This is a genomic window from Pseudomonas sp. GW821-FHT09C09 (assembly GCF_059418105.1).
The window spans coordinates 1-225,974 of record NZ_JBWKPF010000003.1 but is presented as its reverse complement, the minus strand read 5'-3'; the positions used below and the strand labels follow the sequence as shown (position 1 = coordinate 225,974).

At 60.9% G+C, this 225,974-nt stretch carries 210 protein-coding genes (1 of these 210 running past the window's edge); 92 read left to right on the top strand and 118 right to left on the bottom strand.

Translation table 11 applies throughout. The features are described from left to right. A protein-coding gene (locus AC07NR_RS10720; RefSeq protein ID WP_495078543.1) for a dermonecrotic toxin domain-containing protein crosses the window boundary here: on the top strand, positions 1-1,373 show its final stretch. 3,166 nt of this gene lie to the left of the window's left edge; 1,373 of the gene's 4,539 nt are visible here — the last part of the coding sequence; its start codon lies beyond the left edge, outside the window; it ends in the stop codon at positions 1,371-1,373. 36 nt (positions 1,374-1,409) lie between these two features. Here the strand turns inward: AC07NR_RS10720 and pdxR are convergent, their stop codons facing one another. After that, positions 1,410-2,963 carry a MocR-like pyridoxine biosynthesis transcription factor PdxR gene (gene pdxR, locus AC07NR_RS10715; RefSeq protein ID WP_495078542.1) on the bottom strand — a complete coding sequence of 518 codons (1,554 nt, stop codon included), beginning with the start codon at positions 2,961-2,963 and terminating at the stop codon, positions 1,410-1,412. A 92-nt stretch (positions 2,964-3,055) separates the two neighbouring features. Between pdxR and AC07NR_RS10710 the strand changes: the two genes are divergently transcribed. The 5 genes from AC07NR_RS10710 (at position 3,056) to AC07NR_RS10690 (ending at position 10,400) form a co-directional block, all read left to right on the top strand. After that, positions 3,056-3,679 carry an FMN-binding negative transcriptional regulator gene (locus tag AC07NR_RS10710; RefSeq protein WP_423204570.1) on the top strand — a complete coding sequence of 208 codons (624 nt, stop codon included), beginning with the start codon at positions 3,056-3,058 and terminating at the stop codon, positions 3,677-3,679. A 10-nt stretch (positions 3,680-3,689) separates the two neighbouring features. Beyond that, positions 3,690-4,136: a GNAT family N-acetyltransferase gene (locus tag AC07NR_RS10705; protein WP_114886430.1), complete on the top strand. Its 447-nt coding sequence runs from the start codon at positions 3,690-3,692 to the stop codon at positions 4,134-4,136. Positions 4,137-4,148: 12 nt separating this feature from the next. Continuing rightward, on the top strand, positions 4,149-4,820 hold the full coding sequence (locus AC07NR_RS10700) for a GNAT family N-acetyltransferase (RefSeq protein ID WP_495078541.1): 672 nt from the start codon (positions 4,149-4,151) through the stop codon (positions 4,818-4,820). A 212-nt stretch (positions 4,821-5,032) separates the two neighbouring features. Next, a complete protein-coding gene (locus tag AC07NR_RS10695) occupies positions 5,033-7,990 on the top strand; it encodes an autotransporter outer membrane beta-barrel domain-containing protein (protein ID WP_495078540.1) in 2,958 nt (985 codons plus the stop codon). A 199-nt stretch (positions 7,991-8,189) separates the two neighbouring features. Continuing rightward, positions 8,190-10,400 (top strand): autotransporter domain-containing protein, encoded by a 2,211-nt coding sequence (locus AC07NR_RS10690; protein WP_495078755.1) that lies wholly within the window; start codon positions 8,190-8,192, stop codon positions 10,398-10,400. 110 nt (positions 10,401-10,510) lie between these two features. Here AC07NR_RS10690 and oadA read toward each other — a convergent pair whose 3' ends face one another. Both oadA and AC07NR_RS10680 read right to left on the bottom strand, forming a co-directional pair. Further along, positions 10,511-12,319 carry a sodium-extruding oxaloacetate decarboxylase subunit alpha gene (oadA, locus tag AC07NR_RS10685; protein ID WP_085708795.1) on the bottom strand — a complete coding sequence of 603 codons (1,809 nt, stop codon included), beginning with the start codon at positions 12,317-12,319 and terminating at the stop codon, positions 10,511-10,513. 11 nt (positions 12,320-12,330) lie between these two features. Next, positions 12,331-13,746: an acetyl-CoA carboxylase biotin carboxylase subunit gene (locus tag AC07NR_RS10680; protein ID WP_085708794.1), complete on the bottom strand. Its 1,416-nt coding sequence runs from the start codon at positions 13,744-13,746 to the stop codon at positions 12,331-12,333. A 191-nt stretch (positions 13,747-13,937) separates the two neighbouring features. Here AC07NR_RS10680 and AC07NR_RS10675 point away from each other — a divergent pair, with 191 nt between their 5' ends. Continuing rightward, complete coding sequence (locus AC07NR_RS10675) at positions 13,938-14,900, top strand: LysR family transcriptional regulator (protein WP_085708793.1); 963 nt, start codon at positions 13,938-13,940, stop codon at positions 14,898-14,900. Here AC07NR_RS10675 and AC07NR_RS10670 read toward each other — a convergent pair. The 3 genes from AC07NR_RS10670 to AC07NR_RS10660 all read right to left on the bottom strand — a co-directional run bounded on the left by AC07NR_RS10670 (position 14,842) and on the right by AC07NR_RS10660 (position 19,054). After that, positions 14,842-15,054, bottom strand: coding sequence for a PA3496 family putative envelope integrity protein (locus AC07NR_RS10670; protein WP_248740361.1), 213 nt, complete (start codon positions 15,052-15,054; stop codon positions 14,842-14,844). The genes AC07NR_RS10675 and AC07NR_RS10670 overlap by 59 nt on opposite strands. A 109-nt stretch (positions 15,055-15,163) precedes the next feature. After that, positions 15,164-16,030, bottom strand: coding sequence for a transcriptional regulator HexR (gene hexR / locus AC07NR_RS10665; protein ID WP_007954250.1), 867 nt, complete (start codon positions 16,028-16,030; stop codon positions 15,164-15,166). A gap of 150 nt (positions 16,031-16,180) precedes the next feature. Next, positions 16,181-19,054: a putative bifunctional diguanylate cyclase/phosphodiesterase gene (locus tag AC07NR_RS10660; protein ID WP_495078539.1), complete on the bottom strand. Its 2,874-nt coding sequence runs from the start codon at positions 19,052-19,054 to the stop codon at positions 16,181-16,183. A gap of 259 nt (positions 19,055-19,313) precedes the next feature. Between AC07NR_RS10660 and uvrD the strand changes: the two genes are divergently transcribed. From uvrD to AC07NR_RS10640, 4 genes are all read left to right on the top strand, one after another. Continuing rightward, positions 19,314-21,497 (top strand): DNA helicase II, encoded by a 2,184-nt coding sequence (gene uvrD, locus AC07NR_RS10655; protein WP_495078538.1) that lies wholly within the window; start codon positions 19,314-19,316, stop codon positions 21,495-21,497. 141 nt (positions 21,498-21,638) lie between these two features. After that, on the top strand, positions 21,639-22,079 hold the full coding sequence (locus AC07NR_RS10650; RefSeq protein ID WP_016984014.1) for an EamA family transporter: 441 nt from the start codon (positions 21,639-21,641) through the stop codon (positions 22,077-22,079). A 175-nt stretch (positions 22,080-22,254) separates the two neighbouring features. After that, entirely contained in the window at positions 22,255-23,133 is an 879-nt protein-coding gene (locus AC07NR_RS10645) for a Tim44 domain-containing protein (protein WP_305834496.1), read from the top strand. Positions 23,134-23,271: 138 nt separating this feature from the next. Beyond that, the gene (locus tag AC07NR_RS10640; RefSeq protein ID WP_007995855.1) at positions 23,272-23,679 is read left to right on the top strand and encodes an SMI1/KNR4 family protein; all 408 of its coding nucleotides are present in this window, start codon (positions 23,272-23,274) and stop codon (positions 23,677-23,679) included. Between the two features lie 21 nt (positions 23,680-23,700). Here AC07NR_RS10640 and AC07NR_RS10635 read toward each other — a convergent pair whose 3' ends face one another. Then, on the bottom strand, positions 23,701-25,464 hold the full coding sequence (locus tag AC07NR_RS10635) for a cation:proton antiporter (RefSeq protein ID WP_495078537.1): 1,764 nt from the start codon (positions 25,462-25,464) through the stop codon (positions 23,701-23,703). A 283-nt stretch (positions 25,465-25,747) separates the two neighbouring features. On the opposite strand from AC07NR_RS10635, the gene AC07NR_RS10630 reads away from it, so the two are divergent. Further along, positions 25,748-26,230, top strand: a complete 483-nt coding sequence (locus AC07NR_RS10630) for an acyl-CoA thioesterase (protein ID WP_003229693.1) — start codon at positions 25,748-25,750, stop codon at positions 26,228-26,230. A gap of 102 nt (positions 26,231-26,332) precedes the next feature. Here AC07NR_RS10630 and pdxY read toward each other — a convergent pair whose 3' ends face one another. Beyond that, the gene (pdxY, locus tag AC07NR_RS10625) at positions 26,333-27,205 is read right to left on the bottom strand and encodes a pyridoxal kinase PdxY (protein ID WP_495078536.1); all 873 of its coding nucleotides are present in this window, start codon (positions 27,203-27,205) and stop codon (positions 26,333-26,335) included. A gap of 117 nt (positions 27,206-27,322) precedes the next feature. Between pdxY and AC07NR_RS10620 the strand changes: the two genes are divergently transcribed. Further along, entirely contained in the window at positions 27,323-27,736 is a 414-nt protein-coding gene (locus tag AC07NR_RS10620; RefSeq protein WP_248740356.1) for a DUF3301 domain-containing protein, read from the top strand. A 1-nt stretch (position 27,737) separates the two neighbouring features. Here the strand turns inward: AC07NR_RS10620 and AC07NR_RS10615 are convergent, their stop codons facing one another. Continuing rightward, positions 27,738-28,709 carry a CobW family GTP-binding protein gene (locus AC07NR_RS10615; protein WP_423204574.1) on the bottom strand — a complete coding sequence of 324 codons (972 nt, stop codon included), beginning with the start codon at positions 28,707-28,709 and terminating at the stop codon, positions 27,738-27,740. A 25-nt stretch (positions 28,710-28,734) separates the two neighbouring features. Between AC07NR_RS10615 and AC07NR_RS10610 the strand changes: the two genes are divergently transcribed. Continuing rightward, on the top strand, positions 28,735-29,091 hold the full coding sequence (locus tag AC07NR_RS10610; protein ID WP_085708784.1) for an NADH:ubiquinone oxidoreductase: 357 nt from the start codon (positions 28,735-28,737) through the stop codon (positions 29,089-29,091). Between the two features lie 4 nt (positions 29,092-29,095). On the opposite strand, the gene AC07NR_RS10605 is transcribed toward AC07NR_RS10610, so the two are convergent. Further along, positions 29,096-29,746 carry a DUF1826 domain-containing protein gene (locus tag AC07NR_RS10605; protein WP_495078535.1) on the bottom strand — a complete coding sequence of 217 codons (651 nt, stop codon included), beginning with the start codon at positions 29,744-29,746 and terminating at the stop codon, positions 29,096-29,098. Beyond that, positions 29,746-30,951, bottom strand: a complete 1,206-nt coding sequence (gene zigA / locus AC07NR_RS10600) for a zinc metallochaperone GTPase ZigA (protein ID WP_495078534.1) — start codon at positions 30,949-30,951, stop codon at positions 29,746-29,748. The genes AC07NR_RS10605 and zigA overlap by 1 nt, the downstream gene beginning before the upstream one ends. 224 nt (positions 30,952-31,175) lie before the next feature. Between zigA and AC07NR_RS10595 the strand changes: the two genes are divergently transcribed. Continuing rightward, positions 31,176-31,550 (top strand): glutamine synthetase, encoded by a 375-nt coding sequence (locus tag AC07NR_RS10595; protein WP_248740353.1) that lies wholly within the window; start codon positions 31,176-31,178, stop codon positions 31,548-31,550. 11 nt (positions 31,551-31,561) lie between these two features. Here AC07NR_RS10595 and AC07NR_RS10590 read toward each other — a convergent pair whose 3' ends face one another. After that, positions 31,562-32,746, bottom strand: coding sequence for an N-acetylmuramoyl-L-alanine amidase (locus tag AC07NR_RS10590; RefSeq protein ID WP_495078533.1), 1,185 nt, complete (start codon positions 32,744-32,746; stop codon positions 31,562-31,564). 84 nt (positions 32,747-32,830) lie between these two features. Between AC07NR_RS10590 and folE2 the strand changes: the two genes are divergently transcribed. The 6 genes from folE2 to AC07NR_RS10560 are packed head-to-tail and all read left to right on the top strand — an operon-like array spanning position 32,831 to position 38,044. Further along, a complete protein-coding gene (gene folE2, locus AC07NR_RS10585) occupies positions 32,831-33,727 on the top strand; it encodes a GTP cyclohydrolase FolE2 (protein ID WP_495078532.1) in 897 nt (298 codons plus the stop codon). Next, positions 33,724-34,392 (top strand): metal ABC transporter ATP-binding protein, encoded by a 669-nt coding sequence (locus AC07NR_RS10580; protein ID WP_495078531.1) that lies wholly within the window; start codon positions 33,724-33,726, stop codon positions 34,390-34,392. Before folE2 ends, AC07NR_RS10580 begins: the two co-directional genes overlap by 4 nt. After that, complete coding sequence (locus AC07NR_RS10575) at positions 34,392-35,258, top strand: metal ABC transporter permease (RefSeq protein ID WP_495078530.1); 867 nt, start codon at positions 34,392-34,394, stop codon at positions 35,256-35,258. Before AC07NR_RS10580 ends, AC07NR_RS10575 begins: the two co-directional genes overlap by 1 nt. 11 nt (positions 35,259-35,269) lie before the next feature. Next, positions 35,270-36,145 carry a metal ABC transporter substrate-binding protein gene (locus tag AC07NR_RS10570; RefSeq protein ID WP_102620634.1) on the top strand — a complete coding sequence of 292 codons (876 nt, stop codon included), beginning with the start codon at positions 35,270-35,272 and terminating at the stop codon, positions 36,143-36,145. Beyond that, positions 36,142-36,702, top strand: coding sequence for a gamma carbonic anhydrase family protein (locus AC07NR_RS10565; protein ID WP_096817088.1), 561 nt, complete (start codon positions 36,142-36,144; stop codon positions 36,700-36,702). Before AC07NR_RS10570 ends, AC07NR_RS10565 begins: the two co-directional genes overlap by 4 nt. 4 nt (positions 36,703-36,706) lie before the next feature. Continuing rightward, entirely contained in the window at positions 36,707-38,044 is a 1,338-nt protein-coding gene (locus tag AC07NR_RS10560) for a dihydroorotase (RefSeq protein WP_248740347.1), read from the top strand. A gap of 40 nt (positions 38,045-38,084) precedes the next feature. On the opposite strand, the gene AC07NR_RS10555 is transcribed toward AC07NR_RS10560, so the two are convergent. After that, entirely contained in the window at positions 38,085-38,603 is a 519-nt protein-coding gene (locus tag AC07NR_RS10555; RefSeq protein ID WP_085708773.1) for a DUF3617 domain-containing protein, read from the bottom strand. A gap of 146 nt (positions 38,604-38,749) precedes the next feature. On the opposite strand from AC07NR_RS10555, the gene cls reads away from it, so the two are divergent. After that, positions 38,750-40,189 (top strand): cardiolipin synthase, encoded by a 1,440-nt coding sequence (gene cls / locus AC07NR_RS10550; RefSeq protein WP_248740346.1) that lies wholly within the window; start codon positions 38,750-38,752, stop codon positions 40,187-40,189. A 1-nt stretch (position 40,190) separates the two neighbouring features. Here cls and cfaB read toward each other — a convergent pair whose 3' ends face one another. The 5 genes from cfaB to hflK (AC07NR_RS10525) form a co-directional block, all read right to left on the bottom strand. Beyond that, entirely contained in the window at positions 40,191-41,378 is a 1,188-nt protein-coding gene (gene cfaB, locus AC07NR_RS10545; protein ID WP_085708771.1) for a C17 cyclopropane fatty acid synthase CfaB, read from the bottom strand. Between the two features lie 177 nt (positions 41,379-41,555). After that, the gene (locus AC07NR_RS10540) at positions 41,556-43,463 is read right to left on the bottom strand and encodes a heavy metal translocating P-type ATPase (protein WP_248740345.1); all 1,908 of its coding nucleotides are present in this window, start codon (positions 43,461-43,463) and stop codon (positions 41,556-41,558) included. Next, positions 43,460-44,518 carry a protease modulator HflK gene (gene hflK, locus AC07NR_RS10535; protein WP_248740344.1) on the bottom strand — a complete coding sequence of 353 codons (1,059 nt, stop codon included), beginning with the start codon at positions 44,516-44,518 and terminating at the stop codon, positions 43,460-43,462. Before hflK (AC07NR_RS10535) ends, AC07NR_RS10540 begins: the two co-directional genes overlap by 4 nt. Further along, positions 44,515-45,558, bottom strand: a complete 1,044-nt coding sequence (gene hflC / locus AC07NR_RS10530; RefSeq protein WP_248740343.1) for a protease modulator HflC — start codon at positions 45,556-45,558, stop codon at positions 44,515-44,517. Before hflC ends, hflK (AC07NR_RS10535) begins: the two co-directional genes overlap by 4 nt. Continuing rightward, positions 45,555-47,513, bottom strand: coding sequence for a protease modulator HflK (gene hflK / locus AC07NR_RS10525; RefSeq protein WP_248740342.1), 1,959 nt, complete (start codon positions 47,511-47,513; stop codon positions 45,555-45,557). The genes hflC and hflK (AC07NR_RS10525) overlap by 4 nt, the downstream gene beginning before the upstream one ends. A 194-nt stretch (positions 47,514-47,707) precedes the next feature. Here hflK (AC07NR_RS10525) and lpdA point away from each other — a divergent pair, with 194 nt between their 5' ends. Further along, entirely contained in the window at positions 47,708-49,108 is a 1,401-nt protein-coding gene (lpdA, locus tag AC07NR_RS10520; RefSeq protein WP_495078529.1) for a dihydrolipoyl dehydrogenase, read from the top strand. A 37-nt stretch (positions 49,109-49,145) separates the two neighbouring features. Here the strand turns inward: lpdA and AC07NR_RS10515 are convergent, their stop codons facing one another. Further along, positions 49,146-49,619, bottom strand: a complete 474-nt coding sequence (locus AC07NR_RS10515) for an Lrp/AsnC family transcriptional regulator (protein WP_495078528.1) — start codon at positions 49,617-49,619, stop codon at positions 49,146-49,148. Positions 49,620-49,763: 144 nt separating this feature from the next. Between AC07NR_RS10515 and AC07NR_RS10510 the strand changes: the two genes are divergently transcribed. Next, positions 49,764-50,393: a LysE family translocator gene (locus AC07NR_RS10510; protein ID WP_495078527.1), complete on the top strand. Its 630-nt coding sequence runs from the start codon at positions 49,764-49,766 to the stop codon at positions 50,391-50,393. Here AC07NR_RS10510 and AC07NR_RS10505 read toward each other — a convergent pair. The 6 genes from AC07NR_RS10505 to AC07NR_RS10480 form a co-directional block, all read right to left on the bottom strand. Beyond that, the gene (locus tag AC07NR_RS10505) at positions 50,390-52,525 is read right to left on the bottom strand and encodes a hypothetical protein (protein WP_423204586.1); all 2,136 of its coding nucleotides are present in this window, start codon (positions 52,523-52,525) and stop codon (positions 50,390-50,392) included. The two genes, AC07NR_RS10510 and AC07NR_RS10505, sit on opposite strands and share 4 nt — an antisense overlap. Continuing rightward, positions 52,512-53,708: a DUF3142 domain-containing protein gene (locus tag AC07NR_RS10500; RefSeq protein WP_423204587.1), complete on the bottom strand. Its 1,197-nt coding sequence runs from the start codon at positions 53,706-53,708 to the stop codon at positions 52,512-52,514. The genes AC07NR_RS10505 and AC07NR_RS10500 overlap by 14 nt, the downstream gene beginning before the upstream one ends. Before the next feature lie 81 nt (positions 53,709-53,789). Continuing rightward, positions 53,790-54,605, bottom strand: coding sequence for a class I SAM-dependent methyltransferase (locus AC07NR_RS10495; protein ID WP_248740337.1), 816 nt, complete (start codon positions 54,603-54,605; stop codon positions 53,790-53,792). Then, positions 54,599-55,513 (bottom strand): class I SAM-dependent methyltransferase, encoded by a 915-nt coding sequence (locus AC07NR_RS10490; protein WP_248740336.1) that lies wholly within the window; start codon positions 55,511-55,513, stop codon positions 54,599-54,601. The genes AC07NR_RS10495 and AC07NR_RS10490 overlap by 7 nt, the downstream gene beginning before the upstream one ends. After that, complete coding sequence (locus AC07NR_RS10485) at positions 55,510-56,814, bottom strand: glycosyltransferase (RefSeq protein WP_495078526.1); 1,305 nt, start codon at positions 56,812-56,814, stop codon at positions 55,510-55,512. The genes AC07NR_RS10490 and AC07NR_RS10485 overlap by 4 nt, the downstream gene beginning before the upstream one ends. Continuing rightward, the gene (locus AC07NR_RS10480) at positions 56,808-58,367 is read right to left on the bottom strand and encodes a glycosyltransferase (protein ID WP_495078525.1); all 1,560 of its coding nucleotides are present in this window, start codon (positions 58,365-58,367) and stop codon (positions 56,808-56,810) included. Before AC07NR_RS10480 ends, AC07NR_RS10485 begins: the two co-directional genes overlap by 7 nt. A 428-nt stretch (positions 58,368-58,795) precedes the next feature. On the opposite strand from AC07NR_RS10480, the gene AC07NR_RS10475 reads away from it, so the two are divergent. From AC07NR_RS10475 to AC07NR_RS10440, 8 genes are read left to right on the top strand one after another with little or no spacing between them, the layout of a single operon-like run. Then, positions 58,796-59,710 carry a GDP-mannose 4,6-dehydratase gene (locus tag AC07NR_RS10475; protein WP_248740333.1) on the top strand — a complete coding sequence of 305 codons (915 nt, stop codon included), beginning with the start codon at positions 58,796-58,798 and terminating at the stop codon, positions 59,708-59,710. Then, positions 59,707-60,678, top strand: coding sequence for a GDP-mannose 4,6-dehydratase (gene gmd / locus AC07NR_RS10470; RefSeq protein ID WP_085708757.1), 972 nt, complete (start codon positions 59,707-59,709; stop codon positions 60,676-60,678). The genes AC07NR_RS10475 and gmd overlap by 4 nt, the downstream gene beginning before the upstream one ends. 3 nt (positions 60,679-60,681) lie before the next feature. Continuing rightward, positions 60,682-62,124: a mannose-1-phosphate guanylyltransferase/mannose-6-phosphate isomerase gene (locus AC07NR_RS10465; protein WP_134828579.1), complete on the top strand. Its 1,443-nt coding sequence runs from the start codon at positions 60,682-60,684 to the stop codon at positions 62,122-62,124. Then, positions 62,125-62,922: an ABC transporter permease gene (locus tag AC07NR_RS10460; RefSeq protein WP_248740332.1), complete on the top strand. Its 798-nt coding sequence runs from the start codon at positions 62,125-62,127 to the stop codon at positions 62,920-62,922. Continuing rightward, entirely contained in the window at positions 62,922-64,172 is a 1,251-nt protein-coding gene (locus AC07NR_RS10455) for an ABC transporter ATP-binding protein (protein WP_248740331.1), read from the top strand. The genes AC07NR_RS10460 and AC07NR_RS10455 overlap by 1 nt, the downstream gene beginning before the upstream one ends. Next, entirely contained in the window at positions 64,169-65,536 is a 1,368-nt protein-coding gene (locus AC07NR_RS10450) for a glycosyltransferase family 4 protein (RefSeq protein WP_495078524.1), read from the top strand. The genes AC07NR_RS10455 and AC07NR_RS10450 overlap by 4 nt, the downstream gene beginning before the upstream one ends. Continuing rightward, positions 65,520-66,650 (top strand): glycosyltransferase family 4 protein, encoded by a 1,131-nt coding sequence (locus tag AC07NR_RS10445; protein ID WP_495078523.1) that lies wholly within the window; start codon positions 65,520-65,522, stop codon positions 66,648-66,650. Before AC07NR_RS10450 ends, AC07NR_RS10445 begins: the two co-directional genes overlap by 17 nt. Continuing rightward, complete coding sequence (locus AC07NR_RS10440) at positions 66,651-67,781, top strand: glycosyltransferase family 4 protein (RefSeq protein ID WP_495078522.1); 1,131 nt, start codon at positions 66,651-66,653, stop codon at positions 67,779-67,781. It abuts the gene before it with no gap. Positions 67,782-67,785: 4 nt separating this feature from the next. On the opposite strand, the gene AC07NR_RS10435 is transcribed toward AC07NR_RS10440, so the two are convergent. The 3 genes from AC07NR_RS10435 to AC07NR_RS10425 all read right to left on the bottom strand — a co-directional run bounded on the left by AC07NR_RS10435 (position 67,786) and on the right by AC07NR_RS10425 (position 71,513). After that, positions 67,786-69,810: a 2Fe-2S iron-sulfur cluster-binding protein gene (locus tag AC07NR_RS10435; protein ID WP_495078521.1), complete on the bottom strand. Its 2,025-nt coding sequence runs from the start codon at positions 69,808-69,810 to the stop codon at positions 67,786-67,788. Positions 69,811-69,855: 45 nt separating this feature from the next. After that, entirely contained in the window at positions 69,856-70,482 is a 627-nt protein-coding gene (locus tag AC07NR_RS10430) for a glutathione S-transferase family protein (protein WP_119426897.1), read from the bottom strand. 104 nt (positions 70,483-70,586) lie between these two features. Continuing rightward, positions 70,587-71,513 (bottom strand): LysR family transcriptional regulator, encoded by a 927-nt coding sequence (locus AC07NR_RS10425; RefSeq protein WP_495078520.1) that lies wholly within the window; start codon positions 71,511-71,513, stop codon positions 70,587-70,589. A 227-nt stretch (positions 71,514-71,740) separates the two neighbouring features. On the opposite strand from AC07NR_RS10425, the gene AC07NR_RS10420 reads away from it, so the two are divergent. The 6 genes from AC07NR_RS10420 to AC07NR_RS10395 all read left to right on the top strand — a co-directional run bounded on the left by AC07NR_RS10420 (position 71,741) and on the right by AC07NR_RS10395 (position 76,927). After that, on the top strand, positions 71,741-72,517 hold the full coding sequence (locus tag AC07NR_RS10420) for an ABC transporter substrate-binding protein (RefSeq protein WP_134828588.1): 777 nt from the start codon (positions 71,741-71,743) through the stop codon (positions 72,515-72,517). 89 nt (positions 72,518-72,606) lie between these two features. Beyond that, positions 72,607-73,296: an ABC transporter permease gene (locus tag AC07NR_RS10415; protein ID WP_102359135.1), complete on the top strand. Its 690-nt coding sequence runs from the start codon at positions 72,607-72,609 to the stop codon at positions 73,294-73,296. A 13-nt stretch (positions 73,297-73,309) separates the two neighbouring features. After that, a complete protein-coding gene (locus AC07NR_RS10410; protein WP_495078519.1) occupies positions 73,310-74,008 on the top strand; it encodes an ABC transporter permease in 699 nt (232 codons plus the stop codon). A 9-nt stretch (positions 74,009-74,017) separates the two neighbouring features. After that, positions 74,018-75,130: a succinylglutamate desuccinylase/aspartoacylase family protein gene (locus AC07NR_RS10405; protein ID WP_495078518.1), complete on the top strand. Its 1,113-nt coding sequence runs from the start codon at positions 74,018-74,020 to the stop codon at positions 75,128-75,130. 18 nt (positions 75,131-75,148) lie between these two features. Continuing rightward, positions 75,149-75,913, top strand: coding sequence for an ABC transporter ATP-binding protein (locus tag AC07NR_RS10400; protein WP_248740322.1), 765 nt, complete (start codon positions 75,149-75,151; stop codon positions 75,911-75,913). A gap of 105 nt (positions 75,914-76,018) precedes the next feature. Beyond that, complete coding sequence (locus tag AC07NR_RS10395) at positions 76,019-76,927, top strand: MurR/RpiR family transcriptional regulator (RefSeq protein WP_495078517.1); 909 nt, start codon at positions 76,019-76,021, stop codon at positions 76,925-76,927. Positions 76,928-76,973: 46 nt separating this feature from the next. On the opposite strand, the gene AC07NR_RS10390 is transcribed toward AC07NR_RS10395, so the two are convergent. From AC07NR_RS10390 to rpmH, 24 genes are all read right to left on the bottom strand, one after another. Further along, a complete protein-coding gene (locus AC07NR_RS10390) occupies positions 76,974-78,380 on the bottom strand; it encodes an amino acid permease (RefSeq protein WP_134828593.1) in 1,407 nt (468 codons plus the stop codon). Between the two features lie 97 nt (positions 78,381-78,477). Beyond that, the gene (hutH, locus tag AC07NR_RS10385; RefSeq protein WP_495078516.1) at positions 78,478-80,010 is read right to left on the bottom strand and encodes a histidine ammonia-lyase; all 1,533 of its coding nucleotides are present in this window, start codon (positions 80,008-80,010) and stop codon (positions 78,478-78,480) included. A 2-nt stretch (positions 80,011-80,012) separates the two neighbouring features. Next, positions 80,013-81,704, bottom strand: a complete 1,692-nt coding sequence (hutU, locus tag AC07NR_RS10380) for a urocanate hydratase (protein ID WP_114886513.1) — start codon at positions 81,702-81,704, stop codon at positions 80,013-80,015. A gap of 404 nt (positions 81,705-82,108) precedes the next feature. Continuing rightward, positions 82,109-83,941 (bottom strand): glutamine--fructose-6-phosphate transaminase (isomerizing), encoded by a 1,833-nt coding sequence (gene glmS, locus AC07NR_RS10375; protein ID WP_495078515.1) that lies wholly within the window; start codon positions 83,939-83,941, stop codon positions 82,109-82,111. A gap of 2 nt (positions 83,942-83,943) precedes the next feature. Beyond that, a complete protein-coding gene (locus AC07NR_RS10370; protein ID WP_085713102.1) occupies positions 83,944-84,720 on the bottom strand; it encodes a DeoR/GlpR family DNA-binding transcription regulator in 777 nt (258 codons plus the stop codon). Between the two features lie 132 nt (positions 84,721-84,852). Continuing rightward, entirely contained in the window at positions 84,853-86,220 is a 1,368-nt protein-coding gene (gene glmU, locus AC07NR_RS10365) for a bifunctional UDP-N-acetylglucosamine diphosphorylase/glucosamine-1-phosphate N-acetyltransferase GlmU (RefSeq protein ID WP_248740318.1), read from the bottom strand. Positions 86,221-86,338: 118 nt separating this feature from the next. Next, complete coding sequence (locus tag AC07NR_RS10360; RefSeq protein ID WP_007954164.1) at positions 86,339-86,764, bottom strand: F0F1 ATP synthase subunit epsilon; 426 nt, start codon at positions 86,762-86,764, stop codon at positions 86,339-86,341. Between the two features lie 45 nt (positions 86,765-86,809). Next, positions 86,810-88,186 carry a F0F1 ATP synthase subunit beta gene (gene atpD / locus AC07NR_RS10355; RefSeq protein WP_007954162.1) on the bottom strand — a complete coding sequence of 459 codons (1,377 nt, stop codon included), beginning with the start codon at positions 88,184-88,186 and terminating at the stop codon, positions 86,810-86,812. Positions 88,187-88,213: 27 nt separating this feature from the next. Then, positions 88,214-89,074 carry a F0F1 ATP synthase subunit gamma gene (gene atpG / locus AC07NR_RS10350; protein ID WP_008084419.1) on the bottom strand — a complete coding sequence of 287 codons (861 nt, stop codon included), beginning with the start codon at positions 89,072-89,074 and terminating at the stop codon, positions 88,214-88,216. A gap of 50 nt (positions 89,075-89,124) precedes the next feature. Continuing rightward, positions 89,125-90,669 (bottom strand): F0F1 ATP synthase subunit alpha, encoded by a 1,545-nt coding sequence (gene atpA, locus AC07NR_RS10345; protein WP_085606310.1) that lies wholly within the window; start codon positions 90,667-90,669, stop codon positions 89,125-89,127. Positions 90,670-90,690: 21 nt separating this feature from the next. Continuing rightward, positions 90,691-91,227 (bottom strand): F0F1 ATP synthase subunit delta, encoded by a 537-nt coding sequence (locus tag AC07NR_RS10340; protein ID WP_007911956.1) that lies wholly within the window; start codon positions 91,225-91,227, stop codon positions 90,691-90,693. Between the two features lie 12 nt (positions 91,228-91,239). After that, entirely contained in the window at positions 91,240-91,710 is a 471-nt protein-coding gene (locus AC07NR_RS10335) for a F0F1 ATP synthase subunit B (protein WP_007954149.1), read from the bottom strand. A gap of 58 nt (positions 91,711-91,768) precedes the next feature. Then, positions 91,769-92,026, bottom strand: a complete 258-nt coding sequence (atpE, locus tag AC07NR_RS10330; protein WP_003097235.1) for a F0F1 ATP synthase subunit C — start codon at positions 92,024-92,026, stop codon at positions 91,769-91,771. Positions 92,027-92,160: 134 nt separating this feature from the next. Then, positions 92,161-93,030 carry a F0F1 ATP synthase subunit A gene (gene atpB, locus AC07NR_RS10325; RefSeq protein ID WP_085686128.1) on the bottom strand — a complete coding sequence of 290 codons (870 nt, stop codon included), beginning with the start codon at positions 93,028-93,030 and terminating at the stop codon, positions 92,161-92,163. A 16-nt stretch (positions 93,031-93,046) separates the two neighbouring features. Then, on the bottom strand, positions 93,047-93,454 hold the full coding sequence (locus AC07NR_RS10320; protein WP_003229783.1) for a F0F1 ATP synthase subunit I: 408 nt from the start codon (positions 93,452-93,454) through the stop codon (positions 93,047-93,049). A gap of 148 nt (positions 93,455-93,602) precedes the next feature. Then, positions 93,603-94,475, bottom strand: a complete 873-nt coding sequence (locus AC07NR_RS10315) for a ParB/RepB/Spo0J family partition protein (RefSeq protein ID WP_085713100.1) — start codon at positions 94,473-94,475, stop codon at positions 93,603-93,605. A 9-nt stretch (positions 94,476-94,484) separates the two neighbouring features. Further along, on the bottom strand, positions 94,485-95,282 hold the full coding sequence (locus AC07NR_RS10310; protein ID WP_085713099.1) for a ParA family protein: 798 nt from the start codon (positions 95,280-95,282) through the stop codon (positions 94,485-94,487). A gap of 18 nt (positions 95,283-95,300) precedes the next feature. Further along, positions 95,301-95,945 carry a 16S rRNA (guanine(527)-N(7))-methyltransferase RsmG gene (gene rsmG, locus AC07NR_RS10305; protein ID WP_007911906.1) on the bottom strand — a complete coding sequence of 215 codons (645 nt, stop codon included), beginning with the start codon at positions 95,943-95,945 and terminating at the stop codon, positions 95,301-95,303. Beyond that, entirely contained in the window at positions 95,942-97,840 is a 1,899-nt protein-coding gene (gene mnmG, locus AC07NR_RS10300; RefSeq protein WP_085702244.1) for a tRNA uridine-5-carboxymethylaminomethyl(34) synthesis enzyme MnmG, read from the bottom strand. Before mnmG ends, rsmG begins: the two co-directional genes overlap by 4 nt. Before the next feature lie 553 nt (positions 97,841-98,393). Next, positions 98,394-99,764, bottom strand: a complete 1,371-nt coding sequence (gene mnmE / locus AC07NR_RS10295; RefSeq protein ID WP_114886525.1) for a tRNA uridine-5-carboxymethylaminomethyl(34) synthesis GTPase MnmE — start codon at positions 99,762-99,764, stop codon at positions 98,394-98,396. 81 nt (positions 99,765-99,845) lie between these two features. Further along, positions 99,846-101,528, bottom strand: a complete 1,683-nt coding sequence (gene yidC, locus AC07NR_RS10290) for a membrane protein insertase YidC (RefSeq protein ID WP_495078514.1) — start codon at positions 101,526-101,528, stop codon at positions 99,846-99,848. A gap of 2 nt (positions 101,529-101,530) precedes the next feature. Next, positions 101,531-101,776, bottom strand: coding sequence for a membrane protein insertion efficiency factor YidD (gene yidD / locus AC07NR_RS10285; protein ID WP_010465488.1), 246 nt, complete (start codon positions 101,774-101,776; stop codon positions 101,531-101,533). Then, complete coding sequence (gene rnpA, locus AC07NR_RS10280) at positions 101,769-102,170, bottom strand: ribonuclease P protein component (protein WP_011336726.1); 402 nt, start codon at positions 102,168-102,170, stop codon at positions 101,769-101,771. The genes yidD and rnpA overlap by 8 nt, the downstream gene beginning before the upstream one ends. A 16-nt stretch (positions 102,171-102,186) precedes the next feature. After that, entirely contained in the window at positions 102,187-102,321 is a 135-nt protein-coding gene (rpmH, locus tag AC07NR_RS10275) for a 50S ribosomal protein L34 (RefSeq protein ID WP_003213577.1), read from the bottom strand. 566 nt (positions 102,322-102,887) lie between these two features. On the opposite strand from rpmH, the gene dnaA reads away from it, so the two are divergent. Genes dnaA through gyrB form a run of 4 tightly spaced genes read left to right on the top strand, consistent with a single transcriptional unit; the run spans position 102,888 to position 109,095 of the window. Further along, entirely contained in the window at positions 102,888-104,411 is a 1,524-nt protein-coding gene (dnaA, locus tag AC07NR_RS10270; protein ID WP_085713096.1) for a chromosomal replication initiator protein DnaA, read from the top strand. A gap of 39 nt (positions 104,412-104,450) precedes the next feature. Further along, on the top strand, positions 104,451-105,554 hold the full coding sequence (gene dnaN, locus AC07NR_RS10265) for a DNA polymerase III subunit beta (RefSeq protein WP_085733897.1): 1,104 nt from the start codon (positions 104,451-104,453) through the stop codon (positions 105,552-105,554). A gap of 14 nt (positions 105,555-105,568) precedes the next feature. Continuing rightward, positions 105,569-106,672 carry a DNA replication/repair protein RecF gene (recF, locus tag AC07NR_RS10260; protein ID WP_248740316.1) on the top strand — a complete coding sequence of 368 codons (1,104 nt, stop codon included), beginning with the start codon at positions 105,569-105,571 and terminating at the stop codon, positions 106,670-106,672. Between the two features lie 5 nt (positions 106,673-106,677). Beyond that, the gene (gene gyrB / locus AC07NR_RS10255) at positions 106,678-109,095 is read left to right on the top strand and encodes a DNA topoisomerase (ATP-hydrolyzing) subunit B (RefSeq protein WP_085686140.1); all 2,418 of its coding nucleotides are present in this window, start codon (positions 106,678-106,680) and stop codon (positions 109,093-109,095) included. 62 nt (positions 109,096-109,157) lie between these two features. Here gyrB and AC07NR_RS10250 read toward each other — a convergent pair whose 3' ends face one another. Continuing rightward, a complete protein-coding gene (locus AC07NR_RS10250) occupies positions 109,158-109,874 on the bottom strand; it encodes a response regulator transcription factor (RefSeq protein ID WP_192559383.1) in 717 nt (238 codons plus the stop codon). A 166-nt stretch (positions 109,875-110,040) separates the two neighbouring features. On the opposite strand from AC07NR_RS10250, the gene AC07NR_RS10245 reads away from it, so the two are divergent. After that, entirely contained in the window at positions 110,041-111,582 is a 1,542-nt protein-coding gene (locus AC07NR_RS10245; RefSeq protein WP_495078513.1) for a sensor histidine kinase, read from the top strand. Positions 111,583-111,739: 157 nt separating this feature from the next. On the opposite strand, the gene AC07NR_RS10240 is transcribed toward AC07NR_RS10245, so the two are convergent. The 4 genes from AC07NR_RS10240 to glyQ form a co-directional block, all read right to left on the bottom strand. After that, entirely contained in the window at positions 111,740-112,519 is a 780-nt protein-coding gene (locus AC07NR_RS10240) for a lysophospholipid acyltransferase family protein (protein WP_085713092.1), read from the bottom strand. Between the two features lie 82 nt (positions 112,520-112,601). Continuing rightward, positions 112,602-113,141, bottom strand: coding sequence for a D-glycero-beta-D-manno-heptose 1,7-bisphosphate 7-phosphatase (gene gmhB, locus AC07NR_RS10235; protein ID WP_495078512.1), 540 nt, complete (start codon positions 113,139-113,141; stop codon positions 112,602-112,604). A gap of 4 nt (positions 113,142-113,145) precedes the next feature. Then, on the bottom strand, positions 113,146-115,200 hold the full coding sequence (gene glyS / locus AC07NR_RS10230) for a glycine--tRNA ligase subunit beta (protein WP_495078511.1): 2,055 nt from the start codon (positions 115,198-115,200) through the stop codon (positions 113,146-113,148). Then, on the bottom strand, positions 115,197-116,150 hold the full coding sequence (glyQ, locus tag AC07NR_RS10225) for a glycine--tRNA ligase subunit alpha (protein ID WP_003187265.1): 954 nt from the start codon (positions 116,148-116,150) through the stop codon (positions 115,197-115,199). The genes glyS and glyQ overlap by 4 nt, the downstream gene beginning before the upstream one ends. 81 nt (positions 116,151-116,231) lie before the next feature. Here glyQ and tag point away from each other — a divergent pair, with 81 nt between their 5' ends. Together tag and AC07NR_RS10215 are read left to right on the top strand one after the other, a co-directional pair. Further along, entirely contained in the window at positions 116,232-116,789 is a 558-nt protein-coding gene (gene tag, locus AC07NR_RS10220) for a DNA-3-methyladenine glycosylase I (RefSeq protein WP_085713089.1), read from the top strand. A gap of 40 nt (positions 116,790-116,829) precedes the next feature. Then, positions 116,830-117,717, top strand: a complete 888-nt coding sequence (locus AC07NR_RS10215; RefSeq protein WP_085713088.1) for a lysophospholipid acyltransferase — start codon at positions 116,830-116,832, stop codon at positions 117,715-117,717. A 51-nt stretch (positions 117,718-117,768) separates the two neighbouring features. Here the strand turns inward: AC07NR_RS10215 and AC07NR_RS10210 are convergent, their stop codons facing one another. Genes AC07NR_RS10210 through def form a run of 5 tightly spaced genes read right to left on the bottom strand, consistent with a single transcriptional unit; the run spans position 117,769 to position 122,333 of the window. Further along, entirely contained in the window at positions 117,769-118,083 is a 315-nt protein-coding gene (locus AC07NR_RS10210; protein WP_248740314.1) for a tetratricopeptide repeat protein, read from the bottom strand. A 20-nt stretch (positions 118,084-118,103) separates the two neighbouring features. Then, positions 118,104-119,480 (bottom strand): Trk system potassium transporter TrkA, encoded by a 1,377-nt coding sequence (gene trkA / locus AC07NR_RS10205; RefSeq protein WP_085713086.1) that lies wholly within the window; start codon positions 119,478-119,480, stop codon positions 118,104-118,106. Between the two features lie 22 nt (positions 119,481-119,502). Next, positions 119,503-120,813, bottom strand: a complete 1,311-nt coding sequence (gene rsmB, locus AC07NR_RS10200; RefSeq protein WP_495078510.1) for a 16S rRNA (cytosine(967)-C(5))-methyltransferase RsmB — start codon at positions 120,811-120,813, stop codon at positions 119,503-119,505. After that, complete coding sequence (gene fmt, locus AC07NR_RS10195; RefSeq protein ID WP_495078509.1) at positions 120,810-121,769, bottom strand: methionyl-tRNA formyltransferase; 960 nt, start codon at positions 121,767-121,769, stop codon at positions 120,810-120,812. Before fmt ends, rsmB begins: the two co-directional genes overlap by 4 nt. A 57-nt stretch (positions 121,770-121,826) precedes the next feature. After that, positions 121,827-122,333 carry a peptide deformylase gene (gene def, locus AC07NR_RS10190; RefSeq protein ID WP_085713083.1) on the bottom strand — a complete coding sequence of 169 codons (507 nt, stop codon included), beginning with the start codon at positions 122,331-122,333 and terminating at the stop codon, positions 121,827-121,829. A 169-nt stretch (positions 122,334-122,502) separates the two neighbouring features. Here def and AC07NR_RS10185 point away from each other — a divergent pair, with 169 nt between their 5' ends. From AC07NR_RS10185 to AC07NR_RS10150, 8 genes are all read left to right on the top strand, one after another. Further along, positions 122,503-123,528 (top strand): LysM peptidoglycan-binding domain-containing protein, encoded by a 1,026-nt coding sequence (locus AC07NR_RS10185; RefSeq protein ID WP_495078508.1) that lies wholly within the window; start codon positions 122,503-122,505, stop codon positions 123,526-123,528. 79 nt (positions 123,529-123,607) lie between these two features. After that, positions 123,608-124,708 carry a DNA-processing protein DprA gene (gene dprA, locus AC07NR_RS10180; protein WP_495078507.1) on the top strand — a complete coding sequence of 367 codons (1,101 nt, stop codon included), beginning with the start codon at positions 123,608-123,610 and terminating at the stop codon, positions 124,706-124,708. Between the two features lie 54 nt (positions 124,709-124,762). Then, positions 124,763-125,320: an L-threonylcarbamoyladenylate synthase type 1 TsaC gene (tsaC, locus tag AC07NR_RS10175; protein ID WP_085713080.1), complete on the top strand. Its 558-nt coding sequence runs from the start codon at positions 124,763-124,765 to the stop codon at positions 125,318-125,320. A 272-nt stretch (positions 125,321-125,592) separates the two neighbouring features. Then, a complete protein-coding gene (locus tag AC07NR_RS10170) occupies positions 125,593-126,264 on the top strand; it encodes a GNAT family N-acetyltransferase (RefSeq protein WP_248740309.1) in 672 nt (223 codons plus the stop codon). Then, on the top strand, positions 126,242-126,976 hold the full coding sequence (locus tag AC07NR_RS10165; RefSeq protein WP_495078506.1) for an iron-containing redox enzyme family protein: 735 nt from the start codon (positions 126,242-126,244) through the stop codon (positions 126,974-126,976). Before AC07NR_RS10170 ends, AC07NR_RS10165 begins: the two co-directional genes overlap by 23 nt. Positions 126,977-127,018: 42 nt before the next feature. Next, entirely contained in the window at positions 127,019-128,113 is a 1,095-nt protein-coding gene (locus tag AC07NR_RS10160) for a DUF3419 family protein (protein WP_248740307.1), read from the top strand. Next, positions 128,110-129,378, top strand: coding sequence for an aminotransferase class I/II-fold pyridoxal phosphate-dependent enzyme (locus tag AC07NR_RS10155; protein WP_495078505.1), 1,269 nt, complete (start codon positions 128,110-128,112; stop codon positions 129,376-129,378). Before AC07NR_RS10160 ends, AC07NR_RS10155 begins: the two co-directional genes overlap by 4 nt. Further along, positions 129,368-130,666, top strand: a complete 1,299-nt coding sequence (locus AC07NR_RS10150; RefSeq protein ID WP_248740305.1) for a phenylacetate--CoA ligase family protein — start codon at positions 129,368-129,370, stop codon at positions 130,664-130,666. Before AC07NR_RS10155 ends, AC07NR_RS10150 begins: the two co-directional genes overlap by 11 nt. A 23-nt stretch (positions 130,667-130,689) precedes the next feature. Here AC07NR_RS10150 and AC07NR_RS10145 read toward each other — a convergent pair whose 3' ends face one another. Beyond that, a complete protein-coding gene (locus tag AC07NR_RS10145; RefSeq protein ID WP_248740304.1) occupies positions 130,690-131,667 on the bottom strand; it encodes an NADPH:quinone reductase in 978 nt (325 codons plus the stop codon). A 152-nt stretch (positions 131,668-131,819) separates the two neighbouring features. Between AC07NR_RS10145 and hemF the strand changes: the two genes are divergently transcribed. Continuing rightward, positions 131,820-132,734, top strand: coding sequence for an oxygen-dependent coproporphyrinogen oxidase (gene hemF, locus AC07NR_RS10140; protein WP_114880864.1), 915 nt, complete (start codon positions 131,820-131,822; stop codon positions 132,732-132,734). Positions 132,735-132,743: 9 nt separating this feature from the next. Beyond that, positions 132,744-133,565: a shikimate dehydrogenase gene (gene aroE, locus AC07NR_RS10135; protein WP_248740303.1), complete on the top strand. Its 822-nt coding sequence runs from the start codon at positions 132,744-132,746 to the stop codon at positions 133,563-133,565. A gap of 7 nt (positions 133,566-133,572) precedes the next feature. On the opposite strand, the gene AC07NR_RS10130 is transcribed toward aroE, so the two are convergent. From AC07NR_RS10130 to betC, 3 genes are all read right to left on the bottom strand, one after another. Further along, positions 133,573-135,141, bottom strand: a complete 1,569-nt coding sequence (locus AC07NR_RS10130) for a SulP family inorganic anion transporter (protein WP_248740302.1) — start codon at positions 135,139-135,141, stop codon at positions 133,573-133,575. A 102-nt stretch (positions 135,142-135,243) separates the two neighbouring features. Then, complete coding sequence (gene choX / locus AC07NR_RS10125) at positions 135,244-136,161, bottom strand: choline ABC transporter substrate-binding protein (protein ID WP_423204610.1); 918 nt, start codon at positions 136,159-136,161, stop codon at positions 135,244-135,246. A gap of 16 nt (positions 136,162-136,177) precedes the next feature. Beyond that, positions 136,178-137,692, bottom strand: coding sequence for a choline-sulfatase (gene betC, locus AC07NR_RS10120; protein ID WP_495078504.1), 1,515 nt, complete (start codon positions 137,690-137,692; stop codon positions 136,178-136,180). A 114-nt stretch (positions 137,693-137,806) separates the two neighbouring features. On the opposite strand from betC, the gene AC07NR_RS10115 reads away from it, so the two are divergent. Then, positions 137,807-138,757: a choline sulfate utilization transcriptional regulator gene (locus AC07NR_RS10115; RefSeq protein ID WP_248740299.1), complete on the top strand. Its 951-nt coding sequence runs from the start codon at positions 137,807-137,809 to the stop codon at positions 138,755-138,757. Here the strand turns inward: AC07NR_RS10115 and AC07NR_RS10110 are convergent, their stop codons facing one another. Continuing rightward, entirely contained in the window at positions 138,758-139,423 is a 666-nt protein-coding gene (locus tag AC07NR_RS10110; RefSeq protein WP_495078503.1) for an NAD(P)-dependent oxidoreductase, read from the bottom strand. It lies immediately after the preceding gene. Between the two features lie 84 nt (positions 139,424-139,507). On the opposite strand from AC07NR_RS10110, the gene AC07NR_RS10105 reads away from it, so the two are divergent. Next, a complete protein-coding gene (locus AC07NR_RS10105) occupies positions 139,508-139,834 on the top strand; it encodes a DOPA 4,5-dioxygenase family protein (RefSeq protein ID WP_495078502.1) in 327 nt (108 codons plus the stop codon). 1 nt (position 139,835) lies between these two features. Here the strand turns inward: AC07NR_RS10105 and AC07NR_RS10100 are convergent, their stop codons facing one another. Beyond that, positions 139,836-140,237, bottom strand: a complete 402-nt coding sequence (locus AC07NR_RS10100; RefSeq protein ID WP_495078501.1) for a GFA family protein — start codon at positions 140,235-140,237, stop codon at positions 139,836-139,838. 324 nt (positions 140,238-140,561) lie between these two features. Here AC07NR_RS10100 and AC07NR_RS10095 point away from each other — a divergent pair, with 324 nt between their 5' ends. The 9 genes from AC07NR_RS10095 (at position 140,562) to AC07NR_RS10055 (ending at position 150,810) form a co-directional block, all read left to right on the top strand. Next, positions 140,562-141,869: a CitMHS family transporter gene (locus AC07NR_RS10095; protein ID WP_119429908.1), complete on the top strand. Its 1,308-nt coding sequence runs from the start codon at positions 140,562-140,564 to the stop codon at positions 141,867-141,869. A gap of 70 nt (positions 141,870-141,939) precedes the next feature. Further along, positions 141,940-142,707 carry a TerC family protein gene (locus AC07NR_RS10090; RefSeq protein ID WP_114880872.1) on the top strand — a complete coding sequence of 256 codons (768 nt, stop codon included), beginning with the start codon at positions 141,940-141,942 and terminating at the stop codon, positions 142,705-142,707. A 213-nt stretch (positions 142,708-142,920) separates the two neighbouring features. Further along, complete coding sequence (locus tag AC07NR_RS10085) at positions 142,921-144,579, top strand: Na/Pi cotransporter family protein (protein ID WP_134828627.1); 1,659 nt, start codon at positions 142,921-142,923, stop codon at positions 144,577-144,579. Between the two features lie 167 nt (positions 144,580-144,746). Then, complete coding sequence (locus AC07NR_RS10080; protein ID WP_495078500.1) at positions 144,747-146,138, top strand: M16 family metallopeptidase; 1,392 nt, start codon at positions 144,747-144,749, stop codon at positions 146,136-146,138. Between the two features lie 76 nt (positions 146,139-146,214). Beyond that, a complete protein-coding gene (locus tag AC07NR_RS10075) occupies positions 146,215-147,243 on the top strand; it encodes a DUF5924 family protein (RefSeq protein ID WP_119429912.1) in 1,029 nt (342 codons plus the stop codon). 55 nt (positions 147,244-147,298) lie between these two features. Further along, positions 147,299-148,447, top strand: coding sequence for an ABC transporter permease (locus AC07NR_RS10070; protein ID WP_495078499.1), 1,149 nt, complete (start codon positions 147,299-147,301; stop codon positions 148,445-148,447). A gap of 14 nt (positions 148,448-148,461) precedes the next feature. Then, positions 148,462-149,247, top strand: coding sequence for an ABC transporter ATP-binding protein (locus tag AC07NR_RS10065; RefSeq protein WP_495078754.1), 786 nt, complete (start codon positions 148,462-148,464; stop codon positions 149,245-149,247). A gap of 1 nt (position 149,248) precedes the next feature. Next, positions 149,249-150,187 (top strand): MlaD family protein, encoded by a 939-nt coding sequence (locus AC07NR_RS10060; protein ID WP_085713056.1) that lies wholly within the window; start codon positions 149,249-149,251, stop codon positions 150,185-150,187. Further along, the gene (locus tag AC07NR_RS10055; protein ID WP_248740294.1) at positions 150,184-150,810 is read left to right on the top strand and encodes an ABC-type transport auxiliary lipoprotein family protein; all 627 of its coding nucleotides are present in this window, start codon (positions 150,184-150,186) and stop codon (positions 150,808-150,810) included. Before AC07NR_RS10060 ends, AC07NR_RS10055 begins: the two co-directional genes overlap by 4 nt. Before the next feature lie 3 nt (positions 150,811-150,813). Here the strand turns inward: AC07NR_RS10055 and AC07NR_RS10050 are convergent, their stop codons facing one another. The 5 genes from AC07NR_RS10050 to AC07NR_RS10030 all read right to left on the bottom strand — a co-directional run bounded on the left by AC07NR_RS10050 (position 150,814) and on the right by AC07NR_RS10030 (position 155,158). Further along, the gene (locus AC07NR_RS10050; protein WP_085713054.1) at positions 150,814-152,043 is read right to left on the bottom strand and encodes a nucleoside recognition domain-containing protein; all 1,230 of its coding nucleotides are present in this window, start codon (positions 152,041-152,043) and stop codon (positions 150,814-150,816) included. A gap of 102 nt (positions 152,044-152,145) precedes the next feature. After that, positions 152,146-153,477: a glutamate/aspartate:proton symporter GltP gene (gltP, locus tag AC07NR_RS10045; RefSeq protein WP_085612511.1), complete on the bottom strand. Its 1,332-nt coding sequence runs from the start codon at positions 153,475-153,477 to the stop codon at positions 152,146-152,148. 697 nt (positions 153,478-154,174) lie between these two features. After that, entirely contained in the window at positions 154,175-154,639 is a 465-nt protein-coding gene (locus AC07NR_RS10040; RefSeq protein WP_085713053.1) for an inhibitor of vertebrate lysozyme family protein, read from the bottom strand. Between the two features lie 2 nt (positions 154,640-154,641). Next, positions 154,642-154,806 (bottom strand): DUF1328 domain-containing protein, encoded by a 165-nt coding sequence (locus tag AC07NR_RS10035; protein WP_003177151.1) that lies wholly within the window; start codon positions 154,804-154,806, stop codon positions 154,642-154,644. A 67-nt stretch (positions 154,807-154,873) separates the two neighbouring features. Then, on the bottom strand, positions 154,874-155,158 hold the full coding sequence (locus tag AC07NR_RS10030) for a hypothetical protein (protein WP_039764878.1): 285 nt from the start codon (positions 155,156-155,158) through the stop codon (positions 154,874-154,876). Between the two features lie 427 nt (positions 155,159-155,585). Between AC07NR_RS10030 and algB the strand changes: the two genes are divergently transcribed. Continuing rightward, positions 155,586-156,932 (top strand): sigma-54-dependent response regulator transcription factor AlgB, encoded by a 1,347-nt coding sequence (gene algB / locus AC07NR_RS10025; protein WP_025112294.1) that lies wholly within the window; start codon positions 155,586-155,588, stop codon positions 156,930-156,932. A 10-nt stretch (positions 156,933-156,942) separates the two neighbouring features. Continuing rightward, positions 156,943-158,733 carry a KinB sensor domain-containing domain gene (locus AC07NR_RS10020; protein ID WP_408987670.1) on the top strand — a complete coding sequence of 597 codons (1,791 nt, stop codon included), beginning with the start codon at positions 156,943-156,945 and terminating at the stop codon, positions 158,731-158,733. Here AC07NR_RS10020 and AC07NR_RS10015 read toward each other — a convergent pair. The 7 genes from AC07NR_RS10015 to AC07NR_RS09985 all read right to left on the bottom strand — a co-directional run bounded on the left by AC07NR_RS10015 (position 158,730) and on the right by AC07NR_RS09985 (position 166,081). Further along, the gene (locus AC07NR_RS10015; RefSeq protein ID WP_495078498.1) at positions 158,730-160,343 is read right to left on the bottom strand and encodes an EAL domain-containing protein; all 1,614 of its coding nucleotides are present in this window, start codon (positions 160,341-160,343) and stop codon (positions 158,730-158,732) included. The genes AC07NR_RS10020 and AC07NR_RS10015 overlap by 4 nt on opposite strands. Before the next feature lie 74 nt (positions 160,344-160,417). Further along, on the bottom strand, positions 160,418-161,197 hold the full coding sequence (locus tag AC07NR_RS10010; RefSeq protein WP_114880883.1) for an N-acetylmuramoyl-L-alanine amidase: 780 nt from the start codon (positions 161,195-161,197) through the stop codon (positions 160,418-160,420). A 95-nt stretch (positions 161,198-161,292) separates the two neighbouring features. Next, positions 161,293-163,389 carry a GGDEF domain-containing protein gene (locus AC07NR_RS10005; protein ID WP_495078497.1) on the bottom strand — a complete coding sequence of 699 codons (2,097 nt, stop codon included), beginning with the start codon at positions 163,387-163,389 and terminating at the stop codon, positions 161,293-161,295. Further along, the gene (locus AC07NR_RS10000; protein WP_085713047.1) at positions 163,386-164,264 is read right to left on the bottom strand and encodes an endonuclease/exonuclease/phosphatase family protein; all 879 of its coding nucleotides are present in this window, start codon (positions 164,262-164,264) and stop codon (positions 163,386-163,388) included. The genes AC07NR_RS10005 and AC07NR_RS10000 overlap by 4 nt, the downstream gene beginning before the upstream one ends. 14 nt (positions 164,265-164,278) lie before the next feature. Next, positions 164,279-164,920, bottom strand: a complete 642-nt coding sequence (locus AC07NR_RS09995; protein WP_085713046.1) for a thiol:disulfide interchange protein DsbA/DsbL — start codon at positions 164,918-164,920, stop codon at positions 164,279-164,281. Positions 164,921-165,131: 211 nt separating this feature from the next. Beyond that, positions 165,132-165,743, bottom strand: a complete 612-nt coding sequence (locus tag AC07NR_RS09990; protein ID WP_065260178.1) for a c-type cytochrome — start codon at positions 165,741-165,743, stop codon at positions 165,132-165,134. Between the two features lie 32 nt (positions 165,744-165,775). Then, the gene (locus tag AC07NR_RS09985) at positions 165,776-166,081 is read right to left on the bottom strand and encodes a c-type cytochrome (RefSeq protein ID WP_085713044.1); all 306 of its coding nucleotides are present in this window, start codon (positions 166,079-166,081) and stop codon (positions 165,776-165,778) included. Between the two features lie 191 nt (positions 166,082-166,272). On the opposite strand from AC07NR_RS09985, the gene yihA reads away from it, so the two are divergent. Further along, complete coding sequence (yihA, locus tag AC07NR_RS09980; RefSeq protein ID WP_305834569.1) at positions 166,273-166,917, top strand: ribosome biogenesis GTP-binding protein YihA/YsxC; 645 nt, start codon at positions 166,273-166,275, stop codon at positions 166,915-166,917. A gap of 285 nt (positions 166,918-167,202) precedes the next feature. On the opposite strand, the gene polA is transcribed toward yihA, so the two are convergent. Continuing rightward, positions 167,203-170,007 carry a DNA polymerase I gene (gene polA / locus AC07NR_RS09975; RefSeq protein ID WP_134828636.1) on the bottom strand — a complete coding sequence of 935 codons (2,805 nt, stop codon included), beginning with the start codon at positions 170,005-170,007 and terminating at the stop codon, positions 167,203-167,205. 74 nt (positions 170,008-170,081) lie between these two features. On the opposite strand from polA, the gene AC07NR_RS09970 reads away from it, so the two are divergent. Both AC07NR_RS09970 and AC07NR_RS09965 read left to right on the top strand, forming a co-directional pair. Beyond that, positions 170,082-170,372 carry a DUF2782 domain-containing protein gene (locus AC07NR_RS09970; protein WP_114880887.1) on the top strand — a complete coding sequence of 97 codons (291 nt, stop codon included), beginning with the start codon at positions 170,082-170,084 and terminating at the stop codon, positions 170,370-170,372. A 60-nt stretch (positions 170,373-170,432) separates the two neighbouring features. Further along, positions 170,433-171,386: a homoserine kinase gene (locus AC07NR_RS09965; protein ID WP_495078496.1), complete on the top strand. Its 954-nt coding sequence runs from the start codon at positions 170,433-170,435 to the stop codon at positions 171,384-171,386. Positions 171,387-171,428: 42 nt separating this feature from the next. Here the strand turns inward: AC07NR_RS09965 and AC07NR_RS09960 are convergent, their stop codons facing one another. Then, positions 171,429-172,358 (bottom strand): zinc ABC transporter substrate-binding protein ZnuA, encoded by a 930-nt coding sequence (locus tag AC07NR_RS09960; RefSeq protein ID WP_085713039.1) that lies wholly within the window; start codon positions 172,356-172,358, stop codon positions 171,429-171,431. Between the two features lie 57 nt (positions 172,359-172,415). On the opposite strand from AC07NR_RS09960, the gene zur reads away from it, so the two are divergent. Genes zur through AC07NR_RS09940 form a run of 4 tightly spaced genes read left to right on the top strand, consistent with a single transcriptional unit; the run spans position 172,416 to position 175,215 of the window. Further along, positions 172,416-172,898 (top strand): zinc uptake transcriptional repressor Zur, encoded by a 483-nt coding sequence (zur, locus tag AC07NR_RS09955; protein WP_011331783.1) that lies wholly within the window; start codon positions 172,416-172,418, stop codon positions 172,896-172,898. Then, positions 172,898-173,683, top strand: coding sequence for a zinc ABC transporter ATP-binding protein ZnuC (gene znuC / locus AC07NR_RS09950; RefSeq protein WP_065260667.1), 786 nt, complete (start codon positions 172,898-172,900; stop codon positions 173,681-173,683). The genes zur and znuC overlap by 1 nt, the downstream gene beginning before the upstream one ends. Beyond that, the gene (gene znuB, locus AC07NR_RS09945) at positions 173,676-174,464 is read left to right on the top strand and encodes a zinc ABC transporter permease subunit ZnuB (RefSeq protein WP_065260666.1); all 789 of its coding nucleotides are present in this window, start codon (positions 173,676-173,678) and stop codon (positions 174,462-174,464) included. Before znuC ends, znuB begins: the two co-directional genes overlap by 8 nt. Before the next feature lie 37 nt (positions 174,465-174,501). Continuing rightward, positions 174,502-175,215 carry a PA5502 family lipoprotein gene (locus tag AC07NR_RS09940; protein WP_114880890.1) on the top strand — a complete coding sequence of 238 codons (714 nt, stop codon included), beginning with the start codon at positions 174,502-174,504 and terminating at the stop codon, positions 175,213-175,215. A 38-nt stretch (positions 175,216-175,253) separates the two neighbouring features. Here AC07NR_RS09940 and katE read toward each other — a convergent pair whose 3' ends face one another. Beyond that, the gene (gene katE, locus AC07NR_RS09935) at positions 175,254-177,461 is read right to left on the bottom strand and encodes a catalase HPII (RefSeq protein WP_495078495.1); all 2,208 of its coding nucleotides are present in this window, start codon (positions 177,459-177,461) and stop codon (positions 175,254-175,256) included. 194 nt (positions 177,462-177,655) lie between these two features. Between katE and AC07NR_RS09930 the strand changes: the two genes are divergently transcribed. The 3 genes from AC07NR_RS09930 (at position 177,656) to AC07NR_RS09920 (ending at position 180,185) form a co-directional block, all read left to right on the top strand. Beyond that, positions 177,656-178,663, top strand: a complete 1,008-nt coding sequence (locus AC07NR_RS09930; RefSeq protein WP_085713036.1) for a methionine ABC transporter ATP-binding protein — start codon at positions 177,656-177,658, stop codon at positions 178,661-178,663. Beyond that, on the top strand, positions 178,663-179,337 hold the full coding sequence (locus tag AC07NR_RS09925; protein ID WP_495078494.1) for a methionine ABC transporter permease: 675 nt from the start codon (positions 178,663-178,665) through the stop codon (positions 179,335-179,337). Before AC07NR_RS09930 ends, AC07NR_RS09925 begins: the two co-directional genes overlap by 1 nt. Positions 179,338-179,414: 77 nt before the next feature. Beyond that, entirely contained in the window at positions 179,415-180,185 is a 771-nt protein-coding gene (locus AC07NR_RS09920) for a MetQ/NlpA family ABC transporter substrate-binding protein (RefSeq protein ID WP_495078493.1), read from the top strand. 61 nt (positions 180,186-180,246) lie between these two features. On the opposite strand, the gene AC07NR_RS09915 is transcribed toward AC07NR_RS09920, so the two are convergent. From AC07NR_RS09915 to AC07NR_RS09895, 5 genes are read right to left on the bottom strand one after another with little or no spacing between them, the layout of a single operon-like run. Continuing rightward, positions 180,247-180,882 (bottom strand): SCO family protein, encoded by a 636-nt coding sequence (locus tag AC07NR_RS09915; protein ID WP_085733848.1) that lies wholly within the window; start codon positions 180,880-180,882, stop codon positions 180,247-180,249. Further along, the gene (cyoE, locus tag AC07NR_RS09910) at positions 180,879-181,778 is read right to left on the bottom strand and encodes a heme o synthase (protein WP_085713033.1); all 900 of its coding nucleotides are present in this window, start codon (positions 181,776-181,778) and stop codon (positions 180,879-180,881) included. The genes AC07NR_RS09915 and cyoE overlap by 4 nt, the downstream gene beginning before the upstream one ends. After that, positions 181,766-182,845, bottom strand: coding sequence for a COX15/CtaA family protein (locus AC07NR_RS09905; protein ID WP_423204620.1), 1,080 nt, complete (start codon positions 182,843-182,845; stop codon positions 181,766-181,768). The genes cyoE and AC07NR_RS09905 overlap by 13 nt, the downstream gene beginning before the upstream one ends. Before the next feature lie 10 nt (positions 182,846-182,855). Further along, positions 182,856-183,449: a PA_0111/PP_0108 family redox-active disulfide protein gene (locus AC07NR_RS09900; protein WP_305834578.1), complete on the bottom strand. Its 594-nt coding sequence runs from the start codon at positions 183,447-183,449 to the stop codon at positions 182,856-182,858. After that, a complete protein-coding gene (locus AC07NR_RS09895; RefSeq protein WP_495078492.1) occupies positions 183,415-184,155 on the bottom strand; it encodes an SURF1 family protein in 741 nt (246 codons plus the stop codon). The genes AC07NR_RS09900 and AC07NR_RS09895 overlap by 35 nt, the downstream gene beginning before the upstream one ends. A gap of 71 nt (positions 184,156-184,226) precedes the next feature. On the opposite strand from AC07NR_RS09895, the gene AC07NR_RS09890 reads away from it, so the two are divergent. After that, positions 184,227-184,430, top strand: a complete 204-nt coding sequence (locus tag AC07NR_RS09890; RefSeq protein ID WP_065260656.1) for a twin transmembrane helix small protein — start codon at positions 184,227-184,229, stop codon at positions 184,428-184,430. A 9-nt stretch (positions 184,431-184,439) separates the two neighbouring features. Here the strand turns inward: AC07NR_RS09890 and AC07NR_RS09885 are convergent, their stop codons facing one another. The 4 genes from AC07NR_RS09885 to coxB form a co-directional block, all read right to left on the bottom strand. Beyond that, on the bottom strand, positions 184,440-185,327 hold the full coding sequence (locus AC07NR_RS09885) for a cytochrome c oxidase subunit 3 (RefSeq protein ID WP_495078491.1): 888 nt from the start codon (positions 185,325-185,327) through the stop codon (positions 184,440-184,442). A gap of 25 nt (positions 185,328-185,352) precedes the next feature. Continuing rightward, positions 185,353-185,904: a cytochrome c oxidase assembly protein gene (locus AC07NR_RS09880; protein ID WP_085713029.1), complete on the bottom strand. Its 552-nt coding sequence runs from the start codon at positions 185,902-185,904 to the stop codon at positions 185,353-185,355. A gap of 27 nt (positions 185,905-185,931) precedes the next feature. Next, a complete protein-coding gene (gene ctaD, locus AC07NR_RS09875) occupies positions 185,932-187,518 on the bottom strand; it encodes a cytochrome c oxidase subunit I (protein ID WP_085713028.1) in 1,587 nt (528 codons plus the stop codon). 82 nt (positions 187,519-187,600) lie between these two features. Then, entirely contained in the window at positions 187,601-188,728 is a 1,128-nt protein-coding gene (gene coxB, locus AC07NR_RS09870) for a cytochrome c oxidase subunit II (protein WP_085713027.1), read from the bottom strand. Positions 188,729-189,097: 369 nt separating this feature from the next. Between coxB and AC07NR_RS09865 the strand changes: the two genes are divergently transcribed. Next, complete coding sequence (locus tag AC07NR_RS09865; protein WP_065260651.1) at positions 189,098-189,730, top strand: hypothetical protein; 633 nt, start codon at positions 189,098-189,100, stop codon at positions 189,728-189,730. A 51-nt stretch (positions 189,731-189,781) separates the two neighbouring features. On the opposite strand, the gene AC07NR_RS09860 is transcribed toward AC07NR_RS09865, so the two are convergent. The 6 genes from AC07NR_RS09860 to AC07NR_RS09835 all read right to left on the bottom strand — a co-directional run bounded on the left by AC07NR_RS09860 (position 189,782) and on the right by AC07NR_RS09835 (position 197,326). Continuing rightward, positions 189,782-191,308, bottom strand: coding sequence for a SulP family inorganic anion transporter (locus tag AC07NR_RS09860; protein WP_495078490.1), 1,527 nt, complete (start codon positions 191,306-191,308; stop codon positions 189,782-189,784). Positions 191,309-191,398: 90 nt separating this feature from the next. Beyond that, the gene (locus AC07NR_RS09855) at positions 191,399-192,130 is read right to left on the bottom strand and encodes a carbonic anhydrase (RefSeq protein WP_085713025.1); all 732 of its coding nucleotides are present in this window, start codon (positions 192,128-192,130) and stop codon (positions 191,399-191,401) included. A 215-nt stretch (positions 192,131-192,345) separates the two neighbouring features. Beyond that, the gene (locus AC07NR_RS09850) at positions 192,346-193,404 is read right to left on the bottom strand and encodes a PA0069 family radical SAM protein (protein ID WP_495078489.1); all 1,059 of its coding nucleotides are present in this window, start codon (positions 193,402-193,404) and stop codon (positions 192,346-192,348) included. 74 nt (positions 193,405-193,478) lie between these two features. Continuing rightward, positions 193,479-194,780, bottom strand: a complete 1,302-nt coding sequence (locus AC07NR_RS09845; RefSeq protein ID WP_495078488.1) for a c-type cytochrome — start codon at positions 194,778-194,780, stop codon at positions 193,479-193,481. A gap of 12 nt (positions 194,781-194,792) precedes the next feature. Further along, positions 194,793-196,577 carry a GMC family oxidoreductase gene (locus tag AC07NR_RS09840; protein WP_248740278.1) on the bottom strand — a complete coding sequence of 595 codons (1,785 nt, stop codon included), beginning with the start codon at positions 196,575-196,577 and terminating at the stop codon, positions 194,793-194,795. A gap of 2 nt (positions 196,578-196,579) precedes the next feature. Then, a complete protein-coding gene (locus AC07NR_RS09835; protein ID WP_495078487.1) occupies positions 196,580-197,326 on the bottom strand; it encodes a gluconate 2-dehydrogenase subunit 3 family protein in 747 nt (248 codons plus the stop codon). Positions 197,327-197,625: 299 nt separating this feature from the next. Here AC07NR_RS09835 and AC07NR_RS09830 point away from each other — a divergent pair, with 299 nt between their 5' ends. Beyond that, entirely contained in the window at positions 197,626-198,270 is a 645-nt protein-coding gene (locus tag AC07NR_RS09830) for a dual specificity protein phosphatase family protein (protein ID WP_134828649.1), read from the top strand. Here AC07NR_RS09830 and AC07NR_RS09825 read toward each other — a convergent pair. From AC07NR_RS09825 to prlC, 3 genes are all read right to left on the bottom strand, one after another. After that, positions 198,257-200,308 carry a M3 family metallopeptidase gene (locus AC07NR_RS09825; RefSeq protein WP_495078486.1) on the bottom strand — a complete coding sequence of 684 codons (2,052 nt, stop codon included), beginning with the start codon at positions 200,306-200,308 and terminating at the stop codon, positions 198,257-198,259. The two genes, AC07NR_RS09830 and AC07NR_RS09825, sit on opposite strands and share 14 nt — an antisense overlap. Before the next feature lie 112 nt (positions 200,309-200,420). Next, positions 200,421-200,711 carry a YheV family putative zinc ribbon protein gene (locus tag AC07NR_RS09820; RefSeq protein WP_007953955.1) on the bottom strand — a complete coding sequence of 97 codons (291 nt, stop codon included), beginning with the start codon at positions 200,709-200,711 and terminating at the stop codon, positions 200,421-200,423. Further along, the gene (gene prlC, locus AC07NR_RS09815) at positions 200,708-202,759 is read right to left on the bottom strand and encodes an oligopeptidase A (protein WP_495078485.1); all 2,052 of its coding nucleotides are present in this window, start codon (positions 202,757-202,759) and stop codon (positions 200,708-200,710) included. The genes AC07NR_RS09820 and prlC overlap by 4 nt, the downstream gene beginning before the upstream one ends. A gap of 88 nt (positions 202,760-202,847) precedes the next feature. Here prlC and AC07NR_RS09810 point away from each other — a divergent pair, with 88 nt between their 5' ends. Together AC07NR_RS09810 and AC07NR_RS09805 are read left to right on the top strand one after the other, a co-directional pair. Further along, entirely contained in the window at positions 202,848-203,393 is a 546-nt protein-coding gene (locus AC07NR_RS09810) for a gamma carbonic anhydrase family protein (RefSeq protein WP_495078484.1), read from the top strand. 28 nt (positions 203,394-203,421) lie between these two features. Continuing rightward, positions 203,422-204,072: an HAD family hydrolase gene (locus AC07NR_RS09805; RefSeq protein ID WP_495078483.1), complete on the top strand. Its 651-nt coding sequence runs from the start codon at positions 203,422-203,424 to the stop codon at positions 204,070-204,072. A 3-nt stretch (positions 204,073-204,075) separates the two neighbouring features. Here AC07NR_RS09805 and AC07NR_RS09800 read toward each other — a convergent pair whose 3' ends face one another. Further along, complete coding sequence (locus AC07NR_RS09800; protein WP_495078482.1) at positions 204,076-205,161, bottom strand: aminopeptidase; 1,086 nt, start codon at positions 205,159-205,161, stop codon at positions 204,076-204,078. A gap of 59 nt (positions 205,162-205,220) precedes the next feature. Between AC07NR_RS09800 and AC07NR_RS09795 the strand changes: the two genes are divergently transcribed. Beyond that, complete coding sequence (locus AC07NR_RS09795) at positions 205,221-205,643, top strand: PA0061/PA0062 family lipoprotein (protein WP_305834585.1); 423 nt, start codon at positions 205,221-205,223, stop codon at positions 205,641-205,643. Positions 205,644-205,683: 40 nt separating this feature from the next. Beyond that, a complete protein-coding gene (locus AC07NR_RS09790) occupies positions 205,684-206,103 on the top strand; it encodes a PA0061/PA0062 family lipoprotein (protein WP_085713013.1) in 420 nt (139 codons plus the stop codon). Positions 206,104-206,109: 6 nt separating this feature from the next. Here the strand turns inward: AC07NR_RS09790 and AC07NR_RS09785 are convergent, their stop codons facing one another. After that, positions 206,110-206,349 carry a DUF1161 domain-containing protein gene (locus AC07NR_RS09785; RefSeq protein WP_085713012.1) on the bottom strand — a complete coding sequence of 80 codons (240 nt, stop codon included), beginning with the start codon at positions 206,347-206,349 and terminating at the stop codon, positions 206,110-206,112. A gap of 102 nt (positions 206,350-206,451) precedes the next feature. Next, entirely contained in the window at positions 206,452-206,883 is a 432-nt protein-coding gene (locus tag AC07NR_RS09780; RefSeq protein WP_011331817.1) for an OsmC family protein, read from the bottom strand. A 243-nt stretch (positions 206,884-207,126) separates the two neighbouring features. On the opposite strand from AC07NR_RS09780, the gene AC07NR_RS09775 reads away from it, so the two are divergent. Beyond that, positions 207,127-208,128: an LLM class flavin-dependent oxidoreductase gene (locus tag AC07NR_RS09775; RefSeq protein ID WP_065260633.1), complete on the top strand. Its 1,002-nt coding sequence runs from the start codon at positions 207,127-207,129 to the stop codon at positions 208,126-208,128. Positions 208,129-208,183: 55 nt separating this feature from the next. On the opposite strand, the gene AC07NR_RS09770 is transcribed toward AC07NR_RS09775, so the two are convergent. Together AC07NR_RS09770 and AC07NR_RS09765 are read right to left on the bottom strand one after the other, a co-directional pair. Then, positions 208,184-208,408, bottom strand: coding sequence for a DUF1161 domain-containing protein (locus AC07NR_RS09770; protein WP_085713011.1), 225 nt, complete (start codon positions 208,406-208,408; stop codon positions 208,184-208,186). Between the two features lie 125 nt (positions 208,409-208,533). Continuing rightward, on the bottom strand, positions 208,534-208,749 hold the full coding sequence (locus tag AC07NR_RS09765; RefSeq protein WP_003220389.1) for a dodecin: 216 nt from the start codon (positions 208,747-208,749) through the stop codon (positions 208,534-208,536). Positions 208,750-208,905: 156 nt separating this feature from the next. Between AC07NR_RS09765 and AC07NR_RS09760 the strand changes: the two genes are divergently transcribed. Beyond that, entirely contained in the window at positions 208,906-209,232 is a 327-nt protein-coding gene (locus tag AC07NR_RS09760; protein ID WP_007953918.1) for an ElaB/YgaM/YqjD family protein, read from the top strand. Here the strand turns inward: AC07NR_RS09760 and AC07NR_RS09755 are convergent. Further along, entirely contained in the window at positions 209,205-210,122 is a 918-nt protein-coding gene (locus AC07NR_RS09755; protein WP_248740270.1) for a LysR family transcriptional regulator, read from the bottom strand. The genes AC07NR_RS09760 and AC07NR_RS09755 overlap by 28 nt on opposite strands. Positions 210,123-210,234: 112 nt before the next feature. Between AC07NR_RS09755 and trpB the strand changes: the two genes are divergently transcribed. The 3 genes from trpB (at position 210,235) to AC07NR_RS09740 (ending at position 212,843) form a co-directional block, all read left to right on the top strand. Continuing rightward, the gene (trpB, locus tag AC07NR_RS09750; protein WP_495078481.1) at positions 210,235-211,467 is read left to right on the top strand and encodes a tryptophan synthase subunit beta; all 1,233 of its coding nucleotides are present in this window, start codon (positions 210,235-210,237) and stop codon (positions 211,465-211,467) included. Next, a complete protein-coding gene (gene trpA / locus AC07NR_RS09745; protein WP_495078480.1) occupies positions 211,467-212,279 on the top strand; it encodes a tryptophan synthase subunit alpha in 813 nt (270 codons plus the stop codon). Before trpB ends, trpA begins: the two co-directional genes overlap by 1 nt. A gap of 120 nt (positions 212,280-212,399) precedes the next feature. Beyond that, positions 212,400-212,843, top strand: coding sequence for an anti-virulence regulator CigR family protein (locus AC07NR_RS09740; RefSeq protein WP_085713007.1), 444 nt, complete (start codon positions 212,400-212,402; stop codon positions 212,841-212,843). A gap of 69 nt (positions 212,844-212,912) precedes the next feature. On the opposite strand, the gene AC07NR_RS09735 is transcribed toward AC07NR_RS09740, so the two are convergent. From AC07NR_RS09735 to AC07NR_RS09685, 11 genes are all read right to left on the bottom strand, one after another. Further along, on the bottom strand, positions 212,913-214,874 hold the full coding sequence (locus AC07NR_RS09735; protein WP_134828659.1) for a DUF7844 domain-containing protein: 1,962 nt from the start codon (positions 214,872-214,874) through the stop codon (positions 212,913-212,915). Beyond that, positions 214,871-215,191 (bottom strand): DUF2388 domain-containing protein, encoded by a 321-nt coding sequence (locus AC07NR_RS09730; protein WP_248740268.1) that lies wholly within the window; start codon positions 215,189-215,191, stop codon positions 214,871-214,873. Before AC07NR_RS09730 ends, AC07NR_RS09735 begins: the two co-directional genes overlap by 4 nt. 28 nt (positions 215,192-215,219) lie before the next feature. Next, positions 215,220-215,528: a DUF2388 domain-containing protein gene (locus tag AC07NR_RS09725; protein ID WP_134828660.1), complete on the bottom strand. Its 309-nt coding sequence runs from the start codon at positions 215,526-215,528 to the stop codon at positions 215,220-215,222. 107 nt (positions 215,529-215,635) lie between these two features. Then, on the bottom strand, positions 215,636-215,953 hold the full coding sequence (locus AC07NR_RS09720) for a DUF2388 domain-containing protein (RefSeq protein ID WP_085713004.1): 318 nt from the start codon (positions 215,951-215,953) through the stop codon (positions 215,636-215,638). Between the two features lie 135 nt (positions 215,954-216,088). Further along, positions 216,089-216,298, bottom strand: coding sequence for a DUF1127 domain-containing protein (locus AC07NR_RS09715; RefSeq protein WP_248740267.1), 210 nt, complete (start codon positions 216,296-216,298; stop codon positions 216,089-216,091). Between the two features lie 257 nt (positions 216,299-216,555). After that, positions 216,556-216,771, bottom strand: a complete 216-nt coding sequence (locus AC07NR_RS09710) for a DUF1127 domain-containing protein (RefSeq protein ID WP_003220409.1) — start codon at positions 216,769-216,771, stop codon at positions 216,556-216,558. 321 nt (positions 216,772-217,092) lie between these two features. Beyond that, the gene (gene scpC / locus AC07NR_RS09705) at positions 217,093-218,586 is read right to left on the bottom strand and encodes a succinyl-CoA:acetate CoA-transferase ScpC (protein WP_495078479.1); all 1,494 of its coding nucleotides are present in this window, start codon (positions 218,584-218,586) and stop codon (positions 217,093-217,095) included. A gap of 215 nt (positions 218,587-218,801) precedes the next feature. Continuing rightward, on the bottom strand, positions 218,802-220,235 hold the full coding sequence (locus tag AC07NR_RS09700; protein ID WP_134828664.1) for an NAD(P)(+) transhydrogenase (Re/Si-specific) subunit beta: 1,434 nt from the start codon (positions 220,233-220,235) through the stop codon (positions 218,802-218,804). Next, positions 220,235-220,555 carry an NAD(P) transhydrogenase subunit alpha part 2 gene (locus AC07NR_RS09695; protein WP_003220416.1) on the bottom strand — a complete coding sequence of 107 codons (321 nt, stop codon included), beginning with the start codon at positions 220,553-220,555 and terminating at the stop codon, positions 220,235-220,237. Before AC07NR_RS09695 ends, AC07NR_RS09700 begins: the two co-directional genes overlap by 1 nt. A gap of 15 nt (positions 220,556-220,570) precedes the next feature. Further along, entirely contained in the window at positions 220,571-221,692 is a 1,122-nt protein-coding gene (locus AC07NR_RS09690; protein ID WP_114880919.1) for a Re/Si-specific NAD(P)(+) transhydrogenase subunit alpha, read from the bottom strand. Positions 221,693-222,126: 434 nt separating this feature from the next. Continuing rightward, a complete protein-coding gene (locus tag AC07NR_RS09685; RefSeq protein ID WP_495078478.1) occupies positions 222,127-223,026 on the bottom strand; it encodes a LysR family transcriptional regulator in 900 nt (299 codons plus the stop codon). 158 nt (positions 223,027-223,184) lie between these two features. Between AC07NR_RS09685 and AC07NR_RS09680 the strand changes: the two genes are divergently transcribed. Continuing rightward, entirely contained in the window at positions 223,185-224,366 is a 1,182-nt protein-coding gene (locus AC07NR_RS09680) for an acyl-CoA dehydrogenase (RefSeq protein ID WP_064379316.1), read from the top strand. 13 nt (positions 224,367-224,379) lie between these two features. Then, positions 224,380-225,600: a CaiB/BaiF CoA transferase family protein gene (locus tag AC07NR_RS09675; protein WP_495078477.1), complete on the top strand. Its 1,221-nt coding sequence runs from the start codon at positions 224,380-224,382 to the stop codon at positions 225,598-225,600. Positions 225,601-225,974 lie beyond the last annotated feature (374 nt).

Here is a 225,974-nt window from a genome sequence, read left to right as displayed (position 1 = left end):
TGACCGACATGACTCAGGGCATGATCGAAAAAATCGAGCTCGCCAATTCGCGCTTCCAGGAGCTCAGCCTGCTGGGCAGGGAAGCCTGCGAGGTCACGCGTGTCTACAAGGCCAAACTGCCGCCCTTCACGCTCAGTGATCTCAAACTGTTGCAGATCACCCTGGCGGAACACCTGTGCCTGAAAGAAGAGCCCGTCCCGAGCCTGGACGCACAGATGGCAATCGATCGTCTGATCGACGACGCCAGCCTCAACATTCGCAGCGCTCTGGATCTTGGCGGCGATGAAAGCCTGCTCAACCTCGGAGAACGGATTGAGGCCATGGACACACTGGCCCAACAGTTTTCCGCCATCGACCAGCGCTTTACCGACCTGGTTGCCGAGTTTCCCGAATACATCATTGCCGATCGCCTGGAGCATGTACGTACGCGCGTGGCCGAATTCGGCCAGGACACGCTGACCCACCTGACCCGCCTTCTGCAGGAACGGCGTCTCGTCGAGCCGACACCCGGCCCATCCCGGCCCGCTACGACGCCCACGAAAAAGGTCATCAAGACCCGCTTCAAAGGCACACTGGTCGGTGAGCCGCGCAAAGGCGCAGACGGCAGGGACACGGGGCTGGTTGACGTCAAGGCCCCCTTGACCGGCAAGATCATTGCCACTTTCCATGAAAAAACGCCGGGTGTCTGGCTGCGCAGAGTCACCGCTCGCCCCGCGCCCGAAAGGCCTGCGCCCAAACTGGCAGACAGTCTCGCCAGCGGCCAGGCGTTACTCGACGGGCTCGCGGAATTCGACCGACGCACACAGGCTCAGATCAGACGTGCACCCAGAATTCCGGCCGAGATTCAGGACCTCTACCAGCAGCATGCCGGACGTTTGCGGGAGGTCATCAAACACATCGATCAGTCGCTGCTCGCCAGCAACCGCACCGAGGAACGAAACAATGCGGCCGTCACCCTGCGCAATGCTCTCGAGAGCGCAGTCGGCACGCTTCACGAGACAGGCCGCAATACCCGCATCCGGATGATCAAGGAACAACCACCCACGGCCGCACGAGTAGAGTGGCTCAAAAGCGAGGGCGAAGTGGACATCGCCAAAGTCACCACCCGGCGCCGACTCAAAGGGCCCGGGAAAGACTATCTGGACGAGTACGAGGTGCTCGATCACAGAACCCGCGAGGTACTGTGGTACGCCCATTTCCACTACGCCAATACGACGGATCCCGTCGGATCGTTCACCGCCGCGCATCTGAAAACCGTTGCACAGAGGCGACTGGGGGGCGCCATCGAACAGGACAATGCAGGTCAGGAACTGATCGCCATTTATCGCAGCGAGATCAGTCATGCGCTGGCTTCTTCGATGTTCTTCAGCTGATGTCCACAGGTCGCGACGGACTGTGACCTGTCGCGACTAACCGAGCCAGACCTGACGCAAGCGGGCCAGAGCCGACTCGATCGCCGGTTCCGGTACTGCGGCAAACCCCAGCACCAGGCCGGCGCGCTGATCGATCGGCGTCGTCGAGTCCCGCAGCCAGTACTTGCTCAAGCCGTGGACTTCCACCTCCACACTCGCCGCCTGCTCGATCAATTGTTGTTCGCGAGCCACGCTGTCGACCGCCACCGTCAGATGCAGTCCGGCGGACACGGCCGGCAGTTCACCAACACCCGCCAAACCCTGGGGCCAACCGTTGATAAGGGCATTACGCCGGCTCAGGGCGGCGCGGCGCATCCGCCGGATATGCCGCTGGAAGTGTCCGGCCGCCATGAACTCGGCCATCACCGCCTGAGTGCTCACTTCGGAATGCCGCACGTCCACCGCGCGCCGTTGCGCAAAGGCGTCCACCAGTCCGGGCGGGAGCACCAGATACCCCAGCCGCAACGCCGGAAACGCGACTTTGCCGAAAGTGCCGACGTACAGCACGCGACCCTGGCGGTCGAGCGCAGCCAGCGGGGCCAATGGCGCCCCGGTGTAGCGATACTCGCCGTCATAATCGTCTTCGACGATCCAGCCGCCGGTGCGCTCGGCCCAGGCCAGTAATTCCAGGCGGCGCGCCAGGCTCATCACTACCCCGGTCGGGTACTGATGAGACGGCGTGACATACGCCACCCGGCAATCTTCGGCGGCCGCCAGTGCAGCGCAGTCGATACCCTCTTCGTCCACCGCAATGCCGTGCAATCGACCGCCGGCCAGCGCGAACGCGTGACCCGCTGCGCGATAGCCAGGATTCTCGATGCCCACCCCGGCGCCAGGCTCCACCAGCAACTGTGCACAAAGGCTGATTCCCTGTTGCGCGCCACTGGTGATCACAATTTGCTCAGCCGAGCACTGCATGCCGCGCGAACTGCGCAAATAAGCGGCGATCAGACTGCGAAGCCGCGCATCGCCCGCCGGGTCGCCGTAACACAGTTGCTGCAAGTCGGGTTTGCGCCAGAACGCTGCATTCAGCTTGGCCCAGACGTCGAAAGGGAACAGGTCGAATGCCGGAACTCCCACCCTGAAAGCCCGCGGCGGACCACTTGGCGGCGTCGGCAAATGGTTCTGTTCAAGCCGCTGCATCGCACCGCTGTGGATAACTTTGCTGGATAAATCCCCAGTGAAATCTGGTGATTTTGTGGATAAGGCTGTGGGTAAGCCTGTTGAAAAGCCTGTGGATACTTTTGTGGATAGTTTTTTCGCCGGTCTCGTCGATTGTGGCAACTGCGCCACATAAGTGCCGTCCCCGACCCGCCCTTCGATGAAGCCTTCGGCATACAGCTGATCGTAGGCGCGCACTACGCTGTTGCGGGATATCGCCAGTGCTGCCGCCAGATCTCGGCTGGCCGGCAGCCGCGTGCCGCTGGCCAGGCGCCCGTCGAGCACCCGCAGGCGCAAGGCCTGATAGAGCTGGCGACTCAGGCCTTTGCGGCGGTCGAGTTCAATGCCGGCAGGGTTGAACGGCAGCGACAGCGTAGTCGAATCGGGCATGGCAATGGACCTATGAAATTGGTCATCAATGGCTCTTACAACAGACCAATAGCCTGCCTAGGATGCAGGCATTCGCCAAGGAAAATCTCTCCATGTACACGCCACGCGCCTTTGCCATCGACGATTTGTCCCAACTGCACGAACTGATCCTCGCCACCCGCCTCGCCATTCTGGTGACTCACGGTGAACACGGCTTGCAGGCCAGCCACGTGCCGGTGCTCCTGCATCGCGAACAAGGTGCGAACGGCACGCTGTACGGGCATCTGGCCAAGGCCAATCCGCAATGGAAGGACCTGCGTGATGGTGCCGAGGCCATGCTGATTTTCCCGGGGCCCGACGCCTACGTCAGCCCGGGCTTTTACCCGAGCAAAGCCGAGCACGGCAAAGTCGTGCCGACCTGGAACTACGTCGCCGTGCACGCCTACGGTCACGCCGAAACCTTCAGCGATGGCGGTCGGCTGCTGGACATCGTCAGCACCCTTACCAATCGCCATGAAGCGGGCCGCGCCCAGCCCTGGTCGGTCGACGATGCTCCGGCCGACTACATCGACGGCATGCTCAAGGCCATTGTCGGGTTCGCCATTCCGATCGACCGCCTCGAAGGCAAGCGCAAGCTCAGCCAGAACCGCAGCGCCGAAGATATCGCCGGCGTACGCGAAGGGCTGGCCGCCAGCGCCGACATCAACGATCAAACCCTCGCTCACTTGATGCGTTAAGGAAATCACCATGAGTCAGATCGACATCCGTCCGGTCAGCGCCGCCGATCACGCGGCCTGGCTGCCGCTGTGGCAGGCCTACCTGCGTTTCTACAACACCGAATTGCCGGAGGCCGTCAGCCAAAGCACCTGGCAGCGTTTTCTCGACCCGAACGAACCGACTCACGCCGCCCTCGCCTGGGCCGATGGCAAAGCGGTGGGCATGGTGCACTTCATCTACCATCGTTCGAACTGGAGCATCGAGAACTCCTGCTACCTGCAAGACCTGCTGGTGGAGCCGCAAACCCGCGGCACCGGCGTCGGCCGCCTGCTGATCGAACACGTCTACGCCACGGCCAAGGCCGACGGTTGCTGCAAGGTGCACTGGCTGACCCACGAAACCAATGCCACGGCGATCCAGCTCTACGAGCGCATCGCCGAGCGTCCGGGTTTCATCCAGTTTCGCAAAGCCATTTAAGGAGCCACGTGCATGACGATTTCTCTCGCCGACTGGAAAGGCGTGCCGCCGCCCTCCACCACCCTGATCGAAGGCCGCTTCATTCGCGTGGAAAAGCTCGACCCGGCACGCCACGGCGACGACCTGTTCAATGCCCTGCAAGGCCCAGGCGCCGACCCGAAACTCTGGGATTACTTGCCCTACGGCCCGTTTCCGGAGCGCAGCGCCTTCAATGACTGGCTGAACAACCATGCCGCCCACAGCGATCCGTATTTTTTCAGCGTCATCGACCGCGCCAGCGGCCAGGTGCAAGGCATCCTCAGCCTGATGTCGATCGTCCCGGCCCAGGGCCGCATCGAAATCGGCCACGTCACCTTCGGCGCGCCAATGCAGCGCTCGCCGAAAAGCACCGAAGCGATCTACCTGCTGGCCAAGGAATCCTTCGCCCTCGGCTACCGTCGTCTGGAATGGAAATGCAACAACGGCAACGCCCGCTCCAAATACGCGGCCGAACGGTTGGGCTTCAGCTTCGAAGGCGTGTTCCGCCAGCACATGGTGGTCAAGGGCCAGAACCGCGATACCGCGTGGTACTCGATCCTGGACTCGGAATGGCCGGCGATTGCAGCCGGGTTCGAGCGCTGGTTGAGCGATGAGAACCAGACGGCGGATGGGCAGGTGAAGGGGTTGGTTGAGTGCCGCGGCTGAGTATGTAAACGCAAAGAAGGAAGCCCCCGACGGCGAGTGCGGCAGTTGAAGGGGCTTCCTGTCTGATATTGCTTCATCTGCAACGAATTGCAGATGAAGCACCCAACTCGCAGACATATCTGCAAAAGAATGCACATAGCCCAGACATCATTCTGTAAACCCCCTCCGCTATACAGAACGCCCTCACTTATAACTAAAAGGACGTTCTCCCCATGCCGCTCCCGCCTCAGCGCCTGTCGCTCGCTACTGCCCTGTTGATCGCCACCAGTGCCGCCCACGGCAAGAATGTCGTGATCGACACCGCCACCACCGCGTCGCAGACATTGGGCGGCAGCGACACCCTGACGATTTCGGCGCCGGGCAGTATCACCAACAGCGGCAAGGCTGTGAGCCTGAAGGACAGCACCAGCGGTGCCGGCGTGATCATCGACAACGCCGGCAAGATCATCTCCACCGGCGGCCGGGCCATCGACAGCAGCGGCGATCTGACCCAGGCACGCAATTACGCGATCTACAACCGCAGCGGCGGGCAGATTCTCGGTTCCAACGACGCGATTCGCATCGACAGCAACTTCGTCAGCGGCAGCCTGTTGATCGACAACAGCGGAACCATTCGCTCGACCACAGGCCAAGGGCTGGATCTGGATGCGTTGCGCAGCGACGGGGTCAAAACCACCATCATCAACCGCGCCGGCGGACTGATTCGCGGCGACGCCAGCGACGGCATGAAGACCGGCGCCAACGCGACCATCAGCAACTACGGCGAGATCTCCACCGGTGACTCGCACAACGCTGATCAGAAGTTCGACGGCATCGATATCGACACCGCGAGCGGCGTCAGCGTAACCAACTACGGCGTGATTTCCGGCGGACGCCACGGCATCACCACCGACCTCGGTGCGACGCTGGTGAACTACGGGCAGATCACCGGGCGCAACGGCTCCGGTTTCGGTTCCGACGGCGACGGCACGGTGATCAACCACGGCACCATCACCGGCGCGTATTCGGGATTGCAGCCCAACGGCGACGGTGACGGCGTGGACATCGACAAGATCGCCCACATCGAAAACTACGGCACCATCCAGGGTGTCGGCGCCGGCGGTGTGGACAAGGGTGGTTTTGCCAACGGCAGTGAAGGCATCGCCCTGGGTGGCGGTTACATCCTCAACGCCAAAGGCGCGCTGATCAGCGGCGCCAACAGCGCGATTCTGGTGGACGATGGCAGTGGCGGTTCAGGGCTGGCGGCCACCACGCTGGAGAACTACGGCACCATTCAAGGGCTCGACGGTTTCGGCGTGAAGTTCGTCGGCGAGTTCGCCGACAACGTGATCAACGGCGGCACTATCAGCGGCAGCAACGGCCTGGCGCTGGATCTGGGCGGCGGCAACGACAGCCTGACCCTGCGCAGCGGCAGCCGGTTTATCGGCGTGGTCGATGGCGGCAGCGGTTATGACCGGGTAGTGATGGACGACGCGGCGGGCGGCAGCTTCGGTGCGAGCCGCAATTTCGAATGGCTGGAAGTCAGGCAAGGCGCCTGGACGCTCACCGGCAGCGGCGATTTCAGCGACGGCGGTGCGGTACGCAATGGCGCGACCCTGATCAACCAGGGCGGTATCGCCGGCAATCTGACCGTAGACGTCGGCGGCGTGTATGCCGGCGGTGGTTCGGTGGGCAACCTCAACGTGAATGGTACGTTGCGCACTGACACCCGACTCGGCACCGCGACCGTCGCGCACGACTTGAACATGGGCAGCGCATCCACCCTCTCCTACGGGGTCAATGCCGATGGCAGCAGCGCACCCATGCAGGTCGGCGGCACGGCCAACCTCAACGGTGCGACGCTCGCGGTCAATCCCGGCAGCGGCACGTATCCGTGGCAGAGCCAATACACGGTGTTGCAGGCTGCACGAGTCAACGGCACCTTCGGCGCGGTCACCAGCGATTACGCCTTTCTTACCCCGACCCTCACTTACACACCGACTCAGGTCGACCTGACCTACACCCGCAATGACGTGGCGTTCAATGAGTTCGCCGTCACCGGCAACGGCAGCAACGCCGCCAACAGCCTGGCCTCGATGGGCAGGAACAACGCGCTGTACAACGCCCTGCTCAACACCACTCAATCCAGCGCGGGCGCAGCCATCGAACAACTGGCCGGCGCCAGCAACGCCAACCTGACCAGCGCCACCCTTGGCGCCAGCAGCCAGGTGGGCAGCAGCATGCTCTCGGCGATGCAGCAGATGGGCGGCAGCCCCGGCTTGATGGTCGGTCTCGATCAGCGTGACACACCGATCCTCGCCGCCAACGGCGTACCGTCCGAAGCGCGAAACCTGAATGATCCGAACGCTCAAGGCCGACTCTGGCTGCAAGCCATCGGCGGCTACGGCAAGCTCGATGGCGAACACGGCAACAGCAGTCTGGAGCAGCGCACCAAGGGCAGCGTGATGGGTGCCGATTGGGCGCTGAATCCACAATGGCGACTGGGCGTGCTTGGCGGTTATTCGAGGACCGATCTGGACGCCACCGGTGTCGATGGCAATGTCGAGAGCTGGCATGCCGGGGTCTACGCCCAGCACCAAAACGGCCCGATCGCCCTGCGCCTGGGCGCGGCTTACAGCGGTCATCAAGGCGAGAGCAAACGCACGGTCGCGTTCAACGGTTTCAGTGACCGCCCCAAAGGCGATTACGACGCCAACAGCCAGCAGGCCTTCGCCGAACTCGGCTACGCCATGGGCAGCGGCCGCCTCAGCGCCGAACCTTACGCCAGCCTCGGCTACCAGCGTTATCACCGCGACCGCTATCAGGAAAAGGGCGGCGCGGCGGCCTTGCAGGTCGACAGCCAGACCCAGGACAACTTCAGCAGCACCGTCGGTCTGCGCCTGGCGCACCTGAACGCGCTGGAAAACGGCATGAGCCTGACCCCGCGCATGGCGGCAGGCTGGAAGCACACCTACGGCGATGTCAGCAGCTCGACCCGTCAGGCATTCGTCGTCGGCGGTACAGCGTTCAGTGTCGATGGCAGCTCGCTGGATCGTGACAGTCTGGTGATTGAGGCCGGCCTGGATCTGGGTGTTTCCGCGCGGCATACGCTGGGGCTGGGTTACAGCGGCGAGATTGGCAGCAACAGTCGCAATCATGGGCTGATCGGGCAATGGCAGATGAGCTTTTGATCGTTGAACAGCCAGCAAGATCCTGATTGGTTGTAGGAAAAGGAGCCGGTGCAGTCGAGTAAATACACCGGTTCGTCATCCCTTGGTGATTTTCAACAAAACGATCCGACACCCCCTGCATAGGTCCCGGAAGTAGCCGACATCCATGTTGTCTGAGCGTCAATAAAGTTTGGTCTCCTGTCAAAAGAGGCCCGACTTGATGCCCGTTCAACATCGATATAAACCACAACACCTGGCGTTGGCCATTGCAATGGCGTTTGGTGGCGCAGCGCTTGCGAACGCTCAACAATCGCCTGAAGTCGCGGCGTCTTCACCAGGCATGAACGTTCCCGAACTGTCCGAAGCCAGCCCCTATGAAGACGCTCTTGAAAGGCTTCAGGGCTTTTTCAACGATCCAGCGACTGTTCCCATCGCATTCAATTCACCGGAAAGCGCTTTCCAGGGAACTACCGCCAACGATCTGATCGTTCTCAAAGACGGAGCCAGCTTCACGGGTCGACTGGACGGCGGCGAAGGCGTGAACGTTCTGGTAGTGGACGCTTCTGCCGAAAACACGCTGAAAGACACCCGCAATTTCAACGGGCTGCATCTCCTCCGGGGCGACCTGACGCTGAACAGCAAGGGAGACTTCAAGGAAGGTGTGCTGGTAGACCGTAACGGATCGCTGACCAACCTGGGCATCATCGACGGCGGCGCAGTAACCGTCGGCAAGCTTTTCAACAAGGGGAGCATCAAAGGCGATGTGCATGTCGAGAAGGGGGGTAGTTATGCAGGCAAGGGCACAACGGGAAATTTGCACGTTGACGGCCTGCTCACGGTCAATGCACTGCACGGCAGTCCACGAGTGAAGGGCAATTTTAATCTGTCCCCAAATGCCGAACTGGCTTATGAAGTCGCCCCGGGAACCGGTGGTCAAACCATCAAGGTCGATGGCATAGCCAATCTCGACGGCGCTACCCTGAAAATAGTAGCGGCGCCGGGAGAGTATCCGGAGACCAGTCAGTACAAAGTTATCGAAGCCAACAAGATTGAAGGAAAATTCGGGACGATCCTGAATGATTTGGCCTTCATGACCGCCACGCCTCAATACAACAGGAAGTCCGTCAATCTGACTTACGCCCGCAATGAGACACCGCTGGCAAGCGTGGCCACGACAGACAATGGTCGTTCGGTTGCCGACAGTATTGAGGAGCCCCCGCCTTCATCCCGCCTCCCATACGCAACGCCAGCCCCTTTGACGGCCTCGCCCCCCGTTTCAGCATCAACCCCTGCGTCAATGACGCCCCCGTCGCCGGCGTCCGATACCTCACCCGCCTCAGATGAAACAGCAGTTGCACGCGGCGCAGGCCCTTTGCCAGTCACTCAGCCTCAAACACCCGCAAACGCAGCTGTCGCTGCATTGCTGGCAAGCAATAAAACCATCGCGCCAGTCGCCATCGAACAACTCGCCGCCGGCAGTAACGCAAACCTCGCCAAAGCTACGTTGAGCAGTATTGCGCCCGTGAGCGCAAGTATGCTGTCGGCCATGAACCAACTGGACAACCGCACCGTTTCCGGTAAGTCACCTCGTCAGACATCTGGCACTACGGATTCCGGTCGTGTCTGGGTCAAGGCCCTCGGTCATGGCGGCGAGGTCGATCGGGAGTACGACAGCGCGCTCAAGCACGCTACTCAAGGTTTGGTCATGGGTGCTGACTGGCGGCTGGATGATATGTGGCATATCGGCCTGCTGGGGGGCAAATCCCAGACGAAACTCGATGCCCGTCAGTACGACGGAGATCTCGACAGCTGGCATCTGGGCGCCTATGCAGTACGTCAGGACGGACCGTTGGCCCTGCGCCTAGGTGCTACCTATGCCAGCCATGACGGCAGCAGCAAACGACGAGTATCTTTCAATGGATACCGCGACCGTCTCCAAGGCAACTACAACGCCAATACTCAGCAGGCATTTGCCGAACTGGGCTTCAATTTCGGCCGATACAATGTGACGTTCGAACCGTTTGCCAGCCTCGGCTATCAGCGGTATCAACGTGACAGCTATGCCGAAAAAGGTGGGGACGCGGCGCTGAAAATCTTTGGGCAAACCCGCGATAACCTGAGCAGCACCTTCGGTCTGCGCACGGCAAAAATCGCTCGGCTGGACAACGGCATGAGTTTGACGCCGCGATTCAGCGCCGGCTGGAAACACACCTTCGGCGAACTCGACAGCGACACGCACCAGCAACTGGTCAAGGGTGGCAAGCGTTTCGAAGTAACCGGTGCCACGCTGGATCGCAACAGCCTGGGCGTCGATGCCGGCCTTGACCTCGGACTGTCGACCAACCACACGTTGGGAGTGAACATCACTACAGAATTCGGCACTGAAAGCCGCAATCAAGGTGTAACGGGCCAGTGGCGAATGGCGTTCTGATGCCCTGAACGCCGCTCCTGCGGGGCGGCGTTCATCTGAAAACTGCGAGCAAAAAAAAAGGGGAGCACATGCCCCCCCGAGGTTTAAAGCGTTGTATCGAGGCCGTTATCTCAGCCTTCGATCTCGATCAGGATTTCGCCCGGGTTCACCCGGTCGCCCTTGGCAACGTGGATGGCGGTAACCTTGCCGGCAACGGCGGCCTGGACTTCGGTTTCCATCTTCATCGCTTCGGTGATCAGCACAGCCTGGCCGGCCTTGACGGTGTCGCCTTCCTTGACCAGCACATCGACGATGTTGCCCGGCATGGTGGTGCTGACATGGCCCGGAGCCGAAGCCTGCTTGCGCTTGCTGCTGCCGCCGCCGACGAATTCGTTGAGCGGCTCGAACACCACTTCTTCCGGCATGCCGTCGATGGACAGGTAGAAGTGACGCTTGCCTTCAGCCTTGACGCCGACACCGGTGATGTCCACGCGGTAGGTTTCGCCGTGGACGTCGATGACGAACTCGGTCGGTACACCTTCGCCGCCGGCCGAAGCCACCTTGCCCGCTTCCGGGATCGGCAGAAGCACTTCCGGAGTGAGGGTGCCGGCGGCACGCTCTTCGAGGAACTTGCGACCGATGTCCGGGAACATGGCGAAAGTCAGCACGTCTTCTTCGGACTTGGCCAGTGCGCCGATGTCGGCACGCAGCTTGGTCATTTCCGGCTTGAGCAGGTCGGCCGGGCGGACGTCGATGACTTCTTCGCTACCGATGGCCTGGCGACGCAGTTTCTCGTTCACGGTGCCCGGCGCCTTGCCGTAGCCGCCTTGCAGGTAGAGCTTCACCTCGTTGGTGATGGTCTTGTAACGCTCGCCGGCCAGCACGTTGAAGAACGCCTGGGTGCCGACGATCTGCGAAGTCGGGGTCACCAGCGGCGGGAAGCCGAGGTCTTCACGTACGCGCGGGATCTCCGCCAGCACTTCGTTCATGCGGTTGAGCGCGCCCTGCTCTTTCAACTGGTTGGCCAGGTTGGAAATCATCCCGCCCGGTACCTGGTTGACTTGAACGCGGGTGTCGACAGCGGTGAACTCGCTTTCGAACTGGTGGTATTTCTTGCGCACGGCGTAGAAGTACAGACCGATTTCCTGCAACAGCTCCAGGTTCAGACCGGTGTCGAACTCGCTGCCCTTGAGGGCGGCGACCATCGACTCGGTGCCCGGGTGGCTGGTGCCCCAGGCGAAGCTGGAGATGGCGGTGTCGATGTGGTCGGCACCGTTTTCGATGGCTTTCAACTGGCACATTGCGGCCAGACCGGCGGTGTCGTGGGAGTGGATGAACACCGGCAGCGATTGCTCGGCTTTCAATGCTTTGACCAGCTCGCCCGTCGCATACGGGGTCAGCAGGCCGGCCATGTCCTTGATCGCCACCGAGTCGCAACCCATGGCTTCCATCTGCTTGGCCTGGGCGACGAAAGCGTCAATGGTATGCACCGGGCTGGTGGTGTAGGCGATGGTGCCCTGGGCGTGTTTGCCGGCAGCCTTCACCGCTTCGATGGCCACACGCAGGTTACGCACGTCGTTCATCGCGTCGAAGATGCGGAATACGTCGATGCCGTTGACCGCAGCCTTGGCGACGAACGCCTTGACCACGTCATCGCTGTAATGGCGATAACCCAGCAGGTTCTGCCCGCGCAGGAGCATTTGCAGACGGGTGTTGGGCAGCGCAGCGCGCAGTTGGCGCAGGCGCTCCCACGGGTCTTCTTTCAGGAAACGTACGCAGGCGTCGAACGTCGCGCCGCCCCAGACTTCCAGCGACCAGTAGCCGACCTTGTCCAGCTTGTCGCAGATCGGCAGCATGTCTTCGGTGCGCATGCGGGTGGCGAGCAGCGATTGGTGGGCGTCGCGCAGGATGGTGTCGGTTACGAAAATCTTTTTAGTCATTGTTCTATTCCTCACAGGCCTGCGTGGGCGGCAATGGCGGCGGCGATAGCCAGGGCCAGCTCTTCGGGTTTGCGCTTGATCGAGTAGTTGGTCAGTTCAGGATGGCTTTCAACGAAGCTGGTGTTGAACTGGCCGCTACGGAATTCCGGGTTGCGCAAGATTTCCTGGTAATACGCGGCGGTGGTCTTCACGCCTTGCAGACGCATGTCGTCGAGGGCGCGCAGGCCACGGTCCATCGCTTCTTCCCAGGTCAGTGCCCACACAACCAGTTTCAGGCACATCGAGTCGTAGAACGGCGGAATGGTGTAGCCGGTGTAGATCGCCGTGTCGGTCCGTACACCCGGGCCGCCGGGGGCGTAGTAACGGGTGATCTTGCCGAAGCTCGGCAGGAAGTTGTTTTTCGGGTCTTCGGCGTTGATCCGGAATTGCAGGGCAAAACCGCGATGCTGAATGTCTTCCTGCTTCACCGACAGCGGCAGGCCGGAGGCGATGCGAATCTGTTCGCGGACGATGTCGATCCCGGTGATTTCTTCGGTGATGGTGTGTTCCACCTGCACCCGGGTGTTCATCTCCATGAAGTACACCTCGCCCTCGGCGAGCAGGAACTCCACAGTGCCGGCGTTCTCGTAGCCCACAGCCTTGGCCGCGCGCACCGACAGGTCGCCGATGTAGGCGCGCTGTTCCGGGGTCAGCTGCGGGCTCGGGGCGATTTCGATCAGTTTCTGGTTGCGGCGCTGGATCGAGCAGTCACGCTCGAACAGATGCACCACATTGCCGAAGCTGTCTCCGAGGATCTGCGCTTCGATGTGCTTCGGATTGACGATGCATTTTTCCAGGAACACTTCCGCCGAACCGAAAGCCTTGGTGGCTTCGGAAATGACCCGAGGGAAATTCTGTTCGAGTTCTTCTCGGCTGTTGCAGCGACGGATACCGCGACCGCCACCACCGGAAGTGGCCTTGAGCATCACCGGGTAACCGATGCGATCGCCCTCGCTCAACGCTTCTTCAATGCCCGAGACGTTGCCTTCAGTGCCCGGCGTGACCGGCACACCGGCCTTGATCATGCTGCGGCGCGCTTCGGTCTTGTCGCCCATGCGGCGGATGACTTCCGCCGAAGGGCCGATAAATTTGATCCCGCGTTCGGCGCAGATCTCTGCCAGCTCGGCGTTTTCCGAAAGGAAACCGTAGCCGGGGTGCAGTGCATCGCAACCGGTTTCCACGGCCAGGTTCACCAGCTTGCGCGGGTTGAGGTAACCGGCCAGCGGCTCGGCACCAATGCTGTGGGCCTCGTCCGCACGCTTCACATGCAAGGCATGGCGGTCGGCGTCGGAAAAAATCGCAACCGAGCGAATGCCCATCTCGGCGCAGGCACGCACGATTCGTACGGCAATCTCACCACGGTTGGCGATCAGGATCTTTGTTATCACTTGGAGGTTCCCTTGAGCCGGTGGTACCCACGACCTGCTAGACCCAGGTCGACGCGTGACCAAATGTTTCAATCTGGTCGCGGCTTCACACTAGCGCTCACAAGGGATTAACAAAAATGAATAAAAATTGGGTCAGGCATAAGTAAAGACTTATAGTCATTGCACCAGCCAGCGGCCAGAGTCGGTAGAAAATGCGTAAGTCCTTGATGCGTATGACATTGCGTCAATTGCAGATCTTCAATGAAGTGTGTGATTTACGTTCCTACAGCCGCGCAGCCGAGGAAATGTCTCTCACACAACCGGCCGTCAGCCTACAGATTCGTCAGCTCGAAGAGCTGATCGGGCAGCCGTTGTTCGATTACGTCGGCAAAAAACTCTACATGACCGAGGCTGCCGAAGCACTTCAGCGCGCCAGCCGAGACATCTTCGGCCGCCTGGAAAATCTCGACATGCAGCTGTCGGACATGCAGGGATCCTTGCAGGGCCAATTGAAACTGGCGGTGGAGTCCAGCGCCAAATACTTCGTGCCGCACCTGTTCGCAGCCTTCAAGCGCCAGCATCCGGAGGTGAACCTGCAATTGACGGTGGTCAACCGCGGCCAGGTCATCCGCCGCCTTTCCGACAACCGCGACGACCTGGTGATCATGTCGATGGTGCCGCAGGACATGGGCCTGGAGTTCCTCCCCTTCCTCAACAACCCGATCGTCGCAACCGCCCGACCGGACCATCCGCTGGCACACATGGGACCGCTGCGCCTGCAGGACCTTGAGCCGTACACATTGCTGATTCGCGAGCCCGGCTCGGGAACGCGTCTGGCCTGTGAAGAGTATTTCAAAGAGAAGCGCGTGCACTTCACTCAGACCCAGGAAGTGGCGTCGGCTGAAGCTCAGCGAGAGTGCGTTTTGGCGGGTCTGGGCGTAGCACTGTTGACGCGCCACGCCCTGAACCTGGAGCTGGCGACCGGCGGCCTGGTGGAGCTGCCGGTCGAAGAATTGCCGCTGTTTCGCAGCTGGTGCCTGGTGCAGGCCAAGGCCAAGCGCCTGTCACCGGTGGCGCACGCCTTCCTGGCGTTTATCCGCAGCGAACGGGTGCAGATCAGCGCGCTGGTTGAGCGCTTCGACGGGAAGCTACGGGAGCTGCCTGCCAGTAGTTGAGTTCGATGTCCTCGGGAAAATCGCTGATTTCGGTCTGAAGCTGACGAAGTTCGAAGCGATCTTCGATGGCGCGGCGGAATTCCATGCGGCGCTGGTCTTCCTGCTGACGACGGGTTTTCGCGGCGCTGTTGCGTTCTTCGTAAGGCTGAGCCATTTCGAGTCTCCCAAGGCGATTACGGGAGTTTCACGATAGGCGCGAGGGATGACGGTTTGGCTGCGTCGGGGTTACAGGCAGATGAAGATTGCCTTCACCCCATGACTACTCAGTCATCCAGCGCTTTCACCGATTTTGGCGACAGCCGCAAGCTGCGCAGGCTGCGCTTGACGCTCTTGAGGTGGTTGACCAGGCTCGGCCCGCGCGCCATGGCCACGCCCATGGCCAGCACGTCGATCACCACCAGGTGGGCGATACGCGAGGTCAGCGGCGTGTAGATTTCGGTGTCTTCGTGCACGTCGATCGCCAGGTTGACGGTCGACAGCTCGGCCAAAGGCGTCTGGCTCGGGCACAGGGTGATCAGCGACGCACCGCTCTCGCGCACCAGGTTGGCGGTGATCAGCAGGTCCTTGGAGCGACCGGACTGGGAAATACAGATCGCCACGTCGGTCGGCTTCAGGGTCACCGCCGACATCGCCTGCATGTGCGGGTCGGAATAGGCCGCCGCCGTCAGCAGCAAGCGAAAGAACTTGTGCTGTGCATCCGCCGCCACCGCGCCCGACGCACCAAAACCGTAGAACTCGACACGTTGGGCCTGGGACATCAGCGTCACCGCTCGCTGCAACTCCAGCGGATCAAGCTTCTCGCGAACCTCCATCAGCGTGTGCAGGGTGGTGTCGAAAATCTTCAGGCTGTAATCGGCGACGGAATCGTCTTCATGGATCGCGAACTGACCGAAACTGGCGCCGGCCGCGAGGCTTTGCGCGAGCTTGAGTTTCAGATCCTGAAAACCGGAACAGCCGATGGCACGGCAGAAGCGCACGATGGTCGGCTCGCTGATGCCGACGCTGTGGGCCAGATCGGCCATGGAACTGTGCATCACTGCCGCAGGGTCAAGCAGCACGTGGTCGGCGACCTTGAGCTCCGACTTGCGTAACAGGTGACGTGACTGGGCGATGTGTTGCAGCAGATTCAAGGGGCTGGACTCTTGTTATGGAAAGATGTGCTTTGGCCAGATGCCGGGGATGTAGCAAGCTTGTAGTTATACTACATGAATCGGCTTTTTGCCTGCTCAATGCGTAACTGGATCGCCCCGGATCAGGCGACATGCACTGCATGTAGCCCTTTACCGGGGAATTTCCTGCTGGCGCAACAACCCGGCCAGACCGGCAGCCTCCACCGGACGGCTGATCAGATACCCCTGCACTTCGTCGCAACCCTCAGCCTTCAAGAACTCAAGCTGCTCCGGCCGCTCGACGCCCTCGGCCACCACTTTCAAGGACAAGCCATGGGCCATGGCGATGATCGCGCGAGTGATCGCTGCATCTTCGCTGCCCTCCCCCAACCCGCGAATAAACGCCTGATCAATCTTCACGTAATCCACCGGAATCCGCTTCAGATAGCTCAGTGACGAATAACCGGTGCCAAAATCGTCGATCGCCAGTTTCACGCCCAAGTCCCGCAGTTGCTGGAAGGTGGCGATGATGTGTTCGACGCTGTCGAGCAACTGGCTTTCGGTCAGTTCCAGCTCGAGGTAGTGCGGCGCCAGCCCGGTTTCCTCCAGCACCTGGCGCACCAGACTGACCAGTTTGCCCTGACGCAATTGATGCACCGACAGGTTCACTGAAACCCGGATCGGCTCCAACCCCTGCCGCTGCCATTCGCAGGCCTGCCAACAGGCCTGGCGCAGGACGAATTCGCCGATGGGCCCGATCAGTCCCGTCTCCTCTGCCAGACCGATAAAGTCCCCCGGCGGCACCCGCCCCATGGTCGGGTGATCCCAGCGCACCAGCGCTTCGGCGGCGTTGAGACGACCGGTCGCCAGGCACAGTTTCGGTTGATAGAAGACGTTGAGCTGCTTGTCCTCGATGGCTTTGCGCAGCTGGTTTTCCAGCTGCAGACGCTCCAGCGTGCTGGCTTGCAGGCTGTCGGTGTAGAACTGGAAATTGTTGCCGCCCAGGTGTTTGGCATGTTGCATCGCCATGTTCGACTGACTGACCAGCGCAGCAACCTCCCGGGCGTTGTCCGGCAACATGCTGATGCCCATCGAGGCGCTGACCACCAGCTCATGCCCTTCCACCGTCAGCGGCAGGCGCAATTTGGCCGACAACCGCGTGGCGACCCGCGCCAGACTCGACAGATTGCCGTAGGCATCGAACAGCACCGCGAACTCGTCGCCGGACAACCGGGCGATGGTGTCGGCTTCCGGCAAGGCACTGACCAGACGCCGCGACATTTTCTGCAGCAACTGGTCGGCTATCTCATGACCCAGACTGTCGTTGAGCAACTTGAAGCGATCGAGATTGATGTGCAGCAGCGCCAGACTCCGCCGCCCGCCCTGCCGCACGCGCTGATGCGCTTCGTGCAGACGTTCGCGGAACAGCGAACGGTTGGCCAGACCGGTGAGTTCGTCGTAGTGCGTCAAATAACGCATACGCTCTTCGGATTCGCGTCTTGCCGACAGATCGGCGAAGAAGCCCACGATATGACTTACATTTCCCCGACTGTCGCGTACCGCATTCAATTGCAGCCACTGTGGATAGAGCTCGCCATTCTTGCGGGTCTCCACCAGTTCGCCCTGCCAGCTGCCGTGCTGCTCCAGCGCGTGGCGGATAGCAACATAGTGCCGCCGAGCGTCACGACTGCACGGCAATTCGACGACGTTACGCCCGAGCATGTCATCGATGTCATACCCGGTAACCCGGCTGAAGGCCTGGTTGATGGCGATCAGCGAATAATTCGGGTCGAGGATCACGATGCCTTCGCTGGCGGCCTCGAACACCGTCGCGGCCAATTGCTGCTGGGCCTCCAGACTTTTGCTGACACTGATGTCGCGCCGGGTGCCCACCATGCGAATAACCCGCCCGCTGTCGTCGCGCTCCACCGCGCGTCCCCGGTCTTCGATCCAGACCCAGTGACCGTCGCCATGGCGCACGCGGTATTCGATCTGATAATCCTCGGTGCGCCCCTTCAGATGCTCGATCAACGCCCGTTTGAGCGGTGGCACATCTTCCGGGTGCAAGCGTGGCCGCAGATGCCTCAGCAGCCCGGTGACGTATTCCGGATCCAGGCCGAACAGTTCCTGAATCTGCGTGTGGTGAACTTCGTCGGTCTGCAGGTTCCAGTCCCACAGCCCCAGCTCACTGGCCTTCAACGCCAGGGCCAGGCGTGCCTCGCTTTTGCTCAGGGCCTGGTTGGCGGCATCCAGTTCGCGGCTGCGCTGGGCCACCCGGTCCTCCAGTTCAACCTGGGCTTCGCGTAACTTCGCTTCGGCGCAGCGGCGCTGTTCGATTTCCTTCGCCAACGCCTGATTGAGCAGTTCGCTGCGAGACTGGGCTTGTTGCAAGTGTTCGATCAGGTGCTGGTTCTGAAAGCGCCGCAGCAAGCCACGGTCGATCAATCGGTTGACCTGCCACGCCACGACGCTCAGGGAACCGAGCAGGATCAGTCCGAGCCAGCCCCAGCCCCGCGCCAGTTCGTCACCACCCCAGAACAAATAGCCGATGGCCGGCAGCAAGCACGGCAAGGTAAAGGAAAGAAAGGCCGGAATGCTCACGGCGTAGGCCACGCTGGCCGACAGGGTTGCGGCGCCGATCAGGCCGAACACCCACGCCTGCTGCATGAAATTGTCGGCCGGGACCAGGGCGATGCCGGCCCCGGCCAGAGTCAGGCCGGTCATGGTCGAACCGAGCAGGAACATCCGACCCCAGATCGGCTGGGCCTGGCGGTCGGGGATCGCTGAATCGAACGCAGCGACCTGAATCACCCGCAACGCCACCAGCGACAGCAGCCACACCAGCCAGACGCTGACCACGAAGTAACGCTGCGGACTCCAGAGCAGGCCGGCGCAGACCAGACCATTGATCAACATGAACAGGGTGGGCAACAGCGAACCCTGATATAGAAGGCGCGTGCGCTCGACCGCCATCTGGGTGGCGTAATGCTTGCGGATCACCCGGGGTTCCACAGAGGGGCCCGACAGGTCGAAGCTGAGGGTCATAGGCAACGTTCTTGTTCTTATAAGTGTGAGCATGCGCCCGGAAACGTGGACGGAGCATACACAAGCCCAACCACTTGCCAAACTGCTCCAGATCATAATTTCGCCGAAACTTTTCGACCTCCCGCCACCCGCAAAAGCCCCGACGCCAGGCGGGCCAACGCCTGTAGCCGGTGACCGACCGGTCGTCATCGGCAGCACTTTCATCGGCTAATGCAAAGCTCGGTTTGCCCGGGCCTGCGGCGCACCCTAGAATGCCCCGATGCGCGATGATCTCTCCCTTCTGCTGAACTCCCTCAACGATGCCCAACGCCAGGCCGTAGCGGCTCCCGTTGGTCGTCAATTGGTCCTGGCCGGTGCCGGCTCAGGCAAGACCCGAGTGCTGGTGCACCGTATCGCCTGGTTGATCCAGGTCGAAAACGCCTCGCCCCACTCGATCCTGTCGGTGACCTTCACCAATAAAGCCGCTGCCGAGATGCGTCACCGCATCGAGCAATTGCTGGGAATCAACCCGGCCGGCATGTGGGTCGGCACCTTCCACGGCCTGGCGCACCGCTTGCTGCGGGCGCACTGGCAGGAAGCCGGGCTGAGCCAGACTTTCCAGATCCTCGACAGCGATGACCAGCAACGCCTGGTCAAGCGGGTGATCCGCGAGCTGGGGCTGGACGAACAGCGCTGGCCGGCCCGTCAGGCCCAGTGGTTCATCAACGGGCAGAAAGACGAAGGTCTGCGTCCGCAGCACATTCAGGCCAGCGGCGATCTGTACCTGGCCACCATGCGCGGCATCTATGAGGCCTACGAGGCCGCCTGCCAGCGTGCCGGCGTCATCGATTTCTCCGAACTGCTGCTGCGCGCCCTCGACCTGTGGCGCGACCATCCGGGCCTGCTGGCGCATTATCAGAAGCGTTTCCGGCACATTCTGGTGGACGAGTTCCAGGACACCAACGCCGTGCAGTACGCCTGGTTGCGCCTGCTGGGCAAGGGTGGCGACAGCCTGATGGTGGTCGGCGACGACGACCAGTCGATCTACGGCTGGCGTGGCGCGAAAATCGAGAACATTCATCAGTACTCTTCCGACTTCCCGGATTCCGAGACCATCCGTCTGGAGCAGAACTACCGCTCCACCGCCGGCATCCTGAAAGCCGCCAACGCCCTGATCGCCAACAACACCGGGCGGCTGGGCAAAGAGCTGTGGACCGACGGCGGCGACGGCGAAGCGATCAACCTGTACGCCGCGTTCAACGAACACGATGAAGCACGCTACGTTGTCGAAACCATCGAAAGCGCGCTGAAAACCGGCTTGGCTCGCAGCGATATCGCGATTCTCTACCGCTCCAACGCCCAATCCCGCGTTCTGGAAGAAGCCTTGCTGCGCGAGCGCATTCCCTACCGCATCTATGGTGGCCAACGATTCTTCGAACGGGCGGAAATCAAGAACGCCATGGCCTACCTGCGTTTGCTGGAAGGTCGCGGCAACGATGCGGCGCTGGAGCGGGTCATCAACGTCCCGGCTCGCGGTATCGGCGAGAAGACCGTCGAAGCCATTCGTGAGCATGCGCGCCACAGCGATGTGTCGATGTGGGAAGCCATGCGCCAACTGGTGGCCAACAAGGGCCTGACCGGTCGTGCGGCCGGCGCCCTCGGTGCATTCATCGAGCTGATCGAGAACCTCGCCGCCAAGTGTGCCGGAATGCCGTTGCACCTGATGACCCAGACCGTCATCGAGCAATCCGGCCTGATCGCCTACCACGAAGCGGAAAAAGGCGAGAAAGGCCAGGCCCGGGTGGAAAACCTTGAGGAACTGGTCAGCGCCGCGCGCAACTTCGAGAACACCGAAGAAGACGAAGAGCTGACGCCGCTGGCGGCGTTCCTCGGCCACGCGTCGCTGGAGGCCGGCGACACTCAGGCCGACGAGCACGAAGACAGCATTCAGTTGATGACCCTGCACAGCGCCAAGGGCCTGGAATTCCCTTACGTGTTCCTGGTGGGCATGGAGGAAGGCCTGTTCCCGCACAAGATGAGCCTGGAAGAACCGGGACGTCTTGAAGAGGAGCGTCGTCTGGCTTACGTCGGCATCACCCGGGCCATGCAGAACCTGGTGATGACCTACGCTGAAACCCGACGCCTGTACGGCAGCGAAACCTACAACAAGGTGTCGCGATTCGTACGGGAAGTGCCGAAAGGCCTGATTCAGGAAGTGCGGCTGTCGAACAGCGTCAGCCGACCGTTCGGCGGCAACCAGTCGATGAGCGGCAGCAACCTGTTCAGCGGCAGCGAGATACCGGATACCGGCCTGAGCCTCGGCCAGGCTGTGCGGCACTCGATCTTTGGCGACGGCGTGATCCTCAACTTCGAGGGCGCCGGGGCTCAGGCACGGGTGCAGGTGAACTTCAGCGAAGGCAGCAAGTGGCTGATGCTGGGTTACGCGAAGCTGGAAGCCATCTAAACGCCGGCTCTGCTGTTCTGTGGGAGCGAGCCTGCTCGCGAATTGGAGCGCCGCGTTTATCTGATAAACCACGGTGCAGCCATCGCGAGCAGGCTCGCTCCCACATGGATTCATGCAACCCTTACCGACAGGACAACATCCATGGGCTCTGGCTTCTTTTCCTCCTGGACATTCTGGGCCCTGCTCTCGGCCACCTTCGCCGCATTGACGGCAATCTTCGCCAAGGTCGGCATCGAAAACGTCAACTCCGACTTCGCCACCCTGCTGCGTACCATCGTGGTACTCGTCAGTCTGGCCTTGATTTTGTACGCCACGGGCCAATATCAGTCCCTGGGATCGATCTCTGCCAAAAGCTATCTGTTCCTGCTGTTGTCGGGTCTGGGTACCGGGGCTTCGTGGCTGTGCTATTTCCGCGCACTGAAAGTCGGGCCGGCCTCGCTGGTCGCTCCGGTGGACAAGCTCAGCGTGGTGCTGGTGGCGGTGCTCGGCGTGATCCTGCTGGGCGAGAAACTCGACCTGCGCCAGTGGGGCGGCATCGGTCTGATCACCGCGGGCGTGGTGATGTTGGCGTTTCGACGCTGATCCATTTCCCACTGAAACTACCTCCTTTTCCTACAGACAAAAGTACATGGCCTTATTGCCTCGACCGAGCTGAACGTAACCTGTCAGGCAAAAGCCCGAAACACTCTCTCGCTAGCCAGTGACACTTCAGCTGTGCAACATGGCGCGCGTGTCTCCACAAACGGGAATTCCCTTTATGAAACGTTTTCTTAGCATCGCCATGGCGTTGTGCATCGGCCTGACGATGAGCCTCGACGCCAACGCCAAGCGCTTCGGTGGTGGCAAAAGCGCCGGCGCTGCGCCGACGCACCAGACCAGCCAGATGGCTCCTTCTTCTCCAGGCATGGGCGGCGCGGCTGCGACCGCCGGTGCTGCCGGTGCCGCGGGCGCTGCTGCCAAGGCTGGCGGCGCGTCGAAATGGCTCGGCCCTCTGGCCGGCATCGCTGCCGGCGGCCTGCTCGCGTCCATGTTCATGGGCGGCGGCTTCCAGGGCATGCAGATCTTCGACATCCTGATCATGGCCGTGATCGCGTTCGTGATCTTCCGCTTCATCGCCGCTCGTCGCCGCAAGCAGCAGGAGCAGTTCGCGCCGGCCGGTGCGCCGATGCAGCGTGAAGTGTTCGAGCAGAAACCTGCCGCCATGGGTTCGATCTTCGGTGGTTCGGCCGCTCCGGCTGCCGCCCGTCCGGTGATCAACGCACCGGCCTGGTTCAACGAGCAGCGCTTCCTCGAAGCCGCCCGCAGCCACTTTCAGGCGCTGCAGCAGCACTGGGACGCCAACGAAATGGACAAGATCGCCGAGTTCGTGACTCCGCAAATGTTCGAGTTCCTCAAGCGCGAGCGCGCGGAACTGGGCGATGCGTTCCAGTCCACCTTCATCGAAAACCTCCAGGTACAACTGGATGGTGTGGATGACCGTGCGGACAAGACCATTGCCACCCTGACCTTCAACGGTGTGTCGAAGACCTCGCGTTTCGACCAGCAGGGCGAAGTGTTCAGCGAAAGCTGGAACATGGAACGTCCACAGGGCGACAACCAGCCTTGGCTGGTCGCCGGTATCCGCCAGAACGGCTGATCACCTCCGACGTTTTACCCGCTGCAATAAAAACCCCGGCCTCGGCCGGGGTTTTCTATTTCGCGGTTGCATCTATAGCGAGCTACTGTATAAACCGGCCCATATAAACCGCGCCATTCAAGCAAGAGGATCCCGGACGTGGAAGAAATCATCGAACAACTGCGCGAAGCCAACGAACCCGTACCGGTTCCCCTGGAGTTGCCCGACGAAGACCAGTTGGTGGAAGTCGAAGAAGAACTCTTCATCAACATCCCGTTCGTCTTCAAAGAATTTCTGCTGACCGTCAGCGATGTGGTTTACGGCAGCCTGGAGCCGGTGACCGTCACCGACCCGCAGTCCCACACCTACCTGCCGGATGTAGCCGCCAATGCCTGGGACGCCGGTGTGCCGCGCGACCTGATCCCGATCTGCCAGGACGGCGACAACTACTACTGCGTCGAAGAAGACGGCACCGTGGTGCTGTGGTCCGGCGAAGAAGAGCTGATCACCGAAGAGTCCTGGGAGTCGGTCTGGCACTGGGCACGGGACGTCTGGCTGGAAAGCTGATCCGCCAGACGCCCCGCCGGGTCAATGCCCCGACGATTCCTTGTGATTGTCGAGGGTTTCCAGCAGGGCCACCTGCATCCGCGTGTGCACCCGGATGAACCAGCGCCAGAGCAGCGCCGCCACGGCGGCCGCGACCACGGCGACCAGCACCAGCAACTTGTTGGTCGGCAAGATACTGGCCGACAAGGCTGCCAGCAGCAGGAAAATCACCAGCAGCGAGAGGATCGGGATCACTTCGGCGATCACCCGGCGCACTCGCTGTGTGTGACGCCCCGCCATCTCCGGCTTCACGCCCATCTCCGCCAGCAGCATCGACAGCGCCTTGAGCTTGCGATAGGCCGCAATCAGGAACGGCAGCGACAACAGCAACGCCCCACCCCAGATCAACGCCTTCTGCCAGCTCGGATCGCTGATCCAGGCCTGCAGCCAGGTCGAGAGACGCCCGGCAAAGAACGCGCCGGCAAAGAAGATCGCAATCACCAGCGCCAGATTGACCCCGACCTGCAGCAGAATCCGCCGGATCATCGACGCCAGCATCGCGCCCTCGCCCTGCGGCTGAATACTGCGCAGCCATTCGCCATACATCCCGAACACCCGCCCGAGACGCTGCGGCATGGCGGCGGACAGCTTGATCGACAGCGGATCGGCGGCGCGGATCAGGTACGGCGTCAGCAACGTGGTGATGACCGAAACCGCCACGGCCACCGGATAAAGGAAGTTGCTGGTCACCTGAAGCGTCATGCCCAGCGCGGCGATGATGAAGGAGAACTCGCCAATCTGCGAAAGACCCATCCCGACCCGCAGTGAGGTGCGTCCGTCATTGCCGGCGATAAATGCCCCGAGGCCGCAGGACAACATCTTGCCCAGCACCACGGCGACAGTGATCACCGCAATCGGCCACGCGTATTGCAGGAGGATCATCGGATCGAGCATCAGGCCGATGGCAACGAAGAAGATCGCGCTGAACAGGTCGCGAACCGGCTCGATCAGGCGCTCGATCTTCAGCAATTGCCGCGACTCGGCCATGATCGCGCCGATCAGGAACGCGCCGAGGACCATGCTGTACTCGAGCTTGACCACCAGCAGGCAGAAACCGAAGCACAGCCCGAGCACGGTGATCAGCAGCATCTCGTTGCTTTCGAACTTCGCCACATAGGCCAGCAATCGCGGCACCAGCAGAATGCCGACGACCAGCGCGACGATCATGAAGAGCGAGAGCTTGCCGACCGTGGAAAACACTTCGCCGGAACTCACCGTGCCGCTGACCGCGATGCTTGAAAGCAGCGCAATGATGCCGATGCCGAGAATGTCTTCGACGATCAACACGCCGAAGATCAGCTGGGCGAAGCGCTCGTTCTTCATCTTCAGATCGTTGAGCGCCTTGACGATGATGGTGGTCGAGGAAATCGCCAGGATTGCGCCGAGGAACAGCGAATCCATGATGTTCCAGTCGAACCAGCGGCCGATTTCGTAGCCGATCCAGATCATCAGGATGATTTCCAGGAACGCCGCGATAAACGCCGTGGCGCCGACCTTGAACAGTTTGCGCAGGCTGAACTCCAGGCCCAGGCAGAACATCAGGAAAATCACCCCCAGCTCGGCGAGGGTCTTGATGGTTTCTTCGTCGTGGATCAGGCCGAACGGCGGCGTGTGCGGGCCGATGATGAAGCCGGCAACGATGTATCCCAGCACCACCGGCTGCTTGAAACGGTGGAACAGCACGGTCACCACGCCTGCGACCAACATGATCACTGCCAAATCCTGAATAAAGCTGATGGCATGCATGGCGTGGGCTCCTTGAATGACGATGCTCGCGGCAGGCGTCTGAAAACGTCTGGGCGAGCTGAGTAAAAATCCGCTTTAGATGTAGGAATCGCCCTTGGGGTGGGCTTTTGCAGGGTAACACCGCGACTTCCGGCTGAAAGGCGGTGCAATATATGGAAACAGATCGATCCGGGCGTGACGGCGGCCAGTTGCCCGGCGTCCCGATAACGGTGGTTTTGAAAAGCGACCAGGCACCCGCAGAGGTGCTTCTTCCAGCAACCCTGCCTTGACCCGTGAGAACGTTATGGAACCCGGAAACGCCCAGCTGTCGATGACGGTACTGATGACCCCCGACATGGCCAACTTCTCTGGCAATGTCCACGGCGGCACCCTGCTCAAATACCTCGACGAAGTGGCCTACGCCTGCGCGAGCCGCTACGCCGGCCGCTACGTGGTGACCCTGTCGGTGGATCAGGTGATTTTCCGCGAGCCGATCCATGTCGGCGAACTGGTGACCTTCCTGGCGTCGGTCAACTACACCGGCAATACCTCGATGGAAGTCGGCATCAAAGTGGTGACCGAGAACATCCGCGAGCGCTCGGTGCGCCACACCAACAGCTGCTTCTTCACCATGGTTGCCGTGGATGATCAGCGCAAACCGGCCGCCGTGCCACCGCTGCAACCGCAGAACAGCGAAGACAAACGCCGCTACATGCAGGCCCAGCAGCGCCGGCAGATTCGCCAGGAGCTGGAAAAGCGCTATCAGGAAATCAAGGGCGACGCCTGAGATTTGTAGCGATCTGACGACCGCTATCGCGAGCAGGCTCGCTCCCACAGTTGATGTTTTCTCTGTGGGAGCGAGCCTGCTCGCGATTGAAGCCGACGCGTATCAGAGGCTGATCGGCGTGGCCTCGAACTTCACCCGCGGATGCGCAATCCGATCCTGCGCCCGCACCAGTTGCAGCTCGTAACTGGCGCAGGCCTGGGTTTCCAGCAGCACTTCATGCACAGCTGCCGCAGTGAATTCAAACGCCGCCACCAGACTGTCGCCGAGCAGCACTCGCGCCAGGAACAGGCCAGACGTCAGATCGCCCACACCGACCGGCTGCCGTGGGAACGCGAGCAGCGGACGCCGCAGATGCCAACTGCCCTCGGCCGTCACCAGCAGCATCTCGAAGCCTTCCGCCGGTTTCCCCGGGTAATCCAGATGCTTGACCAGCACCGCTTTCGGCCCACGCGCCAGCAGCGCCCGAGCCATCGCCAGGCAATCGAACAACGACTGAGGCTTGCGCCCGGAGAAGCTGTCCAGCTCAAGCTGGTTCGGGCACATGAAATCCGCTACTGCTGCGGCTTCGTCGAGCAGGAAGTCGCTGACTTCGGCCGGCACGCTGCAACCCTTCTCCGGATGGCCCATCACCGGGTCGCACAGGTACAGGGCTTTCGGATTGACCGCCTTGATCCGCTCGATGCCACTGAGAATCGCCCGGCCCTGGGCCGCACTGCCTAGATAGCCGGACAGCACCGCGTCGCAATTGCCCAATTCTCCAATGGCGGCGATGCCTTCGACCAGTTCCGGGATCCGCTGCGGCGCCAGCACTTCTCCGGCCCATTGGCCGTACTGGGTATGGTTGGAGAACTGCACGGTGTTGAGCGGCCAGACGTTGACCCCGACCCGCTGCATCGGAAAAACCGCAGCGCTGTTGCCGGCGTGGCCGAACACCACATGGGACTGGATGGCGAGCAGATGAGGCGTACGTTTCATTCGGGTTTTTCCGTAAAACGATTGAAATTCAAGCCGCGCAGTATGCGACGAAACACAGTCTGTACGACAGACCGGCGACGCAGTTAAGCTGATGCCAACTTTTGGAGTTTCTTGTTGATGCTGACCCTGGAAAACATTTTCGTGCTGATGCTGTTCGCCGTTGCCGGCGCGTGGCTTTGGCACAACCACGGCCTGCGCGAGCGGGCGCTGGAACGGGTCAAGCAGCATTGCGTGAATGTCGGCGTCGAACTGCTCGACGGCAACGTGGCACTAAAGAAGATCGGTCTCATCAAGGATGCCAATGGCCGTCGGCGTCTGGCCCGGGTCTACAACTTCGAATTCACCGTGACCGGCGAAACCCGTCACAACGGCACCATCACCCAGTTCGGCCCACACAGCGCGCAGATTGAACTGGCGCCCTACCCGGCACCGTTCGACGATACCCCGCCGGTAGTGGAAGTGGCCAAGCCGAGCGCTCAGGTCATCGAACTGAGCCAATGGCGCCAGGAACACACCAAGTGGAAGCCTTGAGTCAGGTCGCTTGAATCCGACAGCCGGCCAGTTCTGCCTGTAACTCATCGATCGCCTGCGGTACGTCGAAAATCAGCTCGATCCGCGAATCCTTGCGCCATTCGCTGGGCTGCCAGGCCAGCTTGGCGCTATCCAGGGCATTGGCTGATTCCCAGCCAGTCTGACTGTGGATAACCAGCTTCGCCCGGCGCCAGTGCAGGGACTCCAGCCACTGAGTGATGCGAATCACGTCAAACGTCTGGCTTGGGTGCCAGCGCCAGCCGATGCTCCAGCCGCCCTCCTGCGCCTGACTCAGGCAGATCGGCGAAGCCGGATCGCTCCAGATGACCGGCATCTGCGCCAGACCTTTGGGCAAGATCAACTTATCCACACCCGCCTGTGCTTGTGTCGCCACACCCGGCAATTCGCTCAGGGGCAACGATGCCTGTTGCGTCCAGATCAGCCTGACGGACGGCAACTGACGGGCAATCTGCTCTCGCCGGGATTCATCGAGGTTTTCCGCCTTGTTCAATACCAGCAAACCGGCATTCGGGAGCGCCTCCCGTTGAGCCGGCGGTAGTGTCTTGCCCGCCGACAGTGCCTGGGCGTCCAGCACCAGCACGCAGGGTTGAATCGCGAGAACACCCTGCCATGGTGCTTCGTTCAGTTGCTGCAGCAACTGCGCCGGATGCCCCAATCCGGAAGGCTCGATGAACAGACGATCCGGCCGGGCCTTGCGCAATAAACGTCCCAACCCGATCTGAAACGGCGCACCGTTCACACAACACAAACAGCCCCCGGCCACTTCGCCCAGTGCGATACCATCGGCGTCCCGGGTCAACAGTGCAGCGTCGAGGCCGATCTGGCCGAATTCGTTGATCAGCACTGCCCAGCGCTCACCGGCCGGTCGTTGCGCCATGAGCTGGCGAATCAGGCTGGTCTTGCCGGCGCCCAAGGGGCCTGCGATGACGTGGGTAGGAATGTTCTGCAACATGATCAAGGTTTTCTGGAGGTCGGGAATGCGGTGGATGGGATGGTCGTTGCTGTTGGCGCTGGTGTCGGGCGAAGCGCTGGCCCAGGCTTGTGTGGTGCACAGCCAGGCAGAACGCCTCGACGTGAAGGTCTGCCAGCAGAACCGCAACATCCCGGAGAAGCTGTTCAATGACGGCTTCTGCCAACCCACGCTGGCGGGGCAAAAAGTCGACGTGCAGTACGTCGATCAGTGCCCTGCCGGAGCGTTTGGCGTGTGCAGCAACGCGCAAGTCGCCAATATGCCTTATCGCCAGGATATCCACTATTACGGCGTAGCCACCGATGCGGCGTATTTGAAGCCGTACTGCGAGAGCCAGAGCCAGGGCAACTGGCTCAAGCCTTGAGGCGTCAGCCCAGCCAGTCGAGGGTCAGCATCAGACGCCGTTCGCCCGGCGCCGGTTGTGGAGAGCGATGGATCAGCCCGAAACCTTCGTTACCGTGCCACTTCTCCCCTTTGAGCAACGCCACTTCACCGCTGACCAGTTGCTGAATCCGCGATTCTTCCTGCGGCTCGGCCAGCGGTTTTCCCAGTTGCTGGCGATCCATTTCCCCTTCCTTGAGCCACTCGCTGCCAATGCCGGCGTAGGTGGTGATCAGTCGTACGGGCACATGATCGACGTGAAAACGCGGGCACATCGCCTTGTCCAGCACACGCAGCCGCAAGCCGATCCGCCGCGCGCCGAGCAGGCAGGCGAAGGCGCCGACCAGCCATTTCAAGTCGGCGATAAAACCTTCGTAGCCTTCCAGGTCACGGAATCCGCTGGCCAGTCCCGTCAGATCTGGTTCTGCGTCTTCGTCGTGCAATTCGAGGCTCAGCGCTTCGGCATAAGGCTCGTTGAGTGACACCAACAACTTCGCAAAATCGACGACATGCAGCGGTAGTTGCCGCTGCCAGACAGCGAGGTTTATTTCATCTTCCAGGATGCTCACCAGCGCTTGCGGGGTCGGGCCGAGCACTTGATGACGTATTTTGCTTTGCAACGGTTTGAGGGCAAGCATCACGCGGCCTCGTCATGCCAGGGGCCGAACGGATCGGCCAGCAAGCGCCAGCCTTCAACACCGAGCGCCATCTCGGCATCGGTGAGCAGACAGTCGTCGAGGGCTGACTTGAGCTGTGCGAAATCGATGTTCTGGCCGATAAACACCAGCTCCTGACGACAGTCTCCTACGCTCGCGGTCCAGTTTTCCATGATCGCAGCCGTGCTTTCCTGATCCTGTGGCCACTGATTCTTCGGTACAAAACGCCACCAGCGCCCAGCGAAACCATGGCGCATCAAGCCACCCGCCTGGGACCAACTGCCGGCATCCGTGGGTTTGCTCGCGAGCCAGAAGAAACCTTTGGAGCGCAGCAGTTTGCCGTTCAGCCAGGGCCGGTCGATGAAGTCGAAAAAACGCTGAGGGTGAAAGGGTCGACGCGAGCGGTAAGCCGTGGACGCGATGCCGTATTCCTCGGTTTCCGGCACATGTTCGCCACGCAACTCCTGAAGCCAGCCCGGGGCCGTTGCAGCCCTGTCGAAGTCGAAGCGGTGGGTGTTGAGGATCTTCTCCAGCGGCACTTCGCCCATCACCATCGGGATGATTTCGGCGTTAGCGTTGAGCCGCTTGAGGATCGCCATCAGCTCTTCCCGTTCGCTGCTGCTGATCAGATCAATCTTGCTGATCAACAGAACGTCGGCGAACTCGATCTGTTCGATCAACAGATCGGTGATCGAGCGCTCATCTTCTTCACCGAGGATTTCGCCACGGGAGGCCAGGCTTTCGGCGGCCTGGAAATCAGGCAGGAAGTTCAAGCCGTCGACTACAGTGACCATGGTGTCGAGGCGAGCGATGTCGGCGAGGCTTTGGCCCTGCTCGTCGCGGAAAGTGAAGGTCTCGGCAATCGGCAGTGGCTCGGAAACCCCAGTGGATTCGATGAGCAGATAATCGAATCGGCCTTCCCGGGCCAGTTTGGCGACTTCTTCCAGAAGGTCCTCGCGTAACGTACAGCAGATACAACCGTTGCTCATCTCCACGAGTTTTTCTTCTGCGCGGTTCAGGTCGACATCACGCTGAACTTCGCTGCCATCAATGTTGATTTCGCTCATATCATTGACGATCACCGCCACACGCAAATCGTCTCTGTTACGTAGTACGTAATTCAAAAGTGTACTTTTTCCGGCGCCGAGAAAGCCGGATAAAACGGTCACGGGAAGCGGGGAAGACATGGGGTAAACCTCATCAAACGGTAGCTAAACACAAGAAACGCTCTCGGCGGCAGGCGTTCTTGGGCTTCGACGAGACCGTCAGAGAAGCAGACGCTTGAATAAAGGAGCCACGGAAAGCCCGATTGAATTTATGTTATAGTATAACAACATTAAAGATCCACTTTCTTCTTGCCGGAAATGACGAAGGGCTGGAAGCTGGAAACACTTCGCCGTCGAGTGATCTCATGAAAACAGCGCTGAAATGCTCACTCTTTGGTCTCGCCTTGCTGACCTTCGATGCATGGGCACAAGTCCCGGGGCTCGCCACCTGCACGCGCAGCGCCAACCTGCTGGCGTGCGTGGATGCCAATGGCAACGCCTATAGCGTCAACACCGCCGGCAAGACGATTTATCTGCGGGGTTTCGAGAAGGTTGGCCAACGTTATTGGGCGCAAACCAACAGCATTTATGGGCAACTGACGTTCTTCACCGGGATCGCCTCCGACGGCGAGGCCTGGGTCGGTTACAACCGCCGGGTGGGCTGGACGACGATCAACCGCTTCTCCAGCTCCGGCGGAAGCACCGGGAAGTTCACTTGCAGCCGACTCACGGGCTGCTAGACACGCGCTTGTTACTGCCCCTGCTGCCAGGCGATGTAGCTGTCGGCCGGTGGATTTTTCTGGAAATAGCGCTGCAATCCTTCAAACAATCCGTCAGCAACCGCCTGCTGATGGCGTGCAGTGACCAATCGCTGACTGTCCCGTGCGTTGGAAATGAACCCGGTTTCCACCAGAATCGACGGCACATCGGGTGACTTCAGCACCGCAAATCCCGCTTGTTCCACACGCTTTTGATGCAGCGTGGTGATGCCCGCCAGACTCCCCAGCACCGTGCTGCCCAGCTGCAAACTGGCGGCGATGGTGGCGTTCATCGACATATCGAGGATGACTCCGGCGAGCATCGGGTCCTTGTCCTTGAGATTCAGCAGGCTGGTTGCACCGAGCAGATCCGCACCGTTTTCCCGCTGAGCCATGAAACGTGCAGTAGCTGAAGTCGCACCACCTTCAGACAGGCAGTACACCGAAGCGCCCGAAGCAGTCAGACGCGGCGCAGCATCTGCGTGCACCGAAATGAACATGTCGGCCTTGTGCTGGCGAGCAATATCGACCCGCTTGCGAAGCGGCACGAAGAAATCATCGTTGCGCACAAGCTTCACATCGAAGCCCTTTTCCCGCTTCAACCGGCGGGCAAGCAGCTGTGAAATCGAGAGCACAACATCCTTCTCACGCTCGCCTTTTGCACCCACTGCCCCCGGATCTTTTCCGCCATGACCAGGATCAACCACGACAATAATGTCTCGTTTTGGATGATTGGTTTTCCCCGGTGTTTCACGTGGAACGCTTGGCGTTGCCACTTTTGAGTCGCTCAAAAGGTCCAGAACCAGGCGATGCCCTTGTCCATCCTGAGGCGCCAGCAGGAAGGTATTGAGCTGAACCGGGCGACTCAAATCCAGAACGATTCGGGTATCGCCCTTGCCAAAATGCCCTGAGCGGATGCTGCGAATAACTGTTTCGCTGAGCGCCAACTGACTGAAATCGCCACTCAAGCTGGCACCACTCAGATCAATGATCAGACGATCCGGTGCACTCAACGTGAACGTCTTGTAGCTCACTGGCCCGCTCAAATCAAAGACCAACCGAAGCTTGTCATCCGACCGCCAGAGGCGTGCATTGCGAATTTGTGTAGCGCTGACACTGAATGGGAAAGCCAGGGCAGCGCTGGCCAACATCAGGTTAAGTAAATGGCGTCTGTGCATTTGAAAGCCCGTTCATGAAAAAGGCATCGTGATTTGAATTGTTATAATGTAACATTAAATTCAATCAACACGATGGTACTGAACATGAATGCGCTGACGCTGCCGGATATCGCCGCGCAAGCCGCCCGCCAAGCCTTGCCGCTTGATTGGGTGGGAATGCGTGGTATCGCTCTACCTGTATTTATCGAGGGCCAACGACTGGCTGCAAAAGCCGATGCGGGTGTCAGTCTGGATGACGGCGAAGCCCGTGGCATTCACATGTCACGGTTGTATCTGGCGCTGGAAATGCTGGAACAGCAAAACCTCACTCCCGCACTGTTGCAGCAGGTTTTGCAGCGTTTTCTCGACAGCCACGAAGGCCTGGCTAACTCCGCCTATCTGAATATCCATACCGATTTACTGCTCAGAAGACCCGCATTGGTCAGTCCATTGGCGGGATGGAAAACCTATCCGGTGACCATTGCAGCCACTCTGAAAAACACAGTGTTCCACGTGGAACTGAAAATTGAGGTGGCCTATTCCTCGACTTGCCCTTGCTCTGCCGCTCTGGCGAGGCAATTGATCCAGCAGCAATTCGTCGACGATTTCGCCAACAAGCCGTTGCAACATGCCGAGGTACTTGCCTGGCTGGGCTCGACTCAAGGGATCATCGCAACACCCCACAGCCAGCGCAGCACCGCACAACTGCATCTGCACCTGGATGAATTCGTCGATGGCTTACCACTGACCTCGACCATCAACGATGCCGAAGCCGCCCTCGGCACCGCCGTACAAACCGCCGTCAAGCGCGCGGACGAACAAGCCTTCGCCCTCGCCAATGGCCAGAACCTGATGTTTTGCGAAGATGCCGCTCGCCGTCTGAATCTGGCTCTGCGCCGCTCACCCGGCATCCGCGAATTCCACCTGCGCGTGATCCATGCCGAAAGCCTCCACGCCCACGATGCAGTCGCTGAAAGTCACTGGCGCCGGGAGATCGCATGATCCGCCTGCAGTCTTTGAGTTGGGGCGCCCCCGGCCAACCGCTCACGCCACCGCTGAGTCTTCAACTGGAACGCGGCAGCCTGACCGCCATCATCGGTGTCAACGGCAGCGGTAAAAGCAGCCTGCTCAAAGTCATCGCCGGATTACAGAGACCGTTGGCCGGCGCCGTTGCATTAGGCGTCCCTCGCCAAAGCGGTTTGTCATTCCTCCCCCAGCAACAGCACCTGGATCGCCAATTCCCGATCAGCCTTCAGGAAGTGGTCGCCGCCGGTTTCTGGGGCCGCCGACTATCCACTCAACTGCGCGCACAGCGCCTCACCCAGGCACTTGAAAATTGGCACTTGAGTGGCCTCGAACAGCGCCCGTTGATGGCCCTCTCCGGCGGAGAACTGCAACGTGCCCTGCTCGCTCGACTGAGTCTGGCCGACACGCCTTTGCTGCTGCTCGACGAACCCCATGCCGCCCTTGATGAACTGGGTCAGGCATTGCTCTGGCAACACCTGCACACCTGGCATGCGCAAGGACGGACGCTTGTGATGGTTTGCCACGACCTCGCCGCCGTCCGCCAACACATTCCACAAACGCTGCTGATCAAAAACAGCGGCTGCGTGTTCGGCCCCAGTGACGAACTGATCCAGCAATCACCAACCGTGCAGGTGGCTTGATGCTCAGCGCTACGTATTTCTGGCAACCGTTCCTGGAGTTCGTGTTCATGCGTCGGGCACTGCTCGGCGGTTTGCTGCTGGCATGCAGCACCGCTCCATTAGGCGTGTTCCTGATCCTGCGGCGCATGAGCCTGATCGGCGACGCCGTCGCCCACGGCATCCTTCCCGGCGCCGCACTCGGTTTCTGGTTTGCCGGTCTGAGTCTTCCCGCGCTGACCCTCGGCGGCCTCGGCGCCGGCCTGAGCATGGCCGGACTCGCCGCATGGATCACCCGCCGAACCGGCCTGCGCGAGGACGCCAGTCTCGCCGCGATCTACCCGATCTCCCTGGCCAGTGGCGTGCTGATTCTGGGCATCGCCGGTAAACGCCTCGACCTGCTGCACTTGTTGTTTGGCTCGGCGCTGGCCGTCGACGGACCGACCCTCAACGGCATGCTGGGCGTGTCGCTGCTGAGCCTGATGGCCATGGCATTGATCTACCGCCCGCTCCTGCTCGACACCCTCGATCCACTCTTCCTGCGCACCGTCAGCCGACTCGGCCCGATCGCCCACGGTGTGTTCCTGACGCTCGTTGTGCTGAATCTGGTCATCGGATTCCAGGCCATCGGCGCGCTGATGGTGGTCGGTCTGATGATGTTGCCCGCTGCCGCTTCTCGATTCTGGAGCCGGCGCCTGCCGGTCCTGATCGCGATCGCCGCCGTGATCGGCTGCCTGTCGGTATGGCTCGGTCTGTTGCTGTCGTTCTACTACTCGCTGCCCAGCGGTCCGGCCATCGTGCTGGTCGCAGGTATCGGTTACCTGTTGTCCGTCGTGCTCGGGCCGGTTCACGGCCTGCTGCGCCGCCCGCCCTTGCTCACATCCCAATGAGGTGTTTCCCGATGCGCGCTCTACTTGTGTTGTTCAGCCTGATGCTGTCGATGTCATTGTCGGCGGCGGAGAAACTGCCGGTGGTCACCAGTTTCAGCATCCTTGCCGACATGGTGCATCAGGTCGGCGGCGAGCATATCCAGATCACCAACATGGTCGGCCCGGACGCCGACGCCCACACCTACGAACCGACGCCGGACGATGCCAAGGCACTTCTGAAAGCCAAACTGATCGTCAAGAACGGACTGGGTTTCGAGCCATGGCTGGACCGACTGGTGACCAGCACCGATACCAAAGCCACCGTCATCAGCGCCAGCCACGGCGTGATCCCCCGCTCTCTGGATGAAGACGGCGAGACCGTTCCCGACCCTCACGCCTGGCACAACCTGGCGAACACCGAGTTGTATGTCGCCAACATCACCAAGGCACTGATTGCCGCCGACCCGGCGAACAAAGCCGACTACGAACGCAACAGCAAGGCCTATCTGAAACAGATCTACGCCCTCCTCGCCGAAGCCAAGGCCAAGCTCGGTTCCCTGCCACCGGGCAATCGCAAGATCGTTACCAGCCACGACGCCTTTGGTTACCTGGGGCAAGCCTACGGAATCGACTTCATGGCACCGCAAGGTCTGTCCACCGAACGCGAACCTTCCGCTGCCGAAGTCGCCGCGCTGATCACCCAGATCCGTCAGGCCAAGGTCAAAGCGGTGTTCATGGAAAACATCAAGGACGCACGCCTGCTTAAACAGATCGCCGATGAAAGCGGTGCGCACATTGGCGGCACGCTGTACTCCGATGCCCTCGCTGCTTCGGGTCCGGCCAGCACGTTCACCGGCCTGTTCGAATACAACCTCAACACCCTCTACGACGCCCTGAGCCAACCATGATCCGCAAAAATCCTTCCGGCGATCTGCCGCAAATTGCCGAGTCTGCCTACGTCGACAAAACCGCGATCATCTGCGGCAAAGTGGTGATCGGCGAAAACGTGTTTGTCGGTCCCTACGCGGTCATTCGCGCCGATGAAGTGGACGCCTCGGGCGAGATGGAGCCGATCACCATCGGTGCCAACTCGAACATCCAGGACGGCGTGGTGATCCACTCCAAGTCCGGCGCAGCGGTGACCATCGGCGAGTTCAGTTCCATCGCCCACCGTTCGATCGTGCATGGCCCCTGCAAAGTCGGCGACCGGGTGTTCATCGGCTTCAACAGCGTGCTGTTCAACTGCGTAGTGGGCAACGGTTGCGTGGTGCGGCACAACTCGGTGGTCGATGGCCGGGATCTGCCGGATGCGTTTTATGTGCCCTCCACCACCCGCATCGGTCCGAACACCGATCTGTCGCAATTCCCGCCGGTGAGCGTCAGCGCCTCGGAGTTTTCCGAAGACGTGGCGCGCACTAACGTCGATCTGGTGCGCGGCTACAAAGCCCTGCAGAACGAGTTCTGATCCCATGAACAGTGTGCTGATTCGCAATGCGCGCCTGGTTGATGACGGGCATGAGTTCTACGCCGATCTGCTGGTCAGCCACGGTCGCATCGTCAAGATCGGCCGCAGCATTGAAGGTGAAAGCGCCACGCTGGAAATCGACGCCAACGGCCAATGGCTGCTGCCGGGGATGATCGACGACCAGGTGCATTTCCGTGAACCGGGCTCGCCAACCAAAGGCAGCATCTACACCGAATCCCGCGCGGCGGTGGCCGGTGGCATCACCAGTTTCATGGACATGCCCAACACCAATCCAGCCACCCTCACCCTCGACGCGTTGGCCGACAAGAAGCGTCGGGCGGCGATCAATTCGGTGGCCAACTACGGCTTCCACTTCGGCGTCAGTAACGACAACCTGGACACCGTCGCGGCACTCAACCCGAGTGAGGTGGCCGGGGTCAAAGTGTTCATGGGCGCGTCGACCGGCAACATGCTGGTGGATGATCCTCGGACACTGGAGCGCTTGTTCGCCGAGGTGCCGACGATCCTGCTGGCCCATTGCGAACACACACCGAGCATCGAAGCCAACACCGCCAGGTTGCGCGAGCAGTTCGGCGAGCATCTGCCGCCCGATGCTCATGCATTGATCCGCAATGCCGAGGCCTGCTATCGCTCCTCTTCGCTGGCGGTAGATCTCGCCAAACGCCATGGCACTCGTCTACACGTGCTGCACCTGACCACGGCCCGGGAGCTGGAGCTGTTCGAGGACAAACCGCTGGCGCACAAACGCATCACGGCGGAAGTCTGCCTGCATCACCTGCTGTTCGATGATCGCGACTATCCGGACTTCGGCAACCAGATCAAATGCAACCCGGCGATCAAAAGCCAGGCTGATCGCGATGCCCTGCGTCTGGCCTTGTTGAGCAATCGACTGGATGTGATCGGCAGCGACCACGCCCCGCATACCTGGGCGGAGAAACAGCTGTCGTATGCCCAGGCACCGTCCGGTCTGCCGCTGGTACAACATGCGTTGCCGGCGTTGCTGGAACTGGTAGCGGATGGCGTGCTGCCGATCACCACGCTCGTGGCGAAGACCAGTCACCGGGTGGCAGACCTGTTTGCCATTCCGGATCGCGGTTATCTGAGGGAAGGTTATTGGGCGGATCTGGTATTGATTCAACCGGAGCCCGAGGGTGTCGCGGTATCACGCCAACCGATCCTGTCGCAGTGCGGATGGACGCCGTTTGCCCGTCGAAGCTTTCGCCATCGGGTGAGTACGACACTGGTGTCGGGACAGGTTGCGTGGCACAACAATCGGCTGCATGACGGGTGTCAGGGATTGCCGTTGCGCTTCATGCGCTAGAAAAAAACCGCCCCACAATGTTCTGGGGCGGTTTCGATTTTCAGGCTCTTGGTTTGACGGTGCCGCAATCCTGACCCAGCCACACGGCGCGGGTTTCCAGACTGCCCTTCTGGTTGATGCCGATGGCATTGAACGTACCGTTGGCGATGGTTGTGAATTCACGATCGCTGACGAACGTGGCCACACCGGTGCCCGAGGCTCGCGGGCAGCTGAAACGAAATTTCCACTGGTTGCCGTTGCGCTCGGTGATCTGCTGTTTGCAGCCCGACTGCGGGTCTGCCAGCGGGATATCGTTGGTCGCCACTTGCTGCGGTGTCAGGCAGGCACGAATGCCCTTGCCGCCAATGTTGATACCCTGCTTCTCCAGTTCCGCCCGCTGTTGCGGGGTGATCTGGCCCTGAATCTGGCCGAGGATCGATTGCACGTCCATGGCCTGATCATCGACCTTCACATTGCTCGATGTCATTTCCCACAACCCCGGCTGCAGCATTTGCGCCTGAGCCACCAACGGCAAGGCCAACCCCAGACCCAGCGCCAAACCCAGCAGACGAACGTTCATTGCAAAACTCCTGATCAGTAGTGGCCGTTAGACGCCGGCCGCTTGTTTCGGTTCATGGCCTGCTTTCATGGCTAAAAAGAAAATAGCGACAAGCGCAAAGGAACATGGTCTGTTAAGCATTGAATCTTCAGGAGCAAGGTTGCCCCATGGATTATTTTGGACCGCACATCTTCGGTTATCTGATCGCGCTGATACATAGCCTGGGCACAATTGCCGCCATCCATGCGGTGCTGACCGTCCGCACGGCGCAAGGCGCGATCGCCTGGGCGCTGTCGCTGATCTTCATTCCCTATCTCACCCTCATTCCCTATCTGGTGTTCGGTCGCAGCACCTTCGACGGTTACATCAAGGCCCGACGCCAGGCCAACGAACAAATGCGTCAGGCCGTTTCCGAACTGAACTGGCGCCCCTGGGTAGAAGAAGCCCTGACCGCTCGCGCCTCGAATGCCTACGATTCACTACGGGCAATGCCGAAGCTGGGACGCATGCCGTGCCTGGCGAACAACGAAGTGAAATTGCTGATCAACGGAACCGCCACATTCGAAGCGATTTTCCACGCAATCGACCAGGCACGGGAAGCCGTGCTGATTCAGTTTTTCATCATTCACGACGATCGCCTCGGCCAGCGCCTGCGCGAACTGCTGCTGAAGAAAGCCGCCGAAGGTGTCGCGATACATCTGCTGTACGACCGCATCGGCAGCCACGCCCTGCCCCACAGCTACGTACAGGCACTTCGCGATGGCGGGGTCGAGGTAAAGGCGTTCGCCACCCGCAGCGGCTGGCTCAATCGCTTCCAGGTGAATTTCCGCAACCACCGCAAGATTGTGGTGGTCGACGGGTTGATCGGTTTTGTTGGCGGGCACAACGTCGGCGACGAATACATGGGCGAAAAACCACCCCTGGCGCCATGGCGCGACACCCACGTGCAGGTGCGCGGGCCTGTGGTTGCGTGCATGCAGGAATCATTTGCCGAAGACTGGTTCTGGGCCGCCCGTACGCTGCCTCCGCTGATCCTGCCGGAGGTTTACCCGGAAGACGGCGTGCTCTGCCAACTGCTGGCCAGCGGTCCAGCGGATGCCTACGAGACCTGCTCACTATTCTTTGTCGAAGCCATCCATGCCGCCACCGAACGCGTATGGATCACCAGCCCCTACTTCATCCCCGACGAAGCGGTGTTCGCTGCGTTGCGCCTCGCGGTTCTGCGCGGTGTCGATGTGCGATTGCTGCTACCGTCGCGCCCCGATCACCGCATCGTTTACGCCGCATCGAGCCTTTACGCATTCGAAGCGGTGCGCGCCGGGGTGCGGGTATTCCGCTACGAACCGGGTTTCCTGCATCAGAAAGTGGTGTTGGTCGACAGCGAAATCAGCGCCATCGGCAGCGCCAATCTGGACAACCGTTCGTTCCGGCTGAATTTCGAAGTAATGTTGCTGACGGTCGACAGTGAATTCGCCGGCCACGTGGAACAGATGCTCAACGACGACTTCGACCAGGCCTACGAAATCGCCAAGGAAGAAGGCCGGGAGATCCACCGCCTGCAACAACTTGGCATGCGGATCGCCCGGCTGATTTCACCGATTCTCTAGCTCAAGGGTTGTAGATGTCGTCACGGGTCCACGGCAGTTCGTGGCTGCCATCGGCGTGGGCCTTCACCGCGAGAATCTGGTGCAGATTGATCCAGCCCCGGGCAAACGCGTAGGCGCAACCGGCCAGGTACAGACGCCAGATACGCAGGGCCTGATCCGGCACCAGTTTGCCGGCCGCTTCGAGGTTGTCCTCCAACCGTTCGCTCCAGTGGTCCAGCGTGCGCGCATAGTGCAGACGCAGGCTCTCGACATCGACGATCTCCAGACCGGCCTCGCTGATCTCGGCCGAGATCATCGCCAGGTGCGGCAGCTCGCCGTTCGGGAACACGTATTTTTCGATGAAGTCGCCGGCACCGCGTCCCACCGGACGGCCATCGGTGTGCTTGGCGGTGATGCCGTGGTTCATCACCAGACCGCCCTCTTTCACCGCGCCGAACAGGGTCTTGCAGTACTCGGCCAGGTTGGCGTGGCCAACGTGCTCGAACATCCCGACACTCACCACTTTGTCGAACCGACCGTCCTGCGGCAGATCACGGTAGTCGAGCAGTTGCAGTTCGACCTGGTCTTCCAGGCCTTCGGCCTTGACCCGCTCACGAGCCAGCGCCAGTTGTTCCTTGCTCAAGGTGATACCGAATACCTTTGCACCGAACTCACGGGCAGCGTAACGCGCCAGACCTCCCCAGCCGCAACCGACATCCAGCAGGTAATCGCCGGGCTGCAGACGCAGCTTGCGACACAGATGCCGGAACTTGGCCTGCTGGGCCTGCTCAAGGGTTTCGCTGCCGGTTTCGAAATAGGCGCAGGAATACGCCATGTCGCTGTCCAGCCACAGCTGGTAGAACGCGTTGGACAGGTCGTAGTGATAGGAAATGGCTTTGGCGTCGGTTTCCTTGTCGTGCACGGTTCGCACCGGCTGACTGTCTTCATCTTCATCGAGCAGCGCCGTGCTCAATTCGTCGCAAACCCGGATGACCTCGCTGATCGAGCCCTCGAGTTCGAGTTTGCCCTCGACGAACGCCGCCCCCAGCGCGTCGAGACTTGGATGGGTCAACTGGGACACCATCAACGGGTCCTTGACCACGATGGTGACGCTGGGCGTCGGGCCCAGATTGAATTCATGGCCGTCCCAAAGTCGCAGGCGAAGCGGAAGCTGCAGATTCTGTAAGGCCGGTGGAAGTTGCGCGAGCATGGAATATCCCCCTGGTTTCAGACGTCTGATCTGAGGGTAGACCATCCTTGAAAATTAGCAGGCTATCGATTCGATAGTCGCCACCTATCAGCCATATCGGCCGTAATGGCACCGATCTCCCTGCTTCAGTGCGCCTTCTCTGAAGACTTCAAGTCCGGCGCACAGTTCGAAAAATGATCAGTTCTGCTCGTTCAGCTTCAGCAACGGCTCCTGGAATCGCAACAAGCGACCGGCATTGCCCAACACCAACAATGTGCTGAGGTTGTGCAGGAGCGCAGCAATCATCGCCCCGGCCGCGCCAAGCCAGCCGAATGCGGCGAACACCACGATGGCCAGCGTCCAGCCCAGACCGATGATCACGTTCACTTGCAGCGTGCGCCGGCACTGACGGCTGAGGCGCACACAGGTGCCGAGGCGGCGCAGGTCGCTGCCGATCAGCACGATATCGGCGGACGCCAGCGCAATGTCCGCTCCGCCCGCCCCCATCGCAACCCCAACCACACCCGCCTTGAGTGCCAGCGAATCGTTGATGCCGTCGCCGACCACCATCGGCCGGAAACCGTTGTCGATTTCCTTCAACACTCGATTGAGTTTGTCTTCGGGCAACGCCTGGGCTTCGACTTCCTGCAGACCGACATCCCGCGCGAGTGTTTGCGCCACACTCTGACGGTCGCCGGTCAGCAACAGTTGCCGACCAAGGCCCAACTCGCGCAGTTCGCTCAACGCGAATTTCGCTTCCGGTTTGACGCTGTCGGCCAGCAACAGCCAGGCGAGGAATTCACCGTTCAAGGCCAGGCCGGCAATCGGGCCGTCGTGTTCGGGAATCGTTGTGGTCGGGATCCCCAGCTGCGCAAACAGCTCCGGGCGACCCAGCGCGGCTTCGCCCTGCTCGGTTCTGGCCACCACACCCAGCCCCTGGCGTTCGTGAATGTCGGTCAGCACCAGCACGTTGTCCGCGTGAACCAGTCCGGCCAGTGCACGACTGACCGGGTGACTGCTGGCAGCACCGAGACTGGCAGCCAGCGCCATCACTGAATCGTGATCCGCCTGCGCGCTGTTGATCGACTGCAAACGCAATGTGCCGTAAGTGAGGGTCCCGGTCTTGTCCACCACCAGGGACGTGAGATCAGCCAACTCTTCAAGGAACGCCGAACTGCGGATCAGAATCCCGTGCCGCGCCGCAACCGCCACACCGGCAATCGCCGTGGCCGGTGCCGACAGCACCAGCGCACAAGGACAGGCAGCAACCAGCACCGCCAACATCGCCTGCGCATCGTTGGTGACAAACCAGGTTACCGCCGCGAGCAGCAACACCAGCACCATGTAGCTGCCGGCATAACGCTCCAGCAGCCGGGTGATCGGTGGTTTGGAACGCTCGGCGTTCTGCATCAGAGCGATGACCTTGCCCAGGGTCGATTCATCGCCGGTGCGAGTCACCTCGATACGCAGCAGGCCATCGAGGTTGATCGCCCCGCCGAACACGGTCATTCCGACGCCCGCCTCAACCGGTACCGACTCACCGGTGATCGACGCCGTGTCGAGACTGGCCTGGCCAGACAACACGCAACCATCCGCCGGCACCCGATCGCCGGCGCGGACTTCAACAGTGTCACCAGCCTTGAGCGTGCCGTTATCGACTTCGATGACTGTGCCGTCCGCCTGGATTTTCCGCGCATGGCTGCGAGTGAGCTGGCCCAGCGCGTGAATCGCTTCCTGCGAGCCGATCACGCTGCGTTCCTCCAGCACATGGCCGAAGATCATGATGATCGGCAACAGTGCGGCGGTCAGCAGATCGCCAGTGGCCCAGGCGCCGAGCATCGCCAATGCGATCAACTGGTCGGTAATGCCGTGCAGGCTCGGATAACGCAGGCTGAACCACGCCGAACGCATCACCGGCACCGCGACCAATAAAGAAGCAAAACCGAGCAGCAACTGACTGACCCCGGTTTGTTCCGGCATCAACCAGCGCCAGATCAGACCGAGCCCGAGCAGGCCGAGGGCGAGCATCGCCAGGGTCAATTGGCGCGCAGCGCGACGTTGCTCGGCCGAGGACAACAGGCTCGGTGCGGCAGTAGTGGCAGTCATTTACTGGCTCCCTGAATGATCAGGCGGGAATCGTCTTTCGGATCGACCGTGGTGACCGATCCGGCCTGGCCGAGAATCTTCGGTATCCGTTCGCGGTAGAGGCGCAGCAGCATTTGCGGGTCGGTGCCCTGCTGTCGGGCCTGAGCCAGACTCAGAACGGTGGCGGTATCGGCGGAGGCTTTCGCCAGGCGCTCACCGGCTTGGGCGTGGGCCACCTGCAACGTACGGTCGGCCAGTTCGTTGGCAGTCTGGGTGATTTTTTCAGCGTCGGTGCGGGCATTGGCCACGGTTTTGTCAGCCTGTTGGCTGGCCGTCAGTACAGCGTTGAACGCACCGACGGCCGGCTCTGGCAGACTCGATTGCACATCGACCCGCGCCACTTCGATACCGACGCCCTGCCCGTTCGCCTTCAATTCAGCCAAGCGACGATTGATGCCTTGCACCAGATCACCGCGCAAGCGTTCGCGTCGTTCAGCGGCTTGATTGTCGGCGCCGATCAGTTCCGGTCGCGCCACCAGAATGGTGTCCAGATCCCGCGCCGCTGTCAGGGCCACCGCACTGCGGGTCACCAGCCGATCCAGTGCCGGCAACACATGATCGCCTTGCAGCACAAAGTCATAAGGATCGGTGACCTTGTAGAACACCCGCACATCCAGCTGCACCACGCCGGCATCACCGGTGAGCAAATAGCCGGAACCGGCCAGTGCATCGCTGATTGGCGTGGCGAATGTCGCGACGCGATCTGCCTGTATTGCAGCGGGATTGCGCAGCAGGTTTTCCACGCGACGTTCAATGACCCGGTCTGCCGCCGGCAGCAGAACGACCTGTTCGAACGGCTGCGGCCAGGCCAACAACAACCCGGCATTCTGGATGCGATCCAGTGCGCCGAAATGCATGACCACCGCGCGATTCTGCGGATCGATCTGCCGCACATTGGAAAACGCCCAGGCCAGCGCCGCCAACACCGTCACCGCGTACAGGGCGAAAAATGCCAGACGCCCCGCCTGAATCCACGGACTGTTCAATGAATTTGTTCCACGTGGAACTTCACTCATGGCTGCGTTCCGCTCTTGCTGTCCATATTCGGCGGACCGTCCACCAGCACACGGAATGGTGCAGCGTCGGTGCGCAGGATCAACTTGGTGTCCGGCGTCACGATGGTGCCGAGGGTGTCCAGTGAGCGCAGCAGGTTATACAGCTGTGGCGATCCGGCATAAGCGCGGCCATAAATCTGCGCGGCTTCGACTCGCGACTGCGCTTCGATTTCCGCCGCTTTCACCGTCGCGTCAGCCTGCACAATTCGCGCATCACGCTCGGCGCCAGAACGAATCTGCGCCGCTTCACGCTTGCCGATGGCAGTGCGTTCGGTGGCGATGGTTTCACGCTCGGCGCGCATCCGGTCAACAGTTGCGGTGAGCGTCACCGACGGCAAGGTCAATCGCTCGATGCCCACTTGCACCACGCGCACACCGTAAGTGGCGAGCAATTGCTGATCGATCTGCTGACGCAACTGCGCTTCGAAATCGGCGATGTGCACCTGACTGGCATCGGTGTTCACCAGATTGGCCAGATCGAAACTGCTGGCGGTGGTCTCCAGTGCCGAGCCGACAAAGGTGCGAATCTGCCGCGCCGCTTCGTCCGGTTGGTTCTGCACCGCACGCATGAAACGCTGGACGTTGTCCGCGTCACCCTGCACCTGCCACGCGACATACGCCTGCACGATAATGCGCAAACCGTCGCGGGTGCCGACGTCCTGCAAACCACTCGATGAGGTGCGTAGGCGCAGATCCACCGGGATCGCCGCTTCGAACGGCGCCGGCCAGCGCCAGCTCAGTCCCGGATCCAGCAACACCCGGGACGGATTGCCGAAACGAGTGATGACCGTGGCTTCGCCGGAGCGCACCTGCACCAGACTTGCCGCGGCGATGGCAAACGCCACCAGCAACACGGCCCAGCCCATGCGGCGCCAAGGGAAAGGCCCCGCCTCTTCCGGCGCGCCATGATGATGGTGATGATGCCCGTGATGGTGGTGGCCGCCATGAGCATGGTCGTGACCGCTGTGGTCATGGTGATCGTGAGTATGCGACTGGCTCAATGGGTGGCTCCTGGTTGAACGGTGGTGCGCGCCGGCGACGGGTCAGCCGGCAGCGTGAACGTACGCAGGTCGATAGTCGGCGCGCTGTTGCTGCCGCCCAGACGATGGTCGAGCACCAACAGCTTGGCTTTACCCAGTCCCTGACTGAGCTGACTGAGGTATTGCTCCAGCACAAAGGCCTGGCCGGCGCTGGCGTAGGCTTTTTGCTCGGCGCTGAATTTCAGATCCGCCGCGCGGGCGGTCGAACTGGTTTCGTGGGCATTGGCGGTGGCTTGGTCGCGAGCGAGGCTGGCCTGCAACTGCGCCTGATTGCTCGCTTCAGCCGCCGCACCGCGTTCGCGAGAGATCAATGCCTGGGCGCCAATCTGCGCTGCCTGCACGCTGTGATAAGCATTGGCGGCACCGGCCGGGGGGTGAATCGCCTCCACCACAGTGGCGAGAATCTCTACACCGCTATCGAGTTTCTGCAGATCGCTTTGCACGGCTCGGCCGATCTCGTCAGCCAGCCCTACCCTGTCCTGCCCCAGCAAACCGTCGAGGGTGCGTGAGGCAAAATCGTGTACCAGAATCCGGCTCGCGGTGCTGCGGATCAGCGTCGGCACATCCGCGCTGTTGTAAGTCGCAGCCAACGCAGCCTGATCGCTGAGGCCGATGCGGTAGACGAAACGCACGTCCATGTTGACGATCTGGAAGCTCTGTTGCTCGCCACGGCTGCTGGCGATGACCTGGGATTTGTCGTTGACGTGGCTGGCATCCCACAGACGGTTGGCGGTAATCGGGGCCGGACCTTCTGCCGGATCCAGCTGAACCGGCGCCGGGTTCTCGCCGACGCTGGTCGCCAGTTCGTGCACCACGCCGTTCTCCACACTCAACACCCGGCCCAATGGCCATGGCAGACCGGCATGTAAACCGGGGCCGAACACCTGCACCGGTTTGCCGAAACGCTCGTAGATGCCACGGCTTTGCAGCGGGATTTCATGAATGCCGGTGAGCACCCAGCCAACTGCCGCCACCAGCACCAACACCGGCAGGAACGCACGGCGCATGTAGCTGAAGGCCCAGATCTGCCGCAGGTCGATACCGAAGCGGTTGTGCAATTCGTGCTGCAACGCGAGCAGCGGTTGTGGTGGCCAACGCAGCAGATCGGCGACGAAACTGCGGGCCAGTAGCACCGGTTCAAGTTGTTCGCGGCGCGGGCTGAACAACGACAGCACCGCACGCAGCAGCAACTCCGCCGCGACCAACCCCGGCAGGATGCCGATCAGCACCGCCAGTCGCACGGGCCAGACCGAATTCTCGCTGGCGAACAACAAGCACAACGCGCCCAGCACCAGGCTGATGATGGTCGCGCGCGTCAGTTGCGCCAGCGCACCGGCCTCGGGCCATTGCGCCGGGTTTTCCTGAGCCAGTTGCCGCTCCAGCACCAGCAGACCGAACGCCAGTAGCAGCGCAATCGCCGCGCAGACAGAAGCGGACAACCCCACGGCAGTCGGTTGCAGCGTGAGATTCCACACCTGCTCGATGCCAAGCAACGCCAGCAGCGCCAGACCGCCCAGCCATAATGTCGCTGCACCGATCTGCCCCAGTACATGCAGGCTGCGGCGGCTCAGCCGATCCAGCAGTCGCTCGTACCAGCCGTCCGGTCCGGGCGCTTCTTCCTCGACGGTAACCGGCACCACCGGGCTGATTACCCGCGCTCGCCAATCGGTCACCCACCACGCCGATTGCAACCCGGCGACCAACACCAGCAACGCTGCACTCAGATTGACCAACAGCGCCGGCCACAACGATTGCGACGCGAACAGGCCAACAAAAAACGCCAGCACCACACCGGCCACGGCCAACCCACCGAGACCGATGGCCAACCGGCGCAATCGGCGACCCTGGGCCGCCGCCTGCTGAAAGCGCGGCAAACCGGTCACTTGCGTGCCATCAACGTCCAGATCGACTTGCATATCCCCCCAAAACCCTTGGCTCTCTGCTTAACTCGTTACGATATAACGAAAGCAGTGAAATATTTGTACTCATTTGCGCCATTCAAAGTCGCTCAACCTGTCGCGTTCCTGAAGCCTTGACCGAAATGTCCGGAAACGCACATATTACGTACGTAATTTTTAGCGATCCGCATTCTTCAGCCAGGAGTAAGCGCATGAGCAACTATGACGTAGTGATTCTGGGCGGTGGGCCCGGCGGTTATAACGCAGCGATCCGCGCCGGCCAGTTGGGCCTCAAGGCCGCGTGCGTGGAAGGCCGCGCCACGCTGGGCGGCACCTGCCTCAACGTCGGTTGCATGCCGTCCAAGGCGTTGTTGCACGCGTCCGAACTGTACGATGCGGCAATGGGCGCGGAGTTTGCCAACCTCGGCATCGAGGTCAAACCGACGCTCAACCTCGCGCAAATGATGAAGCAGAAGGACGAAAGCGTCGCCGGCCTGACCAAAGGCATCGAATTTCTGTTCCGCAAGAACAAGGTCGACTGGATCAAGGGCTGGGGCCATATTGACGGTCCCGGAAAAGTCAGCGTGACCGGCTATCAGGGTAGCCGCATCGAACTCACCGCCACCGACATCATCATCGCCACCGGCTCCGAGCCCACTCCCCTGCCCGGCGTGGCGATCGACAACCAGCGCATTCTCGACTCCACCGGCGCGTTGTCCTTGAGCGAAGTGCCCAAGCATCTGGTGGTGATCGGTGCCGGCGTGATCGGCCTCGAACTCGGCTCGGTCTGGCGCCGGCTCGGCGCGCAGGTGACGGTGGTGGAATACCTCGACCGCATCTGCCCGGGCGTGGACGGCGAGGCCGGCAAGACCCTGCAGCGCTCGCTGACCAAACAGGGCATCAGCTTCAAACTGAGTTCAAAAGTCACCAGCGCCACGTCCTCGGCCAACGGCGTGCAACTGAGCATCGAACCGGCAGCCGGCGGCACCGCCGAACTGCTGGAAGCCGATTACGTGCTGGTCGCCATCGGTCGTCGCCCCTACACCCAAGGTCTGGGGCTGGAAAACGTCGGCCTCAGCACCGACAAACGCGGCATGCTTGCCAACAAACACCATCGCACCGAAGCACCGGGCGTCTGGGTGATCGGCGATGTCACGTCCGGACCGATGCTTGCGCACAAGGCTGAAGACGAAGCGATGGCCTGCATCGAGCAGATCGTGGGCAAGGCGGGCGAGGTCAACTACGACCTGATCCCGAACGTGATCTACACCCGACCGGAGCTGTCCAGCGTCGGCAAGACCGAAGAGCAGCTCAAGGCCGAAGGCCGGGCCTACAAGGTCGGCAAATTCCCGTTCACCGCCAACAGCCGGGCGAAGATCAATCACGAAACCGAAGGCTTTGCCAAAGTCCTCGCCGACGCGCACACCGACGAAGTCCTCGGCGTGCACCTGGTCGGCCCGAGCGTCAGTGAAATGATCGGTGAGTATTGCGTGGCCATGGAATTCAGCGCATCGGCCGAAGATATCGCCCTGACCTGCCACCCTCACCCGACCCGTTCCGAGGCCCTGCGTCAGGCCGCCATGAATGTCGAGGGCATGGCAACGCAAATGTAAGCACTTCGCGGATACTTCCCGCGTAATGCGGGAAGTATCAGGACGGTAGGTGCCCCAGGGGCAGCGCTCCTGGGGTCTTCACTGTGTGAATCGCGAAATTGCTGCGAATGTCGCTCACCCCCGGCAGTTTCAGCAGACAACCGGTTAAAAAACGGTCGTAGGCGCGCAGATCCGGCACCACCACTTGCAGCAGAAAGTCCGATTCCCCGGAGACCAGAAACGCCGAAACCACCTCCGGCAACGCTGTCACTGCGCGATGAAACGCCTCGGCCTGTTCATCGTTGTGCCGTTCCACCTTGACCCCGACGAACACCGTCAGCCCCAGCCCCACTTCATCGCGATCCAGATTCGCCTGATACCCGCGAATTACCCCGGCCTCCTCCAGCATGCGCACCCGACGCAGGCACGGCGACGCGGACAAACCGATTTCGTCCGCCAGTTGCACGTTGCTCAGGCGCCCGTCCCGTTGCAGCGCGGCGAGAATCTTGCGATCAAAAGCGTCGAGTTTCATGGTTGGCAGATCCTGATGGTGTAATCGCAAAAAGAAAGCAGGTTATGCCAATCTACGCGGTTATAGAAGCGAACTACGCAAGCACCTGCCCTGCCCCTCGGCCATAGACTGGTTGCACCGAATCGACAACGAAAGGGGTACGACATGGCGAGTCTCTGGCTGTTTTTCCTGGCTTTGGCGGTGGTCTATCTGCTGCCCGGCCCGGACATGATCCTGCTGCTGCAGACCGGTGCCCGCCAGGGTCGCGGCGCGGCACTTGCCACGGCAGTGGGTCTGGCGATTGCCCGAGGCTGTCATGTTGCGCTCGCGGCGTTGGGGCTGGCGGCGCTGTTCAAGGCTGCGCCGTGGACGTTCGATGCAGTGCGAATGGCCGGGGCAGCGTACTTGCTGTGGATCGGCATTCAATGCCTGCGCACCACGCTGCTGCCGGATCTGAACGCCGGCACCGTAACGGGCAGCCCTGGTCAGTGGCGCGCAGCGATTCGCCGTGGCCTGCTGACTAACCTGCTCAACCCGAAAGCCTTGTTGTTCTGCTCGGTGCTGCTGCCGCAGTTCATCGTGGCGGATGGCGCACCGGTGCTGACGCAGTTTGCGGCGCTCGGCGTGATGCTGGTGGCCGCAGGATTGCTGTTCGACAGCGCCTATGCCTTGCTCGGCACGGCGTTGGGCCGCTGGCTGAAACACAGCCCGACGGCCCAACGGGTACAGCAGTGGTTGTTCGGCAGCCTGTTAATCGGCTTTGCCGTGCGCCTGACGTTCGTGCAGCAGGCTTAGGCTTTGCGGGCCTTGCGCTGACGGCGGCTGATCAGCAACAACGCAACGGCCGTGAACGCGACAATCGCACCGATCACCGGCCACTTGTAAGGACGCAGTGTCGAGCGCACCGAATCGGTCACCTGGGTGACATAGCGCTTGTCGGCGTTTTCGAAGTCCGGATACGGGCACTGATGACCGAAATCCACGGCCCATGGAACGTAAGGCCCTTCATCGACATAGCGCTTGTACAACGCGCTTTGCTCTTCCAGGCTGCTGTTCCAGCCGGCGGCCGAACACAGCACGGCGGCAAACGCCTGGCTGGTATGCGGCAGGTTATCCGCCGCGCGACTGGCTAACGCCGTGGCGACGAAGCGGTAGTGATAGCGCTCATCCGGCTGCGCTTCGCTGGCTTTCTGCCGTTGTACTTCGGCTTCGCTCACCAGCGGCCCGACTTTCAGCTCAGCGGTTTCCAGGCTGTAGTTGCCGCCGAAGGTCGCGTAATCCGGGGCCATTTCGTAGCCCAGGATGTCCATGCCCCACTCGCGGGCCGTCCACGCGGCATTGAACAGCGCACTGGCACGCTTGGTCGGCCACCACGCCGAATCGGCTTTCATCCGTTGCTGGCCGTAGAGCCGGGCCTTGTGCTGCAGATCGGGATTGTCGAAATAGCCGACCGCTTCTTCGTAGTGCCCCTCACGCAACAAGCGGCGCCCCAGCAGATTGCGCAGGCTCGCAGCGACCGGCAGCGGCACGTAATTGTCGCGATCCTGCTGGCTCAGCGCGGGCGGCGCCGGAACCTTGGCATCGACATACTGTTTGAGCTCATCAAGCGTAAGGACCCGCTCGGCCACCGTCGCGGCGTCGAACCAGTAAATGCTCTGGCTGCGATACAACTGATCGAACGCTTGCAGATACTCGCCACGTTGCAGCGCCAGAATCGCGCTTTCACCTTCGACCCGGCATTTAGGCTGAAGGGATTCCAGATTCCAGTCGGCGGTACGCCGTTCGCCCCAGGACTCGTCCTGCGGGAAGGCTTGCGCGGCTTTGGCATAAGCCGCTGCAGCGGCGTTTTTATCGCCGTCGCGTACCGCCAGTTTCGCCCGCAGCCACCACGCCAGGCCGCTGTCGCCGGCGTGTTCGAGGAACGCCTTGGCGCTGGCGTAATCGCCCTGTTGATAATTCATGGCCGCCAGGCGATCCGCGTTATCGAGGCTGCCGCGGGTGCTCTCTTGCAGGGCCTTGATCAGTTTTTTCTGGTTCGGCGGCTCATCGCCGAACGACCAGCCGATCCGGCTGATCAGCGAGGCGGTGACCAATTGCTGCACCGCTTTGCCACGCAGCAACTTTTCCAGCCGATCTTCCGGTTCTTCGGCCAGATCGTTCATCAACAACTTCAACGAGGTGTAGCCGACGTTCGAACCGTGCAGGTTTTGCGTGGCATAGAGTTCGATGGCTTTGTCCCAACTGCCCGCCGTGCGCAGCGCTCGCGCCTCTTCTCCGAGGCTGGCCACGCCCAGCTCCAGCGGATCGCTGAAACCGTCAATGCTCAATTGCCGTGTCTGGCGGAAGGCTTCGATGGCGTTTTCCAGCGCCTCGAGCGCATCACCCGCTTCGCTGCTCATGGCGAAGAACGCCCGGCCCAGCGAATAAGCGGCCCAGGTGCTGCGCAACGCACGTTGATCGGCCGGCAGCGCCAGCAACTGGCGGAAGTACTCGACCGCCAGCTGATGATCGCCAGCGCCGAACGCCACGGCGCCCGCCACATACAGACGCAGTTCCGCCGGCAGGCTCGCGCCCTGTTCTTCGACCTGACGCGCATCGGTGAGGCTGCGCAGTTGTTTGACCAGCGCCTGCTGCTCCGCGCTCAGGCCAAGCTGCTCGGCCTTCTCGCGCAACTCAGCGGGCTCCTTCGGTTCGCCATAGATGTCGTCCGGGTTGTAGGTGACCGCCGTGACGTTCTTCAGCCCGGGAATGGCTTTGCCGAGGCGACTGATTTCGAACCTGAAGTTGCCCTCCGGCAGTTCCGCCAGCGATTGCCCGCGATCGTCGAGCAGACGCATCGGGAAATCCGGACCGCAGGCCAGCGCCGATCCCAGCGGCAGGCTGAGGCTCAGGCAAAGCAGATGGCGGGGCCAGTTACGGGTCAACATGCGAACCTCCTTGATCAATATTTGCGCAACGTGCCCAACCGATCGCACGCTGCCCGCCCGCCGGCAATCGGCCGTCGCGCAAGCGGGTGAAGGTAAGCAGATCCGCTGACTGTTGCAACGAATAACCGGCCAGCGCATCGGCGCCTTCGCAGCCACTGACTTTGACCTGCAAGCGCGCAGGCCAGGGGCTATCAAGGTTACCGGCGTTGCCGAGCGTGATGTCGTAGAGGCCGTCCTGCGCCTTGAAGCTCATGCCGAGTCTGCTGGACAGCGCATCGCCTCGGGCCACCGCACGCAAAGTGGTCAGGCTCCAGGCACGGCGGTCATTGGTCAGCGGCAGGCGGAACCAGATCAGCCCGGCCAGGTGCGCCGGTCTATCCTCGCGCAGCTCTGTGGCGAGTCGGCTCAGTTGCTGCGGGTCGGCCAGCAATTCACGGCGTTCCCCGCTTCGCTCCAGCGTCACCTCACTTTCCACCACCGGCGCACCACCACTGTCCGGCAACAGCGCCACACCGTAGGCCGGCAGGGCCAGGTAGAACGGTTTATCGCTGACCCTCCCCCAGCGCTTCGCCCAGTTGCGCGCCTGCTCAGGGTCGAACAGACCGCGTCGCGGATCGCTGACCGCATGTACCTGCAGCACGCTGCTGTCGACCGTCGCCAACAGCGCCGGCAATTGCGGGCTGTCGAGCCAGGCCGGCAGCGCAGTGATGCTCAAGGGAAGTGATTGCGGCAAAGCCGTACGCAGATGAGTCAGGAAGTCAGCGTAGGCCGGCAGTCGCGCGTTACCGGCATCGTGGTCGATCTCGACCCCGGACAGCGTGAGTCCCTGGCTCTGCCAGCCATCGATGACCTGGAGTATCTGCGCCGTAACCTGCTCCTGATCCAGCGCCTTGAGCTGGCCATCGAGGCGAATCACCGCAATCAGCGGCCGGCCATCGCTCTTCAGCAACGGCGGATCGATCCGTGCACGGCTCCAGCCTGCTTGTGGGAAAGCCTGCAACGCCAGTACCCGAAGGGTCGAGAAATCCGCGCGGCTGCCCTTGAGCGCCGCCTCATGAGCCGGCGTCCACTGGCGTTGCCAGACGTACAGTTGTTGATCGAGAGGTACTGCGTCCTGACGCTCGCAGGCAGAAAGCAACAGGGCTGCCGCAAGCATTGCTGACAGCCCGAAGAGAAACCGCATGACATGCAAATCCATGGCAACACAAGGCTGCAAGGTTACACAAAACCGGCGGGAGCGCGGCCGCTCCCGGAAAAATGCGCTCTATGACTTACGGGCGATGATGACCTGACTTTTCGCCATGACGCTGTCCAGCGCATGTTTGATTTGAGTGCCGCGCGGCGAATTGAGCACAGCCTCCCAGGTCTTGGTCCATTGATTGAGCAACGGATGATCGGGGCTGCTCAGATCCACCTTGGCTTCCCAGAACAGCAACATCCACAGTGACCGATAAAAGCCGTACTGGCTGTGACTGACGATCTCCAGGCCCGCCTCGCTGACCATGGCTTTGAACTGGTCTTCGCTGATGATGCGAATGTGGTTGGGCTTTTCGAAATACTCAGGCATGGCGATGCCTTTCTGTACATCCTCGGAGCTTGGATGCGGCACGCTCAGCAGATACAGGGCGCCCGGCTGGCCAATCCTCACCAGTTCGGCGAGGAACTGTGCCGGATCGTCGACATGCTCAAGCACCTCGGTGGATACCACGCGGGTCGCGGTGCCATCGGCGATCGGCAGCGGATTGCCGTCGGTGACATGGTATTCGACGCTGCGCGCCGAGGTTTCGCTGAGCCGCTGGCGGGCGGCTTCGATCTTCGCCGCGTCAATGTCGGCGACGATAATCCGCGCCCCACGCATCCCGCAGAACTGCATGTTGCCGCCGTCGCCACAACCGACGTCGACCAGTGTGTCCTCGGGGCCTACCGTGAAGCCTTTGTACAGCTCGCCGGTGTCATGGTTGAACCAGCCGCTGAGCATGGCATCGCGCAAGCCGAGCTGGAACGTGTCGACCTCCTCGACCACTGGCGCGATAGGCTGTGCAGGCGTCGTCGCCGTGAGTTTCTTCAAAAGGCTCAACATGGGGTGGCTCCAGAAAGAGGTTCGGCGGTGGACGAAGCGGTTTGCAGCGGTTTGCGGGCGATGATCACCTGACTCTTTGGCATCAGTTGATCGAGCAATTGCTTGATCGCCGGCCCGTCGGGCAGCGCCAGCAGGTCTTGCCAGGTGCGCGCCCAACTTTCCATCAACGGCGGATACGGCGCCTGGATGCGGTCACGCACCGCGCCTTCCAGATCGCGACCGGCCGCCCGTTCGCTGGCCCAGAAGAAGATCATGCCCATCACCCAGAAGAATCCGTTGACCTGACGATGCTCGATCACCAGCCCGGCGTCCTCCACCAGCGCGGCAAACCGCTCGGGGGTGAAAATCTGCACATGATTGGGCGACTGGTAGTAACTGGCGGGGGCGATGCCTTTTTGCAGATGCTCGCCCACCGGGGCCGGGACACTCAGCAGGTACTGAGCACCGGGACGACCCATGCGCACCAGTTCGGCCATGAACGGTTCGGGTTCGTCGATATGCTCGAGCACTTCCATGCACACCACTTTGCTGGCGCAACCATCGGCCAGAGGCAATGGCAGGCTGTTGCTGACCAGGCCCAGATTCGTCCGGGTCGATTGCGCCTCGACCTGCCGGGCGAGTTCACGGACCTTGTCGAGCTCGCTGTCGGTGAAGATCACCGACGCCCCCTGACGCACCGCGAACAGGGTCGCCACACCTTCACCGCAACCGACATCGAGCAAGGTATCGTCCGCACCGATGGCGAACCCTTTTAGCAACTCGCCGCTGTCAGCGCGAAACCAGCCATCGAGGATCGCGTCGAGCAAGCCGATATCCCGCGGTGAACCACGTTCGCTGACAGGCTCAGGGGCAGGCACTGGCGCGGGTTGCGCCGCCGGGCGCAGGCGTCTGATCAATGCGCGGATCATGAGCCGGAAGCCTCGACCGCCGCCATTGCGCGATGCTCGAACAGTTGCGCGAGAAAGTCCCGCAAACGCTGCTCGGCCACGGCCTGACTGCAAAACCCTTGCAGGCTCAGGACGGCTTGCGCCGACATCTGCGCGTAACGCTGTGGCTGGTGTTTCGCCACCTCGTAGCTGTTGCGATAGGCGACGCAGACGGACGCCCAGTTGGTCATGTAGCGCAGCGTGCGGAACGCTTTGCGCGGATCGTGAGGCCACGCGGTGAGTTCATCGGTGGACTCGACCAGGAACGCATTGTCTTCGCTCAGGTAATCGATCATCGCCGTGGTGCGCGGCGCCACCGCCGGTTTGCCGCAAGACATGAACTCCATCAGCGGCAGGCACTGGCCTTCGCCGTAGGACGTGTTCACCACATAACGAGTGGCCTGCACCAGGCGCTCGTAGTCCGCATCCGCGAGGTAGCCGTAGATCAACACAATGCGGCAGCGGTAGGAGCGGTTTTTGTACAGGTGATGAAGGATGTCGCTGAGGGCTTCTTCGGCATCGTGGTGGGTGAGCTTGAGGACCAGCGTCGCGTCTTCGACCTCACGGAACGTCACGCAGAATGCACTGAGCATGTCTTCCCAGTTCTTGCGCCCGTCACCGGGGTTGAACACCGAGGTGTACACCACGCCGTCCAGCAACAGCTCCTGCTCGCGAACCGGCGCCTCGAAGTCGATGCCTTTGCCACGGCGCAGATGCTTCGGGCCGAAGGCGTCGAGATCGAGCTGGCGACTGTCGGCCACCAGCCCCTTGATCTTCAGGCGCACCGGCCCCGTCGAAAGCTGCCCTTGCAACTGGGCGCCCCGGGCGGCAAAGCGGTCCCACACCGGCGCCGGCACCGCGACAATCGGGTAGTCGGCGCCCATGGCCTCGCGCACCGCGTTGACCGTGTAGCTGGAATGGGTGATTGCCGCCCCGCAGGCTCTCAGCACCGTGCGCCAGTCATTGCGTGGTTCGCCGTCGAAAGGCTCGTTGGGGATGCTACTGAACTCCCAGGCGAACACCGGCAATGTCGGGCAAGCCAGATGAATCGGCGTTCGATGGGGCGGCGAGAACGACAGGAACACACACGGTTCGCCACGGGCCAGGCATTCCAGGTACAGCGCGTCGACTTCACGGGCCGGGTCCATCACTTCCACCACCCGCCCGAGACGCTCGAGCACCGGGCGGTATTCCTTGAGCACGAAGTAATAGCTGTACTCGGAACGGCCAAGGTTCTGCGCGATGGTGTGCTGGTTGGTTTCCGAATGAATGATGATCAGCATGGGGCGTTGTCCGTCACGGGGGCGTCATCGGCAGCCGCCGGCACCAGGCCGAAGAAGTCCGCCAGGCGCTGCTGTACCGGGGCGAAAGAGCAGTAGTCATGCATTCGCTCGACAGCGGCGACCGACATTCGGCGATAGTCCTGCGGCTGCGCCTTGGCCATACGGTAACTGTTCTCGTAAGCACTCTTGAGCGAGCCCCAGTCCGGCCGGTGACGCAGGGTGCGATAGATGATGCGGGTGTCCTGGGGCCAGATCGTCAGCTCTTCGCTGGACTTGACGACAAAGGCCACCGCGTCGTCGATGTAGTCCTCCATCGCCGTGTGATCCGGAGCAATCACCGGTTTGCCGCTGGACATGAACTCCATCAGCGGCAGGCACAGGCCTTCGCAACGTGACGCGTTGACGTAAAAACTGGCGGCCTGGTAGAGCCGCGCATATTGCGGATCGTCCAGATAGCCATGCATCACCAGCACCCGGCAGGCGAACGGTGTCAGTTGCGCGAGCAGGGTCATAAGTTCGCTGTAGTAGGACGCCAGATCGTTCTGGGTGATCTTCAACACCAGCGTCGCGTCAGACGTTTCTCGAAATGCCCAGCAGAACGCCGTGATCAGTTGATGCCAGTTCTTGCGGCCATCCTTGGGGTTGAACACAGTGACGTAGATCACGCCATCGACGGTGGTTTCCACCACTGTCGAAGTGTCCGGCAGTTCCAGCGGCGGTTCGTCCACCGCCACTTCATGGGGACCGGCAATGTTCGGCAGGTGCCGTTCGAGCCAGGCATGGACCTTGTCCGAAAACAGATCGCGAAAGCCTTCCCAGTAGCCGTGGTGCAGGTATTTCACGCGGGCCATGGGCTCGGGTTGATCGCTCGGATTCAACGCCCACAGACGCAGGTAATGGCGGGCGATGACCAGTCGGCGCTTGAGTGTCAGGGGTGGCGGGCGCCGTGCCTCGATATCGGCCAGTTGTTCGGCGGTCAGCGGTTTGGGCAGCAAGTCATCGGCACAGAGTCCCAGCATACGGCTGTCGAAAATGCAGCCCTTGATCGCCAGCGTGGTTCCGGGGTTGATCGGCGTGCTGACCTGTTGCTCACGAATGGCCGCGAAGTTTTCCCACAGCGGCGTCGGCAATACCAGGACCGGAAAGTCTTCGCCCATGGCCCGGCGGATCGCCCGGGCGGTGTGGCTCGACAACGTGATGACCCGTCCTTGCCGTGCGAGCATCTGTGTCCAGTCCTGACGCGGATCACCGTCCCACGACTCATCGGGGATGGAGTCGAACTCCCAGGCAATCACGCAGATCGTCGGGCATTCCAGATCGGTCGGGGTATTCTGCGGCGGGGTAAAGGACAGGAACACACTGCTTTCGCCGGCAGCGAGCAGCTGTCGATACAGTGGATCGACCTCGGCGCGAGTGGACACCACATGCACCCGGCCCAGACTTTCGAGCACCGGGCGATAGGCCTTGAGCACGAAGTAATAGCTGTATTCGGGACGCCCGAGACTCTGGCTGATGGAGCGGTCGTTGACGTCCGAGTAGAGAATGAAATTCATGGCATCCCACGGTGCGGCCACCATCCCGGCAGCCTCACGCTATGACGGCCAGGCATCGGATCGGGTCGGCATGGCCGACAATCATCCTGTGTCCCGAAGCACGTCGTCGTTCTTGTTTTAGTGGTCAGTTTCACCGTGCCGCGCTACCACTCCGGCAACGCTCGGCAAACCGCGACGAGGGGCATTCTAAACACATCCGTTCGGGATTCGTGAACCGCCCGGCGAGAAAAATCGGGCTACGCTGACGAGAACTGACCGGTCACGGTTTGGTCGGTTGAAATTGCCGCGCAATTGGCACAGATTGGCAGCCAAACAACTACAACAACGACTTCACCCGTCTTCCGACCGAAACTTACACACGGTCTGACAGACATTCCCCATTCAAGCCTGTGGGAAAAGGTGAGAGTTAAAGACCAAGGGGTCGCTGTTTGAAAAGAAGTCTGTTCATCACGGGTCTCAGCGGATTCGTGGGACAACATATCCAGTCGCGCCTGATGCTCGATGACTCGGCGTGGGAACTGCTGCCTGCCGCTTCACCTTATGACCTGACGGATCCGCAAAGCCTTGTCGACCTGTGGCCGCAATTGCCTGACGCCGTCATTCACCTGGCCGGCCAGACCTTCGTCCCCGAGGCGTTCCGCGATCCGGCCCGCACCTTCGACATCAATCTGCTCGGCACCCTGAATCTGTTGCAGGCGCTCAAGGCCAGAGGCTTCAAGGGCCCGTTCCTGTACGTCAGTTCCGGCGACGTGTACGGTCAGGTCGACGAATCCGCACTGCCGATCACCGAGCAACAGCCGCCCTGCCCGCGCAATCCCTACGCCGTGAGCAAACTGTCCGCCGAATTCCTCAGCCTGCAATGGGGCCTGAGCGAAAGCTGGCCAGTGCTGGTGGCGCGTCCGTTCAACCACATCGGTACCGGGCAGAAAGACAGCTTTGTGATCGCCAGCGCCGCACGGCAGATCAACCGCATCAAGCAAGGGCTGCAAGCGCCGCAGCTGGAAGTCGGCGACATCGATGTCACCCGGGACTTCCTCGACGTCGACGACGTGGTTTCGGCCTATTTCGCGCTGCTGGAAAAAGGCACGCCGGGACAGGTGTACAACATTTGCTCGGGCCATGAGCAAAGCATTCGCAGCCTCATCGAGCAGATGGGCGACCTGGCCGAGGTCGAGCTGCAACTGGTTCAGGATCCGGCGCGCATGCGCCGCGCGGATCAGCGTCGCGTCTGCGGCAGCCATCAACGGCTCGCCCGGACCACAGGATGGACGCCGCAAATCTCTATACAACAATCCCTGCGGGCGATCCTGTCCGACTGGGAGAAGCGAGTACGACAAGAATGACAAAAAGTGCATTGATCACAGGGATCACCGGCCAGGACGGCGCCTATCTGGCCAGACTGTTGCTCGACAAGGGCTACAAGGTTCACGGCCTGGTGGCGCGACGCAGCAGCGACTCGCGCTGGCGCCTGCGGGAAATGGGCGTTGAAGGCGACATCGTGTACCTGGACGGCGACATGGCCGACGCCTGCTCGGTGCAGCGCGCAGTCATCAAGTCGGCGCCGGACGAGGTGTATAACCTCGCCGCACAAAGCTTCGTCGCCGCGTCCTGGGATCAACCGGTGACCACCGGCATCGTCGATGGCCTGGGCGTGACTCACCTGCTTGAAGCCATCCGCCAGTTCAGCCCGCACACGCGCTTCTATCAGGCGTCCACCAGCGAAATGTTCGGTCTGATCCAGGCCGAGCAACAGGACGAGAACACCCCGTTCTACCCGCGCAGCCCTTACGGCGTGGCCAAACTCTATGGCCACTGGATCACCGTCAACTACCGCGAAAGCTTCAACCTGCACGCCAGCAGCGGCATCCTGTTCAACCATGAATCGCCACTGCGCGGCATCGAATTCGTGACCCGCAAGGTCACCGACGCCGCCGCCCGAATCAAGCAGGGCAAACAGCAGGAACTGGCCCTGGGCAACATCGACGCCAAGCGCGACTGGGGCTTTGCCGGCGATTACGTCGAAGCCATGTGGCTGATGCTGCAACAAGACAAGCCTGACGACTTCGTGGTCGCCACCGGCGTCACCACCACCGTGCGCGAGATGTGCCGCATCGCCTTCGATCACGTGGGTCTCAACTACCGCGACTACGTGAAGATCGACCCGGCATTCTTCCGCCCGGCCGAGGTCGAAGTGCTGCTCGGCAACCCGGCCAAGGCCCAGCGCGTACTCGGCTGGAAACCGAAGACCGACCTCGACACCCTGATCCGCATGATGATGGATGCGGACATGAAACGCGTCGCCAAGGAGTAGGCCATGCTGATCCCCGTGATTCTGTCCGGCGGTGCCGGTACGCGTTTGTGGCCGGTATCCCGCGAGGGCCATCCGAAGCCGTTCATGACCCTGCCCGACGGCCAGTCACTGCTGGGCAAGACCTATCGGCGCGCCGCCGGCCTGCTGGACGGCTGGGGCGACATCGTCACGGTGACCAACCGCGAGTACTACTTCCAGAGCAAGGATCACTATCAGGCCGCGCGACTGTCGCGGCATCGCGGGCACTTCCTGCTCGAGCCCACCGGGCGCAACACCGCGCCGGCCATCGCGGCAGCGGCCCTGTCGCTGCAAGCCCTGCACGGTGATGCAGCCATCATGGTGGTGATGCCCGCCGACCATTTGATCGTCGACGAAGACGCACTCAAGCGTGCGGTCGAACACGCGGTCAACCTGGCGAAGGATGGTTATCTGGTGACCTTCGGCGTGGTGCCGACCGCCCCGGAAACCGGCTTCGGCTACATCGAGACCGGCGCCCCGCTGGATGCAAAAGGCGCAGCCAAGGTGCAGCGCTTCGTGGAAAAACCCGACCTGCAAACCGCCACTCACTACCTGGAAAGCGGCAATTTCCTGTGGAATTCGGGGATGTTCTGTTTCTCCATTGCGACCCTGATCGCCGAATTGCAACTGCACGCCCCCGAGCTGCTGGAACAAACCCGCGCCTGCATGGCGGCGAGTGAGCCGCTGGAAACCACCGGTTACCTGCAACAGGAACTCTCTGCGGCGTTGTTCGCCGAAATCACCGACATTTCCATTGATTACGCACTGATGGAGCGCTCGGAAAAGGTCGCAGTCGTGCCTGCCGGTTTCGACTGGAGCGACATCGGTTCGTGGGGTGCGGTCGCCGCGCTGGTGCCGGCCGACGCCGACAACAACCGCGCCAGCGGCGAAGCGATCTTCATCGACAGCCGCAACAACTTCGTCCAGAGCGAAGGCCGGTTGGTGGCCGCCGTAGGTGTGGAAGACCTGATCGTGATCGACACCGCCGACGCGGTTCTCGTCGCGCACGCCGACCGCGCCCAGGATGTGCGGCGGGTCGCCAAGCAGCTCAAGGACAAATCCCACGAAGCCTATCGCCTGCACCGCACGGTCAGCCGTCCGTGGGGCACCTACACCGTGCTCGAGGAAGGCCCGCGCTTCAAGATCAAGCGCATCGTGGTCAAGCCCGGCGGCAAGCTGTCGTTGCAGATGCACCATCACCGCAATGAACACTGGGTGGTGGTCGAAGGCATGGCCAAGGTCACCAACAACGGCAGCGGCACGACCCTGGTGGCGAAGAACGAATCGACGTTCATCGCCGCCGGCCACAAGCATCGTCTGGAAAACCCCGGCGTGATCGATCTGGTGATCATCGAAGTGCAAAGCGGCGAATACCTGGGAGAGGACGACATCGTCCGCTTCGAAGACCAATACGGCAGGACGGTGTGAATGCTGCTTTCCCTGTACCGCTCGCTGCACGACTACCGGGGTTTCATCCTCGGTAGCGTCAAGCGGGAGTTTCAAGCGCGGTACCGCAATTCGCTGTTCGGCGCGCTGTGGACGGTACTCAACCCGCTGTCGATGATCATCGTCTACACCGTGATCTTTTCTCACATCATGCGTGCCCGTCTGCCCGGCGTGGACGACGGCATGGCCTACAGCGTCTACCTGTGCGCCGGGTTGCTGACCTGGGGCCTGTTCTCGGAAATCACCCTGCGCAGCCAGAACATGTTTCTGGAGAACGCCAACCTGCTGAAGAAGATCAGCTTCCCGCGCCTCTGCCTGCCGGTGATCGTGCTGCTCAACGCCGGGATCAATTTCGCGATCATCATCGGCCTGTTTCTCGGTTTCCTGCTGATCACCGGGCGCTGGCCGGGCATGGCGCTGTTGGCACTGGCGCCGCTGCTGGCGCTGCAAGTGCTGTTCTGCGCCGGGCTGGGCATGATCCTCGGCGTGCTCAACGTGTTCTTTCGCGATGTCGGGCAATTGTTCGCCATCTGCCTGCAATTCTGGTTCTGGCTGACGCCGATCGTGTACCCGCTGAGCATCCTGCCCGAGTGGGTGCAGCGCCTGCTGCAACTCAATCCGCTGACCAACCTGATCGGCAGTTACCAGAACCTGTTTCTCTACGGTCAATGGCCGGTGTGGAGCTCGCTGCTGCCGGTCTTCGTGATCGGCCTGCTGTTGTGCGTGATCGGACTGCGCCTGTTCCGCCGGCGGGTCGGCGAAATGGTGGATGAACTCTGATGGGGCACATACGCGTCACAGGCCTGGGCAAGGCCTATAAGCAGTACCCCACCCGCTGGAGTCGCCTGGCCGAATGGCTGATCCCGTTTTCGAAAGAGCGTCATCGCCAGCACTGGGTGCTGCAGGATGTGAATTTCGAGATCGCTCCCGGTGAAGCGGTGGGCATCGTCGGGGTCAACGGCGCCGGCAAAAGCACCCTGCTGAAAATGATCACCGGCACCACCCAGCCAACCTGCGGCCAGATTCAGCTGCAAGGCCGGGTCGCGGCACTGCTGGAGCTGGGCATGGGCTTCCACCCGGACTTCACCGGCCGGCAGAACGCCGTGATGGCCGGGCAACTGCTGGGCATGCAGGTCGAAGAGATCGAAACCCTGATGCCGGACATCGAACGCTTCGCGGAAATCGGCGAGGCCATCGATCACCCGGTGCGCACCTATTCCAGCGGCATGCAGATGCGCCTGGCCTTCAGTGTCGCCACCGCGCGCCGCCCGGACATCCTGATCGTCGACGAAGCGCTGTCGGTGGGCGATTCGTATTTCCAGCACAAGAGCTTCGACCGCATCCGCAGCTTCCGCAAGGCCGGCACCACGCTGCTGATCGTGTCCCACGACCGCTCGGCGATCCAGTCGATCTGCGACTCGGCGATCCTGCTCGAAGGTGGCCACATGGCCATGCACGACAAGCCCGAAGCGGTCATGGATTACTACAACGCCCTGCTCGCCGAGCGCGAAGGCCAGACGGTGCGCCAGGAAACACTGCCCGGCGGCCAGGTACAGACCGTGTCCGGCACCGGCGAGGCCGGCATTCTCAGCGTGCGCCTGCTCGATGAGCACGAGCGCTCCATCGACGCCGCCGAAGTCGGCCAGGCGGTGGTGCTGGAGGTGCAGGTCGAAGTCCGTCAGGACATCGAACGGCTGGTGCTGGGCTTCATGATCAAGGATCGTCTCGGGCAGGCCATGTACGGGATCAACACCCATCGCCAGAACCAGGCCCTGGAAGACCTGCATGCAGGCGAGCGCATTACCTACCGCTTTGCTTTCGTGATGGGGTTGGGCAAGGGCAACTACTCTATAGCCCTGAGCCTCTCACGGCTGGACTCGCATCTGGACCGCAATTTCGAATGGCGCGACTACGGGCTGGTGTTCCATGTGATCAATAACCGTCAGGAAGATTTCGTCGGCTGCTCGTGGCTCGGAGCCAGAACATCGATCACCCGGCGCACTGAAGCCCTCGCGGAGCGTGCGCCATGACTCGCCTGCTGGTCGAATGCACCCACGTGTTCCGGCACCCGAAAGTCAATTCGGGGATTCAGCGGGTGGTACGCAATGTCATCAAACAATTGCCGCCGAGCGCGGAAGGTGTCGAGTGTGTGCCGGTGGTCCTGCTCAAGGGCAAGCTGTACCGCGTGACGCGCCTGGCGCCACTGGACTCGCCGCTGTTCAACGCCATCGTCACGTTCGGCGAGCGCCTGGAACGCCTGGCCCATCGTTTCTGGCAACTGCATCAGCGCCTCGACGGCCGTTGCCGGAGCATACTGACACGACGTGCTCTATATGTCGGCTATCGTCTGGCTTCGTTCGGTCTGTTCGGCATCCCGCTGCGGCTGGTCGAGCAGGTCAACCGCTATCAGTTGCCCCAGCGCTGCGAGCCTTTGCAACATCGGCCGGGCGATCAACTGGTGCTGCTCGATTCCTCCTGGCACTCGGACTTTTTCCTGCACGCCGAACGGCTCAAACGCGAAGGCGTGGGCATCGTCGCAGTGATCTACGACCTGATTCCCCTGACCCACCCGCAGTTTTACGACACGCGGCTGGTGCAGGTTTTCAGTGAATGGTTCGACTGGATCACCCGCACCGCCGACGGCTATCTGGCTATTTCCGCCACGGTACGTGATCAGGTACGTGAGGAGGTGCAGCACCGTCTCGGTTCGGCACAGGTCGAGAAACGCTGGTTCGACTACTTCCACCTCGGGTCGGAACTTGATCTGCAGACCATCAACGCCGCGGTCGAGCCGCGTCTGGAACGCTTGTTCGCAACGCCAGAGCCGGTGTTCCTGATGGTCAGCACCATCGAACCGCGCAAGAACCACGACTACCTGCTGGATGCGTTCGAGCGCGCCTGGGCGGCCGGTTCGAACGCACGCCTGTGCATCGCCGGACGCATCGGCTGGAAGTGCGACGCCCTGCTCGCCCGGGTGCGCAACCATGCCGAACTGAACCGGCGCCTGTTCATGTTCAACGACCTGAGCGACACCAGCCTGGAATACGCCTATGCCCATTCCAGCGCCTTGGTGTTCCCGTCCTTCGTCGAAGGCTTCGGTCTGCCGCTGGTGGAGGCCATGCAGCGCGGATTGCCGGCCATGGGCAGCGACATTGCGGTGTTCCGTGAGATCGGCGGTGAGTTCATGGCCTATTTCGATTTGCACGATCCGCAACAGCTCGCCGAGCTGGTCATGGCCTTCGAGCGCAGCGGCCAATTCCCTGCCGCCCGCGATGTGACCGACTGGCAATGGATTGGCTGGCGCGAAGCCAGTCAGCAACTGGCCGAACGCACCGCACGCCATGTGCTGCAAGCGCCTGCGACGCAAGCGAGGTCCCATGCGCATAGCCCTTAACGCAAGGATTCTCCAGGCGCCACGCACCGGGATCGGCCATTACGTCGCCGAACTGGTGAACGCCTTGCACGCCGAGACCGATATCGACGTGGCGCTGTTCCACGGCTGGGGCTGGAGTTCGCAACTGCCGGAAGCGGCAATGCCCGGTTACTCGCGCCTGACTCCGATGCTGCGCAAGATCCCCGGTGCCTATCAGGCACGCCGCTGGCTGGAGCAGAAACGCTTCGATCAGGGCCGCGCGTCCGACATCGACCTGTACCACGAACCGAGCCTGTGGCCACTGGCCTTCGACGGCCCGACCGTGATCACCCTGCACGACCTGACGCACCTGCATTTCCCGGACACCCAACCGCAGGCTCGGCTCAGGGAAATCGAGCGGCGACTGGCCGACGGCCTCCAGCAGGCGCGGGTTATTCTGACCGACTCGCAAGCCATCGCCGACGAAGCCCAACGCTGTTTCGGGCTGCCCGCCGAGCGTTTCGTGGTGGCGCCCCTGGGTGTCGCCGAGCGCTTTCATCCGCGCGAGCCGCAAGCCATCGACGCCGTACTCAAGGCCCATGCCGTGGAGGCTCGTGAATATTTCCTGTGTGTCGGCACGCTGGAGCCGCGCAAGAACCTGAACCTGGCCCTGCGCGCCCACGCGCTATTGCCGGAAACCGTGCGCCAGCGCTTCCCGCTGCTGATCGTCGGCATGGCCGGCTGGCAGCGCGAACAGTTCAGTGAGGAATTGCGTCAGGCCCTGGCCAGCGGTCATGTGTGCCTGCTCGGCTATTTGCCGGATGAACAGGTGGCGCAATTGCTGGCCGGCGCCCGGGCGCTGGTTTTTCCCTCGTTGTATGAAGGTTTTGGCCTGCCGGTGCTGGAAGCGATGGCCAGTGGCACGCCGGTGGTGGTCACTCGCTCATCGGCAATGCCGGAAGTGGCGGGGGCTGCCGGAAACTATATTGAAGCTGACGATGCGGACGGTTTGCGCGATGCGCTGAGCCGCCTGATCGACGATCAAGCGCATTGGCAGGCATGCCGGGAAGCCGGATTGCAGCAGGCACGGCTTTTTTCCTGGAAGCGTTGCGCGCAGGCCACGGCCGGCGCCTACCGCCAGGCTTTGGGAGGTTGAATGCGAGTTCTTCATTTTTTCAAGACGTACCTGCCTGACTCGGTCGGTGGCATCGAGCAAGTAATCTTCCAGCTCTGCGAAAGCGGCGCCCAGCACGGTATCGAAGGCCAGGTGCTGACCCTCAGCGCCAATCCCGAGCCGGCAGTGCTGCAACTGGGCCAGCACGAAGTGCATCGCGCCAGGCTCGACATTCAGTTCGCCTCCACCGGTTTTTCCTGGAGCGTGTTCAAGCAGTTTCGCGAACTGGCGGCCGAAGCCGACGTGATCAACTATCACTTCCCGTGGCCGTTCATGGACCTGGTGCATTTCGCCAGCGGCATGAACAAACCGAGTGTGGTGACCTACCACTCGGACATCATTCGCCAGAAGAACCTGCTCAAGCTCTACCGCCCGCTGATGAACCGCTTCCTCGCCAGCGCCGACCGGATTGTCGCGGCCTCGCCGAATTACCTGCACACCAGCGATGTGTTGCAGCAGTTCCAGGACAAGACCCGCGTCATCCCCTACGGTCTGAACAAGGCCGGTTATCCACAGCCCGACGTCGAGCGCATGAACCGCTGGCGCCAGCAGCTTGGGGATAAGTTTTTCCTGTTCGTCGGGGTGATGCGCTACTACAAGGGCCTGCACATCCTGCTCGAAGCCTTGAAAGACGTGGACTACCCGGTGGTGATCGTCGGCGCCGGCCCGCTGGAACAGGAACTGCACGCCCAGGCCGCGGCGCTGGGGCTGCGCAACATTCATTTCCTTGGGCGGGTGAGCGATGAAGACAAGGTCGCCCTGCTGCAACTGAGCTACGCCATCGTCTTCCCGTCGCACCTGCGCTCGGAAGCGTTTGGCATTTCGCTGCTGGAAGGTGCGATGTACGGCAAGCCGATGATCTCCAGCGAGATCGGCACCGGCACCAGCTACATCAATATCCACAACGAAACCGGGCTGGTGGTGCCGCCGAGTCATCCACAGGCGTTTCGTGAAGCGATGCGCACCCTGTGGGAAAACCCGACCCGCGCCGCCGAAATGGGCATCAAGGCTGAAGCCCGTTACCGGCAGTTATTCACAGCCGACGAAATGGGCCGCAAGTGGACCGAGCTGTATCAGGAACTGCTGGAGGAAAAGGCGCTGTCCTACGCCTGATCCTCTACAGGTCCAGCACCAGCGGCTGCGCACTTTGCGCCGGCACCGCGCAGCAGATCAGCACCTGCCCTTCCTCCGGCACTTCGGCCGGGGGCTGTGGATAATTCACCGCGCCGCTGATCAGCCGCGTCTTGCAGGTACCGCATGAACCTCCGCGACAGCTGAACTCGGGGCGCAGGCCACGGCTCTCGGCCAGTTCCAGCAGACTGCCGCCCTCGGGCTGCCACCGTGCTTCCTTGGCCGAACGTTCGAAGACAACCGGCACCGACGTGGTGGCGGCCGGCAATTGTTCGATCACGATGGCGTCCGGATCGGCCTGGCGCTTGAGGGTCGAGGGGCCAAAGGTTTCGGCGTGGATCTGGTCGTCGCGCACGTCCAGTTCACGCAGGCTGTCGTAAAGACCCTGGGTAAAAGCGCCGGGGCCGCAGAGCACAAAGTCGATCTGATCAAATTCGTCGATAAGGTTCCTCAACAAGGCACCGTCGATGCGCCCGTGGAGGTCGTAATCCTCGCCTTCCACCAGATCGGGCTCGGGCTGGCTGAGCAGGCGCAATACCCGCACCGCATCACCGGCATCCTCCAACAGGCGATCCAGCTCCGCGCGAAACGGCTGGTCGGCAAGGCTGCGGGAACTCTGGATCAGCCAGGTCGGACGAATCCGCCGGGTGCGCAGGCCCTGATACACCACCTCTCGCAGCATCGACAGCAACGGCGTGATCCCGACCCCGGCCGCCAGCAGCACCAAGGGCCGGCGCTCCAGCGGCGCGACGGTGAAATGCCCTTGGGGCGAGCGCGCCTCCAGTACATCACCGACGCGCACCTGATCGTGCAGGTGCGTCGATATCCGCCCTTCACGCTTCACGCTGACCCGGAAGAAGTCGTCCGACGGCGCACCCGACAGACTGTAAGTGCGGATGAACACCTCACCATCGAGATTGAAGCGCAACGGCAGATGCTGCCCGGCCTGGAACACCGGCAAACCGGCCCCGTCCACGGGTTCGAGGTAGAACGAACGAATGTGCCGGCTCTGCGCTTCAATCCGCGTCACCCGCAGCGGCCGCCAGCTGTCACCCAGAGCCTGGGCCTGCAAACGCGCGTCGGCCTGAGCCCAGGTTCCGGTCAACAGACTGGTCGGCGACATGCCGTCGAAGCGCCAGCGCAGGGCCAATGCACCTGGACGCCTCACCACTTTTTCCACCTCGAACGTCCACAACCGCTCGGCGCCCTGGAAGGCTGCGATTTGCGGTCCTTCAAGAATGACCTCGGTGCGGCCGCTGAGCTGCAGCACGTCGCCTGTGGAAAAGTCGATGAACAGCAAACCGGCCCGAGGATTGAGCAGCAGGTTGCCGAGGGTGTTGAAGTGCAGGTTGCCGGCAAAGTCCGGGATAGTCAGGCGATTGCCTTCCACCCGCACGAAACCGGCCTGGCCGCCACGGTGGGAAATATCCACCGAACGCTCGCCGTCGACATCGACGTAACTGGCGACGAAGAAGGTGTCGGCCGTTTCGATCAGCGCGACCGCCGCGTCATCAAGCCCATCGAAATGTTCGGCGCGCCGGGTCTGTGGATCCGTCAGCGGCACACGCTGGAACTGGCGCAACTGAATGTACTGCGGGCAATTGCCGAAGGACTGATCGACCGTCAAATCGAAACCGCTCGCGCCAAGATTGCCGATGCGGCCATTGAGGCGATTGCGCCGACGGGTGTGCAACTCGATGCCGAGCAGACCGATAGCCGCGCCGTCCTGCAACTGCGCCGGGTCATCGGTGGCGGGCAGGCTGTCGAAGTGCAATTGCGTCGGCTCGGGAGAGTGCGCGAAACCCGGCTCGCCCTCCAATATGCTGGCCCACGGACGGCCATCGGCATCCACCGCGCCGAACAGCATGAACGGCAATTGCTGATAGAACTGACGATGCTGATCCGGCATCCAGGTGCGAATCACCTTGCGACCGAATTCCTCCATGCGCTCGGCAACACCGACCTGCGCTTGCAGTTGCCGCTCGCCGGCGTGCCAGGGTGAACGTTCCATGACGACCTCTCCCCCACGCCAGCGGCGCAGTCTGGATGGTGAACCTCAAGCCGTGGCTTGCAGACCGGCAACGGTACGTGGCATCGCGACGAAACCGGGCAATGCTTCAATCCGCGCCAGCCAGGCGCGTACATTGGCGTAGTCGTCCAGCGACACATTGCCTTCCGGCGCATGGGCGATGTAGCTGTAGGCCGAGACGTCGGCGATGGTTGGTTCGCTGCCGACCAGGAAGGGAGTCTTGCCCAGTTCCAGGTCCATCACCTTCAGCAGGTTGTGCGCTCGGGTGATCGCTTCATCGGCATTGAGTTTTGCCCCGAACACCGTGACCAGCCGCGCTGCAGCCGGGCCAAAAGCAATCGGCCCGGCAGCCGCCGACAGCCAGCGCTGGACGCGCGCCGCACCGACCGGATCGCCTGGCAGCCAGCGACCGTTGCCGTACTTCTGCGCCAGATACACCAGAATCGCGTTGGAATCGGCCAGCACCACGCCGTTGTCATCAATGGCCGGCACTTGCCCGAAGCTGTTGATCGCCAGGTACTCGGGTTGTTTGTGCTCGCCCTTGGCCAGATCGACGAAGATCAGTTCGGTCGGCAATTGCAGCAGTGACAGCATCAGCTCGACCCGGTGGGCGTGGCCGGAACGCGGGAAGTTGTAGAGTTTGATCGCTTGCATGGTCGACTCCGCTGGACGTTTGCGTCGCCCGGAATGGGCAACAACCGTGGCAGCCATCTTCCACCTATCTTGAAAACAACAGAATCACCAGCAAACGCAATCCATTATTTCTCTTGATGAAATAATGCCGCGTTTTTCAGGGCCGGATGTTCGCGCAAGGCGTTCACGGCGTAGTCGACAAAACTGCGCATCCGGGTCGGTGCCTTGCGCCCGCCCTGATACACCACATGGATTGGCAGCGGCGGCAATTCGTACTCGGCGAGAACGATTTCCAGCTCCCCGGAAGCGATTTTGCTGGCGACCTGATAAGACAACACCCGGGTCAACCCGAGCCCCAGACAAGCAGCGGTGATTGCCGCCTGATTGCCGGTGACCACCAGTCGCGGCTCGGGGCGGACGACCAAGGGTTCACCGTCCTCCAGGAACGGCCAGTTGCGCAGTTGACCGATGGACGAGGTCGCCACCACCGGCGCGCCGGCCAGTGCCTGTGGATGGGTTGGCCGACCGTGAGCGGCAAAATACCCCGGCGAGCCGCAGATCACCCGGCGCACCTCGCCGACCCGGATCGCATGCTGATTGCTGTCCGGCAACTCACCGATGCGGATCGCCACATCCACGCCCTCCTCGACCATGCTCACCACGCGATCCAGCAGCAAGGCGTTGATGGAAACGTCCGGGTATTGCGTCAGATAACCCGCCATCACCGGTGTGACAAACAGCTCGCCGAACAATACCGGCGCGGTCACCGTCAATTGCCCACGGGGCTGGGTGTGGCTGCCGGCGGCGGAGTCTTCCGCTTCCTGCACCTCGGCAAGAATCCTCCGACAGTCCTCCAGGTAACGCTGGCCCGCCTCGCTCAGATGCACGCTGCGGGTGGTGCGAATCAGCAACTGCGTACCGATCCGCTGCTCCAGCGCCGCCACCGCCCGGGTGACGCTGGCCGCCGACAGACCCAAGCGCCGCGCGGCAGCGGAAAAGCCCTGTTCCTGCGCAACGGCCGCGAAAACCTGCATTTCCTGGAAGCGATCCATGGTGTCCCCGAAGTGGATGAAAAACCGCCTCGCATTATAGGCAGTACCCGATCCTCAACGGGCGAGGCGAACGACCGCCGATCCAGAATTGATATTTTTATTTTCAGTTACCTTGATGAATGATTTATTTCATGTCATTTATAGCCTCGCCGATCACAGGAACGATCCAGCGCGCCACCCGGATGGCGGGCACCTGTATTCCTAACGCCCTCCCAGGAGTCGACAAAATGAACAAGACAGAACTTCTAGGTGCGCTGGCGCTGTGCGCATTCAGCTTCATGGCCCATGCCGATGAAGACAGCTTGCGTATCGGTATCGAAGCCGCCTATCCACCCTTTTCCTACAAAACGCCGGAAGGCAATGTCAGCGGCTTCGACTACGACATCGGCAACGCCTTGTGCGAAGAGATGAAGGTCAAGTGTGAGTGGGTGATTCAGGAGTTCGACGGCATGATTCCGTCGCTAAAGGTGCGCAAGATCGACGCGGTGCTGTCGTCGATGTCGATCACCGAAGACCGGATGAAGTCGGTCGACTTCAGCAAAAAGTACTACCACACGCCGGGCAAGTTCGCGATGAAGGCCGGCAGCGTGATCAACGACCCGCTGGTGGACCTCAAGGGCAAGAAACTCGGCGTGCAACGCTCATCGACCTATGACCGGTTCGCCACCGAGCAACTGGAAAAGGCCGGGGTCGTCGTGGTGCGTTACGGCTCCCAGAACGAAGCCTTCCTCGACCTCGCTTCGGGTCGCCTGGACGCCACCCTCGCCGACATCGTCAACACCGATGAAAGCTTCATCAAGACACCGGCCGGACAAGGTTTCGCCCTGACCGGGCCGGACATCAACGACCCGAAATACTTCGGTCGAGGCGCCGGGATCGCGCTGCGCAAGGGTGACGTCGCCAACGCTGCGCGCCTGAACGCGGCCATCGACGCCATCCGCGCCAACGGCAAATACCAGCAAGTGATGGGCAAGTATTTCGCCTTCGATATCTACGGCGAATAAACCGTCGCCTCCGCCCGGCGCCGGCCCGTTGCGGGCGCCCTTCGGCCTTGTCTTGCGCGCCTTCGGGCGCACGCTTGAGGAACTTCATCATGCTCCACGGCTACGGATCGAGCATTCTCGATGGTGCCTGGCTGACCATCAACCTGGCCCTGACCTCCATGTCGCTGGCCATTGCCCTGGGCCTGATCGGCGCGGCGTTTCGCCTGTCGCCGCTCAAATGGCTGGCCATGCTCGGAGAGGGCTACACCACCCTGATTCGCGGCATTCCCGATCTGGTGCTGATCCTGCTGATTTTCTATGGCGGCCAGGATCTGGTGAACCGCATCGCCCTGGCATGCGGCTACACCCGCTACATCGACATCAACCCGTTCATTGCCGGTGTCTGCACCATGGGTTTCATTTTTGGTGCCTATCTCTCAGAAACCTTTCGCGGCGCGTTCATGGCCATCCCCAAGGGTCAGGCGGAAGCCGGCGCGGCCTACGGCATGCGTGGCACGCAAGTGTTCTGGCGGATTCTGGTGCCGCAGATGATTCGCTTCGCGATTCCGGGGTTCACCAACAACTGGCTGGTGCTGACCAAATCCACCGCGCTGATTTCGGTCATCGGCCTGCAGGACATGATGTTCAAGGCCAAGAACGCCGCCGACGCCACCCACGAGCCGTTCACGTTTTTCATCGCGGTGGCGGCGCTGTACCTGATGCTCACCAGCCTGTCGCTGCTGGTGTTGCGCGCCCTGGAAAAACACTATTCGGTCGGCATCAAAGCCGCCGAATTGTGAGGAGAACCTGCCGATGATTCTCGACTACAACCTGATCTGGGAAAACCTGCCGCTGTATTTCGACGGCGCCTTGTTGACCCTCAAGGTCCTGCTGATTTCCCTGAGCCTGGGGCTGGTGCTGGCGGTTCCGCTGGCGCTGATGCGGGTGTCGCGCTCGCTGCTGCTCAGCTTCCCGGCGTGGCTCTACACCTACGTGATTCGCGGCACGCCGATGCTGGTGCAACTGTTCCTGATCTATTACGGCCTGGCGCAGTTCGAATCGGTGCGCCAAAGCATGCTCTGGCCTTACCTCTCCAGCGCCACGTTTTGTGCCTGCCTGGCGTTCGCCATCAATACCAGTGCCTACAGCGCGGAATTGCTGGCGGGCAGTCTGAAGTCCACGTCCCACGGCGAAATCGAAGCCGCCCGGGCGATGGGCATGTCCCGCCTGACCCTGTACCGCCGCATTCTGCTGCCATCGGCCTTGCGCCGGGCACTGCCGCAGTACAGCAACGAAGTGTTGATGATGCTGCAAACCACCAGCCTGGCCTCGATCGTCACGCTGGTGGATATCACCGGCGCGGCGCGCACGGTGAGTTCGCGGTTCTATATGCCGTTCGAAGCGTTCATCACCGCCGGCCTCGTCTACCTCGCCCTGACTTTCATTCTGGTGCGCCTGTTCAAGCTGGCCGAACGCCGCTGGCTGGCCTACCTGGCACCGCGCAAGCACTAAGGAGCTGACATGGAAAAGATTCAATACCTGTTGCCGTGGAGCGCTTCGGGCACCGAACGGACACTGTCGGTGTTCCGGTTTGGCGCCGGCTCGCGCAAGGCGTACATCCAGGCTTCCCTGCACGCCGACGAGCTGCCGGGCATGCGCGTGGCCGTCGAGCTCAAGCGCTGCCTGCTGGAACTGGAAGCACAGGGCCGCCTGAACGGTGTGATCGAACTGGTGCCGATGGCCAACCCGATCGGCATCGCCCAGATGTTCCAGGCCACCCATCAAGGTCGCTTCGAGTTCGCCAGCGGCAAGAACTTCAATCGCGACTTCCCGGAGCTGGCCGAAGCCGTGGCGCCATTGCTCAAAGGACGGTTGGGCGATGACGCCGAGGCCAACGTCGCGCTGATCCGCCGCGCCTTGATCGACACCCTCGCCGACATGCCGCCACCGACCTCGGAACTCGATGGCCTGCGTCGCCTGTTGCTGCAACATGCCTGCGACGCCGATGTGGTGCTGGACCTGCACTGCGATTTCGAATCGGTGATGTTGCTCTACACCATGCCGCAACACTGGGGACGCCTGCATTCACTGGCTGCACGCCTGGGTGCCGAGGTCACGCTGCTGGCCGAAGACGCTGGCGGCAGTGCTTTCGACGAGGCTTGCGCGGTGCCGTGGCTGCGCCTGACCGAGCTGTTCCCGGAAGCCAATATTCCGCTGGCGTGCGCAGCCACCACCATCGAATTGCGCGGCATGGCCGACACCGAACGCGAACAATGCACCCACAGTGCACAGGCGATTCTCGGCTATCTGGCCGAGCAGGGATTGATCAGCGGTGAATGGCCGCCAGCACCGTCGAGCCGTTGCGAAGCGATGCCGTTCGCCGGCGCGCAATACGCCTGTGCGCCGCATCCGGGCGTGGTCAGTTTCCTGCAGCCGCTGGGCGCGCGGGTCAAGGTCGGCGATCCGCTGTTCGAAGTCCATGACCCGCTCAACGACCGCCACAGCATCGTCCGCGCCTGCACCAACGGCGTGCTCTACGCCCGCGAACGCCTGCGCTTTGCCCAGCCCGGCCTGTGGCTGGCCAAGGTCGCCGGTTTCACCCCTATTCGCCAGGGCCGCTTGCTCAGCGACTGATGCCAGAGAGTTCACACCATGTACAAACTTGAAATTCAGGACCTGCACAAAAGCTACGGCGCCCACCAGGTGCTCAAGGGCGTGTCCCTGCAGGCCCAGGCCGGCGACGTGATCAGCATCATCGGCTCCAGTGGTTCGGGCAAAAGCACCTTCCTGCGTTGCATCAACCTGCTGGAGCAACCCAACGCCGGCAACATCGTGCTCAATGGCGAGCCACTGAAACTGGTGGCCAACAAACTCGGCGGGCTCAAGGCCGCTGAACCCCGGCAGTTGCAACGCATGCGTTCACGGCTGTCGATGGTGTTTCAGCACTTCAATTTGTGGTCGCACATGAGCGCCCTGGAAAACGTCATGGAAGCCCCGGTGCACGTGCTCGGCGTAGGCAAGAAAGAGGCCCGGGAAAAGGCCGAGCACTATTTGAACAAAGTCGGCGTGGCTCATCGCAAGGATGCCTGGCCCGCCCACATGTCGGGTGGCGAACAGCAGCGCGTGGCGATTGCCCGTGCGCTGGCGATGGAGCCGGAAGTGATGCTGTTCGACGAGCCCACTTCTGCGCTCGATCCCGAGCTGGTGGGCGAAGTGCTCAAGGTCATGCAGGACCTCGCCCAGGAAGGTCGCACCATGGTGGTCGTGACCCACGAAATGGGCTTCGCCCGCGAGGTCTCAAACCAACTGGTGTTCCTGCACAAAGGGCGGGTCGAGGAGCGCGGAGATCCACGTGAAGTGCTGGTCAATCCACAGTCCGAACGCCTGCAACAGTTCCTCGCCGGCAGCCTGAAGTAAGCCGGCGCGCGCGGCGTTGTCCTGCAACGGTTGGCTTCGGATACACTCCAGCCAACCTTGTCAGGCGCAGCCCTTCTCTCACTTTCAGGAACTGTTGATCCGGATATGCCCAGCTCATCGAAAGACACCACGGTCTATGCCGCACCGGTCATGCGCAAACTGGCGGAAATCGTTGCCGATCTTCCGCCGTCGCTGCGCAAGGTGGCTGACTTCATCCTGCGTCATCCACTGAAAGCCGCGACGCTGACAATCGAGGAAATGGCCCACGAAACATCGACCTCGCCGGCCGCCGTCAACCGACTGGCCAAGGCGATGGACCTCGGTGGTTATATGGGCATGAGGGCTGAGCTGGTGGCGACGTTGCAGCAGATGGTGTCGCCGGTCGACAAGCTGCGCAATGAACTGGCCCATCGTCCGGGCGGAGCGTTTGGCCTGCATGAGCAGATCGAGAGCGCCAGCAGCAACCTGGCCATGGCGGCGACCAACAACCATGCCGAAGCCTTCGAAGCCTTCGTCACCCGGCTGACCACTGCGCGCAAGATCTACATCCTCGGGTTCGGCAACAGCGTCTATTTTGCCGGCCTCGCCGCCTCGACCCTGATGCCGTTCTGCGCTGACGCTACGGCCATCAGCATGGAGGGCGGCAACGAAAACGCTGCGTATCGACTGGCCGCGATTACCGATCAGGATGTGTTGCTGGCGATTTCCCTGCCGCGTTATTCCCTGGATACGCTGCAGCTGGCCCGATTCGCCAACGAACGCGGCGCTTCGGTACTGGCCATCACCGACTCACCGGCCTCGCCGCTCACCGGCATTGCCGAGCATGTGTTGTTTGCGCCTTGCGATCATCCGGTGCTGACCAGCTCCAACGTGGCGATGCTGGCGCTGATCGAGGGACTGGTCGCGGGCGTGATGGCGCGCAACAAGGAAGCGGTCAAACTGGCGACCGAGCTGACTGAAAGCGTGATGTCTTACCTGCACATCCCCAACGGCAGCAAATCACCGAAGAAGTGATGCGTGAAAGGGGCGCCGGAAGATCCCGGACGCCCCTTCGATCAGATCAGGACTGAGAAACCGGCTGATCGCCAGTCACCTGCGCAGCCTGTCCGGCTGCCGGCTTGACCCACGTCAGGTAGGCCAGCACCAGCAATCCGATCCAGACCACGCCGACGATCAGCGCTGCCTGGGTATCCGGGAAGTAACCCAGCACACCGAACACGAACAGCATGAAAGCAATCGCCGCCATCGGTGCATACGGCCAGAACGGTACCGGGAATTTCAGTTGCGCCACCTGCTCGGCCGTCATCGAACGACGCATGGCCACCTGGGTGAACAGAATCATCAGCCAGACCCACACCGTGGCGAAGGTTGCGATGGACGCGATCAGCAGGAACACGTTTTCCGGGATCAGGTAATTCAGCAACACGCCCAGCAGCAGCGCGCAGCTCATCACGATCACCGTCAGCCACGGCACGCCATTGCGCGACAGGCGCGCAAAGCCTTTCGGCGCATGTCCTTGCTGAGCCAGGCCGTACATCATCCGGCCTGCACCGAAGATGTCGCTGTTGATGGCCGACACCGCAGCCGAGATCACCACGATGTTCAGAATGGTGGCCGCCGAGCTGATGCCCAGATGGTCGAAAATCTGCACGAACGGGCTGCCCTGGCTGCCGATCTGCTGCCACGGGAAGATCGACATCAGCACCAGCATCGTCAGCACGTAGAACAGCAGGATGCGCATCGGCACGGCATTGATCGCCTTGGGCAGCACGCGGTGCGGATCCTTGGCTTCACCGGCGGTCACGCCGATGATCTCGATGCCGCCGAAAGCAAACATCACCACCGCAAACGAGGCGATCAGGCCGCCCACGCCGTTGGGCATGAAGCCACCCTGGGTCCACAGGTTGCTGATATCGGTGGCCTGACCGGGGGCAGTGCTGATGCCGAACAGCATGATGCCGAAGCCGCCGAGGATCATTGCGACGATGGCCGCGACCTTGAGCAACGACAGCCAGAATTCCATTTCACCGAAGACTTTGACGTTGCACAGGTTCAGGCCGCCAACCACCGAAACGATGCCCAGCACCCAGATCCAGCGCGAGACTTCCGGAAACCAGAAGCCCATGTAGATGCCGAACGCCGTCACATCGGCCATGCCGACGATGACCATTTCGAACGCGTAGGTCCAACCGAGAATGAACCCCGCCATGGGGCCGAGATAAGTGCTTGCGTACTGCCCGAACGAGCCCGCGACCGGATTGTGCACCGCCATTTCGCCGAGGGCGCGCATGACCATGAACACCGCCGCACCACCGATCAGGTAAGCGAGCAGAACCGCTGGACCGGCCATCTGGATGGCCGACGCTGAACCGTAGAACAGCCCGGTACCGATCGCCGATCCCAGAGCCATGAAGCGAATGTGTCGGGCCGAGAGCCCGCGTTTCAAACCTTTTGCTGACTGCTGCATTTTTCGTCCTTATTTATTTTTATTCGACGCAAAAATCGAAACGCCAACAGGCCGGCCTCCACGCAGAGTGGAAGACAGCCTGTTGGCGATGAGGCACTTACAGACTCGGCAGCAGGTTCGCCGGAACCAGGTCATTCAGCGTGCGCGACGCCAGCAGTTCGGTCGCCGCATTGATGTCCGGCGCGAAGAAACGGTCCTTCTCGTAGAACGGCACTTCGCGACGCAGGATTCCCCGGGCCTTTTCCAGTTTGGTCGAGGTCTTCAGGCCGTTGCGCAGGTCCAGACCCTGCACTGCCGCCAGCCATTCCACCGCAAGAATCCCGCGGGTGTTCTCGGCCATTTCCCACAGACGCTTGCCGGCGGCCGGGGCCATCGACACGTGGTCTTCCTGGTTGGCGGAGGTCGGCAGGCTGTCCACCGAGTGCGGATGAGCCAAGGCCTTGTTCTCGCTGGCCAAGGCCGCAGCCGTCACCTGAGCGATCATGAAACCGGAGTTCACGCCGCCATTGGCCACCAGGAACGGCGGCAGTTGCGACATGTGCTTGTCCATCATCAACGAGATACGACGTTCGCTCAGCGAACCGATTTCAGCGATGGCCAGCGCCATGTTGTCAGCAGCCATGGCCACTGGCTCGGCGTGGAAGTTACCGCCGGAAATCACGTCGCCTTCGGCCGCGAATACCAATGGGTTGTCGGAAACGGCGTTGGCTTCGATCACCAGCACCTCGGCAGCCTGACGGAACTGGGTCAGGCAAGCACCCATGACTTGCGGCTGGCAGCGCAGCGAGTACGGGTCCTGGACCTTTTCGCAGTTCTGGTGCGAATCGGACACTTCGCTGCGCTCGCCCAGCAGATCGCGGTAAGCGGCAGCGGTGTCGATCTGGCCCTTCTGGCCACGGGCGGCGTGGATGCGTGCGTCGAACGGCGAGCGCGAACCGAGCACCGCTTCAACCGTCAGACCGCCCAGCGCCAGCGCGCCGGCGAACAGATCTTCACCTTCGAACAGACCGCGCAATGCGAATGCGGTGGACACCTGAGTGCCGTTGAGCAGCGCCAGGCCTTCTTTGGCAGCCAACGTCAGCGGCGTCAGACCGGCGACTTTCAGCGCTTCGGTGGCTTCCATCCACTCGCCCTTGTAGCGCGCCTTGCCCTCGCCCAGCAGCACCAGCGACATGTGCGCCAGCGGTGCCAGGTCGCCGGACGCACCGACCGAACCTTTCAATGGAATGTGCGGATAAACCTCGGCGTTGATCAGGGCGATCAGCGCGTCGATCACCACGCGACGGATGCCGGAGAAACCACGGCTCAGGCTGTTGACCTTGAGCACCATGATCAGGCGCACCAGCTCATCGCTGATCGGCTGGCCGACGCCAGCAGCGTGGGACAGCACCAGCGAACGCTGCAGGTTTTCCAGGTCTTCGCTGGCGATGCGGGTCGAGGCCAGCAGGCCGAAACCAGTGTTGATGCCGTAGGCGGTGCGGTTTTCGGCGAGGATCTGCTCGACGCAGGCGACGCTGGCTTCGATCTGCGCGGCGGCGCTGTAGTCGAGGGTCAGTTTGACCGGGTTCTGATAGACGTCACGCAGTTGGGACAGGCTCAGTTGGCCAGGGATCAGGTTCAGTGCAGTCATGTTCAGGCTCCTTTAACCGAAGTAATCATTGGCAGGTTCAAGCCCTGCTCCTTGGCGCAGTCGATGGCGATCTGGTAACCGGCATCGGCGTGACGCATCACACCGGTGCCCGGGTCGTTGTGCAGCACGCGAGCGATACGCTCGGCTGCTTCGTCCGTACCGTCGCAGACGATCACCATGCCCGAGTGTTGCGAGAAGCCCATGCCGACGCCGCCGCCGTGGTGCAGGGACACCCAGGTCGCGCCGCTGGCGGTGTTCAGCAGGGCATTGAGCAGTGGCCAGTCGGACACGGCATCCGAACCATCCTGCATCGATTCGGTTTCGCGGTTCGGGCTGGAGACCGAGCCGGAGTCGAGGTGGTCGCGGCCAATCACGATCGGTGCCGACAGCTCGCCGCGACGGACCATTTCGTTGAACGCCAGACCGAGTTTGGCGCGCTGGCCCAGACCCACCCAGCAGATCCGCGCCGGCAGCCCCTGGAAGCTGATGCGCTCGCGGGCCATGTCCAGCCAGTTGTGCAGGTGGGCGTCGTCCGGGATCAGTTCTTTGACTTTGGCGTCGGTCTTGTAGATGTCCTGCGGATCACCCGACAGCGCCGCCCAACGGAACGGGCCGATGCCACGGCAGAACAGCGGACGGATGTAGGCCGGCACGAAACCCGGGAAGTCGAAGGCGTTCTCGACGCCCTCTTCCTGAGCCATCTGACGAATGTTGTTGCCGTAGTCGAAGGTCGGAATGCCTTGCTTCTGGAAGTCCAGCATGGCTTTGACGTGGACCGCCATCGACTGCTTGGCGGCCTTGATCACAGCGGCCGGTTCGGTCTTGGCGCGGGCGCGGTATTCGTCCCAGGTCCAGCCGGCCGGCAGGTAGCCGTTGAGCGGGTCGTGGGCGCTGGTCTGGTCGGTGACCATGTCCGGGCGCACGCCGCGACGGACCAGTTCCGGGAGGATTTCGGCGGCGTTACCCAGCAGGGCGATGGAGATCGCCTTGCCTTCTTTGGTGTACTTCTCGATGCGCGCCAGGGCGTCGTCGAGGTCTTTGGCCTGCTCGTCGACGTAACGGCTTTTCAGGCGGAAATCGATGCTCACCTGCTGGCATTCGATGTTCAGCGAGCAGGCGCCGGCCAGGGTTGCAGCCAGAGGCTGAGCGCCACCCATGCCGCCGAGGCCGGCAGTCAGGACCCAGCGGCCCTTGAGGTTGGAGTCGTAATGCTGGCGACCGGCTTCGACGAAGGTTTCGTAGGTGCCCTGGACGATGCCCTGGCTGCCGATGTAGATCCAGCTGCCGGCGGTCATCTGGCCGTACATGGCCAGGCCCTTGGCGTCGAGTTCGTTGAAGTGTTCCCAGGTCGCCCAGTGCGGCACCAGGTTGGAGTTGGCGATCAGCACGCGCGGGGCGTTGCTGTGGGTCTTGAACACGCCGACCGGTTTGCCGGATTGCACCAGCAGGGTTTCGTCGTCGTTCAGGTTGGTCAGGCTTTCGACGATCTTGTCGTAGCACTCCCAGTTGCGCGCGGCGCGACCGATGCCACCGTAGACCACCAGTTCTTTCGGGTTCTCGGCCACTTCCGGGTCGAGGTTGTTCATCAGCATGCGCAGCGGCGCTTCGGTCAGCCAGCTCTTGGCGGTCAGCTTGTTGCCGCGCGATGCACGAATTTCAACGTCACGGAATTTAGTAGTTTTTGCATCAGTCACGAAAAAGACTCCTCAGCGATCAATTCAAACCAACCCTGGCGATGGGCAAGCGGCTTGTGCGCTTCAATGCGCGACAAGCGAATCAGTGGACGTGATGCGGAGTTTTGCTCAGCTCGTATGCATACGTCTTTACTTGTACATACAAGCATATGCAATTGAACGGCCAACTTATGGAGAAGCTGTCCGACGAAACCGGCGGACAGCGGCGAGGACACCGAAATCACGGGGCATCGAGTGATCGAATTTTTTTCGAAGGGGCGCTTTTTGAAAGCAAAGAAGCTGTTACAGAGGCGTGGCATTGCACCGCGCTGGGGTGTTCGGTAACAAAAAGTGGGAAACATCCCACAGCCTGGTGACCCAATGAGTCTCCAGGCTGTGGCTGTTTATTGTGACGTGTGGATAACTTATTCCACCGTCACCGACTTCGCCAAGTTACGCGGCTGGTCCACGTCAGTGCCCTTGAGCACAGCAACGTAGTACGACAGCAGTTGCAGCGGGATGGTGTAGAGGATCGGCGACAGGATGTCGTGGATGTGCGGCATCTGCACCACGTGGGTGCCTTCGCCGTTGGTCATACCGGCCTTTTCGTCAGCGAACACGATCAGTTCGCCGCCACGTGCACGGACTTCCTGCAGGTTGGACTTGAGCTTCTCGAGCAGTTCGTTGTTCGGCGCCACGGTGACCACCGGCATGTCGTTATCCACAAGCGCCAGCGGGCCATGCTTCAGCTCACCGGCAGGATAAGCTTCGGCGTGGATGTAAGAGATTTCCTTGAGTTTCAGGGCCCCTTCCATCGCTACCGGATATTGCGCACCACGACCGAGGAACAGGGTGTGGTTCTTGTCGGCGAACAGTTCGGCGATCTTTTCCACGGTGCTGTCCATGGCCAGTGCCTCACCCAGACGGGTTGGCAGGCGACGCAGTTCTTCGACCAGCGTGGCTTCAACGTCTTTGCCCAGCGTGCCGCGCACCTGACCCAGGGACAGAGTCAGCAACAGCAGGCCAACCAATTGCGTGGTGAACGCCTTGGTCGAGGCCACGCCGATTTCGCGACCGGCCTGGGTCAACAGGGTCAGATCGGATTCGCGCACCAGCGAACTGATGCCGACGTTGCAGATCGCCAGGCTGCCGAGGAAACCCAGCTCTTTGGCGTTACGCAGCGCAGCCAGGGTGTCGGCGGTTTCGCCGGATTGGGAAATGGTGACGAACAGGGTGTCCGGCTGCACCACCACCTTGCGGTAGCGGAACTCGCTGGCGACTTCGACCTGGCACGGAATCCCGGCCAGCTCTTCGAGCCAGTAACGGGCAACCATGCCGGCGTGATAACTGGTGCCGCAGGCAACGATCTGTACGTTGCGCACTTTGGCGAACAGTTCGGCAGCTTGTGGGCCGAACGCCTGCACCAGCACCTGGTTCGGGCTGAGGCGACCTTCCAGGGTGCGTTGCACCACGGATGGCTGCTCGTGGATTTCCTTGAGCATGTAGTGGCGGAACTCGCCTTTGTCGGCGGCTTCGGCACCGTCGGTGTACTGCACGGTCTGGCGCTCGACGGCTTTGCCGGTCACGTCCCAGATCTGCACCTTGTCGCGCTGGATTTCGGCGATATCGCCCTCTTCCAGGTACATGAAACGGTCGGTGACCTGACGCAGGGCCAACTGGTCGGAAGCGAGGAAGTTCTCGCCCAGACCCAGGCCGATCACCAGCGGGCTGCCGCTACGGGCAGCGACCAGACGATCCGGTTGCAGCGCGTGGATGACCGCCAGACCGTAGGCGCCATGCAGATCCTTGACCGTAGCCTTCAGGGCGTCGGTCAGGTCCGGCAGCGTTTTGAGTTTTTCGGTCAGCAGGTGCGCGATGACTTCGGTGTCGGTGTCGGAAGAGAACACGTAACCCTGGGCCTTGAGCTGTTCGCGCAGCGCTTCATGGTTTTCGATGATGCCGTTGTGCACCACTGCCACATTGCCGGAGAAATGCGGGTGGGCATTGCGTTCGCTCGGCGCACCGTGGGTTGCCCAACGGGTGTGGGCAATACCGAGACGGCCAACCAGCGGGTGTTCCGCCAGGGCCGCGTCCAGTTCGCTGACCTTGCCCACACGACGGGTGCGCTCCAGCGTGCCGTCATTGGTGTACACCGCCACACCGGCACTGTCATAACCCCGGTATTCGAGGCGCTTGAGGCCTTCGACCAGGATGGCGGTGATATTACGTTCAGCTACCGCGCCGACAATTCCACACATGCTTATTTCTCCTGACTGACCGTCGCGCAAATCAAATTGATACCGCGAGCCTGAATCTGATCCCGTGCCTCCTGCGGCAGGCGATCATCGGTGATTAGGGTATGGACACTGCTCCACGGCAGCTCCAGGTTTGGAATCTTGCGGCCGATCTTGTCGGCCTCGACCATCACGATCACTTCCCGCGCCACTTCCGCCATCACCCGGCTCAGGCCGAGCAATTCATTGAAGGTGGTGGTGCCACGCACCAGATCGATGCCGTCGGCACCGATGAACAACTGATCGAAGTCGTAAGAGCGTAGTACCTGCTCAGCGACCTGGCCCTGAAAGGATTCCGAATGGGGATCCCAAGTGCCGCCGGTCATCAGCAGGACAGGTTCATGTTCGAGTTCGCTCAGGGCGTTGGCGACGTGCAGCGAGTTGGTCATCACCACTAGCCCCGGTTGCTGGCCGAGCTCGGGGATCATCGCGGCCGTGGTGCTGCCGCTGTCGATGATGATGCGGGCGTGCTCGCGAATACGTGTCACCGCCGCGCGGGCAATCGCCTGTTTGTACTTGGAAACGTTCTGACTGACATCGGCCACCAGTTCCTGGGGCATGGTGATCGCTCCGCCATAACGGCGCAGCAGCAGACCATGGCTTTCCAGTGCGGCCAGATCCTTGCGAATCGTAACTTCCGAGGTTTCGAAACGCTTGGCGAGTTCGTCAACACTGACTTCGCCCTGCTCGTTGAGCAAGGCCAGTATGTTGTGGCGACGTTGGGGCGTATTGCGTTTCGACATGGCTTGGTAAGTTTCGATTCGAAAGATAACGGAAGCAATCAAAACCTATCGACGCAAAGTCGTCAAGCCGGGGATGAAAAAAAATCGCTGCCCAAGGGCAGCGATCCTTTTGATTGAAGCGCTGTGGATAACTCAGCTCTTCTTGATCTTCTCCGGCCGCTTCCAGCCATCGATGTTCTTCTGCCGCGCGCGACCGACGGCCAGTTGGGCGTTATCCACATTCTGAGTGATGGTCGAACCGGCTGCGGTGGTTGCACCGGCAGAGATATCCACAGGCGCCACCAGCGAGTTGTTGGAGCCGATGAACACGTCTTCGCCCAACACGGTTTTCCACTTGTTGGCGCCATCGTAGTTGCAGGTGATGGTGCCGGCGCCGATGTTGGTGCGGGCACCGATCTCGGCATCGCCCAGATAAGTCAGGTGTCCGGCCTTGGCGCCTTCGCCCATGCGGGCATTTTTCAACTCGACGAAGTTACCCACATGGGCGCGAGCTTCCAGCACGGTGCCCGGACGCAAGCGTGCAAACGGGCCGGCATCGCTGCCTTCACCGAGCACTGCGCCTTCGATATGACTATTGGCCTTGATCACCACACCCTTGCGCAGGGTGCTGTCCTTGATCACGCAGTTCGGGCCGATCACCACGTCATCCTCGATGACGACTTTGCCTTCAAGAATCACGTTGATGTCGATCAGCACGTCGCGACCGACGGTCACTTCGCCACGCACATCAAAGCGGGCCGGATCACGCAGGGTCACGCCCTGCGCCATCAAGCGGCGGCCGGCACGCAACTGATAATGACGCTCCAGTTCGGACAGTTGCTTGCGATCGTTGGCGCCCTGCACTTCCATTGGGTCGTGAGGTTGTTCCGTGGCGACTACCAGGCCATCACCGACCGCCATTTCAATCACGTCGGTCAGGTAGTACTCACCCTGGGCGTTGTTGTTCGACAGGCGGCTCATCCAGTCAGCCAGATGGCTGGCAGGCACTGCGAGAATCCCGGTATTGCCTTCTGTAATCGCGCGTTGCGCTTCAGTGGCATCCTTGTGCTCGACGATTGCCGCAACCTTGCCGTTCGCATCGCGCACGATGCGGCCGTAGCCGGTCGGGTCGTCCAGCTCGACAGTGAGCAGTCCCATCTGGCCGGGAACGACGTGCTTGAGCAGGCGCTGCAGGGTTTCCACTTCGATCAACGGCACGTCACCGTAGAGAATCAGAACGGTGTCGGCCGTAATGAACGGAACAGCCTGTGCGGTGGCATGGCCGGTGCCCAATTGCTTGTCCTGCAGCACGAAATTGAGATCATCGGCGGCCAGGCGCTCGCGCACGACATCGGCGCCATGGCCGATGACCACGTGAATGCGCTGTGGATCGAGTTGACGGGCACTGTGGATAACATGGCCGAGCATGGAGTCGCCGGCAATCGGGTGCAGCACTTTCGGCAGTGCCGAACGCATGCGGGTGCCTTGGCCGGCCGCGAGGATAACGATTTCAAGAGACATGACTGGCTACCAATCCTGGGTGGTCAGCAACTGCGACCGGGTTTGTAGAATTCTGAAAAGAAAAAAGGGTAGCCGAGGCTACCCTTTTTTATCAATCGCACAACAAGTGGCTGACGGATTAACCGCCAAACTTCTTGCGGATCTGCTGGACGGTGCGCAGCTGAGCTGCAGCCTCGGCCAGACGTGCGGACGCAGCTCCGTAGTCGAAATCTGCGCTCTTCTCATGCAGAGCAGCTTCGGCAGCCTTGAGAGCTGCCTGAGCCTGAGCTTCATCCAGGTCGGCGGCACGTTGCACGGTATCGGCAAGCACCTTGACCATGTTCGGCTGAACCTCGAGGAAACCACCGGAGATGTAGAACACCTCGGCTTCCCCGCCTTGCTTGATCAGGCGGATCGGACCCGGCTTGAGATTCGTGATCAGCGGCGCGTGACCCAGAGCGATACCAAGATCACCCAGAGCACCGTGCGCAATCACCATCTCGACCAGGCCGGAAAAGATTTCTCCTTCCGCGCTGACGATATCGCAATGGACTGTCATAGCCATCTGATTGCCTCAACCTAAATGAGCGCCCGTTGCCGGGCGCCGGGATTACAGTTTCTTGGCTTTCTCGATCGCTTCTTCGATGCCGCCGACCATGTAGAACGCTTGTTCTGGCAGGTGGTCGTAGTCACCGTTGAGGATGCCTTTGAAGCCAGCAATGGTGTCTTTCAGGGAAACGTATTTACCCGAAGCACCGGTGAAGACTTCAGCCACGAAGAACGGCTGCGACAAGAAGCGCTGGATCTTACGAGCACGGTTTACCAACTGCTTGTCGGCTTCCGACAGCTCGTCCATACCCAGGATCGCGATGATGTCCTTCAGCTCTTTGTAACGCTGCAGCACGTACTGAACGCCGCGAGCGGTCTCGTAGTGATCGTTGCCGATCACGTTCGGGTCCAGCTGACGCGAAGTCGAGTCCAGTGGGTCTACCGCCGGGTAGATACCCAGGGAAGCGATGTCACGGGACAGAACGACGGTGGCGTCCAGGTGAGCAAACGTGGTCGCTGGCGACGGGTCAGTCAAGTCGTCCGCTGGTACGTATACGGCCTGGATCGAAGTAATCGAACCTTGCTTGGTCGAAGTGATGCGCTCTTGCAGCACGCCCATCTCTTCAGCCAGGGTCGGCTGGTAACCTACTGCCGAAGGCATACGGCCCAGCAGTGCGGATACTTCGGTACCGGCCAGGGTGTAACGATAGATGTTGTCGACGAACAGCAGAACGTCGTTACCTTCGTCACGGAACTTCTCGGCCATGGTCAGACCGGTCAGCGCTACGCGCAGACGGTTTCCCGGTGGCTCGTTCATCTGACCGTAGACCAGCGCTACTTTGTCGAGAACGTTGGAGTCCTTCATCTCGTGGTAGAAGTCGTTACCCTCACGAGTACGCTCACCCACACCGGCGAACACGGAATAACCGCTGTGCTCGATGGCGATGTTACGGATCAGTTCCATCATGTTTACGGTCTTGCCTACACCGGCACCACCGAACAGACCGACTTTACCGCCCTTGGCGAACGGGCAAACCAGGTCGATAACCTTGATGCCGGTTTCCAGCAGCTCGTTGCCGCCAGCCTGTTCCGCGAAGGAAGGAGCGGCGCGGTGGATACCCCAGCGCTCTTCTTCGCCGATCGGGCCAGCTTCGTCGATCGGGTTGCCCAGTACGTCCATGATCCGGCCCAGAGTCGCTTTACCGACCGGTACGGAGATGGCTGCGCCAGTGTTGTTGACGTCCAGACCGCGCTTCAAGCCTTCGGTGGAGCCCATCGCAATGGTACGAACCACGCCGTCGCCCAGCTGCTGCTGAACTTCCAGAGTGGTTTCGGCGCCTTGAACCTTCAAGGCGTCGTAGATGCTCGGTACGCTGTCGCGTGGAAATTCCACGTCGATAACGGCGCCGATGATTTGAACGATACGTCCGCTACTCATAGCTGGATCCTCTGAATATTTGAACCGTTAAACCGCGGCAGCGCCGCCGACGATTTCCGAGATCTCTTGGGTGATCGCAGCCTGACGCGCCTTGTTGTAGATCAGCTGCAAATCGCTGATCAAATCACCGGCGTTGTCGGTAGCGTTCTTCATCGCGATCATCCGCGCAGCTTGTTCGGCCGCGTTGTTCTCGACCACCGCCTGGTACACCTGCGACTCCACGTAACGCACCATCAAGCCGTCAAGCAGCTCTTTGGCGTCTGGTTCGTAGAGGTAGTCCCAGTGGTGCTTGAGATCCTGATCCGGGGTCGCTACCAGCGGAATCAACTGCTCCACGGTAGGCTGTTGCGTCATGGTGTTGATGAATTTGTTGGATACCACGGACAGGCGGTCAATACGGCCGTCCAGATAGGCATCCAGCATCACCTTGACGCTGCCGATCAGATCATTGATCGACGGCTCTTCACCCAGGTGGCTGATAGCTGCTACGACGTTACCGCCGAAGTTGCGGAAAAAGGCCGCACCCTTGCTACCAACGACACACAGATCAATCTCGACGCCGTTTTCGCGGTTTACCGCCATGTCCTTGACCAGGGCCTTGAACAGGTTGGTGTTCAAGCCGCCGCACAGACCACGGTCACTGCTCACCACGACATAACCAACGCGCTTGATTGCGCGGTCGATCATGAACGGATGGCGGTATTCCGGGTTGGCGTTGGCCAGATGCCCAATTACCTGGCGGATACGCTCCGCATAAGGACGGCTAGCAGCCATGCGCATTTGTGCCTTGCGCATTTTGCTGACCGCCACTTTTTCCATGGCGCTGGTAATTTTTTGCGTGCTTTTGATGCTCGCAATCTTACTGCGAATCTCTTTTGCGCCTGCCATGTAACACCTATCAGGTTAGCAAGCGGGAGCCTTGCGGCTCCCGCTGCGGCTTACCAGGTTTGGGTGGCCTTGAACTTCTCGATACCGGCTTTCAGGCCAGCGTCGATTTCGTCATTGAAGTCACCTTTAACGTTGATCTTCGCCATCAAGTCGGCGTGATCGCGGTTGAAGAAAGCAATCAGCGCTTGTTCGAAGCTGCCGATCTTGGCGATTTCAATGTCAGTCAGGAACCCACGCTCAGCGGCATACAGCGACAGCGCCATGTCAGCGATCGACATCGGTGCGTATTGCTTCTGCTTCATCAGCTCGGTAACGCGCTGACCATGCTCAAGTTGCTTGCGGGTCGCTTCGTCCAGGTCAGAAGCGAACTGGGCGAATGCCGCCAGTTCACGGTACTGAGCCAGAGCGGTACGGATACCACCGGACAGCTTCTTGATGATCTTGGTCTGAGCGGCACCACCCACACGGGATACCGAAACACCGGCGTTCACTGCAGGGCGGATGCCCGAGTTGAACATGGCCGATTCCAGGAAGATCTGACCGTCGGTGATGGAAATCACGTTGGTCGGAACGAACGCGGAAACGTCGCCAGCCTGGGTTTCGATGATCGGCAGTGCGGTCAGGGAACCGGTTTTGCCGGTCACTGCGCCGTTGGTGAACTTCTCTACGTACTCTTCCGAAACGCGGGATGCGCGCTCCAGCAGACGGGAGTGGAGATAGAACACGTCGCCTGGGTAAGCTTCACGGCCTGGTGGACGGCGCAGCAGCAGGGAAATCTGGCGGTAAGCCACTGCTTGCTTGGACAGATCGTCATAAACGATCAGCGCGTCTTCACCGCGGTCGCGGAAGAATTCACCCATGGTGCAACCGGAGTACGGAGCCAGGAATTGCAGTGCTGCAGATTCCGAAGCGCTCGCTGCAACGATGATGGTGTTAGCCAGTGCACCGTTTTCTTCCAGCTTGCGAACCACGTTGGCGATGGTCGATTGCTTCTGACCGATTGCCACGTAGACGCAGAAAATGCCGCTGTCTTTCTGATTGATGATCGCGTCGATCGCCAGAGCGGTCTTGCCGATCTGACGGTCACCGATGATCAGCTCACGCTGGCCACGGCCGACAGGGATCATGGCATCGACAGCCTTGTAGCCAGTCTGTACAGGCTGGTCTACCGACTTACGCCAGATCACGCCCGGAGCAACTTTCTCGACCGCGTCGGTCTCGGTGTTGCCCAGTGGACCTTTGCCGTCAACAGGGTTACCCAGTGCGTCGACAACGCGACCCAGCAGTTCCTTACCAACCGGAACTTCGAGGATGCGGCCGGTGCACTTGGCGCTCATGCCTTCAGCCAGAGTCGTGTATGCGCCCAGTACAACGGCACCTACGGAGTCTTGCTCCAGGTTGAGGGCCATACCGTAGACGCCGCCCGGAAACTCGATCATCTCGCCGTACATGACGTCGGCCAGACCGTGAATCCGCACGATACCGTCAGATACGCTGACGACAGTGCCTTCGTTACGGGCTTGGGAGGTCACATCGAGCTTTTCGATGCGGCCCTTGATAATTTCACTTATTTCGGAAGGATTGAGTTGCTGCATTGCTCTGCTGCCCCTTCAAACTCAAGATTTCAATGCTTCGGCAAGTTTCGCGATTTTGCCGCGAATCGAGCCATCGATAACCAGGTCGCCGGCGCGGATAACGACACCACCTATGAGGGCAGCATCCTCCGCAACTTGCAGGCGCACTTCCCGGTTGAGTCGTGCACTGAGAACCTTGGCGAGTTTGTCTTGCTGTTCTTGGTTCAATGCAAAAGCACTGGTCACTTCAACGTCTACCGATTTCTCTTGTTCGGCCTTGTACAGGTCGAAAAGAGCAGCGATCTCCGGCAGAAGCGGGAGACGGTCGTTTTCGGCAACGACATTGATGAAGTTCTGTGCCTTGGCATCAAACTTGTCGCCGCACACGTCAATGAACGTGGCGGCCTTTTCTGCGCTCGTCAGTCGCGGGGCCTTGAGCACGCGCTGCATGGTGTCGTCTTGCGACACCGCTGCAGCCAGGCCGAGCATGGCTGACCAATTGGCCAGTTGCTGGTGGGCCTGAGCGTGCTCGAAGGCCGCCTTAGCGTAAGGTCGGGCCAACGTGGTCAGTTCTGCCATGATCGCCCTCGCTTAGATTTCAGCAGCCAGTTGGTTAACCAGCTCTGCGTGCGCGTTTTGATCGATTGTGGCACCCAGGATCTTCTCGGCGCCGCCGACAGCCAGCAAGCCCACTTGGGCGCGCAGCTTGTCTTTGACACTGTTCAGTTCCTGTTCGATCTCGGCTTGAGCCTGAACCTTCACACGGTCAGCGTCGACACGGGCCTTTTCAACGGCCTCTTCGACAATCTGGTTACCGCGTTTCTTGGCTTGCTCGATGATTTCAGCTGCCTGAGCTTTCGCTTCGCGCAGTTGCTGACCCGCTTTCTCTTGGGCCAACTCCAGGTCGCGAGCTGCACGGCTGGCAGCGTCCAGACCATCAGCGATCTTCTTTTGACGTTCGTGCAGAGCTGCGATGACCGGAGGCCATACGAACTTCATGCAGAACAGTACAAAAATCAGGAACGCAACGGACTGGCCAATCAGGGTCGCATTAATGTTCACGCCAACACCTCGCAGTTACGTTGTCCATCACACCAAATCACTCGGAAAGTCCGAATGATTAGCCAGCGATTTGACCAACGAACGGGTTCGCAAAGGTGAAGAACAGAGCGATACCAACACCGATCATGGTTACGGCGTCGAGCAGACCGGCAACGATGAACATTTTAACTTGCAGCATTGGAACCATTTCTGGCTGACGCGCTGCGCCTTCCAGGAACTTGCCGCCCAGCAGGCCGAAACCAATTGCGGTACCCAGTGCGCCCAGGCCGATCAACAGTGCAACAGCGATAGCGGTTAGACCAACTACAGTTTCCATCTTTCCTCCCGACTTTTACGTCGTATGGTTTAGGTTTTTTAGATTAAAGCGGTAAAACAAATCGTTTCATGGTGCCCCGTGAGGAGCCCCTTCCCGTTTTACCGGGAAGGACATCAGACTGGTCGAGACCGGTCTTAATGGTTTTCTTCGTGCGCCATCGACAGGTAGACGATGGTCAGCATCATGAAGATGAACGCCTGCAGGGTAATGATCAGGATGTGGAACACAGCCCACGCCCACTGCAGGACAACACCCAGGCCGCTCAGCCAGAGCAGGCCGCTGCCGAACATCACAGCGATCAGGATGAACACCAGCTCGCCGGCATACATGTTGCCGAACAGACGCAGAGCCAGAGAGATCGGTTTGGCGATCAGGGTCACGAATTCCAGCAGGAAGTTCACCGGGATCAGCAGGGCCTGAACGAAGATGTTCTTGCTGCCGAACGGGTGCAGGGTCAGCTCGCCGATGAAGCCGCCGAGGCCCTTGACCTTGATGCTATAGAAAATGATCAGTGCGAAAACCGAGAACGCCATGCCCAGGGTCGCGTTCGGGTCGGTGGTCGACACGGCACGGAACGGGATGTGGTGGTCGCCGGAGATCAGGATGGCCAGCTGAGGAATCCAGTCGACCGGTACCAGGTCGACGGCGTTCATCAGGAACACCCAGACGAAGATGGTCAGTGCCAGCGGTGCGATCACCGGGCTACGGCCATGGAAGCTGTCTTTCACGCTGCCATCGACGAATTCGACCAGGACTTCAACGAAGTTCTGCAGTGCACCTGGCTGACCGGAAGTCGCCTTCTTGGCCGCCATGCGGAAAAGAATGACGAAGATCAGACCCAGTGCGACCGACCAGCCGAGGGTATCGACGTGGAAAGCCCAGAAGCCCATTTCCTTGGCTTCTGCTGCGGTGTGGGCAAAGCCCCAGCCGCCGTTGGGTAGCTGACCGAAGGTCAGGTTCTGCAAGTGGTGCTGGATATAGCCCGAAGCGGTTGTTTCTGCCATGGTTGCCTCAAACGCCCTAAGGTCTCGAAAGTCTTGTTCTCATCAGCAGGGGAGCGAACCAGCTGACCGACTGAGTCAGCACGAAGGCGCCGAAAACAGCGATCGGCGCCAGTGGCTTCACACCTGCAAACACCAGTGCAAACAGCACTGCCGTCAAAATCAGTTTGCCTGCCTCGCCGGCATAGAAAGACCGGACGATGGACTGGGCTGCTCGGGCGCCGGAAAACCGAAATGCCTTGTGAGCGAAATAAACATTGGGCAGCAAGGCTATCAGGCCTCCGCAAAGTCCCGAGTATCCGGCAACGACTCCGTGCCATTGCCAGAGCGCCAAAGCGGCAATGAGCAAAATGACAAATTGAGCCATCAACACCGGAAAAACCGCCAGGCGATGGAACGGCAGGCGGTTTGGCTTGCGGGTTTCCATCACTATTGCTCTCCAATGGTCGGCTGCCGAAATTCAATAACTTGGCATAATTTGTGCCGACAAAATGCGCGCAGAGTATAGGGGCGGTTCTGCCCCTATTCAACTGTCAGGTAGTGATTTCCGACTGCGCGCTACAAGAGGAATTGTTTCAGCGGATGTGTGCAAGCACACCCTGAAGCTCATCGAGGGAGTTGTAACCGATCACCAACTGACCCTTTCCTTTCTTTCCGTGGCGGATCTGCACCGCAGAGCCTAGGCGCTCGGCCAGACGCTGCTCGAGGCGGGCGATATCCGGGTCCGGTTTTGCAGGTTCCACAGGCTCGGGTTTGCCACTCAGCCACTGGCGAACCAGTGCCTCAGTCTGGCGCACGGTAAGACCGCGTGCGACAACATGTCGCGCCCCTTCCACCTGCTGATTGTCCGGCAGACCGAGCAATGCACGGGCATGGCCCATTTCCAGGTCGCCGTGGGACAGCATGGTCTTGATGACTTCCGGCAGTGCAATCAGGCGCAACAGGTTGGCCACGGTGACGCGGGACTTACCCACAGCCTCGGCGACCTGTTGCTGGGTGAGCTGGAATTCCTGCTGCAGGCGCTGCAGGGCAACCGCCTCTTCGATCGGATTCAGGTCTTCACGCTGGATGTTCTCGATCAGCGCAATGGCGATCGCGGTTTCATCCGGCACATCACGGACCATGGCCGGAATGGTTTCCTGCCCGGCCTGCTGGCTGGCACGCCAGCGGCGCTCACCGGCGATGATTTCAAAGCGACCGCCACCAATCGGGCGAACCACGATCGGCTGCATCACGCCTTGAGTCTTGATCGACTGCGCCAGTTCTTCCAGCGCCTGCGGATCCATGTCCCGGCGTGGCTGATACTTGCCGCGCTGGAGCAGGTCCAGCGGCAGGTGCTGCAACTCACGGCTGTCAGCCTGTGCCGCCTGTTCTTCCAGCGAGCTGACAGTCGGACCGCTCAGCAGTGCATCCAGTCCTCGTCCGAGACCTCGTTTCTTGACGGCCATGGGGATTCCTTAAGTTGGCTGGGCAGCGGCGATGCGTGAATTTTTGCGCTGACGGCGAACCATCTCGCCCGCCAGGGCCAGATAGGCCAGCGCGCCACGCGATTGCTTGTCGTAGGCCAGCGCCGGCATGCCGTAGCTCGGTGCTTCGGCCAGACGGATGTTGCGCGGGATGACGGTGTCGTACAGCTGGTCGCCGAAGTGTTCCTTGAGCTGGGCCGATACGTCGTTCATCAGGCTCAGGCGCGGGTCATACATGGTCCGCAGCAGGCCTTCGACTTTCAGGTTCGGGTTCAGCAGTTCGGCGATGCGCTTGATGTTATCCACAAGGTCGCTCAAACCTTCGAGCGCAAAGTACTCGCATTGCATGGGGATAATGACCCCGTCAGCCGCGACCAGTGCGTTCAGTGTGAGCATCGACAGCGACGGCGGGCAGTCGATCAGGATGTAATCGTAGTTTTCACGGATCGGCGCCAACGCGCTGCGCAGACGACTTTCCTTCATCTGCATTTCCAACAGCACCACTTCGGCCGCCGTCAGATCCCGGTTGGCCGGCAGCAGTTGATAACCACCGTGTTCCGAGAAGTGCATGGCCTGAGCCAGATCGCATTCGCCGATCAGCAGGTCGTAGACCGAGTTTTCCAGGCCATGTTTATCCACACCGCTACCCATGGTGGCGTTGCCCTGTGGATCGAGATCGATCAACAGCACCCGGCGCTTGGTCGCGACCAGGGATGCTGCGAGGTTGATGCAGGTGGTGGTCTTGCCCACACCACCCTTCTGGTTCGCTATCGCGAATACCTTAGCCATTCTTGCTTGTGTTCCCAATCATGCCGTGCGGCGCAGTATCAGCAGATGGCGTTGGCCTTGGCAACCGGGTACGGCCAGGGCGTGTTCGCTATCGAGTTTGAAGTCTGCCGGCAATGCTACCAGCTCATCGGCCGGATGGACGCCCTTCATTGCCAGCCAGCGCGTATCGGCATCGCCGAGGTGGCGAGTCCAGTTGGTGAAGTTCTCCATGCTGCTGAATGCCCGGGAAATGATCCCGTTGAATGGCTGTGCAGGCTGGAACGCTTCGACGCGACTGTGGATAACTTGCAGGTTATCCAGTTTGAGTTCGAGTTTGACCTGAGTCAGGAAGCGGGTTTTCTTGCCGTTGCTGTCCAGGCAGGTCACCTGCGAGTCCGGATACAGGATCGCCAGAGGGATCCCCGGCATGCCTCCGCCGCTGCCGACATCCAGCCAGCGACCGTTTTCGATGAACGACATCACACTGAGGCTATCGAGCAGGTGACGGGAAACCATTTCGTCCGGATCGCGAACGGCGGTCAGGTTGTAGGCCTGGTTCCATTTGATCAACAGGGCCAGATAACCCAGCAGCAATTCGTGCTGGGTTTCAGTGAGATTGACACCGAGCTCGCGGGCTCCTGTGGATAACTCTTCGGCGTGTTGCGAAGTGACCTTAGAACTCAAGCGCTTTGCTCCAACTGACGGCCCGCGCCGCGTTTTTTCAAATGAATCATCAACAGCGAAATCGCTGCCGGGGTCACACCCGGGATCCGCGAAGCCTGGCCCAGCGTCTCGGGACGCGTGGCACCCAGCTTGCTCTGGATCTCCTTGGAGAGACCGGAAATGTTGGTGTAATCGATATCCACAGGCAGTTTCGTGTCTTCGCTTGCACGCAGACGGGCGATTTCGTCCTGTTGACGGTCGATGTAACCGGCGTATTTGGTCTTGATCTCGACCTGCTCGGCGACCTGTGGATCTTCGGCGCCCTGCCCGGTCACTTCGACCAGACCAGCGTAGTCGATTTCCGGACGGCTCAAGAGATTGAGCAGGTTGTATTCGTGAGTCAGCGGCGTACCGAATTTTTCCGCAATCGCATCGCCCTGCTGGGTGCCCGGGCGAACCCAGGTGCTTTTCAGACGCTGCTCTTCCAGCTCGATGTTTTCGCGCTTCTTGCAGAACGCCGCCCAGCGCGCGTCATCGACCAGACCCAGTTCGCGACCTTTTTCGGTCAGACGCAGGTCGGCGTTGTCCTCACGCAGGATCAGGCGGTACTCGGCACGGGAAGTGAACATACGGTACGGCTCTTGGGTACCGAGGGTGATCAGGTCGTCGACCAATACCCCGATGTACGCTTCATCGCGACGCGGGCACCAGGCTTCTTTGCCTTTGGCACGCAGTGCGGCGTTGGCGCCGGCCAGCAAACCTTGGGCGCCGGCTTCTTCGTAACCGGTGGTGCCGTTGATCTGGCCGGCAAAGAACAGACCGCCGATCACTTTGGTTTCGAGGCTGTACTTCAGGTCGCGCGGATCGAAATAGTCGTACTCGATCGCATAACCCGGACGCACGATGTGCGCGTTTTCCATGCCGCGAATCGACTGCACGATCTGCAATTGCACGTCGAACGGCAGGCTTGTGGATATCCCGTTCGGATACAGCTCATGGGTGGTCAGGCCTTCCGGCTCGATGAACACCTGATGGCTTTCCTTGTCGGCAAAGCGATGAATCTTGTCTTCGATGGATGGGCAATACCGGGGGCCAATGCCTTCGATTTCACCGGCAGCGGAATACATCGGCGAACGGTCGAGGTTCGCGGCAATGATTTCGTGGGTGCGGGCGTTGGTGTGGGTAATCCAGCAACTGACTTGCCGTGGATGCTGTTCCTTGTTGCCCATGAACGACATCACCGGGATCGGCGTATCACCTGGCTGCTCGGTCATCACCGAGAAATCCACAGACTTGCCGTCGATACGCGGTGGCGTACCGGTTTTCAGGCGACCGACACGCAGCGGCAGTTCGCGCAGACGATGCGCCAGGGCGATCGACGGCGGATCACCGGCACGACCGCCGGAAAAATTCTGCAAACCGATGTGGATAAGTCCGCCCAGGAAGGTACCGGTGGTCAACACCACGGAATCGGCGAAGAAACGCAGACCCATTTGTGTGACGACACCGCGTACTTGTTCCTGCTCGACGATCAGGTCGTCGGCGGCTTGTTGAAATATCCACAGGTTCGGCTGGTTTTCCAGGATTTCGCGGACAGCGGCCTTGTAAAGAATCCGGTCGGCTTGTGCACGGGTTGCACGTACGGCCGGGCCTTTACGGCTGTTCAACACGCGAAACTGGATGCCGCCCAGATCGGTGGCCATGGCCATCGCGCCGCCGAGGGCGTCGATTTCCTTGACCAGATGGCTTTTGCCAATGCCACCGATGGCCGGGTTGCAACTCATGGCACCGAGGGTTTCCACGTTATGCGTCAGCAGAAGGGTTTTTGCACCCATGCGTGCTGAGGCCAGTGCTGCCTCGGTACCGGCATGACCGCCGCCGATGACGATCACTTCAAAACGGGAAGGGAAATCCACCACGCACCTCGTGCCTGCTTAAGTAGGTAATTCAGGAATAGTTTGAGATCAGGTTTCTGGACCTGGTCGACAAGTATAGGGACTTCGCCCTTCCTAAAGAACCCTTTGCACAAAATTTAACCAGCTGTGGAGAACTCGCGGTTAAAAGAATAAAAAAGAGAGAAATTTATAAAACCTTTGTTTTAAAGCTTATTCTTACTGCCCATGATTTCTGTGGATAGATTGCTACAGACCTTTATTTTCAATATGTACAGAGATTCAAAACCCTGTGCCCATGTGGCCATGAGGCCCTTGGATAACCGGTGTAAGCCTGTGGATGAGTAGGGTTGTTATCCACAGAGGCAGTTATGTTCAGTTTTCAGGCCCTGTTATCAACTGCCCTCAGCGGCAGTTATTCACAGGGCTTAATCCACAGAAATCGGATGAATGAGCATGCAGCGGACAGGGGAAATCCGCTCAGGGAGAAGGAATCTGCCCGGCACTGGAAAGGAAGGAATGCGAAAAGGAGGAACAGACAGGTCGCGAATGGACCTGTCTGTGGACAACGGAAGGGCTATTTGCCGATGCAGAAGCTTGAAAAGATGCGTCCCAGCAGATCATCGGAGCTGAACGCTCCGGTAATTTCCCCAAGGGACTGCTGAGCCTGACGCAGATCTTCCGCCAACAGTTCGCCAGCCCCTGCCAGAGTCAGCTGTGCACGACCGTGTTCCAGGGCCGCGCTGGCATGACGCAGTGCTTCCAGGTGGCGGCGGCGTGCGCTGAAGCTGCTTTCCGAGGTCTGCTCGTAACCCATGCAGGCCTTGAGGTGATCGCGAAGCAGATCCAGGCCTTCGCCGGCAGCCTTGGCGCTCAGGCTGATAGTTACATGGCCATCGTCGCTGACTTCCAGGGCAATCGCTTCACCGGTGAGATCCGCTTTATTGCGAATCAGGGTGACCTTTGCCGGATCTGGCCGGGTTTCAAGGAATTCGGGCCACAACGCGAACGGATCGGCAGCTTCCGGCGCCGTGGCGTCGACCACCAGCAGTACCCGATCGGCTTCGCCAATGGCTTTCAACGCACGTTCGACGCCAATCTTTTCCACATGGTCGTCGGTATCACGCAAACCGGCGGTATCCACGACATGCAGCGGCATGCCATCGATGTGGATATGTTCGCGCAGGATATCCCGGGTGGTGCCGGCGATTTCCGTCACGATGGCGGCTTCTCGTCCGGCCAGTGCATTCAACAGACTGGACTTGCCGGCATTCGGACGACCTGCAATCACCACCGTCATGCCATCACGCAGCAGCGCACCCTGCCCGGCTTCACGCAGGACGGTGGATAACTCGTCGCGTACCTTGTCGAGCATGCTCAATACATGGCCATCGGCGAGAAAATCGATCTCTTCTTCCGGGAAATCGATGGCTGCCTCGACGTAAATCCTCAGACCTATCAGTTGTTCGGTGAGGTTATGCACACGCTGGGAAAATGCACCTTGCAAGGAGCGCAAGGCATTACGTGCAGCCTGTGCAGAACTTGCTTCGATCAGGTCGGCGATGGCCTCGGCCTGAGCCAGGTCGAGTTTGTCATTGAGGAAGGCGCGCTCGCTGAACTCACCCGGCCGGGCCAGGCGGCAACCCAGTTCCAGGCAACGCTTGAGCAACATGTCGAGGACGATCGGGCCACCGTGGCCCTGGAGTTCCAGCACATCTTCACCGGTGAACGAGTTCGGCCCGGGGAAATACAGCGCCAGACCTTCATCGAGCACCTGTTGATCGTCACTGAAGAAGGGCCCGTAGTGGGCAAATCGGGGTTTCAGCTCGCGGCCGCTGATGGCCTTGGCTGCAACGCTGGCCAGAGGCCCGGAAATTCGGACGATGCCCACGCCGCCACGGCCCTGAGCGGTGGCGACGGCTGCGATGGTTTCACGAGGTGCGCTCATAAACCGGTATCCAGACAAAAATGGCAGATAGCAAAACGCCCCACTAGGGGGCGTTTTGAGTGGTGTTATCCACAGAGTAAGTTACGCCTCGGCTTTTTTCGTCGCCGCTTCGATCTTACGCGTGATGTACCACTGTTGGGCAATCGACAGGCAGTTGTTCACAACCCAGTACAGCACCAGACCCGCCGGGAACCACAGGAAGAAGAAGGTGAAGATGATTGGCATCATTTTCATGACCTTCGCCTGCATCGGATCCGGAGGAGTCGGGTTCAGACGCTGCTGGATGAACATGGTCGCGCCCATGATGATCGGCAGGATGAAGAACGGATCCTTGATCGACAGGTCGGTAATCCACAGCATGAACGGCGCCTGGCGCATTTCCACGCTTTCCAGCAGAACCCAGTACAGGGAAAGGAAAACCGGCATCTGCACGAGGATCGGCAAGCAGCCACCCAGCGGATTGATCTTCTCTTTCTTGTACAGCTCCATCATGGCTTGCGACATTTTCTGCCGGTCATCGCCATGTTGCTCTTTCAGTGCAGCCAGTTTCGGCGCCACGGCACGCATGCGGGCCATCGACTTGTAGCTGGCGGCCGACAGAGGGAAGAAAAGCCCTTTGATCAGCATGGTCAGGAAGATGATCGACCAGCCCCAGTTGCCGACAATGGCGTGGATATGTTGCAGCAGCCAGAAGATCGGCTGGGCAATGAACCACAGAATGCCGTAGTCGACGGTCAGTTCCAGACCTGGGGACAACTCTTTCAGCACAGCCTGGCTTTTCGGACCGGCGTACAGAACAGCACTGGTCTCGACTTTCGCACCCGGTGCAGCGGTCAGCGAAGGACCGGTGTAACCGATGATGTAGTTGCCTTTGCTGTCTTTACGAGTCTGGACGATGTTGTTTTCGCCCTTCGGAGCAACCCATGCCGTCACGAAGTAGTGTTGCAGCCAGGCAACCCAGCCACCGGTGACGGTTTCCTTGAGCTGACCTTTATCCATGTCCTTCATGGACACTTTCTTGTACGGCTCGGAACTTGTCCACAGGGCGGCACCCAGGTAAGTCGCGGTGCCGGTAGCAGTGGTCGACGAAGGATCGGCGCTTGCATCGCGTTTCAGCTGAGCAAACATCGAACCGGACCAGGGCTGCGCGCTCTGGTTGTCGATCAGATAAGTCACGGTCACGTCATACAGGCCACGTTTCAGGGTGAAACGCTTGATGTAGTTGACGCCGTCCTTGCTGAACTTCAGGTCGACGACCAATTGGTCCTGACCGTCAGCCAGTTGATAAGTCTTCTTCTCCGAGGAGTAGATCGGGCGACCGGCCGGGCTGGCGTCCGGACCGTTGGTGCCGATCAGACCGCTTTGCGCCAGATAAGTACGCTCGCCGCCGTTGTCGAACAGCTGGAACGGAACGTCCGGACGATCCTGACGACGCGGATACAGTGGCAAGGTCAGTTGCGCAACGTCACCGCCCTGTGGATCGATCGCCAGATCGAGCACGTCGGTTTTGATCTGGATCAGATCCTTGCTGGCGGCGACCGGTGTTTCGGCAGGTGCGCTGGTATCGCTTGCGGCGCGCGGAATATCGTCACTGGCTGCAGCGTTATTGCCAGTGGCAGTGTCCGGCAAACCGGATGTAGTCGTACTGGAAGCAACATTCTGAGTCGGCAGGGCAGCCTGACCATAGTCCTGGTTCCATTTAAGAACCATGACGTAGGACACGATTGCCAGGGCGACGATCAGGATCGTGCGTTTGATATCCATGATTACTCGGCCATCGAAGAAGAACGGGAGGTAGGGATAGGTGGAACCGGGTCATAACCACCGGGATTCCACGGATGACAGCGACCTAAACGACGAAAGGTCAGCCAGCCACCGCGCAGAAGGCCATGATTTTCGATGGCTTCATACGCGTAGCAAGAACAACTGGGGTAGAAACGACAGTGACTGGCCATCAAGGGACTAATGGCGTAGCGGTAAAACTGGATCGGAACGAGTGCCAGTTTACGCATCTGGACTGTCTACCCCTACAGTTTCGGTTTTGACTGCTGGTACCGGCTTGTTGCGTGCCAGACGCTTCCAGAGTTTGCCGAAATGCTGAATCAATTCGGGGTTTTCTACATCACCCAAACCTTTGCGCGCGACGATAACGATGTCCCAGCCGACCAGTGAATCCTGGTGCAGGCGAAACGATTCGCGCATCAGACGTTTGAGGCGATTGCGCTCAACGGAGAGCTTCACGCTCTTTTTCCCGATAACCAGTCCAAGACGGGGGTGATCGAGATCGTTGTTGCGTGCAAGGAGCAGGAGATTTTTCCCCGGAACCTTGCCGGTAGGGGAGTCAAAGACTGCCTTGAAATGCCGGGGAGTAAGCAGACGCTTTTCCCGACTGAAGTCCTGACTCACCTCCAGTGCCGGATTATCAAACTGCCAGACGTGCGCGGCCTTTGGCGCGACGACGCGACAGTACGGCACGACCGTTCTTGGTAGCCATGCGAGCACGGAAACCGTGGGTACGAGCGCGTTTGATAGTGCTTGGTTGGAAAGTACGTTTCATGTCGTGTTACCTGGTTCGTCCACAACGGGCCGGAATGGCCCCCGTTTTAAGAGACCGGGGATTCTAGAGAAAGCAAGGCAATAGGTCAATTTCCAACCAACGTTTCCTTATAAATAGATCTCTGATGCCTCCAGGATCGAAACCTTGTCTGCCAGACATAAAAATAAAGAAGGGAATTATTTAAAGCTTTTCTGTAAAGCTTGTAAAAGCTAGGACCGCCTTCTTCTGTGGATAACTACTTTCAGACCTTGTTCGGCGTGATGTACAGAGAATGACAACTACGGTGGAAAACCGTGTTCAGCCTGTGCTGCGCTATCGGATAACCTGTGTGTGGAAAGCTCTGTTATCCACAGGCGACTTGTCCACTGAGTTTCGCCCCCAGTTGTCCAGTGCCCTCAGCTACGGTTATCCACAGAGCTTATTCACACACCGTCGGTCGCTTTTTCACCGGTTAAGGCATTGATAAATCATGTCCACCGGGCAACCTGCATGTGGATAAGTGAACGTCCCGCCGCTACAATGGCCGCTTGTTTTTGCCTCACCGGCTTTCAACTTAGGGGATTTCCGTGTCAGTGGAACTTTGGCAGCAGTGCGTGGAGCTTTTGCGCGAAGAGCTGCCAGCCCAACAATTCAACACCTGGATCCGTCCATTACAGGTCGAAGCCGAAGGCGACGAGTTGCGTGTCTACGCACCGAACCGTTTTGTTCTGGACTGGGTCAACGAAAAGTACCTGGGGCGCGTCCTTGAACTGCTGGATGAGCATGGCAATGGCCTCGCACCGTCGCTCTCCTTATTAATAGGCAGCAAACGCAGTTCTGCGCCGCGTGCTGCGCCGAATGCACCGTTGGCCGCCGCTGCTGCATCCCTGGCTCAGGCCAATGCCGCACCCGTCAGCGCTCCGGCACCAGCGCCGGCTCCAACCCCGGCCAAGCGTGCGACGCAGAAAACCGAGGAAGTCAGCGAAGAGCCGTCCCGCGACAGTTTCGATCCGATGGCAGGCGCCGCCTCCCAGCAAGCGCCAGTGCGTGCCGAACAGCGCACCGTGCAGGTCGAGGGTGCGCTCAAGCACACCAGTTACCTGAATCGCACCTTTACCTTCGAGAACTTCGTCGAAGGTAAATCCAACCAGCTCGCCCGTGCGGCGGCATGGCAAGTGGCAGACAACCCCAAGCACGGCTACAACCCGCTCTTCCTTTATGGCGGCGTCGGTCTGGGTAAAACGCACTTGATGCACGCGGTGGGTAACCATCTATTAAAGAAGAATCCGAATGCCAAGGTCGTGTACCTGCATTCCGAGCGTTTCGTGGCCGACATGGTCAAGGCGCTGCAACTGAACGCGATCAACGAGTTCAAGCGGTTCTACCGCTCGGTGGACGCCCTGTTGATCGACGATATTCAGTTCTTCGCCCGCAAGGAGCGTTCCCAGGAAGAGTTTTTCCACACTTTCAACGCCCTGCTTGAAGGTGGCCAGCAGGTCATTCTCACCAGTGACCGCTACCCGAAAGAAATCGAAGGCCTTGAAGAGCGCCTCAAATCCCGCTTCGGCTGGGGCCTGACGGTTGCCGTCGAGCCGCCTGAGCTGGAAACCCGCGTGGCCATCTTGATGAAGAAGGCCGACCAGGCCAAAGTCGAGTTGCCACACGATGCGGCGTTCTTCATTGCCCAGCGCATTCGCTCCAACGTCCGTGAGCTGGAAGGCGCGCTGAAACGCGTGATCGCCCACTCGCACTTCATGGGCCGCGACATCACCATCGAGTTGATTCGCGAATCCCTGAAAGACCTGTTGGCATTGCAGGACAAACTGGTCTCTGTGGATAACATTCAGCGCACCGTCGCCGAGTACTACAAGATCAAGATCTCGGACTTGCTGTCCAAGCGCCGTTCGCGCTCGGTCGCTCGCCCGCGTCAGGTCGCCATGGCTCTGTCCAAGGAACTGACCAACCACAGCCTGCCGGAAATCGGCGATGTGTTTGGTGGTCGTGACCATACGACGGTGTTGCACGCCTGCCGCAAGATCAACGAACTTAAGGAATCCGACGCGGACATCCGCGAGGACTACAAGAACCTGCTGCGTACTCTGACCACTTGATGAACACCAGCGCAGCTTATTAAGGCAAGGGACTAGACCATGCATTTCACCATTCAACGCGAAGCCCTGTTGAAACCCCTGCAACTGGTCGCAGGCGTCGTCGAGCGCCGACAGACCTTGCCGGTACTCTCCAATGTGCTGCTGGTTGTCGATGGCCAGCAACTTTCGCTGACCGGTACCGATCTGGAAGTCGAGCTGGTCGGTCGCGTGCAACTCGAAGAGCCGGCTGAAACAGGTTCCATCACCGTGCCGGCGCGCAAGCTGATGGATATCTGCAAGAGCTTGCCGAACGATGCGCTGATCGATATCAAGGTCGACGAGCAGAAGCTGGTGGTGAAGGCCGGTCGTAGCCGTTTCACCCTGTCGACCCTGCCGGCCAATGACTTCCCGACTGTGGAAGAAGGCCCGGGTTCGCTGACCACCAGCCTGGATCAGAGCAAGCTGCGTCGCCTGATCGAGCGCACCAGTTTCGCCATGGCCCAGCAGGACGTGCGTTACTACCTCAACGGCATGTTGCTGGAAGTGTCGACCGGCGTGATTCGTGCCGTAGCAACTGACGGTCACCGTCTGGCGATGTGCTCAATGCAGGCCGACATCGGTCAGCAGGATCGCCATCAAGTGATCGTGCCGCGCAAAGGTATTCTCGAACTGGCACGTCTGCTCACCGAGCCGGACGGCAACGTCAGCATCGTCCTGGGTCAGCACCACATTCGTGCTACCACGGGTGAATTCACCTTCACTTCGAAGCTGGTCGACGGCAAGTTCCCTGACTACGAGCGCGTTCTGCCGAAGGGCGGCGACAAGCTGGTACTGGGCGATCGTCAGGCGCTGCGCGAAGCGTTCAGCCGTACCGCGATTCTGTCCAACGAGAAGTACCGCGGTATCCGTCTGCAACTGGCCAGCGGTCAGTTGAAAATCCAGGCCAATAACCCGGAGCAGGAAGAAGCGGAAGAAGAAGTAGGTGTGGAATACAACGGCGGCTCCCTGGAAATCGGCTTCAACGTGAGCTATCTGCTCGACGTGCTGGGCGTGATGACCACCGAGCAGGTTCGTCTGATCCTGTCCGACTCCAACAGCAGTGCGCTGGTACAAGAGTCCGACAACGACGATTCGGCTTACGTTGTCATGCCGATGCGTCTGTAATCAGCTGACTCTGGATGTCGCTAAGTCGCGTCTCGGTCACCGCGGTGCGCAATCTGCACCCGGTGACCTTCTCCCCCTCCTCCCGAATCAACATTCTTTACGGCGCCAACGGCAGCGGCAAAACCAGTGTTCTGGAAGCCATTCATCTGCTGGGGCTTGCCCGTTCGTTCCGTAGCACGCGGCTGTTGCCGGTCATCCAGTATGAGCAACTCGCCTGTACCGTATTCGGGCAGGTCGAGCTCGCCGAGGGTGGCCATAGCGCATTGGGGATCTCTCGCGACCGTCAGGGCGAGTTCCAGATTCGCATCGACGGCCAGAATGCCCGCAGCGCGGCACAACTGGCGGAGATCCTGCCGCTGCAGTTGATAAACCCCGACAGTTTTCGTCTGCTGGAGGGGGCACCGAAGATCCGCCGGCAGTTCCTGGACTGGGGCGTGTTCCACGTCGAACCGCGGTTCATGGCCACCTGGCAGCGTTTGCAGAAGGCCTTGCGCCAGAGAAACTCCTGGCTGCGGCATGGTACACTTGACGCCGTTTCGCAAGCGGTTTGGGACAGGGAACTGTGCCAGGCCAGCGCTGAAATCGATGAATACCGCCGCGCTTACATCAAAGCCTTGAAACCAGTCTTTGAACAAACCTTGAGCGAACTGGTTGAGCTCGAAGGTTTGACGCTCAGCTATTACCGAGGCTGGGACAAGGATCGGGAATTGAGTGCCGTACTTGCCGGATCCCTGCAGCGGGACCAGCAGATGGGTCATACCCAGGCCGGACCGCAACGCGCTGACTTGCGTCTTCGATTGGGCGCACACAATGCCGCGGACATCTTGTCCCGGGGTCAGCAGAAGCTGGTGGTCTGTGCGTTGCGCATTGCCCAGGGGCATCTGGTGAGCCAGGCCCGGCGCGGTCAGTGTATTTATCTGGTGGACGACTTGCCGTCCGAGCTGGACGAGAGCCACCGTCGCGCGCTGTGCCGCTTGCTGGAAGACTTACGCTGCCAGGTTTTTATCACCTGTGTAGATCACGAATTATTGAGGGAAGGCTGGCAGACGGAAACGCCAGTCGCTCTGTTCCACGTGGAACAGGGCCGTATCACCCAGACCCACGACCATCGGGAGTGAAGGCATTGAGCGAAGAAAATACGTACGACTCATCGAGCATTAAAGTGCTGAAAGGCCTGGATGCCGTGCGCAAACGTCCCGGTATGTACATTGGTGACACCGACGATGGCAGCGGTCTGCACCACATGGTGTTCGAGGTGGTCGACAACTCGATCGACGAAGCCCTCGCCGGCCATTGCGACGACATCAGCATCATCATCCACCCGGATGAGTCCATCACCGTTAAAGACAACGGCCGAGGCATCCCGGTAGACGTACACAAAGAGGAAGGCGTATCCGCCGCCGAGGTCATCATGACCGTCCTCCACGCCGGCGGTAAGTTCGACGACAACTCCTACAAGGTATCCGGCGGTCTGCACGGTGTAGGTGTTTCGGTAGTGAACGCGCTGTCCGAAGAGCTGGTCCTGACCGTTCGCCGCAGCGGCAAGATCTGGGAACAGACTTACGTCCACGGCGTACCTCAGGCACCGATGGCGATCGTTGGCGACAGCGAAACCACCGGCACCCAGATTCACTTCAAGGCTTCCAAGGAAACCTTCAAGAACATTCACTTCAGCTGGGACATTCTGGCCAAGCGTATTCGTGAACTGTCCTTCCTCAACTCCGGTGTCGGTATCGTCCTCAAGGACGAGCGCAGCGGCAAGGAAGAGCTGTTCAAGTACGAAGGCGGCCTGCGTGCGTTCGTTGAATACCTGAACACCAACAAGACTGCGGTCAACCAGGTGTTCCACTTCAACATCCAGCGTGAAGATGGCATCGGCGTGGAAATCGCCCTGCAGTGGAACGACAGCTTCAACGAGAACCTGTTGTGCTTCACCAACAACATTCCGCAGCGCGACGGCGGTACCCACCTGGTGGGCTTCCGTTCCGCACTGACGCGTAACCTGAACAACTACATCGAGCAGGAAGGTCTGGCGAAGAAACACAAAGTCGCCACCACCGGTGACGACGCCCGTGAAGGCCTGACTGCGATCATTTCGGTGAAGGTGCCGGATCCGAAGTTCAGCTCCCAGACCAAAGACAAGCTGGTGTCCTCCGAAGTGAAGACCGCGGTCGAACAGGAAATGGGCAAGTACTTCTCGGACTTCCTGCTGGAAAACCCGAACGAAGCCAAGCTGGTCGTCGGCAAGATGATCGACGCCGCCCGTGCCCGTGAAGCGGCGCGCAAGGCCCGTGAGATGACCCGCCGCAAAGGTGCGCTGGACATCGCCGGCCTGCCGGGCAAGCTCGCTGACTGCCAGGAAAAAGACCCGGCGCTGTCCGAACTGTACCTTGTGGAAGGTGACTCCGCGGGCGGCTCTGCCAAGCAGGGACGTAACCGCAAGACCCAGGCCATCCTGCCGCTGAAGGGCAAGATCCTCAACGTCGAGAAAGCCCGTTTCGACAAGATGATCTCGTCCCAGGAAGTGGGCACCCTGATCACCGCGCTGGGCTGCGGTATCGGTCGCGAAGAGTACAACATCGACAAGCTGCGCTATCACAACATCATCATCATGACCGATGCTGACGTCGACGGTTCGCACATTCGTACCCTGCTGCTGACCTTCTTCTTCCGTCAGTTGCCGGAGCTGATCGAGCGCGGCTACATCTACATCGCCCAGCCGCCGCTGTACAAGGTCAAGAAAGGCAAGCAAGAGCAATACATCAAAGACGACGACGCCATGGAAGAGTACATGACGCAGTCTGCCCTGGAAGATGCGAGCCTGCACCTGAACGAAGACGCCCCGGGCATTTCCGGCGAAGCGCTGGAACGTCTGGTGAACGACTTCCGCATGGTGATGAAGACCCTCAAGCGTCTGTCGCGTCTGTACCCGCAGGAGCTGACCGAGCACTTCATCTACCTGCCGGCCGTGAGCCTGGAAATGCTCGGCGACCATGCCAAGATGCAAGACTGGCTGGCCCAGTACGAAGTCCGTCTGCGCACCGTCGAGAAGTCCGGCCTGGTCTACAAGGCCAGCCTGCGTGAAGACCGCGAACGTGGCGTGTGGCTGCCAGAGGTCGAACTGATCTCCCACGGCCTGTCGAACTACGTCACCTTCAACCGCGACTTCTTCGGCAGCAACGACTACAAGACTGTCGTCACCCTCGGCGCTCAACTGAGTACCCTGCTCGACGAAGGCGCGTACATCCAGCGTGGCGAGCGCAAGAAAGCGGTCACCGAGTTCAAGGAAGCCCTGGACTGGCTGATGGCCGAAAGCACCAAGCGCCACACCATTCAGCGATACAAAGGTCTGGGCGAGATGAACCCGGATCAGCTGTGGGAAACCACCATGGACCCAAGCGTGCGCCGCATGCTGAAAGTCACCATCGAAGACGCCATCGGCGCAGACCAGATCTTCAACACCCTGATGGGTGATGCGGTCGAGCCTCGCCGTGACTTCATCGAGAGCAATGCTCTGGCGGTGTCCAACCTGGATTTCTGATCCCGGCCGGCACCAACAAAAAGGCCAACGCATACGCGTTGGCCTTTTTTATTACCTGCTATTCACTCACCCGCCGCCACACTCTCCAACCGATACCCATACCCATAAATCGTCAGCAACTGCCAACCCCGATCTGCTGTCAGCCCGAGCTTGTTGCGCAGGCGATAGATGTGGGTATCCAGTGGTCGCGATGAAGCCATTTCTTCGTGGGGCCAGAACCTTTCGTATAGATAGTCCCGTGACAGAGGTCGGCCCAGGTTACTGAACAGGCAATGTGCTAGCCGGTACTCGCGCTCGGTCATCATGATCGGCTTGCCTTCGCGGGTGACGGTCAGTTCGGCGTCGTCGAACACCAGATCGTTGAAGCGCAGAACGTTGGCTACTGATGGGCGCTGATGGCTGTGTCGACGCAGCACGGCGGTGACCCGGGCTTTCAACTCGTTTGGACGAAAGGGTTTGCTGACGTAATCATCGGCTCCTGCATTCAACGCCTGGACGATATCGCTCTCGCCGTCACGGCTGGTGAGCATGATGGCGGCCGGTGGCGCTTCCATGTGCTCTCGGGTCCAGCGCAGCAGCGCCAGGCCGGTGAGGTCGGGCAGTTGCCAGTCGAGGATCAGCAGGTCGAAGGTTTCCCGGCGCAGTTGCCGCAGCAGGTCTTCTCCGCGTTCGAAACTGTGCAGCGACCAGGGCTGTTCGCCGGCCTCGGCCATTTGTTGCAGGGTCTGCTCGACCCGGCGCAGTTCGGCGGGTTCATCGTCCAGTATCGCAACGCGCATACGCGGGATTCCTTGTCGCTTGGGTAATGGGTGGTCGACACCGGCGGTTCGACCAAAGCAGTGAAAGTAAGCGGCACGCCGTGGGGTGAGCCGCTATGATTCTTCGGGTCCACGTCCTCAGACCTGTCGCCTATGAAACCATTCAACCCGCCCTGCCCTGTTTTCCATGATTAACCGACGCCGCCACGAAAGCCGTGTTCAAAGTCAGGTTCAGCGCCTGTTTCGGCAGCTGGTGCGCGAGTGGGTGTGGATAAGTCTAGTGCTGTTGCCGCTGACTGCATTGTTGTCCTGGCGTGCGCAGATCAATCTGCATGACCCGGCGCCTGTCAGCGGCGCAGTGCTGTCTACCGTGCTGGTGGCCATCGTGTTGGGGTTATTGCTGTGGCGACCGCGTCTGGCGCTCTGGCTCACGCTGATCGGCATGGTTGGCGTGCTGCTGACCAGCGCCGGCCTGGCGGAGATTCAGCGTTGGTGGTCTCCTACGCCGGCAGTGCTGGGCATGCTGTTCGGTTATCTGATCTGGAACTGGCGACGTCTGAGTGTCGTGCTGACCTACTTCGGCTGGGAGTTGTCACGGCTGGACGATGAACCGAAGGTGTTCCCCGAACGTCGCCGCACACAATTTGCCAGTGGCGACCGGTTGCAAGGCCAGATCATGGCCCTCGAACAGGCCATGAGCCGCACGCGTGACACCCGTCGCTTCATCGCCGATGGCCTCGAGTATCTGCCGGTCGCGACCCTGATCAGTGATCCCAAAGGTCAGATCCTGTTGGGCAACCGCAAGGCGCGTGACTTGTTCGGCAGTGATCTGGTCGGTGATGAAGTCCTCGATCGCCTGGCGAGTCTTGGCTATCCGGATTTATCCACAGCGTCGCATCCACTGTTGTCCGACCTGCCTCTGGTGGAGTTCCGTGACCACAAGGAGCGCAGCCTGCGCCTGGAACGCGCCGCGTTGTTGCCGGTGGACGGCGATACGCCGATTGGCTGGTTGCTGAGCCTTACCGATCTGAGCGCCGAACGTGCCGCCGAAGAGCAGCGCGGCGTGCTGCTGCGTTTTCTGTCCCATGACTTGCGTGCCCCACATTCAGCAATTCTCGCTTTGCTCGACGTACACCGGCATCAGGCCGGGACAGATTCGCCATTATTCGAGCAGATTGAACGCCAAGTGCGTCGAGCGCTGGAGCTGACCGACGGTTTCGTGCTGCTGGCCCGGGCCGAATCCAAGGCCTATCAGTTCCAGCCGAGTCTGTTCGCGATGCTGGTAATGGACGTTCTGGATCAGGCGTTGCCCATTGCCCAACAGAAGCGTATCGAACTGTTGAGCGATATGGATGAACAATCCCAAGAGCGTCTGGTGCTGGCTGACCAGGCTCTGCTGACTCGAGCGCTGTTCAATCTGCTGGAAAACGCGATCAAGTACAGCCCGGCCGGGTCCGCGGTCCGGTTGCGCGTTCGCTGCCACGATGACTGGCTGCACTGCGAACTGAGCGATCAGGGCAAAGGTATTGCGGCTGAAGAACTGCCTGATCTGTTCAGCCAATACCGGCGTTTTTCTTCTGCCAAAGGCATCGATGGCGTGGGGCTGGGGCTGTCTATGGTCAAGGCCGTGGTGGATCACCATGGTGGTCGGATCGAATGCGTCAGCGTCATCGATCAGGGCACCACATTCCGTCTTGAGCTGCCGCTGATCCCCGAAGAGCAGGCATAAAAAAACCGGCTATATCAGCCGTTTTTCTTACATCCGAAAAAAACTTATGCACCTTTTACGGTGTTTTATCAGCTTCAGAAATATATATAAAAATCAGTAAGTTAATTGCTGTTTTCGGAATATTGCCAACAAACCGTACACAGGTTATCCACAAAAATCAGACAGTCACTTGATCGCTGGCTGCCGGGGCTTGTGGTGCCGGTGGCAAGGAACCCATTTCCCGTTGAGCCTGCTCGTTCCATGCCTGCACCCGGTCATTCAGATCGGCGATGGCGCGCGGGCCTGATCCTTCGGCATACATCGGTTCACCGATGACCACGGTGATCACACCCTGTTTTTTGCCCCAGCCGATTTTCGGCCAGAACTTGCCGGCATTGTGCGCAATCGGCAGCACCGGAAGTGCCGCATTCACCGCCAATGCGCTGCCGCTGCGGGAAAACTTGCCGATGGTGCCATGAGGAACGCGAGTGCCTTCAGGGAAGATCAGTACCCAGACATTGTCCTTGAGCAACTCGTCACCCTTTGCCGCAACTTGCTTGAGGGCAGCTTTCGGATTGTCGCGATCAATGGCGATCGGCCGCAGCATGGCCATGGCCCAGCCGAAGAACGGCACGTACAGCAATTCGCGCTTGAGCACCTGGCTCAAGGGCGAGAAATAAGCGGAGAGAAAGAACGTCTCCCAGGTGCTCTGGTGGTTCGATTGAATCACGCAGGGTCGGTCAGGCACGTTTTCCGCGCCTTTGACTTCGTAACGGATACCGAGGAACACCTTGGTCAACCACAAGGCGCAGCGGCACCAGTACACATTGATGAAGCGATAGCGCGCCTTGAACGGCAGAAAGGGCGCGATAAAAAAGCTCAGGCTGCACCACAGCAGAGCGGTGGTGCCCAGCAGCAGGTAAAAGAGGAAGATTCTGATGGCCTGCAGTATCGACATGGCGACGTTTACCGTTACGGGCGATGCCCGACTGTTCAAGCGCACTCCCGATCAATCCCTGGTCAGGAACTTCAGAAGTACTCTAGTTGTGGATAAGTTCTGCGGCAATCGCCGCCAGATCGTCAAAAATCAGGGTGCCGACCGGAAGGGTCTTGCCCAGAGTCTTTTCGCCTTTCCCGGTCTTTACCAAAACGGGCTGTGAATCGACGGCTTTGGCGGCCTCCAGGTCACCAAGGCTGTCGCCGACGAACCAGACATTCGTCAGCGCCACGTTGTAATGCTGCGCGATGGTTTTCAGCATGCCGGGTTTCGGCTTGCGGCAATCGCAACCCTCGTCCGGCCCATGCGGGCAATACACGATCAGCCCGACTTCACCGCCCCGCTCCGCTACCAGTTCGCGCAGGTGCGCGTGCATGGCATCGAGGGTGGCGAGGTCGTAGTAGCCGCGAGCAATGCCCGACTGGTTGGTGGCGACCGCCACCGTCCAGCCGGCCTTGCTCAACTGCGCAATCGCTTCGATCGAGCCGGGCAGCGGAATCCACTCCTCCACCGACTTGATGTAAGCGTCGGAGTCGTAATTGATCACTCCGTCCCGATCGAGAATCAGCAGTTTCAACAGCAATCCCTCAACCCAGCAGCGAAATGTCGGCAACGCCCAGGAACAGGCCACGCAGACGCGCCAGCAGCGCGTAGCGGTTGGCCCGTACATTGGCGTCTTCGGCATTGACCATCACCGCGTCGAAGAACGCGTCCACCGGCTCGCGCAGAGCGGCCAGGCGTGCCAGCGATTCGTTGTACTGACGTGCCGCGGCCATTGGCTGTACAGCCTGGTCCGCTTGCTGGATCGCCGAGTACAGCGAGAACTCGTTGGCGTTGTCGAAGTACTTGGCCTGAACGTCGGTCGGCACGGAGCCTTCGACTTTGCTCAGCAGGTTCGACACACGCTTGTTCACCGCCGCCAGCGCTGCCGCTTCCGGCAGTTTGCGGAAGGCCTGCACCGCTTGCACACGCTGGTCGAAGTCCAGCGCCGACCCCGGCTTCAGGGCACGTACCGACAGGTAGGTGGCGACATCCACGCCTTCGTCTTCGTAACGTGCACGCAGACGGTCGAAGATGAATTCCAGCACCGCGTCGTTCAGGCCGGCAACCTTGATCTTGGCACCGAAGGCGTTCACGGCGAAAGCCACGGCGTCGTTCAGGTCCAGATCCAGTTGTTTCTCGATCAGGATCCGCAGCACGCCCAGTGCCGCACGGCGCAGGGCATACGGGTCTTTGCTGCCGGTCGGCAGCATGCCGATGCCGAAGATGCCGACCAGGGTGTCGAGCTTGTCGGCGATGGCCACGGCCGCACCGGTCAGGGTGGCCGGCAGTTCAGCGCCGGCACCGCGCGGCATGTACTGCTCGTTCAGGGCCAGGGCGACGTCTTCCGGCTCGCCGTCATTGAGGGCGTAGTAGTAACCGGCGACACCTTGCATCTCCGGGAACTCGCCGACCATTTCGGTGGCCAGGTCGCACTTGGACAGCAGGCCTGCACGGGCAGCCCACGAAGCGTTGCCGCCGATGCGTGCGGCGATGTAAGCCGCCAGTTTCGACACGCGCTCGGCCTTGTCATAGACGCTGCCGAGTTTTTCCTGGAACACCACGTTCTGCAGGCGATCGTTGAACGCTTCGAGCTTCTGCTTCTTGTCCTGCTTGAAGAAGAACTCGGCGTCGGTCAGACGTGGGCGAACCACCTTCTCGTTACCGGCGATGATCTGCTGCGGGTCTTTGGATTCGATGTTGGCCACGGTGATGAAACGTGGCAGCAATTTGCCGTCGGCATCCAGCAGGCAGAAGTACTTCTGGTTGTCCTGCATGGTGGTGATCAGCGCTTCCTGCGGCACGTCGAGGAAACGTTCCTCGAACGAGCACACCAGCGGCACCGGCCACTCGACCAGCGCGGTCACTTCGTCGAGCAGCGCCGGTGGCACGATCGCGGTGCCTTCCTGACGGGTCGCCAGCTCTTCGGTGCGCTTGCTGATGATCTCGCGACGCTCGTTGGCGTCGGCCAGTACATAAGCGGCACGCAGGTCGGCCAGGTAGCTCGACGGCGAACCGATGCGTACGCTTTCCGGGTGGTGGAAACGGTGGCCACGGGATTCACGGCCAGCCTTCTGCGCGAGGATCGTGCAGTCGATGACCTGGTCGCCGAGCAGCATCACCAGCCACTGGGTCGGACGTACGAACTCTTCCTTGCGCGCACCCCAACGCATGCGTTTCGGGATCGGCAGGTCGTTCAGCGAGTCTTCGACGATGGTCGGCAGCAGGCTGGCGGTCGGCTTGCCGGCGATGTTCTGGCTGTAGCGCAGTTTCGGACCGCTCTGGTCGATTTCGCTCAGCTCGACGCCACACTTCTTGGCGAAGCCCAATGCCGCTTGAGTCGGATTGCCTTCGGCATCGAACGCGGCCTGACGTGGCGGGCCGTCGAGGTTGATGCTGCGGTCCGGCTGCTGGGTGGCCAGCGCGGTGATCAGCACGGCCAGACGACGCGGCGCGGCGTAGACGGTTTTGGTCTCGTAATTCAGGCCAGCGGCTTGCAGGCCCTTGTCGATACCGGCGAGGAACGCTTCGGCCAGGGTGTTCAGGGCTTTGGGTGGCAGTTCTTCGGTGCCCAGTTCAACCAGAAAATCTTGAGCACTCATTGTGCAGCCTCCAGCTTGGCCAGTACTTCGTCACGCAGGTCCGGGGTTGCCATCGGGAAGCCCAGCTTGGCGCGGGCCAGCAGGTAGGCTTGGGCGACGGAACGCGCCAGGGTGCGTACGCGCAGAATGTATTGCTGACGCGCAGTCACCGAGATCGCCCGGCGCGCATCCAGCAGGTTGAAGGTGTGCGAGGCCTTCAGGACCATTTCGTAGCTTGGCAACGGCAGCGGCTGGTCGAGTTCGATCAGGCGCTTGGCTTCGCTTTCATAGAAGTCGAACAGTTCGAACAGCTTGTCGACGTTGGCGTGTTCGAAGTTGTAGGTGGACTGCTCCACTTCGTTCTGGTGGAACACGTCGCCGTAGGTCACCTTGCCGAACGGACCGTCAGCCCAGACCAGGTCGTAGACCGAATCCACGCCCTGCAGGTACATGGCCAGACGCTCGAGACCGTAGGTGATCTCGCCGGTCACCGGGTAGCACTCGATGCCGCCCGCCTGCTGGAAGTAAGTGAACTGAGTCACTTCCATGCCGTTCAGCCAGACTTCCCAGCCCAGACCCCAGGCGCCGAGGGTCGGCGATTCCCAGTTGTCTTCGACGAAGCGGATGTCGTGGACCAGCGGGTCCAGGCCGACATGCTTGAGGGAGCCCAGGTACAGTTCCTGGAAGTTGTCCGGGTTCGGCTTCAGGACTACCTGGAACTGGTAGTAGTGCTGCAGACGGTTCGGGTTTTCGCCGTAACGGCCGTCAGTCGGACGGCGGCTTGGCTGTACGTAAGCGGCGTTCCAGGTTTCCGGGCCGATGGCACGCAGGAATGTCGCGGTGTGGAAAGTGCCGGCGCCTACTTCCATATCGTAGGGCTGAAGTACCACACAACCTTGCTCGGCCCAGTATTGCTGGAGCGCGAGGATCAAGTCTTGGAAGGTACGCACGGCTGGCGTAGGCTGGCTCACGAAATTCACCTGTTTCTTGGGCTGCGATTTAAAGAGCGGGAGTATACCCGATTCAGTCGCACCTCCACCCCCTGGAGCCTTATGCCACGCTGCTTTTGGTGCAACGAAGATCCGCTGTACATGGCTTACCACGATCAGGAGTGGGGCACGCCGCTACGCGATGCGCAGGGATTGTTCGAGTTGCTTTTGCTCGAAGGGTTCCAGGCCGGGCTTTCGTGGATCACCGTGCTGCGCAAGCGCGAGCGATATCGCGAGGTGTTGTACGGCTTCGACGTACAACGCGTGGCGCAGATGAGCGACGCGGAAATCGATGACTTGATGCTTGATCCGGGGATCATCCGCAACCGCCTCAAGCTCAATGCCGCCCGGCGCAATGCCCAGGCGTGGCTGGCGCTGGAAGATCCGGTGGCCTTCCTCTGGTCGTTTGTGGATAACCGGCCGGTGATCAATCATTTCAAGGATCGCAGCGAAGTCCCGGCCATCACCCCGCAAGCCGTGGCCATGAGCAAAGGCCTGAAAAAGGCCGGTTTCACCTTTGTCGGCCCGACCATTTGCTATGCGCTGATGCAGGCCTCGGGCATGGTCATGGATCACACTCAGGACTGCGACCGCTACGCGCAGCTGGTCAACGCCGGTTAGAATGGCCGCCTCGCGCACAGCACAAGATCAGGAGTGACCTGTGGAAAAGTTTAAAGGCGCCATGCTGGTTGGCGCTCTGCGGCTGTTTGCCCTGCTTCCGTGGCGGGCCGTGCAGGCCGTGGGTTCGGCGATCGGCTGGATCATGTGGAAAACCCCCAACCGTTCCCGCGATGTGGTGCGGATCAACCTCGCCAAATGTTTTCCACAGATGGACCCGGCCGAACGTGAGCGTCTGGTGGGCCAGAGCCTGAAAGACATCGGCAAGTCCCTGACCGAAAGCGCCTGCGCCTGGATCTGGCCGGCCCAGCGTTCCATCGACCTGGTGCGCGAAGTCGAAGGCCTCGACATCCTCAAGGATGCACTGGCGTCGGGCAAAGGCGTGGTCGGCATTACCAGCCACCTGGGTAACTGGGAAGTGCTCAACCACTTCTATTGCAGCCAGTGCAAACCGATCATTTTCTATCGTCCGCCGAAGCTCAAGGCTGTGGATGAATTGCTGCGCAAACAGCGGGTGCAACTGGGTAACCGCGTGGCGGCGTCGACCAAGGAAGGCATCCTCAGTGTCATTAAGGAAGTGCGCAAGGGCGGTCAGGTGGGTATTCCTGCGGACCCGGAACCGGCCGAATCCGCCGGGATCTTCGTGCCGTTCTTCGCCACACAGGCCCTGACCAGCAAGTTCGTGCCGAACATGCTCGCCGGTGGCAAGGCTGTCGGCGTGTTCCTGCATGCCCTGCGTCTGCCGGACGGTTCCGGCTACAAGGTGATTCTGGAAGCCGCGCCGGAAGCCATGTACAGCACCGATACCGAAACCTCCTGCGCAGCGATGAGTCAGGTGGTCGAGCGTTATGTGGCGGCTTATCCGAGCCAGTACATGTGGAGCATGAAACGCTTCAAGAAGCGCCCGCCAGGTGAGGCGCGCTGGTACTGATCGGCGATGTGCAGTTGTGGATAACCTGACAAAACGGGTTATCCACAGCCGTCACGGCTTCTGCCGTTCCAGCTTCTTCAGAAACACCGTCATTTCCTTCTCGGCCTGCTTGTCGCCATGGGCCCTGGCCGCTTCCAGCCCTTGCTCCCATGCCTGCCGCGCAGCCGCCAGATCACCCTGCGCCAGTTGCGCCTTGCCCAACAGTTTCCACGCTGCCGAGTATTTCGGATCGAAGCCGACGCAACGCTGGAAATGCTCGGCCGCCTTCGCGTTTTCCCCCAGATCCAGATAACCCTTGCCCAGGCCGAAGCGCAGCAATGAGTTATCCACACCCTTGGCGAGCATTTTTTCCAGGGATTCGATCATCGGTCTCGCCTCTTGGTCGGTCAGAAGAAACTCAGGCCCACGTGGAACAGCTTCTCCACATCGCGAATATGCTTTTTATCCACAAGGAACAAAATCACGTGGTCGCCGGCGGCGATCACCGTGTCGTCGTGGGCGATGATCACTTCTTCATCGCGGATGATTGCGCCGATGGTGGTGCCCGGCGGCAGGGCGATGTTTTCGATGGCCTTGCCGATGACCTTGCTCGACTTCGAATCACCATGGGCCACCGCTTCGATCGCTTCCGCCGCGCCCCGGCGCAACGAGTGCACGCTGACGATATCGCCACGCCGCACGTGGGCCAGCAAGGTGCCGATGGTCGCCAGTTGCGGGCTGATGGCGATATCGATATCACCGCCCTGGATCAGGTCGACGTAGGCCGGGTTGTTGATGATCGTCATCACCTTCTTCGCCCCCAGACGCTTGGCCAGCAGCGACGACATGATGTTGGCTTCGTCATCGTTGGTCAGGGCGAGGAAGATGTCCGCGTCGGCAATGTTCTCTTCCAGCAGCAGGTCGCGATCCGATGCACTGCCCTGCAGCACCACGGTGCTGTCGAGGGTATCCGAGAGATAACGGCAGCGCGCCGGATTCATCTCGATGATCTTCACCTGGTAACGGCTTTCGATGGCCTCGGCCAGGCGTTCGCCGATCTGCCCGCCGCCGGCGATGACGATGCGCTTGTAGGTTTCGTCGAGACGGCGCATTTCGCTCATCACGGCGCGAATGTTCTCACGGGCGGCGATGAAGAAGACTTCGTCGTCGGCCTCGATCACCGTGTCGCCCTGAGGAAGAATCGGACGGTCACGGCGGAAAATGGCGGCGACGCGGGTTTCCACATTCGGCATGTGTTCGCGCAACTGGCGCAGTTGCTGCCCCACCAGCGGCCCGCCGTAATAGGCGCGCACCGCCACCAGTTGCGCCTGGCCCTCGGCGAAGTCGATCACCTGCAAGGCGCCGGGATGCTGGATCAGGCGCTTGATGTAGTTGGTGACCACTTGCTCGGGGCTGATCAGCACATCCACCGGGATCGCTTCGTTCTGGAACAGTTGCTCCTCGCGGGTCAGGTACGAGGCTTCGCGTACCCGGGCGATCTTGGTCGGGGTGTGGAACAGGGTATGGGCAACCTGGCAGGCGACCATGTTGGTTTCGTCGCTGTTGGTCACCGCCACCAGCATGTCGGCGTCGTCGGCACCGGCCTGACGCAGCACGGTCGGCAGCGAGCCCCGGCCCTGCACGGTGCGGATATCCAGACGGTCGCCAAGGTCGCGCAGACGGTCGCCATCGGTGTCGACCACGGTGATGTCGTTGGCTTCGCTGGCCAGATGTTCAGCCAGCGAACCGCCGACCTGCCCTGCACCGAGGATGATGATTTTCAACCCGTCACTCCATTGAATCCGTTTAGCCGCGCACGGCAGCGATCTTGATCAGCTTGGCGTAGTAGAACCCGTCGTGCCCGCCCTGCTGGGCCAGCAACTGGCGACCGTGGGGCTGTTTGATCCCGGCCTGTGTGGCCAGATCCAGTTCCCGGGCGCCCGGCGTGCGCTCAAGGAACGCGGCGATGACTTCGGTGTTCTCGGTCGGCAAGGTCGAGCAGGTGGCGTAGAGCAGGATGCCGCCGACTTCGAGGGTTTTCCACATCGCGTCGAGCAACTCGCCTTGCAGTTGCGCGAGGGCCGCGATGTCGTCGGCCTGACGGGTCAGCTTGATGTCTGGATGGCGACGGATCACCCCGGTGGCCGAGCACGGTGCGTCGAGCAGGATGCGCTGGAACGGTTTGCCGTCCCACCACGCTGCCGTGTCGCGACCGTCGGCGGCGATCAGTTCGGCGCTCAGGCCGAGGCGTTCGAGGTTTTCTTTCACCCGCACCAGACGCTTGGCTTCCAGGTCCACCGCCACTACACCGGCCAGTGCCGGTTCGGCTTCGAGGATGTGGCAGGTCTTGCCGCCCGGTGCGCAGCAGGCGTCCAGCACTCGCTGGCCCGGCGCGAGATCGAGGAGGTCGGCGGCCAGTTGCGCGGCTTCGTCCTGCACGCTGATCCAGCCCTCGGCGAAGCCCGGCAGGCTGCGCACGTCGGCGGCAGCGTCGAGGACGATGCCGTCGCGGCTGAAGGTGCATGGCTGCGCGACGATGCCCGCTTCAGTCAGCAGACCGAGGTAGGCGTCGCGGCTGTGATGACGGCGGTTGACTCGCAGAATCATCGGCGGATGCGCGTTGTTGGCCTCGCAGATGGCTTCCCATTGTTCAGGCCAGAAGGCCTTCAGGGATTTCTGCAGCCAGCGCGGGTGGGCGGTGCGCACTACCGGATCGCGCTCCAGTTCGGCGAAGATCGCCTCATGCTCACGTTGGGCGTTGCGCAGCACGGCGTTGAGCAGACCTTTGGCCCACGGCTTTTTCAGCTTGTCGGCGCAACCGACGGTTTCGCCGATGGCGGCGTGAGCCGGGACGCGGGTGTAGAGCAATTGATAGAGACCGACCAGCAGCAGCGCCTCGACATCGGCGTCGGCAGCCTTGAACGGCTTCTGCAACAGTTTTTCCGCCAGCGCCGACAAACGCGGCTGCCAACGGGCGGTGCCGAACGCCAGATCCTGGGTGAAACCGCGATCGCGATCCTCGACCTTGTCCAGTTGCGTCGGCAGGGAGCTGTTGAGCGAAGCCTTGCCGCTCAGGACGGCGGCGAGTGCCTTGGCGGCGGCCAGACGCGGGTTCATTGCGCGTCCACCGCTGCGCCCAGTACGGTGCCGACAGCGAACTTCTCACGACGGCTGTTGAACAGATCGCTGAAGTTCAGCGCCTTGCCGCCGGGCAATTGCAGGCGGGTCAGGCACAGCGCCTGTTCGCCACAGGCGACGAGCAGGCCGTCCTTGCTGGCGCCGAGAATGGTGCCCGGTGCGCCTTTGCCTTCGGCCAGTGTCGCCGTCAGCACTTTCAGCGCTTCGCCGTTGAGCGTGCTGTGGGTGATCGGCCATGGATTGAAGGCGCGGACCAGACGTTCCAGCTCGACAGCCGGACGGCTCCAGTCGATGCGCGCCTCGTCCTTGTTCAGTTTGTGCGCATAGGTGGCGAGGTCGTCGTTCTGCACTTCGCCTTCCAGGGTGCCGGCGGCCAGACCGGCAATCGCTTGCACGACGGCTGGCGGGCCCAGTTCGGCGAGGCGGTCGTGGAGGCTGCCGCCGGTGTCTTCGGCGCTGATCGGGGTCACGACCTTGAGCAGCATCGGCCCGGTATCCAGGCCGGCTTCCATGCGCATCACGGTCACGCCGCTCTCGGCGTCGCCTGCCTCGACGGCGCGCTGGATCGGCGCCGCCCCGCGCCAGAGTGGCAGCAGCGAGGCGTGGCTGTTGATGCAGCCCAGACGCGGAATATCCAGCACCGCTTGCGGCAGGATCAGGCCGTAGGCGACCACCACCATCAAGTCCGGCTTGAGCGCAGCGAGCTCGGCTTGAGCGTCAGCGTTGCGCAGGGTCGGCGGCTGCAACACCTGGATATTATTTTCCAGGGCGAGCTGTTTGACCGGGCTCGGCATCAGTTTTTGCCCACGACCGGCCGGACGATCCGGTTGGGTGTAGACCGCGACGATCTCGTAAGGGCTGTCCAGCAGGGCCTTGAGGTGTTCGGCGGCGAATTCCGGGGTACCGGCAAAAACGATGCGCAGTGGCTCAGTCATGGGGGGAATCTCATAAAAAGAAAAAGGCTTGCCGCAGCAAGCCTTTGGAGAGGGGCATCAAGCGTTCTGGCGGTGCTGCTTTTCCAGTTTCTTCTTGATCCGGTCGCGTTTGAGCGTGGACAGGTAGTCGACGAACAACTTGCCGTTGAGGTGGTCGCATTCGTGCTGGATGCACACGGCGAGCAGGCCTTCGGCGATCAGTTCGTAAGGTTGGCCGTCACGGTCCAGAGCCTTGATCTTGACCTTCTGCGGGCGGTCGACGTTTTCGTAGAAACCCGGCACCGAGAGGCAGCCTTCCTGGTATTGCTCCATTTCGTCAGTCAGCGGTTCGAACTCGGGGTTGATGAACACCCGGGGTTCGGTGCGGTCTTCGGAAAGGTCCATCACGACGATACGTTTGTGCACGTTGACCTGGGTCGCGGCGAGGCCGATGCCCGGCGCTTCATACATTGTTTCAAACATGTCATCGACCAGCTGACGCACTTCGTCGTCCACTACAGCCACAGGTTTGGCGATAGTGCGCAGACGCGGGTCCGGAAATTCGAGGATGTTCAAAATGGCCATAAGCTTGATTGCTGCACGTGTGAGGTAAAGTCGGGCGATGGCCTGGCGGGTCCGAAGATGCAGGCTACCGTTGTGAAACGTAGCTCCTTGCTTTTCAGCATAGAGCAGGGAGCGAGCCACGGGGGCTCTGGCGTTTCACGCGAACGCACATGATAAAGGGATTCACCGCATGAGGAAATCACTACTCGCCCTGCTGTTTCTGGCCTCGGCCGGTACCGCGCACGGGCAAGTGCAACTCAAGGAAGGTTTTCCACAGCAATACACGGTGGTTTCGGGGGACACACTCTGGGACATCTCCGGAAAGTACCTGCGCGAACCCTGGCAGTGGCCGCAGTTGTGGCGGGCCAATCCGCAGATCGAAAACCCCAACCTGATCTATCCGGGCGACACCCTGACGCTCAGTTACGTCAACGGCCAGCCACGCCTGACCCTCAATCGCGGGGCGTCACGCGGCACCATCAAACTGTCGCCACGGATCCGCAGCAGCCCGGTGGCCGAGGCGATTCCGAGCATTCCGCTGAAATCGATCAACAGCTTTCTGCTGAGCAACCGCATCGTCGACAAGGTCGAGGACTTCGACAAGGCGCCGTACATCGTAGCCGGTGATGCCGAACGGGTGCTCAGCGGCACCGGCGACCGGATCTTCGCCCGAGGCCATTTCGATCCGAACCAGCCGGTTTACGGCATCTTCCGTCAGGGCAAGGTTTACACCGATCCGCAGAGCAAGGAGTTTCTGGGGATCAACGCCGATGACATCGGCGGCGGTGAAATTGTCGCCACCGAGGGCGACGTCGCCACCCTCGCCCTGCAACGCACGACCCAGGAAGTGCGCCTCGGCGACCGTCTGTTCAGCGGCGAAGAACGCTCGATCAACTCGACCTTCATGCCCAGCGCGCCCACCAGCGACATCAACGGCCTGATCATCGATGTGCCACGGGGCGTGACGCAGATCGGCGCAATGGACGTAGTGACCCTGAACAAGGGCAAGCGCGACGGTCTGGCCGAAGGCAACGTGCTGGTGGTGATGAAAACCGGGGAAACCGTGCGCGACCGGATCACCGGCCAACCGTTGAAAATCCCCGATGAACGCGCCGGATTGCTGATGGTGTTCCGCACCTACGACAAGCTCAGCTACGGCCTGGTATTGAACGCATCGCGCTCGCTGGCGGTGCTGGACAAGGTGCGAAATCCTTAGCTGGCTTCACAAGTTACCAACAGAGTTATCCACAGTTTGTTCCGAAAGGTTCGGGGCTTATAACGATCAAGGATGATCCATGATGATGCCTGTCTGTACGCCGGTTTCCCCAGCGGAACTGGAAGCGCGCTTGCGCCTGCACCGCTTGCCGGAAATCGGCCCGAAACGTTTTGCCCGATTGCTCGAAGCGTTCGGCTCCGCCTCCAAAGCCATCAGTGCGCCGTCCAATGCCTGGCGCTCGTTGGGTTTGCCGGTGGTTAGCGCCGATGCGCGCCGTTGTCCTGAAGTACGCGACGGCGCGAGCCGCGCATTGGCCTGGCTAGAGCGCCCGGGCCAGCATTTGCTGATGTGGGACCAGCCGGACTACCCGGCCTTGCTGGCGCAGATTGCCGACCCGCCACCGCTGCTGTTTGTTGCCGGTGACCCGCTGATCCTGGAAAAACCGCAGCTGGCGATGGTCGGCAGTCGCCGCGCCTCACGTCCGGGCATGGACACCGCCACGGCGTTTGCCCGCAGCCTGGCCGGGGCCGGTTTCGTCATCACCAGTGGCCTGGCGCTGGGCATCGATGCAGCCGTGCATCAAGCCGCGCTCGACGTTGGCGGGCAAACCGTCGGTGTGCTGGGCACCGGCCTGGAAAAATTTTATCCACAGCGCAATCGGCGACTGGCGGACACGATGATTGCCTCTGGCAGTGCGGTGATTTCGGAGTTTCCACTGGACGCCGGACCGACAGCGAGCAACTTCCCCAGGCGCAACCGGATCATCAGCGGTTTGTCCCTCGGCGTACTGGTGGTCGAGGCCAGTGTGGCCAGCGGTTCGTTGATCACCGCGCGACTGGCGGCGGAACAGGGACGCGAGGTCTATGCGATTCCGGGCTCGATCCACCACCCCGGCGCGCGCGGTTGCCATCAACTGATCCGCGATGGCGCGGTGCTGGTGGAAACCATCGAACATATTCTCGAAGCCTTGCGCGGCTGGCAGCACCTGTCGGTGTCCGCAACCGCACCAAGTACCGATAACCCGTTGTTGCGGCTGTTGCACGCCGCACCCCATACCAGCGAGGGGTTGGCCGACAGCAGTGGCTGGGCGCTACCCAAAGTGCTGGCGGCATTGACCGAGCTGGAGATGGAGGGCCGTGCCGTATGCGAAAACGGTCGCTGGTTTGCGCGGGTAAGCTAGGTTTTACATTGAAGATCGGTAAACTGCGCAAAACCTGTTTTCGGAGAGTTTTTCATGGTCAACAGTTGGCGTGTGCAACAAGCCGCACGAGAGATTCGCGCCGGGGCGGTGATTGCCTATCCAACCGAAGCCGTCTGGGGGCTGGGGTGCGATCCGTGGAATGAAGAAGCGGTGGATCGCCTGTTGGCGATCAAGAACCGTTCGGTGGACAAGGGATTGATCCTGGTCGCCGACAACATTCGCCAGTTCGATTTCCTGTTCGAGGATTTCCCCCAGGACTGGATCGACCGCATGGCCAGTACCTGGCCGGGGCCGAACACCTGGCTGGTGCCACATCAGAACCTGTTGCCGGAGTGGGTGACCGGGGTGCATGACACCGTGGCACTGCGGGTCAGCGATCATCCGCAGGTGCGGGACTTGTGCTCGCTGGTCGGACCGTTGATCTCGACATCGGCCAACCCGCAAGGCCGGCCAGCGGCGAAGACTCGCTTGCGTGTCGAGCAGTATTTCCGGGGCCAGGTCGATCTGGTGTTGGGCGGGATGCTCGGCGGGCGCAAGAATCCGAGCCTGATCCGCGATCTGGCGACCGGCAAGGTTGTGCGTCCGGCCTGATATTACCTTTGGTTAATTCTGTGAGTACTCTTCGGCTTTCATGGCGAGGAGTACTACGCGTGCCTGCGATTTTTCCTTCATGTAACTGAAGTTACTGCCAGGTTTTTTGGTTTGATTTTTCCCTTTCAACGTCAGACGAATCCATAAGTATCAAATTGTTGTAATTTTTCCGACGTTATTCTCAGAAGCCACACAGTGGCGATTTTTCTAAAAACATTCATTATTTCAATGCGCTCAGAAAACTTCGACAAGTTCACGGCTGCGGAGAAAAAATGGATATCAGGTATTTGCAATTAACGGACAGTCTGCAGGCATTACAGGCGACCTTGAAAAGTCGTTATGAAAGTTATCGTATCGTTATTCTTGAGGCAGGCTCGGATACGCGAGAGTTTGAACAGTTTGTTGCTCGTCATTTTCGGCTGCGACTGCAGCACTACATGCTGACACCCAAAGCCAGATTGTTTGAAACACGCCTGGCAATTGCCTCGCGCAGTACCCACTTTTTGCTGTATCTGCACGACAGACCCATGGCTGTATTGAGAGTCACGCCTGCGCCGTTCGAATGGGCATCACTGACGCAGCAGCATGTTTCTCCCACGGTGGCGCTATCGCGCCATGTCGAGTTCAGCCGCTTGATCAGCCACTCGCAAAATCAATTCCCGATGTCGGTCAACGGCCTGCTGGCGGCTGCCACGGAATGGGCGATCAGGCACGGTCATGAAGGCGTTACCGCCCTCTGCCGTTCACCGCAACGACGATTCTTCCAGCGCTTCGGCCTGACGCCGATCACTACCGACGCTCTGCACATCGAACACCGCAAGCGTGGTGATTACTGGCTGCTTTCAGCTCAATGGCAGCAGATTTTCGCCGCACTTCAACAACCCATCCACCTGCTCGCCAACCCATCGGAGAAGCACCTTGATGAATGCGCCCCTCAGTTTTAACCAACAGTTGAGCCTGCTCGATGAGCGAATCGAAAAGTCATGGGCCCATATTCTGGAGAATTCGCGGCTGGTTAAAGCCATTCGCGAAGGTGAAGTTTCCAGAGCGTTATATGCGATCTACATGATCGAAACCTTTCACTACACGGCACACAATGCGCGAAATCAAGGATTGGTGGGTGTGCGACATGCAGAAAATCCGGTGTATGCAAAGTTCTGTTTTGAACATGCGGCACAGGAAGTCGGTCATGAAAAGATGGCAATGCACGATGTCATGAGCCTTGGTCTGAAGCATGAAGTGTTCGATATTCCATCTGCACTTCCAGAGACTGAAGTGTTGATTGCCTATTTATACTGGATTTCCTTTACCGGTAATCCGCTGCAGCGGCTTGGTTATAGTTATTGGGCAGAAAATGCCTACCAGTTCATTACGCCACTTATAAACCGTCTGAGTGAAACGCTGGAGCTGAAACCGGCTCAGCTGACGTTCTTCGTTGCACATTCCGACATCGATATCGAGCACTTCAACGAAATCAAACTCATGCTGCAGCGCACCTGCAAGCGTCAAGACGATTGGGATGCCATTGCCACCGTCATGGAAACCAGCCTGCGCCTGACCGGCAACATGCTTGAGGCCGTTTATGAGCAGTACGAAGCCTGGCAAAACGGGCTGGCGCCCCGCTATGACTTCCTCCACGCCCTGGACAACCAATGAAGACCTCACGCCCATGTTCATATCAGGAGGCTGGAGGCAGACATGGCTGACTATTTCGACCAGCTCAACTACACGCTGGGGGATGAAGACACCGCGCTTGAGTACGCGATCCTGCCCGCGCATGCCCGCCACGTGCTGGGAATTGCCGGATGCGGCGGTCGCCTGTTGCCGCTGCTGGCCGCAAACCCTTTACGCATGACCTGTAGCGACATCAGTGCGCCGCAACTGGCGTTCACCCGGTTGCGTCTGGCGTTGCTGGAACAGACCGATCACGAGTCGTTCATGGAGTTCATGGGCTATCGGATGGAAAGTCTCAGAGCACGGCGCCGATCCATTTTTCAGCAATTGATTTTGCCGCCCGCGGATCGTCGCTGGTTGTTTGGGTTATTCCAGTCCAGGCAATGGGGCGCGCCGATCTACATGGGCGCATTCGAGCAGACTCTGAAGCGGCTGGCGAAAATCACCGGACTGTTTACCGGCAAGGCGGGCCGGGGCATTTTTCAGTACGGCTGCCTTGAGGAACAAACGGAATATTACCGAAAGCGCTTTCCGCGCAAGCGCTGGAAGGCCGTGATCGCTTTGCTGGGCAACGCAGCAGTACTCAATTCGCTGCTGTACAAGGGCTCGTTTCCCCCCAACAACCTCGGTATCAGTTCTCGCGCGGCCTACCTGGAAATTTTCCACAGGCTGTTCACCTCTCAGGTGGTCCGCGAGAGTTTTTTCCTGCAAATGCTGTTTTTCGGTGAACTGCGCTATCCGCAAGGCTTTCCGCTGGAGTGCGATCCGGCAATTTTCCAGCGTGCCCGTGAGGGGCTTCAGCAGTGCGAGTTACGCGTTGTGCAGGCTGACATCCTCGACTGCGTTGACGGGGAAACAGGCATCGATTTCGTATCTCTGTCGGACGTGCCCTCCTTCATGCCCGAAACGGCCGGTACCCATGTTCTGCAGCATCTGGCACCAGCGCTGGCAGAAAACGCGCGGGTGGTCATGCGTGGCCATTTACATGTGGTTCAACCCGATTGTGCAGGTTTCTGCGATATCACCCATCAGTACCAGGCAGAAATCGCACGAGAAAAAACCCAGCTCTGGCGTGTGCAGGTCTATCGCCGGACAGCCGCTATGCAGGTATCCCGATGAACACCTTTCAACCGACCGTCAATTGGGTCAAAAACCGTGTCCGGCAATCTCGTGATGATCAACAGCAGTTATTCGATGCCGGGCTGAATGGTCTGAAACTGGTCAAACGTGAAGCCAAGGAGATCGAACTCGACAGCGGCGAACGGCTGACGGAGTTTCTCTCATGTTCTTACCTGGGGCTGGAGTGTGATCCACGCTTGATTCACGGAGCCGTGAGCGCCGCCGAAGCCTTCGGTGTGCAGTTCGCTGCCGCGCGAACCCGAGTCCTGTTGCCTCCCATGCGTGAGCTGGATGAACAACTGAGCCGGATATTTCAGGGACATACGGTTACCTTCAACTCCGTAGGCAATGCGCATCTCGGCTGCCTGCCGCTGCTCGGTTCCGGCGAAATGCCCTCCTACCCCTTGAGGCGTGGTCCCTGCTGGATTGTTGACCGCGCGGCGCATGCCTCGATGCAGGTGCTGCAGGGCATTCTCTGGCAGTTCGGGCCGGTAAAGCGATGCGATTGCAGCGATTTGGAGCAAGTAGAGGATGCGTGTCTGGCGGCGGTCGCAGCGGGTAACACGCCCATCATCCTGACCGACAGCATTGGCTCGATGCGCGGTTTGTATCCGGTCAACCGCCTGTTGCAACTGGCGGAGCGTTTTGACGGTTATCTTTATGCGGATGATGCCCACGGTACTTCGATCCACGGAGCAGCAGGGAGTGGATATGCATTGGCCGCTGCGGAAGAACGGCTGCGCGGTCGACTGATTCTCCTGTCGTCTCTTTCCAAGGCATTCGGTGCAACCGGTGGCGCGATCACCGTGCGTACGGCGGCGGATGCCGAGCTGATACGCGGCCACGCCTCGACCTATACGTTTGGCGGCCCCCTTTCCATGGCTGGAGTTGGCGCGGCGGTCGCCTCCGGGAATATCCACCTGTCGCCGGAGCTGGGTCAATTGCAGGCCGCACTGTGGCGAAATATCGCCGTGATCGACGGTCTGCTTGGGCCGGTGCTGGGCAATCATCTGGTCGAGTCCCCCATTCGTTTTGTCCGCGTCGGGGCCGAGAGAGATGCGATCTGTCTGGCGCAGCATTTGCGTCGGCGGGGCATGGCGGTCACTACCGCACTGTTTCCGGTAGTGGCCAAGGGCGAGGCGATTTTGCGTCTGGCCATCAGCGCGAGCCACAGTCAGCGCCAGTTGGAATCTCTGGCGAGTGCCGTCCGTAGCGGATTCGAGGAGTTGGGCATTCGTCAGGAAGGATGGGGCAATGAGCAATGATCCTCTGATGGATTTATCGGCCGATGCTCTTGCACAAAAATTGGCTCACGCGCGCGCGCTGCCATGGTTCCGCGCGCTGTATCCCCGGATCCTGGAGGTGCAGACATTGGCTGATCTGCATCGACTGCCGGTTCTGGCAGTGGAAGACGAGTTCGGAGGTGGGCTGTTTTCCGCACTCGGCGATGCGTCGAACCGAGCACCCGGTGGCGGACTGACCCTGACCTCGGGAGGGAGCACCGGCAATCGCAAACAGATCACTCATTCCTGGGCGTTCAACGCCGCGATCGTGCCTCTGGGGGCGCGGATGTTTGGTATGACGGACGAGCATCCGGAGGTGGTCATCAACTGCCTGACGGCCGGTGAAATGCAGGGTGCGTTTCATTACGCGACAGCCATCGTCCAGCACATTGGCGCACGCTTGTTGCCAGCCGGTTCACAGATGGGCATTCAGCGCATTGTCGAGCTGATTCAGTCGCACGCGGCCGATGCGCTGATATGCACTCCCTCCTTCGCCGCCGCACTGTTCAATCACGAGAACGTTGGTTCAGAACAGTTGGGCAGTCTGAGGTGGCTTTACTACATTGGAGAACCCTGCAGTAAAACGCTGCGCGACCAATTGGCCAGGGATTGGCCGAAGCTGAAAATTCGCTCGTTGGGCTACAGCTCGACGGAAACGGGTCCCATCGGCTTTCAGTGTGCACACCTTGAACACGGTTTTTATCATTTGCATGCCGACGCGATGCTGGTCGAAGTGGTTGATCCCCTGACCCTTCAGGCCGTGGCAGAAGAGGAGACAGGCGAGTTTCTGCTGACGCCCCTGCTGCCCGATCATGCGCCGCTGTTTCGCTACAGGATCGGGGATCGCGGGCGAATCCTGCGCACGGTGACGAATTGTGCCTGCGGCAGCTCCATGCCGGTTATGGCCCTTGAGGGACGGGTCGAAACATCGATCAAACTGGGTGGGGCGATCATCACTCAGTCACAGGTATTGCACGTACTTCGGCAGCTCTTGCCTGAATTGGACACAGCAGATGTGCAGGTGCAGATCGAGCGACGGCCCGGTGGTGCGCACATGCGTCTGATTATCGCCGAGGACAGACTGACTGCCATCGCGCAATCCCTCATCGAAGGTGCTTTGCAGGTCGAGGGGCAAGCGAGCGCATTGCTCAGCCTGCCAGGTGTGTTGGGGCTGGAGGTGAAGCGTCTTGCCCGTCAGGCATTTGAAACGACGCTGACTGGCAAGACACCGTTTTTTGTGACATTGGAACAGACCCCGGCCAAGTCATGACGATTGGCCGGAGAAGTCTGTGGTCAGGGCAGCAGAACGGTGGAACCGGTGGTGCGTCGCGCCGACAACTCGGTCTGCGCCTTCGCCGCATCAGCCAGTGCGTAACGCTGGCTGATATCCACTTTCAGCTTGCCGCTGGTGATCATTCCGAACAGCTCATCCGCCATGCGTTGCAGGTTTTCGGCATTGTTGGCGTAGGTCGCGAGCGTTGGTCGGGTGACGTACAGCGAACCTTTCGACGCCAGAATACCCAGGTTCACCCCGTCCACCGCGCCCGAGGCATTGCCGAAGCTCACCAGCAGACCGCGAGGTGCCACACTGTCCAGCGAGGCCGGCCAGGTGTCCTTGCCGACGCCGTCGTACACCACCGGGACCTTTTTCCCGTCGGTCAATTCAAGCACCCGTTGGGCGACGTTTTCGTGGCTGTAATCGATGGTTTCCCAGGCGCCGTGGGCCTTGGCCAGTTCGGCTTTCGCTGGCGAGCTGACGGTGCCGATCAGCTTCACTCCCAGCGCTTTCGCCCATTGGCAGGCCAGCAAACCGACGCCGCCGGCCGCCGCGTGGAACAGAATGGTTTCGCCGCCCTTGAGTTCATAGGTCTGACGCAGCAGGTACTGTACGGTCAGGCCCTTGAGCATCACGCCGGCCGCGGTTTCGAAGCTGATGGCGTCCGGCAGGTGGACCAGATTTGCCTCCGGCAGGATATGCACGTCGCTGTAGGCGCCCAGTGGGCCGCTGCCATAGGCCACGCGGTCGCCGACCTTGAACCGGGTGACGGCGCTACCCACTGCCTCGACGATGCCCGCGCCTTCCGCCCCCACACCCGACGGCAATGCCGGTGGCGCGTACAGGCCGCTGCGGTAGTAGGTGTCGATGAAGTTCAGGCCGATGGCCTTGTTGCTCACGCGAACCTGCTGCGGGCCGGGCTCGGCAGGCTGGTAGTCAACGTATTCGAGCACTTCGGGGCCGCCATGGGCGCGGAACTGGATTCGCTTGGCCATCTGCCTACTCCTTGGGACGATTCGGAAGGCCCCTATCGAACTCCCCTGCTTGATCTTCGTCAACTGCGGCGTGCCTACCTGCGATGGTATGCTACGCGCCCATTTGCGCCACCCCCTCGCCCACGGGGCGATGCCCGATCCAAGGTGAAGCCATGACGACCCGCACCGACGCCGTAAAGGCCTATCTGCTCGACCTGCAAGACCGCATCTGCGCGGCGCTGGAATCCGAAGACGGCGGCACGCGCTTCGTCGAAGACGCCTGGACCCGTGCGGCCGGCGGTGGCGGTCGCACCCGGGTGATCGAGAACGGCGCGGTGATCGAAAAGGGCGGCGTCAACTTTTCCCACGTCTTCGGCAGTGGTCTGCCACCGTCCGCCAGCGCTCATCGGCCGGAGCTGGCCGGGCGTGGTTTCGAAGCCCTCGGCGTGTCGCTGGTGATTCACCCGCACAACCCGCATGTGCCGACGTCCCACGCCAACGTGCGCTTTTTCATCGCCGAAAAGGAAGGTGAAGAGCCGGTCTGGTGGTTCGGCGGCGGTTTCGACCTGACGCCGTACTACGGCAACGAAGAAGACTGCATCCACTGGCACCGCGTTGCCGAACAGGCCTGCGCGCCGTTTGGCCCGGACGTCTACCCGCGCTACAAGGCCTGGTGCGACACTTATTTCCACATCAAGCATCGCCACGAACCACGGGGTATCGGCGGCCTGTTCTTCGATGACCTGAACGAGTGGGACTTCGACACCAGCTTCGCCTTCATGCGTGCCATCGGCGATGCGTACATCGACGCTTACCTGCCGATCGTGCAACGCCGCAAGAACGACGCGTTCACCGCCAAGCAGCGCGAGTTCCAGGAATTCCGTCGCGGCCGCTACGTCGAGTTCAACCTGGTCTACGACCGTGGCACCCTGTTCGGCCTGCAGTCGGGCGGGCGCACCGAGTCGATCCTGATGTCGCTGCCGCCGCAAGTGCGCTGGGCCTACGACTGGAAAGCCGAGCCGGGCAGCGAAGAAGCGCGCCTGACCGAATACTTCCTGCAAGATCGCGACTGGCTGGCCCAGGCCTGAGGATTTCCGATGGATCGTTACGTCGTTTTCGGTAACCCGATCGGCCACAGCAAGTCGCCGATGATTCACAAACTGTTCGCCGAACAGACCGGGCAGAGCCTCGACTACAGTACCCTGCTGGCGCCGCTCGACGATTTTTCCGGCTGCGCCACTTCGTTTTTCCAGGAAGGTCGCGGTGCCAACGTGACCGTGCCGTTCAAGGAAGACGCCTACCGCCTGGCCAACAGCCTGACCGACCGTGCCCAGCGCGCGGGTGCGGTGAACACTTTGAGCAAACTCGCCGACGGCACCTTGCTCGGGGATAACACCGACGGCGCCGGGCTGGTGCGCGATCTGACGGTCAACGCCGGGTTCAGCCTTACCGGCAAACGCGTTCTACTGCTCGGCGCCGGTGGCGCGGTACGTGGTGCGCTGGAGCCGTTGCTGGCGGAAAAACCGGCCTCGGTGATCATCGCCAACCGCACGGTGGACAAGGCCGAGCTGCTGGCCGAACTGTTCTGCGACCTGGGGCCAGTGTCGGCCAGCGGTTACGACTGGTTGCGCGAGCCGGTGGACGTGATCATCAACGCCACCTCCGCCAGCCTCACCGGCGATGTGCCGCCGATTGCAGAAAGCCTGATCGAGCCGGGCCAGACCCTGTGCTACGACATGATGTACAGCAAGGAACCCACCGCGTTCTGCCGCTGGGCCAGCGAGCATGGCGCGGGTGTGGTGATGGATGGCTTGGGCATGCTGGCGGAACAGGCGGCGGAGGCTTTTTTCCTGTGGCGTGGCGTACGTCCCGATACTGCGCCGGTTCTGGCCGAATTGCGTCGACAACTGGCGCTCTAGAGCGCCTTCAGTCCTCGAAGCGGATCGGGCATTTCTCCGGCCCTTCGAGCTTGCGCAATTCCTCCACCACCTGCGGTCGCGCCTGACGCAAGGTCAGGCTGCGATCCTGGCGCAGCAGGCGCCGGGCTTCCTGATGGAGCATTTCCACGCCGGAATAGTCGATGAAGTTGATCTGCTGCGCCTCGATCACAACCCGCGCACCGTGCATCCGTTGCAGGCGCACTTGCAGGTAGTGGCTGGCGCCGAAGAAGATCGACCCGCCGACCCGCAGCACATCGTCCTCGCCGTCGCGCCAATGCTGCACTCGCGGCTGCGAAGTGCGCTTGAGGTAGAAAAACAGCGACGCCAGCACACCGGCATAAATCGCCGTCTGCAGTTCCAGCAACAACGTGGCGACGCAGGTCAGGCTCATCACCACAAATTCCGCCCGGCTGACCCGCAACAGCGCGCGAATGCCGCGATGATCCACCAGTCCCCAGGCGATCAACAGAATGCTGCCGGCCATGGCCGGGATCGGAATATGGGCAATCAGCCCGGCGCCGAAAATCGCGAACAGCGCCACCCACAACGCCGAAAACACCCCGGCCAGAGGTGAACAGGCCCCGGCCTCATAACTCAGCCCGGAACGGGTGAACGATCCGGCGGACAACGATCCCGAAAAGAACGCCCCGATGATGTTGGAAAGCCCCTGGGCACGGACTTCCTGATTGGCATCGAGCAGTTGTTGCGAGCGCGCAGCAATCGAGCGGGCAATCGACAGACTGGTGACCAGTCCGAGCATGCCCACGGCCACGGCGCTCGGCAGCAGACGCAGGACCAGATCCATATCCAGCGGCAACCCGCTGAACGGCGGCAAGCGCCCGACAAAAGCACTGACCAGGTGAACATGGCCAAACATCGCCGGCCACAGCCACACCACCAGACTGCCTAATACCAAGGTCATCAAAAGCGTCGGCCAGCGTGGCAGCAGTTGCTTGAGCAATACGCCAACCACCACCGTAGCGACGCCGAGTACGAGCGACGGTTTATCCACAGCCCCGAGATGGCGCAGCAAGTCCATCAGGCTGGCCAGTGCCGTGGCCTTGGCCGGCAGATCCAGCCCCAGCAGGTTCGGCAATTGACCGATGGCAATGACCACCGCCGCGCCGAGGGTGAACCCCAGCACCACCGAGTGCGAGACGAAATTCACCAGTGCGCCAAACCGCAACAGGCCGAGCAGCCACTGGAAAATCCCCGCCAGGAACGTCAGTAACAGGATCAGGGTGATGTAGTCCTGTGACGCAGGCACGGCCAATGGGCTGACACTGGCGAACAGGACAATCGAAATGGCAGCGGTCGGGCCGCAGATCAGGTGCCAGGATGATCCCCAAAGGCAGGCAATCAGCACCGGGATGATCGCTGCATACAAGCCGTACTCGGGTGGGAGACCGGCGATCAGGGCGTAGGCAATCGACTGGGGCAACGCGAGAATCGCGCCGCTGAGGCCGACGACCAGGTCCCGCCCGACGCTGGCGCGGGTCTGCCGGGGCAGCCAGGTCAGGAAGGGAAACAGTGAGCGGCGGCTGGGGAAGGCCATGAATCCTCTCGGGTGAAATTTTGCGCATTGTACGCAGCTCGGGACGCGGAGCGTCCATGGCGGCATTCCCACGCAGAGCGTGGGAATGATCGGCCCGCGCAGTTACAGTTTGGCTTTAACCGCCGGCAACGCATCTTTGCCGTCCACGGTTTTCACACCATCAAGCCACTTGTCCAGCACCGCCGGATTCGCCTTGATCCAAGCCTTCACCGCATCCGCATTGCTGACCTTCTTGTTCACCACCTCGGCCATGATGCTGTTCTCCATCTCCTGAGTGAACGAAAGATTGGTCAGCAATTTACCCACATTCGGACAAGCCTCGGCGTAGCCCTTGCGGGTCAGGGTGTAGACGCTGCCCGTGTCGCCGAAGTATTTCTCGCCACCCTTGAGGTAATGCATTTTCAGCTGCACGTTCATCGGGTGCGGGGTCCAGCCGAGGAAGGTGACGAATTTCTGTTTCTTCACCGCCCGCGAGACCTCGGCAAGCATTGCCTGTTCGCTGGACTCGATCAGCTTCCACTGACCCATGTCGAAGTCGTTCTTCTTGATGATCTCTTGCAGCGAGATGTTCGCCGGTGCGCCGGAGCCGATGCCGTAGATCTTGCGGTCGAACTTGTCGGCGAATTTGTTCAGGTCGGAAAAGTTATGCACACCCGCGTCCCACACGTAGTCCGGCACGGCCAGGGTGAATTCGGTGCCGTCGAGGTTCTTCGCCAGTTGCGTGACGTCACCGGTGGCCACGAACTTGTCGTAGAAGCCCTGCTGCGCCGGCATCCAGTTGCCGAGGAACACGTCGACCTGGCCATCCTTCAAGCCGCCGAAAGTGATCGGCACCGCGAGGGTATCGACCTTGGCCTTGTAGCCCATGCCGTCCAGCAGAAACCCGGTGATGGCGTTGGTCGCTGCGATGTCGCTCCAGCCGGGGTCGGCCATTTTCACCGTGTCGCAGCTCTCGGCGAACGCGGACGTGCTGCCCAGTGCCAGCAGGCTGACCGTCACGATTGTGGATAACTTGACCATGGACTTCCCCTTAACGTTATTGGTTTTGGCAGGGTTGTGGATAACGGGCCTTGCGCTCCAGGTCATCGAGGTCGATGTGGTTGCGCATGTACTGCTGACTGGCGTCCACCAGCGGCTGGTGATCCCAGCTCTTCAGCTTGCCGATGGTCAGCGCCTCGGCAACGAAGCGCCGGCGTCGCTGGCTTTCGAGCACCTCGCGGTGGATTGCCGGAATGTCCCATTTGGCCCGTGCTTCGGCGAGAAAATCGTCGAACAGCTGGCGATGTTGCGGTGACTGGCTGAGTTCTTCCTGCTCCCGTGGATCGTTATCCACATCGTAGAGTAGGCAAGGGTCGGTTTCGCTGTAGATAAATTTGTAGGCGCCACGCCGGATCATCATCAGCGGGCTGACGGTGCCTTCGGCCATGTATTCGCCGAACACTTCGTCGTGACCGCCCTGCCCTTGCAGGTGCGATACCAGCGAGCGGCCGTCCAGCGGCAGGTTCGGTTCCAGGCTGCCGCCGGCCAGTTCGACGAAGGTCGGCAACAGGTCGGCGGTGGACACAGCAGCGCTGATGCGGCCGGATTTGAACTGACCGGGCGCACTTATCAACAGGGGCACCCGCGCGGCCATCTCGAACCAGTGCATTTTGTACCAGAGGCCTTTTTCCCCAAGCATGTCGCCGTGGTCTCCCGAGAACACGATGATGGTGTCATCGATCAGCCCGGTATCTTCGAGGGTTTGCAGGAGTTTGCCGACGTTGGCGTCGATATAGCTGCACGCGCCGAAATACGCCCTGCGCGCATCACGGATCTTATCCACAGGCAGCGGCTTGTCCCACAGGTCGTAGACCTTGAGCAGCCGCTGGGAATGCGGATCGAGTGAATGCTGGTGCGGTGTTGTGGGAAGCGGGATATCCGCATCGTCGTACAAGTCCCAGAACGCCTTGGGAATCGTGTACGGATCGTGCGGGTGAGTCATCGACACCGTCAGGCAGAACGGCTGGTCGCCGTCCTCACGAATGTGGTCGAACAGGTATTGCTGCGCCTTGAACACCACCTCTTCGTCGAAGTCGAGCTGGTTGGTGCGCACGCACGGCCCGGCCTGCAGCACCGAGGACATGTTGTGGTACCAGCTCGGCCGCACGTCCGGCTCGTCCCAGTTCACCGCCCAGCCGTAGTCGGCCGGGTAGATGTCGCTGGTCAGGCGTTCTTCATAGCCGTGCAGTTGATCCGGCCCGCAGAAGTGCATCTTGCCCGACAGCGCAGTGCGGTAACCGAGGCGCCGCAGGTAATGGGCGTAGGTGGGAATGTCGGCGGGGAAATCCGCAGCGTTGTCGTAGGCGCCGATCTTGCTCGGCAACTGGCCGCTCACCAGGGTGAAACGCGACGGTGCGCACAGCGGGCTGTTGCAATACGCGGCATCGAACACCACGCCCTGTTCGGCGAGGCGGCTGAGATTCGGCAGCTTGATCGGCGACGGGCCGTAGAACGGCAACATTGGCGCGGCCATTTGATCGGCCATGATGAAGAGAATGTTCTTGCGCTTCATGTGATCGCGGCATTCCATAGTGAATATTTATGCGACATTGCTGCGATCGAGCATGGATTCCACGCAATCTCCGGTAAAGCCCGCGCCGGACAATGACTAGGATAAGCACAGCTTATGTATGAAGCCCTCGGTGATTTGTCGCTGGACTTGCTGCGCGCCTTCGAGGCGGCTGCCCGTCATCGCAGTTTTACTGCCGCAGCGGTGGAACTTGGCACCACTCAACCGGCCATCAGCCAGCAGATCAAAAGGCTGGAGGAGCAGCTCGGAACTCGGCTGTTCGACCGGATCTACCGAGGTATCGAGCTGACCGAGGTCGGTTCGATCCTTTTCGAGCAAGTCACCCTCGGTTTGCAGAATATCGACGCAGGATTGAGCGCGATCAGCGCACAACAGCAACATGAAGTGTTGCAGGTCGCCACCGATTTCGCCTTCGCTGCGTACTGGCTGATGCCACGTCTGCATCGTTTTCACGAAGCCAATCCACAGGTGGATGTCAGCCTGGTCACCAGCGAGCGCAATCACAACATGCTCCGGCCGGATATCGACGTTGCCGTGCTGTTCGGCGACGGTCGCTTCAAACAGGGCGAAAGTCATTGGCTGTTCAGCGAAGAAGTGTTCCCGGTGTGCAGCCCGCAATTGCTCAAGGATCGCGCCCGGCCCTTGCCGCCTCAGGCGCTGCTGGAATTCCCGTTGCTGCATCTGCGCGGCGAGAACAGCAGCAACTGGTTCGACTGGAGCGGTCTGTTCCGCGAACTCGGTATCAACACGCCACCTGCGCCGGGCCAACTGCGTTTCGACAACTACACCTTGCTGATTCAAGCGGCGATTGGCGGTCAGGGTGTGGCGATTGGCTGGCGGCACCTTGTGGATAACTTGCTGGCCCAAGGGTTGTTGTGCCGGCCGATTGCCGAGACCACCCTCTCCCGCCTCGGCTATTACGTGGTGCTGCCGCAGCGCAAACGGCGTGGGGCGTTGATTCAACAATTCGTCGATTGGTTGATGGCCGAACAGGCCAGCAGCGCGCAGTCGCTGACGGGAATGGATTTGCCTTCCATCGCGGTGTGATCAGCCTTCCGACGCCGCGACAAAACTCACGTGCTCGCCCACATGCAGATTCAACCGCAGCTCATCGGTCATCCCGATGGCCACCCGGTTCAAGCGTTCCAGCGGTTCGGCCAGGCCCGGCTCAAGACTGCTGCTGACCTGGTTGAAATGCTCGATGGTCAGCCCCGCCACTCCACGCGGCGCATCGACCAGCGTCCAGTGCAACGGGCTGCCTTGCAGGGCGTCGCGGATTTCCTCGGCGGCGTGGCGTTGCAGGCGATCATCCAGATCCGACTCGTCCAGCAGCGCGAAGTCCCCCACGACAAACAGCCGCGACACGTGCGCCGCTTGCAGGCCTTCGATCAGCGCATCCACCGCCAGCACCTGTTCCACCGGCCCGAGCACCACGGACTTTTCCACATGCTCGCTGCTGAACGGCAGGCCTGGCGCATCGAGCAGGCAGATCACCGCCGAGCTGCCGGCCACACTCTGGTTGACCCGTTCGGCATCGAACAGATCACCGCTTTTGGTACGCAGACCCGGGCGTGGCGCGAGGGCGGTCAGGTCGTCGAGGATGGCGATGACTTCGTGCTGACGCCGCAGCAGTTCAGCCATCAACGCACTGCCCAGGCTACTCATGGCACCATAGAGCACCACTTTCACCACCGGGGTTTCGGCATTTTTCATGGCTGAGGTCCCTTTTGTTTTCCCTTGTATGGCGTGTGACATACGGCCAGCGCCGAGGGTTCGAACCGATTCAGAGGGTTTGCGATGCAGACGATCAAGGGTTATCACGCCCACGTTTATTACGACGCCAGCACCATTGCTCAGGCACGTGCGCTGTGTGAACAGGCCGCGCAATTATTCCCGTTGAAGATGGGCCGTGTGCACGAACGCCCGGTCGGCCCGCACCCGGACTGGAGCTGCCAACTGGCCTTCGGCCCGGAGCTGATAGGCGACGTGCTGCCGTGGCTGGCGCTCAATCGCAACGGCTTGGTGGTGTTCCTGCACCCGGACACTGGCGATGACTTGCTCGACCACACCGATCACGCAATCTGGATGGGCGCGATGCGTCCGCTGGATCTGTCTATTTTTTAACCTAAAGAGTCTCTTCAGGTTCACCCGGCAGATGTTCATCCAGATGCAGCCACGGCAACTGGCTGTCGGTCCAGATGTGCCGCTCGGCGGCGGCCTGTTCCGGGTGATCCAGCGTGGCGATGGTCAGATCGATGCTCTCGGGGCTGAGCAAGGTCACCAGCGCCAGTTGCGCGCCGCAGTTGGGGCAGAAGAACCGTGCGCAACTGGATGACGAGTCGTAGCGCGAAGGCGTCCCGGACAGCCATTGGAAATTCGCCGCCGGCAGCGTGATCCAGGTGGTGACGATGCCACCGCTGACCTTTCGGCAAATCGAACAATGACAGTGGGCAATGTCGCGCAACGTTCCGCTGAACTGATAGCGGATATGTCCGCAGTGACAGCCGCCGCTGTGCAATTCATTCATCACCCCGCCCTCCCGTTCCCGTGTTCATTGACTCTAGTCGCATCCGACGGTCGGTTGGCCGTTCGCATCGAAGCTTTCACCTGCGAAAGCTGGCTGAAAGGTTGCCCCATTAGGATCGCCGCCACTACCGGCAACAGACCGGTTGGCCAACGCGTGTGATTGCTCCCGCGTCAGGCCCAATTAACAACAACAATGGTGATTCTGATGTCCTCTGTAGCCCGCCTCCTCGCTCCAACTCCGCCCGTACTTCTCGTGCTTCCCGTTCTGCGCTGATCCCGCCCGATCCGCTCACTTACCTAGCCGCGCTACGCCTGGAGTATTCCCATGCTGACTTTCCTTGGCTTCGCCATGGTCATCACGTTCATGTTCCTGATCATGACCAAGCGCCTGTCTGCGCTGATCGCTCTGATCATCATCCCGATTCTGTTCGCCCTGTTCGGTGGCTTCGCCCCGAAGATCGGCCCGATGATGCTCGAAGGTATTACCAAGCTTGCGCCGACCGGCGTGATGCTGATGTTCGCGATTCTGTATTTCGCCCTGATGATCGACTCCGGCCTGTTCGACCCGGCCGTGCGCAAGATCCTCAAACTGGTCAAGGGCGACCCGCTGAAAGTTTCGGTCGGCACCGCCGTACTGGCGCTCGTCGTTTCCCTCGATGGTGACGGCGCGACCACTTACATGATCTGCGTGGCCGCCATGCTGCCGCTGTACAGCCGCATCGGCATGAGCCCGCGGATCATGGCCGGCCTGATCATCCTCGCCGGCGGCGTGATGAACATGACCCCGTGGGGTGGCCCGACCGCCCGTGCCGCCAGTGCGCTGCACGTGGACCCGTCGGACATCTTCGTGCCGATGATCCCGGCCATGGGCGCCGGTGTAATCGCGATCCTGATCATTGCCTACTTCTACGGCAAACGTGAACGTGCGCGTCTGGGTGAGCTGCACCTGATCGGCGACGAAATCGATCACAGCGAAATCAGCGTCTCGCAATTCCCGGATGCCCGTCGTCCGAAGCTGATTTGGTTCAACGGTCTGCTGACGCTTGCGCTGATGTGCACCCTGATCGCCGGCCTGCTGCCGCTGCCGGTGCTGTTCATGGTGGCGTTCAGTATTGCCATGATCGTCAACTACCCTTGCCTGCAACAGCAGAAGGATCGCGTCGCGGCTCACGCCGGCAGCGTGCTGTCGGTGGTCAGTCTGATCTTCGCGGCGGGCATCTTCACCGGTATCCTGTCGGGCACCGGCATGGTCGATGCCATGTCGAAAAGCCTGCTGGCGGTGATCCCTGATTTCCTCGGCCCGTACCTGGCGGTGATTACCGCGCTGGTGAGCATGCCGTTCACGTTCTTCATGTCGAACGACGCGTTCTACTACGGTGTGCTGCCGGTGCTGTCGGAAGCGGCCAGCCATTACGGCATCACCGCCGTGGAAATGGCCCGAGCTTCGATCGTTGGCCAGCCGGTTCACCTGCTGAGCCCGCTGGTGCCGTCGACCTACCTGCTGGTGGCACTGGCCGGTATCGAGTTCGGCGATCACCAGCGTTTCACCCTGAAGTGGGCAGTGCTGGTCTGCCTGTGCATACTGGCCGCCGCACTGTTGTTGGGGACTTTCCCGCTGTTCAGCACTTTGTAACGGCATCAACTCACCAGAACGCCAGCTGCTTGCTGGCGTCCTGGTTTAACACACGCTCAAAGGAATACACATGGAATGGCTGACCAACCCTGAGATCTGGGTTGCCTTCTTCACCCTGACCGCCCTGGAAATCGTCCTGGGCATCGATAACATCATCATGATTTCGATCCTGGTCAGCCGCATGCCCAAACACATGCAGCAGCGCACCCGGATCTTCGGTCTTGGCCTGGCCATGATCACGCGGATCCTGTTGCTGCTGTCGATCACCTGGGTCATGCGCCTCACCGCCGACCTGTTCGTGGTGTTCGGCCAGGGTATTTCCGGGCGTGACCTGATCCTGTTCTTCGGTGGCCTGTTCCTGCTGTGGAAAAGCTCCCAGGAGATGTATCACGCGCTGGAAGGTGAAGACGAAAGCGACGAGACGCCCGGCGGCAAGGGCGGCAATTTCCTCTACACCATCATCCAGATCGCGATCATCGACATCGTGTTCTCGCTGGACTCGGTCATCACCGCCGTCGGCATGGTCTCCCATGTGCCGGTGATGGTCGCGGCGATCATCGTCGCGGTACTGGTGATGATGGCGGCCTCGGGCAAGATCAGCGAGTTCATCGACAAGCACCCGTCGCTGAAAATGCTGGCACTGTCGTTCCTGCTGGTGGTCGGCACCGTGCTGATCGCCGAAGCGTTCGACGTGCACGTACCGAAAGGCTACGTCTACTTCGCCATGGGCTTCTCGCTGGCGGTCGAGGCCATCAACATCAAGCTGCGCACCGCGATGGCGAAAAAGAAGAAACAGCAGGATCCGGTGAAACTGCGCAAGGATGTTCCGGGTCAGTAACCGGAGCGCTGCGCTGATGATCAAAGGGCCTTCGGGCCCTTTTTTCATGGCTGCATGAACCTGTTTTCATGACGCTTTTGTTTCAATCCCCACTTTAGCTGTGCAATGCTGGCGCCCGGACCGTTAGCCAACTACAGCTTAAGAACAACACGTAGAAACCGCGCGGTATCGTCAACTTGCCCCTTTGGGGCGCTGCAACTACAGGGGGTCTGCATGCTCACCCTGCTCAATCTGCTTTCTGCCGTGGCCTTGCTGATCTGGGGCACGCACATCGTTCGAACCGGCATCCTGCGGGTGTACGGCACCAACCTGCGCCATGTGATCGGCCAGAACATGTCGAGGCGCTGGCTCGCGTTCATCGCCGGCATCCTCGTGACCGCGATGGTGCAGAGCAGCAACGCCACCGCGATGCTCGTCACCTCCTTCGTCGGTCAGGGCCTGATGGCGCTGACCCCGGCCCTGACCACCATGCTCGGCGCCGACGTCGGTACGGCGCTGATGGCGCGGGTGCTGACGTTCGACCTGTCGTGGCTGTCGCCGCTGCTGATTTTTCTCGGGGTGATTTTCTTTCTCTCGCGCAAACAGACGCGGCTCGGGCAGATGGGCCGTGTGGCCATCGGGCTGGGGCTGATCATTCTGGCGCTGCAACTGATCGTCGAGGCCGCCGGGCCGATCACTCATGCCAAGGGTGTGAAGGTGATCTTCGCCTCGTTGACCGGCGACATCCTGCTCGACGCCCTGGTCGGTGCGTTGTTCGCGATGATTTCCTACTCCAGCCTCGCCGCCGTGCTGCTGACCGCAACCCTGGCCGGTGCCAATGTGATCAGCCTGCCGGTGGCGATCGGTCTGGTGATCGGCGCCAACATCGGCAGCGGCGTGCTGGCCTTCATGAGCACCAGCATGCAGAACGCCGCCGGCCGGCAAGTGGCGCTGGGCAGTCTGTTGTACAAGCTGATCGGGCTGTTGCTGATCATCCCGGTGCTCGATCCGCTGGCGCACTGGATCGACAACCTCGATTACAGCCCGCAGGAAATGGTCATCGGCTTCCACCTGCTCTACAACACCGCGCGTTGCCTGATCCTGTTGCCGACAGTCGCGCCCATGGCACGGCTGTGCGCCTGGCTGTTGCCGGAGCGTCCGGAGGTCAACGGCACCGCCAAGCCGCGTCACCTCGATGCCACGGCACTGGTCACGCCAAGCCTGGCGCTGGCCAACGCCGCCCGGGAAACCCTGCGCATGGGCGACCTGATCGACAACATGCTCGATGCCGCCCTCGATGTGCTGCGCGGCAAACAGACTGCCGTCACCCAGGAAATGCGCAAACTGACCGATGACGTCGAGGCGCTGTACAGCGCGATCAAGCTGTATCTGGCGCAGATGCCCCGGGAGGATCTCGGCGAGCAGGACAGTCGACGCTGGGCAGAGATCATCGAACTGGCGATCAACCTCAAGCTCGCCAGCGACCTGATCGAACGCATGCTGCGCAAAATCCAGCAGCAGAAGACCTCGCAACGCCGCTCGTTTTCCGAAGACGGGCTGGAAGAGCTGGCCGGGTTGCACCAGCAATTGATCGCCAACCTGCGGCTCGGGCTGTCGGTGTTTCTCAGTGGCGACAAGGAAAGTGCACGTCAGTTGTTGCGCGAGAAACGTCGCTTCCGCGCCCAGGAACGCCGTCTGGCCCACGCCCATGTCAGCCGTTTGCAACGCAAGATCGTGCAAAGTATCGAGACCAGTTCTTTGCACCTAGAGTTGATTGCCGACATGAAGCGATTGAACTCGCTGTTCTGCAGCAGTGCCTACGTGGTGCTGGAAACTTCCGACACCGGGGCGCTGGCGGCGGACGAAATGGCCGACATCACGCATTCGCCTTGAACGTCTGGAGCTGTGGTCAGTCAGTAACTTTGATTCAGCCTTCAGGCCGCTATCGCCAGCAGGCTGGCTCCCACAGGGAATGCATTTCAGATGTGGGAGCCAGCCTGCTGGCGATGAGGGCCGGGCTGACGACACGGATCTCCAATTCAGCTGTATGGAAGCTCGTTATGCGTTGCCTGTTGTTCGCTTGTCTGCTGCTCGGTTCCCTGCCCGCCTTCGCCCTGGATCGTTTCCAGGTCGAAGGCTATGCGCTGCCCAATGGCCTGCAATTGCTGCTCAAGCCCGGCACCGAACGCGGGCATGTGGCGATCCGGCTGGTAGTGGGCGTCGGTCTCGACGACTTCGACTGCAATGAAAAGGAGCTGCCGCACCTGCTTGAACACCTGCTGTTCAGCGGCATCGATGCCACCGGCGAAGGCGGCCTCGAAGAGCGCATGCAGGCTTTGGGCGGTGACTGGAACGCTTTCACCAGCAACGCCGACACCACCTTCGTCATCGAAGCCCCGGCGAAAAACCAGCGCAAGGTGCTCGACCTGCTGCTGGATCTGCTGACCCAGACCCGTTTCGACGACAACGCGATTAACGCCGCCAAACGGGTGGTCGAGCGCGAGGATGGCGGCCATTACACCCGTCTGCGGCGCTTTCTCGACCGTCAGGATCTGGGCCACAGTGCGAGCAATCAATTGGCGGTCGAGTTGGGCCTGAAATGCCCGCAACGGGCCGAAGTCGAGGGCCTGACCCGCGAGCAGCTGGATAAGGTGCGCAAGGCCTGGTACGCACCGAACAACATGACCCTGATTGTTGTCGGTGACCTCGACAAGCTGCTGCCGGCCTATCTGGAGCGGGCGTGGGGCGCGCTCGAGGCGGTCGATCCGAGCGAGCACCGATCGCTGCCGGACATCCGCACCAGCGCTGCTCACGAACGCACGATCACTCGCGGTTTCATCGGTAACAGCGCCAAGCTGCACTGGCTGGTGCCGGAGCCGATGCTCGACGATCAGTACGACGAGACTTTCGACCTGCTCAAGGAATATCTGGAGTGGGCGCTGTACCACGAGCTGCGCTTGAATCATGGTCTGTCCTACGGGCCCTGGGCCGAACGCGAGGTGTTCGGCGGCGTTGGCTTCATGAGCCTCAACGCCGATCTGGATCGTGGCGACATCGCCGAAGCCGAACAGGTGCTGGAAGACCTCAAGAGCAGCCTGCTGAAAAACGGCCTCGATGCCGATACCTTCAATCGCATCAAACAGGCAGCCATCGCCCACCAGGCCTGGGCCGTGCAGGGCAACAGCGGCATGGCCGACTATTACTGGAGCGCGCTAGGCGATTATGAGGATGGTCGCTTCGCCGATCCCGCCCGGGAACTGCAAGGGGTCACGCTGGAGGCGGCGAACAAGGCCATGCGCGAATTGCTGTTGCAGCCGGGCTATCTGCGGATCGAGAAGCCGCTGTTCAGTGACGATCAGGTGCTGTGGCTGGTTGGCGGCGCGGTCGGTATTCTGGGGCTAGTCCTGCTCGGCTGGCATCTGCGCCGGCGTAAATCCGTGCCTTCAGACTGATCGACAGCCTCGCCACAGCCCCCGGCGGGCGGTACTCTGTCGAGGTTTTTTTCTTCGACTGTCGTGAACCGCCCAAATGCCCAAATTGACCCTCCTGATCCAGCGCATCCTCGAACTGATGAAGCGCTACCCCGGGGTCATTGCGCTTGGTGGTTTCATCTCCGGAGTCGGCAGTTTCATCCTGGTCGACCGACAACAGGGGCTGGCGAGCTGGATCACCACGATCATGCTGCTGAGCTGGATCTGGCTGATGCTGGAAAACAGCCTGACCGAGCTGTTCACGCGGGTCTTCAAACGGGAAATCCCCCAGCCGCTGCTGCGTTATGCGACGCAGATGATTCACCAGGAAAGCCTGTTTTTCGTCCTGCCGTTTTTCTTTATCACCACCACCTGGAACAGCGGCCAACTGGTGTTCACCGGTCTGCTGTGCATCGCCGCGCTGATTTCGATTGTCGACCCGCTCTACTACAAATGGCTGGCGCCGCGACGCTGGGCTTTCCTTGCGCTGCACACCCTGACCCTGTTCGCCGCCCTGCTCACCGCGTTGCCGGTGATCATGCACCTGACCACGTCGCAGAGCTTCAAATGGGCGCTGGGGACTGCCGTGGTCCTGTCGTTCCCGAGCCTGGCGTCGATCTTCCCGATCCGCACCGTGCGCAACGCGCTGGCGATCCTCAGCATCACCATCGGAATCGGCGGCGTCGGTTGGGTGCTGCGTTCGTGGGTGCCGCCGGCAACGCTGTGGATGACTGACGTTGCGATCAGCACCCAGTTGCAGGATCGCACTCCCGGCGCCAGCCTCGAGCAAGTCAGCGCCGAGCAGATCCGTAACGGCGGGCTCTACGCCTACACCGCGATCAATGCACCGCGCGGGCTAGATGAGCGGATCTATCACGTGTGGCAGTTCAACGGCAAAGAGGTCGACCGGATCGCCCTCGACATCCACGGCGGGCGCAAGGAAGGCTACCGGGCGTGGACCCACAAGCAGGTTTTCCCCGGCAACCCGGTCGGTGACTGGCAGGTGCGGGTGCTGACCGAAGACGACCAGGTGATCGGCGTGCTGCGCTTCGAAGTCACGGACAGCACACCGACCAAAGAAAAGTAATCCGGTTCGTGCTATTACGTAGGTTCGCGAATTCAGCCGAACAAGCACGGAGCTTATGACCAGCAGCTCGATGACCGGTAATGCCCGACTGGACACCACGATCAGCCCTGCCCGTCTGCGGGTCACCGGGGACTGGACGCTCGCCCATTACGCCGAACTCAAGCACCTGAGCGAAACGCTCCGCGGTCAGTACGACGCCAGCACCACCATCGATCTCAACGGCCTCGGCGCCCTCGACACTGCCGGCGCCTCGCTGCTGGTTGAACTGCTCGGCTCCGAGCGCCTGGGCAAATCCGCCGAACACCCCGACTGCACGATTTCCACGGCCGACCGCGCGTTGCTGCAAACCGTGTATCGCTCGCTGACCGACTTCTGCGTGCCGATCAAGGAACCGGAAATCAGCGTCAGCGTGCAACTGCTGACCCGCATCGGCCGCGCCGTCGACACGGTCTGGCAGGACACCCTGCAACTGCTTGGCTTCGTCGGCCTGATCCTCGAAACCATCGCCCGCGGTCTGTTCCGGCCCAAGCGCTGGCGGATCACGCCGATGATCGCGCACATCGAACAGACCGGCCTCGACGCCGCGCCCATCGTGGCGCTGCTGACCTTTCTGGTGGGCGCGGTGGTGGCGTTTCTCGGGGCGACGGTACTGGCCAGTTTCGGCGCCAGCGTGTTTACCGTGGATCTGGTGGGCTTCGCCTTTCTGCGCGAATTTGGCGTGCTGCTCACGGCGATCCTGATGGCCGGCCGTACCGCCAGTGCCTTTACCGCACAGATCGGCTCGATGAAGGCCAACGAGGAAATCGACGCGATCCGCACCCTCGGCCTCGACCCCATGGAATTGTTGGTGGTGCCCCGCGTGCTGGCGTTGCTGGTGGCGCTGCCGATGCTGACCTTCCTCGCGATGATCTGCGGGATCATCGGTGGCGCGGTGGTCTGCGCCGTGTCGCTGGATATTTCGCCGGCGATGTTCCTGTCGCTGCTGCAAAGCGACATAGGGATTCAACATTTCCTGGTTGGTCTGGTCAAAGCCCCGATCTTCGCGTTCCTGATTGCCGCCATCGGCTGTCTGGAAGGCTTCAAGGTCAGTGGCAGCGCCGAATCGGTCGGCGCCCACACCACCTCGAGCGTGGTGCAATCGATCTTCGTGGTGATCGTGCTTGATGCGGTCGCCGCGCTGTTCTTCATGGAGATGGGCTGGTGAGTCGTCTACCCCGCATGCCGTCCGAGGCGGTGATCGAAGTCCGTGGCCTGTGCAATCGCTTCGGCAGCCAGAGCGTGCACGAGAACCTCGACCTGGACTTGTACAAAGGCGAAATCCTCGCCGTGGTCGGCGGCTCCGGCAGCGGCAAGTCGGTGCTGCTGCGCAGCATCGTCGGCTTGCGCCGGCCCAGCGAAGGCAACGTGAAAGTGTTCGGCCAGAACCTGCCGAGCCTGTCCGAGCACGAGCGGTCGTTGGTCGAACGGCGTTTTGGCGTGCTGTTCCAGAAAGGCGCGCTGTTCTCCTCGCTGACCGTCACCGAGAACGTCGCCCTGCCCCTCATCGAGCACGCCGGCCTGAGCCGTGACGACGCCGAACATCTGGCGGCGGTGAAGCTGGCGCTGGCCGGGCTGCCTCTGTCGGCGGCGGACAAATACCCATCGTCGCTGTCCGGCGGCATGATCAAGCGGGCGGCGCTGGCCCGGGCGCTGGCGCTGGATCCGGACATCCTGTTTCTCGACGAGCCCACTGCCGGCCTCGATCCGATCGGCGCGGCGCAGTTCGACCAGTTGATCCTGACCCTGCGCGATGCCTTGGGCCTGAGCGTGTTTCTGGTGACCCACGACCTCGACACGCTCTACACCATCACCGACCGGGTGGCGGTGCTGGCGCAGAAGAAAGTGCTGGTGGCAGGTCCCATCGACGTGGTCTCGGAAACCGACGACGCGTGGATTCACGAATATTTCCACGGCCCTCGCGGCCGCTCGGCGCTGGACGCCGCCAAACTGCTCAACGAGGTCTGACATGGAAACCCGAGCCCATCATGTGTTGATCGGCCTGTTCACGGTGATTGTGGTGGCCGGCGCCCTGCTCTTCGGTCTGTGGCTGGCGAAATCCAGCGTCGACACCGAGTTCAAGGATTACGAAATCGTCTTCAACGAGGCGGTCAGTGGCCTGTCCCGGGGCAGCCCGGTGCAGTACAGCGGGATCAAGGTCGGCGACGTGGTCAGCCTGCGGCTCGACCCGAAGGACCCGCGCCGGGTGCTGGCGCGGATTCGCCTCGGCGGCGACACACCGGTCAAGGAAGACACCCTGGCCAAACTGGCCCTGGCCGGGATCACCGGCACGTCAATCATCCAGCTCAGCGGCGGCACGCCAGAGAGTCCGAAACTGCGAGGCAAGGACGGCGAACTGCCGACGATCGTCGCATCGCCCTCGCCTATCTCGCGGCTGCTCAATGACAGCAATGACCTGATGAGCGGGGTCAGCACGCTGCTGAACAATGCCAATCAAATGTTCTCCGCCGATAACATCGAGCGCGTGAGCAAAACCCTCGAACACCTGGAACAGACCACCGGTTCGATCAACGATCAGCGCGGCGACCTGCGCCAGGCCATGCAACAACTGGCAACCGTCGGCAAACAGGCTGGCAGCATGCTCGAGCAGACTTCGGCGCTGATGCGCAACGCCAACGGCCTGCTCAACGATCAGGGCAAACAGGCCCTGGGCAGCGCCGAACAAGCGATGAAGTCGCTGGAACAGAGCAGCGCCACTATCAATGGCTTGCTCAGCAAGAATCAGAATTCCCTCGACAGCGGCATGCAGGGCCTCAACGGCCTCGCGCCGGCAGTGCGCGAACTGCGTGAAACCCTGACCTCGCTGCGGGCCATTTCCCAACGTCTGGAGGCCAACCCCAGCGGTTACCTGCTGGGCAGTGAAAAGAACAAGGAGTTCACGCCATGAAGCTGACTCGCCTCGCCCTCCTCGCCGGCTTCACGCTGATCGGCGCCTGCTCGATTCTGCCCAAGACCGAGCCGCTGGATGTCTACCGCTTGCCAGCCGCACAGGCGCCCGCCTCGGCCAGTACGGCGGCGACTCAGCACTGGTCGCTGCGTCTGAACAAATTGCAGGCCAGCGAAGCCCTCAACCGTCCCGGCATCGCGGTGATTCCCCAGGGCGATGTGATCAGCACCTACAAGGCTTCGCGCTGGAGCGATCCGGCGCCGGTGCTGGTGCGTAACAGGCTGCTCGATGGCTTTGCGCGTGATGGCCGGGTGACGTTACTCAGTACCGATGACAGCAATTTTTCTGCGGATCTGGAACTGGGTGGCAGCTTGCAGGCGTTCCAGACGGAATATCAGGGCAATCAGGCCAGCGTCGTGGTGCGGGTCGATGCGTTGCTGGTGCGCGGCTATGACCAGAAGATTCTCGCCAGCCGCCGCTTCGAAGAACGCCAGCCGCTAAGCGATGTGCAGGTGCCGGCGGTGGTGGCCGGATTCGGTCAGGCCAGTGATCGGCTGACGGCGAAGGTTGTGGCGTGGGCGGTGGAACAAGGCCAGAAAGTTGCCCCACCTGCCCGGCCTTGAGCCTTAACCGAAGAACCAGTAGCAGACGCCGATAGCGCCGAGCACACCCGCCAGCTCAGCCAGCAGCGCGCAACCCACGGCATGCCGGGCGCGCTGGATGCCCACGGCGCCGAAGTACACCGCCAGCACGTAGAACGTGGTCTCGGTGCTGCCCTGGATCGTCGCCGCCACCAGCGCCGGGAAGCTGTCGACGCCGGAGGTCTTCATCGTTTCGATCAGCATCGCCCGGGCGGCGCTGCCGGAGAACGGTTTGACCATCGCAGTCGGCAGCGCATCGACGAAGCGCGTGTCCCACCCTGCCCACTGCACCAGATGACGAATGCCGTCGAGGCCGAAATCCAGTGCGCCTGACGCGCGCAATACGCCGATCGCACAAAGCATCGCCACCAGATACGGCAGCAGATTCTTGGCGACGTCGAAACCTTCCTTCGCCCCTTCGACGAACGCTTCGTAGACCTTCACCTTGCGCAAGGCACCGATCACCAGGAACAGCATGATCAGGCCGAACAGCGTCAGGTTGCCGAGGATCGACGACAGCCCCGCCAGCGCCGTGGCCGACATCGTCGCCAGCAGTGCCATGAAGCCGCCGAGGATCAGCGCGCCAGGAATCAGGTAGGCCAGCACCACCGGGTCCCAGACCCGCAAGCGCTGCATGAACGCCACCGACAGGAAGCCGACGATGGTCGAGCAACTGGTGGCCAGCAGGATCGGCAGGAACACCAGCGTCGGGTCCGGCGCACCTTGCTGGGCGCGGTACATGAAAATCGTCACCGGCAGCAGGGTCAGGGACGAGGCGTTGAGCACCAGGAACAGGATTTGCGCGTTGCTGGCGATGGTCGAGCTGGGGTTGAGCTCCTGCAGCGCCTTCATGGCCTTGAGGCCGATCGGTGTGGCGGCGTTGTCCAGGCCCAGGCCGTTGGCGGCGAAGTTCAGGGTAATCAGGCCCAGTGCCGGATGCCCGGCCGGCACTTCCGGCATCAGCCGCAGGAACAGCGGCCCGAGCACCTTGGCCAGCCATTCGACAATCCCGGCTTTCTCGGCAATGCGCAGGAAGCCCAGCCACAGGGTCAGGGTGCCGAACAGCAGCACCATGACCTCGACCGACAGCTTGGCCATGGCAAAAATGCTTTCCACCATCGCCGCAAAGATTCCGGCGTTACCGCCGACCAGCCACTGCACCAGCGCCGACACGGCTGCCACGATGAAGAAGCCAAGCCACAGGCCATTAAGCATCAGTCAAATCCCCCGAAAGATGCGGCGAATGATAGCGGGGTCGCCAGAAACGACAAACCCCGGATTTCTCCGGGGTTTGTCAGGGTGCCTTGCGGGCGGGGATCAGTTTTTCGAAACGTCACCGGCCGGCAGTTTTTCCTTGCTGCGCCAGTGCGGCAGCGAGTTCCAGTAGCGCTGGCCTTTCGCGTCGTCGTACATGCCTTCCCAACGGGCGATGACCAGTACGGCGAGGGCGTTGCCGATCACGTTCAGGGCGGTACGCGCCATGTCCATCACGCGGTCGACACCGGCGATGAAGGCCAGGCCTTCCAGCGGAATGCCGACGCTGCCCAGCGTGGCCAGCAGCACCACGAAGGACACGCCCGGCACGCCGGCGATACCTTTGGAGGTCACCATCAGGGTCAGGACCAGCAGCAGTTGCTGGCTGATCGACAGGTCGATGCCGTACAGCTGGGCAATGAAGATCGCCGCGATGGACTGGTACAGGGTCGAACCGTCGAGGTTGAACGAGTAACCGGTCGGCACAACGAAGCTGCAAATGGCTTTCGGTGCGCCGTAGGCCTCCATCTTCTCGATCACGCGTGGCAGCACGGTTTCCGAGGAAGCGGTGGAGTAAGCCAGCACCAGCTCATCCTTGAAGATGCGCATCAGCTTGATCACCGAGAAACCGAACATCTTGGCGATCAGGCCCAGCACCACGAAGGCGAAGAAGGCGATGGCGACGTAAACCAGGATCACCAGCTTGGCCAGCGGCAACAGCGAAGCGAAACCGAAGTTGGCCACGGTCACCGCGATCAGGGCGAACACGCCGATCGGGGCGTAGTTCATGATCATGTGGGTGACTTTGAACATGCTTTCCGAGACGCCCTGGAACATCTTCACCAGCGGCTCGCGCAGGTCCGACTGCAGGCTCGACAGACCGAGACCGAACAGCACGGAGAAGAAGATGATCGGCAGCATTTCGCCGCGGGCCATGGCCGCGAAGATGTTCGACGGGATCAGGTTGAGGATGGTCTCGATGAACGCGTGTTCATGCTGTACTTCGGCGGCGGTCGCCTGGTACTTGGAGATGTCCACGGTGCCCAGGGTGCTCATGTCGATGCCGGCACCCGGATGGAACAGGTTGGCCAGCAGCAGGCCGACGACAATGGCGATGGTGGTGACGATTTCGAAGTAGATGATGGTCTTCAGGCCGATACGCCCGAGCTTCTTGGCGTCGCCCACGCCGGCGATGCCGACGATAAGGGAAGAAATGACGATCGGGATCACGATCATCTTGATCAGACGGATAAAGATATCGCCTGCCGGTTGCAGGACGTTGCTGATCCACCAGGCCTTCTCGGCACTGAAATGGTTGAGCAACGCACCGATTGCAATCCCCAATACCAGACCGATGAGGATCTGCCAGGCGAGGCTAAGCTTTGCCTTCTTCATATTCTTTACCCTTACTTGCGTTTGACTCAAGGCACATGCAGGAACTGGAACGCTCTTGGCGGAAAAGTCTGTGCATCTGCCTCCGTATAAGGTGCCCCGAAGCGCGTGTTTACGGCTCTCCGGCAGGCGAAAAAAGGCGCAACTATTCCGATGCGGGGTTGCGCCGTCTAATGCCGTAAACGCCTACCCTATGCCGAATCGGCATGAGCTTTTTTAAATGAAACTGACGTCCCAACCGGTTCGAATACGACATTTCGGCAGGCATAAGTGCCGTGAACCGGCCATTACAGCGTAGATTGGTTATTTTTTGAACGAGTGATTTCGACGAAAATTTTCCGAAAAAGCCTACGTTTCGAATCTAAAACGCTGACTGGCTTTATCGACTCTTTCTCGATATACGGTCGCGAGGAAACACCGCGAAATGCTTTTCGCGCGCAGTGTGATCGATAAAAAGATGAGCAGAACGCTCTGGATCAATGTTTTGTCACTTTGAAAGCCCAGCGCAAGTCCGTCGAACCGCTCCGGGTTGGCGAACTTGCGTCGCAGCTTTTACCCTGACCCGGCCCTCATCGCAGGCACTCCCTGTACCCGTAGGTCACTCCGACCCTGCAACAGTCAGAACGTCCCGGCCCCCTGGTCATGCACCGGCCTTCCTCGGGCGGGCGCAATGGAAGGCAGCTGTGGGCTGCCTTCATGTTCAATACCAGTTCGGATCTTTTTTCAGCGTTTCCATCAACAGATCCTGCATGCCCTGATCGGGTTTGCCGAGGAAGCGGTAGGTGGCATGTCGCGTGGGCGACTTGTCGGCCGGCAGTCCTTCGGGCACATCGACCAGCATGGCGTAAGCGTGTTTCTTGTCGAAGCTGAACGCGACGATCAAGCGGTGGTTGAGGCATTTGTCCTGCGATTCGCAGAGCGGCCCGACCAGATACTTGTCGCCGTCTTCAGTGACGGCATTCATCTGTTGGTCCGGCGTACCGGAGAGGTTCATCACCCATTCCGGCAGGCGTTCTTCCTTTTTCACCACGCCTTCCCAGGTTTCCCTGTAGTGCGGGTCTGAACTCAGCAGTTCGTTGACCCGCGTCTGGCCATCATTGGCCGCCATCGCCATGGCACTACCGCCCAGAAGCAGGGCGGCTGCCAGTGTCTTTAAAGCACTCATGGTCAACCTCGGCCGCGACGGCCAAAGAAGAACGAGGCGATGAACATCACCAGGAACACGACAAAGAGAATCTTGGCGATACCCGTGGCGGTGCCAGCGATACCACCGAAGCCCAGTACTGCAGCGATGATGGCAATGATCAGGAATGTGATTGCCCAGCTCAACATGGTGATTCTCCTTGTTTCTATTTAGGGGTGTTGCCGGTCTCGGCGCAGCGGCGCCCAGATTCGTGGATCAGAAAACCCAGCGTTCTTCGCGTGGCATGTCGCCCAGCGGCTGCGGCTGGTCGACATCCATCATGCGCATCGCACCGTTGTCGGCCTGGCTGCTGCTGACGGCGCTGAAGTGCGTTTGCGTCGCGTGCTGCATCGAAATCAGGGGCTCAGGTTGCTGACTCTGTTCCCAGCGCAGGTATTGCTGGCAGGCGATCAGGGTAATCAGCAGCGCAAGTGCGCCAAACAGGGCCTGCTGCAGGTGCAGTGGCGAGATACGCATTTGGGCGGCACGTTGGCGAGTCATCCTGGGTTCCTCACTCTTATTTGGTTAGGGCAGTGCATATCTGCCCGGGCTGAGAGAGGTATTGCAGCCTGCATGCCAGCTTTTTTGTTTTAAAAAAACCAATAAAATCAGATAGTTACAAACGTAATGAGAAATCAGGACGACGCATCCTGCACGATGGGTCATCCAAGGTCGTGCGAAATGCACGAATGCTTCGTAGGAGAAATCATTCTTTTTGAATTGAGAGCAGGGTGCGGATGTCAGAAAAGGAAGCAGGCAAATGCCTGAAAAACGTCGTTTGTTTAAAAAATCAACAAAATCAGTGAATTAGCCGTGAGGGCAGGAGAGAGCTACCCTGCTATGACTGGAATCGATCAGAATCAACCATGCAACTTGCCCGATTTTTCCGGGACTAACCCAAGACATTCACTTATGGAGCGTAGGAAAAATGGAATCAGCCACTGAGCATCAAGGCCGCATTCTGCTGGTGGACGATGAATCCGCCATCCTGCGAACCTTCCGTTATTGCCTCGAAGATGAAGGCTATACGGTTGCCACCGCCAATAGCGCGGCCCAGGCTGACGCGCTGTTGCAGCGTCAGGTGTTCGACCTGTGCTTCCTCGATCTGCGCCTCGGCGAAGACAATGGTCTCGACGTGCTGGCGCAGATGCGCATCCAGGCGCCGTGGATGCGGGTGGTGATCGTCACCGCGCATTCGGCTGTCGATACGGCGGTGGACGCGATTCAGGCAGGCGCCGCCGACTATCTGGTCAAACCGTGCAGCCCTGACCAGTTGCGTCTGGCCACCGCCAAGCAACTCGAAGTCCGCCAGCTATCGGCGCGTCTGGAAGCACTCGAAGGCGAGATCCGCAAACCCAAGGACGGTCTCGATTCCCACAGCCCGGCGATGAAAGTCGTACTGGAAACCGCGCGGCAAGTGGCGAGCACCGATGCCAATATCCTGATCCTCGGCGAGTCCGGCACCGGTAAAGGTGAGCTGGCCCGGGCGATTCACGGCTGGAGCAAGCGCGAGAAGAAATCCTGCGTCACCATCAATTGCCCGTCGCTGACCGCCGAGCTGATGGAAAGCGAGCTGTTCGGTCACAGTCGCGGCGCGTTTACCGGGGCCAGCGAAAGCACTTTGGGCCGGGTCAATCAGGCGGATGGCGGCACGCTGTTTCTCGACGAGATCGGCGATTTTCCACTGACATTGCAACCAAAGTTGTTGCGATTCATTCAGGACAAGGAATACGAACGGGTAGGGGACCCAGTCACCCGCCGCGCCGACGTGCGCATCCTCGCGGCGACCAACCTCAACTTGGAAGACATGGTGCGCGACGGTCGTTTCCGTGAAGACCTGCTGTATCGCCTGAACGTTATCACCCTGCATCTGCCACCGTTGCGCGAACGGGCCGAGGACATCCTGACCCTGGCCGACCGCTTCCTCGCTCGTTTTGTGAAGGAATACGCGCGTCCAGCTCGAGGCTTCAGTGACGAGGCGCGGGAAGCACTGTTGGGTTACCGCTGGCCCGGCAACATCCGCGAGCTGCGCAACGTGGTCGAGCGGGCGAGCATCATTTGCCCGCAGGAGCGTGTGGAAATCAGCCACCTCGGTATGGCCGAGCAACCCGCCAACAATGCGCCGCGCGTCGGTGCGGCCTTGAGCCTCGACGAACTGGAGAAGGCCCACATCGGTGCTGTGCTGGCGACCGCCGGGACCCTCGACCAGGCGGCCAAGACTCTGGGGATCGACGCCTCGACCCTGTATCGCAAGCGCAAGCAGTACAACCTGTGAGCGCCCGCCGATGAAACTGGCGATGAAGTTGCGGACCCGCTTGTTCCTGAGCATTTCCGCACTGATCACCGTGGCCTTGCTCGGGCTGATGCTCGGGCTGGTCAGTGTGATGCAAATGGCCGGTACTCAGGAGGCGCTGATCCGCAACAACTTCGTCACCCTCGATCTAGGGCTCAAACTGCGCCAGACCCTGGGCGATCAACTGATCATGATGCTTGCCGAGAAGCCCGATCCGGTGGCCTTCGAAGCATCGAAACAGCATTACTTCGAACTGCTCGACGAAGGCATCGCCCAGGAACAGAAGGACGACGGACGCCAGTACGGATTCAGTCAGGCCAAAGCGGATTATCTGAATTTCCTGCAAGCATTCGATGTGTCCCGCGACCCGGCTGCAGCCCTGAGCGGCAGTGGTGATCTGCGCGAGCGCTTCAACACCCTGCGCAACGGCTTGATCGCCGAGCACAAGCACGCACTGGATAACATCAACTCCGTACAACACGCCGCCCGCGACCGGGCCCTGCTGATTGCCGGCCTGCTCGGGCTGGTGGGGCTGGCGGTGCTGATCATCGGTTTCATCACCGCCCAGGGGATCGCCCGCCGGTTCGGTGCACCGATCGAGGCGCTGGCGAAAGCGGCGGACAACATCGGCCAGGGCAATTTCGAAGTGACCCTGCCGGTGTCCTCGGCCATGGAAATCAACCTGCTGACCCGGCGTTTCGGGCTGATGGCCGAAGCGCTGCGCGAGCATCAGGCAACCAATGTCGATGAGTTGCTGGCCGGCCAGCAGCGTTTGCAAGCGGTGCTCGACAGTATCGACGACGGCTTGCTGATGATCGACCGCCAGGGGCATCTGGAACACTTGAACCCGGTGGCCCAGCGGCAATTGGGTTGGGACAGTGACCGCTTTGGCGAAGGCCTGGGCAGCGCGCTCCAGCGTCCGGAACTGGATGCGCAGCTGCAGCTGGTATTGCGCGGCGGAACCCTTGAGCGCGCGCCGGAAGATTTGAGCATCGAGGTCGACGGCGAGTCGCGGCTTCTGACCTACAGCCTGACCCCGGTCAGCCATACCCAGGGGCATATTCTCGGCGCGGTGATGGTGCTGCACGACGTCACCGAGCAGCGGGCCTTTGAGCGGGTTCGCAGCGAATTCGTATTGCGTGCCTCCCACGAACTGCGTACGCCAGTGACCGGCATGCACATGGCGTTCGGGCTGTTTCGCGAACGAGCGAAGTTTCCGGCGGAATCCCGCGAGTCGGATCTGCTCGACACGGTCAATGAAGAAATGCAGCGCCTGATGCAGTTGATCAACGACCTGCTGAATTTCTCACGCTATCAAAGCGGCTTGCAGAAGCTCACGCTGGCGCCATGCTCCATCGAGGATTTGCTGGCTCAGGCGCAATCGCGTTTTGCCGACACGGCGGCGCAGAAGGGCGTGGCATTGAATGTCGAGGTACAGAGCCCGTTACCGCGCTTGCAGGCCGATCAGGCCCAGTTGGATCGGGTGCTGGACAACCTGATCGACAACGCCTTGCGCCACACCGCCCGCGACGGCCTGATCCGTTTGCAGGCGCGCCGGCATGGCGAGCGGGTGATCATCAGCGTCGAGGACAATGGCGAAGGTATCGCCTATGGCCAGCAAGGGCGGATCTTCGAACCGTTCGTCCAGGTCGGACGCAAGAAGGGCGGGGCCGGACTCGGGCTGGCGCTGTGCAAGGAAATCGTCCAGCTGCATGGCGGGCGTATGGGTGTCTATTCACGGCCGGGGCAGGGCACACAGTTCTACATGGCGCTGGCGGTCTAGGCTTCGTCGTCCATCCGGCGGCCGGCGAGCCGCCGTCCCCGGGTAATCAGCTCGATGAATTGCACGGCGCTCAAGGCATGGGCGAACAGCCAGCCCTGGCCGAACTTCACGCCTTCGCTGCTGAGCAGCGCCGCCTGGGATTCATATTCGATGCCTTCGGCGATCACTTTCAAATCCAGTGCCTGAGCCATGTGAATAATGTGCGGCGCCACACCGCTGCTGGCCGCGTCATGGCCGAGTGCGTCGATGAAGGCCTTGTCGATTTTCAGGCAGTCCACCGGCAGGGTCTGCAGGTAGGCGAGGCTGCAATAGCCGGTGCCGAAATCGTCGATCAGCACTTGATGGCCGACATCGCGCAGCGCCTGCAGGTTTTCCCGGGCCACCACCACATCGATCAGGCCACGCTCGGTCACTTCAAAGGCGATCTGCCGCGCCGCCACCCGATGCAGGCTCAGCAGCCGCGCCATGACCTGGCCGATGCGCGGCACCATCACATCGCACGCCGCCAGGTTTACCGAGATGTACAGCTGCGGATTGGCCCGCAGCAATTGACCCAGTTGTTCCAGCAGGCGCTGGAGGACGAAATCGGTCATCTGGCGGATCTGCCCGGTGTTTTCCGCCATCGGGATAAACAGGTCGGGGCTGGTCAGCGTGCCGTCCGGCCGGCGCCAGCGCAGCAAGGCTTCGGCGCCGACGCAGTTGCGGCTGTCGAGATCGAAGATCGGTTGATACAGCACCTGCAACTCGCCCCGGCGGATTGCACCGTGAAGCTCGGCATCCAGAGACTGACGCTGGCGGACGATCCAGAACACCAGAACGCCCACCAGCGCCCCGAGTACCAGGCAGAAAGGCACCATCCACCACCACAGCTCCGGAATGTGCATGCCCGTGCGCGGACTGATCAGCACCAACTGGTATTCCGGGTTGTCGGTCGGCATGCGATAGATGAGATGAGATTGGGTAACCTGCAGCGCGTCGGTGGATTTCGGTGGCCACGGCTCAGTGGGCGGCCAGGCCTGTGGCACGCCGAGTACCGGAATCGCCCGGGTCCCGTGATCCAGCACCACCAGCAGACTGCTGTCGGGGGACAGGTCGACCATGTCGGTCAGGTGTCCGCGAGAGGTGGCCACGCGAAAGTTGCCGCGGCCGAGCATCAGCGCCGCGCGGTTTTCATCGGGTTCGGTGGTGGTGTTCAGCCAGTAGCTGTAGGTCGGGCCCTTGATGTCCGGTGGGCGGACGACTGACAGACCTTCCTGGCGGGGGCGGTTGGAGCAGATGCGTGACGCATCCATATAGGCGGCTTCATAGACGAAGCGGTAGTTGAAGGTCACCTGCTGCAGCGTGGCGATCATTTCGTCATCGCAACTGCGCAATGGCTGGGCTTCAAGATCGTCCAGACTCTCGCGCAACTGGCCGAACAATTGCTCGAGGCGGGCGAGGAAACGTTCGCCCTGGGCATTCATTTCCTGACTTTCGCTTTGTTCAACCTGATGCATGGCGACGAACAGCCCGCCGGTGATCAGCAGGCCTGCACTGAGGACAGCCGCCAGCATCGCCAGAAACCACGGACGATAAAACCAGCTACGCAGTGTCTCTCGGGTAGCAACCATATGGATATCCGAAGAATTACCAATGAGTTATAGCTGCTGATTGCACTTTCGCCCTGACCGTCGGGCGGGCGTCATTATTTTGTCTGATTCAACACCAGCAGCAACGCTGCCGTTTGCGCATCCGGCGTGCCGTCGAAGCGGGAAGGGCGGAAGTGCATCTGGAAGGCTGCGAGTACATGGCGGGTCGCCACGTCCAGCTCGCCGTTCTGCGGCGTTGCGTAGCCCAGGCGCGCCAGTTGCGCCTGGAACCAGCTGATGCTCGGCAGCTCGACGTCGAATCGCACTTGCTGGCGGGCGACGGCTTGTTCGTCCGGCCACAAGCCAAGGCCTTCGGCAGCCAGGCGCTTCCACGGGAACAATGGGCCTGGATCAAGCTTGCGCAACGGTGCGATATCGCTGTGGCCGATGATGTGGTCCGGGCTGATGCCGTTGCGTTTGCTGATGTCCTTGAGCAGGACGATCAGCGACTGCACTTGGGCTTCGCTGTACGGAAACCACACGCGTCCGGTCGGAGTGTCCTTGAAGCCCGGGTTGACGATTTCGATGCCGATGGAGCTTGAGTTGAGCCAGGTACGGCCTTGCCATTCACTTTCGCCGGCATGCCAGGCGCGCAGGTTTTCGTCCATCAGCTTGTAGATCGTGCCTTTCTTGTCGTCGCCGATCAGGTAGTGGCTGCTGACTTCACCGTGGGTCAGCAGTTGCAGCGAACGCTCGAGAGAGGCGGAGGTGTAATGCACGATCACGAATTGCGCGCGGCTGTCGTGATTGGCAGAAGGATGGCTGGTGTCATAGCGCGGGCCGCTGGCACAACCGGCCAGAATGAGCAGCGACGTGATGAGGGCAAGGAATTTCATGGCAGTACACGTAAGTCAGTAATGCAACAGTGTAACGTACTGACTTGCGTGCGAACGGCAAAAGGGCTGATTTAAATGAAATGGAACAATTGTCTTCAGCCCAGCTCCACCCGGTTGCGACCTGCGTTTTTGGCCCGGTACAACGCCTGATCGGCTCTTTTGAGCACCAGATCGCTATGTTCTCCCGGCCTGAACGCAGCCAGTCCCATGGAAATGGTGATCGTGACTCGCTCACCCTTGAAGTGGAACGGGCAGGCCTCGATGGACGCGCGCAGGGTTTCCAGCAGTTTGGCGCCGACGGCCGGCGGAGTTGCCGGCAGCAGCAATACGAATTCCTCGCCGCCGAACCGGGCGATGAAATCGCTGCCGCGCAGGCGCTTGCGCAGCACCGTGGCGATGATCTTCAGCACCTTGTCGCCGGCCAGATGGCCGTAGTTGTCGTTGATCCGCTTGAAGTGATCGAGGTCGAGCATGGCCAGGCTCAGGGTGTTGCCGTGCTGCTGCCACTGGGCGATTTCGTGGTCGAGCCGTTCGCTCCAGGCGGCGCGGTTGGGCAAGCCGGTGAGCGGATCGATCAGGGCTTTCTGGCGCTGCTCTTCAAGGTGTTCGCGGTAGCCAAGGGCCTCCTGCTCCATGTGCGCCACCCGTTCGGCGAGGCTTTTCAAACGTCCGGCCACTTCGTGTTCCCGGGCGTCACGTTGTTTCTGGTGCTGGTCCATCGTGCCGAGCAGGCCTTCCAGGTGGTTTTCCAGAACCTGCTTGAGGTCGTCCAGGTCCGCCGCCTCCTGCACGCTGGTCTGCAGGCCATCGACCTGTTCACGGATCTGCGTGTCCATCGCTCGCGCCGCCGAGCTGTTGTCGGCGTGACCTTCGCTGGCGGCCTGCAGATTGCTCTGGAACGCTTCGAGGCGCTCGTTGAGCTGCTGCAGATAGGCTTCGAACTCGTGCTGACCGCTGTCGGTGATGGCCAGCATCAAGGTCGCCAGATCGTCGAGGATCGGTAGCAGTTCGTACCAGTTCAGGCCATTTTTCAGCCGGTCGCGCATGGCTTCCGCTTGCGGGCGGTGGCGCTCAGGCAGGGTAAGGTCGTCCAGCAGGCCGATCAGCGTGTCTTCGATGTGCTTGGCCACCGAGCTGTAGGACGGTTCGGGCGAATCCGGCAGGGCGTAGAGAATGTCGTGCTCGGACTGCTCCGGATCGATGGCCGCCAAGGCCTGCGCGATGGGCTCGGGCAGGGGCAGGCTGTCGAGGAAGACCGGAGGCGGGTGGTCGCCGGGGTGGATCAGCTCGTCGGGGTTGATGGCGATCGGTGTCGATGGCGCAAAGACCGGAGGCGGCGTGAAGGCTTGCGGCTCGGGTTTTGGCTCGGAGGGTTCCGGTTCGTTGGGAGCTGTAACGGCTTCTGTGATGATCCGGGCAGGCTCGAAGGCGACCACATCCGGCTCTGCAACAGGCTCGGGTGTTGCTATTGGTGCTGAAGCTTGCAGTGGCGCGACCAGAGGTGCGGTGACCGGTGCTTCACTGACGGTGGCAATGGCTGCCGGTTCGGCGATCGCAGCAGGCGCTTCTGGCAATCGCGCGCTTTCAGGTGCGGCGGGCGGTTGCTCTGGCTGAGCGGCTGGAGAAGCCACGGCAGGCTGGGCTGCAGGTGCAGGCGTTTCCTCACTGTCACGGCTGCCGAACAGGCGCTGCAACAACCCCGGGCGTCCCGGTTCCGCCGGCGTCTCCAGTTGGCTCAGGGCCTTGCCCTGCAAACCGCTGAGTTCGCTCAGCAATAGCGGCATTTCCCGGGCCTGACTGACTCGCCCGTCGAGCTGCTTGGCGAACTTCTTCAGTGGCTGGGCGACGTCCCGGGGCAGGGGCAGCGCTTGCAGCTGAGCCACCAGTGAGTTCAGCGCGGTGCTGACCTGCTCGATCCGGGTTTCACGGCGCTGCTCGGAGTCGAGCACGGCTTTTTCAAGGCGCGGCAACAGGGCGGCAAGGCCGGCATCCATGTCGTCGGTGCGCACCACGTCGCGCATTTCCTTCATGCATTGATCGACCACGCGATCGGTGCCTTCCGCCGCGAGAGTGCTACGCACCAGACCGCGACGCAGCAAGTCGAGCCGGGCGTCCCATCGACGTTCGAGCTTTTCCTGTTGTTCGATGCTTTTGAGGTATTTCTCTTTCCAGCGCTGGGCTTCGTCGCTCATTCAGGCGTTCCGCGAGGGGCAGGACTCAACGCGGGCAATGCATCGGCCGTGAGCGAACCCGGCAGACGAATCTCTACCGCGACGGGCAGGTGATCGGAAATCGGTTGGGCCAGCACTTCGACCTTTTCCAGCGTCAGGGTCGGGCTGAGCAGAATATGGTCCAGGCAGCGCTGCGGGCGCCAGCTGGGGAATGTCGCTTCGAGTTGCGGGGCCAGCAGGCCAAGGTCGCGCAGGGGCGAGTGTTGCAGCAGGTCGCTGGCGTGGGTGTTCATGTCGCCCATCAGCACCTGATGCTTGTAGCCGCCGATCAGCTCGCGGATATAAGCCAGTTGCATGGTGCGTACCCGGGCGCCGAGCGCCAGGTGCATCATCACCACCACCAGTGCTTCGGGACCTTCGCCAAAGCGCACCAGGATCGCCCCGCGACCTTTCGGCCCCGGCAGCGGATGGTCCTCGATCGCCCACGGGCGCAGGCGACTGAGCACACCGTTGCTGTGCTGGGCCAGTCGGCCAAGGTTGCGATTGAGTTGTTGATACCAGTAGGGGAAGGCGCCGAGATGGGCCAGGTGTTCGACCTGATTGACGTAGCCCGAACGCAGGCTGCCGCCATCGGCTTCCTGCAGGGCGACCAGATCGAAGTCGCCGAGCAGATTGCCGATCTTCTGCAGATTGCCGGAACGGCCGGGGTGCGGCAGCAGATGCTGCCAGCTGCGGGTCAGGTAGTGCCGATAACGCTCGGTGCTGATGCCGACCTGGATATTGAAGCTGAGCAAGCGCAAACGGCTGTCTGCGGGCAGGCCCGTGGACTCCAGGTGATGCTCGTTGACCTGCGGATCATGCAGGCCGACGAGTCGTTCGGTTCCCCAGCGGCGCATGGCGATTGCCGCGCTTAGTTGGCGGCCGCCTTGTTGGCCGCTCGCTCTTTGGCGACCAGTTGGTCAGCCAGTTTCAGAGCTTCCTCGGCACCACCGGCAGAGCCGATGTCAAAGCGGTATTTGCCGTTGACGATCATGGTTGGAACGCCGGAGATTTCATATTTCTTGGCCAGTTCACGAGCCTTGACGATCTGGCCCTTGATGGCGAAGGAGTCGAAAGTGGCCAGGAACTTGTCCTTGTCCACGCCTTGGGTGGCGAGGAAGTCGGCCATGTCGTTCTTGTCGGTCAGCTTCTTGTGTTCTTTCTGGATCGCGTTGAACACGGCAGCGTGAACGCTGTGCTCGACGCCCATGGCTTCCAGGGTCAGGAACATCTGACCGTGTGCGTCCCAAGGGCCGCCGAACATGGCAGGAATGCGGACGAAGTTGACGTCGGAAGGCAGTTTTTCAACCCAAGGATTGATCACCGGCTCGAAGGCGTAGCAGTGCGGGCAGCCGTACCAGAACAGTTCCACCACTTCGATCTTGCCAGGCACGGCAACCGGTACCGGGTTGCTCAGTTCGACGTACGGGGCGGCAGGTGCTTCGGCGGCCTGGGCCGTCACGCCGAACAGGCTGGCAGCGACGAGGGCGGCGCTGATGATCAGATTACGCATGCTTTACTCCTGGGCAAATTGGGTCGCCTCGCGCGACCTGTTTTCAGACAGATCCTGGCGGGCATGAGTTCTGTAGTGTAACGGCAGCGGCCACAAAAAAGGGCGGCCAAAGCCACCCTTTTTATACTTCATGCAACGGATTAATCGAGCGTTAACGTGACGGGCGTTGTCCTTCGCGCGCAACGCTCGAATCACCATCGCAGGCCTGGCCTTAGTGCAGGCCTTGAATGTAGCTGGAGACCGCCGCGATGTCCTCGTCGCTCAGCTTGCGAGCGATGGTGCGCATGGTCATGGCATCGCCATCGTTGTTGCGACCGGCTTCTTCCTTGCGGAAATCGGTCAGCTGTTTGGCGATGTATTGAGCGTGTTGGCCACCCAGGTGCGGGAAGCCGGCGGCGGCGTTGCCCGCGCCGTTCGGCGAGTGGCAACCGGTGCAGGCTGGCAGGCCTTTTTCCAGGTTGCCGCCACGGAACAGGGCTTCACCGCGAGCGACGATCTTCGGATCGGCGGCGCCGACGCTGCCTTTCTGGCTGGCGAAATAGGCGGCGATGTCAGAGAGGTCCTGATCGCTCAGGTTGGTCAGCAGGCCGGTCATTTCCAGAACGGTGCGCTTGCCCGACTTGATGTCATGCAGTTGCTTGGTCAGGTAGCGTTCACCCTGGCCGGCCAGTTTCGGAAAGTTTGGTGCCATGCTGTTGCCATCCGGGCCATGGCAGGCCCCGCATACGGCAGCCTTCGCCTGGCCTGCGGCGGCATCGCCTGCAGCATGGGCGAAACCTGAGATTCCCACGGTCAACAGCAGACTCACGATCAGTTTGTTCATCAGCTAATCCAACTACGGCTAAGGGTTAAGAGTTATGGACCGGGTTTACTTCCGCTCATCCAGAGGATGATGGCCTGGTAATCCTCGGCACTGCAGTCCATGCACAAACCACGCGGCGGCATCGCCTTGAAACCCTGGGTCACGTGTTGCACCAGCGTCTCCATACCTTTCGCCAACCTCGGCGTCCAAGCTTCCTGATCGCCTCTTCTGGGCGCCATGGGTAGTTGGCCGGAATGACAGGCACCACAAACACGGTTGTACACGGCTTCCGGATCCTGTGTAGCCTGTGCGCTGTAAAGCGGCATCAGGACTCCGGCAGCCAGCAGCCATTTCGTCATAAAACGACCTTTTCAGGGTTGAGAGCGATCTGCGTTCTGTTGCGCAATCAAAGTCTGTCGCTCTCGTGAACTTCATCCTTCGCTGGGACAAAGCACACACAAAATCTGCGGCATTATATACTGGCGTCACTGAAACGGAAGCGACACCGCGTTCCGCGCCCAATCCCGGCGCCGCCCACATCGGAAATCCCATGCAACTCAAGAATCCCATCCTCGGCCTGTGCCAACAGTCCACGTTCATGCTCAGTGCCGCCAAAGTCGATCAGTGCCCCGACGACGAAGGCTTCGAAGTGGCGTTCGCCGGTCGTTCCAACGCCGGTAAATCCAGCGCGCTGAACACCCTGACTCACGCCAGCCTGGCGCGCACCTCGAAAACCCCGGGTCGCACACAGCTGTTGAACTTCTTCAAGCTAGACGATGAACGGCGTCTGGTCGACCTGCCTGGCTACGGTTATGCAAAAGTACCGATCCCGCTCAAGCAACACTGGCAGCGTCACCTCGAGGCTTACCTCGGTGGCCGCGAGAGTTTGAAGGGGCTGATTCTGATGATGGACATCCGTCATCCAATGACCGACTTCGACCTGTTGATGCTCGACTGGGCCGTTGCGGCCGGCATGCCGATGCACATCCTGCTGACCAAGGCCGACAAGCTGACCTACGGCGCAGCCAAGAACACGCTGCTCAAGGTGCAGTCGGAAATCCGCAAGGGGTGGGGCGATCTGGTAACAATCCAGCTGTTCTCCGCACCAAAACGCATGGGCCTGGAAGAGGCCTACACCAAGCTGGCGGGCTGGATGGAACTGGCGGATAAAGGTGCTGAATTGCCTGCTGAGTAAATCGCAGGCAAAAAAAAGCCCCGGACTTCATATGGGGAGGGAGAAGTTCCGGGGTTCAAGTTCCGAACCGCTAGGGCGGGGTTCAGATATCTGCCAACACTTAACACAACATAGGAGCATCGAAGGGCTTCACCAGCCATTCAGTATCTCTGAGTGGCCTGTCGCAAGATTAGTTCAGATTCTTTTCAAAAAACTTTGGAATAAGCTCAAGAACAATCAGAACTAAGCCCCATTCGATGCCTTTGCCGCGACGCCATGTCGCGGCAAAACCCCGTCCCAGAGGCCTCAGTGGGCCTCGTCCCAGTTGTTGCCAACCCCGACTTCCACCAGCAACGGCACATCCAGCTTCGCCGCTTCACTCATGTGGACGCGAATTTCGTCGCGAACCTGATCCACCAGATCCTCGCGAACCTCCAGCACCAGTTCGTCGTGCACCTGCAGGATGACTTTGGCGTCCAGCCCCGAAGCGCTCAGCCAGTTGTCCACAGCCACCATGGCTTTCTTGATGATGTCTGCCGCGGTGCCCTGCATTGGCGCGTTGATCGCCGTGCGTTCAGCGGCAGCGCGTTCCTGCGGCTTGTTGGAGTTGATGTCCGGCAGATACAGGCGACGACCGAAAATCGTTTCCACATAGCCTTGATCCGCCGCCTGTGCACGGGTGCGGTCCATGTATTCACGAACGCCCGGGTAGCGCGCGAAGTAGGTGTCGATGTAGGCCTTGGCGGTCTTGGTGTCGACGCCGATGTCCTTGCCCAGCTTCTGCGCGCCCATGCCGTAGATCAGACCGAAGTTGATCGCCTTGGCGCCACGGCGCTGGTCGGAGGTCACTTCGTTCAGCTCGACCTTGAACACTTCCGCCGCCGTGGCGGTGTGCACGTCCAGGTTGTTGCGGAAGGCGTTCATCAGGCCTTCGTCGCGGGACAGGTGCGCCATGATCCGCAATTCGATCTGCGAGTAGTCCGCCGCCAGCAGTTTGTAGCCTTTCGGCGCGACAAAGGCCTGGCGGATGCGTCGGCCTTCAGCGGTGCGCACCGGAATGTTCTGCAGGTTCGGGTCGCTCGACGACAGGCGCCCGGTCGACGCGACGGCCTGATGGTACGAGGTGTGAATACGCCCGGTGCGCGGGTTGATCTGCTCCGGCAGGCGATCGGTGTAGGTGCTTTTCAGCTTGCTCATGGAACGGTGTTCCATCAGCACTTTTGGCAGGCGGTGATCGTCTTCGGCCAGCTTTGCCAGCACTTCTTCGGCAGTGGACGGCTGGCCCTTGGCGGTTTTTTTCAGTACCGGCAGGCCAAGTTTCTCGTAGAGAATCACGCCCAGTTGCTTCGGCGAGCCGAGGTTGAATTCTTCACCAGCGATCTCGAAGGCTTCACGCTCCAGCGCGACCATCTTGTCGCCCAGCTCGATGCTCTGAACGCCCAGCAGCGCGGCATCGACGAATGCACCCTGGCGCTCGATGCGGGCCAGCACCGGCACCAGCGGGATCTCGATGTCGGTCAGCACGCTGGCCAGGCTCGGGATGGCACTGAGTTTTTCGAACAGTGTCTGGTGCAGGCGCAGGGTCACGTCGGCATCTTCGGCGGCGTACGGCCCGGCCTGTTCCAGCGCGATCTGGTCGAAGGTCAGTTGCTTGGCGCCTTTGCCGGCGATGTCCTGGAAGCTCACGGTGGTGTGGTCCAGGTACTTCTGCGCCAGGCTGTCCATGTCGTGACGGGTGGCGGTGGAGTTGAGCACGTAGGACTCAAGCATCGTGTCGAAGGCGATCCCGCGCACGGTGATGCCTTCGTTCTGGTCGCCACCGATGGCGCAGTTGGCCAGGATGTTCATGTCGAACTTGGCGTGCTGGCCGACCTTGAGTTTGTTCGGGTCTTCGAGGATTGGTTTCAGCGCGCGCAACACGGTGTCGCGATCCAGTTGCTCCGGCACGCCGATGTAGGAGTGGGTCAGCGGGATGTAGGCCGCTTCGTTGGCCTGCACCGCGAAAGACAGACCGACCAGTTGCGCCTGTTGCGCGTCGACGCCGGTGGTTTCGGTGTCGAAGGCGAACAGCTTGGCGTTCTTGAGTTTTTCCAGCCAGACATCGAAACGGGCCTGGTCGAGGATGGTTTCGTACGCGGCTTCGGCTGGAGCGACCGGTGCTTCTTCCGCAGGTGCGCTGAACAGGTCGACGGCCGGCTCAGGCGCGGCGGCGCTGCTCAGTTCCAGGCGTTTGGCATCGCGCTCCAGATCGTTGATCCAGCTCTTGAACTCCAGCAGGGTGTAGAGCTCGAGCAGCTTGGCCGGATCTTCCGGGCCCATTTGCAGGTCATCGAGGCCGATGTCCAGCGGCACGTCGACCTTGATGGTCGCCAATTGATAGGAGAGGAACGCCATCTCCTTGTGCTCTTCAAGCTTGGCCGGCAGGGTCTTGGCGCCTCGAATCGGCAGGGTCGGCACGATGTCGAGCTGCGCATACAGCTCGGTCAGGCCGCCGTTGACGCCGACCAGCAGGCCGGACGCGGTTTTCGGCCCGATGCCGGGAACGCCGGGGATGTTGTCGGAAGAGTCGCCCATCAGGGCCAGATAATCGATGATCTGCTCCGGAGCGACGCCGAATTTCTCCTTCACGCCCTCCACGTCCATCGAGCTACCGGACATGGTGTTGACCAAGGTAATGTGGCCGTCGACCAGTTGCGCCATGTCCTTGTCGCCGGTGGAGATGATCACCGGCCGATTGGCGGCCGCGCTGCTGCGGGCCAGGGTGCCGATCACGTCATCGGCCTCGACGCCTTCGACGCACAGCAGCGGGAAGCCGAGGGCTTTCACGCTCTGGTGCAGCGGCTCGATCTGCAGGCGCATGTCGTCGGGCATGCTCGGGCGGTTGGCCTTGTATTCGGCGTACATCTCATCGCGAAATGTCCCGCCCTTGGCGTCGAACACCACGGCGAACGGGCTGTCCGGATACTGCTTGCGCAGGCTCTTGAGCATGTTCAGCACGCCCTTGACCGCGCCGGTCGGCAGGCCTTTGGACGTGGTCAGCGGTGGCAGCGCATGAAAGGCGCGGTACAGGTAAGACGAACCGTCCACCAGGACGAGGGGGGCTTGGCTCATGAGCAGGATCAACCTTTTCGGCGGGTCCGGCGCTAGAATAGCGGGACCGTTGACGACAAAGGGACAAGGTTATCATGCGTACGTTAAATCGCTTGCTGCTGGTCAGTTTGATTGCTGTCTCACCCTTGCCTGCGATCGCGGCGGATGATGCGCCGTCAGCGGAGCCGGAAGTCACCATCCGCACCGAGGGTGACAAAACCATCCAGGAGTACCGGCAGAACGGTTTCCTGTACGCGATCAAGGTGACCAAGAAGGGTTTCCCGCCCTATTTTCTGGTGCGTGCGGACGGTACTGATGCAAACTTCATCCGCTCGGATCAGCCGGATATGCTGATCCCGGCGTGGAAGATTTTCGAGTGGAAGTAGTTTCTTAATTTCAACCGGCGCCGGCTCGATGGCGGCGCCAGAACTGAGCAGTTTTTAACCATGTCTGTGTTCACCCCCCTGGCTCGGCCCGAGCTGGAAACCTTTCTCGCCCCTTACGGGCTCGGCCGTCTGCTCGATTTCCAGGGGATCGCCGCCGGCAGCGAAAACACCAACTTCTTCATCAGCATGGAAAAGGGCGAGTTTGTCCTGACCCTGGTCGAGCGCGGCCCGGTGCAGGAAATGCCGTTCTTCATCGACCTGCTCGACGTCCTCCACGAAGCCGACCTGCCGGTGCCTTACGCACTGCGCACCACCGATGGCGTCGCCCTGCGCGAGCTGAAAGGCAAACCGGCGCTGCTGCAACCGCGTCTGGCCGGCAAGCACATCAAGCAGGCCAACGCCCAGCATTGCGCGCAGGTCGGTGACTTGCAGGCGCACCTGCACCTGGCGACCCAGGGCGACAGCATGATCAAGCGCAAGACCGATCGTGGCCTGGACTGGATGCTGGAGGAGGGGACCGAGTTTCTCTCGCACCTGAGCGACGAGCCGCGTGCGCTGCTGCAAAAGGCGCTGGACGAAATCACCCGACAGAAAGAGAAAATTCTCGCGTTGCCGCGGGCGAACATCCACGCCGACCTGTTCCGCGACAATGCGATGTTCGAAGGCACGCACCTGACCGGGCTGATCGACTTCTACAACGCCTGTTCCGGACCGATGCTCTACGACGTGGCGATTGCGTTGAACGACTGGTGTTCAGACGATGATGGCCTGGTCGACGGCCCACGTGCGCGGGCCTTTCTGGGTGCCTACGCGGCACTGCGCCCGTTCACGGCCGCCGAGGCAGAGTTGTGGCCGACCATGCTGCGCGTGGCGTGCGTACGGTTCTGGCTGTCGCGGTTGATCGCGGCGGAATCGTTCGCCGGGCAGGACGTGCTGATTCACGATCCGAAAGAGTTCGAGCAGCGGCTGGCGCGGCGTCAGCAGGTCAACACACCGCTGCCATTTGCCCTGTAAAAGAAAAAGACCGCAGCCTGTGCAGGCTGCGGTCTTTTTGTATCAGAGCGACTCCAGGCAACCCGCCAGATCATTCCCCAGCTTCTCCAGCACCTGCTCATAACCTTGAGCCGTCGCTGGCGTATACCCGCCCAGTGCATCCAGTTCCGCCAGCTTCACCGGCAGGCCCGCCACCAGGGTTTCCGCCAGACGTGGGCGCAATGGCGGCTCGCTGAACACGCACGTCTTGCCGACTTCCTGCAACCGCGCACGCATCGCCGCCACATGCTGAGCGCCCGGCTGTACTTCCGCCGCCACGCTGAACACACCGGTGTGTTTTAGGCCGTAGGCATCTTCGAAATAGTCGAAGGCTTCGTGGAAGACGAAGTAGGGTTTGCCTTCAACACTGGCCAGACGTTTCTTCAAGCGTTGATCCAGTGCATCGAGACGCTCGTCGAACGCCTTGGCGTTGCTCTGGTAGCGCTCGGCATTGGCAGGGTCGGCAGCGCTCAGGTCAGCGGCCATTTTGTCGGCAATAACCCGCGCGTTCACCGGCGATAGCCACAAATGCGCATCGAGGGTGCCTGGGCGGTGATCGTGATCATGCTCGTCGGCGTCTTCGGCGTGGGAGTGGCTGTCTTCGGCGAAGCGGCGCAGCTTCATGCCCGGCAGGTCCTGCACGGCAACGCTCGGCAGCGTACGACCATTCAACACGCGGGGCAGGAAACCTTCCATGTCCGGGCCGATCCAGTACAAGAGATCCACCGATTGCACCTTGCGCACGTCGGAAGGGCGTAGCGCATAGTTATGCGGCGAGGCCCCCGGCGGCAGCAACACCTCCGGAATCGCCACACCGTCCTGTACCGCAGCGGCAATCAATTGCAGCGGCTTGATGCTGGTGAGGACTCTGACTTCGGCCTGGGCCGAACCGATCAGCAGAAAACTGGCGACAAAGGCCACAAAAACAGAAAAAAGTCGGGACACGATGACCACTCAAGGAGGCGAGAACGGGTAACATAATAACGTCTCTAACCAAACTCGTCGCCGCTCATGCCTATTACCCCGATTGCCAGCCGTCCCCACGACCACTCTCATTGCGTCCACAGCGCCCTGTCCGAGGCCGATGCCTTGTGTGCACAGAAAGGCCTGCGCCTGACCGCATTGCGTCGGCGGGTGCTGGAACTGGTCTGGCAGAGCCACAAGCCGCTGGGTGCCTACGACATCCTCGCCGTGCTCAGCGAGCAGGACGGGCGCCGCGCTGCGCCGCCGACCGTATATCGCGCGCTGGATTTCCTGCTGGAAAACGGTCTGGTACACCGCATCTCCTCGCTGAACGCCTTCGTCGGTTGCGTTCATCCGAAGCATTCGCACCAGGGCCAGTTCCTGATCTGCCGCGAGTGCCATGCGGCGATCGAGCTTGAGCAAAAAACCATCAGCGACGCCATCGTCCACAGCGCCAAGGACGTCGGCTTCATCGTCGAGGCCCAGACCGTCGAAGTGGTCGGCCTCTGCTCCGGTTGCCGGGGGGCTTGATGAGCGATGCGTTGATCCGTCTGGAGCAGGTGGCTGTCCGGTTTGCCGGGCAGAACGTGCTGGACAACATTCACCTGAGCGTCGAGCCGGGGCAGATCGTCACCCTGATCGGCCCCAACGGCGCCGGCAAGACCACGCTGGTGCGCGCCGTGCTCGGGCTGCTGAAACCCGATAGCGGCAGCGTCTGGCGCAAGCCGAAACTGCGCGTCGGTTACATGCCGCAAAAGCTGCACGTCGATCCGACCCTGCCGCTGTCCGTGCTGCGCTTCCTGCGGCTGGTGCCGGGCGTCGATCGTCCGCGTGCGCTGGCGGCACTCAAGGAGGTCGGCGCCGAGCACGTCATCGACAGCCCAGTGCAAAGCGTGTCCGGCGGTGAAATGCAGCGCGTGCTGCTGGCCCGGGCGCTGTTGCGCGAGCCGGAACTGCTGGTGCTCGACGAACCGGTACAAGGCGTCGATGTGGCCGGCCAGGCCGAGCTGTACAGCCTGATCACCCGGCTGCGCGACCGCCACGGTTGCGGCGTGCTGATGGTGTCCCACGACCTGCATCTGGTGATGAGCACCACGGATCAGGTGGTGTGCCTCAACCGTCACGTCTGCTGCTCCGGGCATCCCGAGCAGGTCAGTGGCGACCCCGCTTTCGTCGAGCTGTTCGGCAATCACGCGCCAAGCCTGGCGGTCTATCACCACCATCACGACCACGCCCACGACCTGCACGGTTCGGTGGTCAAAGGGCCTGTAAAAGGCCAACCTCACGTTCACGGAGATAGCTGCAAGCATGGCTGATTTTCTGTTCTACGCCCTGCTTGCAGGTCTGGCGCTGGCGGTGGTCGCGGGGCCGCTCGGCTCGTTCGTGGTCTGGCGGCGCATGGCCTATTTCGGCGACACCCTGTCCCACGCCGCACTGCTCGGCGTGGCGCTGGGCTTTCTGCTGGATGTCAGCCCGACCGTCGCGGTCACCGTGGGCTGCCTGCTGCTGGCGGTGCTGCTGGTGACCCTGCAACAGCGCCAGCCGCTGGCGTCCGACACGTTGCTGGGCATTCTTGCGCCGAGCACGCTCTCTCTCGGGCTGGTGGTACTAAGCTTCATGCATGAAGTGCGGATCGACCTGATGGCCTATCTGTTCGGCGACCTGCTGGCGATCAGCCCGACTGACCTTGCCTGGATCCTCGGCGGCAGCGCGGCGGTGCTGGTGCTGCTGGTGACGCTGTGGCGGCCGCTGCTGGCGATCACCGTGCACGAAGAACTGGCCCGGGTCGAAGGCCTGCCGGTGGCCGGATTGCGCATGGCGCTGATGCTGTTGATTGCGGTAGTGATTGCCGTGGCGATGAAAATCGTCGGTGTATTGCTTATTACGTCGCTGTTGATCATCCCGGCAGCTGCGGCACAACGTCACGCCCGTTCGCCGGAGCAGATGGCACTGGGCGCGAGCCTGCTGGGCATGCTCGCCGTGTGTGGCGGGCTGGCGTTGTCCTGGTTCAAGGACACCCCGGCCGGCCCGTCAATCGTTGTGACGGCGGCCGCACTGTTTCTGCTGAGTTTTGTTCTGCCCCGTCGAGGGGTGTAGACTTGCTCGTTTTTTGCGCAAATAGAGAGTCGCAGGAATGAAGCCGTTCGCCTCCCGTTATCTGCTCCTTGTCGCATTTTCAGTGCTGCTGGGCGCCTGCCAAAGCACGCCGCCGGTGGCCGAAGCCCCCGATGCGCGGGCCACGGCCATCGCGCAGCTGGAGCAAAGCCTGGCCAGCAGCGAACTGGCCACTGCCGAAGACCAGTTGGCAGCCTTGCAGGCCGAAACGCCCAACGATCAGTCCCTTGAGCAATACCAGCGCCAGTTGGCCGAAGCCTATCTGCGCCGCAGCCAGATCGTCCTGCAGAAGGGCGATGTGAATGCTGCCGCAACCGCTTTGGCCCGGGCCCGCGCGCTGATGCCCAAGGCTCCGGCGCTGACCGGTGGCGTCAACGGCGCCATCACCGAAGCGCGCAAGGCTGAGCTGGAAAAAGCCGAAGCAGCGCTCCTGGCCGCCGAGGCCAAGCCGAAAGCCAAGGTGATCGATCCGACCGCCGAGAGCACCACGGTTGCGCTGAATATCAACGATAGCCGCAAACTTCGCCGTCAACTCGACGCGATCGCCGCCGATGTGGTGAATTACGACTGTGCCGTGAGCATTCAGGCACCGCGCACCAATGATTACCCTTGGCTGGCGACGTTGATCACCAAACGCGTGAAGAAACTCGATCCGGATTTCGATCTGCAGATCGAGAAACAGATTCTGCGCACAGTCCCGGCACAGATGGTTCTGAGCCCGCGCAAACCTTGAATTAACCGCAGCCTGCTGATCGCAGGCTGCGGTTTTTTTCAGGCCGGAATTGCCTTGGCTTTCGCCTCCCGATCCCAGACCCGATGCTGCCCGATCGCCGCAAAGAACGGCTTGGTCAGCGCTTTCACTTCCTTGCCTTCGATCAACCCGGCATCCGCCTCCAGCTTCAGCACGTCCAGCAACTGTTTGGCCTCGCCGTGCAGGGCAATCGCCTTCAGGTGCTTGTACGCCTCCAGCAGGTAATGCAATGCCACGCCGTCTCCGCTCAACGCCTTGACCGACGCCGCGCCGCCCGGCACGAACACCGCGTCGAACGCCACTGAAGGCAAGCCTTCCATCGACGCATCCACCGCCAGACTTTTACCATCGGCCGTCTTCACTGGCGCCGAGGTCGGGCCGAGCAATTTGGCATGTGCACCTTCCGCCGCCAGAGCCTTCTTCATTGCATCAATCGCGGCACCGTCGACGCCATTAGCCGCCAGAATCGCCACTTTTCGCGTCTTGATGTTCTCCGGCAACAGGTTGGCCTGACTCAGCGATGGCGAGTGATCCAGTGATGTTTTCGGCACATCGACCGTGCCTTTGGCAGGCACCGGCAACCCAAGGTTGTGCGCCACGCGCTTGGCCAGTTCCAGGTCGATGTTGGCCAGAATCTCGTTCACTTCCCGGGCCCGGATGTGTTCCCGCTCAACCTTGCCCAGTTCGAAGCTGTAGGCCGAGATGATGTGTTCCTGCTCGTGCTTGCTCATGCTCTTGAAGAACAGCCGCGCCTGGGAGAAGTGATCGCTGAACGACTCGCTACGCTGACGGATCTTGTTGGCGTCGATACGCTCCGGATAGCTCTCGAACCCGCCGTCTTGCGCGGCTGGCGGGGTTTCTTTCGGCCAGCCGCCATCAATCGAGTTCGGCTCGTAGGACGCACGGCCCTTGTCGATCACCGTGCGGTGCTGGGCATCGCGCTGGTCGTTGTGGAAGGGCGCCACCGGACGATTGATCGGCAGCTCATGAAAGTTCGGCCCGCCGAGTCGGCTGATCTGCGTGTCGGTGTAGGAAAACAGCCGACCTTGCAGCAGCGGGTCATTGGAGAAGTCGATGCCCGGCACGATATGCCCGGGGCAGAATGCGACCTGCTCGGTTTCGGCAAAGAAGTTGTCCGGGTTGCGGTTGAGGGTCATCTTGCCCAGTGGTGTGATCGGGACGATTTCCTCGGGAATGAGTTTGGTCGGGTCGAGGATGTCGAAATCGAAGTCGTGCTCGTTTTCCTCCTCGATGATCTGTACGCCAAGTTCCCACTCCGGGTAGTCCCCGGTCTCGATGGCTTCCCAGAGATCGCGCCGATGGTAGTCGGTGTCTTTACCGGCCAGCTTCTGCGCTTCGTCCCACACCAGCGAACAGGTACCGGCGGTGGGGCGCCAGTGGAATTTGACGAAGCGCGACTTGCCCTCGGCGTTGATCAGCCGGAAGGTGTGCACGCCGAAACCCTGCATGCTGCGCAGGCTTTTCGGGATGGCCCGGTCGGACATCGCCCAGATGACCATGTGCGCGGATTCCGGCACCAGCGACACGAAATCCCAGAACGTGTCGTGGGCCGAGCCGCCGGTAGGCATTTCGTTGTGCGGCTCGGGTTTTACCGCGTGGACGAAGTCGGGAAACTTGATCGCGTCCTGGATGAAGAACACCGGCATGTTGTTGCCGACCAGGTCGAAGTTGCCTTCGTCGGTGAAGAACTTCACGGCAAAACCGCGCACGTCGCGCACGGTATCGCCGGAGCCCCGTGGTCCTTGCACCGTGGAAAAACGCACGAACACCGGTGTTTTCTTTCCCGGATCCCGAAGGAAACCGGCCTTGGTCAACGCCGAATGATTCTCGTAGGTCTGAAAGAAACCATGGGCGCCGGTACCGCGGGCATGGACGATGCGCTCGGGAATCCGCTCATGGTCAAAGTGCGTGATTTTCTCACGCATGATGAAGTCTTCCAGCAGCGACGGCCCGCGCGGCCCGGCCTTGAGGGTGTTCTGGTTGTCCGCGACCTTCACGCCCTGGTTGGTGCGCAGGGCCTGGCCGGTGGCGTCGGAACGAAATTTTTCCAGGCTATCGAGTTTGGCGTTGGTGTTGGCGCGATCCGGGGTATCGGTGCCGGCCAGTTGGCTTTTGTCTGTGGCAGGTTTTTTCGTACTCATCAGTCGTGAACTCCTGTCTGCCCCGGCGTTGCGCCGGGACGCTCGAGTGGTTCCCGGGCACGGCACCCAGGGTTTTCAAGTCGCTTACCTAGTGACTGACGAGGGTTTTGGGCGTTCCTTTTTTATGACCTTTGATCCTGTTATTGCCAAATCGAAGGTTAATTGCGAAATAAATGCTAAGAACCTCTATACGGACAGGCTAAAATGCGCGCCCGGCTAACCGCTGATCCTTTTCTAACGCGCCCCACAAGGTTCGCTACGTGATCGAGTTTCAAAACGTCCATAAGACTTACCGCGTCGCCGGTAAGGACATCACCGCGCTGCATCCGACCAGTCTCTCCATCGAGAACGGTCAGGTGTTTGGCCTGATTGGCCATTCCGGCGCGGGAAAAAGTACCCTGCTGCGTCTGATCAATCGCCTGGAAGATTCCAGTGGCGGCAAGATCATCGTCGACGGCGAAGAAGTCACCGCGCTGGACGCCAACGGCCTGCGCCGTTTCCGTCAGCAGGTCGGGATGATTTTCCAGCACTTTAATCTGCTGGCATCCAAGACCGTGGCCGACAACGTCGCGCTGCCGCTGACCCTGGCCGGTGAACTGTCCCGCGCCGAGATCGACCAGCGTGTGGCCGAATTGCTGGCGCGGGTCGGTCTGTCCGATCACGCGAAGAAGTACCCGGCGCAGTTGTCCGGTGGCCAGAAGCAGCGCGTCGGCATCGCCCGCGCCCTGGCGACCAAGCCGAAAATCCTGCTGTGCGACGAAGCCACCAGCGCCCTCGACCCGCAGACCACCGCTTCGGTGCTGCAACTGCTGGCCGAGATCAACCGCGAACTGAAACTGACCATCGTGCTGATCACCCACGAGATGGACGTGATCCGCCGTGTCTGCGATCAGGTGGCGGTGATGGACGCCGGCGTGATCGTCGAACAAGGTTCGGTGGCCGAGGTGTTCTTGCATCCGAAGCACCCGACCACCAAGCGTTTCGTGCAGGAAGACGAGCAGATCGACGAAAGCGAGCAGCGCGATGACTTCGCTCACGTGCCGGGCCGCATCGTGCGTCTGACCTTCCAGGGCGAAGCGACCTACGCGCCGCTGCTGGGTACCGTCGCCCGGGAAACCGGCGTGGACTACAGCATCCTGGCCGGTCGCATCGACCGCATCAAAGACATTCCTTACGGGCAATTGACCCTCGCCGTCACCGGTGGCGACATGGAAGCGGCGTTCGCCCGCTTCACCGCCGCTGACGTTCACATGGAGGTGTTGCGCTAATGGCAGACCTGATGAGTTTCTTCACCAATATCGACTGGTACGAAATCTGGCTGGCCACTGGCGACACCATGATGATGCTCGGCGGTTCGCTGCTGTTCACCGTGTTGCTCGGCCTGCCGCTGGGCGTGCTGTTGTTCCTCTGCAGCCCGCGTCAGTTGCTCGAAGCCAAAGGCGTGTATGCATTGCTGTCGCTGGTGGTGAACATCCTGCGTTCGTTGCCGTTCATCATTCTGTTGATCGTGATGATCCCGTTCACCGTGCTGATCACCGGCACCTCGCTGGGCGTGGCCGGTGCGATTCCGCCGCTGGTGGTGGGTGCGACGCCGTTCTTCGCGCGTCTGGTGGAAACCGCCCTGCGTGAAGTGGATCGCGGCATCATCGAAGCGACCCAGTCCATGGGCGCGACCACTCGCCAGATCATCATGAACGCGTTGCTGCCGGAAGCCCGTCAGGGCATTTTCGCAGCGATTACGGTGACGGCGATTACACTGGTTTCCTACACGGCGATGGCCGGTGTGGTCGGCGCCGGTGGTCTGGGTGACCTGGCGATCCGTTTCGGTTACCAGCGTTTCCAGACCGACGTGATGATCGTCACCGTGGTGTTGATGCTGATTCTGGTGCAAGTGCTGCAAATGGTCGGCGACCGACTGGTCGTGCATTTCTCGCGCAAATAACCCGGTTTGGTAATCAAAAAATGAGCCGGCCATTCGCTGGCAGGTGCCACACGGGCACCTCAAAAGGAGTTAGCTGAATGAAAAAACTGATCGCTGCTTTCGCTGCCGTAGCCGCTTTTTCGGCTCACGCTGAAACCCTGACCGTAGCTGCCACCCCGGTGCCGCACGCGGAAATCCTCGAATTCGTGAAGCCGGCACTGGCCAAAGAAGGCGTGGATCTGAAGGTCAAGGTCTTCACCGATTACATCCAGCCGAACGTGCAGGTGGCCGAAAAGCGTCTGGACGCCAACTTCTTCCAGCACCAGCCTTACCTCGATGAGTTCAACAAGGCCAAGGGCACCAGCCTGGTGGCCGTGACCGGTGTGCACCTGGAGCCGCTGGGTGCCTACTCGAGCAAGATCAAGAAAATCGAAGACCTGCCAGGCGGCGCCAACGTGGTGATCCCGAACGACGCCACCAACGGCGGCCGTGCGCTGTTGCTGCTGGACAAGGCGGGCGTGATCAAGTTGAAGGATTCGAAAAACATCCTGTCGACCGTCAAGGACATCGCCGAAAACCCGAAAGACCTGAAGATCCGTGAACTGGAAGCCGCGACCATCCCGCGTGTGCTGACCCAGGTCGACTTGGCGCTGATCAACACCAACTACGCGCTGGAAGCCAAGCTGGATCCGTCCAAGGACGCGCTGGTCATCGAAGGCAACGACTCGCCGTACGTGAACATCCTGGTGTCCCGCGCGGACAACAAGGACAGCGACGCCATGAAGAAACTGGCTGAAGTCCTGCACAGCCCGGAAGTGAAGAAATTCATTACCGAGAAGTACAAAGGTGCGGTTTTGCCGGCGTTCTGATTCGGACGCTGCAACGAAAAAGGGGACGCCAATGGCGTCCCCTTTTTTGTGCGTTCAGCGTTTACTTGCGGTTCAACATCACCGGCAACTGCGCAACCAGCTTGGCATTATTCAAAGGCGCCCGAATAAACCCACGCTGCGTCCCATCAGGCCCGATCACCGCCAGATTCCCACTGTGATCAACGGTGTAATTCGGCTTGCTGGTATCCGCCGGAATGAACGGAATGCTCACCGCATTCGCCACCTTCTGCAGCTCCTCGATCGACTTCGGCGTCAGACCAATGAACTGCGGATCGAAGTAACCCAGGTACTGCTTCAACTGCGCAGGGTTGTCGCGGTTCGGGTCGACGCTGACCAGCACGATCTGCAATTTATCCACTGCATCCTTCGGCAGTTCGCTCTTGATCTGGCGCAACTGGGCGAGGGTGGTCGGGCAGATGTCCGGGCAGAAGGTGTAACCGAAGAACAGCAGGCTCCACTTGCCCTTGAGCTCGTTGACCGTGACCGGTTGGCCGTCCTGATTGGTCATCGTCACGTCCGGCAGGTTGCGGCTCTGCGGCAGCAGGATGATGCCGGCGTCGATCAGCGCGGTCGGGTCGCCCTGGCCCTTGCCGCTCAGCACTTTGTTGACGGTCAGGCCGAGGATCAGCGCGATCACGGCCACGAGGATGAAGACGGTTTTCTGGGTTCGAGTCATAGGTTCAACAGTAAGTAGTGGTCTACGAGCAGGGCGATGAACAGCAGAAACAGGTACCAGATAGAGTACTTGAAGGTGTTGATCGCCGCGTGCGGCCGAGTGCCACGGTACAGCACCACGGCCCATTGCAGAAACCTTGCGCCCAGCCCGAGGGCGCAGATCAGGTATAGCGCGCCGCTCATGTGGATCACGTACGGCAACAGGCTGACCGCCAGCAGGGCGAAGGTGTACAGCAAAATGTGCACCTTGGTGTAGTGCTCGCCGTGGGTGACCGGCAGCATCGGGATGTCGGCCTTGGCGTATTCCTCCTTGCGGTGGATCGCCAGCGCCCAGAAGTGCGGCGGGGTCCAGGCGAAGATGATCAGCACCAGCAGCAGTGGTTCAGCGCCGATATGGCCGGTAGCGGCGGTCCAGCCGAGCAGCGGCGGTGCGGCGCCGGCGAGGCCGCCGATGACGATATTCTGTGGCGTCGCGCGTTTGAGGAAACCGGTGTAGATCACCGCGTAGCCGAGCAGCGAGGCCAGGGTCAGCCACGCGGTCAGCGGATTAGTGAAAGTCAGCAGCAAGGCCTGACCGAGCAGCGCCAGCACCAGCGCAAAGGTCAGCGCCGCCGTGGGCGAAACCCGGCCCTCGGCCAGCGGCCGTTTGTGGGTGCGCGCCATGACGGCATCGATGCGCCGGTCCACCACATGATTGACCGCCGCCGCACCTCCGGCACACAGCGCGATTCCCAGGTTGCCGAACACCAGTACCGTCCACGGCACGCCGGCGCGGGTCGCGAGGAACATGCCGACCAGCGAGGTGATGAGCATCAGCACCACGACTTTCGGTTTGGTCAGCTCAAGATAGTCCCGCCACAACGCCTGTGCATGACGCTCGCCGATCAGAATCGCCATGGCGTCTCTCCTTTTAGGGTGATGGGCGCGGCCGAGGGTTTACGCGGGCTCAGGCGCCAGCGCGCGAGTATCGGTTGCTTGACCCGGACCAGACTGGTTCGCGCGTGATAGTTGACCAGCACCATGGTCAGCAGCAGCGCTGCGCCGCCGGCGTTGTGCGCCACGGCCACCGGCAGCGGCAGATGAAACAGCACGTTGCTGATACCGAGGGTGATCTGCGCGCCGAGCGCAACCAGCACCAGCCCGGCCAGTCGCGTCATGCCCACCCCTTTCAGTTGCCACGCCAGACCGAGCAGGACAAGCGTCACCAGCAGGGCGCCGATGCGGTGGGTCAGGTGAATCGCCGTGCGCGCATCGCTGTCGAGTTGCCCGCCGAGGTAGTTGGGGCCAATGTGCTGGGTCAGGTGAAAGCCGTTGGCGAAATCCGCCGGCGGCAGCCATTGGCCGTGGCAGGTCGGGAAATCGATGCAGGCCACTGCCGCATAGTTGGAACTGACCCAGCCGCCGAGGGCGATCTGCCCGATCACCAGCAGCAATCCAGCGGTGGCCCAATATTGCAGACGCTTGGGCACGGTCAGCGCCGGCAACACGCCGGACAGCCTCAGCGTCAGCAGAAACAGCAGGCTCAAGGTCGCGAAGCCGCCGAGCAAATGCCCGGTCACCACTTGCGGCCAGAGCTTGAGCGTCACCGTCCACATGCCGAACGCCGCCTGGGCGAACACCACCGCCAGCAGAAACAGCGGAAGTTTCAACGGTTGCCCGGGATGCCGCCGATTGACCCACGCACGCCCGGCCAGAATCGAAATCAGCATGCCCAAGGTGCCGGCGAAGTAGCGGTGGATCATCTCGTTCCAGCCTTTGTGCGCCTCCACCGGCGAGTCGGGGTAATGCAGTTCGGCATGGGCCAGTTGGGCTTCGCTTTTCGGCACGCTGATGAAGCCGTAGCAGCCCGGCCAGTCAGGGCAGCCGAGGCCAGCGTGGGTCAGGCGGGTGTAGGCGCCGAGCAGCACCACGATCAGTGCCAGCAGGGTGGCAAACAGCGCGAGGCGAAATCCAGGTTTGGCCATGACGATGCCCTTATCCGATGTTCGACAGTTTCAGCAGGTGGCGCAGGTCGTTGAGCAGATCCTTGCCCTTAACACTCGGGTCGTAGCGCAGCACGAGATTGCCGTGGGGGTCGATGATCCACAGCTGCGGCGTGGCCTTGTCGCCGGTGGCCTTGCTGAATGCGGCGGCGTCCAGCGGATAGCGTTGCAGCTGCGGATATTCGCGAGTCAGCTTGGCTTCGTAGTCGGCCGGCAGCGGTTGTGCGGCGGCGAGGGCGTGGCTGGCGCGGCCGGCATCGCGGCCGAGGCCGATCTGGATCTGCCGCGCCAGGTACACCAGTTGCTGGCAGTCCACCGCACAGTCTTTGGGCGCGGTCACCAGCATCTGCCAGCGTTCTTCGTCAGCCGTCACGCCGAGGTCGGCGCGGCTCTGGCCGTTGCCGATCAATTCGCCGTGATAGCTGCGGCCTTCCGGGACCCAGAACTGCAATTTGTACATGCCGGTGGCGAGGATCATCGGGCCGATCACGCCGAGCAGGATCAACAGCAGTTGAATGCGCCCGCGGCGGCGACCGGCCGGGACTTTGGCTTCAGACATGCTGGGTGGATTCATGGCCGCTCCCATGGTGTTTCTCCTTCGCGTTGTGCAATCCGAGGTAGATGTAGAGACCGAACAGGGCGGTGGCCATGGCGAACCACTGCACGGCGTAGCCAAGGTGTTTTTCCGGGCCCATGGCGACTACCGGCCAGTCGGCCTGATAGCTGGCGGGACCGGGTTCAGCGCGCAGCTCATAAGCGAAGCCGTCGCGCTCGAGGGTTTTCCACAGTTTGGCCGGCTCGACGGCGGTGACGGTTTGCGGCCAGGTGCTGCTGACCGGGTCGGCGTGCAACTGGAAGGTCGCGCCGGGGGCGACGTACACCCAGGCATCGACATTCACGGCATCGGCCGGTGTCTTGAATTGCGGGGTAGCGCGGCGGTCCGGCCACGGCAGCCATCCGCGATTGACCAGCAGCCACAGGCCGGTGCGCTGATCCTGAAACGGTTGCAGCAATTCGACGCCGACCCTGCCGTCCCGCTGCCGGTTGTCCAGCAGCAGGCTGTGCGCCGCATCGAACTGGCCGTGCAGATGTACCCGGCGAAAGGCCGGGTCGGCGCTGTGCAGCAACTCGGTGCTGGCCATCGGCTCGGCGGCCCGGCGCTCGGCGTAACTGGCGAGCAGGGCGGTTTTTTCCGCGCCCCGGCCCAGTTGCCAGAAGCCCAGCGAAATCAGCAGCGGCAGCAGCAAGGCGACCACCACCGTCGGCACGACGCCCGGCCGAAAGCGCTTCATGGCCGCGCCAGAAAAGCAGTGAATGCGACCGCTATACTTGATTGCATCGCCTGTACCCCCGGAGTCTTCCCATGCTCAAAGCAGCGATCGTCCTGATGCTGATTGCCACGGTGATCAGCCTGTTCAGCGGCCTGTTTTTCCTGGTCAAGGACGACAGCAGTTCAAATCGCCTGGTCATCGCCTTGAGTGTTCGGGTGGCATTGGCCGCTTGCACCGTCGGCTTGATTGCCTGGGGTTTCTACAGCGGCCAACTGGTGTCGCATGCGCCCTGGTAGCTCTGTCCTTCAGAGCACGTAAACGAAGATGAACAATCCGATCCACACCACATCGACGAAGTGCCAGTACCAGCTCGCGGCTTCGAAGCCGAACTGGTGCTCGTTGTCGAAGTGGCCCTTCATGATGCGCATCAGCATCACGAACAGGATGATCGTGCCGATGGTCACGTGGGCGCCGTGGAACCCCGTGAGCATGAAAAACGTCGCGCCATAGATCCCCGAACCGAGGGTCAGGCCCAGTTCGTGATAGGCGTGCATGTACTCCTCGGCCTGCAAGGCGAGGAAGCCGCAACCCAGCAACACGGTGATCGCCAGCCACAGTTTCAGCGCGCCGCGATGGCCTTTTTTCAGGGCATGGTGGGCGATGGTGATGGTCACGCTGGAACTCACCAGCAGGATGGTGTTGATCAGCGGCAGGCCCCACGGACTGATGACTTCCTTGGGCGGCGGGAACAGTTTCGGATCCGGCGTGTGCAATAGCGGCCAGGTGAACTGGAAGTTCGGCCAGAGCATGTGCGCAATGCCCTTGGTGCCTTCGCCGCCCAGCGCCGGGCCGGAAATGTGCCGTACATAGAACAGCGCGCCGAAGAAGGCGATGAAGAACATCACCTCGGAGAAGATGAACCAGCTCATGCCCCAACGGAACGATCGGTCCAGCTGCGGGCTGTACAACCCCGCGCGGCTTTCCTTGATCACCGCACCGAACCAGCCGAACAGCATGTACGCCAGCAACAGCCCGCCGACGAAAAAGATGTACGGGCCGTGGGATTCCGGGCGCGCCGCCTTCAGATCGTTGAACCAGGTGGCCAGGCCGTAGACGGTGATGACCATGCCGAAGGTGGCGATGATCGGCCACTTGCTCTGGGCCGGGACGTAATAGTGCTCATGAGTTGCCATTTATTGTTCTCCTTATCGGGCACGCTTAACCGCCAGTGTTTGCAGCCACCGGAGGATGTCGGGCGGTGATATCGAACAGCGTGTAGGACAGCGTCAGGTGCTTCACGTCCTTGGGCATGTCGCGGTCAACGATGAAGCGCACCGGCATCTCGATCTGCTGACCGGGCTGCAGCACCTGCTGGGTAAAACAAAAGCATTCGGTCTTGTGGAAATACGCCGCCGCTTCGCTCGGGGCGATGCTCGGCACGGCCTGGGCGCTCATCGGCTTGTCGGTGGGATTGCGGGCGATGAAGATCATCTCGTTCACCCCGCCCGGATGGGCGACCAGCTCCTCACCCTTGGGATAGAACTCCCAGGGCATGTCGGCGTTGTTCATCGAAAGGAACTGCACCCGCACCTGTCGCGAGTTATCCACAACCTGCTCGCCCTCGTACTGCCCGGCGGTCTTGCCATTGATGCCGAACGCCTTGCACATCACGTCGTAGATCGGCACCAAAGCAAAACCGAAAACAAACATCGCCACCACCACGCCCAGCAGTCGGGTCACCAGTTTCTTCAGCGAAATCGAGTCAGCCATGGCGGCGGCCCTCAAGGGCTACAGGGTTCATTTCACTTCCGGCGGCGTGGTGAAGGTGTGATACGGCGCCGGCGACGGCACGCTCCACTCCAGACCTTCGGCGCCATCCCACGGTTTGGCCGGTGCCGGCTCCCCGCCACGGATGGTCTTGATCACGATGAACAGGAAGAAGATCTGCGTGGCGCCGAACATGAACGCGCCGATCGACGAGACCATGTTGAAGTCGGCGAACTGCAGGTTGTAGTCCGGAATCCGCCGTGGCATCCCCGCCAGTCCCACGAAGTGCATCGGGAAGAACGTCAGGTTCATGCCGACGAAGGACAGCCAGAAATGCAGCTTGCCCAGGGTTTCGTCGTACATGTGGCCGGTCCATTTCGGCAGCCAGTAATAAGCCGAGGCGAAGATCCCGAAGATCGCTCCCGGCACCAGCACGTAGTGGAAGTGCGCCACCACGAAGTAGGTGTCCTGGTACTGGAAGTCCGCCGGGGCGATGGCCAGCATCAGCCCGGAGAAACCGCCGATGGAGAACAGGATCACGAATGCCACGGCAAACAGCATCGGCGTCTCGAAGGTCAGCGAGCCTTGCCACATGGTGCTGGCCCAGTTGAACACCTTCACCCCGGTCGGCACCGCGATCAGCATCGTCGCGTACATGAAGAACAACTCGCCCACCAGCGGAATGCCCACCACGAACATGTGGTGCGCCCAGACGATGAACGACAGGAACGCGATGCTCGCCGTGGCGTAGACCATCGAGGTGTAGCCGAACAGCGGCTTGCGCGAAAAGGTCGGGATGATCTGGCTGACGGCGCCGAAGGCCGGCAGGATCATGATGTACACCTCGGGGTGGCCGAAGAACCAGAACACGTGCTGGAACAGCACCGGGTCACCGCCGCCGGCGGCACTGAAGAAACTGGTGCCGAAGTGGATGTCCATCAGCATCATCGTCACGCACCCGGCCAGCACCGGCATCACCGCGATCAGCAGGAACGCGGTGATCAGCCAGGTCCAGACGAACAGCGGCATTTTCATCAACGTCATGCCGGGGGCGCGCAGGTTGAGGATGGTGGCGATCACGTTGATCGCGCCCATGATCGAACTGATCCCCATCAAGTGGATGGCGAAGATGAAGTAGGTCACGCTTTCCGGCGCATAGGTGGTGGACAGCGGCGCATAGAACGTCCAGCCGAAGTTCGGCCCGCCACCGGCGGTGAACAGGGTCGACACCAGCAACAGGAACGCCGCCGGCAGCAGCCAGAAGCTGAAGTTGTTCATCCGTGGCAGGGCCATGTCCGGCGCGCCGATCATCAACGGGATCATCCAGTTGGCGAGGCCGACGAATGCTGGCATCACCGCACCGAAGACCATCACCAGACCGTGCATGGTGGTCATCTGGTTGAAGAACGCCGGTTCGACGATCTGCAGGCCGGGCTGGAACAGCTCGGCGCGGATCACCATGGCGAACGAGCCGCCGAGCAGGAACATGCAGAACGCGAACCACAAGTACAGCGTGCCGATGTCCTTGTGGTTGGTGGTCAGCACCCAGCGCATCAGGCCTTTGGCGGGGCCGTGGGCGTGGTCGGCATGACCGTGGTCATCGATGACAGCGCTCATGGCCGGTCTCCTTCAAGTGAGTGGACTTGGCAGGCCGGGGCGCCTTGCCCCGGCCGGTTCACGAAGTACGCAATAGACCGGCTCATTTGCTTTCCGCCTGTTTCAGCTCCAGCACTTCTTTTGGCGTGACCATGTCGCCCTTGTTGTTGCCCCAGGCGTTACGTTCGTAGGTCACGACCGCTGCGATGTCGACTTCCGAGAGTTGCTTGCCGAACGCCGCCATGGCGGTGCCCGGTTTGCCGAAGTACACACGGTGCAGGTGATCGGCTTTCGGCCCGGTGGCAATCGGCGAGCCCTTGAGCGCCGGGAACATCGGCGGCAGACCCTGGCCTTCGGCCTGGTGACAGGCCACGCAAGTGGTGTGGTAGATCTTGTCGCCGCGTTCCTTGAGCTCGTCGAGGGTCCATTCCTTGCTGGTCAGCTCCTTGAGCTGCGCCGCCTCGGCCTTGCGGTCGGCCAGCCATTTTTCGTAATCGGCCTTTTCCTTGACGTCGACCACGATCGGCATGAAGCCGTGATCCTTGCCGCACAGCTCGGCGCACTGGCCACGGTAGATGCCGGGCTTGTCGATGCGGGTCCAGGCTTCGTTGACGAACCCCGGGATCGCATCGCGCTTGACCGCGAAGGCCGGCACCCACCAGGAGTGGATCACGTCGGCGGAGGTAACGAGGAAGCGCACCTTGGCGCCGATCGGCAGCACCAGTGGCTTGTCGACCTCGAGCAGGTAATGCTCGCCCTTGGCTTCCTTGTTGTGGATCTGTTCGGCGGGGGTGGCCAGGTTGCTGAAGAACTCGACGTCCTGGCCCAGGTACTTGTAGTGCCACTTCCACTGATAGCCGGTGATCTGGATATCGATATCCGGCTCACTGGTGTCGTACATGCGGATCAGCGTGGCGGTCGCCGGAACGGCCATCGCCACCAGGATCAGCAGCGGGACGACGGTCCAGAGAATCTCGACGGTGGTGCTTTCGTGGAATTTTGCGGCGACCTGCCCGGTAGAACGGCGGTGCACCATCATCGACCAGAACATGGCGCCGAAGACGATGATCCCGATCACCACACAGATCCAGAAAATGGTCATGTGCAGGTCGAATACTGCGTGACTGATTTCAGTCGCTCCAGGCGCCATATTCACAGTCCAGGCGGCGTTGGCCTGGCTGAAAATCGACCACAACAGGAGGCCCATCCAGACGTGTGGATGTCGCATCATTGCGGGTTCCCCTTATCGTTCTTGTTATCCCGCCGGCTTTCGCCTGCGGCAAGGGAGCGGCTGCATCAGACTACGAACTTGAATCGCCGGGCCTTGCTGCGGGTGCAGTCGGGCGTCATCAGCTAACTCCATTCAATGGCGAGTATAGACAGCGGCGGAAAAATGCAATGTGCCGACGTAAATCGAATGAAACAGCTGGCACTTGCGTTCCAGGGCACGAATGGAGAAGGATGCAGACGAGTGGTGGCAAACCGATATAACGCAGGTGTATCAAGGATGAAATAATTATGACAAATGCGTCTTAGCATTTTTCGTAAGCCAGCTAAGTTATGTCTTCCCTATTTCATTGCCTTGTTTCCTGGAGTTTTCATGAACACCGCCGCATTGCGCGAGCAGATCCACATAGCCCGACAACACGAGATCGAAACCGGAAAGCTGACCCGTCAGCTCGAAAATCAACTGCAACACCTGCACCCGGCCATCCAGTTGCCGGAAACCGACGCCAACGGCGTGCTGACGCGTTTTGTCGCCGCCTACATCGATGAAGTGCCAGACCTGCTGGATGCAGCCAATGAAGTCGCCAGGGAAGCGGGAATCGAGTCACAGATCAAACCGGTGCTGAAAATCGCCGAACAGTACTTTCTCCAGCCGCCGGTCGGCCTGGACAGTCTGCTGGACGAGGCCTATCTGGCCCACCGTTTTGTCGAAGAGGTCAACGACCTGTACATCAAGCATTTCGGCCAGCCACTGATCCCCCTGGACATGACGGTCGCCAATCTGATTGCTCACCAGTTGCTCGGTGAGGAATTTGCCAATCAACTCGATGAAGTGGTGCACCACGCAGTGGACAGCATGCTCGACGACGACAGCTTTGCGCTGGAGTCGGTGGAAGCCTACCGCGAGAAACTCAGCAGCCCGGACACCGGTGCGGCGTGGAAACGCTGGCCGTGCATGAGTCGCCGTCTGGGCGTGGGCCTGGAACTGGATCAGCCTGCGGCTTGATCTCGGCGCAAACGTTTGGGGGAACAGATTGCTCTGTTCCCCCAGGTTTTTTCAGCCTGCCGCACCGATACCGGTAGTGGTACGGATTCTCCCCTCAAGCCTGCGTTTCAGTCCGCGCGACTCGATCAACAGCTTCGAACCCTTGGCCGCATTGGCCCGGCCCCATTCTTCCAGCAATTCCAGACAGGAATGGTCGATGTAGCTCAGGTTGTTTAGCGGCACATGCACCGTCGTGCCCGGTGGAATGCTGCCCAGCACCTGCGTCAGCGCCGGCACCTTGAGGAACGTCGCCGCGCCCACCAGACGCAACTCCATCTCCCTCTCCTGTGGCAGATCGATCAGGCTGATCTTCAGTCGTGAAGCCTTGAACGCCAGTTTCACCAGGGTCAGACCGAAACCGATCAGCACACCGGTCAACAGGTCAGTGAAAATGATTGCCAGCGCTGTCGCCGCGTAGGTGAACATCGGCATCCGGCCATAACGCCCGAGGCCACGAAACGCCTTGAGATCCACCAGTTTGAAACCGGTGTAGACCAACACCCCGGCCAGGCTCGCCACCGGAATGCTTTGCAGCAGACTCGACAGCAACAGCACGAAAGCCAGCAGCCACAGACCATGGAAAATCGTCGAGTAGCGCGTGGTCGCACCGGCCTGGACGTTGGCAGAACTGCGCACGATCACCCCGGTCATCGGCAGTGCGCCCACCAGCCCGCAGAGCATGTTGCCGACCCCTTGTGCCGACAGTTCACGGTCGAAATCCGAACGCGGGCCGCTGTGCATGCGATCCACCGCCGCGGCGGACAGCAGGGTTTCGGCGCTGGCGATGAAGGCCACGGCGAACGCGGCGATCAGCAGTGTCGGGTCGGCCAAACTCAGCAGGTCCGCCGGCTTCAGCCAGTCGATGGCTTCGGCCAGATTCGCTGGTACTTCAACCCGTTTGACCTGCAATGCCAGCAGCAGACTGGCGCCGGTTGCCAGGCCGACACCGAGCAGCGCGCCGGGAATGAAACGCAGCGAGTGCGGACGGAATTTCTCCCACAGCCACATCACGGCGATGGTCGACAGCCCGAGCAACCCGGCCTGCCAGCCAAAGGACGGCAAAGCCTGCGCCACTGCGCCGGGGAACGCCGTCAGGTTGTCCAGCCCGGAGGGTTTCGGCGCGGCATCCAGCATCACATGCACCTGTGAGAGCACGATCAGCACACCGATCCCCGCGAGCATCCCGTAGACCACCGCTGGCGCCGTGACCCGGAACCAGCAACCGAGCTTCAGACGCCCGGCCACCAGTTGCAGAAAACCGGCGAGCAGCAGGATCGGCCCGAGCATCTCGATCCCGTGCTGGCGCACCAGTTCGAACACCAGTACCGCCAGCCCCGCCGCCGGCCCGCTGACCTGCAACGGCGACCCCGCCAGCCAACCCACCACCAGACCACCGATGATCCCGGTAATCAGGCCTTTGGCCGGCGGCAACCCTGAAGCAATTGCAATGCCCATGCACAGTGGCAGGGCGACCAGAAACACAACCACCGAAGCCAGCAGCTCCCGTGGCAACACCGCTTTCAATTGAGCCGCACGCATGATGACTCTCCCGAAGTTTTCTTCAGGCGTGGCGAAGCCGGGTCGCTTGAACAGCGACCGGCGTCAGACCACACGGATTTTTAGGAGGATTCAGAAGCGCGCTTTGGGCGTCGCCACCGGAATCGGATGGCTGCCGTCGAGCGGCAGGAAGCGTCCCTGATCCGCGTCGTAAGCTTTGATTTCGCTGGTTTCGATGTTGTAGACCCAGCCATGGATGAACAGATGACCGTTCGCCATGCGCGAGGCTACCGAAGGATGGGTACGCAAGTGCTGCAGTTGGGCGATGACGTTTTCCTCGGTGAGGATCGGCATGCTTTCTTTTTCGTCGGTGCAGTTGCAGTTGTCATGCACCATGGTTTTCGCGACTTCGGCGTGGCGCAGCCAGGCTTTGACCGTCGGCATCTTTTCCAGGCTGCCGGGGTTGAGTACCGCGCGCATGGCGCCGCAATCGGAGTGGCCGCAAATGATGATGTGTTGCACGCCAAGCGCCAGTACCGCGTATTCGATGGCGGTGGAAACGCCGCCGTTCATCTGGCCGTAGGGGGGAACCACGTTGCCGACGTTACGGGTCACGAACAGATCGCCGGGAGAGCTCTGGGTGATCAGTTCGGGAACGATGCGCGAGTCGGCGCAGGTGATAAACATCGCCCGTGGCGACTGGGCCGTGGCGAGTTTCTTGAAGAGTTCTTCCTGCTGCGGGAAGACCTCATGATGAAAATGCAAAAAGCCGTCAACGATATGTCGCAGTGCTGCATCGGCGGAATCCGCCCCGGGGACGGCTTGCGCCGACGCAGCCAACGGCTGTTTATCCTTGTCACTCATGATTCATCCTCTTTGGCGGATTCGGGGAGTCATTCCCGTGTATTCCGGTATGAAGCCAGTGGCTGTTTAAAACATCCGGGTCATCCCGACCCGTCAGTCACTCGATGAACACGGTAACCGCTGAAACTTAACTCAAACTGAATCAAAGGCTCTAGAACGTGTGTTCCAGGTCACAAAAAACGTGACCGGCGTGAACCTGGTCAGTCATTTCCTCCTTAAATCAGCGCCATCTGGCGACCCGGCGGACAAAAAGCTGTGCAGTCGAGATTGAAACCTTCGCGGTGATTGAGTCCCAGACGTTTCAACGCCTTGGCAAATCGCTGCGCGAGCAGGTCGGCGAACGGCCCTTCACCGCGCATGCGGGCGCCAAAACGGCTGTCGTACAGTTCGCCGCCACGGCTCTGGCGGATCAGGCTCAACACATGGGCGGCGCGCTGCGGGTAATGCGCCTTGAGCCATTCCTCGAACAACGGTGCCACTTCCAGCGGCAGGCGCAACATCATGTACGCGGCACTTTGGGCGCCGGCAGAGTGGGCTTCGGTCAGCAGGCTTTCGATTTCGCTGTCGTTGATCATCGGAATCATCGGCGAGCACAGCACGCCGACCGGAATTCCCGCCTCGCGCATCACCCGGATCGCCCGCAACCGGGCCTTGGGCGCGGCGGCCCGGGGTTCTAGGATGCGTTTGAGTTCATCGTCCAGGGTGGTCAGGCTGATCATCACCGCCACCAGCCGTTGCTGCGCCAGTTCGGTGAGCAGGTCGAGGTCGCGCAGGATCAGCGAGCCCTTGGTGACGATGGTCACCGGATGTCGATAGCGCAGCAGCACTTCGAGGGTCTGGCGGGTGATTCTGTGTTCGCGTTCGATCGGCTGATACGGATCGGTGTTGGAGCCCAGATTGATCGGCGCGCACTGATAGCCTTTCTTGCCAAGCTGTTCCTCCAGCACTTGGGCGGCGTTGGTCTTGGCGATCAGCTTCGTTTCGAAATCCAGCCCCGGCGACATGTCCCAATAGGCGTGGCTCGGTCGTGCGTAGCAATAGATGCAGCCATGCTCGCAGCCACGATAGGGATTGATCGAGCGGTCGAAGGGCAGGTCCGGCGAGGTGTTGCGGGTGATGATGGTTTTCGCCGTCTCGAAACTGACTTCGGTGCCCTGGGTCAGCGGCACTTCCTGAACCCAGCCGTCGTCCTCGGCCACCGATCGGCTCGGCGCAAAGCGGTTGTGCGGATTGGTGGCGGTGCCGCGACCGCGTGGGGGAAGAGGGGTAGACATGGCAGCGCCTCGATACTGTGTGTATATACAGTATCGAGGCGCTTTGCATCTGGCTAGTGCCGTCGGGCGACTGGTCAGTTGTGTGGCGTGACTTGGCCGAGGTCGTCGCTGGAGGTGTGCTTCATATCTTCCTTGCGCAACTCTGCCACATCGGCGGCCTTGACCGGCGCGCCCTTGTTACCCCAACTTCCACGAATAAAGCTCACCACATCCGCCACTTCCTGATCCGACAGACGCCAGGCGAAACCCGGCATGGTGAAAGTGGACGGTGCCGTGTGCGTCGCGGGCAATGTGCCGCCCTTGAGCACGATGTGGATCAGCGACGTCGGATCCTCCGATTGCAGCACCGGATTACCCGCCAACGCCGGGAACACCCGGGTGTAGCCATGGCCGTCGGTGCGGTGGCAGGCCGCGCAGTTGTCGATGTACACCGACGCACCGCGCTGGCTGTCGTCACCGTTCCACAAGGCCTTGGCGGCTTTCTCGTCGTATTGATGCGGCTGGTCGGCAGGATCATTGGCCGGCAGCGATTTCAGGTAACGGGCAATCGCGGTCAGGTCGGCATCGGTCATGTACTGCATGCTGTGGGTGACCACGTCGCTCATGCCGCCGAACACTGCACTGCGGTCGCTGCGGCCGGTCTTGAGGAACTGCACCAGTTGCTCTTCGCTCCAGCTGCCGAGGCCGTCCTTGTGGTCTCCGCGCAGGCTCTTGGCGATCCAGCCTTCAAGTGGCGCACTGCCTGACAGAAAACTGCTGCCTTCGGCCGCGCTCAGGGATTTTTCCTGCATGGTCAGGGCCCGTGGCGTATGGCATGCGCCGCAATGTCCGAGGCCTTCCACCAGATACGCCCCACGGCTGACGACAGCATCGTCCGACGCGGGTTTGTAGTCCTCGACCTTCGGCGCGAACAGCCAGCGCCAGCCCATCAGTGGCCAGCGCATGCTCAATGGCCACGGGATGTCGCTGGCCTTGTTTTCCTGTGCCACCGGTTCAACGCCGTGCATGAAGTAGGCATAAAGCGCCTGCATGTCATCCTGACTGACACGGGCGTAGGACGGGTATGGCATCGCCGGGTACAAGGTACTACCGTTTTTGGCGACGCCATGACGCACGGCCTGGTCGAACTCCTCGAAGCTGTAGCCACCCAGCCCGGTGTTGTCCGGGGTGATGTTGGTCGAATAGATCGTGCCGATCGGGGTCTCCATCGGCAGGCCGCCAGCGAACGGCTTGCCGTCCTTGGCCGTGTGGCAAGCCACGCAGTCCCCGGCGCGGGCGAGGTATTCGCCTTTTTTGATCAAGGATTGATCAACTTCGGCACTGTGAGCGGCAACGCTGCCAAGCAGCGCCAGGGTCGCGATAACGAGAGTCTTCATGGTCATCGCTCCTTAAGCCTGAACCAGCGGGCCGGGGTTTTTCAGGTATTGCTCGCGGATCGCTTTCGCCGACCAGTAGGTCAGTGCAGCAACCAGCCCGGTCGGGTTGTAACCGAGGCCCTGCGGGAACGCCGAGGCACCCGGGACGAACACGTTGTGCACGTCCCAGCTCTGCAAGTAGCGATTCAGCGCGCTGGTCTTCGGATCGGTGCCCATGATCGCGCCACCGTTGAGGTGGGTGGTCTGGTACGACGCGGTGTTGAAGTGCTCGCCGACTTTTTTGCCAAGCACGGCAATGGCTTTCGGGCCCATGGCTTGAGCGACTTTGCCCATTTTCTCGACCATGAAGCGGTTCATCTTGATGTCGTTTTCCTGCCAGTCGAATGTCATCCGCAGCAGCGGCAGGCCGTAGGCATCGCGGTACACCGGGTCCAGATCGAGGTAGTTGCCACGGTAGGACTGATGCGCACCGTGAGCGTCCATCGACACCTGGTGGGTGTAGTAATCGGCGGTCGCGCGCTTCCACGCACTGCCCCAGGCCGGAGTGCCCGGCGGGTTGGAGGTGCCGGCAATCGGTCGGCTGCCGGCCTGATTGACCCACATCGGCGAGCCGCCGACGAAGCCGTGCGGCCCGTGATCGAAGTTATCAGCGTTGAAGTCGTCCAGCGCCACGCCGTTGCCGCCGGCGCCAATGAAGTTGTTGGTGTGGGTGTCCTTGTCGAAGAACGCCTTGATGGTCGCCATGTTCTGGTAGGCGAAGTTACGCCCGACCACGCCTTCACCACTGACCGGGTCATACGGTTTGCCAATGCCGGAGAGCAGCATCAGGCGCACGTTGTGCAACTGGAATGCACCGAGAATCACCAGATCCGCCGGTTGCTCGATCTCCCGGCCCTGGCCGTCGATGTAGGTGACACCGGTGGCTTTGGTTTTCGTGCTGTCTAGGTTGACCCGCAGCACGTGGGCGTTGGGCCGCAGTTCGAAATTCGGCAGTGGTTTCAGCGCCGGCAGAATGTTCACGTTCGGCGAGGCCTTGGAATACATGTAGCAAACGTAGCCGCTGCAAAAACCGCAGAAGTTGCATGGGCCCATCTGCGCGCCGTAAGGGTTGGTGTACGGCCCTGACGTATTCGCGGAAGGCAGGTTGTAGGGTTTGTAACCGACCTCTGTAGCCGCTTTGCCGAACAGCTGTGCGGAAACCGTGTTCTTCTGCGCTTCCAGCGGGAACGGGTTCGAGCGATCCGGCGCGTACGGGTTGCCGCCCTTGCCCTGGCCGACCAATTGGCCTTTCACGGTCCAGGCCTGGCCGGAGGTGCCGAAGACTTTTTCGGCGAAATCGAAGAACGGTTCCAGCTCTTCATAGCTGACGCCGAAGTCCTGGATGGTCATGTCCTTGGGGATAAAGCTTTTGCCGTAGCGCTCTTCGTAGTGGCTGCGCATGCGCAACTCGATCGGATCGACGCGAAAGTGCACACCCGACCAGTGCAGGCCGGCACCGCCCACGCCATTGCCCGGCAGGAACGCGCCCAACTGGCGGTTCGGCAGGGCGATGTCGTTGACGCTGTGGCGGATGGTGACGGTCTCTTTGGAGATGTCCTGGAAGAGTTTTTTCCGCACGCTGTAGGTGAGTTCGTCGATCACCTGGGGATAGTTGCCGTCAGGGTAGGTGTCCTGCATCGGGCCGCGCTCCAGCGCCAGCACGTTGAGGCCAGCCTCGGTCAGCTCCTTGGCCATGATTGCGCCTGTCCAGCCGAAACCGACGATCACCGCGTCGACCTTCTTCATTACCGTTGCCATGCTCACGCCCTCTCGCCGCGAATCGAAACTGCCGGGAAGGGGTATTGCTCGTTGCGTTCCACCCAATCCATGAAATCGGCGCGGGCGCCGGGGAAGCCGATCATGGTCCAGCCGACCATGCCTTTATTGCCACCGTGGATCGGGTCGCAGAAGAATCCTTCCTTGGTGTTTTGCAGCAAAAGATTGAAGAAAATCTTCGCCGGAACACTGTCGAATTGCGGTTTCCCGGCTTCGAGTTGCTTGAGCAAATCGTCTCGGGTAGCGCTGTCTTGCTCGGCAAATGTTTTACCGTTGAGGGATTTTGTCCACTGATCCGTGGCGGCGATGCCGAGGCGATAGATTTCTTTTGGCACCAGTTTGCTCTGCCAGCCCATCTCGGGCGCGGCGTCGGCGTTGAACGGGCCTTGCATGTACCACAGGGCACCGGCGGCGTACGGGGTGTTCATCTGACGATCGATGTATTCCGGCACGCCGGCCTCGAGAGCGCCGGGGCCCTGAGCATCATTGGGGATCAACTGCGCGACGGCGGCATTGATGAACGCCCACTCTTCGGCGGTGAAGTAGCTTGGCTGGTAGGCGCTTGTATCTGCGGCAACCGATTTGGCGGGTGCCGGGGCTGGCGAGCTTTCGGGAGCTGCTTGCAGCACGCTGCTGCCCAGGCCGGTGCCGGCGAGGGTGACCACCGGGATCAGGGTCAGGGATTTGCGCAAGAACTCACGCCGCGGGTTGTCTCGATCTTGATCAGACATGGGGTGCACCTCATCAGGCATTGATGGTTATCAGCCGTTTCTGGGGACGGCTTTTTGAGTGGTCGGTTGCGACGTGGCCGGAAATGACCCGGAAAACGGGGACGCGTCTGCAACATGATGTGACAAATGGTAGCAGCCTAACCAACCGGATGAACCGATTCAGCCGAAAAAAAGCCCAAGTTTGCGACGAAGGAAGTCCCCGGCTTCACGTTTCTTTGACAATCGCCTCACAGGGATTTGACTGGACAACCCGCAAGCTGCCGCCCTCACTGACGAATCCCATACGGTCACCGCACAGCATGTCCTTGAAGCGTTTTTCCTCCGCGATCTGTTTCTCGCTGTTTGCCCTGCTCGGCTCGATCCCGGCCCACGCCGCAGATGCGCCGGTTTCTCGCCCTCCGGAATGGGCACAACCGGTCGAAATGAAATACAACTTCTTCCAGATGTCGCCCACGCTCTATCGCAGTGCACTGCCTGACGCCGGTGCCGTGCCGTTGCTGCAAAACCTGAAAGTGGCCACGGTCATCAACTTCCTTCCGGAAGAGGACTCGAGCTGGCTGAAAACCCCGGGCATCAACCAGGTGCAATTGCCGTATCGCACCAATCATGTCGATGACGCCGACGTCCTCAAGACCCTGCGTGCAATCCAGACCGCCGAAGCCAACGGCCCGGTGCTGATGCATTGCAAGCACGGCTCCGACCGCACCGGCCTGATGGCCGCGATGTACCGCATCGTCGTGCAGGGCTGGAGCAAGGAAGACGCCCTGAACGAAATGACCCAGGGCGGTTTCGGTGAAAGCGGCCACTTCAAGGACGGCGTGCGCTACGTGATGCAGGCTGACGTCGACAAGCTGCGTACCGCGCTGGCCAATGGCGATTGCAGCACCAGTGCCTTCGCTACCTGCTCGATGAAGAGCTGGTTCCAGACCGTCAATCTGAAGTAAACCGCCGGATGATCGGTCGGCCAGGGCACAGTTCTTCACTGACCGGCCGGCCGATGAATGCTTCAACAGCCTCAAGCAACGGGCGACCGGCTCCGGGCGCAAAGAACGTTTCCCGGAAAGCCCGGCCGGTCTGCGCCCTGAACACCCAGTCACGACTGAAGCGTTTGAACGCTTCCTGAGCCAGCCCCCCTGACCAGACATAGGCGTAAACCGAAGCGTCGTACTGAGTCACCATGTAATCGAAACCATTGGCGAACCGGTGACTGTCGGGCAGTTGCAAGTGAGTCATTTTGCGCTGCACGTCGGCGCAAACCTCTTCGACAGAGCGCCCGTCGCCGTGGGTGGCGTGCAGTTCGAAATCGATGAGCGCTCCCATCAGTATCAAGGCCTGTTGCCGACTGGAGTGAGCCTGGCTGGCCGAGAGTGCGGCGTCGACCCGTGCTGCGCTCAAGCGCTCGCCGGTCTGGAAATGCGCACCGAGCCACAGCACGAACTCCCGCGACAGGCACCACTGCTCGAACAATTGCCCGGAAAACTCCGCCGCCTCATGCCCCTGTTGCAGGATGCCGGACAGGGTGTGATGGGGCGAACGCGTCAAAACGTGCTGAAGACAGTGACCGAACTCATGAAAAAGTACCCGCAGATCGTTGAGTTCGAGTCGGCAGGGGTGGCCGTCGGTGCCCGGTGTGAAATTGCTGTAGAGCACGGCAATGGGTAGCGCCGGTCGGCCTTCGGCATTGATGCGGCGATTCCGCAGTGTGGATGTTCCGGCGAAATCAGCAGCGTTATCGCGATGAAACGGGTCGAGGTAGATATAACCGATGACCTGTTCATGCTCGCTGATTTCCAGCAGTCGCACATCGTCATCCCAGTGTTTCCCGCCGACCTGTTCGACGATACGGATCCCGAACATGCGTTCGCAGAACAGACAGAGCCGGCGCAAGGTGCCATCGAACGCGAAGTAGTCGCGCAGATTATCCAGCGCTCCGGGAAACTGTTGCTGCCGCCATTGTTCAGCGAGGAAATCTTCATCCCATGGCTGGACCCGGTCGATTCCGCGTTGCCGGGCGAAGGCGGCCAGTTGTTTGGCGTCCTGCTCCAGGATGGGGGTCAATTGCGCAACCTGGCAATCTAGAAAATCCCTGACCCAGGCCGTCGTTCCGGCCATGCTTTTTGCCAGACTCAGTTGCGCGGCGTTTTCGTGGCCAAGCAAGCGGGCTTTCTGTCGGCGCAAGGCAAGCAGCTTTGCCAGTACCGGGCCGTTGTCGAAGCGCCCGGCCAGCGGCCCCTGATCGGAAGCGCGGGTCGCGTAGGCCACACAGCATTCCTCGCGTAACGCACGATTCTCGGCGTATTTGAGGATGTGCTGGCAGGTGTTCTGGTCCAGGCGAATCAGCCAGCCTTCATGTCCGGCCTCGTGTGCGGCGCGCGCCAGGCGATCCTTCATCGACGGGGACAGACCTGCAAGCTGTGCAATATCGTCGACACGTTTGCTCCAGGTCTCGGTCCAGTGTTCAAGGTGGGTCAAGAACCTGGATTCCAGGCCGCCGATCTCAAGGTTCAAGCGGGACTGTTCCTGCTGCTGCGCGGTGGGAAGTTCGATGCCCGACTGCCTGAATTTGCGCAGTATCCGCGCCAGTACGATTTTGCGTGACTCATCGAAACTGGCCGCGATCGAGCTCTGCGCCAAGTGCTGGTAAGCCTCGTATAACGGGCGATTGAGGCTTTTTTCGGAGCGATACTGGTTGAGCGCTAGATGGGTTTTGGCGATTTCCACAAGCCAGTCGGCATCGTCGGATCCGACCATGGACAGTGTTTCGAGAATCGACCGAAATTCACTGAGGCGGGCATCGGCTTCGTCGATGCTCAGTACCAGATCGTCCCAGCCGGGATGCTCCAGCTGAGTGGCGAGCACTTGCGCAATGATTCGTCGGTGGTCGGCGATGATGCTGTTGATCGCCGGCAGCAAATGCTCGGCGCGAATCGCCGGCCAGGGCGGCAGGGTCCAGTGTTGCAGGAGGGGATTGGAGTCAGGCATGGCAGCTTCCTTCGAGGCATGGCGGAAACGGCCAGCCTACGAAGCAAGTGCAAGGGACAGGTGTTAAACCAATACCACCTTCCACCGGAAATCGGTGGAAGGTGGTGCCGGATCAGTGTTGCTCGTCGGGCTTTTTCTTCAGCTTCGGGTTCGGGAAGAACTGCACTGCCTGAACCGTCTTGTCCGGTGCAGGCTTGAGCGCGCTGGTGTTGACCCGCGTGCCCAGTTCCTTCGGAACCGACAACCCTTGGGCATTGAGCGTATCGCTGTAGCCGCACGCCACGCATTCGCGGTGCGGAACATCGTCCTCGCTCCACATCATCAGCTTGTCCGGCTCGCTGCACGCCGGGCAGACCGCCCCGGCGATAAAGCGTTTTTTCGTTTTCACAGGTGCCTCACTCATGCTGCCGCGTCCTCACTCAGGCCGCTGTGGCGCAAGAGTGCGTCAATCGATGGCTCACGGCCACGGAAGTCGACGAACAGCACCATCGGCTCCTGCGAGCCGCCGCGGGCCAGGATTGCTTCGCGGAAGGCGCGACCGGTGTCGGCATTGAGCACGCCGTCTTCTTCGAACTTGGAGAAGGCATCCGCCGACAGCACTTCCGCCCATTTGTAGCTGTAGTAACCCGCCGCGTAACCGCCGGCGAAGATGTGGGCGAAGCTGTTCGGGAAGCGGTTGTAGGCCGGAGGACGCATCACCGAGACTTCGTTGCGAACGCCTTCCAGAACCTGCGCAACGCTACGGCCGTCACCGTGGGTGGCGTGCAGTTCGAAGTCGAACAGCGAGAATTCCAGCTGACGCACCATCATCAGGCCGGACTGGAAATTCTTCGCCGCGAGCATTTTTTCCAGCAGATCCTGTGGCAGCGGCTCGCCGGTTTCGTAGTGGCCGGAAATCAGCGCCAGGCCTTCCGGCTCCCAGCACCAGTTTTCCATGAACTGGCTCGGCAGCTCGACCGCGTCCCATGCCACGCCGTTGATGCCGGATACACCGGCATGTTCGACGCGGGTCAGCAGGTGATGCAGGCCGTGGCCGAATTCGTGGAACAGGGTGGTGACTTCATCGTGGGTCAGCAGCGCAGGCTTGCCGCTGTCGGCCGGGGTGAAGTTGCACACCAGGTTGGCCACCGGGCTTTGCAGCACGCCGTCGAGGGTGCGGCGACGGTCGCGGGCGCCGTCCATCCAGGCACCGCCGCGCTTGTTGGCGCGGGCGTAGAGGTCGAAGAAGAAGCGGCCGACGTGCTGGCCGTTTTCCTTGATCTCGAACAGGCGCACGTCCGGATGCCAGGTGTCGAAGCCTTTCAGTTCGGCGATTTCGATGCCGTACAGGCGCTGAACGATGGCGAACAGGCCGCCCAGTACCTTGTCGATCGGGAAGTAGGCGCGCAGGGTTTCCTGGGCGACGCTGTAGCGTTGTTCACGGAGTTTTTCACCGTAGAAACCGCTGTCCCAGCTTTGCAGATCGGCGCAGCCCTGCTCGGCGGCGTAAGCCTTGAGCTGTTGCAGGTCCTGGGCGGCAAACGGTTTGCTGCGTTTGGCCAGATCACGCAGGAAGCTCAGCACCTGATCGCTGGATTCGGCCATTTTGGTCGCCAGGCTCAGCTCGGAGAAGCTGGAGAAACCCAGCAGCTTGGCCAGCTCCTGACGCAGGTCGAGGATTTCACCCATCACCGGGCCGTTGTCGTTCTGGCCGGCGTTCGGGCCTTGATCCGACGCACGGGTGCAGTAGGCGGCGTAGACTTCTTCGCGCAGCGCACGGTCCTGGGCGTAGGTCATCACCGCGTAGTAGCTCGGGAATTCCAGGGTGATCAGCCAGCCGTCGAGGCCTTTGGCCTGTGCCGCAGCAGCCATTTGCGCCTTGGCCGAATCGGTCAGGCCGGCGAGGGCGGCTTCGTCGGTCAGGTGCTTGGTCCAGGCCTGAGTGGCGTCGAGCAACTGGTTGGAGAAGCGGCTGCCCAGCTCGGACAGCTTGCTCTGCACTTCGGCGTAGCGCTTCTGTTCGGCTTCCGGCAGGTCGATACCCGACAGGCGGAAATCGCGCAGGGCGTGTTCCAGAATGGTTTTCTGCGCCACGTCAAAACCGGCGGCTTCCGGGCTGTTGGCCAGGGCTTCATAGGCCTGGAATAGTTCGCGGTTCTGGCCCATCTCGGTGGAGTAGGCGCTCAGGGCCGGCAGGCACGACTCGTAGGCTTCGCGCAGTTCGGCGCTGTTGCACACGGCATTGAGGTGGCTGACCGGACTCCAGGCTGCGCCCAGGCGATCATTGAGTTCGTCCATCGCCAGCACCAGCCCGGCCCACGTCGGGTTCTGGCCCTGGGTCTTGAGGATCTCGGCGATGGCGGCGCGGTTGTCGGCCAGGATGGTGTCGATGGCCGGCTGCACGTGTTCGGCACGGATCGCGGAGAACGGCGGCAGGTCGTAGGACTGCAGAAGAGGGTTGTTCACGCTCACGGTTGCACCTTGGCTGGAAGAAACATGCGCCCATCTTAATTACAATCGACACCCACCGCAGCTATCGGCGACAGAGAGAGAACTAATCGTGTCCCTTCGCAACTACCAGAATCACACCCCACGCTTGAGCCAAGGCGCTTTTGTCGACGGCTCCGCGGTGGTGATCGGCGACGTCGAAATCGGCGAAGACAGCTCCGTGTGGCCACTGACGGTGATCCGCGGCGACATGCACCGCATCCGCATCGGCGCGCGCACGAGCGTGCAGGATGGCTGCGTGTTGCACATCACCCACGCCGGCCCGTTCAACCCGGACGGCTTCCCGCTGTTGATCGGCGATGACGTGACCATCGCCCACAAGGTCATGCTGCATGGCTGCACCGTCGGCAGCCGCGTGCTGATCGGCATGGGCAGCATTGTCATGGACGGCGCGGTGGTCGAGGACGACGTGATCATCGGCGCCGGCAGCCTGGTGCCGCCGGGCAAACGTCTGGAAAGCGGTTTCCTGTACGTGGGCAGCCCGGTGAAACAGGTTCGCCCGCTGACCTACAAGGAAAACGCCTTTTTCACCTACAGCGCAGCGAACTACGTGAAGCTCAAGGACCTGCACCTGGCCGAAGGCTACGACCAGCTCTGACTTTTCTCTCTATTGCCCGGGATTTTTCATGCATTACCAGACCGTACTGTTCGACCTCGATGGCACCCTGACCGATCCGCGTGAGGGCATCACCCGCTCCATCCAGTTTGCCTTGGCCAAACTCGGCATCGATGAACCGGACCTGACCAAACTGGAACACTTCATCGGCCCGCCGCTGTTGCAGGCGTTCATGCAGTTTTATGGTTTCGATGAAGCCAAGGCCTGGGAGGCGGTGAATTTCTATCGCGAGCGTTTCAAGGTCACCGGGTTGTACGAGAACCGGGTGTTCGAGGGCGTTACGCCGTTGCTGGAAACCCTGAGTGGCCAAGGCCGACAACTGTATATCGCGACTTCAAAACCGTGGGTGTTCGCCCGGGAAATCGCCCGGCACTTCGATTTTGCCAAACACTTCAAGGTGATCTACGGCAGTGAACTGGACGGCACCCGTACCAACAAAGTTGAGTTGATTGCACACCTGATGGCTGAAGAAGGGCTGGATCCGGCTACCACGCTGATGATCGGTGACCGTAAACACGACCTGATCGGCGCCCGCAGCAACGGACTGGATGCGGCAGCCGTGGGTTATGGCTTCGGTAGTCATGAAGAGCTGAGCGCCGAGGCGCCGGCTTATCACTTTGAAACCCTGGCTGAGTTGCATCAGGCGTTTTTGCAGCGCTGATCGTCAATCGGAGCGAAGGGCAGCCAGCTCACGCAGGGCTGTCTTTCGCTTGTCGGCCGGCAATCCGCCCAGTTTCTCCACCTGTGCATAGAACTTCTGCCAATCCCCGCCCACCTGCCTGAACAGGGCAGCAAACGCCGGCACCCACTGGTCATACAGCCCGAACGGCAACAATCGCGCATTGTTCAGCGGCGCATTGACCCAAGCGTCATAACGCTTGTCCCCGGCCCACTGGCTGTCGCGCATCTCCCGATAATCGCGGCGAAACCGTTCGAACTCGGCAGCCTTGCGTTCGCGCATCTGCTCGACGGGCATCTGTTGTGTGTACAGCTTTTCCAGCCGGGCACGGGTATCGAGGATCAGTTGAATGAACTGGTCACGACGTTTGAGCTGTGCGTCATTTTCTGGTGGCAGACCACGAAACGCCCGCCACTGCCGGGTGCCTTCCTGCTCGACAAACGTGGCGTAGGACTCGTTGAACTCGGTGTCATCCTTCACATAGAAACGTTGGTGGCCCAGCTCATGGAAGATCAGCGTGGCCAAGCGTTCGTCACCCCAGCCCATCATCGAGTTGAGGATCGGGTCGTTGAACCAGCCCAGGGTCGAATAGGCCTCGACGCCGCCGATCGACACGTCCATGCCTTGCAGGCGCTGTATTGCCGCCTCGCCCCGCGCCGCACTCTGGCTGTAGTAACCGCGATAGGCCACGCACCCGGCAATCGGGAAGCAGTGGTTCTGCGGGCTCAGGGAAAACTCCGGGGTGGCGAACACGTTCCACACCACATACGGCCGATGGATGTCGGCGTACAGGCGATAGCTCTGGTTATCCGGCAGGTGCAGGTGTTGGCTGGCGAAATCCCGGGCCTTCTGCGACTGGGCCAAGTGGGCGCGCAGCGTTGCGTCACGGTTCGGGTCGGCAATCACCTTGGCCACCGGCTCCCGCGCCCGTAGCAATTGCAGCTGACCGCTGGCCAGCTGGCTGTAATAGCTGACGCTGGAACAACCGTTGAGCAACAAAAACAACACACCCGGAAACAAAACCCGCAAAACGCGATCAAGTAACCCAAGGCTTGGAAACGGCCTGATCACAATAAGAACATCCCTGGAAAGTCTGATCGCAAGACTATCCCGCCCATTGGAGCTCCGCCATGCGCATCTTGATACTGACGGGAGGCCTGCTGACGCTGGCCGGTTGTGCCGGATTCGGAATGCCTTCGCCTGACCCCTCGCAAGCCTGGATCGATCTGGACGCCCGGCAACAGGACACGGCGCTGCAAGCGCTGGAAGTCGACAGGAAGGCCGCCGTCGACAAACGTTACTTCGAGGTACAACCCGGCAGTCATGAACTGAAGGTGCGCTACCAGTTTCCGGTGGAAGCGACCAACATCGGCCCGGACGCCGAGCCCCTGTGGCGCGATTGCCAGTTGAGCCTGAAATTCACGGACTTCAACGCCGGCCAGCGCTATGAGCTTCAGGCCGGCTATATCGGTTTCCGGCCGTGGGCCAAGCTCTATGACCAGCAGAAAAATGTAGTCGGCCAGGGCAAACCGGCAGGCTGTCAGCGCACCTGATCGGCGTTATGCTGGATGTCCGAATCCACGGACATTCATCATGCGCAAGTCAATGCTGTTGCTGGTTGCCGGTGTGCTCGCCGGTTGTCAGACGCCGATGCCCCCGGTCGACCCCAACATGGCCTGGGTCGAGTTCTCGACGCCGACCCCGGGCGGAAAACTGTTGATGGCCGAACGTCTCGACAAGCAGCGCCTGACTGACGGACGTTTTTTCCAGGTAACGCCCGGCAGCCATGAGTTGCTGGTGCGTTTCGATTTCGAGGCACCCGGTGGAGGAGCTGGCATGTTGAACGACCCTGTGGAGCGCCTGTGCTACCTGACCATCCGCTTCGATCATTTCGAAGCGGGTCAGCGGTACGTGCTGGAGGGTCGCTCCCTGATGTTTACTCCCAGTGCCCGGCTGTATAACGCCAAGCGGGAAATCGTCGCCGAGGATCGCGACACCTATTGCGCCATCTAGCGTGAATCAGCTGTCGTTCTTCTGGTAGATGATGGCTTTGGTGCCGTTCTCGCAAGTGCCGACGATCATGGCGACGTCGTGCTTTTCGGCTTCCTCTTTGGAGACTATCTCCAGCGTGTAGGAAGGCACGGCATTCGCCTGAATCTTGATTTCGATCTCTTTCCTGAGTTCTTCGCAATCTTTGGGTGCCGCGAAGGCCGAAGTTGCCAGCACGCCACAGATAACCGCCAAAGCAAAACGTTTCATGGTTGAAGCTCCTGGGAGCAGTGCGCACGACGATGCGCGAAAGCTGCTGTCATTTATTCGACCACATTTTTGCCTGGCGGGTTCTGATTCTGCTCAAGTCGATCAGCTGACCAGCGACGCATCCAGGCTGATTTTCGCATTCAATACCTTCGACACCGGGCAACCTTCCTTGGCCTTGTTGCTCAGTTCTTCGAACTGCGCCTGGGTGGCGCCCGGAATCTTCGCCTTGAGAATCAGCTTCACTGCAGTGATCGCGAAACCGCCGTCAACCTGATCGAGGGTGACTTCGGCCTGGGTATCGATGCTGTCGGCCTTCAGCCCGGCATCGCCGAGGATCATCGAGAACGCCATGGAGAAACAGCCGGCATGGGCCGCGCCGATCAGTTCTTCCGGGTTGGTGCCCTTGCCGCCCTCGAAGCGGGCCTTGAAGCCGTACGGCGCTTCCCGCAGCACGCCGGTTTCGGTGGAGATCGAGCCGATGCCGGTTTTCAGGTCACCTTCCCAGTGTGCGGATGCCTTCTTCACGATAGCCATGTGTGCCTCCTTCAATTCGGGCGCGAAACGCCGCGCCGTCGTGGTTTTTGCCTGCAAGGCTTCTGAGGATAGACGCCGGAACAAAGTTCAGCCCGGTTGAATCGTTGACTTTTTTAGTAGGAAATTTCGGATCGACTATTGAAACTCGGGTATATGCCCTTATTGCAGAGAACACGCTTATGAATTGGGCAGGTTTGCGTTCGTCAGGAACAAACCGGCGCCCTCAATCGGAGATGCAGGTTCATGAAGCAACTGTCCGACGTAAAGTTTTCCACCCTCGATCTGGTGCCGGTGCGCGAGAACGGCAGCCCGGCCCAGTCGCTGCGCAACTCGCTGGATCTGGCGCAGCATGTCGAGAAGTTCGGCTACACCCGGTTCTGGGTCGCCGAGCACCACAACATGGACGGCATCGCCAGTTCCGCGACTTCGGTGTTGCTGGGTTATCTGGCCGGCGGCACCTCGACCATCCGTGTCGGCTCCGGTGGCGTGATGCTGCCCAACCACGCGCCGCTGGTGATTGCCGAGCAGTTCGGCACCCTTGAAAGCCTGTATCCGGGGCGGATCGACCTCGGCCTGGGCCGTGCGCCGGGCTCCGACCAGATGACCGCCCGCGCCCTGCGCCGAGAGCGCTCCGGCAGCGCCGACGATTTCCCTGAAGACGTCGCCGAACTGGTGCGCTTCCTTGGCCCGCGTACGCCGGATCAGCGGGTGATCGCGATGCCTGGCACTGGCACCAATGTGCCGATCTGGCTGCTCGGCTCCAGTCTGTTCAGTGCGCAACTGGCCGGCGAGCGCGGTTTGCCCTACGCCTTTGCCTCGCATTTCGCACCGCGCTTCATGCACGAGGCGATTCGCGTCTATCGCAATCACTTCAAGCCTTCGGCGGTGCTCGACAAGCCTTATGTGATGCTCGGCGTGCCGCTGGTGGCGGCCGACACCGACGAACAGGCCGATTACCTGGCGACCTCGGTGTACCAGCGAATCCTCGCGCTGATGCGTGGGCAAAGTCTGGTGCAGCGTCCGCCGGTGAAAACCATGGACGGCCTGTGGCTGCCTCATGAGCGTGAGGCGGTGGGTGATTTCCTTGGTCTGGCGATGGTCGGCAGCCCGCAGAAAATTCGCGCGAAACTGGAGGTGCTGATCGAACAGACCCAGGCCGATGAGCTGATCTTTACCTGCGACCTGTACGAACACGCCGATCGCCTGCATTCCTACGAGTTGCTGGCACAGGTGATGAAGGGCTGACATCCGGCTACAAAAAAGCCGACGCATTGCGTCGGCTTTTGCATTTCAGGCGCGATCAACCGCGTTTGTAGACGATTTCCTTGGTGCCGCCCTCGCACTTGCCGACGACCTTGCCGCCCGCTGCTGCACCTTTATCGACGATTTCCAGCGAATAACCGGAGACGTGTTTCGCATCCAGTTTTGCCGCGATCTCGGCTTTCACTTCTTCGCAAGGCTTGCCGGCAGCAAACGCACCACCCGCAAGGCTCAACAAACCTACTGCCAATATGAACTTCTTCATCGGTCGCACTCCCTGGTCGGATTAAAAGAGGCGGGCACCAAGTTCACTTGATGCGTCCACCCTGTAGCGCTTTGCCATTCCTATGGCATTCGGCCAGCGCGCAAGTTCAGAAGCGTAGCCCAAACTCAGCTGCTGGCAATCCGGAACCCGACTTTCAGGGTCACTTGAAAGTGGGCAGCCTTGCCGTCCTTGATGTGGCCACGGGTATCGACCACTTCAAACCATTCCAGATGCTTGATGCTCTTGTTGGCCTCGGCCAGCGCATTGTTGATGGCGTCTTCGATGCTGCTGGTGGACGAACCGACCAGCTCGACTTTCTTGTAGGTGTGATGGTCACTCATGGCGATCTCCTTGACGTGTGGAATTGAGCCTAGCAGCGATTTGCGCTGTTGATTTCGGTCGCCGGGAGAAACCGGAGTTCAGATTTTCTGCACTTTCCAGAACCCGTGAAGTCCCAAACAACACACGCCACTCATCACCAATGCAGGAGAGCCACCATGGCCAACACCTCGTTACGCAAAGCCTCGTTGCAAAGCATGGAAGCGGAGATCGAGAGTCTGCTCAAATCGTTGGAAAGCCTGAAAGACGACGCTTCGGACGAGTCGCGAAAGACCCTCAAGGCGCTCAAGGGCAACGCCGAAAGTGCGCTGAAACATTCGCGCAGTCTGCTCAGCGATGCCTACGAAGAAGTCAAAGTCAAAACCCGCGAAACCGGGATCGCCACCCGCGATTACGCGCAGGAACATCCGTGGACGACCGCCGGTGTGGCGGTCGGTGCACTGGGTCTGCTGGCCGCTTACTTGCTGTTCAAGCGCGGCGAGTGATCCGCCTGGCGCAGCTCATTCCTGAGCCACTGCGCCAATTGCCGGGCGCGCCCGTCGGCGGCGCGCTTGGGTAGCCACAACGCCAGTTGCGCCGGGGTTTCACAAAAACCCCATGGCGCGACCAGGCGCCCGGCCTTCAAGTCTTCAGTCACCAGCGGTTCCGGCGCGATCGCCACGCCCAGCCCGGCGACGGCCGCTTCCAGCAAGTAATACAAATGCTCGAAACCTTGCCCCAGCTTCAACGCCTTGGCATCGAGGCCGTTTTGCTGTGCCCAGCTCGGCCACGCTTGCGGGCGCGAAGTCGTATGCAACAAGGGCTCGTCGAGCAAGGCAGCGGGCGGTGCTGATTTCAGTTGTTGATAGCCGCTGAACAATGGGCTCATGACCGGCCCGATGCGTTCGCTGGCCAGCTCATAGACTTGCATGTCGGCCGGCCATGGCGGTTCGGCGAACAGCAGCAGCGCATCCAGTCCCGGGCGGCGCGGGTCGAGGTCGCCTTCTCCGGCGGACAAGTGCAGACGCAAGTCCGGCAGATCGGCATTCAGCCTTCCCAGTCGCGGAATGAACCAGCGCGCCAGCAGGCTGCCGGAGCAGCCGAGCACGAACGGAGCGTCGGCGGTGCTTTGGGTCAGCTCGGCGCAGACGCTGCGCAAGCGGTCGAACGCCTCGCCGCTGGCGTCGCGCAGACGGATACCGGCATCTGTGAGTTTCAAGCCGCGACCGTCCTTGACGAACAGGCTGACGCCAAGGTGCTCTTCAAGCACCTTGAGCTGGCGGCTGACCGCGCCGTGGGTGACGTGCAGCTGCTCGGCGGCCTGACTGACGCTGTTCAGCCGGGCGGTGGCTTCGAAGGCGCGCAGGGCGTTCAGCGGGGGAAGGTCATGGCTCATGATATCTGTGAGTTTTCCTGACAGGTTGTGGCGATCTTATCGGTTTTCAGTCTGGAAGGTCAGGGGTAGAGTGAACGCCATTGTCTTCTCGTGAAATCCGCTGGAGCGAACCATGACCCAGACTTCGAACACCTCCGATCTGCGTAACGGCCCTGACGCCAACGGCCTGTTTGGCTCGTTCGGCGGCCGTTACGTTGCCGAAACCCTGATGCCGTTGATCCTCGACCTGGCCCGCGAATATGAAGCGGCCAAGGAAGATCCGGCGTTCAAAGAAGAATTGGCCTACTTCCAGCGCGACTACGTCGGACGTCCGAGCCCGCTGTACTTCGCCGAGCGCCTGACCGAGTTCTGCGGTGGCGCCAAGATCTACCTCAAGCGCGAAGAGCTGAACCACACCGGCGCGCACAAGATCAACAACTGCATCGGCCAGATCCTGCTGGCGCGGCGCATGGGCAAGAAGCGCATCATCGCCGAGACCGGCGCCGGCATGCACGGCGTGGCCACCGCCACCGTGGCTGCGCGTTTCGGTCTGGACTGCGTGATCTACATGGGCACCACCGACATCGAGCGCCAGCAGGCCAACGTGTTCCGCATGAAGCTGCTGGGCGCCGAAGTGATCCCGGTGGTCGCTGGCACCGGCACCCTGAAAGACGCGATGAACGAAGCGCTGCGTGACTGGGTGACCAACGTCGACAGCACCTTCTACCTGATCGGCACCGTGGCCGGCCCGCACCCTTATCCAGCCATGGTTCGCGACTTCCAGGCCGTGATCGGCAAGGAAACCCGCGAGCAGTTGCAAGCCCAGGAAGGTCGCCTGCCGGACAGCCTGGTGGCGTGCATCGGTGGCGGTTCCAACGCCATGGGCCTGTTCCACCCGTTCCTCGACGACAAGAGCGTGGAAATCATCGGCGTCGAAGCCGCCGGTTACGGCATCGAGACCGGCAAGCACGCGGCCAGCCTCAACGGCGGTGTACCGGGTGTGCTGCACGGCAACCGCACCTTCCTGCTGCAGGACGACGATGGCCAGATCATCGACGCTCACTCGATATCCGCCGGCCTCGACTACCCGGGCATCGGCCCTGAACACGCGTGGTTGCATGACATCGGCCGCGTCCAGTACACCTCGGTGACTGACGACGAAGCCCTCGATGCGTTCCACCAGTGCTGCCGCCTCGAAGGCATCATCCCGGCACTGGAAAGCGCCCATGCCCTGGCCGAAGTATTCAAACGCGCACCGAAGCTGCCGAAGGATCACCTGATGGTGGTCAACCTGTCCGGTCGCGGCGACAAAGACATGCAGACCGTCATGCACCACATGGAAACTTCCAAGCAGGAGAAACACTGATGAGCCGCCTGCAAACCCGCTTTGCCGAACTCAAGCAACAGAACCGCGCTGCCCTGGTGACCTTCGTTACCGCCGGTGATCCGGACTACGACACTTCGCTGGCAATTCTCAAGGGCCTGCCGAAAGCCGGCGCCGACGTGATCGAACTGGGCATGCCGTTCACCGACCCGATGGCCGACGGCCCGGCGATTCAACTGGCGAACATCCGTGCCTTGGGCGCCAAGCAGAACCTGATCAAAACCCTGCAAATGGTTCGCGAGTTCCGCAAGGACAACAGCGACACGCCGCTGGTGCTGATGGGTTACTTCAACCCGATCCACAAGTTCGGCGTCGAGCGTTTCATCGCCGAAGCTAAAGAGGCTGGGGTTGATGGCCTGATCGTGGTCGACATGCCGCCAGAGCACAACTCAGAGCTGTGCGACCCGGCCCAGGCTGCCGGCATCGACTTCATCCGCCTGACCACGCCAACCACCGATGACGCACGTTTGCCGAAAGTACTGAACGGCAGCTCCGGCTTCGTTTACTACGTGTCGGTCGCCGGTGTGACCGGTGCCGGCGCGGCGACTCTGGAACACGTCGAGGAAGCGGTGGCGCGCCTGCGCCGTCATACCGACCTGCCGATCAGCATCGGTTTCGGTATCCGTACGCCGGAGCAAGCCGCGTCCATTGCGCATCTGGCCGATGGTGTGGTGGTGGGCTCGGCACTGATTGATCACATTGCCAACGCGACCACTCCGGCTCAGGCCATCGATGGCGTGCTGAGCCTGTGCTCGGCGCTGTCCGAAGGCGTGCGTAAGGCCCGCGTCAGCTGAAGGTAAAGTTCCTGATACAGAGGAATTAGCGTCTCGCGGCACAGACTAATTCAGCAAGACCGAGGGATTCAGAACCACGTTCTGAGTCCCTTTTTGCTGTCAGTGCAGTGAGGAAACCCCATGAAAATGCCGAAACGTCTGATTGCCAGTCTGGGGGTGCTGATGATCAGCGCCACGCCGCTGCTGGCCAGCGCCGACCCACGCGACGATCACGACCACGGCGGCCCGCAACAGGGCCACTACGACGATCGCGGTGGCGATCACCATGATTGGCAAAGCAGCCACCGTGGCGGCCCGCCACCACGTGACTTCGGACCGGTGCGCCAGGTAATCCGTGACAATCACGGCTACTTCGTTCGCGGTGCACCGCCACCTCCGGGCATTCGCCTGGAACGCGGCCGGCCGTTGCCCCACGGTTATTACGGTGAGCGCCTTGATCCCCGGGCGTTGGGGCGTTTGCCGGTGTATCCGGGCTATGAGTGGCGCCGGGCCGGTGGCGATATTGTGTTGATCGCGGTCGGTACCGGGATCGTCTACGAAATTCTGGATGGCGTTCTGTACTGATTTGCAGGCAATAAAAAAGACCGCAGTCTTGCTTAGGCTGCGGTCTTTTGTTTTTCAGGGCCGTTGTTTTCAGGGCAGTTCCAGGCCACCCGAGGCTTTGTGCAGTTTGCGTAAATGCTCGCCGATCTGCTTCACGTTGGCCTCGTTGGCGGCAATCTCTGCGGCTCGCTTGGGCTCCAGTAGTGCACGCACTTCCTTGTCCAGATCACCGCTCAGCACCAGTAGCTGTTTCTGGCGCTGGCTGCTTTCGGCTTCCAGCCGGCTGAATTCGCTAGGTTGCGGCAGGCCGTAACCACGAGAATCGAGCAGTTCCGCCGGGCGGCTGAGGAAGCCGCTGTTGGCGAGGATCTGCTGCAGCGTCGCGTTGGCTTTATCCATACCGCCGTTTTCCAGCTCCCGGGCGCCGAGGTAGCGTTGCTTTACCTCATCCTGGGCCAGCAGCAACTGGCGCCGGAAGCTTGCCTGCTCCAACAACAGCAACGCAGCGCTGGTGCGCAGGTCCGCGCGTTCGAACCATGGCCGCCGCTCTTCGGCAGACAGCGACAGCCATTCCTCGACGCTGGTCTGCTTGATCGGCAATTGCTTTTTCAGCACATCAAACATTGCCTGATAACGATCGCGGAACGAGTCGAAACGATACCCCAGACGCAACGCCTCTTTGGGGTTGTCCAGCACGCTGGTGTCCGCCAGGCCCCGGCCCTTGAGCACTTCTAGAAGGCCGTTGGGCATGATGCTGTCGAGGCCGACAAGCTGCGAGTTGTTGCTGCCGCTGCGCAGCAGTTTCAGGCTCTCCACCGCACAGTTGTTGGACAGGAAGAAGTAGTTGCCGTCGTAGCTCCAGTGCATTTCGGCGGCGTGTTCGACCACGTCTTCGATCTCGCTGCGCGACAGGTTCAGCGGCACCGAGGCGAGGCTGCGCAGTTCGGTCTTGGTGTACTCGTCGATCACTTGGGCCAACGGCAGGACAAACAGGCGCGACGGGTATTTGCCGACCAGTCCGTCCCAGCTCGACAGCTGCACATCGCCGACGAATGCGCGGTAGGACAGCACCAGATGCTGGTCCAGATCCAGTCGGCAGTCCGGCCCGCGTGGCCGGCCCGGTGCGCAGATCACCAGGCGCAACATGCTGTGTCCCCAGCGGCTGACCCAGTTCTGATTCGCTTCGGCCAGCAGGTAGTCGATGGCGTAGACACGTTCTGGATCGACCTGCCCCAGTGGTTGCTTGGCAAAGTCATTGCCGGCATTCAGGAACGCGAAGGATTTGGCGCAGGTGTCCTTTTCCGGCGGCGCCCAGCCGAAGTGTTCCTTGTAATAGCGGTACAGCGCCGGGCGGCGGCAGGCGTAGCTCGGGTCGAGGAGGAAATACTCCATGTTGACCGCGACGAATTCCTTCGGACTGGAGATCTCGTACAGGTCCGGGCTGCGGGCGATCTGCCGGTTGTGCTGTTCACGTTCGCCACGGCGACCGACGTATTGCTGCCAGCCGGCGAGGTCGAGCAGGCGCGGGTCATCGCTGAGGGTGAAGCGCCGGTCGTTCTGGCCCCGGCACTCGTCCGGCAGGCCGATCAGTCCGGCACTGTTGTTGCGGCGGGTGCAGCGCTGGATCAGCGTGCGTTCGGCGGCTGGCCACAGGCGTGCGCGGTCGTAAATGTGGGTGATTTCGTGCAGCACCGTGGCCAGCAATTCCTGCCGCACAGTGCCGTGGGGGCGACTGGTCTTTTGTTTGGCTGCGCTGCCGTCGGTGAGACTGGCGAGCAGTTTGCGGTTCAGGTCCAGCTCGGAAACAAGAGCCGCCTCACCGTAGGCATTGTCGGGCATCTCGTCGGTCCAGCCGACATCGATACGTCGATCCAGACGTTCGATGAAGCTGGGCGGCAGTTTCTGCATTGCTTCATCGAGCAGCGCCTGACTGGCCTGTTGTTGGGCGGGGCTCAGACCCTCGGTCTTGAGCCGCAGTTGCAGGCTGGCGTGGGCGTTGCTGCCGATCAGCAGCAGCGCCCCGGCCAGCAGCCAGGCGCTGAGAGATTTCACAATGCGAGGATGGCTTCGGCGAGTACCTGGTCACTTGCGTCGCGGGCTTCCGGCACGCGGGTGCGCAAGGTGTCGAGGGCGGCTTCCAGGTGCGCGCCACGGATATCACCGTTGCTGGCGACGAAGCTGGCGGCGTCGTCGTGGGCTTCGCGGATGATTTTCGAATCGCGGATCGACGTGGTGGTGTCGGACGTGAAATCGATGGTGCGCTGGGAGGCACGAACGATGATGTTACTGGTGGCTACCAGGGTGTGCGCCTGGGCCATATCGGCCAACAACAGCAGGCCAAGGGCGGCAGCAATCAGCGGGCTACGCATGGAACGACTCCGGAGGGGACAAGAATAACTATTGGACGAGAATTGCCTGTGCCAGTTCAAGGTCGCTTACATGAAGTTTTGGCCGGGATTTACGCAGGTAATGCAGTGCGGATTCCAGCTGGGCGCCTCGCAATTGGCCGTCACTGGCAACGAATGCCGCGGCATCGTCGTGGGCGGCGAACAACAGTTTACGGTCGAAAGGCGCGGAAGACACCATGCTGGTGGCGTAACCGCTGACGACGGTGTTTTGCGTCGAGACATCAAAGGCATCGACCGAGGTCGCCCAGCAGGCAGTGAGCAGAACAGAAGGGATAAGCAGATTTTGATAAAAACGCATGGGTCTCAGGAGCTGTTAGCGAGCCCCAAGGCTAGCGCAATGCCCGGTCCAGAGCCAGCGGCGAAACATCGGGACACGGCTGGCGTGTCCCTTCCAGCAACATCGGATCAGATCGCCAGGATGGCTTGTGCCAGTTGTGCGTCGGTTGCATTCAATTGCGGAGCCTGATGGCGGATAAGGTCCAGGGCACTTTCCAGTTTCACGCCGCGAATCTGGCCTTCGCTGGCAACGAAGCTGGCAGCGTCGTCACGGGCAGCGATCACGACTTTGTTGTCACGCAGCGAAGAGCTGACGTCGGAAGTCGCGTCCGAAGAGGACTTCAGCGCGCCAACAACGGCGTCGGTGGTCACGATGAAGCTGGTGGCGCTGGCATTGGCAGCCACGGCCAGCAGGGCGGCAGCGCTGAGCAGGCGAAGACGGGACATGGTGTAACTCCTCTGGAAATTTCGTATTGAGAGGTGGCTTGGTGTCTGGGGAGTCAGACGCCAGTCGCACGGCATTCGCCACGTTCTGCCCGGATATTAGGCCTGTGTGGGAGGTTTCGCACAGAGGGCAAAATGCTAGCGCCAGAAGGGTTTCTCCAGTTCGTTCAGTCGATCCGCGTGGCTGAGGCCGAGATCGGCGAGATCCCGCCCATCGAGTTGAGCCAGCAGGCGCCTTGTCCTGGCGCGCTCCAGGCCTTGCCAGAAGCCTTTGAATAGCCGCCGTAGAAGACCGTAGCGGGGAGAGCGATCGATCGTAACTGCTGAAACATCCTGTAAGTGATTCATGACGTCTTCCTTAAGTCTGCGGGAGCGGAAGGTCATGTTGAGCTGAATGCAGTGAGCACGGCAGATACACCGCGGCAAAATTGTACTGGTTCAGTTTTGGTTTCATCGAAACTGTACCTGTCTGCGATACAGGCACCTGTATCGCATGTTTTCCGACCCCAAAACGACAAGACCCGTCGCGGTTTCCCGCGACGGGTCTTGTTTGTTCAATTCGGGTTGCTGGCGGTGGGTCTGGTGACCAGAGCCAGCGACGCTACTTAGCGCCAGAACGGCTTGCTGAGCTCTTCGTAGCGTTGTGCTTCGCTGATACCGGCGTCAGCCAGCAGACGCGAGTCCAGACGAGCCAGTTGGTGGCGGCTGGAGATGCGGCGCTGCCACAACATCAGGTTGGCGATAACGCGCAGAGGCAGGGAAGCCTGGGTTTTTGCAGCTTTGTCTTCGAAGAACAGTTCGGAACTGAGTGTACGTTCCATGGTTGACATCCTTCCGCTTGTGGCGGGATCAGGTAGTGGTTTAACTGGTGCCCATGATCCTCTCGTTTGGCCAGACTCTCTAGATACAGTTCACTTGTATTGTGAGTGACCAGTTAACTGTTTATAGGGGGTGTACGGGTCAAAATCGCGCAAACTGTACCTGTCTGCGCCTATTTGGTGCATTTTTGCTCGATTCGATGATGCGAGTAGGCAAAAGCCGTAGGAAAAGACCGGTACAGCAGTACAGTTTTTGACGAGATTGGAGATTTTCAAATTTCCGCTGGCGAAACTGTGTTTGCGCCAGCGGAATATCTGTGCGAATCAAGCCTTCAGCATGTGCCCGGTTTCTTCCAGATTGATGTGCCAGCTCAGGGCCTCACGCAGAATGTGCGGGGTGTGGCCGCCGATGGCGCAGGCTTTGTCGAAGTAATCATTCAGCGCCTGGCGGTAGTCCGGGTGCACGCAGTTGTCGATGATGACCCGGGCGCGTTCCCGTGGCGCCAGGCCACGCAGGTCGGCCAGGCCTACCTCTGTCACCAGGATGTCGACGTCATGCTCGGTGTGGTCGACGTGGCTGACCATCGGCACCACGCTGGAAATCGCGCCGCCCTTGGCAATCGACTTGGTCACGAACACCGCCAGGTGCGCGTTGCGTGCGAAGTCGCCCGAGCCGCCAATCCCGTTCATCATCCGCGTGCCGCAGACGTGAGTGGAGTTGACGTTGCCGTAGATGTCGAACTCAAGGGCCGTGTTGATGCCGATGATGCCCAGGCGACGAACCACTTCCGGATGGTTCGAGATCTCCTGCGGGCGCAGCACCAGTTTGTCCTTGTACTTTTCCAGGTTGCCGAACACGTCGCTGTTGCGCCGCTCCGACAGGGTGATCGAACTGCCCGAGGCGAAGCTCAGCTTGCCGGCGTCGATCAGGTCGAAGGTCGAGTCCTGCAGCACTTCGGAGTACATGGTCAGGTCTTCGAACGGCGAATCAATCAACCCGCACATCACCGCGTTGGCAATGTTGCCGATCCCGGCCTGCAGCGGGCCGAGCTTGTTGGTCATGCGTCCGGCATCGACTTCCTGCTTGAGGAAGGTGATCAAGTGATCGGCGATGGCTTTGGTGTCGACATCCGGCGACGAGACGGTGGACGGCGAATCCGACTGCTGGGTGATGACGATGGCGACAATCTTCTCCGGCGGAATCGGGATCGCGGTGCTGCCGATGCGGTCGTCAACTTTTACCAGCGGAATTGGCGTGCGGGTCGGGCGGTAGGTCGGGATATAGATGTCATGCAGACCTTCGAGGTTGGTGTTGTGCGCCAGGTTGATCTCGACGATCACGTGTTTGGCGAAGATCGCGAAGCTTGCCGAGTTGCCCACCGAAGTGGTCGGCACAATGTGACCCTGTTCGGTGATGGCCACGGCTTCGATCACTGCGATGTCCGGCAGCTTCAATTGCTGGTTGCGCAGTTGTTCGACGGTTTCCGACAGGTGCTGGTCGATGAACATCACTTCGCCGGCGTTGATCGCCTTGCGCAGGGTGCTGTCGACCTGGAACGGCATGCGCCGGGACAGGACGCCGGCCTCAGTCAGTTGTTTGTCGAGGTCGTTGCCCAGGCTGGCACCGGTCATCAGGCTGATCTTCAGCGGCGTGACCTTAGCTCGCTCGGCCAGTGCATGGGGAACGGCCTTGGCTTCGCCGGCACGGGTGAAGCCGCTCATGCCGACGGTCATGCCGTCCTCAATCAGCGCAGCGGCGTCGGCGGCGCTCATCACTTTATCCAACAACGAAGGCAGGCGAATACGGTCACGGTACATGGATTATTTTCTCGGGCAGCGAGTAGCAGGATGCGCAGTCTAGTGAATTTCGCGGGCGCCTGTCCCGCTACCAAGGTCGCAAACGAGGCGTCTATTTAGCGGGTTTCAAGTAAAACACCGTTACCGGATCTGCAACAACGCGGCAAATTGTCCGACGGTTTTTGCAAACAAAAACGCCCCGACAAGTCGGGGCGTCCGGTACGGCAGCGAGCGATTTACTCGACCGCTTTGACCATGTCTTCGATGACTTTCTTCGCGTCGCCGAACACCATCATGGTCTTGTCCAGGTAGAACAGTTCGTTGTCCAGACCGGCATAGCCGCTGGCCATCGAGCGCTTGTTGACGATGATGGTCTTGGCCTTGAACGCTTCGAGGATCGGCATGCCGGCGATCGGCGATTTCGGATCGTTCTTGGCGGCCGGGTTGACCACGTCGTTGGCGCCGAGCACCAGTACCACGTCGGCCTGACCGAATTCGGAGTTGATGTCTTCCATCTCGAACACCTGGTCGTACGGCACTTCGGCCTCGGCCAGCAGTACGTTCATGTGGCCAGGCATCCGACCGGCCACCGGGTGGATCGCGTACTTCACGGTCACGCCGTGGTGGGTCAGCTTCTCGGTCAGCTCTTTCAATGCGTGCTGTGCACGGGCCACCGCCAGACCGTAACCCGGAACGATGATCACGGTGTCTGCGTTGGTCAGCAGGAAGGTTGCGTCGTCAGCCGAGCCGGATTTCACCGGACGGGCTTCCTTCTCACCGGCAGGACCGGCGTCCGCGGTATTGCCGAAACCGCCGAGCAGTACATTAAAGAAGGAACGGTTCATCGCCTTGCACATGATGTACGAGAGGATCGCACCGCTCGAACCCACCAGGGAGCCGGCAATGATCAGCATCGAGTTGTTCAGCGAGAAGCCGATACCTGCCGCCGCCCAGCCGGAATAGCTGTTGAGCATCGACACCACCACCGGCATGTCGGCGCCGCCGATCGGGATGATGATCAGCACGCCCATGACGAACGCCAGGGCCAGCATCAGTGCGAACGCGGCGAGGTTGCCGGTGAGCATGAAGGTGATGCCGAGGATCAGCGTCGCCAGACCCAGCACGGCGTTCAGCTTGTGCTGACCACTGAACTGTACCGGTGCACCCTGGAATAGGCGGAACTTGTACTTGCCCGACAGCTTGCCGAATGCGATCACCGAACCGGAGAAGGTGATTGCACCAATGGCCGCGCCGAGGAACAGCTCCAGACGGTTACCCGCCGGGATCGAGTCGCCCAGTTGCTTGACGATGCCCAGCGACTGCGGCTCGACCACCGCAGCAATGGCGATGAACACCGCTGCCAGACCGATCATGCTGTGCATGAACGCAACCAGTTCCGGCATCTTGGTCATTTCAACGCGCTTGGCCATGATCGAACCGGCGGTGCCGCCGATCAGCAGGCCGACGATCACATAGCCGATGCCGGCGGTGGCCAGCTCAGCCCCGAGCTTATAGATGAGGCCGATGGTGGTCAGGATCGCCAACGCCATGCCGAGCATGCCGAACAGGTTGCCGCGGCGCGACGTGGTCGGGTGCGACAGGCCTTTGAGGGCCTGGATGAAGCAGATCGACGCGATCAGGTAGAGCGTCGTGACGAGGTTCATGCTCATTACTTAGGCGCCTCTTCTTTTGCTTTCGGGGCTTTCTTCTTGAACATCTCAAGCATGCGGCGAGTGACCAGGAAGCCACCGAACACGTTGACTGCGGCCAGTGCCACGGCGAGGGTGCCCATGGTCTTGCCCAGCGGGGTGACGGTCAGGGCAGCAGCCAGCATGGCGCCGACGATCACGATCGCCGAAATGGCGTTGGTCACTGCCATCAGCGGCGTGTGCAATGCGGGTGTAACGTTCCAGACCACGTGGTAACCGACATAAATCGCCAGCACGAAGATGATCAGGTTGTAGATACCGGGGGAGATAAGCTCTTCCATCGTCTGAATCCCTGCTTAGGCGTTTTTGCGGATGACTTGGCCGTCGCGGCACATCAGGCACGCGGCGACGATGTCGTCTTCGAGGTTCACTTCGAACTGGCCTTCTTTGGTGAATACCAGCTTCAGGAAGTCCAGCAGGTTGCGTGCGTACAGCGCCGAGGCGTCGGCGGCGACTTCACCGGCGAGGTTGGTCGGGCCGACGATGGTCACGCCATTCTCGATCACGACCTGATCGGCAACGGTCAGCGGGCAGTTGCCACCCTGGGCAGCAGCGAGGTCGATGACCACCGAGCCGGGTTTCATCTGCGCCACGGTGTCCGCGCTCAACAGCACCGGTGCCTTGCGGCCCGGGATCAGTGCGGTGGTGATGACGATGTCAGCCTGCTTGGCGCGCTCGTGCACGGCCTGGGCCTGACGCTGCATCCAGCTCGCCGGCATCGGGCGTGCGTAACCACCGACGCCGACCGCGCATTCGCGTTCTTCATCGGTCTCGTAAGGCACGTCGACGAACTTGGCGCCGAGCGACTCGATCTGTTCCTTCACGGCCGGACGTACGTCGGACGCTTCGATGACGGCACCCAGACGTTTCGCCGTGGCAATCGCCTGCAACCCGGCCACACCAGCCCCCAGAATCAGCACGCGCGCCGCTTTCACGGTGCCCGCAGCGGTCATCAGCATTGGCATGAAACGCGGGTAGTAGTGAGCGGCCAGCAATACCGCCTTATAGCCGGCAATGTTCGCCTGGGAGGACAGCACGTCGAGGCTCTGGGCCCGGGACGTACGTGGCGCCGCTTCCAGGGCGAACGCGGTAATCCCGCACTCGGCCATCTTCGCGATGGTGTCGTTGTTGAACGGGTTGAGCATGCCCACCAGCACCGTGCCGCGCTTGATCAGCGTCAGTTCGGCATCGCTTGGCGCGACCACTTTGAGAATCAGCTCGGCGCCAAACGCGTCATTGGCACTGCCAATGGTTGCGCCTGCCGCTTCATAGGCACTGTCGACAACGCTGGCTTTAACGCCGGCGCCGGTTTGCACAGTGACCTTATGACCTTGGCTGATCAGCTTTTTAATGGTTTCCGGGGTTGCAGCAACCCGTGTTTCACCGGTCTGGGTTTCGAGAGGAACACCAATGTGCACGTCAAATCTCCTGCGTGATCTTATTGAGTAAACCCATGCACTACGGATGGTGCGACTGGGGCGGCCGATCAGCACGATCCCGCCAAATCAGGGCGGGGCGCGGCATTTTGCAGGCGAAGTTTATGCCCTTCAAGGGATTATGACGGGTGACGGAAAATTAACTACAAGTCATCCCGTGACCGAATGTCGCAGATGGCCAGTTGAATCCCTTGCAGGCCGTGCCTTTCAAGGAGTCTGGATGAATTTGAAGAATTTTCTCATCGGTGACGTGAATAGGCCGCAATGAGTCGCGAATTAGGGCGCAAAGCCACGCTGGCAGGCGCTTGTGGGACGTCTGTACGACTTTCGGATACAGTCTGTCGATTTGCGACAAATAGTTATATCTGTAGGGCTTTGAATATCCTGACTACGGGGTTAGCAATCGCTGAAGGCCTTCATCCTTCTAGGTTGTAGCTGTGTGCCTGATTTACCAGCCAGTCGCGAAATGCCTTCAGTGATGCAGATTCGACTTTTCGCTCCGGAATCATCAGGTAATACGCCTTGATGCTGGAAAGTGCATTCGGGTTGGCTATCACCAGGCGTTTCTCGGCCAATTCGCGCTGGATCAGGAACGGTGGGATCAACGCGATCCCCATGTCATGCATGGCTGCCTGGGCCAGCATGGAGAATAGCTCGTAGCGCGGACCTGTCATGTCGCGGGGGATGTTCAGGTGCTGCGAGTTGAACCACTGTCGCCAGGCGTAGGGGCGGGTGGTTTGCTGGAGGAGAGGGAGATCGGCGATTTCATCGGGAGTCAGATGCGTCTCGTTGCCGAGCAGGGCGGGGCTGCACACCGGCATCGGATTCTCACCCATCAGTCTGTGGGATTCGGTCCCCGACCAGTCGGCATCACCGAAGTAGATGGCGGCATCGAAGTCGGTGTCGGCGAACAGGAACGGACGGGTGCGGTTGGTCAGGTTGACCGTCACTTCCGGGTGCTTGAGCTGAAAGTCCTTGAGTCTTGGCAGCAGCCATTGCGTGCCGAAAGTGGGCACCACTGCGAGCTCGATCACGTTGGTGCCTTGCTGGCCCATCACTGAAAGCGTGTCGCGCTCAACGGCATCGAGTTGGGTCGCTACTCGGCGGCTGTAGGAAAGCCCCGCTTCCGTCAGCTTCACTCCGCGTCGCGAGCGTCGGAAGAGTTCAACGCTGAGGAAGTCCTCCAGGCTGGCGATCTGTCGGCAAATGGCGCCTTGGGTGAGGGAAAGTTCTTCGGCGGCCTTGGTAAAGCTCTCGTGACGAGCGGCTGCCTCGAAGCTGATCAGGGCGGTGGTGCTGGGTATCTTGCGGCGCATGTACGTCAACCTCACTAATACGCCGCATATAAGGCACTTGGCGACGTTTCGGAGTGAGAAATTAGCACAACAGGATGCGAAATCCTCGTTTGCCGGGATGGCGAAGCGGGCCTAGGATCAATGCCACGTTAATTCACCCGATTTGCGAGGAATCACTCATGGGCGGTAAAGCTAGCTTCAACTGGATCGATCCACTGCTGCTGGATCAACAGCTGACTGAAGAAGAACGCATGATCCGCGACACTGCCGAGCAATTCGCCCAGCAGAGCCTCGCGCCACGCGTGCTCGAAGCCTTCCGCCATGAGAAGACCGATCCGGCAATCTTCCGTGAAATGGGTGAGGTCGGCCTGTTGGGTGCGACCATTCCCGAACAGTACGGTGGCAGCGGCCTCAACTACGTCAGCTACGGCCTGATTGCCCGTGAGGTCGAGCGTGTCGACTCTGGCTATCGTTCGATGATGAGCGTGCAGTCTTCGCTGGTGATGGTGCCGATCAATGAATTCGGTACCGAAGCACAGAAACAGAAGTACTTGCCGAAACTGGCTTCCGGCGAGTGGATCGGTTGCTTCGGTCTGACCGAGCCGAACCACGGTTCAGACCCGGGCGCGATGATTACGCGTGCACGCAAAGTCGAAGGCGGCTACAGCCTGACGGGCGCCAAGATGTGGATCACCAACAGCCCGATCGCCGATGTGTTCGTGGTCTGGGCCAAGGACGACGCTGGGGACATCCGCGGTTTCGTGCTGGAGAAGGGCTGGAAAGGCCTGAGTGCTCCGGCGATTCATGGCAAGGTCGGCCTGCGGGCATCGATCACTGGCGAGATCGTCATGGATAACGTGTTCGTACCGGAAGAGAACATCTTCCCGGACGTGCGTGGTCTGAAAGGTCCGTTCACCTGCCTCAATTCTGCACGTTATGGCATCTCCTGGGGCGCGCTGGGCGCGGCCGAGTTCTGCTGGCACACCGCTCGCCAGTACACCCTGGATCGTCAACAGTTCGGTCGTCCACTGGCCGCTACTCAGTTGATCCAGAAGAAGCTGGCCGACATGCAGACCGAAATCACTCTGGCACTGCAAGGCTGCCTGCGTCTGGGTCGCATGAAGGACGAAGGCACTGCTGCGGTTGAAATCACTTCGATCATGAAGCGTAACTCTTGCGGCAAGTCTCTCGAAATCGCTCGCATGGCGCGTGACATGCTGGGCGGCAACGGCATTTCCGATGAATTCGGTGTGGCCCGTCACTTGGTCAACCTGGAAGTGGTGAATACTTATGAAGGTACTCACGACGTCCACGCGCTGATCCTCGGTCGTGCGCAGACCGGCCTGCAGGCGTTCTATTAACAGGAGAGCGACCATGGGCGCGCTGTCGCATCTGCGGGTACTGGATTTATCGCGTGTGCTGGCCGGCCCATGGGCCGGGCAGATCCTGGCCGACCTTGGGGCGGAAGTGATCAAGGTCGAGCGCCCGGGCAACGGTGACGACACTCGCGCCTGGGGGCCGCCCTTCCTGAAAGACGCTTATGGCGAGAATACGTCGGAGGCAGCGTATTACCTGTCGGCCAACCGCAACAAGCAATCGGTGACGATTGATTTCACGCGTCCTGAAGGTCAGAAGCTTGTGCGGGAGCTGGCAGCCAAGTCCGACATCCTGATCGAGAACTTCAAGGTCGGTGGACTGGCGGCTTATGGTCTGGACTATGAGTCGCTGAAGGCGATCAATCCGGATCTGATTTATTGCTCGATCACTGGTTTCGGTCAGACCGGGCCGTATGCGAAGCGCGCAGGCTATGACTTCATGATCCAGGGTCTCGGCGGGCTGATGAGTCTGACCGGGCGACCTGAAGGTGATGAGGGTGCCGGGCCGGTGAAGGTGGGTGTGGCGCTCACGGATATTCTGACCGGTCTGTATTCGACCGTGGCGATCCTGGCGGCACTGGCTCACCGTGATCACGATGGTGGCGGTCAGCACATTGATATGGCGCTGCTGGATGTGCAGGTGGCATGTCTGGCTAACCAGGCGATGAACTACCTGACGACGGGCAATGCGCCAAAGCGGCTGGGCAATGCGCATCCGAATATCGTGCCGTACCAGGACTTTCCTACGGCTGATGGTGACTTCATTCTCACGGTGGGTAATGACGGGCAGTTCCGCAAATTCGCCGAAGTGGCGGGGCAGCCGCAGTGGGCGGACGATCCGCGTTTCGCGACCAATAAGCTGCGTGTAGCGAATCGGGCGGTGCTGATTCCGTTGATCCGTCAGGCGACAGTTTTCAAGACGACCGCCGAGTGGGTGGCTCAGCTGGAGCAGGCGGGGGTGCCGTGTGGGCCGATCAATGATCTGTCGCAGGTGTTCGAGGATCCACAGGTGAAATCTCGCGGGTTGGCGATTAAGCTGCCTCATGCGTTGGCAGGGATGGTGCCGCAGGTGGCCAGTCCGATTCGGTTGTCTCGGACACCTGTCGAGTATCGTCGTGCGCCTCCTTTGTTGGGCGAACATACGCTGGAGGTTTTGCAGCGGGTGCTGGGTCTGGGAGCGGGGGCGGTGGCTGCGATGAAAGAGGATGGCGTGCTCTGAATCTTCTCTCTCTATATAGAGGGGGGTGGATCCTTCTTCTATATAGAGAGTCGGACATTTTTTGGCCTGTCTGCAAGTTATTGAAAGAAAAGCAAAATTAAGGGTTGACGGCAGATTCTGAGTCTCTATAATTCGCCCCACTTCCGGCGCAGTCGAAACGGAAAACTCCTTGAGATTCAATGAGTTAAGTAGGTTTCGAAAGCGAATTGCTTCAGCTCATCGAAGCCTGGAGGGAGTTGGAAATGCCGGTTTTTCTGGCGCTTTCGACGGTTCGGTCTTCTCGATCGAAAGCGGAGAAAAAGAGGTGTTGACAGCAGCGTGTAACGCTGTAGAATTCGCCTCCCGCTAACGAGAGATCGGAAGCGCAAGTGGTT

What these genes read in the sequence shown, in the direction of transcription:
- pdxR (WP_495078542.1), bottom strand. Translation starts at nt 2,963, where the DNA reads ATGCCCGATTCGACTACGCTGTCGCTGCCGTTCAACCCTGCCGGCATT.
- AC07NR_RS10710 (WP_423204570.1), top strand. Translation starts at nt 3,056, where the DNA reads ATGTACACGCCACGCGCCTTTGCCATCGACGATTTGTCCCAACTGCAC.
- AC07NR_RS10705 (WP_114886430.1), top strand. Translation starts at nt 3,690, where the DNA reads ATGAGTCAGATCGACATCCGTCCGGTCAGCGCCGCCGATCACGCGGCC.
- AC07NR_RS10700 (WP_495078541.1), top strand. Translation starts at nt 4,149, where the DNA reads ATGACGATTTCTCTCGCCGACTGGAAAGGCGTGCCGCCGCCCTCCACC.
- AC07NR_RS10695 (WP_495078540.1), top strand. Translation starts at nt 5,033, where the DNA reads ATGCCGCTCCCGCCTCAGCGCCTGTCGCTCGCTACTGCCCTGTTGATC.
- AC07NR_RS10690 (WP_495078755.1), top strand. Translation starts at nt 8,190, where the DNA reads ATGCCCGTTCAACATCGATATAAACCACAACACCTGGCGTTGGCCATT.
- oadA (WP_085708795.1), bottom strand. Translation starts at nt 12,319, where the DNA reads ATGACTAAAAAGATTTTCGTAACCGACACCATCCTGCGCGACGCCCAC.
- AC07NR_RS10675 (WP_085708793.1), top strand. Translation starts at nt 13,938, where the DNA reads ATGCGTAAGTCCTTGATGCGTATGACATTGCGTCAATTGCAGATCTTC.
- AC07NR_RS10670 (WP_248740361.1), bottom strand. Translation starts at nt 15,054, where the DNA reads ATGGCTCAGCCTTACGAAGAACGCAACAGCGCCGCGAAAACCCGTCGT.
- AC07NR_RS10660 (WP_495078539.1), bottom strand. Translation starts at nt 19,054, where the DNA reads ATGACCCTCAGCTTCGACCTGTCGGGCCCCTCTGTGGAACCCCGGGTG.
- uvrD (WP_495078538.1), top strand. Translation starts at nt 19,314, where the DNA reads ATGCGCGATGATCTCTCCCTTCTGCTGAACTCCCTCAACGATGCCCAA.
- AC07NR_RS10650 (WP_016984014.1), top strand. Translation starts at nt 21,639, where the DNA reads ATGGGCTCTGGCTTCTTTTCCTCCTGGACATTCTGGGCCCTGCTCTCG.
- AC07NR_RS10645 (WP_305834496.1), top strand. Translation starts at nt 22,255, where the DNA reads ATGAAACGTTTTCTTAGCATCGCCATGGCGTTGTGCATCGGCCTGACG.
- AC07NR_RS10635 (WP_495078537.1), bottom strand. Translation starts at nt 25,464, where the DNA reads ATGCATGCCATCAGCTTTATTCAGGATTTGGCAGTGATCATGTTGGTC.
- AC07NR_RS10630 (WP_003229693.1), top strand. Translation starts at nt 25,748, where the DNA reads ATGGAACCCGGAAACGCCCAGCTGTCGATGACGGTACTGATGACCCCC.
- pdxY (WP_495078536.1), bottom strand. Translation starts at nt 27,205, where the DNA reads ATGAAACGTACGCCTCATCTGCTCGCCATCCAGTCCCATGTGGTGTTC.
- AC07NR_RS10620 (WP_248740356.1), top strand. Translation starts at nt 27,323, where the DNA reads ATGCTGACCCTGGAAAACATTTTCGTGCTGATGCTGTTCGCCGTTGCC.
- AC07NR_RS10615 (WP_423204574.1), bottom strand. Translation starts at nt 28,709, where the DNA reads ATGTTGCAGAACATTCCTACCCACGTCATCGCAGGCCCCTTGGGCGCC.
- AC07NR_RS10610 (WP_085708784.1), top strand. Translation starts at nt 28,735, where the DNA reads ATGCGGTGGATGGGATGGTCGTTGCTGTTGGCGCTGGTGTCGGGCGAA.
- AC07NR_RS10605 (WP_495078535.1), bottom strand. Translation starts at nt 29,746, where the DNA reads ATGCTTGCCCTCAAACCGTTGCAAAGCAAAATACGTCATCAAGTGCTC.
- zigA (WP_495078534.1), bottom strand. Translation starts at nt 30,951, where the DNA reads ATGTCTTCCCCGCTTCCCGTGACCGTTTTATCCGGCTTTCTCGGCGCC.
- AC07NR_RS10595 (WP_248740353.1), top strand. Translation starts at nt 31,176, where the DNA reads ATGAAAACAGCGCTGAAATGCTCACTCTTTGGTCTCGCCTTGCTGACC.
- AC07NR_RS10590 (WP_495078533.1), bottom strand. Translation starts at nt 32,746, where the DNA reads ATGCACAGACGCCATTTACTTAACCTGATGTTGGCCAGCGCTGCCCTG.
- folE2 (WP_495078532.1), top strand. Translation starts at nt 32,831, where the DNA reads ATGAATGCGCTGACGCTGCCGGATATCGCCGCGCAAGCCGCCCGCCAA.
- AC07NR_RS10580 (WP_495078531.1), top strand. Translation starts at nt 33,724, where the DNA reads ATGATCCGCCTGCAGTCTTTGAGTTGGGGCGCCCCCGGCCAACCGCTC.
- AC07NR_RS10575 (WP_495078530.1), top strand. Translation starts at nt 34,392, where the DNA reads ATGCTCAGCGCTACGTATTTCTGGCAACCGTTCCTGGAGTTCGTGTTC.
- AC07NR_RS10570 (WP_102620634.1), top strand. Translation starts at nt 35,270, where the DNA reads ATGCGCGCTCTACTTGTGTTGTTCAGCCTGATGCTGTCGATGTCATTG.
- AC07NR_RS10565 (WP_096817088.1), top strand. Translation starts at nt 36,142, where the DNA reads ATGATCCGCAAAAATCCTTCCGGCGATCTGCCGCAAATTGCCGAGTCT.
- AC07NR_RS10560 (WP_248740347.1), top strand. Translation starts at nt 36,707, where the DNA reads ATGAACAGTGTGCTGATTCGCAATGCGCGCCTGGTTGATGACGGGCAT.
- AC07NR_RS10555 (WP_085708773.1), bottom strand. Translation starts at nt 38,603, where the DNA reads ATGAACGTTCGTCTGCTGGGTTTGGCGCTGGGTCTGGGGTTGGCCTTG.
- cls (WP_248740346.1), top strand. Translation starts at nt 38,750, where the DNA reads ATGGATTATTTTGGACCGCACATCTTCGGTTATCTGATCGCGCTGATA.
- cfaB (WP_085708771.1), bottom strand. Translation starts at nt 41,378, where the DNA reads ATGCTCGCGCAACTTCCACCGGCCTTACAGAATCTGCAGCTTCCGCTT.
- AC07NR_RS10540 (WP_248740345.1), bottom strand. Translation starts at nt 43,463, where the DNA reads ATGACTGCCACTACTGCCGCACCGAGCCTGTTGTCCTCGGCCGAGCAA.
- hflK (WP_248740344.1), bottom strand. Translation starts at nt 44,518, where the DNA reads ATGAGTGAAGTTCCACGTGGAACAAATTCATTGAACAGTCCGTGGATT.
- hflK (WP_248740342.1), bottom strand. Translation starts at nt 47,513, where the DNA reads ATGCAAGTCGATCTGGACGTTGATGGCACGCAAGTGACCGGTTTGCCG.
- lpdA (WP_495078529.1), top strand. Translation starts at nt 47,708, where the DNA reads ATGAGCAACTATGACGTAGTGATTCTGGGCGGTGGGCCCGGCGGTTAT.
- AC07NR_RS10515 (WP_495078528.1), bottom strand. Translation starts at nt 49,619, where the DNA reads ATGAAACTCGACGCTTTTGATCGCAAGATTCTCGCCGCGCTGCAACGG.
- AC07NR_RS10510 (WP_495078527.1), top strand. Translation starts at nt 49,764, where the DNA reads ATGGCGAGTCTCTGGCTGTTTTTCCTGGCTTTGGCGGTGGTCTATCTG.
- AC07NR_RS10505 (WP_423204586.1), bottom strand. Translation starts at nt 52,525, where the DNA reads ATGTTGACCCGTAACTGGCCCCGCCATCTGCTTTGCCTGAGCCTCAGC.
- AC07NR_RS10500 (WP_423204587.1), bottom strand. Translation starts at nt 53,708, where the DNA reads ATGCGGTTTCTCTTCGGGCTGTCAGCAATGCTTGCGGCAGCCCTGTTG.
- AC07NR_RS10495 (WP_248740337.1), bottom strand. Translation starts at nt 54,605, where the DNA reads ATGTTGAGCCTTTTGAAGAAACTCACGGCGACGACGCCTGCACAGCCT.
- AC07NR_RS10490 (WP_248740336.1), bottom strand. Translation starts at nt 55,513, where the DNA reads ATGATCCGCGCATTGATCAGACGCCTGCGCCCGGCGGCGCAACCCGCG.
- AC07NR_RS10485 (WP_495078526.1), bottom strand. Translation starts at nt 56,814, where the DNA reads ATGCTGATCATCATTCATTCGGAAACCAACCAGCACACCATCGCGCAG.
- AC07NR_RS10480 (WP_495078525.1), bottom strand. Translation starts at nt 58,367, where the DNA reads ATGAATTTCATTCTCTACTCGGACGTCAACGACCGCTCCATCAGCCAG.
- gmd (WP_085708757.1), top strand. Translation starts at nt 59,707, where the DNA reads ATGACAAAAAGTGCATTGATCACAGGGATCACCGGCCAGGACGGCGCC.
- AC07NR_RS10465 (WP_134828579.1), top strand. Translation starts at nt 60,682, where the DNA reads ATGCTGATCCCCGTGATTCTGTCCGGCGGTGCCGGTACGCGTTTGTGG.
- AC07NR_RS10460 (WP_248740332.1), top strand. Translation starts at nt 62,125, where the DNA reads ATGCTGCTTTCCCTGTACCGCTCGCTGCACGACTACCGGGGTTTCATC.
- AC07NR_RS10455 (WP_248740331.1), top strand. Translation starts at nt 62,922, where the DNA reads ATGGGGCACATACGCGTCACAGGCCTGGGCAAGGCCTATAAGCAGTAC.
- AC07NR_RS10450 (WP_495078524.1), top strand. Translation starts at nt 64,169, where the DNA reads ATGACTCGCCTGCTGGTCGAATGCACCCACGTGTTCCGGCACCCGAAA.
- AC07NR_RS10445 (WP_495078523.1), top strand. Translation starts at nt 65,520, where the DNA reads ATGCGCATAGCCCTTAACGCAAGGATTCTCCAGGCGCCACGCACCGGG.
- AC07NR_RS10440 (WP_495078522.1), top strand. Translation starts at nt 66,651, where the DNA reads ATGCGAGTTCTTCATTTTTTCAAGACGTACCTGCCTGACTCGGTCGGT.
- AC07NR_RS10435 (WP_495078521.1), bottom strand. Translation starts at nt 69,810, where the DNA reads ATGGAACGTTCACCCTGGCACGCCGGCGAGCGGCAACTGCAAGCGCAG.
- AC07NR_RS10430 (WP_119426897.1), bottom strand. Translation starts at nt 70,482, where the DNA reads ATGCAAGCGATCAAACTCTACAACTTCCCGCGTTCCGGCCACGCCCAC.
- AC07NR_RS10425 (WP_495078520.1), bottom strand. Translation starts at nt 71,513, where the DNA reads ATGGATCGCTTCCAGGAAATGCAGGTTTTCGCGGCCGTTGCGCAGGAA.
- AC07NR_RS10420 (WP_134828588.1), top strand. Translation starts at nt 71,741, where the DNA reads ATGAACAAGACAGAACTTCTAGGTGCGCTGGCGCTGTGCGCATTCAGC.
- AC07NR_RS10415 (WP_102359135.1), top strand. Translation starts at nt 72,607, where the DNA reads ATGCTCCACGGCTACGGATCGAGCATTCTCGATGGTGCCTGGCTGACC.
- AC07NR_RS10410 (WP_495078519.1), top strand. Translation starts at nt 73,310, where the DNA reads ATGATTCTCGACTACAACCTGATCTGGGAAAACCTGCCGCTGTATTTC.
- AC07NR_RS10405 (WP_495078518.1), top strand. Translation starts at nt 74,018, where the DNA reads ATGGAAAAGATTCAATACCTGTTGCCGTGGAGCGCTTCGGGCACCGAA.
- AC07NR_RS10400 (WP_248740322.1), top strand. Translation starts at nt 75,149, where the DNA reads ATGTACAAACTTGAAATTCAGGACCTGCACAAAAGCTACGGCGCCCAC.
- AC07NR_RS10395 (WP_495078517.1), top strand. Translation starts at nt 76,019, where the DNA reads ATGCCCAGCTCATCGAAAGACACCACGGTCTATGCCGCACCGGTCATG.
- AC07NR_RS10390 (WP_134828593.1), bottom strand. Translation starts at nt 78,380, where the DNA reads ATGCAGCAGTCAGCAAAAGGTTTGAAACGCGGGCTCTCGGCCCGACAC.
- hutH (WP_495078516.1), bottom strand. Translation starts at nt 80,010, where the DNA reads ATGACTGCACTGAACCTGATCCCTGGCCAACTGAGCCTGTCCCAACTG.
- glmS (WP_495078515.1), bottom strand. Translation starts at nt 83,941, where the DNA reads ATGTGTGGAATTGTCGGCGCGGTAGCTGAACGTAATATCACCGCCATC.
- AC07NR_RS10370 (WP_085713102.1), bottom strand. Translation starts at nt 84,720, where the DNA reads ATGTCGAAACGCAATACGCCCCAACGTCGCCACAACATACTGGCCTTG.
- glmU (WP_248740318.1), bottom strand. Translation starts at nt 86,220, where the DNA reads ATGTCTCTTGAAATCGTTATCCTCGCGGCCGGCCAAGGCACCCGCATG.
- AC07NR_RS10360 (WP_007954164.1), bottom strand. Translation starts at nt 86,764, where the DNA reads ATGGCTATGACAGTCCATTGCGATATCGTCAGCGCGGAAGGAGAAATC.
- atpD (WP_007954162.1), bottom strand. Translation starts at nt 88,186, where the DNA reads ATGAGTAGCGGACGTATCGTTCAAATCATCGGCGCCGTTATCGACGTG.
- atpG (WP_008084419.1), bottom strand. Translation starts at nt 89,074, where the DNA reads ATGGCAGGCGCAAAAGAGATTCGCAGTAAGATTGCGAGCATCAAAAGC.
- atpA (WP_085606310.1), bottom strand. Translation starts at nt 90,669, where the DNA reads ATGCAGCAACTCAATCCTTCCGAAATAAGTGAAATTATCAAGGGCCGC.
- AC07NR_RS10340 (WP_007911956.1), bottom strand. Translation starts at nt 91,227, where the DNA reads ATGGCAGAACTGACCACGTTGGCCCGACCTTACGCTAAGGCGGCCTTC.
- atpE (WP_003097235.1), bottom strand. Translation starts at nt 92,026, where the DNA reads ATGGAAACTGTAGTTGGTCTAACCGCTATCGCTGTTGCACTGTTGATC.
- atpB (WP_085686128.1), bottom strand. Translation starts at nt 93,030, where the DNA reads ATGGCAGAAACAACCGCTTCGGGCTATATCCAGCACCACTTGCAGAAC.
- AC07NR_RS10320 (WP_003229783.1), bottom strand. Translation starts at nt 93,454, where the DNA reads ATGGAAACCCGCAAGCCAAACCGCCTGCCGTTCCATCGCCTGGCGGTT.
- AC07NR_RS10315 (WP_085713100.1), bottom strand. Translation starts at nt 94,475, where the DNA reads ATGGCCGTCAAGAAACGAGGTCTCGGACGAGGACTGGATGCACTGCTG.
- AC07NR_RS10310 (WP_085713099.1), bottom strand. Translation starts at nt 95,282, where the DNA reads ATGGCTAAGGTATTCGCGATAGCGAACCAGAAGGGTGGTGTGGGCAAG.
- mnmE (WP_114886525.1), bottom strand. Translation starts at nt 99,764, where the DNA reads ATGAGCGCACCTCGTGAAACCATCGCAGCCGTCGCCACCGCTCAGGGC.
- yidC (WP_495078514.1), bottom strand. Translation starts at nt 101,528, where the DNA reads ATGGATATCAAACGCACGATCCTGATCGTCGCCCTGGCAATCGTGTCC.
- yidD (WP_010465488.1), bottom strand. Translation starts at nt 101,776, where the DNA reads ATGCGTAAACTGGCACTCGTTCCGATCCAGTTTTACCGCTACGCCATT.
- rpmH (WP_003213577.1), bottom strand. Translation starts at nt 102,321, where the DNA reads ATGAAACGTACTTTCCAACCAAGCACTATCAAACGCGCTCGTACCCAC.
- dnaN (WP_085733897.1), top strand. Translation starts at nt 104,451, where the DNA reads ATGCATTTCACCATTCAACGCGAAGCCCTGTTGAAACCCCTGCAACTG.
- recF (WP_248740316.1), top strand. Translation starts at nt 105,569, where the DNA reads ATGTCGCTAAGTCGCGTCTCGGTCACCGCGGTGCGCAATCTGCACCCG.
- AC07NR_RS10250 (WP_192559383.1), bottom strand. Translation starts at nt 109,874, where the DNA reads ATGCGCGTTGCGATACTGGACGATGAACCCGCCGAACTGCGCCGGGTC.
- AC07NR_RS10245 (WP_495078513.1), top strand. Translation starts at nt 110,041, where the DNA reads ATGATTAACCGACGCCGCCACGAAAGCCGTGTTCAAAGTCAGGTTCAG.
- AC07NR_RS10240 (WP_085713092.1), bottom strand. Translation starts at nt 112,519, where the DNA reads ATGTCGATACTGCAGGCCATCAGAATCTTCCTCTTTTACCTGCTGCTG.
- glyS (WP_495078511.1), bottom strand. Translation starts at nt 115,200, where the DNA reads ATGAGTGCTCAAGATTTTCTGGTTGAACTGGGCACCGAAGAACTGCCA.
- tag (WP_085713089.1), top strand. Translation starts at nt 116,232, where the DNA reads ATGCCACGCTGCTTTTGGTGCAACGAAGATCCGCTGTACATGGCTTAC.
- AC07NR_RS10210 (WP_248740314.1), bottom strand. Translation starts at nt 118,083, where the DNA reads ATGATCGAATCCCTGGAAAAAATGCTCGCCAAGGGTGTGGATAACTCA.
- rsmB (WP_495078510.1), bottom strand. Translation starts at nt 120,813, where the DNA reads ATGAACCCGCGTCTGGCCGCCGCCAAGGCACTCGCCGCCGTCCTGAGC.
- fmt (WP_495078509.1), bottom strand. Translation starts at nt 121,769, where the DNA reads ATGACTGAGCCACTGCGCATCGTTTTTGCCGGTACCCCGGAATTCGCC.
- def (WP_085713083.1), bottom strand. Translation starts at nt 122,333, where the DNA reads ATGGCCATTTTGAACATCCTCGAATTTCCGGACCCGCGTCTGCGCACT.
- AC07NR_RS10185 (WP_495078508.1), top strand. Translation starts at nt 122,503, where the DNA reads ATGAGGAAATCACTACTCGCCCTGCTGTTTCTGGCCTCGGCCGGTACC.
- dprA (WP_495078507.1), top strand. Translation starts at nt 123,608, where the DNA reads ATGATGATGCCTGTCTGTACGCCGGTTTCCCCAGCGGAACTGGAAGCG.
- tsaC (WP_085713080.1), top strand. Translation starts at nt 124,763, where the DNA reads ATGGTCAACAGTTGGCGTGTGCAACAAGCCGCACGAGAGATTCGCGCC.
- AC07NR_RS10170 (WP_248740309.1), top strand. Translation starts at nt 125,593, where the DNA reads ATGGATATCAGGTATTTGCAATTAACGGACAGTCTGCAGGCATTACAG.
- AC07NR_RS10165 (WP_495078506.1), top strand. Translation starts at nt 126,242, where the DNA reads ATGAATGCGCCCCTCAGTTTTAACCAACAGTTGAGCCTGCTCGATGAG.
- AC07NR_RS10160 (WP_248740307.1), top strand. Translation starts at nt 127,019, where the DNA reads ATGGCTGACTATTTCGACCAGCTCAACTACACGCTGGGGGATGAAGAC.
- AC07NR_RS10155 (WP_495078505.1), top strand. Translation starts at nt 128,110, where the DNA reads ATGAACACCTTTCAACCGACCGTCAATTGGGTCAAAAACCGTGTCCGG.
- AC07NR_RS10150 (WP_248740305.1), top strand. Translation starts at nt 129,368, where the DNA reads ATGAGCAATGATCCTCTGATGGATTTATCGGCCGATGCTCTTGCACAA.
- AC07NR_RS10145 (WP_248740304.1), bottom strand. Translation starts at nt 131,667, where the DNA reads ATGGCCAAGCGAATCCAGTTCCGCGCCCATGGCGGCCCCGAAGTGCTC.
- hemF (WP_114880864.1), top strand. Translation starts at nt 131,820, where the DNA reads ATGACGACCCGCACCGACGCCGTAAAGGCCTATCTGCTCGACCTGCAA.
- aroE (WP_248740303.1), top strand. Translation starts at nt 132,744, where the DNA reads ATGGATCGTTACGTCGTTTTCGGTAACCCGATCGGCCACAGCAAGTCG.
- AC07NR_RS10130 (WP_248740302.1), bottom strand. Translation starts at nt 135,141, where the DNA reads ATGGCCTTCCCCAGCCGCCGCTCACTGTTTCCCTTCCTGACCTGGCTG.
- choX (WP_423204610.1), bottom strand. Translation starts at nt 136,161, where the DNA reads ATGGTCAAGTTATCCACAATCGTGACGGTCAGCCTGCTGGCACTGGGC.
- betC (WP_495078504.1), bottom strand. Translation starts at nt 137,692, where the DNA reads ATGAAGCGCAAGAACATTCTCTTCATCATGGCCGATCAAATGGCCGCG.
- AC07NR_RS10115 (WP_248740299.1), top strand. Translation starts at nt 137,807, where the DNA reads ATGTATGAAGCCCTCGGTGATTTGTCGCTGGACTTGCTGCGCGCCTTC.
- AC07NR_RS10110 (WP_495078503.1), bottom strand. Translation starts at nt 139,423, where the DNA reads ATGAAAAATGCCGAAACCCCGGTGGTGAAAGTGGTGCTCTATGGTGCC.
- AC07NR_RS10105 (WP_495078502.1), top strand. Translation starts at nt 139,508, where the DNA reads ATGCAGACGATCAAGGGTTATCACGCCCACGTTTATTACGACGCCAGC.
- AC07NR_RS10100 (WP_495078501.1), bottom strand. Translation starts at nt 140,237, where the DNA reads ATGAATGAATTGCACAGCGGCGGCTGTCACTGCGGACATATCCGCTAT.
- AC07NR_RS10095 (WP_119429908.1), top strand. Translation starts at nt 140,562, where the DNA reads ATGCTGACTTTCCTTGGCTTCGCCATGGTCATCACGTTCATGTTCCTG.
- AC07NR_RS10090 (WP_114880872.1), top strand. Translation starts at nt 141,940, where the DNA reads ATGGAATGGCTGACCAACCCTGAGATCTGGGTTGCCTTCTTCACCCTG.
- AC07NR_RS10085 (WP_134828627.1), top strand. Translation starts at nt 142,921, where the DNA reads ATGCTCACCCTGCTCAATCTGCTTTCTGCCGTGGCCTTGCTGATCTGG.
- AC07NR_RS10080 (WP_495078500.1), top strand. Translation starts at nt 144,747, where the DNA reads ATGCGTTGCCTGTTGTTCGCTTGTCTGCTGCTCGGTTCCCTGCCCGCC.
- AC07NR_RS10075 (WP_119429912.1), top strand. Translation starts at nt 146,215, where the DNA reads ATGCCCAAATTGACCCTCCTGATCCAGCGCATCCTCGAACTGATGAAG.
- AC07NR_RS10070 (WP_495078499.1), top strand. Translation starts at nt 147,299, where the DNA reads ATGACCAGCAGCTCGATGACCGGTAATGCCCGACTGGACACCACGATC.
- AC07NR_RS10065 (WP_495078754.1), top strand. Translation starts at nt 148,462, where the DNA reads ATGCCGTCCGAGGCGGTGATCGAAGTCCGTGGCCTGTGCAATCGCTTC.
- AC07NR_RS10060 (WP_085713056.1), top strand. Translation starts at nt 149,249, where the DNA reads ATGGAAACCCGAGCCCATCATGTGTTGATCGGCCTGTTCACGGTGATT.
- AC07NR_RS10055 (WP_248740294.1), top strand. Translation starts at nt 150,184, where the DNA reads ATGAAGCTGACTCGCCTCGCCCTCCTCGCCGGCTTCACGCTGATCGGC.
- AC07NR_RS10050 (WP_085713054.1), bottom strand. Translation starts at nt 152,043, where the DNA reads ATGCTTAATGGCCTGTGGCTTGGCTTCTTCATCGTGGCAGCCGTGTCG.
- gltP (WP_085612511.1), bottom strand. Translation starts at nt 153,477, where the DNA reads ATGAAGAAGGCAAAGCTTAGCCTCGCCTGGCAGATCCTCATCGGTCTG.
- AC07NR_RS10040 (WP_085713053.1), bottom strand. Translation starts at nt 154,639, where the DNA reads ATGAGTGCTTTAAAGACACTGGCAGCCGCCCTGCTTCTGGGCGGTAGT.
- AC07NR_RS10035 (WP_003177151.1), bottom strand. Translation starts at nt 154,806, where the DNA reads ATGTTGAGCTGGGCAATCACATTCCTGATCATTGCCATCATCGCTGCA.
- AC07NR_RS10030 (WP_039764878.1), bottom strand. Translation starts at nt 155,158, where the DNA reads ATGACTCGCCAACGTGCCGCCCAAATGCGTATCTCGCCACTGCACCTG.
- algB (WP_025112294.1), top strand. Translation starts at nt 155,586, where the DNA reads ATGGAATCAGCCACTGAGCATCAAGGCCGCATTCTGCTGGTGGACGAT.
- AC07NR_RS10020 (WP_408987670.1), top strand. Translation starts at nt 156,943, where the DNA reads ATGAAACTGGCGATGAAGTTGCGGACCCGCTTGTTCCTGAGCATTTCC.
- AC07NR_RS10015 (WP_495078498.1), bottom strand. Translation starts at nt 160,343, where the DNA reads ATGGTTGCTACCCGAGAGACACTGCGTAGCTGGTTTTATCGTCCGTGG.
- AC07NR_RS10010 (WP_114880883.1), bottom strand. Translation starts at nt 161,197, where the DNA reads ATGAAATTCCTTGCCCTCATCACGTCGCTGCTCATTCTGGCCGGTTGT.
- AC07NR_RS10005 (WP_495078497.1), bottom strand. Translation starts at nt 163,389, where the DNA reads ATGAGCGACGAAGCCCAGCGCTGGAAAGAGAAATACCTCAAAAGCATC.
- AC07NR_RS10000 (WP_085713047.1), bottom strand. Translation starts at nt 164,264, where the DNA reads ATGCGCCGCTGGGGAACCGAACGACTCGTCGGCCTGCATGATCCGCAG.
- AC07NR_RS09995 (WP_085713046.1), bottom strand. Translation starts at nt 164,920, where the DNA reads ATGCGTAATCTGATCATCAGCGCCGCCCTCGTCGCTGCCAGCCTGTTC.
- AC07NR_RS09990 (WP_065260178.1), bottom strand. Translation starts at nt 165,743, where the DNA reads ATGAACAAACTGATCGTGAGTCTGCTGTTGACCGTGGGAATCTCAGGT.
- AC07NR_RS09985 (WP_085713044.1), bottom strand. Translation starts at nt 166,081, where the DNA reads ATGACGAAATGGCTGCTGGCTGCCGGAGTCCTGATGCCGCTTTACAGC.
- yihA (WP_305834569.1), top strand. Translation starts at nt 166,273, where the DNA reads ATGCAACTCAAGAATCCCATCCTCGGCCTGTGCCAACAGTCCACGTTC.
- polA (WP_134828636.1), bottom strand. Translation starts at nt 170,007, where the DNA reads ATGAGCCAAGCCCCCCTCGTCCTGGTGGACGGTTCGTCTTACCTGTAC.
- AC07NR_RS09970 (WP_114880887.1), top strand. Translation starts at nt 170,082, where the DNA reads ATGCGTACGTTAAATCGCTTGCTGCTGGTCAGTTTGATTGCTGTCTCA.
- AC07NR_RS09965 (WP_495078496.1), top strand. Translation starts at nt 170,433, where the DNA reads ATGTCTGTGTTCACCCCCCTGGCTCGGCCCGAGCTGGAAACCTTTCTC.
- zur (WP_011331783.1), top strand. Translation starts at nt 172,416, where the DNA reads ATGCCTATTACCCCGATTGCCAGCCGTCCCCACGACCACTCTCATTGC.
- znuC (WP_065260667.1), top strand. Translation starts at nt 172,898, where the DNA reads ATGAGCGATGCGTTGATCCGTCTGGAGCAGGTGGCTGTCCGGTTTGCC.
- znuB (WP_065260666.1), top strand. Translation starts at nt 173,676, where the DNA reads ATGGCTGATTTTCTGTTCTACGCCCTGCTTGCAGGTCTGGCGCTGGCG.
- AC07NR_RS09940 (WP_114880890.1), top strand. Translation starts at nt 174,502, where the DNA reads ATGAAGCCGTTCGCCTCCCGTTATCTGCTCCTTGTCGCATTTTCAGTG.
- AC07NR_RS09925 (WP_495078494.1), top strand. Translation starts at nt 178,663, where the DNA reads ATGGCAGACCTGATGAGTTTCTTCACCAATATCGACTGGTACGAAATC.
- AC07NR_RS09920 (WP_495078493.1), top strand. Translation starts at nt 179,415, where the DNA reads ATGAAAAAACTGATCGCTGCTTTCGCTGCCGTAGCCGCTTTTTCGGCT.
- AC07NR_RS09915 (WP_085733848.1), bottom strand. Translation starts at nt 180,882, where the DNA reads ATGACTCGAACCCAGAAAACCGTCTTCATCCTCGTGGCCGTGATCGCG.
- cyoE (WP_085713033.1), bottom strand. Translation starts at nt 181,778, where the DNA reads ATGGCGATTCTGATCGGCGAGCGTCATGCACAGGCGTTGTGGCGGGAC.
- AC07NR_RS09905 (WP_423204620.1), bottom strand. Translation starts at nt 182,845, where the DNA reads ATGGCCAAACCTGGATTTCGCCTCGCGCTGTTTGCCACCCTGCTGGCA.
- AC07NR_RS09900 (WP_305834578.1), bottom strand. Translation starts at nt 183,449, where the DNA reads ATGGGAGCGGCCATGAATCCACCCAGCATGTCTGAAGCCAAAGTCCCG.
- AC07NR_RS09895 (WP_495078492.1), bottom strand. Translation starts at nt 184,155, where the DNA reads ATGAAGCGCTTTCGGCCGGGCGTCGTGCCGACGGTGGTGGTCGCCTTG.
- AC07NR_RS09890 (WP_065260656.1), top strand. Translation starts at nt 184,227, where the DNA reads ATGCTCAAAGCAGCGATCGTCCTGATGCTGATTGCCACGGTGATCAGC.
- AC07NR_RS09885 (WP_495078491.1), bottom strand. Translation starts at nt 185,327, where the DNA reads ATGGCAACTCATGAGCACTATTACGTCCCGGCCCAGAGCAAGTGGCCG.
- AC07NR_RS09880 (WP_085713029.1), bottom strand. Translation starts at nt 185,904, where the DNA reads ATGGCTGACTCGATTTCGCTGAAGAAACTGGTGACCCGACTGCTGGGC.
- ctaD (WP_085713028.1), bottom strand. Translation starts at nt 187,518, where the DNA reads ATGAGCGCTGTCATCGATGACCACGGTCATGCCGACCACGCCCACGGC.
- coxB (WP_085713027.1), bottom strand. Translation starts at nt 188,728, where the DNA reads ATGATGCGACATCCACACGTCTGGATGGGCCTCCTGTTGTGGTCGATT.
- AC07NR_RS09865 (WP_065260651.1), top strand. Translation starts at nt 189,098, where the DNA reads ATGAACACCGCCGCATTGCGCGAGCAGATCCACATAGCCCGACAACAC.
- AC07NR_RS09860 (WP_495078490.1), bottom strand. Translation starts at nt 191,308, where the DNA reads ATGCGTGCGGCTCAATTGAAAGCGGTGTTGCCACGGGAGCTGCTGGCT.
- AC07NR_RS09855 (WP_085713025.1), bottom strand. Translation starts at nt 192,130, where the DNA reads ATGAGTGACAAGGATAAACAGCCGTTGGCTGCGTCGGCGCAAGCCGTC.
- AC07NR_RS09850 (WP_495078489.1), bottom strand. Translation starts at nt 193,404, where the DNA reads ATGTCTACCCCTCTTCCCCCACGCGGTCGCGGCACCGCCACCAATCCG.
- AC07NR_RS09845 (WP_495078488.1), bottom strand. Translation starts at nt 194,780, where the DNA reads ATGAAGACTCTCGTTATCGCGACCCTGGCGCTGCTTGGCAGCGTTGCC.
- AC07NR_RS09840 (WP_248740278.1), bottom strand. Translation starts at nt 196,577, where the DNA reads ATGGCAACGGTAATGAAGAAGGTCGACGCGGTGATCGTCGGTTTCGGC.
- AC07NR_RS09835 (WP_495078487.1), bottom strand. Translation starts at nt 197,326, where the DNA reads ATGTCTGATCAAGATCGAGACAACCCGCGGCGTGAGTTCTTGCGCAAA.
- AC07NR_RS09830 (WP_134828649.1), top strand. Translation starts at nt 197,626, where the DNA reads ATGTCCTTGAAGCGTTTTTCCTCCGCGATCTGTTTCTCGCTGTTTGCC.
- AC07NR_RS09825 (WP_495078486.1), bottom strand. Translation starts at nt 200,308, where the DNA reads ATGCCTGACTCCAATCCCCTCCTGCAACACTGGACCCTGCCGCCCTGG.
- AC07NR_RS09820 (WP_007953955.1), bottom strand. Translation starts at nt 200,711, where the DNA reads ATGAGTGAGGCACCTGTGAAAACGAAAAAACGCTTTATCGCCGGGGCG.
- AC07NR_RS09805 (WP_495078483.1), top strand. Translation starts at nt 203,422, where the DNA reads ATGCATTACCAGACCGTACTGTTCGACCTCGATGGCACCCTGACCGAT.
- AC07NR_RS09795 (WP_305834585.1), top strand. Translation starts at nt 205,221, where the DNA reads ATGCGCATCTTGATACTGACGGGAGGCCTGCTGACGCTGGCCGGTTGT.
- AC07NR_RS09790 (WP_085713013.1), top strand. Translation starts at nt 205,684, where the DNA reads ATGCGCAAGTCAATGCTGTTGCTGGTTGCCGGTGTGCTCGCCGGTTGT.
- AC07NR_RS09785 (WP_085713012.1), bottom strand. Translation starts at nt 206,349, where the DNA reads ATGAAACGTTTTGCTTTGGCGGTTATCTGTGGCGTGCTGGCAACTTCG.
- AC07NR_RS09780 (WP_011331817.1), bottom strand. Translation starts at nt 206,883, where the DNA reads ATGGCTATCGTGAAGAAGGCATCCGCACACTGGGAAGGTGACCTGAAA.
- AC07NR_RS09775 (WP_065260633.1), top strand. Translation starts at nt 207,127, where the DNA reads ATGAAGCAACTGTCCGACGTAAAGTTTTCCACCCTCGATCTGGTGCCG.
- AC07NR_RS09770 (WP_085713011.1), bottom strand. Translation starts at nt 208,408, where the DNA reads ATGAAGAAGTTCATATTGGCAGTAGGTTTGTTGAGCCTTGCGGGTGGT.
- AC07NR_RS09765 (WP_003220389.1), bottom strand. Translation starts at nt 208,749, where the DNA reads ATGAGTGACCATCACACCTACAAGAAAGTCGAGCTGGTCGGTTCGTCC.
- AC07NR_RS09760 (WP_007953918.1), top strand. Translation starts at nt 208,906, where the DNA reads ATGGCCAACACCTCGTTACGCAAAGCCTCGTTGCAAAGCATGGAAGCG.
- AC07NR_RS09755 (WP_248740270.1), bottom strand. Translation starts at nt 210,122, where the DNA reads ATGAGCCATGACCTTCCCCCGCTGAACGCCCTGCGCGCCTTCGAAGCC.
- trpB (WP_495078481.1), top strand. Translation starts at nt 210,235, where the DNA reads ATGACCCAGACTTCGAACACCTCCGATCTGCGTAACGGCCCTGACGCC.
- trpA (WP_495078480.1), top strand. Translation starts at nt 211,467, where the DNA reads ATGAGCCGCCTGCAAACCCGCTTTGCCGAACTCAAGCAACAGAACCGC.
- AC07NR_RS09740 (WP_085713007.1), top strand. Translation starts at nt 212,400, where the DNA reads ATGAAAATGCCGAAACGTCTGATTGCCAGTCTGGGGGTGCTGATGATC.
- AC07NR_RS09730 (WP_248740268.1), bottom strand. Translation starts at nt 215,191, where the DNA reads ATGCGTAGCCCGCTGATTGCTGCCGCCCTTGGCCTGCTGTTGTTGGCC.
- AC07NR_RS09725 (WP_134828660.1), bottom strand. Translation starts at nt 215,528, where the DNA reads ATGCGTTTTTATCAAAATCTGCTTATCCCTTCTGTTCTGCTCACTGCC.
- AC07NR_RS09720 (WP_085713004.1), bottom strand. Translation starts at nt 215,953, where the DNA reads ATGTCCCGTCTTCGCCTGCTCAGCGCTGCCGCCCTGCTGGCCGTGGCT.
- AC07NR_RS09715 (WP_248740267.1), bottom strand. Translation starts at nt 216,298, where the DNA reads ATGAATCACTTACAGGATGTTTCAGCAGTTACGATCGATCGCTCTCCC.
- AC07NR_RS09710 (WP_003220409.1), bottom strand. Translation starts at nt 216,771, where the DNA reads ATGGAACGTACACTCAGTTCCGAACTGTTCTTCGAAGACAAAGCTGCA.
- scpC (WP_495078479.1), bottom strand. Translation starts at nt 218,586, where the DNA reads ATGTACCGTGACCGTATTCGCCTGCCTTCGTTGTTGGATAAAGTGATG.
- AC07NR_RS09700 (WP_134828664.1), bottom strand. Translation starts at nt 220,235, where the DNA reads ATGAGCATGAACCTCGTCACGACGCTCTACCTGATCGCGTCGATCTGC.
- AC07NR_RS09695 (WP_003220416.1), bottom strand. Translation starts at nt 220,555, where the DNA reads ATGGAAGAGCTTATCTCCCCCGGTATCTACAACCTGATCATCTTCGTG.
- AC07NR_RS09685 (WP_495078478.1), bottom strand. Translation starts at nt 223,026, where the DNA reads ATGCGCCGCAAGATACCCAGCACCACCGCCCTGATCAGCTTCGAGGCA.
- AC07NR_RS09680 (WP_064379316.1), top strand. Translation starts at nt 223,185, where the DNA reads ATGGGCGGTAAAGCTAGCTTCAACTGGATCGATCCACTGCTGCTGGAT.
- AC07NR_RS09675 (WP_495078477.1), top strand. Translation starts at nt 224,380, where the DNA reads ATGGGCGCGCTGTCGCATCTGCGGGTACTGGATTTATCGCGTGTGCTG.